This is a genomic window from Pseudomonas grimontii (assembly GCF_007858185.1).
GTDB classification, from domain to species: Bacteria; Pseudomonadota; Gammaproteobacteria; order Pseudomonadales; family Pseudomonadaceae; genus Aquipseudomonas; species Aquipseudomonas grimontii.
In genome coordinates, this window is sequence record NZ_VFES01000003.1 from 57,672 (window position 1) to 288,357 (window position 230,686).

Below are 230,686 nucleotides of genomic sequence, written 5' to 3' on the forward strand. Positions count from 1 at the left end.
TTCCACGTGCATAACCGGTTCTATCCATGGACTGGGCGAAGATTGTGTAAGCCTCTTCGCTGGCAGGTTCTACGATCACGTCATACGTTTCTGCCACGGCGATGCGGAACTCATCGACGCTGACTGGTTTGACATGTTGGCCGTCGGCCGCCACAACGGTCATTTTCAAACCAGGGATGCGGACGTCGAAGTAGCTCATAGCTGAGCCGTTGATAAAGCGCAGGCGCAGCTTCTCGCCCTGCTTGAAAATACCGGTCCAGTTACCGTTAGGCGCCTGGCCATTCATGAGATAGGTGTAAGTATCCCCACTGACGTCTGCGAGATCAGTGGGGTTCATTTTCATTTCAGCCCACATCTTCCGGTCGGCCACGGCAGCAGACCAACCTTGCTTACCGACGTCGTCGATAAAGTCGCCCACGGTCCGTTTGTGGTGGTTGTAGTAGTCCGATTGCTTCTTGAGCTTGGCCATGACGCGACTAGGATCTTCATCAGTCCAGTCAGTCAACATCACCACATAGTCGCGGTTGTACTGGAAAGGTTCAGGCTCTTTCGAGTCGATGACGATTGGACCGTAAACGCCTGCCTGCTCCTGCAAACCGGAGTGGCTGTGGTACCAGTACGTACCGTTCTGATGCACCTTGAATTTGTACTCATACATCCCATCGGGCGCGATGCCATGGAAACTCAAACCCGGTACACCATCCATGTTGGCGGGCAGAATGATCCCGTGCCAATGAATGGAGGTGTCTTGGTCTAGGCGATTTTTCACACGCAGTGTGACCGTCTCGCCTTCGCGCCAGCGCAGCAAAGGTCCGGGCAACGAACCATTGATGGTCATGGCTGTGCGCGGCGAGCCAGTTATGTTTACAGGGGTTTCACCAATAAACAGATCAAATTCGTTGCCGGTGAGAACGCTCGGCAGACCAGGACTGGTCACTGCCCATACAGGAGTGCGCCACAGACCAAGGCCGCCAAGAATGCCACCAGCGGCCAGGCCTTTAACGAATGTCCGCCTAGAGGTTTTGGAATGCATGCCGTTTATGTCCAATCAGTCAAAAGGGAAGCCGTACGAAACAACCAATGAGTTGCCCGGATGAGCTTCGCCCACCGTCAAAAAAAACGAACTCTTACGGCAAGCGAGCTCAGAAATTGCCACATTTAAACCACCACAGTGATTACATTTCTGTCAGCTTGGGAATGTACCCAGCTATTTAGCATTTCTTGTGGTCCATCGCTTTGGCTTGGCTTTCTGCGACGGGAGGTTGGGAGCTTTGCGTTTGAGCTATTTGGTACGACTCCATCGAATTATTCCTAGCCACTTCCATACGTGCGAACGCCCGGTCACCACCGCCTTCAGCCATAGCCAAAGAAGAGACGGTCAGGGCTGCGATGACGAACAAAGTTTTGATGGGGTTCATTTGAATTTCCTCGGATGAGTATTGATAACCCTCGAATCCACATCAAGTGACGATTCTTAGGGGAGAGCTTAAGGCTCAATAGGACTATAAGACTCATACCCTGTCAGGAACCTTAGGCCAATATTACAGTTGTGTCAGGTTGCGATATTTCTCTTGAGCAACACGCTATTTAATCCGTAAGGTCTCGATCTTCCAACGTTACACCGCTATTTACTGAGTATCAGTTGAGGCGCTTAACATTGTAAGTGTCCGATAGCTTTCAAGGTGCAGATGCTTTTTTAGTTTCTGCACTGGAACTGCAAATGTGAGCCTGGATGCACCGCGTAACACTTAAGTGTTCGATGCTCATGGAAATAGCAACGCTACTGAGGGTGATTGAGTGTGAGTATTAATTTTGAGAAAGCGCTTGGCTCCGCAGAAAGAGCGTTAATTTTTCGTAGTCAAAGAGCTGAAATCTTGAGTAACAATATCGCAAACGCTGATACGCCGAACTTCAAGTCCCGAGACTTAGATTTTTCTACCGTGCTTGCAAGCCAGACAAAAGAAACTGCTGCTAGTCCGTTTTTTTTGAAGACAACAAATGTAAAACACATAACCGAACAAGAGTCAGCAGGTGATATTTACGGAGGTGCTTTGCTTTACAGCACACCGGCTCAACCTGCCATTGATCAAAATACTGTCGATCAGCAGGTTGAGATCGCAAAGTACACAGAAAATGGAATACGTTTCGACGCCGCTTTTACTAGGTTGAATGGAGCATTCAAAGGTTTGCTAAAAGCTCTCCGAGGTGATTAGTAGCGCAAGGGCTTGCGAGCGATAATTGTGGCCGACGTGGCTGCTTCGGTACTCCCTGAGGGTTAACCAAGGGGAGCCCCTGTATAAGGGGCTCTGACCATGGAAAGGTGCCAGCATTCAAGCGCTGATCTGGGAAGGAAAACCTAACGCCTCGACAGCTTTACGAATCTGCTCTGGGCTTTCGCTGCTTTCAACACTCACCTTACCGGCTGACCGATCCACGGAAACAGTAGCTTCGTTGTCCAGTGACTGAATCGCTTTGGTGATTTTGCTGACGCAACTGCCGCAACCAATGCCTGATACATCTAAGACGAACATGGTTATTCCTCTCGTGCTGAGCGGTCTCTTTTCACCGCACCCACAGCATCAACGTTGACACGACGGCAAGGTCAACAGTTATGTGTTCCGGGTTGTGAGCGTCATTGATGGGTAGTTGCGCAGACTTAACCACCCGTTTGCATTTGACCTGACCAACCATTTGCAGCGTATTCGACCAGTACGCTTCTTTTGGCCATGGCCAGCAGAGAACGGCCAGAGGCGGACATTCCAGCTCCTCTCGCTCCTCGCTCGCACTTGAAGCCTCTTTCCTGCCAGGGACTGTAGATGCTCTCTCCGCTCTCTGATCTTGCATAGGTATAGGGGGTATGCCTATCATGCGCAATACATAGGTAGGGGGGGGTATCCAATGGGCCATATTGCAGCAAACAAAGAAAATCTTCTCAAACGCGTAAAACGCATAGCCGGACAAATCCAAGCCGTTGAACGGGCATTGGAATCGGATCTCGATTGCGCAAAAACACTACACCTTGTTGCTGCCACTCGCGGAGCAATCAACGGCTTAATGGAGGAAATCATCGAGGACCACGCGCGGGAGCATGTCGCGAACCCTGCGCTCAGCGAAGAAGAGCGTAACAAGGGCGTCGAAGAGCTTCTTGAAGCCATTCGCCGTTACGCCAAGTGAACGCATCTAGGTACACACTCATGAGCAGCACCAACATCAATCACACACACGACCACGTGTTCCTTGGCTCAGCGCACGACGAAAATGCCAAGCGTACGCTTTGGGTTGTGGCACTGACGGTGGTGATGATGGTTGGCGAGATCACCGCCGGCTATATTACGGGTTCGATGGCGTTACTGGCCGATGGCTTCCACATGGCAACCCATGCCGGCGCATTGGGCATCGCGGCGGCCGCTTACGGATACGCAAAACGCCATGCTTCCAGCCAGCGCTACAGTTTCGGTACCGGAAAGGTTGGAGACTTGGGCGGATTCGCCTCGGCACTGATTCTCGGTATGGTCTCCCTGGGAATTGGCATTGAGTCTGTCATGCGCCTCTTGCAGCCAACGGAAGTTCAGTTCGGCACCGCTACGCTCATCGCGATTGCCGGTTTGATCGTCAACATTGTCAGTGCCTTGCTGCTGGGCCACGGGCACAGTCATGGGCACGATCACGATCACGATCACGATCACGGCCATGCCCATCACGGGAACGACAACAACCTGAAATCGGCCTACGTCCACGTCATCGCAGACGCGCTGACTTCGGTTCTGGCCATTGCTGCACTGCTCGCCGGCCGGTATCTCGGCTGGGTTTGGCTAGACCCGGTCATGGGCATTGTCGGCGCCATTGTTATCGCGCGCTGGGCATGGACCTTGATGGGGGCCACCGCAGGAGTACTGCTGGATCAGACAGACGCACACGTTGCCGAGGAAATCCGCGAACTGGTTGAGAAACCGGGGGATGCCACTATCACGGACTTGCACGTCTGGCGGATTGGACCGCAAGCCCATGCGGCCATCGTCAGCGTCCTTGGTGAGGCCACTGCGAACGCCGATAGAATTCGTGAACGTCTCAAGCCGGTCCACGAAATCAGCCATCTGACGGTCGAGTTTCGACCTGTCTGATTCAGCGCCTCCCCACCAATGTCTCCAAAGGAACCCGCAATGCCTCCAGGGAAACGTGAACTGGCACGAATCGAACGTCGGTTGATGACCACGCTCACCGAAGCGTGCGAAACAGCAAAAGGTGAAATCGAAGGCTTTACCTGGCTCACCCACATAGCTGACCTGAACGCATTGGCTGAAACCCTGAAGGTAATCTGGGTGTTCGAAACCCAAGCTGACAGAAAGCGCGCCCTGGTTAACGCTAAGGCGCGCATCTTTGAGTTGACGGCCCTAGCGTTGAATGAGGCCAACATCGAGCTGATCCCTTCAGACCTTAACGTCCGCTTCGACTCTGAGGGGGAGTGTCAGCGAACTCACGGAGGTGACTGGAACACCCGCCTGACTCAATCACGTGTTTCCAAAGGTGGCTGACAATGGCTAAAGAAATCGAGAATCCCTGCATCTCAGTTTGCCAACTCAGTGGTGATCTGTGTGTGAGCTGTGGGCGAAGCAAGGAAGACATCAGAAAATGGAAACGCATGAAGCGGCCTGAAAAAATGGCCGCTGTGCAAAGGGCGAATGTGCGCTTGAAGGGACTGAAGAAAGCACATGGGTAGTCACTTGCCCAGGTTTACCGCTTTGGGTCGTTATGAGCCCCTCAGCTTTGATGTCTGGTTGGTCAAATTCTCAATCGCTGATCAGTCAAATGCGAATGACTGGTCAGGTCGTATGCAAACGCATGGCAACTGCGCTGCAATTTTGAAGCTCAGTCAATTCGGGTATTCCTCAGTCTCAATGCATTGAAAACTACAGATGCAGAACTGACGCTCATGGCTATGGCAGCGATCATTGGCGACAGGAGATGTCCCGTCAGTGGATAGAGCAAGCCTGCGGCAAGAGGAATGCCCATTGAGTTGTAAAGAAAGGCGAAACCCAAATTTTGCCGCATGTTTTTTACTGTTGCGACCGAAAGAGCCCGTGCTCGTACAATCCCCATCAGGTCGCCTTTTACCAGCGTGAGTTGCGCGCTATTCATCGCCACGTCAGTCCCTGTCCCCATGGCTATGCCCACATCTGCTCGCGCCAGGGCCGGTGCATCGTTGATACCGTCACCAGCCATGGCAACCTTCCTGCCATATTGCTGGAGGTCTGCGACCAGACGTTCCTTGTCCTGAGGTTTCACTTCACCGTGGACTTCTTCAATCCCCATCTCCCTGGCGACAGCCCGAGCGGTGGTGAGCCCGTCGCCAGTAGCCATGATAATTTTGATGTCATCAGCCTTGAGCTTGGTGACTGCTTCTTTGGAGGTCGGCTTAATTGGATCTGATACTGCCAACAACCCTGCCAATACCCCGTCGACTGCGAGGTAGATGATGCTGATGCCATCAAGTCGCAACAACTCTGCACGCTCTTGTAGGGGCTTAGTGCTCACGCCTGCGGCTTCCATCAACGCGGTGTTCCCCAGCTGGATCTTCTTGCCATCAACGATGCCACTGACCCCGATACCTGAACCAGACTCAAAGGATTCTGGCTTGGTGAGCTTAATGTTCTCGGTTCGGGCGTGATCGACGATTGCATGAGCCAAGGGATGTTCGCTGCCCTGATCAAGGCTGGCAGCCAAATGAAGAACATCGCGGGGATTGAAACTGGGAGTGGCCTCCACACTGTGAAACACTGGCCGTCCCTCTGTCAGGGTGCCTGTCTTATCGACAATCAGCGTGTCGATCTTGCAAAGGTTTTCGATGGCACTGGCATCCCTGAACAGCACGCCCATGCTGGCTGCTTTACCTGTCGAAACCATGATCGACATGGGCGTAGCAAGACCCAGCGCACAGGGGCAAGCGATGATCAGCACGGCGACAGCGTTGATCAGACCAAACACCCAACTGGGCTCAGGGCCAAAAAGCCCCCAACCGACAAATGTCAGTATCGCAATCGCGATAACACCCATCACAAAGTAGCCGGCAATCGAGTCGGCCATTCGTTGCATTGGTGCTTTGGAGCGCTGAGCCCGAGCGACCATCTGTACGATCTGTGACAGCATGGTCTCGGCGCCGACTTTCTGCGCCTCCATTACCAAGCTCCCATGTGTATTCAGCGTGGCGCCGATCAGGCTATCTCCAGCTCTCTTCATTACTGGCACTGGCTCGCCAGTGAGCATGGACTCATCCACCGCACTTTCACCCTCCAGTACTGAGCCATCAACGGGCACCTTTTCACCTGGTCTGACCCGCAAGTGGTCTCCTAGGTGAACATGGGTGAGAGGAATGTCTTCCTCTTGGCCATCGGCATTGATCCGGCGTGCGGTTTTGGGTGATAGACCGAGAAGGGACTTAATGGCGGCGGAAGTTTGCGATCGGGCTTTGAGCTCAAGAATCTGCCCAAGCAAGGTGAGCGAGATGATAACCGCGGCGGCTTCGAAGTAGACGCCGATACGTCCATCTTGCATAAAGGTAGCGGGAAAGCTTTGGGGTAAGAACGTAGCCATGACGCTGTAAAGGTAGGCTGCGGCGGTACCCAAACCAATCAAAGTCCACATGTTTGGACTGCGATTTCTAATAGAGGCTATGCCCCTTACAAAAAAGGGCCAACCTGCCCATAAAGTCACCGGTGTCGCCAGAGCGAACTCGATCCAGTTTTGGGTCGAGCCATGGAGGAGTTGTAGCGAGTGTCCCGCCATGGCGAGCACGGTCACTATCACGGTTAATGGCAGCGACCACCAAAAGCGGCGGGCGAATTCCCGGAGTTCGGGATTTTCTTCTTCATCAAGCGCGGGCATGACCGGCTCTAATGTCATGCCACATTTAGGGCAGTTGCCGGGTCCGGACTGGCGTATTTCCGGGTGCATCGGACAGGTAAACTCAGTGCTTGTTTGTACCGCAGACTCTGGAGTGGTGACGCGGGATTCGGCGCTCGAAACATTACCGCTGAAGCGTTCAGGATCAGCTCGAAACTTCTCCTGGCATTTCAGGCTACAGAATTGATACGTCTGTCCCTGATAAGCCTCACCAAATTTACTTGATGAAGTGACTGCCATTCCGCACACCGGGTCACGTAGATCATCGTCATTGAGCGGAGCAGCATGGGCGTGACTGTGGTCGTGGTGGCTCGATATGTTAGGCATGGCTATTTCCCTTCTTTGTCCTTGTGGGTTGCTGCCTGATCGCCATGGCTATGTCCGCCATGTCCATGTCCAAAAAAATGCATCAATGGACAGATCAACAGAATCAGATAAGGCCAAAATGGATAAACGTGGCTGAAATGCTCCCGCAACACGTAGAAGGCACCAATCGCAATGAGCATGATTAGTACAACGCCTGTTTTGCGCCTCCAAAATGGTGCGGTGGTGTTTCCATCCGGATGTTGATGTTTATTCATGATCTAAACTCCACTGTGTAAGTGTTGCTGTGATCTCTGCGACAGAGCGTAGCCAACTCGTGCGTCGAAGCGGTGTAGCAGCCAGATCCGGATTACTTCAGGTCAAACGGACCAACCATCCCTGACTGATAATGCCCTGGCACGTTGCAGGCAAACTGAAGGCCTGTGCTGTTGTTGAAGGTCCAGATCAGCTCTTGGGTTGCGCCAGGCTCAATCAGGACGCTGTTCGGGTCGTTGTGCTCCATTCCGACCATCTTCATCCCACCCATGCTGTGGCCCATACCGCTCATCGTTTTCCCGGTACCGGTGGGGTTAAGCGTCCCGTTCTGGAACATGCTTGCCATTTCTTTTTGGTGTGCTGCATGAGCAGCGGCTTTTCCGATGTTGAACTCGTGCAGCAGCGAACCCTTATTGCGGAGAACAAATCGAATAGTTTCACCAGGCTTTACGTCGATGCTTTCAGGTTTGAAGAAAATATCGCCCATTTCGACCTCCACCGTACGGGTAACCTCAGAGGCGACGCCAGGCTGGCCGATGTCCTCTTTCCCATGCCCTGCGCTGGCCATAGCCGTAGCACCGAAGAGTAGAGTGATTGCTGCGATGACAGGGGTAACGAGCTTAGCTTTCATAGTGACCTCGAGAGTAAGAGTGGGAACACTGGCTATGCTAAAGACACGGAGCTGCCAGTTAACTGACCTGAACACTACATCTCTGTCAGTTTTCAAAAAAACACGGCGTCCAAAGACGCCGTAGTCAACTGAACTGTTCAAAAAGCCCTTTGGAAGCCGGTTTTCACTGATGATTCTCTGAAAGCATCAGCTTGTGCTCACGTTGCATTTGGCTCAAAACGTCGTCGACAATTTTGTCGTGCTTTTCCATCCAGGCCAGGTGCTGTTGGGGTGACATTGAGGCGTCTGGATGATCTTTATGGAGTTGGCTCATGATGTCGCCGAGCATCTTCATATGCTCGGCCATGTGGACATGACGCTGTCCTTCAGGGGCTTTTTCAGCTTGGATCAGTACGGCTTCAGCCCTGTCGCGTAGGCCTTCCATACGCTCTATCACCCGGTCTCCGCCACTTTCAGCCCATACAGAAGCTGAGACGAGTATTGAGCTCACAAAAAACAGCATTTTCAGGCGATTCATGGGGCAACTCCTTATGGAATTGTTTTCCGGCTCCCAAACGTTTCATGCTGAAGAGTCGGTTTGAGCACCAGGAAGTACTCATGCTTGAACCCTAGACAGCGCTTGCTGACATCTACCTGAAGCCAATATTACTTTTCTGTCAGTTGCTGGTTGGCTGGCGTGTTTCGTTGCAGACTGCGCTTCATCATTATCCGAGAGCCACCCTCATGAGACTTCTGGTTGCTGAAGACGAACCCAAAATAGGTATCTATTTGGAGCAAGGACTCACGGAGGCGGGGTTCAATGTGGATCGCTTTACCAATGGCCAAGTGGCGCTTCAGCACGCTTTGAGCGAGGCCTATGACCTGCTGATTCTAGACGTCATGATGCCTGGGCTGGATGGCTGGGAAGTACTTCAGAAGGTTCGTGCATCCGGAAAAGATGTTCCCGTGCTCTTCCTCACGGCGCGAGACCGCGTTGAAGATCGAGTGAAAGGACTTGAACTCGGAGCAGATGATTACCTGATCAAACCCTTCGCATTTTCTGAACTGTTGGCTCGCGTCAGAACGTTGCTGCGTCGGGGTAACGGCGCTCCCTCGCAAACCTATATGAAATTGGCTGATCTGGAGGTGGACCTACTCAAGCGTCGGGCCATTCGTGGAGGTAAGCGCATAGACCTTACAGCCAAAGAGTTTGCGCTGCTTGAGCTGTTGCTACGACGTCGAGGGGAGGTGCTGCCAAAGTCACTTATCGCCTCCCAGGTTTGGGATATGAACTTTGATAGCGATACCAACGTTATCGAGGTTGCAGTGAGAAGGTTGAGGGCCAAGATAGATGACGACTTTGAGGTCAAGTTGATTCATACCTCAAGGGGAATGGGTTACATGCTCGACGCACCTGATTCGGAGTCGGAATGAACCGAATGTCCCTGACAGCTCGCATGAGCCTTATGTTCATGCTCGCGGTAACAGCCGTTCTCACCGTTGCCGGACTCAGTTTCAATAACCTCAGCCGGCATCACTTCAAGATGCTGGATCAGCAGGCGCTGAACGAAAAACTCCATTCGACTCAAAGAATTCTGACGGGATTGAACAGCATTGATCAATTCAGTGATGTTAAGCCTGAGCTGGAGGCGCTGCTTGGCGCTCACCGTGATTTGACTGCCCTGATAATCGATGGTGGTGGCAAACTACTGTTTGCTGATCCCGGTCCCGTCGATGTTCCGGAGGAATTCCGCACAATCCCAAACAACAACGTCTGGGAGTGGCGAGATCAAGAGCAGATGTTCCGTGGAGTGACGGCACAAGCCATTGTGACGGGACAAGACAAGCCATTGACCGTCATGTTGATCTTTGACGTTACTCAGCATATGTCCTTTTTCGAGACGCTTGAGCGATGGTTTTGGATAGGGCTGGTGATCAGCGCGCTGGTCAGTGCGGCGCTGGGCTGGATGGTCGCAAGCAGTGGTATGCGGCCTATTCGCCAGGTCACACGGGTCGCTGCCTCAATGTCAGCAAAATCACTCAAAGAGCGCATCCCCTTAGCACCCGTTCCCAAAGAACTTCAGCAAATGGTGCTGTCATTTAACGCAATGTTGTCTAGGCTCGACGATGCATTTGTCCGTTTATCGAACTTTTCCGCAGACATTGCCCACGAACTACGGACCCCCGTGAGCAACTTGATGACCCACACCGAAGTGGTGCTTTCTAGAAAAAGGAACATCGAGGACTACGAAGACAATCTGTACTCAAATCTTGATGATTTGAAGCGTATGGGGCGAATGATCGATGACATGCTTTTTCTGGCGAAGTCTGACAATGGTCTGATCACGCACGAGAACAAACCGATAGATTTGGTGGAAGTCGTAGAGAAATTGCTCGAATACTACCGTCTGTTGGCTGATGAGCGAGGTATTGAGCTAACAGTTTCAGGAAGTGGCAGTGTTCGAGGCGATGTTCTTATGCTCCACAGAGCCATTTCTAATCTGCTCTCAAATGCGCTGCGCTACACCTATGAAGGGAAGTCCATCAGTGTCGATATTCGGCAGAAGGAGATGTCGGTATTGGTCGTTGTGGAGAACCATGGAGAGCCCATTGCTCCCGAACACCTCGAAAAGCTGTTCGATCGCTTTTACCGCGTGGACCCAGCTCGGCGAGAAGGCAGTCCAAGCAATGCGGGGCTAGGTCTGTCGATTACCCGATCAATAATTGAAGCGCATGATGGCAAGATATGGTGTACGTCCTTTGATGGAAAAACGGCCTTTCATCTGGAGTTTCCTCGTGTTGACTTGAAGGTCAGCTGATCAACGGTGCATTTGTGATCAACGGCGATCTCCCAGCCTGCGCCCCGCGTTCCACTTTCGTTATTTTTGAATGAGTGAAAACCCTAGTATTGCGGGCACGCGGTCTCGTCTTTAAGTTTCGCTACGCCCGCCAATTCGAGGCCAAACACCGCCTCAAGCTGACTGAAATGTAATCGAACAGTTTGCGTTCGTGTGGCATCGTGTTCTTGCACTGTGACGTTGGGGCCTAGTGAGTTTTTCGTGTTCAACCGGCCCTAGAACACGGAGGCTACTAGCTAATCATCAGTGGTTTTAACAAGAACCGAAAAGTAAAAACTAGATATTCCCAAACAAACCTCGAATCAACAGCTCTTGCTGTGAGGAGTCTTGCATGTCATTCCTTAAAACTACGACCGTGGCTGTTGCACTTACCGCTGGTTTGCTTCTGAGTGCAGTTGCTCAAGCACATCCAAAGCTCCTTTCTTCCACTCCGGCAGAGGGTTCGGATGCGGCGGCCCCTTCGAAAATTGAACTGCACTTTTCTGAGAATCTCACCACTCAGTTTTCCGGTGCAAAACTGATCATGACCGATATGCCTGGCATGCCAAACTCCCCAATGGGTGTTAAGGCCGCCGTCGCTGGTGGCGGTGATCCGAAAACGATGGTGATTACACCGGCAGCACCTCTGACCACCGGTACCTACAAAGTTGAATGGCGTGCTGTCTCCTCGGACACTCACCCGATCACCGGCAACTTCTCATTTAAAGTGAAATGATTTATGAGCGACTCAATAAATATTGTGGTTCGCTTTGCTCTCTATTTCGACCTGATGTTGTTATTCGGATTGGCAATTTTCGGCTTATACAGCCTCAGGGGAAAGGAAAGAGTATCGGGCACGGTCTTGAATTTTGAGTCGCTTCTTTACGGTACTTCTGTTGCAGGTGTAGCCCTATCCCTTGTCGCCATGTTGTTGCTTGCGAAAGCAATGAGCGGTGTGTCGGAGCTTATGGAGCTACATCACCATATTTTTGAAATGGTCCTCATGGGGACCGACGTCGGGTTGACTTGGATGGTCCGAATAGCTGCCTTGGTGATGGCAATTATTGGCGTCGCGTTGAACAAGCGATTTCCGACACCCAGTCTCTGGATCGTCACCGTATGCGGAGCGATTGCGTTGGCGACGTTGGCTTGGACAGGGCACGGTGCCATGGATGAAGGCAGCCGACGCTACTGGCATTTCATCACCGATATATTCCATCTTTTAGCCGCAGGTGGCTGGTTGGGTGCTCTATTGGCTTTCGCTCTACTGCTGAGGTTGAAATCGCTAAAGGGCGAACAAGAAGCTCGAATTCTTGCACGGGTGCTGACTGGTTTTGAATCGGCCGGCGCTGTGATCGTAGTGATCATAAGCATCACAGGCGTAGTGAATTATCTGTTTGTCGTTGGTCCAAATCTCGATGAAGTGATGCTCAGTACGTACGGTGTACTGCTATTTTTGAAGGTCCTGCTCTTTGCCGGGATGATCGTGTTAGCCACGCTGAACCGCTTTCACCTAAGTCCGGTATTGGAGCGGTCAGTTCGAAATGGAGAGTACTCTGCCGCGGTCAATGCCTTGCGCCGCAGCATGACACTCGAGTTTTTAATGGCAGTCATCATAATTTGCCTTGTCGCATGGTTAGGCACTTTAAGTCCGGAAATGGAAATGAGCGCGGAATAGATGTACCTGACTTCGGAGAGGCGACGAGCTTCTTGGAAACCTGCATCTCACCTGACCCGAACGCGAACCTCGACTAATCACAGCGGAGGGCTGATCACCGTATGTTTGACAACTTTTTGTGATTAACGTCTCAAACAGCAAAATGCCGGAATTTGATCGCAAGGTGTTGGAAGTGCTGCGTGAACCGCTGGAATCGGGGCATATCGTGATTTCCCGAGCCCGCGACCGAGTGAGTTTCCCGGCACGCTTTCAGCTGGTCGCGGCAATGAACCCCTGCCCTTGCGGCTATATGGGCGAACCCAGCGGGCGCTGTCGCTGTACGCCGGAGCAGATCCAGCGGTATCGCAACAAGCTGTCCGGGCCGTTGCTGGACCGGATCGATTTGCACCTCACCGTGGCTCGGGAAACGACTGCGCTGAACCCGATCCAACAGGCGGGCGAGGATACCGCCCATGCCTCAGCACGAGTCGCCCAAGCCCGCGAGCATCAGCAAAAGCGCCAGGGCTGTGCGAATGCCTTTCTTGATCTGCCAGGGCTGCGCGAGCACTGCAAGCTCGCGAAGGTGGATGAAGGCTGGCTGGAAACGGCCTGTGAACGACTGACGCTGTCACTGCGCGCGGCCCATCGACTGCTCAAGGTGGCACGCACCCTGGCGGATCTGGATCAGGTGGATGCCATCTCGCGTGACCATTTGAAGGAAGCCCTGCAATACCGCCCGGCGGCGATCACTTAAGCTTGGCGCAGATCTAAATGTGGGAGGGGCTTTCCCCCTTCCACACTTTGTACAGCGGCTCAGCGAAATCGATCCACCTCATGGCGCAGGCTCGCCGCCAGCGTCTCCAGCTCCTTGGCGGTAATCGCCAGGTTGGACACCACTTCACGCTGCTCGCTGTTGGCCAGCGCGATGCTCTGCAGGTTGCTGCTGAGCAGGGTCGCGGTGCTGCTCTGCTCCTGGGTGGCGGTGGTGATCGCAGCGAACTGCTGACCGGCCGAGCGGCTTTGCTCATCGATACGCGCCAGGGCCGAGGCCACGTCAGCGTTGCGCGACAGACCTTCCTGCATCAGCGCGTTGCCTTGTTCCATGGTGCTGATGGCGTTGCCGGTTTCCTTCTGAATGCTCTGGATCATCCCGGAAATTTCGTCGGTGGCCTCGCGGGTACGCGACGCCAGATTACGTACTTCGTCCGCCACCACGGCGAAACCACGGCCTTGCTCCCCTGCGCGGGCGGCTTCAATAGCAGCGTTGAGCGCCAGCAAGTTGGTCTGTTCGGCAATCGAGGTGATCACGCCGACGATCCCGCCGATTTCCTGGGAGCGCTGGCCGAGGGTGTTGATCACCGTGGCCGTGCTGTTCAGGGCCGTGGCGATGTGTTCCAGGGACGACGACGCTTCCTGCATCGAAGTGCGGCCAATGCGGGTCTGCTGGGCGTTTTCCTGGGCCAGGCGTTCGGTATTGCCCATGTTGTCGGCGATATTCAACGACGTGGCGCTGAACTCCTCCACCGCGCCGGCCATGCTGGTGATCTCGCCGGACTGCTGCTCCATGCCCTCATAGGCACCGCCGGACAAACCGGACAACGCCTGGGCGCGGCTGTTGACCTCTTCGGCCGCGTTACGGATATGCGAGACCATGGTCGACAGCGCTTCGCCCATCTGGTTGAAGCTGCGCGCCAGTTGGCCGATTTCGTCATGGCTGGACACATTCAAGCGTGCGCTCAAATCGCCCGCGCCCAAGGCCTCGGCCTGACGCACCAGGTCACTCAGGGGCTGCAACTTGCTGCGCAGCAACCAGACCGTCGCGCCCACGGCCAGCAACATCGCCAGCACGCTGCCAATCACCAGGCGAATACCCACAGCCCAGGTCACAGCGCGGATTTCAGCTTTCGGCATGCTCGCGATTACGGCCCAAGGCCCGCCTTCGAACGGTACCGAAACGCTATAGAAATCTTCGTTCTTGTCGCTCCAGAAGCGGCCTTTGCCTGGGGTCTTGGCCAGGTCCAGCATCACCGGCACCGATTGATCCAGCGCCTGCACGCCGGCGGGTGGCACCAGCCAGTGCTTCTGCTCATCCAGCAGCGCAAGGGAGCCGGTCTGGCCAATTCGGAAGCGCTTGAGGTTTTCGAATTGGACATTCTGCGCATCGGTGTAGTCAAAACCGATGAACAGCACAGCAATGACCTTACCGCCGCTGTCACGCACCGGGCTGTACTGGGTCATGTAGGAGCGATCGAACAATACCGCCCTGCCGATATAGGTCTGCCCACCCACAACGCGCTGATAGGCCGGGCCCTGACGGTCGAGGACGGTACCGATGGCGCGGTTGCCATCCTGCTTGGTCAAGGACGTGCTGATACGGATGAAGTCGTCGCCACTGCGCACAAATACGGTGGCCACGCCGCCGGACATTTGCTTGAACTCATCCACTTGATCAAAGTTGTTATTCAGCACCTCGCTGCCCAGGTACAGGCTCGGCGTCTGAACACCGGCCACGGTCACGGGCTGGTCCGCATGCACGCTCAACCCGGCGCCGAAGCGCTTTTCAAACAGCCCGCTCAAACGCTGAGTGCTCTCGCGCAAGGTGCCGTGGAAGGTATTGAGCTGGTCGGCGAGCAAACGCGCCTCACTGGCCAGGTGTTCCTCGCGGGTGTCGAGGTTGGCGGAGTCGAGGGAACGCAAGGCAAACACCGTACTGCCGCTGATAACGACAGCCAGAATCACGGCTAACGCGAGACCTAACTGGGAGGCGATCCGGGCGCGAGGTTGAGACATGACAGCTCCTGGCCGAGGCCAGGATCATCCTGATCTCATAGCGCTGCTCGGCAAATTATCTGATGGGAAACGTTGGTGCACGATAGTTCCAACACACCTACTTCGGCGGGCTGAGGCAATACTTGAGCGATTAACAGGGGTATGACGCAAACGGTTGCCAACCAACGTCTCCAACCCTTCAGTCGAGACGCTCTACCGCAGGCAACACCATGGACTGTACCTCGCCTTGCAGAAAATCCGCCAAGCGTCGCAAGCGCTCGCCACCGGGGCGGGTTTTTGGCCACACCAGGTAGTAATTTTCCCCGCTGGCCACCGCCGTCGGCCATGGCAGGCTCAATCGTCCTTGGGCTACGTCTTCTGCCACCATCAGCAAATCGCCCATGGAAACGCCGTAGCCCCGCGCGGCGGCGATCATCCCCAACTCCAGGGTATCGAACACCTGCCCCCCCTTGAGTGACACTTGGGACGACAGCTGCATGCGCTCCAGCCAATTACGCCAGTCTCGCCGGTCGGGCGTGGGGTGCAGCAATTCGGCGGTGGCCAGGCGCGCGGCGTCCCAAGGACCCTCCTCCAGCAGGTTCGGCGCACCGACAGGAATCAACAGCTCGGGGAACAGGTAAATGGCCTCCCAATCCGCCGGAAAGCGCCCATCGCTCAGCAGCACCGCACAGTCGAAAGGCTCATGATTGAAGTCCACCTCGTCCACGCTCATCCAGGCGCTGGTCAGTTGCACCTCATTGCCCGGCTGTAGCGCCCGGAAGCGGCTGAGCCGCGCCAGCAGCCAGCGCATGGTCAATGTGGAGGGGGCCTTCATGCGCAGGATGTCATCTTCGGCATTCAAGGTATGGCAGGCCCGCTCCAGCGCCGCGAACCCTTCGCGCACACCGGGCAACAACAGGCGCGCCGCCTCAGTGAGCTGCAAGGCGCGGCCGTTGCGCTGGAACAGGCGGCAGGCGAAATGCTCTTCGAGCGTGCGGATATGTCGGCTCACGGCACTTTGGGTAATCGACAGCTCCTCCGCTGCGCGGGTGAAGGAGTTGTGCCGGGAGGCGGCTTCAAAGGCACGCAACGCATAAAGAGGAGGAAGACGGCGGGACATAGGAAAGGCTCCGACAGTGCAGTGTCGAAACCCTACCAGAATCAAACAGGCATGAGTTTTAATCATGCTAACGATCGCTTTTATCCCTTTGTGCAATCGGCTGGGAGCGCCGAGAATCAACCCCTCCCCAACCCTCTGACTTTTTGAGCGTGATGATCATGCAGCATCCGGCACGTACCGAACTCTGGGCCATTCTGCGGCTGTCAGGGCCGTTGATTGCCTCGCAGTTGGCGCACATGCTGATGGTGTTGACCGACACCCTGATGATGGCGCGCCTGAGCCCCGAAGCCCTGGCCGGTGGCGGCCTGGGCGCAGCGAGTTATTCGTTCGTCGCGATTTTCTGCATCGGCGTGATTGCCGCCGTGGGCACCCTGGTTGCCATCCGCCATGGCGCGGGCGATATCGAAGGCGCTACCCGCCTGACCCAGGCGGGGCTGTGGCTGGCCTGGCTGATGGCCCTGGCGGCGGCCCTGCTGCTGTGGAACCTCAAGCCGGTGTTGCTGATGTTCGGTCAAACCGAAACCAATGTGCACTCGGCAGGGCAATTTCTGACCATGCTGCCGTTCGCCCTGCCCGGCTACCTGAGCTTCATGGCCCTGCGCGGTTTTACCAGCGCCATCGGCAAGGCCACTCCGGTGATGGTGATCAGCCTCGGCGGCACGGTAGTCAACTACCTGCTCAACCACGCGCTCATCGAAGGCATGTTCGGCCTGCCCAAACTCGGCTTGATGGGCATTGGTTTAGTCACGGCCATTGTCGCCAACAGCATGGCGCTGGCGTTGATGTGGTACATCCGCAGCAACCGAGCTTATGCAGCCTACCCGCTGGGCACCGGGCTGCTGCGCCTCAACACCCGGTACTTGCGCGAGCTGTGGCGCCTCGGCCTGCCGATTGGCGGTACCTATGCGGTGGAGGTCGGGCTGTTTGCCTTTGCAGCACTGTGCATGGGCACCATGGGCAGCACGCAGTTGGCAGCGCACCAGATCGCCCTGCAAATCGTGTCGGTGGCCTTTATGGTGCCGGCGGGGATGTCCTACGCGGTGACCATGCGTATCGGCCAACATTACGGCGCCGGGCAGTTGGTGCATGCACGCATGGCCGGGCGCGTCGGCATTGGCTTTGGCGCGGCGATAATGCTGGGATTCGCCGCGGTGCTGTGGCTGTTTTCCGATCCGCTCATTGGACTGCTTATCGACCACGACAACCCGGCGTTCCACGACGTGATCGTCCTGGCCGTCAGCCTGCTCGCCGTCGCCGCATGGTTCGAGCTGTTCGACGGCGTGCAAACCATCGCCATGGGCTGCATTCGTGGACTCAAAGACGCCAAGACCACGTTCCTGATCGGGGCGGGCTGCTACTGGTTGATTGGCGCGCCGTCAGCCTGGCTGATGGCCTTCACGTTGGGCTGGGGCCCGACCGGCGTGTGGTGGGGCCTGGCGCTGGGCCTGGCCTGCGCGGCGATAAGCCTGACCTGGGCGTTTGAAGCGAAGATGAAGCGGATGATTCGGCGCGAAGGCTCGGAGCCCGAAGCCGACACCGGGTTTCAGGCTGCACAGACCGACTAGAGCCCCTCCCCCACGCGGGTGTGCTGGCCGTTGCCGAAGGTCAGGTATTCCACCAGCTCCGGCAACGGCAGCGGCTTGCTGATCAGGTAACCCTGGGCCTGGTCGCAGCCGAACAACCGCAACAGTGCCAGTTGCTCGGGGGTTTCTACACCTTCGGCCACCACTTCCAGATTGAGGTTGTGCGCCAGGTTGATCATGGCGTGCACCAGCTTGCGGTTTTCCTCGCGCTCTTCCATGCCGCCGACAAAGCTCTTATCGATTTTCAACAAGGCGATCGGCAGGCTGTTGAGGTGCACGAACGATGAGAAACCCGTGCCGAAGTCATCCAGGGAAAACCGCACGCCCAGGCGGCCAAGGGCGTCCATGGTCTGCTTGACCAGGTCACTGCGGCGCATCACGGCGGTTTCGGTCAGTTCGAATTCCAGCCACTGCGCTTCCACGCCGCGCTCGCTGATCAGTCGGCTCAGCGTGGAGAGCAATTGGCTGTCCTGGAACTGGCGAAACGACAGGTTGACCGCCATATGCAGCGGCGGCAGGCCGCGTTCGCGCAGGTCCTGCATGTCACGCAGGGCCCGGGAAATCACCCAGTAACCCAACGGTACAATCAGGCCGCTCTGCTCGGCCAGGGGCACGAATTCGCTCGGCGGCAACAGGCCCCGCTCGCCGTGGCGCCAGCGCACCAAGGCTTCCAGGCCGACGATATGCCCGTCGTCCAGGTCGAGACGCGGTTGGTAATGCAGCTCCAGCTCATCGCGGCGCAAGGCACGGCGCAGCTCGCTTTCCAGATCGGCAAGGCTGCGCGCATTGCGGTTGATGCGCTCATTGAAGATATGAAAGGTGCAGCCCTGGGTGCTCTTGGCTTGCTGCATGGCGATATGGGCGTGCCACATCAGCGGGTCGGCGCCGGCACGGGCGCGGGCATGGGCCACACCCAGGCTGCAACCGATCAGCAGGCTTTCGCCATCCACCCAATACGGCTCGGCCATGGCTTCGGTGATGCGCTCGGCCATCCACTCCGCACGCTGAGGCGCTCGGCGCGTATCGATCAGCAGGGCGAATTCGTCGCTGCCCAGGCGCGCCAGTTGATCACCGGCTTCGAGCTGGCTCTTGAGCCGCGAGACCACTTGCAGGATCAAGCGGTCGCCGGCCTGGTGACCGAGAGCATCGTTGGCATGGCGGAAATTATCGAGGTCCAGGTGACCGAGGGCCAGGCCGCGACCTTCGTTCTCGGCCAGCCGTGCGGCCAGCAGGGTCTGGAAGCCCTGGCGGTTGGCAATGCCGGTGAGCGGATCCTGCTCGGCCAGGCGTTGCAGGGTATTTTCCAGCACACCACGCTCACGCACATGGCGCAGGCAACGACGCAGTGTGTCGGCGTCCAACGCATTGCGGATCAGCCAGTCACTGACGCCAAGCGGCGAAACCAGCGGCTCCTGCTCCAACAACAACACGCACGGCAAACTGCAACGCCCAGGGCCGGGTTGCAGGCTGGGCGTAGTCAACAGCACGGCGCTGTCGTCGTCATCGAACAGACGACTCACCGAGTCCCAGTTTGGCGCGCTGATCAGCACAGCCCCATCGCCCATCGGCGCCAGGCACTCGCGCAACAACGCTGCCCACTCAGGCATATCGGCCAGTAGCAGCAAACGCAAGGGTTCGACAGGCGTAGACAAGCTAGCTCCCTAGACTCTGCAAAAATTCGTTGGCGGCGGGCATTATGACGTGCGGCCTGATAATCACCAATGATAGGGGTTATCAAATACGCAGGCTGTAAGCAATTGTCGCTGCTTTAACCACAAGAAGCCCAGACATCCTGCGGCAAAGTATCAAAAGCGGCAAATTTAGATCGAGTGGTACGTCACACCGTCGATCCAGGGCAGCAGAATCTCGCCAGCCTGTTAAAATGCCCGCCCTTTTGAATAACGACTCCTAAAATTCCGTATGTCCCGACTCAATCCCCGGCAGCAAGAAGCCGTGAACTACGTCGGCGGCCCTCTATTGGTGCTCGCCGGTGCTGGCTCCGGCAAGACCAGCGTGATCACCCGCAAGATCGCGCACCTGATCCAGAACTGTGGCATCCGCGCCCAGTACATCGTCGCCATGACCTTTACCAACAAGGCGGCGCGGGAAATGAAAGAGCGTGTCGGCACCCTGCTCAAGGGTGGCGAAGGCCGTGGCCTCACCGTGTGTACCTTCCACAACCTGGGCCTGAACATCATCCGCAAGGAGCATGTGCGGCTGGGCTACAAGCCGGGCTTCTCGATCTTCGACGAGACCGACGTCAAGGCCCTGATGACCGACATCATGCAGAAGGAATACGCGGGCGACGACGGCGTCGACGAGATCAAGAACATGATCGGCGCCTGGAAAAACGACCTGATCCTGCCGCCCGAAGCCCTGGAAAACGCGCGCAACCCCAAGGAACAGACCGCCGCTATCGTCTACACCCACTACCAGCGCACGCTCAAGGCGTTCAACGCGGTGGACTTCGACGACCTGATCCTGCTGCCGGTGAAGCTGTTCCAGGAACACGCCGACATCCTCGAAAAGTGGCAGAACAAGGTGCGCTACCTGCTGGTGGACGAATACCAGGACACCAACGCCAGCCAATACCTACTGGTGAAGTTGCTGATCGGTACGCGCAACCAGTTCACCGTGGTGGGCGACGACGACCAGTCGATCTACGCCTGGCGCGGCGCCCGCCCGGAAAACCTGATGCTGCTCAAGGACGATTACCCGTCCCTGAAAGTGGTGATGCTGGAGCAGAACTACCGCTCCACCAGCCGTATCCTGCGTTGCGCCAACGTGCTGATCTCGAACAACCCCCACGAGTTTGAAAAACAACTGTGGAGCGAGATGGGCCACGGCGATGAAATCCGCGTGATCCGCTGCCGTAACGAAGACGCCGAAGCCGAGCGCGTGGCCGTGGAAATCCTCAGTCTGCACCTGCGCACCGACCGCCCCTACAGCGACTTCGCGATCCTCTATCGCGGCAACTACCAGGCCAAGCTGATCGAACTGAAGTTGCAGCACCACCAGGTGCCGTATCGCCTGTCAGGCGGCAACAGCTTTTTCGGACGCCAGGAAGTGAAAGACCTGATGGCCTACTTCCGCCTGATCGTGAACCCGGACGACGACAACGCCTTCCTGCGCGTGATCAACGTGCCGCGCCGCGAGATCGGTTCCACCACCCTGGAAAAGCTCGGCAACTACGCCACCGAACGCAAGATCTCGATGTACGCCGCCACCGACGAAATCGGCCTGGGTGAACACCTGGACACGCGCTTCACCGATCGCCTGTCGCGCTTCAAGCGCTTCATGGACAAGGTGCGCGAGCAGTGCGCCGGCGAAGACCCGATCAGCGCCCTGCGCAGCATGGTCATGGACATCGACTATGAAAACTGGCTGCGCACCAACAGTTCCAGCGACAAGGCCGCGGATTACCGCATGGGCAACGTCTGGTTCCTGATCGAAGCGTTGAAGAACACCCTGGAAAAAGACGAAGACGGCGAAATGACCGTCGAAGACGCCATCGGCAAGCTGGTGCTGCGCGACATGCTCGAGCGCCAGCAGGAAGAAGAAGACGGCGCCGAAGGTGTACAGATGATGACCTTGCATGCGTCCAAGGGCCTGGAATTTCCCTACGTGTTCATCATGGGCATGGAAGAGGAAATCCTCCCGCACCGCTCCAGCATCGAAGCCGACACCATCGAGGAAGAACGGCGCCTGGCCTACGTGGGCATTACCCGCGCGCGTCAGACACTGGCCTTCACCTTTGCCGCCAAGCGCAAGCAGTACGGCGAAATCATCGATTGTGCCCCCAGCCGGTTCCTGGACGAACTGCCGCCGGATGACCTGGCCTGGGAAGGCAATGACGACACTCCGACCGAGGTGAAGGCCGTTCGCGGCAACACCGCCCTGGCGGATATACGTGCGATGTTAAAGCGCTAGAATCGACTACTTTTTAATCTACTTTCGGCGCACAACGCGCCATTAGAGGAAGCTTTCCGTGGAAGCACTGCACAAGAAAATTCGCGAAGAAGGCATCGTGCTTTCCGATCAGGTACTCAAGGTCGATGCCTTTCTGAACCACCAGATCGACCCGGCGCTGATGAAACTGATCGGCGACGAATTCGCCGCGCGGTTCAAGGACTCGGGCATTACCAAGATCGTCACGATTGAAGCGTCGGGCATCGCGCCGGCAATCATGACGGGGCTGAACCTTGGTGTGCCGGTGATCTTTGCCCGCAAGCAGCAGTCCCTGACCCTGACCGAAAACCTGCTGTCGGCGACGGTGTATTCCTTCACCAAAAAAGTTGAAAGCACCGTGGCAATCTCGCCGCGCCACCTGACCAGCAGCGACCGCGTACTGGTGATCGATGACTTCCTGGCCAACGGCAAGGCGTCCCAGGCGCTGATTTCGATCATCAAGCAAGCCGGTGCGACCGTTGCCGGCTTAGGGATTGTGATCGAGAAGTCGTTCCAGGGTGGCCGTGCGGAGTTGGATGCGCAGGGTTATCGGGTTGAGTCGCTGGCGCGGGTGAAGTCGCTGGCCGGTGGCGTCGTCACCTTCATCGAGTAACCTCTGCGCCTGAACGGGCACGGTAAAAAAATGTGGGAGGGGGCAAGCTCCCTCCCACATTTACCTTGCGTTGTCTGTTAGTACGCGGTGGCCTGCAGGCCGGCGAGCAGCAGGCGCTGGTACAAGTCCTCTTTCAGCCCCTCCGGTTTATCCAACCGCATCCGCCTCAAATGCTCTGGAAACGCCTCCGGCTCAGGTGCATCCAGCGCCGCCTTGCCCAGCTCCAGAATCTCCGTCAGCTTGAATTTGCTCTTGAGCCAGTTCAATGCGCGCAACAGATCCCGCTCTTCATCCGTGAAATCGCTACCCAGCGGATACTCCGGGAACAGCCGCCGATGCCGGGCCTGGATACCTAGGAGGCGCTCCGGCGTGTTGTCGCTGAAGCGCGGATCGAGCAGGAAATCCTTGGGCAACTTGCCGGCCTTTTGCGCCTGCTCGATCAAGTCGGCCTGGAAGCGTGAGTCGGTAATGTTGAGCAACGCCTCGATCACCTTGGCATCGGTCTGCCCGCGCAGGTCGGCAATGCCGTACTCGGTGATGACGATGTCCCGCAGGTGCCGGGGAATGGTGCAATGCCCATACTCCCAGACGATATTGGAACTGACCTCCCCCGCTGCCTCGCGCCAGCTGCGCAAAATCAGGATGGAGCGCGCACCTTCGAGCGCGTGGCCCTGGGCGACGAAGTTGTATTGCCCACCCACGCCGCTGAGCACGCGGCCGTCCTCCAACTGGTCGGCCACGCCTGCGCCCAGCAATGTCACCGTGATCGCGCTGTTGATGAACCGCGCGTCCTGGCGTTGCAAGCGCTTGAGTTCTTCCTGGCCGTACAGCTCGTTGATGTAGCTGATGCGGGTCATGTTGAATTGCATGCGCTTGGTATGGGTCATCTCCTGCAAGCGCTGGTAGAAACTGCGCGGCCCCAGGAAGAAACCGCCGTGGATCGAAACGCCGTCGGGCTGCGCCGCATCGTCCAGCAAACCGGCGTTGGCTTGTTCCTGAGTCGCCACATCCGGGTAGACCTTGCGCCGGATAATCCCTGCATCCGCCAGCACCAGCAGGCCGTTGACGAACATTTCGCTGCAACCGTAGAGGCCACGGGCGAAGGGATCGACACCGCCTTCACGGCTGATCAGCGGGGCCCACTGGTATACATCAATGTCCGTCAGCAGCAGTCGGTAGGCTTCGTTGTCGGCCTGGCGCGCCAACAACGCGGCGGTCAGCGCATCGCCCATGGAGCCGATGCCGATCTGCAAGGTGCCCCCATCACGCACCAGGGTGCTGGCATGCAGGCCGATGAAATGGTCCTGGAACCCCACCGGCATGTTCGGCGTGGAGAACAACGTGGTGCTGTCCTTGGCATCGATCAGGTAGTCGAACGCATCCATGCCCAACTCGGAATCGCCCGGCATGTAGGGCAAATCGGTGTGAACCTGACCAACGATCAAAACAGTTTCGCCCGCGTCACGGCGCTTGGCGATCATCGGCAGCAAGTCGAGGGTGATATCGGGGTTGCAGCTCAAGCTCAGGCGATCCGGGTGCTCGGCGCTGCTCGCGACCAACTGCGCCACCAGGTTCAGGCCAGCGGCGTTGATGTCGCGGGCGGCGTGGCTGTAGTTGCTGCTGACATAGTCCTGCTGGGCCGACGTGCTGTGCAGCAGACTGCCAGGCTGCATGAAGAACTGCTGCACATGGATATTCTTCGGCAGGCTGTCTGAGTGCAGCGCGGCGAGAAACTCCAACTCTGGGTAATCACCAAACACCCGCTCGATAAAGGGTTCGAGAAAGCGCTTCTGCAAGCCATCGCCCAAGGCCGGGCGACCCAGGCTCAACGCGGTGTAAATCGTCAGCGCCCGCTCCGGCAGCTTGGCGATACGCCGGTACAACGCATTGGCGAAGAGGTTGGGCTTGCCCAGCCCCAGAGGCATGCCCATGTGGATATGCGCCGGTAGCCGCGCGAGTACGTCGTCAACTGCTTGCTCGATTGAACACAACTGCACCATCCGACCCTCCTGAACATTCCATGATTAGGGGTTGGACAGAGAGTGGCGGGTCTTTGCTGCAAAGAACAGCCTCGAAACACAAATTACGGTCACAAAAAAGCCGCTCGTAAGCGGCGTTTTTGGCGAAGATCGACGGTTACAGGCCGGACATCTTCTTGATTGCACCTTTAAGCTCATCATCCGAGCAATCAGCACAGGTGCCTTTTGGCGGCATGGCGTTGATACCGGTGATTGCCTTGGCCAGGATGCCATCGAGGCCGCCCTGGTGGTCGGCGCGCTCTTTCCAGGCCGCGGTGTCGCCAATTTTCGGCGCGTTCAACAGGCCGGTGCCGTGGCACGCGTTGCAGTGTTTGGCGATCACTTCATCTGGCGTTTTCGCTCCGCCGCCGCCGCCCGCTGCCACAGCGACTTCCATCCCCTTGCATTCCTGCCCCTGGACGCACACCTGGCCCACAGGCTCCAGGCGCTTGGCAATGTCATCATTGGTCGCAGCTTGAGCGCTGACAGCCCATAGGGCCAGTACGGTTGCTGGTGCAGCCAGCATTTTCATAATTAGATTCACGCGTTCACCCTCAATGGTGGCTATTCACGCCTGCGGCCACGGTTTCGCAGGCGGCGAAAGTATAACGGTTAGCCCGTCTGGCCGAAACAACCCTATTAAACAAAGGGAGATTCAGTCTCGCGGAATGCTGCTCGGGTGCCTCTGCAACGCTGGCAGGACGCCTCTTTTGTTAAAAGTTCGCGGGTGTGGCTGCGCTGATTAGTCGCGCCGGCACGTCGAACGGATTACGAAAACGATGGGGCTTGGTGCTTTCAAAGTAGTAGCTATCGCCGGCTTCGAGCACAAAAGTTTCAAGACCGACCACCAACTCCAACCGGCCTTCCACCAGAATCCCGGTTTCCTCGCCTTCGTGGGTGAGCATTTCCTCGCCAGTATCGGCGCCCGGCGGGTAGATCTCGTTGAGAAATGCGATCGCGCGGCTCGGATGAGCACGACCCACCAGTTTCATGGTGACGGCGCCGTCAGAGATGTCGATCAGCTCATTGGCTTTATAGACGATCTGCGTCGGTATTTCCTGGAGGATCTCCTCGGAAAAGAACTCGACCATGGACATGGGGATGCCGCCCAGCACCTTGCGCAAGGAACTGATCGAGGGGCTGACACTGTTTTTTTCGATCATCGAAATGGTGCTGTTGGTGACACCCGCGCGCTTGGCGAGCTCACGCTGGGAAAGACCCTTCAGCTTACGGATGGATTGCAGTCGTTCGCCGACGCCCAATGCGGGAGCCTCCTAGGATTCAGGCTTTGTTGTAATTGAGCGTTATCATGGCGACAGCGTTCAGTATTTACAACACTTGGACCTAAATCCCAGGGAGCTGTGTTCGTACCTGGCGGTCAAGCGCCGGAATAGAGCCTTGGCACACGACGCAGGTTGCAGAAGATCTGGTACGGGATGGTTTCGGCGGCGACGGCGACGTCACTGGCCAGGATGTTTTTGCCCCACAGCTCCACTGTGGAACCAAGACCCGCCTCAGGGACGTCCGTCAGATCGATGCACAGCATGTCCATGGACACACGACCCAGCAATTGGCTGCGCTGCCCCGCTACCAGCACCGGCGTACCGGTGGGCGCGTGGCGCGGGTAGCCGTCGGCATAACCCATGGCAACCACGCCGATACGCATCGGTTTAGGCGTGATGAACCGGGCGCCGTAGCCTACCGGCTCGCCGGCCGGCAGTTCACGCACGCAGATGACTTTCGATTCCAGGGTCATCACCGGCTGCAGACGCGCGGCCAAGGCCTGGTCCTCACCAAACGGTGTGGCGCCATACAGCATGATGCCCGGACGCACCCAGTCGCTCGACACGCTCGGCCAGCCCAGCACCGACGGCGAGTTGCGCAGGCTGACCTCAGCCACCAGACCTTGGCGCGCCGCATCAAACACCGCCACTTGCTCATTGCTGCTGACGCAATCGAGTTCATCGGCGCGGGCAAAATGGCTCATCAACACAATCTTCGCGACTTTGCCGCTGGCCAGCAGGCGCTGGTAAGCCTGGTGGTAATCCTTGGGGTGCAGGCCAACGCGGTGCATCCCCGAATCCAGCTTGAGCCAGATGGTCAGCGGCTTGAGCAGGCTGGCCTGTTCAATGGCCTCCAGTTGCCACAGCGAATGCACCACGCACCAGAAATCATGCTCGACGATCAGCGGCAGCTCGTCAGCTTCGAAAAACCCTTCCAGCAGCAGCACCGGCGCGCGAATGCCGGCGGCGCGCAATTCCAACGCTTCTTCGATGCACGCCACGGCAAACCCATCGGCTTCGGCTTCCAGCGCCTGGGCTACGCGCACGGCACCATGGCCATAGGCATCAGCCTTGACCACGGCGAGGGCCTTGGCCCCCGTGACTTCACGGGCCAATTGGTAGTTGTGGCGCAGGGCTTGGAGGTCGATCAGGGCACGGGCAGGACGCATGGCGGCAGGCTTCTAGGCGGCAAAGTGAAGAAAAAACCGGCACCGGCCAACAGCTTCGGCACCGGGAGAGGGATCGTTGTTTAAGGCAGCGCGGCCACGACGGACAGCTCTACCAGGATTTCCGGTTCGCACAGCTTGGCTTCAACCGTAGCGCGGGCCGGGGCAACGCCCTTGGGCAGCCACGTGTCCCACACCGCGTTCATACCGGCGAAATCGGCGTCGATGTCTTTCAGGTAGATCGTCACCGACAGCAGCTTGGTTTTGTCGGTGCCGGCCAGGTCCAGCAAACGCTCGATATTGACCAGGGTTTCACGGGTCTGCTGTTCGATCCCGGCGCTCATGTCGTCGCCGACTTGCCCGGCCAGATACACGGTACCGCTGTGAACAACGATCTGGCTCATGCGCTCATTGGTGAGCTGGCGCTGGATTGACATGTTTTGCAGACTCCTGGTGGTTGCCATAACGGGAAATATCGAGGCCTTCGGCGCTGATCTGGGGCGTTTTCTTCGCCATCAGGTCGGCCAGCAAACGACCGGAGCCGCACGCCATGGTCCAACCGAGGGTGCCATGGCCGGTGTTCAGGAACAGGTTCTTGAACGGCGTGGCACCGACAATCGGCGTGCCGTCGGGTGTGGTCGGACGCAGGCCGGTCCAGAAAGTGGCTTCGGCCAGATCGCCGCCTTGAGGATAAAGGTCGTTGACGATCATCTCCAGGGTTTCACGCCGGCGCGGGTTAAGCGACAGGTCAAAACCGGCTATTTCAGCCATGCCGCCGACGCGGATGCGGTTGTCGAAACGGGTGATGGCGACCTTGTAGGTCTCGTCGAGAATGGTCGACGTCGGCGCCATCGCCGAGTTGGTGATCGGCACGGTCAGCGAGTAGCCCTTGAGCGGGTACACCGGTGCCTTGATCCCCAGCGGCTTGAGCAGCTTCGGCGAATAACTGCCAAGGGCCAGTACGTAGCGGTCGGCGGTTTCCAGCTTGCCGTCGATCCACACGCCGTTGACGCGCTCGCCCGCGTAGTCGAGCCGTTGGATGTCCTGTTCGAAGCGGAACTCCACGCCCAGTTGCTTACACATGTCGGCCAAGCGGGTGGTGAACATCTGGCAGTCGCCGGTCTGGTCATTGGGCAGGCGCAGGGCCCCGGCGAGGATATCGGTGACACTTGCCAGGGCCGGCTCAACACGGGCGATACCGGCGCGGTCGAGCAGTTCGAACGGCACGCCGGACTCTTTCAACACGGCAATATCTTTGGCGGCGCCATCGAGTTGCGCCTGGGTGCGGAACAGTTGGGTCGTGCCGAGGCTGCGGCCTTCGTAGGCGATGCCGGTTTCGGCGCGCAATTCGTCGAGGCAGTCACGGCTGTACTCGGACAGGCGCACCATGCGCTCCTTGTTCACCGCATAACGGCTGGCGGTGCAGTTGCGCAGCATCTGCGCCATCCACAGGTATTGGTCAATATCCGCCGTGGCCTTGATCGCCAGCGGTGCGTGGCGTTGCAGCAACCACTTGATGGCCTTGAGCGGTACGCCCGGCGCGGCCCATGGCGAAGCGTAGCCTGGAGAGACTTGGCCTGCGTTGGCGAAACTGGTTTCCATGGCGGCAGCGGGCTGACGGTCGACCACTACCACTTCAAAGCCGGCCCGCGCCAAATAGTAGGCACTGGTCACACCAATGACGCCGCTACCCAAGACCAGAACGCGCATTTTTATATCCTCATCGCGGGCTTAGCCGCTGACGTGTGTTATTCGAGCAATGATGGGCGCAGTATAAAAAGCAATCGCCAGTGCATTTCACTATATAAATGCCTATATTTGGCGACAATTCTCGGCAAAAACCCTTTTCACAGAGGCGTATCCCCTATGCGTACCAACACCCAGACCAAGCGGGAGCTGGACAAGATCGACCGCAACATCCTGCGCATCCTGCAAACCGACGGGCGAATCTCGTTCACCGAGCTGGGGGAAAAGGTCGGGCTCTCCACCACGCCGTGTACCGAGCGGGTACGGCGGCTGGAGCGCGAGGGGATCATCATGGGCTACAACGCACGGCTCAATCCCCAGCACTTGAAGGGAAGTTTGCTGGTATTTGTCGAGATCAGCCTCGATTACAAATCCGGCGACACCTTTGAAGAGTTCCGCCGCGCCGTGTTGAAACTGCCTCATGTGCTGGAGTGCCACCTGGTGTCGGGTGACTTCGACTACCTGGTGAAAGCGCGGATTTCCGAGATGGCCTCGTACCGCAAATTACTCGGCGACATCTTGCTCAAGCTGCCCCATGTGCGGGAATCGAAGAGCTATATCGTGATGGAAGAGGTGAAAGAGAGCCTTAACCTGCCGATCCCGGACTGACTGATCCCGTATATCTGTTAGACCAGCACTTGCCGGGTGCTCGCCATGTACTCATGGATCTGCTTCTCCACCCGAGGGTGAATCAGCTCTACGGGCCCCCGCCCATTGGGGCATGGCAAGGTCTTGGTGGTGCCGAACAGCCGACAGATCAGCGGCCGCTCGTCATACACGGTGCAGCCGTTGGGGCCCAGGTGCACGCAGTTCAGCTCGTCCATCGCCGCGTCCTGCTCGGCAGCGGTCTTGCGTGGCAGGCGCGACATTTCCTCCGGCGAAGTGGTGACCGGCCCACAGCAGTCGTGGCAGCCGGGGACGCACTCGAACGAAGGAATCTGACGGCGTAGCGCGCTGATTTTCTGACTGTTGCAACTCATCGAAACACGTACCGAACGGCGAATAGAGGTGGATTCTGAAGCAAAACGCCCTGCGCAGACAGCTTCGTCCGACCGCTGTATCCTGCGTCAAATTTTCCAAACAGGGATGCTCCCATGACTGCCAGCGCCCGGCACACCGCTTCCTACTACGCCGCCAGCAGCGTACCGCAACCCGATTACCCTGCGCTGACAGGCGAAGTGAGCGCCGATGTGTGCGTGATCGGCGGCGGTTTCTCCGGGCTCAACACGGCCCTGGAGCTGGCTGAGCGCGGTTTCAGCGTGGTGTTGCTGGAAGCGCGCAAGATCGCCTGGGGCGCCAGCGGGCGCAATGGCGGCCAGTTGATTCGCGGTGTCGGTCATGGCCTGGAGCAGTTCGCCAACGTGATCGGCACCGATGGCGTGCGCCAGATGAAGCTGATGGGCCTGGAAGCCGTGGAGATCGTGCGTGAACGCGTCGAGCGCTACCAGATCCCCTGCGACCTGACCTGGGGCTACTGCGACCTGGCCAATAAACCTCGCGACCTGCAAGGCCTGGCCGAAGACGCCGAAGAACTGCGCAGCCTGGGCTATCGCCACCAAGTGCGCCTGCTGCAAGCGAGCGAAATGGGCAGCGTCATCGGCTCCGACCGCTATGTGGGCGGCATGATCGACATGGGGTCGGGCCACCTGCATCCGTTGAACCTGGCTCTCGGCGAAGCCGCCGCCGCGCGGCAATTGGGTGTGCAGCTGTTCGAACAGTCCGACGTCACGCGCATCGACTACGGCCCCGAGGTCAAGGTGCACACCGCCCAAGGCACGGTGCGCGCCAAGACCCTGGTACTGGCGTGCAATGCCTATCTCAATGGACTGAATCCGCAATTGAGCGGCAAGGTGCTGCCCGCCGGCAGCTACATCATCGCCACCGAACCGTTGAGCGAAGCGCAAGCTGCCAACCTGCTACCGCAGAACATGGCGGTGTGTGACCAGCGCGTGACGGTGGATTACTTCCGGTTGTCCGCCGACCGCCGTCTGTTATTCGGCGGCGCCTGCCACTACTCCGGACGCGACCCCAAGGACATCGGCGCCTACATGCGGCCAAAGATGCTGCAGGTGTTCCCACAGCTGGCCGACGTGAAGATCGATTACCAATGGGGCGGCATGATCGGCATCGGCGCCAACCGCCTGCCGCAGATCGGCCGCTTGGCGGATCAGCCCAACGTGTATTACGCCCAGGCCTACGCAGGCCATGGCCTCAACGCCACGCACCTGGCGGGCAAGCTGCTGGCCGAAGCCATCAGTGGCCAGCAGCAGGGACGTTTCGATTTGTTCGCCCAGGTGCCGCACATCACCTTCCCCGGCGGCAAGCACCTGCGCTCGCCGCTGCTGGCCTTGGGAATGCTCTGGCACCGCCTCAAAGAGCTGGTCTGATCAATCACGCCAGAAGGGTTTCAGGCCTTCCTGGCGTGCTTGCTCTGGGGTCAACCCAACGTCGCGCAATTGCTCGCGGGTCAAGTGCAGCAAGGCCTTGCGCGTATGGCGGCGGTGCCAGAACAGGCTCCAGCGGCTGATCTCGCGCGGCGACGTCGCCCGCTCTTGCCCAGCCTGCAGTTCCTGACTGTGTAACATCAGCCGCACATCGCTCATGCCGTTCATTTTGCTGCCCCTCATTTGCTTGTTGCCATGAGTGGCTAGAATGGGCCAGAAGGCAAAACCATTACAGATTCAACCCACCTTTATTAAATCCATACAGACACTGCCTTTACGCGGCTGAATCCTGTATTTTTCCCCTATCTGTACTGGTCCCCTGGGAGCGACCGCCATGACGCTTTACGTCAACCTCGCCGAATTACTGGGCACACGCATCGAACAGGGTTTCTATCGCCCCGGAGATCGGCTGCCGTCCGTACGCGCCTTGAGTGTGGAGCACGGGGTCAGCCTGAGCACCGTGCAGCAGGCGTATCGGTTGCTGGAAGACAATGGCCTGGCGATGCCCAAGCCCAAGTCCGGCTACTTTGTACCGGTGGGTCGGGAGCTGCCGGCACTGCCCGAGGTCGGCCGCCCGGCCCAGCGCCCGGTGGAAATCTCCCAATGGGATCTGGTGCTGGAGCTGATTCGCGCCGTTCCGCGCAAAGACGTCATACAGATGGGACGCGGCATGCCGGATGTATTGTCACCCACCCTCAAGCCCCTGCTGCGCAGCCTGGCCCGCGTCAGCCGGCGCCAGGATCTACCGGGGCTGTATTACGACAATATCCTCGGCTGTATGGAACTGCGCGAGCAAATCGCCCGGCTGTCACTGGATTCCGGCTGCCAACTGACGGCCGAGGACATCGTGATTACCACTGGCTGCCACGAGGCGCTGTCCGCCAGCATCCACGCCATCTGCGCGCCCGGCGACATCGTTGCGGTGGACTCGCCCAGCTTCCACGGCGCCATGCAGACCCTCAAGGGCTTGGGCATGAAAGCCCTGGAAATCCCCACCGACCCGATCACCGGCATCAGCCTCGAAGCCCTGGAACTGGCGCTGGAACAGTGGCCGATCAAGGTCATCCAGCTGACCCCCAACTGCAATAACCCGCTGGGCTACATCATGCCGGAAGCGCGCAAACGCGCATTGCTGACCCTGGCCCAGCGCTATGATGTAGCGATCATCGAAGACGATGTGTATGGCGAACTGGCCTACAGCTACCCACGCCCTCGTACGATTAAGTCCTTCGACGAAGACGGTCGCGTGCTGCTGTGCAGCTCGTTCTCCAAGACCCTGGCGCCGGGCCTGCGCATTGGCTGGGTCGCTCCGGGCCGGTACCTGGAGCGGGTACTGCACATGAAGTACATCAGCACCGGCTCCACCGCCACGCAGCCGCAGATCGCAATTGCCGAGTTTCTCAAAGGCGGTCATTTCGAGCCGCATTTGCGACGGATGCGCACACAATACCAGCGTAATCGCGACCTGATGCTCGACTGGGTCAGCCGCTATTTCCCCGCCGGCACACGCGCCAGCCGCCCCCAAGGCAGTTTCATGCTGTGGATAGAACTGCCGGAAGGCTTCGACACCCTCAAGCTCAACCGCGTGCTGGTGGAACAAGGCGTACAGGTGGCTGTGGGAAGCATCTTTTCTGCTTCGGGCAAGTACCGGAACTGCCTGCGCATGAACTACGCTGCCAAGCCAACCGCGCAGATTGAAGAGGCTGTGCGCAAGGTCGGCGCTGCCGCGATCAAGATGCTGGCCGAAGTGGTGGACTGACCTTTCGCGAGAAATCGCCGTCATATGTCGACAACCGCCCTGACCTGGAAACGACTCCCTTGATGATTCGACGGCTTTTACCGTTTTTCCTGTTGGGAGCCCTGGCCTTGAGCGGCTGCGCCACGGTGAGTACCCCGCGCATACCCAGCGATGCCCTGCCGGCCGCCCAGTCGTCGTTCGGCCGCTCGATCCAGGCCCAGGCCGCGCCTTACCAGGGCCGTTCAGGTTTCCGCCTGCTGCCCAACAGCAGCGAAGCCTTCATGGCCCGCGCCGAGCTGATCCGCAACGCCCAGAGCAGCCTTGACCTGCAGTACTACATCGTCCACGACGGCATCAGCACGCGGATGCTGGTGGATGAACTGCTCAAGGCCGCCGACCGTGGCGTGCGCGTGCGCATCCTGCTGGACGACACCACCAGCGACGGCCTCGACCAGATCATCGCCACCCTCGCCGCCCACCCCAAGATCGAGATTCGCCTGTTCAACCCCCTGCACCTGGGGCGCAGCACCGGGGTGACGCGCGCCATGGGCCGCCTGTTCAACCTGTCGCTGCAACACCGGCGCATGCACAACAAGCTGTGGCTGGCGGACAACAGCGTGGCTATCGTCGGTGGGCGCAACCTGGGGGATGAGTATTTCGATGCCGAGCCCAACCTGAACTTCACCGATATCGACATGCTCAGCGTCGGGCCGGTAGCCGAGCAACTCGGGCACAGTTTCGATCAGTACTGGAACAGCGCCCTGAGCAAACCCATTGACGACTTTGTCTCCAATACGCCCTCCAAAGGTGACCTGGCCGCCGCGCGCCTGAGCCTGGAAGCATCGCTGGCCGAGTCGCGCCAGCAAAAGCACGCGCTGTATGCGCGCTTGCGCACCTACCAGACCCAGCCACGCATGGACATCTGGCGCCGCGAACTGATTTGGGCCTGGAACCAGGCACTGTGGGACGCGCCGAGCAAGGTGCTGGCCAGGGCCGACCCGGACCCGCACCTGCTGCTGACCACGCAACTGGCCCCGGAGCTGGAAGGCGTTAACCGTGAGCTGATCATGATCTCGGCGTACTTTGTGCCAGGGCAACCTGGGCTGGTGTACCTCACCGGCCGCGCCGATGCGGGCGTGTCGGTGAGCCTGCTGACCAACTCCCTGGAAGCCACCGACGTTCCGGCGGTGCATGGCGGCTATGCACCGTACCGCAAGGCTTTGCTGGAGCACGGGGTAAAACTCTACGAACTGCGCCGCCAACCGGGTGACGGTGGCGGTAGCGGCCCGCACCTGTTTCGGCGAGGCACGTTCCGCGGTTCGGACTCGAGCCTGCACAGCAAGGCGATGATCTTTGATCGGCAAAAATCGTTTGTGGGCTCTTTCAATTTCGACCCGCGCTCCGTGCTGTGGAACACCGAAGTCGGCGTACTGGTGGACAGTCCCGAACTGGCGGAACACGTGCGCAACCTGGCGCTGCAAGGCATGGCGCCAGCGTTGAGTTACGAAGCGAAATTACAGGACGGCCAGATAGTGTGGGTGACCGAGGACAACGGCCAACTGCACACCCTGAGCCGTGAGCCAGGCAGCTGGTGGCGGCGATTCAATGCCTGGTTCGCCACCTCGGTCGGCCTTGAGCGCATGCTCTAAGAACAGTGAGGATCAAGCCGGCTGAGCAGCACCAAATGCGCCTTGGCGCAGCAACAGCACCACCAAACCCAATGCCCCGACCGCCATCAGCAACGGCAGCGCATGCCCACTGATCCACTGGCTACCCGCGCCGGCCACCAGCGGGCCGATCAGGCAACCGATGCCCCACAACTGCGCGATGTGGGCGTTGGCACGCACCAGCGCATCGTCACGATAACGCTCGCCGATCAGAATCAGCGACAACGTGAACAACCCGCCAGCACTGGCGCCGAACAGCACCCATAGTGGCCAGATCAGCAGCGTGTGCATCAGCAACGGAACGGCCAGGCTCGACGCCAGCAACAACAGCGCGCAACTCAGGAATAAGGTGCGCCGCGGCAGGTAATCCGCCAGCGCACCGATGGGCAGTTGCAGCAACGCATCGCCGACCACCACCGTGCTGACCATCGCCAAGGCAATTTCGGCAGTGAAACCCTGCTGCAGGCAATACACCGGCAGCAGCGTCAGGATCATCGCCTCAAACGCGGCGAACAGCGCCACCGCCCAGGCAATCGCCGGCAGGCTCAGGCAGAAACGCCACAAGTCCGCGAAGGTCACGCTGAACGATTCGGCACTCGGCGCACCGGAGCGGCCCAGCAATGCCAGCGGAGCCAGCACCAGCAGGCCAACACCGACCCAGAAACCATAGTCATGGTCGGTACCGATCACGCCCAGCAGCAAGGGCCCCGAGAGCTGGCTCAAGGCATAACTGCAGCCATACAGCGCCACCAGACGGCCGCGCCACTGCTCCACCACCAACTGGTTGATCCAACTTTCGCCGAGGATAAACACGATGGTCAGGATCACCCCGATCATCAGGCGCAACACCAGCCATATCGGGTAGCTGGGCAGAATTGCCAGCAACCCGATGGACACCGCGCCGCCCCACAGGCACAAGCGCATCAGGTTGGCGGTACCGAGCCAGGCGGCCAACCGGCTGGAGACCTTGGCGCCAAGCAATACGCCGAAGGCGGGCATGGCGGCCATTACGCCAATAGCGAAACTGCCGTAGCCCCAGCCCTCAAGGCGCAGGGATACCAACGGCATGCTGACGCCCAGGGCCAGGCCGACACTGAGTACCGAGGCCAGGACGGCGAAATAGGTCGCCCAACGCATTACCACGCTCCTGTGGATAATTATGGGTTCACACAAAACAGTGTGGGAGGGGGCTTGCCCCCGATTGCGGTGGATCATTGAGCACTGTTAGTGCCTGACACACTGCTATCGGGGGCAAGCCCCCTCCCACATTTGGCTGCAGTGTTGCTTACAGCTTGATCCAGGTCGCCTTCAGCTCGGTGTACTTGTCGAATGCATGCAGCGACTTGTCGCGACCATTACCCGACTGCTTGAAGCCGCCAAACGGTGCGGTCATGTCGCCGCCGTCGTATTGGTTAACCCACACACTACCGGCACGCAGGGCCTTGGCGGTGAGGTGCGCCTTGGAAATGTCCGACGTCCACACCGCAGCGGCAAGGCCATATTGGGTGTCGTTGGCGATCTTGATCGCTTCTTCGGCGCCGTCAAAGGTGATCACCGACAGCACCGGGCCGAAGATTTCTTCCTGGGCGATTCTCATGGCGTTGGTCACACCGTCGAAAATCGTCGGCTCGACGTAGGTGCCGCCCGTCTCTTCCAGGATGCGCTTGCCGCCCGCTACCAACTTGGCGCCGTCGGCGTGCCCCGCCTCGATGTACGACAGCACGGTGTTCATCTGCTGGGTGTCCACCAACGCACCGACGTTGGTCGCCGGATCCAGTGGATTGCCGGGTTTCCAGCCCTTGAGGGCCTCGATCACCAGCGGCAGGAATGTGTCCTTGATCGAACGCTCCACCAGCAGGCGCGAACCGGCGGTGCAGACTTCGCCCTGGTTGAAGGCGATGGCGCTGGCGGCGGACGCGGCGGCGGCTTGCAAGTCCGGAGCATCGGCAAACACGATGTTCGGGCTCTTGCCGCCGGCTTCCAGCCATACGCGCTTCATGTTCGATTCGCCGGAGCGGATCAACAGTTGCTTGGCGATCTTGGTCGAACCGGTGAACACCAGCGTATCGACGTCCATGTGCAGCGCCAGCGCGTTGCCGACGGTGTGGCCGTAGCCCGGCAGCACGTTGAACACGCCTTTGGGAATACCGGCTTCAACGGCCAGGGCCGCGATGCGGATAGCGGTGAGCGGGGATTTTTCGGACGGCTTGAGGATCACCGAGTTACCGGTCGACAGCGCCGGGCCGAGCTTCCAGCAGGCCATCATCAGCGGGAAGTTCCACGGCACGATGGCCCCCACAACGCCGACCGGCTCGCGGGTCACCAGACCCAACTGATCGTGCGGGGTGGCAGCGACTTCGTCGTAGATCTTGTCGATTGCCTCGCCGCTCCAGCTCAGGGCATTTGCCGCGCCGGGCACGTCAATGTTCAGGGAATCGCTGATCGGCTTGCCCATGTCCAGGGTTTCGAGCAGCGCCAGCTCTTCGGCATTGGCCTTGAGCAGCGCGGCGAAACGGATCATGGTGGCTTTGCGTTTGGCCGGCGCCAGGCGCGACCAGACACCGGAATTGAAGGTGGCGCGGGCGTTTTCCACAGCGCGCTGGGCGTCGGCGGCGTCACAACTGGCCACGCTGGTGAGCAGGCGGCCATCGACCGGGCTGATGCATTCGAAGGTGTCACCGGAAACAGCAGCGGTATATTCGCCATTGATGTAGGCGCGGCCTTCGATCTTCAAATCCTTGGCGCGTTGTTCCCAGTCGGCACGGGTCAGGGTGGTCATGCGAGTGTCCTCCTCTTATTGAATACAAGGGCCAGGCGATGTCCCCCGGCAGCCTCAAAGAATGCTTGCCCGCCAGCCAGCTGTTCGGCTCAAAGGCAGCTGCCACCCTAAACCAGCGGCCGGGGATGTTTCAATATATTTGACATAACGCCGGTAAACGCCCTTGCGATGTTCATTTTAATAAACATAGACTTTGGGCTCTCCAACCCCAGGCCAGACGGGACACGCACATGAGCATCCAGGACATCGTCGACTTCAGCCAAGCCAACACCGCCCCAGACCGCTACCGCCCTGCCGCCGAAAAAATCCTCAAGGGCGATCCCGAACAAACGGTGTACAACCATTACAACAGCCCATGCGGCCAGATGAGCGCCGGGGTCTGGGAAGGTGACGTCGGGCAATGGAAGATCAACTACAGCGAGCATGAGTATTGCGAGATCGTGCAGGGGGTTTCGGTGCTACGCGATGGCGAGGGTAACGCCAAGACCTTGCGTGCCGGCGACCGCTTCGTGATCCCCGCCGGTTTCAGCGGCACTTGGGAAGTGCTGGAGCCGTGCCGCAAGATCTACGTGGTGTTCGAGCAGAAAGCCTGATCAACAAATCCCAGGCAAAAAAAAGCCCGTATCGTGAGATACGGGCTTTTTTTCACAAGGAAGAAAATCAATTACTTGATTTTGCCTTCTTTGTAGATCACGTGCTTGCGAACGCGCGGGTCGAACATTTTCTTTTCGAGCTTGTCCGGGGTAGTACGCTTGTTCTTGTCGGTAGTGTAGAAGTGACCAGTACCGGCGCTAGAGATCATTCGAATCAATTCACGCATGATAGAGCTCCTTAGATCTTGCCAGCGGCACGGATTTCGGCCAGCACGACAGTGATGCCACGCTTGTCGATGATGCGCATGCCTTTGGCAGATACACGCAGGCGAACAAAACGTTTCTCTTCTTCAACCCAGAAGCGGTGATGCTGCAGGTTCGGCAGGAAACGACGACGGGTTTTGTTATTTGCGTGGGAAATGTTATTCCCAGTCACCGGACCCTTACCGGTAACTTGACAGACTCTCGACATGCCTCAGCCCTCTAAAACCACATGCCCAACCCGGCATGGGTTGGCCGCTTAATCTCTCAGTCATTTGGCGCCAGGCGCCGCGTTTCTTTAGGGTCTTACCGGCTACACCTACAAGCGAAGGAACCGGGCCCCTAGAAAAGAGCGCTGCTTTATACCAGAAAGACCCATGTGCAACAACAGCCCGTGTATTTTTACCGGCGTAAATCTCGGCGACAGACGCCCGAACCGTTGCCAGGAGGGGCCGCTGTAACAGCCGACCGCTCGTCGCACAGAATGATTTACAGCGCTCGCGCGCGCCGTAAAGCGCACAGCGAAACGCGCTGGGGTGCCATCAAAACAGCATTTGAGGCAAAAGCACAGGCAAAAATGGGCTAGTCATTTATCAATCAGACCACTACGGTAGGGCTTTTCCAGACTGCACTCGCAGATGGGCCTTCGATCTGCAAAGGAAACCGAACATGCGCCTCGCTGCCCTACCGCTATTGCTAGCCCCTCTATTTATCGCGCCGCTGGCCTCTGCCGCCAGCAATTTGAGCGTCTGCACCGAGGCCAGCCCCGAAGGGTTCGATGTGGTGCAGTACAACTCGCTGACCACCACCAACGCCTCGGCCGATGTGCTGATGAACCGCCTGGTGGATTACGACGCAGCCAGCGGCAAACTGGTGCCGAGCCTGGCGGACAGCTGGGACGTCTCGCCGGATGGCCTGACCTATACCTTCAAGCTGCACCCGGACGTGAAATTCCATCGCACCGAGTATTTCACCCCAAGCCGCACCCTGACCGCCGAAGACGTGCGCTTCAGTTTCGAACGCATGCTCGACCCGGCCAACCCGTGGCATAAGATCGCCCAGAGCGGCTTCCCCCACGCCCAGTCCCTGCAATTGCCAGCCCTGGTCAAGAAGATCGATGCCCTCGACCCGCTGACCGTGCGCTTTACCCTCGATCACGCCGACTCCACCTTCCTCGCGGCCCTGAGCATGGGCTTTGCCTCGATCTATCCGGCGGAATACGCCGACAAACTGCTCAAGGCCGGCACGCCAGAGAAGCTCAACAGCCAACCGATCGGCACCGGGCCGTTCATCTTCAGCCGCTTCCAGAAAGATGCCGTGGTGCGCTACAAGGCCAACCCGGACTACTTCGCCGGCAAACCGGCTGTGGATAACTTGATATTCGCCATTACCCCGGACGCGAACGTGCGCCTGCAGAAACTGCACCGCGATGAATGCCAGATCGCCCTGTCGCCCAAGCCCCTGGATGTGGGCGAGGCCGAAAAGGACCCAGCACTCAAGGTGGAAAAAACCGCAGCGTTCATGACCGCATTCGTGGCCATCAACAGCCAGCACCCGCCACTGGACAAGCCCGAGGTGCGCCAGGCAATCAACCTCGCCTTCGACAAGGGCAGCTACCTCAAGGCCGTGTTTGAAGGCACCGCCGAAGCCGCCAACGGCCCTTACCCGCCGAATACCTGGAGCTACGCCAAAGACTTGCCGGGTTATCCCCAGGACCTCGCCAAGGCCAAGGCCTTGCTGGACCGCGCCGGCCTCAAGGACGGCTTCAAGACCACCCTCTGGACGCGCCCCACCGGCAGCCTGCTGAACCCTAACCCGAACCTCGGCGCACAACTGCTGCAGGCGGACTTGGCCAAGATTGGCATCCAGGCCGATATCCGCGTGATCGAATGGGGTGAGCTGATTCGCCGCGCCAAAGCGGGTGAACACGACCTGCTGTTCATGGGCTGGGCAGGCGACAACGGCGACCCGGATAACTTCCTGACCCCGCAGTTTTCCTGCGCGGCGGTTAAATCCGGCACCAACTTCGCCCGCTACTGTGATCCGGCGCTGGACAAGCTGATCAGCGCCGGCAAGACCACCAGCGAACAAGGCGTGCGCAGCAAGCTGTATCAACAGGCCCAGGCGCAGATCCAGCAACAGGCGCTGTGGTTGCCGCTGGCGCACCCGACGGCGTTCGCCCTGGCGCGCAAGAACGTCGAGGGCTATCAGGTGAGCCCGTTCGGGCGCCAGGACTTCTCGAAGGTCAGCGTCAAACCATGAGAACCAGGCCCGCCCCCAGGGGGCGGGCTTACATCCAGCCATATTCGGCCATCGACAACGGATCACCGTCCCCCACGATGATGTGATCCAGTACCCGCACATCCACCACTTCCAGGGCCTTTTGCAGCAGTTTGGTCAATTTTCGATCAGCCGCGCTGGGCTCCGCGTTCCCGGAAGGATGGTTGTGACACAGAATCAACGCCGCGGCGTTATAGGCCAGGGCACGCTTGACCACTTGACGGGGGTAAACCACGGCCGCGTCGATGGTTCCTTGGGACAACGCCTCGAACCCCAACACCCGGTGCTTTGAATCAAGAAACAGGCAGCCGAAGATCTCGTGTGGCTCATGACGCAACAACGCCTTGAGGTAGTCGCGCACCGCCACCGGGTTTTCCAGCACCGAATCGCAACGCAGGCGCTCGGCCATATGGCGCCGGGACATTTCCAGCACCGCCTGCAACTGCGCAAACTTCGCCGGCCCCAAGCCCAATTGCTGGCTGAACAACGCCTGGCTGGCTTCCAGCAGCGGGCGCAGACCGCCAAATTGCGCCAGCAGATGGCGCGCAAGGTCCACCGCGCTCCTGCCGGTTACCCCGGTGCGCAGGAAGATCGCCAGCAATTCAGCATCGGACAGACTCGCCGCGCCCCACTCCAAAAGCTTCTCTCGCGGCCGCTCTGCCGCCGGCCAATCACGAATACTCATCCCACCTCCCTGTGCATGTGCGCCGCTGTTGCGGAACGGACGCTGTGTTATCGTAGGCCCTCTTTTTTGCGTGCGATTTCACCTGGGGAGGGGGCATCGCAGGCGTCACTGAACTGGCTTCACTGAACTGGAAAGGCAAACCAATGCAGCGTCTGTATCGGAAACGCATCGTTCTCGGCGTCGGCGGCGGCATTGCCGCCTACAAGAGCGCAGAGCTGGTCCGCAGGCTTCTCGACCAGGGCGCCGAAGTGCGCGTGGTCATGACCCGCGGCGGCAGTGAGTTCATCACCCCGCTGACCATGCAGGCCTTGTCCGGACACCCGGTTCATCTGGACCTGCTGGACCCGGCAGCCGAAGCCGCCATGGGTCATATCGAGCTGGCCAAGTGGGCCGACCTGGTGCTGATCGCTCCTGCCACCGCCGACCTGATCGCGCGCCTGGCGCAAGGTATTGCCGATGACCTGCTGACCACCTTGGTACTGGCCACCGATGCCACCGTCGCCATCGCCCCGGCCATGAACCAGGCCATGTGGCGCGACCCGGCGACCCAGGCGAACACCCAACTCCTGCAAAGCCGTGGCCTCAAGGTGTTCGGCCCGGCCTCCGGCAGCCAGGCCTGCGGCGATGTCGGCATGGGCCGCATGCTCGAAGCCACCGACCTGGCGCTGTGCGCCGCCGAGTGTTTCCAGCACTTGGCCCTGACCGGCAGGCACGTGCTGATTACGGCGGGCCCGACCCAGGAAAACATCGACCCTGTGCGCTACATCACCAACCATAGCTCAGGAAAAATGGGCTTTGCCTTGGCGGAAGCTGCGGTCGAGGCCGGCGCACGCGTTACCCTGATCACCGGCCCGGTGCACTTGCCGACCCCCGATCGCGTCACGCGCATCGACGTAGTCAGCGCCCGGGACATGCTGGCGGCCTGTGAGGCTGCCATCCCGTGTGACCTGTTTATCGCTTCGGCAGCGGTTGCAGACTACCGCCCGGAAGTCGTCGCCCCGCAAAAGCTCAAGAAAGACCCTACGAGTGGCGACGGCCTGCTCCTGCAAATGGTGCGCAACCCGGACATTCTGGCAACCATCGCCACGCGTCCGGACCGCCCCTTCAGCGTCGGCTTTGCCGCCGAGACCGAGCACCTGCTGGACTACGCCGCACGCAAACTGAAAGACAAAAACCTCGACCTGATCGTTGCCAATGATGTCGCCAACCCGAGCATCGGCTTCAACAGCGAGGAAAACGCCTGCAGCGTGATCGACCGCGAGCTGCACGCCACCCTTTTCGCCCAGACCAGCAAAGGCAAGATTGCCCGCCAACTGATCTCTTTTATCGCCCAACGGCTGAACCAGGTTTAATTTCCATGCACGCTTTGCAAGCCAAGATCCTCGACCCCCGCATCGGCACCGAATTCCCGCTGCCGGCCTACGCCACCCCAGGTTCCGCCGGCCTGGACCTGCGCGCCATGCTCAAGCAAGACACCGTCCTTGAGCCGGGCCAGACCCTCCTGATCCCTACCGGTCTGTCGATCTACGTCGGCGACCCAGGCTTGGCGGCGCTGATCCTGCCGCGCTCCGGCCTGGGCCACAAACACGGCATCGTGCTGGGCAACCTGGTAGGCCTGATCGACTCGGACTACCAAGGCGAACTGATGGTGTCATGCTGGAACCGTGGCCAGACGGCGTTCAACATCGTTGTCGGCGAGCGCATTGCCCAGCTTGTACTGGTGCCGGTGGTGCAGGCGCACTTCGAACTGGTGCAGGATTTCGATGAAACCCAACGCGGCGCAGGCGGTTTTGGGCATTCCGGCAGTCACTGACTACGCTGAGCCTGGCCGGGCGCTTTTGCCCGGCTCAACGCCCCCGCAAGGCTTTTCAGGATGAAGAATGCGCGGACTTTATCAGCGAGATTTCCCCATTGAAATCAACGCATTACGCAGACAAAAAGACAGGAGCCAAGCTCCGATGGCACTTTTGCACCACGAACTCTCTGCCGAAAACACCGTCATACCCTTCAGTTTGAGCCTGCCGGTCAGCCACATTAAGGCCAGCCTTGCCCCCTTGAGATGGAGTTTCCCCCCGCGATGAGTACCGCAGCCCGAGTAGCCCCGACATTCCCCGACAGCATCTTTCGCGCCTATGACATTCGTGGCGTAGTGCCCAAGACCCTGACCGCCGAGACCGCCTACTGGATTGGCCGCGCCATTGGCTCCCAGAGCCTGGCCCAGGGCGAGCCGAACGTTTCGGTCGGCCGTGACGGTCGCCTGTCCGGTCCGGAACTGGTGGAACAACTGATCCAGGGCCTGGCCGACAGCGGCTGCCATGTCAGCGACGTAGGCCTGGTGCCCACCCCTGCGCTGTACTACGCCGCCAACGTACTGGCCGGCAAGTCCGGGGTGATGCTGACCGGCAGCCATAACCCATCGGACTACAACGGCTTCAAGATTGTCATCGCCGGCGACACCCTCGCCAACGAACAGATCCAGGCCCTGCACACCCGCCTGAAGACCAACGACCTGACGAGCGGCCAAGGCAGCATCACCAAAGTTGACATCCTGCCGCGCTACTCTGACGAAATCACCCGCGACGTCAAACTCGCACGACGTCTCAAAGTGGTAGTGGACTGCGGCAACGGCGCGGCCGGCGTAATCGCCCCGCAGCTGCTCGAAGCCCTGAACTGCGAAGTGATCCCGCTGTTCTGCGAGGTCGATGGCAACTTCCCCAACCACCACCCGGACCCGGGCAAGCCAGAAAACCTGGTGGACCTGATTGCCAAGGTCAAGGAAACCGGCGCTGACGTCGGCCTGGCCTTCGACGGTGACGGCGACCGCGTGGGCGTGGTGACCGAAACCGGCGAGATCGTGTTCCCGGACCGCCTGCTGATGCTGTTTGCCCGCGATGTGGTAGCGCGCAACCCTGGTGCCGAGATCATTTTCGACGTGAAATGCACCCGCCGCCTCACCCCGTTGATCAAGGAATACGGCGGTCGCCCACTAATGTGGAAGACCGGTCACTCGTTGATCAAAAAGAAAATGAAGGAAACCGGCGCCCTGTTGGCCGGCGAAATGAGCGGCCACGTATTCTTCAAGGAGCGCTGGTTCGGGTTTGACGACGGCATTTACAGCGCCGCCCGTCTGCTGGAGATCCTCAGCAAGGAAAAATCCACCGCCGAGGAGCTGTTTCAGACCTTCCCGAATGATATTTCTACGCCAGAGATCAATATCCATGTGACCGAGGAGAGCAAATTCAGCATCATTGACGCACTGCACGATGCGCAATGGGGTGAAGGCGCCAACCTGACCACCATTGATGGTGTGCGAGTCGATTACGCCAAAGGCTGGGGCCTGGTTCGCGCGTCCAACACCACACCGGTGCTGGTGCTGCGTTTCGAGGCGGATACCGAGGCTGAGTTGCAGCGCATCAAGGACGTGTTCCACGCCCAGTTGAAACGTGTTGCCCCTGATCTCCAATTACCGTTCTGATTTTTACCGGAGCCCTGAATGACCCTCGAACGCGAAGCCGCTGCCAACACCGCCAAGGTCCTGTCCGAAGCGTTGCCTTACATTCGACGCTACGTCGGCAAGACGCTGGTGATCAAATACGGCGGCAATGCCATGGAAAGCGACGAGCTGAAAACCGGCTTTGCCCGTGACATCGTGTTGATGAAGGCCGTGGGGATCAACCCCGTGGTGGTCCACGGCGGCGGCCCGCAAATCGGCGACCTGCTCAAGCGCTTGTCGATCGAGAGTCACTTCATCGATGGCATGCGCGTCACTGACGCGCAGACCATGGACGTGGTGGAGATGGTCCTCGGCGGCCAGGTGAACAAAGACATCGTCAACCTGATCAACCGTCACGGCGGCAGCGCCATTGGCCTGACCGGCAAGGACGCCGAGCTGATCCGCGCGAAAAAACTGACCGTTACCCGTCAGACGCCGGAAATGACCCAGCCGGAAATCATCGACATCGGCCAGGTGGGCGAAGTGATCGGCATCAACACCGACCTGCTGAACCTGCTGGTCAAGGGTGACTTCATCCCGGTGATCGCGCCGATCGGCGTGGGTGCCAACGGTGAGTCCTACAACATCAACGCCGACCTTGTGGCCGGTAAGGTGGCCGAAGCATTGAAGGCTGAAAAGCTGATGCTGCTCACCAACATCGCCGGCCTGATGGACAAGGAAGGCAAGGTGCTGACCGGCTTGACCACTCAACAAGTGGACGAGCTGATTGCCGATGGCACCATCTACGGCGGCATGTTGCCGAAAATCCGTTGCGCGCTGGAAGCAGTGCAAGGCGGTGTCGGCAGCTCGCTGATCCTGGATGGCCGTGTGCCGAATGCAATCCTGCTGGAAATCTTCACCGATACAGGTGTAGGTACGCTGATCAGTAACCGCAAGCGTCCCTGATTTATAAAGCACCAAAAAACCGCAGTTTCTTACGGCGCCTACGACAATACGTACCCATGTACGGAATCTTCGTCAGGCAAAGTAGAATCTGCGGTTTTTTATGCGCAATGGAAACGCAGCCTACAACGATGATCACGAAAATGCCGCTGAAATTTTTCAGTATTAGTGCATATTTCAACATTCACTGAAAACATCATAAAGGGTGAAATTCCTCGACTTTTTTCATCGCAATAGCTATTTTCAACATTCGCTGAAAAGGGCTCAATTAATGAAAGAACTCGAAATTCACTCCAGAGATGCGCTGCGAAGCCTCCTGAGCAAGGTACCGATTCTCGAGATTAAAAGCCTCAAATCTATGCCTCCTTCAAAAGGCTGGACTCCGGACTTCATTATCGAGATTAACGCATCAGGCAAATCACGCCCTCTGGTGTGCGAGGTAAAAGCAAACGGCCAGCCCCGATTCATAAACGCGGCCATACTTCAGCTTCGCGACTATGTGAGCGAGCAAAGGCCAGAGGCTACGCCTATTGTGGTAGCACCCTATCTTTCACCCGTAGCAAGACAACTGTGTCGGGAAAAGGGTGTGGGATATCTGGACCTGGAAGGTAATGCCTGGATCTCGTTCGATGGTGTATTCATTGATCACCAAGTAGCTGGCAAGCCGCTCTCGGAGCACAGGGAGCTTAAGTCTTTCTTCAAACCGAAATCAGCGCAGATCATACGCACGATGCTTCGGGATCCGGGCCGAGCCTGGCGGGTGGTAGAACTGTGCGAAGCCGCCGGGGTAAGCCTGGGACAAGTCAGCAATGTCCGCACAGCGCTACTGAATCGAGAATGGGCAAGAGCTACAAACGACGGCGTATGTCTATCCGATCCTCAAGCGCTCCTGGATGCATGGGCCGAAGCATACGAGCCTCCATCAGGAGAGCGTAAGGGCTTCTATACCACCTTACATGGCAGCGCATTGGAAAATGCCGCGCGCATCGCTATTGGAGAAAGGAGCGGCGGACACGCACTTTTTTCGTCCTTTTCTGCCGCTCAATGGCTCGCACCCTATGCCCGCATCAGCACGAATTACTTTTATGCCGACATTGAAGGGCTAGAGAGACTCGTTAAAGCACTACAGTTGGTTCCTGCATCAAAGGGAGAGAACGTTGTCATCACTTTACCCAACGACGAAGGACTCCTACTGGACACCGTTGAACCCGCACCGGGCGCCCTGTGCACCAGCCCCGTTCAGACATATTTGGATCTATCGGTTGCGGGAGAGCGCGGAGAGGAAGCCGCCGAATATCTACGACAGGAAAAACTGACATGGTCTCGTTAATCCCTCAAGAACCTCAATCCGCCTCAGATTATGACGACAGAACGACAGCTGCCGTGAAGGCGGTATTAGTCGAGATCGGTCAGATCCTTGGTTCCTTCAAAGGCAAGTTTGCAGTGATCGGTGGCGCGGTGCCTTGGCTCCTGCTGGCGAACGACGATATGCAGCACGTTGGAACCCTCGATGTCGATTTGAGCTTGGACGCAGAGGCTCTCGGTGATGGCGAGTACGCGACGTTGATTGAAGCACTGATGGGTAATGGGTACGAACAAAGAGGAGAACTGCGGCGATTCCAGCTCGTTCGCCAGGTTGCCGTGCAAGACGGTGGATCGGCGATAGATGTGATCGTGGACTTCTTGATGCCGCGCGACGCCGAAATCATCCAGAACAAACCTCCCATTCTCAACGACTTTGCAGTTCAACGCGCTGACGGTGCCGACTTGGCGATGCGCTTCTATCAAATGGTTGCCATTGAAGGCTCCATGCCTGCGGGTGGCAAAAATCGTGTCGAGGTCGCGGTGTGCTCGATCCCCGCCCTGCTGGCGATGAAGGGATACGCCCTGAACGGAAGGCACAAACAGAAGGACGCATATGACATCTACTACTGCGTCCGTAATTTCCCCGGAGGCATGCAAGCGCTTGCTGAGGAATGTCGATCAGTACTGGAAACCGGGAGTGGAGAACAGGGGTTTCAGTTCATCGGCGAAAAGTTTGATATCGCCGAAGGTTATGGCCCGACCGCCGTAAGGCGATTCGTCGAAGACAGCCAAATACTCGGAGATCGCACACCGGACCAATGGCAACAAGACGCTTTCGGGCAGGTTGACGCTTTATTGCGCGCCTTGCGACTGCGGGAGTAGCAGCACCCCGAAACCCGAGCTGAAAAAAGGCCCCGATCAATTGAATGGAACGGGGCCTTTTTTATCGTGGCGATTACTGAACGCCGAACTGCTCGCGATACGCCTTAACTGCCGGCAAGTGCTGCTTGAGCTGCGGATCATCTTCCAGGAACTGCAACACCTGGTTCAACGACACGATGCTTACCACTGGAATACCGAAATCACGCTCCACTTCCTGGATCGCCGACAACTCACCGTTGCCGCGCTCCTGGCGGTTCAGCGCGATCAGCACACCGGCGGCCTTGGCGCCGTCCTGGGACGCGATGATCTGCATCACTTCACGGATAGCGGTGCCGGCCGTGATCACGTCGTCGATGATCAATACATCGCCGGTCAGCGGCGCGCCCACGAGGCTGCCGCCTTCGCCATGGGCCTTGGCTTCCTTGCGGTTGAAGCACCATGGCAGATCCCGCCCATGATGTTCAGCCAGGGCCACGGCTGTTGCAGCGGCCAGGGGGATACCCTTGTAGGCCGGGCCAAACAGCACGTCGAAGGAAATACCGCTTTCAACAATGGCTGCCGCGTAGAAACGCCCCAGCTGAGCCAGGGCCGAACCCGAGTTGAACAAGCCCGCATTGAAGAAGTACGGGCTGGTGCGCCCGGACTTGAGGGTGAACTCACCGAAGCGCAAAACCCCGCGATCGATGGCAAAACGAATGAAATCGCGTTGATACGCCTGCATGAAAAAAGCCTCAGATACCACGGATTTAGCTAATTAGGTAGACGGCGTGTATCATACACGCACGCGATTTTTGGGGCCATTTATGCGGATCATCAGTGTGAACGTTAATGGTATTCAGGCTGCAGTCGAGCGTGGTTTGCTCAGTTGGCTGCAAGCTCAGAATGCCGACGTCATCTGCCTGCAGGACACCCGCGCCTCCGCCTTTGAACTGGACGACCCAGCCTTCCAACTGGATGGCTACTTCCTTTATGCCTGCGATGCCGAAGTGCCCACCCAAGGTGGCGTGGCTTTGTACTCGCGGTTGCAACCCAAGGCGGTCATCAGCGGCCTCGGCTTCGAGACAGCCGACCGCTACGGGCGCTACCTGCAAGCCGATTTCGACAAGGTCAGCATCGCGACCTTGCTGCTTCCTTCGGGGCAGAACGGCGATGAAGACTTGAACCAGAAGTTCAAGCTAATGGACGATTTCGCCCGTTACCTGGATAAACAGCGACGCAAACGTCGCGAGTACATTTATTGTGGCTCGCTGTACGTGGCGCAACAGAAGCTGGATATCAAGAACTGGCGCGACAGCCAGCAATCCCCGGGCTTCCTGGCGCCGGAACGGGCCTGGATGGACGAGATTGTCGGCAACATGGGCTATGTGGATGCACTGCGCGAAGTCAGCCGCGAAGGCGACCAGTACAGCTGGTGGCCAGACAATGAACAGGCTGAGATGCTCAACCTGGGCTGGCGCTTCGACTACCAGTTGCTGACCCCAGGCCTGCGCCGGTTCGTGCGCAGTGCACGTTTGCCGCGCCAGCCGCGCTTCTCGCAGCACGCGCCGCTGATCGTGGACTACGACTGGACACTGACCATCTAAGGTCTTTACCCAGGCACAAAAAAACCGACATCGCTGTCGGTTTTTTTGTGGGCGCTCATTATTTGACCAGGCGCCAGGTCCACGGGTAGCGATAGGCAGTGCCGTTGTTGGCCTTGATGCCAGCGATGATCGTCAGCACCAGCGCCGCCACCACCAGGATCAACATCAGCAGAAAGCCAATCACCACGAACCCCAGCACCATGCAGACCAGCCAGGCGATGGCCACGGTGATCTGGAAGTTCAGGGCTTCCTTGCCCTGATCATCGATAAGCGGGTCCATATCCTTCTTGATCTGCCACACGATCAGCGGCCCCAACAGGCTACCGAAGGGGAATACCAACCCCAGGAACGCCGCGAAGTGACACAACATCGCCCACTGGCGAACCTCCTTGGTCGGTGCCGGAACCGGCAATTGACTGTCACTCATGGCGCTTCTCCTTGAAGCCGGCTTAGTCAGCCAGTGCGGCGTTTTGCAGTTCGAAGATCTCAGTCATGCCTTTCTGGGCCAGGGCCAGCATGGCGTTCAGCTCGGCCGGCTGGAATGGCGCACCTTCGGCGGTGCCCTGCACTTCGATGAAACCACCGGTACTGGTCATCACTACGTTCAGATCGGTCTCGGCAGCCGAGTCTTCCAGGTAGTCCAGGTCCAGCACCGGCTCGCCCTGGTACATGCCCACCGATACGGCGGCGATCATCTGCTTCAGTGGGTCGCCGCCTTTCAGGCCGCCACGCTTCTTGATGACTTTAAGGGCGTCCACCAACGCCACCATGGCGCCGGTGATGGATGCAGTCCGCGTACCGCCATCGGCCTGGATCACGTCGCAGTCGACGTAGAGGGTCACGTCACCCAGCTTGGACATGTCCAGCGCCGCGCGCAGCGAGCGCCCGATCAGGCGCTGGATTTCCAGGGTGCGGCCGCCTTGCTTGCCACGGCTGGCTTCACGCTGGTTACGCTCGCCGGTGGCGCGCGGCAGCATGCCGTATTCGGCGGTCAACCAACCCTGGCCCTGGCCTTTAAGGAAACGCGGCACGCCATTTTCAACGCTGACGGTGCAGATAACCTTGGTATCGCCAAACTCGACCAGTACGGATCCCTCGGCGTGTTTGGTGTAGTTGCGGGTGATGCGGATCGAGCGGAGCTGATCGGCAGCGCGACCACTTGGACGTTTCATAGGGGATACCTGTACTGAGGACGAAAAACTGCCGAGCATTATAGAGCCGCGAGCCGATTCGGGGCACTTCTAAAAATCTGGTTACGAATGGTCAGCCTATCGCCCATTGTTTGGGCGCGCTCGCCCCACTGCGCTACAATCCCGCGCCTTCGCAGCCTGTCGGCTTCAATTCACCCATCAGCCCGCTTTCGCGGGACTGCATCGCGAGGTACCTCCATGGTGCACAGCATGACCGCCTTCGCCCGCGTCGAAAAAGCCGGCGCCCAAGGCACCCTGAGCTGGGAACTGCGCTCGGTCAACAGCCGCTACCTGGAGCCGCACCTGCGCCTGCCGGAATCCTTCCGTGACCTCGAAGGCGCCGTGCGTGAGGCACTGCGCCAAGGCATCTCCCGCGGCAAGCTGGAATGCACCCTGCGCTTTACCGAGGAAACCACCGGCAAGCCGCTGCAGGTCGACCGCGAACGCGCTGCGCAACTGGTCGCCGCCGCCGAAACCATCGCCGGCCTGATCAAGCAGCCCGCCGCGCTGAACCCTCTGGAAGTGCTGGCCTGGCCCGGCGTGCTGGTGGCCGACGCCACTGACCCGCAGGCCCTCAATGCCGAAGCCCTCGCCCTGTTCACCCAGGGATTGAAGGAGCTCAAGGCCGGCCGCGAGCGCGAAGGCGTCGAACTGGCCCGACTGATCAACGAACGCCTGACGTCGATCGAAGCAGACGTGGTCACCTTGCGCGAGCTGGTGCCGCAGATGCTCGCCACCCAACGCCAGAAGGTCCTCGACCGCTTCACCGACATGAAGGCCGACCTCGACCCCGTGCGCCTGGAGCAGGAGATGGTGCTGCTGGCGCAGAAGAGCGATGTCGCCGAAGAGCTGGACCGCCTGAGCACCCACATCCTCGAAGTGCGCCGCGTACTCAAGTCCGGCGGCGCCGCCGGTCGGCGCCTGGACTTCCTGATGCAGGAACTCAACCGTGAAGCCAATACACTGGGCTCCAAGGCTTTCGATCCGCGCAGCACCACGGCGGCGGTCAACCTCAAAGTGTTGATCGAGCAGATGCGCGAACAAGTACAGAATATTGAGTAAGGCAACCTCCATGACCCATAGCACCGGCACCCTTTACATCATTTCCGCCCCTTCGGGCGCGGGCAAGAGCAGCCTGGTCAAGGCCCTGACCGACGCTGACGAGCAGATTCGCATCTCGATCTCCCACACCACCCGCGCCATGCGCCCGGGCGAGGTGAACGGCGTGCACTATCACTTCGTCGAGCGCACCGAATTCGTCAAGATGATCGAACATGGCGACTTCCTCGAGCGCGCCGAGGTCTTCGGCAACCTCTACGGCACCTCGCAAAGCCACCTGCAGCAGACCCTGGACGAAGGCCACGACCTGATCCTGGAAATCGACTGGCAGGGCGCCGAGCAAGTGCGCCAGCTGATGCCCAAGGCACGCTCGATCTTCATCCTGCCGCCGTCGCTCGAAGCCTTGCACCAGCGCCTGACCAACCGTGGCCAGGACAGCGACGAGATCATCGAAGGCCGCATGCGGGAAGCCGTCAGCGAAATGAGCCACTATGTCGACTACGACTACCTGATCATTAACGACGATTTTTCCCACGCACTGGACGACCTGAAGGCGATTTTCCGCGCTAATCAACTCCAGCAAAAGCGTCAACAGCAGCGTTTCGGCAAATTACTGGCCGAACTGCTTGGCTGATTGGCTCTTCCCAAAACCGCTGCAGGGGCTTTACATTGGCGCTTGTAGCGGTTTTGCGAGGGCCTGCGAAAAATCAGCGCTTCCCTAAACGCTGGTGATTTTTTAAACTGTTTAGTCCGCTCGCCCAACCGGGCAGCGCGCATCTTGCATTCGCTCCGAGGAATATCATGGCCCGCGTAACCGTTGAAGACTGCCTAGACCACGTGGCAAACCGCTTTGAGCTGGTCATGCTCTCTACCAAGCGTGCCCGTCAACTGGCCACTGGCGGCAAAGAGCCCCTGGTCCAGTGGGAAAACGACAAGCCTACCGTTGTAGCCCTGCGTGAAATCGCTGAAGGCCTGATGAGCTACGAGTTCATCGCCAACGCTGAAATCGTTGAAGACGAACCGCTGTTTGCAGCGTTCGAGGACGAGTCCAACGAGGCCGTCTAAGCCTATGCCTGGTCGACGTAGCACGGCGCGGGGTCACAGCCTTCGGCAGGAGTTCACACTTTGCCGAGCATAGACGCCCTCGCCGATCGCTTATCGACCTACCTCGGCCCCGACCAGGTCAACCTGGTCCGCCGAGCGTATTTCTACGCCGAACAAGCCCACGACGGCCAACGCCGCCGAAGCGGTGAGGCGTACGTCACCCATCCTCTTGCGGTGGCGAATATCCTGGCCGACATGCACATGGACCATCAGAGCCTGATGGCCGCGATGCTGCATGACGTGATCGAAGACACCGGTATTGCCAAGGAGGCGCTCAGCGCGCAATTTGGCGAAACCGTGGCCGAACTGGTCGACGGGGTCAGCAAACTGACCCAGATGAACTTCGAGACCAAGGCCGAAGCCCAGGCGGAAAACTTCCAGAAGATGGCCATGGCCATGGCCCGGGATATCCGCGTGATCCTGGTCAAGCTGGCCGACCGGCTGCACAACATGCGCACGCTGGAAGTGCTGTCCGGCGAAAAACGCCGGCGCATCGCCAAGGAAACCCTGGAAATCTACGCGCCCATCGCCAACCGGCTGGGCATGCACGCCATTCGTATCGAGTTCGAAGACCTCGGCTTCAAGGCCATGCACCCGATGCGTTCGGCGCGCATCTACCAGGCCGTCAAGCGCGCCCGGGGCAACCGCAAGGAAATCGTCAACAAGATCGAAGAATCCCTGAGCCATTGCCTGGCGATCGACGAAATCGAGGGCGAGGTCAGTGGCCGGCAGAAGCACATCTACGGCATCTACAAGAAGATGCGCGGCAAGCGCCGGGCCTTTAACGAGATCATGGACGTGTACGCGTTCCGCATCATCGTGGACAAGGTCGATACCTGCTACCGCGTGCTCGGCGCTGTACATAATTTGTACAAACCCCTGCCGGGGCGCTTCAAGGACTACATCGCCATTCCCAAGGCCAACGGCTATCAATCGCTGCATACCACGCTGTTCGGTATGCACGGGGTGCCGATCGAGATCCAGATCCGTACCCGCGAAATGGAAGAGATGGCCAACAACGGCATCGCCGCCCATTGGCTGTACAAATCCAGCGGCGACGAGCAGCCCAAAGGCACCCATGCCCGCGCCCGCCAGTGGGTCAAGGGCGTGCTGGAAATGCAGCAACGTGCCGGCAACTCCCTGGAATTTATCGAAAGCGTGAAGATCGACCTGTTCCCGGACGAGGTCTACGTGTTCACGCCCAAAGGCCGGATCATGGAGCTGCCCAAAGGCTCCACCGCGGTCGACTTTGCCTACGCGGTGCACACCGACGTCGGTAACAGCTGCATTGCCTGCCGGATCAACCGCCGCCTGGCCCCGCTGTCGGAACCGCTGCAAAGCGGCTCCACGGTCGAGATCGTCAGTGCACCCGGCGCGCGCCCGAACCCGGCGTGGCTGAACTTCGTGGTCACCGGCAAGGCGCGCACGCACATCCGCCACGCGCTGAAACTGCAGCGCCGCTCCGAGTCCATCAGCCTGGGCGAACGCCTGCTGAACAAAGTGCTCAACGGCTTCGACAGCGCCCTGGACAAGATTCCGCAAGAGCGCGTGCAAGCGATGCTCCACGAGTACCGCCAGGAAACCATCGAAGACCTGTTGGAAGATATTGGCCTGGGCAACCGCATGGCCTACGTGGTCGCCCGCCGCCTGCTGGGTGAAGGCGAACAACTGCCAAGCCCGGAAGGCCCACTGGCGATTCGCGGAACCGAGGGCCTGGTGCTCAGCTACGCCAAATGCTGCACGCCGATCCCGGGCGACCCGATCGTGGGCCACCTGTCGGCTGGCAAAGGCATGGTGGTTCACCTCGACAACTGCCGCAACATCACCGAGATCCGTCACAACCCGGAAAAATGCATCCAGCTCTCGTGGGCCAAGGATGTCACCGGCGAATTCAACGTCGAGCTGCGCGTGGAGCTGGAACACCAGCGCGGCCTGATCGCCCTGCTGGCCAGCAGCGTCAACGCAGCCGACGGCAACATCGAGAAAATCAGCATGGACGAGCGCGATGGTCGCATCAGCGTGGTCCAGCTGGTGGTCAGCGTGCATGACCGCGTGCACCTGGCCCGCGTGATCAAGAAACTGCGCGCCTTGACCGGTGTGATCCGCATCACCCGCATGCGTGCGTAGCCCATCCATTACAAGGAGTCATTCATGACCAAGACCGTTATCACCAGCGACAAAGCCCCAGCCGCCATCGGTACTTACTCCCAGGCCATCAAGGCAGGCAACACCGTCTACATGTCCGGCCAGATCCCGCTGGACCCAAAGACCATGGAACTGGTGGAAGGCTTCGAAGCCCAGACCGTACAGGTCTTTGAAAACCTCAAGTCCGTGGCCGAAGCTGCAGGCGGCTCCTTCAAGGACATCGTCAAACTGAACATCTTCCTCACCGACCTGAGCCACTTCGCCAAGGTCAACGAGATCATGGGCAAGTACTTCGAACAACCTTACCCAGCCCGTGCCGCCATTGGCGTTGCAGCCCTGCCAAAGGGCGCGCAGGTTGAGATGGACGCGATTCTGGTCATCGAGTAAAACACCCGGCGCAGCCTCCACAGGCTGCGCCGACTTCGTTTTAAAAGGATTTCATGATGCGCAAAGCGCTTGTAGCCTCTTCGTTGCTCGCCCTGTTGCTCGGCGGCTGCGCCAGCAACCCTGCCGACCTGGATGTGAGCGGCACCTGGATCAACCAGGTCGCCATCGATGCGGCAGCCAAAGGCGGCCCTTTGCGTGAAGCACTGCAAAGCTTTGGCCCGAACCTCGAATGGGAGGTCAACCCCAAGGCCTCGCAGGCGCGCTACTACAACGGTTTTGAAGTAGCCGAAGGCAAGTTGCTCGGTGAGCAATCCGGCGCCTGGAGCGTCGACTTCTATGGCAGCTCCGCCACCGAGCTCAAGCGCAAAGACAAGCAACTGCTGCAAGTGGCCAACGACAACGAGCCCGAACAGCTTTTCGCACGCGCCAAGGAACCCGCACCAGAAGGCGCGCCACTGGGCGCCAACTTCGAGCGTGCGCTGTACTCGGCCTACATGGGCGGCGACTGGAAGATCACTGACGGCTTCGGCAACGGCGCCATCGTGCAGTTCCAGCCCGACGGCAAGGTCGTGGGCCTGCCCAATGTCGATCGGTACTCACTGTGCCTGGCCGGTGACTGCGCCTCCATGAGCGGCGGCTACGACAGCATGTGGCTGCAACTCAACGGCGTAGGCAACCCGTGGATCTTCGTGCGCAAGGGCAAGCAGCTGGAGATCTTCCAGGCGGTCAACACCGCCCAGGCCGACGAAGTGCCTTCGTTTACACCGGGCCCTCGCCAATGGCTGCTTGAGAAGCAATAGCCATCCAAGCGCATGCCTAAATGTGGGAGGGGACTTGCCCCTCCCACATGTTCAACCGTACTTCAACCTTTCAGAATGGCCGCATAACCCTCGCGATAGCTCGGGTAGGCCGGCGCCCAACCCAGCGCCTTGGCTCGGGCATTACTGCACTGCTTGCTGCCCGCTCGCCGCACACTGGCGTCCTCGGACCACTCCGTCACGCCCAGGTAGTCACGCAACCACGCCACCACCTCAGCCAGCGGCGCCGGTGCGTCGTCGACGCCGATATAGACCTTATCCAGCGAACCGCCCTGCTCTACATGCCGCAGCAAAAACGCGAGCAAGCCCGCCGCATCGTCCGCGTGAATCCGGTTGCCATATAGAGGAGGGTCGATCGCCACACGGTAGCCTTGGCGCACTTGGGTCAGCAGCCACTCACGGCCTGGGCCATAGATGCCGGTCAGGCGCACAATGCTTGCCGGGATGCCGCTATTGAGCGCCACTTGCTCGGCCTCCAGCATCACCTGCCCGGAATAGCCTTTCGCCTGGGTCTCAGACGTTTCGTCGACCCATTCGCCATTTTGCTGGCCATACACACTGCTGCTGGACACAAACAGCAGGTGCTTGGGCTCCTGGCCATAATCCTTCAGCCACTCCAGCACATGCTGCAAACCTTGCACGTAAGCCGCGCGATAACCGGCCTCATCGTGGTCGGTCGCGGCGGCGCAGTACACCAGGTAATCCACCCCGCCGATCGGCCAGGTGTCAGGGCAATCCTTGTTGAACAGGTCGCCGGCGATGCCAATCACCCCGTCGGGCAGGCGTGAAATATCGCGCCGCAGGCCATGAACCTCCCATTCCGAGGCCAGCAATTGGCTAGCCAGCCGACTACCCACATCGCCACATCCGGCAATCACAACAGAAGGCACAGACATCATAAAACTCCGTTCTTAAAGGTCTAGATTAGCCCTCGCAGATGACCGACGGCCAGAAAAAGGGCAAATAAAGTTACTGTATTACTTCTGTTAACAAGAATTACTTGCAATAATAACCGCCCATTTGTCCTCGACCTCTTGGGGTCTGGAAGGACGATCACTCATTTTTTTCTCTCAGGTCCGGCCAGCATGACATGTAATACAACCCCCGCTTCGCCAACCAAGCTTCACAGCCCTTCCCGCGCCTGGCGTGCGATTGCTGCGCTGCTGTTCAGCGTAATGCTGGCGCCGACCGCCGCATTCGCCGATGCCACCGCCCCGGCTACCCCGGCAGCCGCCGAGCAGAATACCGCCACTCCGGCTGCTCCCACTGCAGCACCGGCCGCTACCGACCCGGCTGCCGCTGCCGCTGCCGACGACACCGGCGTAGTGCTGGAAGAAGACAACACCCTGGGCATGGCCCACGACCTGTCGCCATGGGGCATGTACCAGAATGCTGACGTGGTGGTGAAAGCCGTGATGATCGGCCTGGCCATCGCCTCGATCATTACCTGGACCATCTGGATCGCCAAAGGCTTCGAGCTGCTGGGTGCCAAGCGTCGTCTGCGCACTGAAATCGTCCACCTGAAGAAGGCCACCACCCTCAAGGAAGCCAGCGAAAGCGCGACCAAGAAGGGCACCCTGGCCAACACCCTGGTGCACGACGCGCTGGAAGAAATGCGCCTGTCGGCCAACACCCGTGAAAAAGAAGGCATCAAGGAACGCGTGGCTTTCCGCCTGGAGCGTCTCGTTGCAGCCTGCGGCCGTAACATGAGCAGCGGCACGGGTGTGCTGGCTACCATCGGTTCAACCGCGCCGTTCGTCGGTCTGTTCGGTACCGTATGGGGCATCATGAACAGCTTCATCGGCATCGCCAAAACCCAGACCACCAACCTCGCCGTCGTTGCCCCCGGCATCGCCGAAGCCTTGCTGGCAACCGCTCTCGGCCTGGTCGCCGCGATTCCTGCGGTAGTGATCTACAACGTCTTCGCCCGTTCGATTGCCGGCTACAAGGCCCAGGTATCGGACGCGTCGGCAGAAGTCCTGCTGCTGGTCAGCCGCGACCTCGATCACCTGCCTACCGAGCGCAGCTCGCAACCGCACATGGTGAAAGTGGGGTAATCGGCCATGGGCCTGCATTTGAATCAAGGCGACGACGAACTCGTCGAGAACCACGAAATCAACGTCACGCCGTTTATCGACGTGATGCTGGTGCTGCTGATCATCTTCATGGTGGCCGCGCCATTAGCCACCGTGGACATCAAGGTTGACCTGCCCGCGTCCAGCGCCAAGCCGGCGCCGCGGCCGGAGAAACCGGTGTTCCTCAGCGTCAAGGCGGACCAACGCCTGTTCCTGGGTGAAGAAGAAGTCAAAGCCGAAACCCTGGGGCAGGTGCTCGATGCCAAGACCCAAGGCAAGAAAGACACGACGATCTTCTTCCAGGCCGACAAGGGCGTGGACTACGGCAACCTGATGAGCGTGATGGATGCCCTACGGGCAGCCGGCTACCTCAAGGTAGGCCTGGTCGGACTTGAGACGGCAGCCAAGAAATGATCACGACGCGCCACAAACTGACGCGTTATGGCACCAGCCTTGCCGTCGTGCTGGGCGTGCATGCCGTCGCGATTGCGTTGATGCTCCATATGTCGGTTCCGCGCCAGCCGCAACTGCCACCGGCTGCCATGGTCATTGATCTGGCGCCGATGCCAGCGCCGCCGCCTCCGGCACCGCCCAAGGTCGTCACGCCGCCGCAACCGCCTGCGCCGGTCGAAGAGCTGCCTTTGCCGAAGCTGGCCGAGGCACCCAAGCCAACGATCCAGGTGCCTAAGCCGGTCAAACCCAAGCCGAAGCCTCAGCCGCCCAAACCGGTGGAGAAAAAACCCGAGCCGCCCAAGGAGAAACCTTCCGAAGAGCCGCCGAGCGAAACGCCACCGACCAACACCCCAGCTGAAAAATCGGCCCAGCCGGTTCCTGGGCCGTCGCCCCAGCAGGTCGCTGCCAAAGCTTCCTGGGAAGGCAGCCTGCTGGCGCACTTGCAGAAGTACAAGAAGTACCCGCCAGGTGCCCAGGCCCGTGGCAAGGAAGGCCTGAACCGCTTGCGCTTCGTGGTCGACGCCGACGGTAACGTGCTGTCCTACGAGTTGGTGGGCCGTTCCGGCAACGCCGACCTGGACCGCGCCACCCTGGACATGATCCGTCGTGCCCAGCCGCTGCCCAAGCCGCCGGCCGATATGCTCAAAGGCGGCAGCATCGAGATCGTTGCACCGTTCGTGTACAACATCGAAAAACGTCGTCGCTGAAAATGAAAGTGGCGAGGGACACCCCTCGCCACTCTCAGCAAAATCCCGCGCATTCCCCCCTCAATCCCCAGCAAAGTTCTGATAACGTGCGTCTATCGATTGCAGCCGGTATGCTTGGCCCGCAACCTCATGGACGCCCGCTATGACTCTTACAGAATTACGCTACATCGTTACCCTCGCCCAAGAGCAACACTTTGGCCACGCGGCCGAGCGTTGCCATGTCAGCCAGCCGACGCTGTCGGTGGGCGTGAAAAAGCTTGAAGACGAACTCGGTGTGCTGATTTTCGAGCGCAGCAAGAGCGCCGTGCGCCTCACCCCGGTGGGCGAAGGCATCGTTGCCCAGGCCCAGAAGGTGCTGGAACAAGCGCAAAGCATTCGCGAACTGGCCCAGGCCGGCAAGAACCAGCTGACCGCACCGCTGAAAGTCGGCGCCATCTATACCGTCGGCCCGTACCTGTTCCCGCACCTGATCCCGCAGCTGCACCGCGTCGCACCGCAGATGCCGCTGTATATCGAAGAAAACTTCACCCACGTGCTGCGCGACAAACTGCGCAACGGCGAGCTGGACGCGATCATCATCGCCCTGCCATTCAACGAAGCGGATGTGTTGACCCTGCCGCTCTACGACGAGCCGTTCTACGTGCTGATGCCCGCCTCCCATCCGTGGACGCAAAAAGACACCATCGACGCCGGCCTGCTCAACGACAAGAGCCTGCTGCTGCTCGGCGAAGGCCACTGCTTCCGCGACCAGGTGCTGGAAGCCTGCCCCACCCTGACCAAAGGCAACGACGGCGCCAAGCACACCACCGTGGAATCCAGCTCCCTGGAAACCATCCGCCATATGGTCGCTTCCGGCCTGGGCATCTCGATCCTGCCGCTGTCGGCAGTGGACAGCCATCACTATGCCCCCGGCGTGATCGAAGTGCGTCCACTCACGCCACCGGTGCCGTTTCGCACCGTGGCGATCGCCTGGCGCGCCAGCTTCCCACGGCCCAAAGCGATTGAGATCCTCGCCGACTCGATCCGCCTGTGTTCGGTGGCCAAGCCGCCTGCTGCGAGCTAAGTAAACGTATGACGGAGCTGTCGCAGGTGTCGGTGACGGCACTCAAGGGTGTCGGTGAGGCCATGGCCGAGAAGCTGGCCAAGGTCGGTCTGGAAAACCTCCAGGACGTGCTGTTTCACCTGCCCTTGCGCTATCAGGATCGCACCCGCGTGGTGCCCATCGGCCAACTGCGCCCTGGGCAGGATGCGGTGGTCGAAGGCACCGTCAGCGGCGCCGACGTGGTGATGGGCAAGCGCCGCAGCCTGGTGGTGCGCCTGCAGGACGGCACCGGTGGCCTGAGCCTGCGCTTCTACCATTTCAGCAATGCACAAAAGGAAGGCCTCAAGCGTGGCACCCGCGTGCGCTGCTACGGCGAAGCCCGCCCCGGCGCCTCGGGCCTGGAGATCTACCACCCGGAGTACCGCGCCATTACCGGCGACGAACCGCCCCCAGTGGACACCACCCTGACGCCGATCTACCCGCTCACCGAAGGCCTGACCCAACAACGCCTGCGCCAATTGTGCATGCAGACCCTGGGCATGCTCGGTCCGCAGAGCCTGCCCGACTGGCTGCCCCTGGAGCTGGCCCGCGACTATCAACTGGCGCCGCTGGCCGATGCAATTCGCTACCTGCATCACCCACCCGCGGATGCCGATGTCGACGAACTGGCCCTCGGTCATCACTGGGCCCAGCACCGCCTGGCGTTCGAAGAGCTGTTGACTCACCAGTTGTCCCAGCAACGCCTGCGCGAAAGCATGCGCTCCCTGCGTGCGCCCGCCATGCCCAAGGCTACGCGCCTGCCTGCGCAATACCTGGCCAACCTCGGCTTTGCGCCGACGGGAGCCCAGCAGCGCGTGGGCAATGAAATCGCCTACGACCTCAGCCAGCACGAGCCGATGCTGCGCCTGATCCAGGGCGACGTAGGCGCGGGCAAGACCGTGGTCGCCGCCCTCGCCGCCCTGCAAGCCCTGGAAGCCGGTTACCAGGTGGCGCTGATGGCGCCCACCGAGATCCTTGCCGAGCAGCACTTCATCACGTTCAAGCGCTGGCTTGAGCCCCTGGGCCTGGAAGTCGCGTGGCTGGCCGGCAAGCTCAAGGGCAAGACGCGTGCAGCGGCGCTGGAGCAGATCGCTGGCGGCGCACCGATGGTGGTGGGCACCCATGCGCTGTTCCAGGACGAAGTCCAGTTCAAGAACCTGGCCCTGGTGATCATCGACGAACAGCACCGCTTCGGCGTGCAGCAGCGCCTGGCCCTGCGCCAGAAAGGCGTGGGCGGGCGCATGAACCCGCACCAGCTGATCATGACCGCCACCCCGATCCCGCGCACCCTGGCCATGAGTGCCTACGCCGATCTCGACACCTCGATCCTCGACGAACTGCCCCCCGGGCGCACACCGGTCAACACCGTGCTGGTCACCGATACGCGCCGCGTCGAAGTGATCGAGCGTGTGCGCGGCGCCTGCGCCGAAGGCCGCCAGGCGTACTGGGTGTGCACGCTGATCGAAGAGTCCGAGGAACTGACCTGCCAGGCCGCCGAGACCACCTATGAAGACCTCACCAGCGCCTTGGGCGAACTCAAGGTCGGGCTGATCCACGGGCGCATGAAGCCCGCGGAAAAGGCGGCGGTGATGGCCGAATTCAAGGCCGGCAACCTGCAACTGCTGGTCGCTACCACCGTGATTGAAGTGGGCGTGGACGTGCCCAACGCCAGCCTGATGATCATCGAGAACCCCGAGCGCCTGGGCCTGGCGCAATTGCACCAACTGCGCGGCCGCGTCGGCCGGGGCAGCGCCGCCAGCCACTGCGTGCTGCTCTACCACCCGCCGCTGTCGCAGATCGGTCGCCAGCGCCTGGGGATCATGCGCGAAACCAACGACGGTTTTGTCATCGCCGAAAAAGACCTCGAACTGCGCGGCCCCGGCGAAATGCTCGGCACCCGCCAGACCGGCCTGCTGCAATTCAAGGTCGCCGACCTGATGCGCGACGCCGACCTGTTGCCTGCGGTGCGCGATGCAGCGCAAGCGCTGCTGGAGCGCTGGCCGGATCACGTCAGCCCGCTGCTGGACCGCTGGCTGCGTCATGGGCAGCAATACGGCCAAGTGTGACACCTGACTCACTTATCCGACCTACAGTTGTATCAAGCTGGTTATACTTCGGTGAATGTAGGAAATTGGATCAGGCCATGTCAGAAGTTGCCCTCGCCACAGCCCCACTGACCGCCCCGCCGGTCATTCGGGCTTTGCTCGCAAAACTCGCCATCAGCTACACGGAAGTCACCGAACATCCGGGCCTGAATCCTGCGCAAAAAGTCCAGGCGGTATTGCTGGAAGACGCGGTGGGCGCCCTGATGGTGTTGTTTCCGCAGAGCCAACTGCTGGACCTCAACCGCCTCACTGAACTCACGGGTCGCCGCCTTACGGCCGTGTCGCCGGATCGCGTCGCGCGCATGCTGGGCAAGCACGACCTGAGCCTGCTGCCGGGCCTGCCGGCCCTCACCAGTTCGCCGTGCCTGTACGAAGGCAGCCTGCTCAACGAGTCGAGCCTGCTGGTGCATTCGGGTGAAGCCGGGCTGCTGCTGGAGATCGCCAGCGACGCGTTCAAGACCATGCTCACCAAGGCCAGCGCCGCCCAGTTCGGTGAGCCACTGAGCAACATCCGCCCGAACCTCGACCGCCCCAATGATGACCGTGAGGAAATCACCCAGGCGATGCAGGCATTCACCGCCCGTCGCATCCAGCAACGCCTGGAAGCGACTATCGAGATTCCACCGCTGGCCGACACCGCACAGAAGATCATCAAGCTGCGCGTCGACCCCAACGCTACCATCGACGACATCACCGGCGTGGTCGAGACCGACCCGGCCCTGGCCGCCCAAGTGGTGAGCTGGGCCGCCTCGCCGTACTACGCATCGCCGGGCAAGATCCGCTCGGTGGAAGATGCCATCGTGCGCGTGCTGGGTTTTGACCTGGTGATCAACCTCGCACTGGGCCTGGCCCTGGGCAAGACCTTGAGCCTGCCCAAGGACCACCCGCACCAGGCCACGCCGTACTGGCACCAGTCCATCTACACCGCCGCCGTGATCGAAGGCCTGACCCGCGCCATGCCCCGCGCCCAGCGCCCGGAAGCCGGCCTGACCTACCTGGCCGGCCTGCTGCACAACTTCGGTTACCTGTTGCTGGCCCATGTATTCCCGCCGCACTTCTCGCTGATCTGCCGCCACCTGGAGGTCAACCCACACCTGTGCCACAGCTATGTGGAGCAACACTTGCTGGGCATCAGCCGCGAGCAGATCGGCGCCTGGCTGATGCGCTACTGGGACATGCCGGACGAACTGTCCACTGCCCTGCGTTTCCAGCACGACCCGACCTACGATGGGCAATACGCCGAGTACCCGAACCTGGTGTGCCTGGCCGTGCGCCTGTTGCGCAGCCGAGGGATTGGCTCCGGGCCGGATGAGACCATCCCGGACGAACTGCTTGAGCGTTTGGGCTTGAGCCGTGACAAGGCTGAAGAAGTAGTGGCCAAGGTGCTGGATGCCGAGGTGCTGTTGCGTGAGCTGGCGTCGCAGTTCAGCCAGGCTTAACAGCAGCTGCAAGCTTCAAGTAGTCAGCTTCAAGCTTGCAGCTTGTGGCTCATCGCTTGGAGCTGCGCTTACGCCCCAAATACTTGGTCAACCCCTGGAACCAGATCACCAGCGCCGGGTTGCCCTTGATCTGGATCGACTTGTCCTGAATCCCCGTCATGAACGCCAATTGCTTGTTCTTCGCCTGCATCGTGGCGAAGCCGTAGGCGGCATCCTTGAACGCGATGGCAAACGCCGGCGCCGGGTGGACACCCGAGCGGCTGGTGATGCGTTGGTCTTTGACGATGAAGTGACGGGCAACCTTGCCGTCGAGGGTCTGCAACTGGAAAGCGAGGTCTTTGTCACCCAGCTGTTGCTGGAAGGCAGGATTGGTGCGGCTGGCTTTGCCCATCATCAGGCCCAGCACCCAGAGTAGAAGACGAAACTTCATAAACACACAGCCTCATAAATAATAAAGAGCTGGCGCAGTTTAGCGATTCGTTCAAAGAACACCACCCCCCAAGAGGACATGAACAACTTCATAACGTGTTGATACTTATGACTGCCCGGTCATTTTGGAACCAGTTCAGGCCTCACCTTGAATGAAAGGAAAATGAATAATACGCATTCGAAAAACATATAAAAACTGTTAACTCTAACAGTTTACGCCGCCTCACCCATCGGCAACTCTGGCTCAGCGCGCCGCCTCACCACACTCACAATCAACGTGCCACCTACAAAAGGGCTTGCTCATGAGCAACAACACCCAATCCAACGAAATTTCTTTTCAGATCAAACTCGTCGATGTAGATCACCCCATCGAAATAATCCCCAGCGCGGAGTTGAAAAATGGCGTACTTATACTCTATGGGAGTCGTTTAATATTGACCCCAGGCCCGGCACGCGGCCTTCACTCTTTTGAGGTGAGAATCAACAATAACTTACTCCCTGGCACATACGATCTGAATGGGCAGCCAGGCAATCCGGTCAAAGTGGTTTACATTGCTCCCAACACGAACGTAGTGGACTCATATCATGATGAGAGTGGCTCATTTGATTTACACAGCACTGCCACCCCGCAGCACATTGAGGGCACTTTTTCCTGTGTAGCAAAAAATGCAAGCTCTCAAATCCCGCACAAGGCCTACTTGAGCGCGGGCCGGGTGTCACTCAACAAAATGCATAACCTAACCAGTACCGGTGAACTGACAGCCACCATTTACCCTACCGATAGTATCTTCAAACCAAGCCTATTCTTCATGAGATTCATCGAGACTAATGACCGCCTCACTTTTCTTGAAGTCAAAGCAAAAAAGGATAATATTTCTCTACATCTTTATATACCCCAAGACAAACTGGGTGACGGCTCAACACAAACATTGCAGTTTAAAGAGGATGAAAGTAGCGAATTCGCTTTCGCCGTATATATTCACGGCTATACGTTCGTAGCACAATCAGGCTCTATCAAATTTAGATATAGCAAAAGCTCCGAGACGCTTACTGGTGATATAGAGTTCAACGCCACCGGAGGCAATCCGGCTGTGCCAAAAATAACATTTACCAGCAGCTCTTTCAGAGTCACAGGCTTAGACGCTTGAATCGCAACCCAGGCGCACGTGAAAACAATCGCCAGCCGCACCAACTAAATGGGAATTGGCTGGCGTTTAATGTTTACAGCTATAGCTGACTCAAACGTTAGGGCAAGGCACTGGCGCCCAATCGGCCAGGTTTGGATCGCGGCAAGTGCCTTCGATCTGCGCTTTACCGGCGCTGGCGACCTTCTTGCTTTCATCTTGCTGGGTTTGGGCGGGGTGCCACCAGTTGTAGTCGCAGCAGCCCTTGTCAAAGACAGACGTCATGCCGGCCTGAATCCCCGTCATGAACGCCAGTTGCTTGTTCTTCGCCTGCATCGTGGCGAAGCCATAGACGGCATCCTTGAACGCGATGGCGAACGCCAGCGCAGGGTGAATCCCTGAATGGCGACCTATGACTGCCCAGTCAATAAGAGACCTGCATGAGCCCATCACTTGGGCGACTAAATTTCGTTTAGAAATAATGCTAATTTAAAAACGCTCTAAATACCTGTTAACTCCGACAGTTCGCATCCTCAGATATGCCCAGTACCTTACAGACTGCACTACCACTTCAGCGACATCCACTCGCATATCTGACAGATAAGGATTTTAAAATGAGCAAAATCAAAGAGCGGGCAGGAGAAGTCAGGACCAAGATCAAATTGAATGACGAAACCCACCCTTTCAACCCGCATACCACGACCACGCGCCTAAAAGATAACTTTATCTTTCTCAACGCCTACGAAAATGCTTTTTCGCCTTTTCGTACTTACGCCGTTGAACTAATACTAGAAAATGGCACGCCACCTGGCGATTATCCACTGAATGGTAACCCCGGCAACAAGATCAAACTTGTCTATTTGCCGCCCAACACCAACTTGCTTAATCATTACGCGGATAAGTTCGGAAATTTCCATTTGACTGAAACGGCCACATTAGAACGTGTGATAGGCAGTTTTGACTGTGTTGCAATTAGTGTAAACGAAGAGATCACTGCGAAAGCCAATCTGGACCTTGGCGTGGTGTCCTTCGACCAGGAACTTCGACCTTCCAGCACAGGAATCCTGAAAGGCACCCTGCAAGACACGTCAAAAGCCAACTCGGAAAATTTCGTAGCAACGCAAGTGGTAATGGAGTTTGTCGGAGGAACGGGGCCGAACTCGTTCCTGCAAGTCATTGCAAAAGTGAAGGGCGCTCCTGAAGAAAGGCAACTTCATCTTCACATTCCCCGCGCTCGCCTGGGTGAGCACCAACTGCCCATTACGACGAACGAAGACGGTACGTCAGCCTTGGCCACATTGATTTATAACGGAGTGCATCACGCAACCGAGGGTACTATCAACTACCAATACGACAACGTTGCGCAACACTTCAGTGGAGACCTCGAATTCCAGGCTAACGGCGGCATTACCTTCAAAGACGGAAAGTTTGACATCTCCGGGCTTATTCCTCCCCGATAGCCAAAGTAACGCGCCACACCCAACCGTCAGCGCCAAATCGATAGGCGACAAAACGCCTACCGATGATTCATCGCAAATGAATCATCGGCGGGCCTATACGCTTAAACGTTAGGGCAAGGCACTGGCGCCCAATCGGCCAGGTTTGGATCGCGGCAAGTGCCTTCGATCTGCGCTTTACCGGCGCTGGCGACCTTCTTGCTTTCATCTTGCTTGGTCTGGGCGGTCTGGAAGGTTTTCTCGGTGCTCACCGCTTCTGTTGGTACAGTTGGAAGAGGCGGCTTTTTCGGCGGTTTGCTGCCTGTACCTTTTTTCTTGCCTGGCGTCACAACGGGTGTGGTGTCAGCCTTGGCCACGGTGACCACGTCGGCACGCTGTACGCCAACCTGCTGCAGGTCTTTCTCGTAGGCCTGGGTGTAGTTGTTCAGGTCTTCGGCGGCTTTGCCGTTGACCGCAACGATCAGGTCATTGGATTCCTTCAGGCCCGAGACGATTTCCGCCAGGCGCTTGCGGCCTTCGGTGTCGTTGACGGTCTTGGCTTTGCGATCAGTCACCAACTTGGTGAATGCGCTCTGGTAGCACTGCTGGGACGCCCTGGCGTACGCGGTGCTGCGGTCGATGTCAGAGGCGCTTTTGTTCACGTCAGCCGCATACGAGGCAATGCGCTGGTTGTCATCGGCGATCTGCTTCTGACGCTCGGTGTAGTAACCCGCTGCGCCGCCGGCCAGGGCCCCGCCCGCTGCGCCAATGGCGGCGTTACGGCCACGCTTTTCCTTGTCGCCGGTCAGGGCGCCCAGCAATGCACCGCCGGCCGCGCCGATGGCTGCACCGGTGACAACCGACTTGGTCATGTTCGAGTCGGTGGCGCGCAAGTGCTGCACCGGCTCGTAGCAGTTGGGGTAGTACTCGACCTTGGTGCTGGACGCGACCTTGGAAGCCGGCGACGTGGCGCAGCCTGTCAACACGGTGCTGAAGCCAGCGGCAATCAGCAGCAAGTGACGCTTGGAAACCGCCTTACGGGAAAAAAGCATAAGTAGTGTTCTCTTCTAAGTTTGACTTGCCCAGCACGGCCACTGCCGCCTGAGTCCCTTCCAAGCTCGCCATACAGCCAGCGATCATCGCTGACCGCTCGCTGCGAGCAATTCCTTCAAGATCGTCGCCGGGTCGGCCCGCTGTTGTTTGCGGTAGTTGCCAACATGGCGAACGAACAGTGTTGCGCGCGTCACCAGGCTTTTGCCGAGCACTGGCTTGCGATCCAACTCTTCCTTGATCCGTTGAAACTGTGCCTGGATCACCGCATCGGTATAACGCGTGCCAGTGGCCAGGTTGTCGATATAGATCGCCACCGCGCCATCGAGGGCGCTGCGCCCGTTCTCGATGGCCGTGGCAAATAGCGTTGCGCTGGCCTCGTCCTTATTGTCCAGGGCCTGTTGGCGACTCTTCTGCAGGTTGGCCAGGCGGATGTTGTAGTTGCTGATGGTCTCGGCCACCAACGCGGCCGACTGAATCAGGTTGCCCGCCGCCTCTTCGCGTTGCTGGGCGATCAGCGAGACATTGCGCTTGAGCTCTTCATTGACCAGCCCCAACTCAGCCTGCAGCTTGGGGTCGACGCTGGCGGCGATGATGCTGTCCAGGCGCTTGGTCGGGTCCTGGGCGTCGTCGATGGCGTCGGTCAGCGAGGCCAGGCGGCCCTCTTTCTGCCACTGCGCAAACAGCTCCTTGTAACGCGAGCGCGGTGCCGACAACGCACCAATCGCCACGCGGAAACCGGTGGTTTCATTGCTTTGCTCGGTGCCGTCGGCGGCGAACAGCGGGTATTCGCGGCGCATGCCGGTAAACAGCGTGCCCTCGCCTTCCAGGTAGTTGCCACCCTTGACCACAAAGCCGCCGTAAGTGCCCTGGCGGCGGCCGGCATGCACCAGTTGGAAGGATTCCTGGACCATTTCCGCGGCGTTGCCGATCACGTCGAACATGCCGATCGGGTTGGGCAACTTAGTGCCGATAGGCATCAGGCGCGCGGCCTGGCCGGTGCCGCCTGCGACTTGGTTGAACACCGCGTAATCACCCAGCGGGCCGTCGCTATCGCTGCCTTCGACACGGCGTGGAAACAGGCGCCCTTCGAGGTCCTGACGGCTCACCGCCTGGCCCCCACGCGCGGCGAACTCCCATTCCACTTCGGTGGGCAGGCGTACAAAACCCAGGCCACCGTCTTCTGCCGACGAACCGCGACCACTCACCGGCAGCAAGTCGCGGTGGTATTTCATCAGCCAGGCGCTGTACACCGCCGAAAAGCGCTCAGCCTCGAAGCGCGACAGCTTCACCTTGGGCAAACGCCCGGCCATGCCGGTGGGTGCATCGCACGCTGGCGCCGGTTCGCCACTGGCCAGCGACTGCGCCTGGGCCATCACCTGGGCGTACTGGCGTGCGGTCACTTCGTACTTGCCGATGAAGTACAGCATGGGCTTGAGCGGGGTCTTGGCGTCGGTCTTCGGCATCAAGGGTGCGATGACTTTGTTCCAGTCTTTCGGCAAGTCCTTGAGGGTGAACTGGCCGTTGATAAAGTCGCGGCGGTAGCCGGAGATAAACGACTGCTGATAACCCGCCTCGCCTTCGGCGAAGGGGTAGCCGAGGCTGATCTCGCGGTCATCCAGAGTCCCTTGGGCCAACACGTAGGCGTAGCGGAACACCATATTGCCTTCGCACGGCAGCGGCAGGCTGACGTCATCGGGCAACGGCTTGGGGTTGTCGAGCTTGTCACTTGCCTCATCAGCCCAGGCCATCGAGGCCAGGCTCAGCGCCACAACGGCGCCCAGTAACTTATACATCTCTGATTCCTTCAGAAGCCTGGATACGCGCCACTCGCCAACCACCACAGGCGGCCGCCACGGCGCTGACGCCAAGGACTGCAACCAGGGCCAGGCCATAGTGACGCGCCAGCAGGTGGCTGGCGTGTTCGCCCGGCACCTGCACGAATAATTTGTTCAAACCCGCTTCGGCCAGGCCATACAGCCCGGCACTGAGCAAGGCGGCAAACCCTGCGCTGTACAGCGCTTGCAGCACCACAAACAGCAACAGCGCGCCGGTGGAAAACCCCAACAGGCGCAACACCGACAACTCTCGACGCTTGCGTGCCACAGCCGCCAACGCCCCGGCGAAGATCGCCGCAAATGCTCCCGCCAAGGCCAGCCCGGCGATGATCCAGAACACAATCGACAGGTTGCGGCTCAGCGACTGCACCTGCGCGATGGTCTGGGCCTGAGTCGATACCAACAGAGTCTGCCCGGCGAAAAACACCCGCAACGGCTCCACATCGCTGAGGCTGCGCGCATACAAGCGAAACGCCGGATACACCCGCTGGTCGCTCACAGCGACCTCATCCCCCGCCCAACCCAACGCCGGCACCGCCCGGCCATCGCGGTAATCTTCCGCCGCTTCCAGCAATCTCAAATCGGCAAACAACCCATCCCGAGCGAAGGCTTCCAGCGGCAGCACCGCCAGTACCTGCAAGCGCGTGCGCTGGGCTTCCACGCGTCCGGCCACTTGCCGCGCAAAGCGGGTCTCCAGCCAATCCCCCGGCCGCGCCGCAAGCTTCTCGGCAGCGGTGTGGCTCAGCACGATCTGGTCCAGACCCTTGGGCATCGGCAGGCCGTTGAGCAACGGGTCACCCGCCGCCGTCGGCAACATTTCCAGGGTCAGCGTGCCCACCTGCGCCGTCGCCGCAATCTGCCGCGTACGCGGTAAGGCGAACGCCACATCGCTGCGCTGGCCGAGCTGTTCGACAAATGCGCTGCTGAATCGACCACCGCCCAACGGAATAATTTCACGGGTGGCCGGATCGGTCTCCAAACGTTCGGTCAAACTGCTAACCAGTCCAAATTTCAGGCCGAATAACACCAGCAACGGCGCGATCACCGCCACCAGCGCCAACACCGAACAGGCCGACAGCCAGGCATCGTTGCGGTAATCCTGCCAGGCCAGGGACGCCACCAGGGGGATGCGCATCAGCACGCCTCCCCGAGGGTCGCGGTGACGCCGCCGTCGGTGTCGCGCCGACAACTGATGCGCCGCACCTGCAAGCCACTGGCGCGGGCCAGGGGTTCGTCATGGGTGGCGATCACACAGGCGGCGCGGTGCTCGCGGGCCTGGGCCAGCAGGGCCTGCATCACGCGCTCGGCATTCAGCGGGTCAAGGGACGCGGTCGGCTCATCGGCCAGCACCAGTTGCGGTGCATGGGCCAGGGCGCGGGCGCAGCTCACACGTTGGCGCTGGCCCACCGACAACGCGGCCGGCTTCTTGGCCAACTGGTCGCTGATCTCCAGCTGTTCAGCCAGGCGCGTCACGCTGCCATCATCCCTCAAGCCCAGCAGTTGCCGGGACAGCGCGATATTGCTGCGCACATCCAGAAAGCCCAGCAGCCCACCGGTTTGCAGCACATAGCCCAAGTACTGGCTGCGCAGCGCAGCCAGGCTGGATTGCTGATCGGCGCGCCACAGTCCACCAATGTCCTGCTGATTGAATTCGAACCGGCCCACCTGATCCGGCGCCAGTACCAGCGCCAACAGATCCAGCAAAGTGCTCTTGCCGCACCCACTCGGCCCGACAATCGCCAACTGCTCCCCGGCACGCAGGTGCAGCGCCGGGATCACCAGGCTGTAACGCTGGCTCCCGATCCCCCGGCTCTTGTGCACTGCGCTCAGGTTCAGCATTACGGCAGTGTCGACAACGGCACGCGGTACAACGCATCGCCCGGCTCGGCATCGCCGAAACGGACCCAGTTGGCCACGTCATTGTGGAAGGTTTCGTAGAGGCGGATTTTCGAATCCAGCTCGTCGATAAAGTCTTCCTGCTCGGCCACGCTCAACGACAACCACAGGTCCTGGGTCATGTTCAGCGACTTGCTGCGGTACGGCAGGCCTTCCAGGTATTCGCCGAGAATGCCGCCGTCGGCCAGGTTGCCGCCCTTGCGCAGGGCCTGCGGGTCGCGGCTCATGTAGGCCGAGGCGCTGGCGATTTCCTGGAAGAAATCCTTGGGCGAGGTCTGGGTCTTGCGCGCCGCATCGACGATCAGTTTCAGCGACTGTTGCAGGTCGTTGAGCTGCAATTTGGTCAGCATCACGCACACCTGGAACGCCGGCAGCGCGGGGTTGGTCAGGTCGCGGTCGGCGGTCCAGGCGCTGACCAGCTGCGGCGCCTGGCTCGCGCCCTTGCGACCGAGGAAATCCATGTGCATCGCATAACCGACCGCTGCGGATTTGTCCGCCAGGCTCGGCGCGGCACTCAACAACGGCACCGGTTGCGGAGTGTTGCTGCGCACCTGATGCACGAGGTTGGCGAACACGCTGCCGATCTCGTCGACGCGCTCGCCCAGCTTGCGTACATCGCCACCCGGAACCGCTGTGTACAGGTCGCCGATCTGCGGGTTGGCGTCGGCCGTGAGGATGCGGTACTGGCTCTCGGCGCCGGCGTGGGTTTTCTTGCCGGCGTCGGTGCGCAGGTGCAGCGCGTAGATCTTGATCTGCTTGCCCAGCGCGGCCTGGCGCACTTCGGCTTCGTTCATCTGGGTGGCGGCAAACGGGTCGTTCTTACGCAAGGCACCGGCGTCGGTGACCAGCAGGATGATACGCCCGCCATAGCCGGACCAGTCCATGCCGTCCACGGCCTGCATCACCCCGGCAAACGCGTCCTCGTTGAAGGAGTGGCTGGACACGGTAGACGCCTTCACCTGGCGCGCCATGTCGAGGAAGCGTTGCGGGTCGCGGCCCTGGTCGAGGCTGATCAGGGTCTTGGCCACGTATTCCAGGCCAGGGGTTTTCTTGATGCTGCTACGGAAACCGACCATGCCGAAGCTGACACTGTCCAACTCGCCACGCTCGGCGATACGGGTTTGCAGCTCGTGCACTACATCGCGAATCTGGTCGATATAGGGCTGCATCGATACGGTGGTGTCGACCACCAGCACCACCGCCGTGCGGAAGGCGTCGGCATTCGCGTTGATCACCGGCGTCGCGGGCTTGGCCGCCGCGTTACTGCCTGGGTCGATGGAGGCGATGTTAAGCAACTGCACCGGCTGGCCGTTTTCGTCGAAGCTCTCCTTGGCGTCGAAAATCGGCAGCAGGTAGAACTGGTTCTGCGGCACCGCGCTGGCGGACGGCTCCAGGGCCAGCACCTGGCCGTTGTCTTCGCGGTTCTTCTGCGCCTTGGCCAGCACGCCTTTGGCGGCGGCAGGGTCAGCCAGCAGTTTTTCCACTTCAGCGGATTGGCGCAGGAACATCACCGGCGCCCGGCCAGAGCGTTCGGTGAATTTGAGCACGAGGCTCTGCTTCCAGTCGCTGACCTGGGCAGCCGGCAACCAGCCGTCACTGCGACCGTCGGTGGCGGCACCGACGCGCAACCACGGGCTGCCGTCGACGTCTTTGCGCTGGTACACATAAAGCACGGAGAACGCCGGCAGGGCCTTGCCCGGCGCGCTGCCGGCGTCATTCGACAGCTTGGCGCCGGGCTTGCTGAGGACGCGCTGGAACAGGGTCTTCTTACCGGCCATCAACAATGGACGTTGGCCGCCGTCCGCCTCAGGAGGCGTTGCCTGGGGCACTTCAACTACCGCCGCAGGTGGCTTGGCCTGAGGCACGACGGCAGCCGGCGGCTTGGCCGGTTCATCACTGCCGCTCAACCACCAGTAGCTGCCGCCACCAATGGCCAATGCGACGGCCACGGCTACGGCGGCCAGTGCCAACACCGGCCCACGCCGCTGCTCGGACACGGCGTTATGCCGGGGCGGCGTCACCACCGGTTGGCGCACCGGTTGCGGCTGGGGTTTATCGGTCGGGATGTCGATCGTGACCGGCGTCATGCCCGCCAGATCAAAACTCAGCGGAATCGGCAACGGCCGCACCAGCGTGGCCTCCGGCGAGTCCGTCGGCAGGTTATCCAGCGCCTGCAGCAGCGCCGCCGCATCCGGGAAACGCTCCGCCGGGTCCTTGGCCAACAGCTTGCGCAGCACGCCCTGATAACGGCCATGGTGCACCGGCAATTCCGGCAAGGGTTCGGTCAGATGCGCCAGCGCCGTGGACAGCGCATCGCTGCCGTTATACGGCAGCTTGCCGACGAGGATTTCATACAGCACCACGCCCAACGCATACAGGTCGGCACGGCCATCAATCTCCTGGCCCCGCGCCTGCTCCGGGCTCATGTAGCTCGGCGTGCCCACGGCAAAACCGGCCTGGGTGAACTGGGTGCGGTCGTCCAGGGACTTGGCGATACCGAAGTCCGACAGCACCGCCGTGCCATCGGCACGGAACAGGATGTTTGCCGGTTTGACGTCGCGGTGCACCAGCCCCTGGGCATGGGCATAGCCTAGCGCCGAGGCGATCTGACGGATAAGCGTGAGGCCCTGCTCAGGCGTCAGGCCGGCGGCGATGCGCTCCTTGAGCGTGCCGTTGGGCAGGTATTCCATGGCCATGTAATACAGCTCACCGACATTGCCGATGTCATGGATGGTCACCGTGTGCGGGTGCGACAGCCGCGCCAGGGTCTTGCCCTCGCGCAGGAAGCGCTCGCAGAAACTCGGGTCGGCCGCCAGCGCCGCCGCCATCACCTTCAACGCCACCTTGCGCTCCAGGGAGCGCTGGGTCGCCAGGTACACGCTGGCCATGGCGCCTTCGCCGATCTCGCCTTCGATGTCGTAGCCCGGAATCACAATGTTCATGCCGATACCTTCACGACGATGGCGGTGATGTTGTCCGGCGCGCCGCGGTTGAGCCCCAGGTGCACCAGGCTGCGCACGATTTCGTCCGGCGCGTTGTGGCTGAGCACTTCGCGGATTTCATGGTCTTCGACGGTTTTGTTCAGGCCATCGCTGCACAGCAGGTAGCTGTCGCCGGGGGCGATCAGCAGGTCGACCACCGCCAGCTCCAACTGGGCCTCCACGCCAATGGCGCGGGTGACGATATTGGCACGCGGGTGCACGCGGGCATCGGCTTCGCTGAGCAGGCCGCTGTCTTGCAGGTCCTGCACGTAGCTGTGGTCGCGCGAGATGCCTTCGAGCACGCCGTCGCGCAGGCGGTACAGGCGACTGTCGCCAGCCCACAGGCACACACCGCGCAAGCCGCGTGCAGCGAGCACCACCACCGTGCTGCCCATCATGGTCACGCCACGGTTGGCGGTTTCTTCACGCACGGCGGCGTTGATGCGGATCAGGTCATTGCGCAAGGCCGCCGAGTACTCGTCGAGGGAGCGCCCCATCGGCACGCTGCGCAGGCTGTCGACGATCAGGCTGCTGACGTAATCCCCCGCCGCATGCCCGCCCATGCCGTCGGCCACCACCCACAGGCGATTTTCCGGCAGGTCCAGGCACGCGTCTTCGTTGACCTGGCGGACCATGCCCACATGGCTTTTGCTCGCGGATTTGTACGTCGACCCCATCTACACCACACCTTCTTGTCCGAGCAAAAACTGCGCAAAATCGCCAGCGGCAGGCAGGCCCTGACACCGCAATAAACCAGGGGAAATCGTCTGTGAACCACGTCCCCACCACAGGCTCGCCCCGTCGCAGGCCTGTTCGGCGAGCGCGGTCATGCGCTGATGAGGCACGCTGGCCGCCACGCGTTGCAGACCGGCGAAACGGCTGTCGACCGCGCGCGGCTCTGTCGCCGGCAAGCCCAGGTCGTCGAGGCCATCGTTGAAGCGTTCGAACGTGGCGCCGGCATCCAGGGTACTGAGCAACAGCTCTTCAGCCCGCTCGAACCAACTGTCCGGCCCGCCCACCAGAGACGCGGGGTTGATGTCGTGATCAAGCAAGGTGACCACCGCCAGCGGGAAATAGCGCCCGACCCGGTCAATGCTCGGCATCACCACGCCCGCCGCCGCGTCCGGCCCACACACGCCGGGCGCCAGCACAAAGCGCCACAGAGGGCTGACCAGGTACGCATTGAGCCAGCCGGCGCCCAGGCTGTTCTGGCTGGCAAGCAAACCCGCCGCCAGCCAGCTGTCCCACGGGCCGATAAAGCTCTGGGGCAAGGCGCGGCTGACGAAGTCACCGCGGCTCGCCAACTTGCCGTAGAAGCCCAGCGTCGTCATAGCCGCTCCGGCAGGCTGAAGCCGCTGAGCACGCGGCTCTTGAACGGGTTGAAGGCGCTGTTGGCGCGCAACTCGTAGGCGATGCTCGCACCGTCGACCCGCAGGCGCAGGTTGAAACGGTCCGGCGAGTTACCGGCGGTGAGATCCGACTGTTCCAGCAAGCGGAACCAGGCCCACGGCCCGTCCAGGGTCACGCCCGAGCGGCCACTGGCCGACGGCGGCATGATCGAGATACGCACCACGCCAATGCTGCCGGGATTCGGCCATTGCATCGCCACCGGGCGGCTTGGGCCATGGTCGTAGCTCAATTGCTGGCCGTCGAGGTCGAGCAGGAACTGGGTGATCGTCGGGTCCATCGACACCGGCTTGAGTTCGAAACGCACGATCGGCTGAGTGCCCCCGGAGCGGAAAAACGCATCACGGATCGTTGCGGCCCGCTGGAAGGTTTGCAGCACGCCCGGCGCAATCCCGAGCTTCTGCGCCGCACCCGGCTGCCAGCGCCAGGTCTGTGCCGACGTGTCCACATACGGCTGCAGGTATTTGCGGAAGTAGTTGTCCATCACCCCGCCCACGCCGAAGAACTGACCGAAATCATCCAGGGTCGCATCCCGCGTACTGCCCGGCGACATAGGGTAACGGCCGGCCAGGGACTGGCGGTACACATTGACCACCTCGCTGACCCATGCCGCGTTCAGCTGGTTACGCACCCCGCCCATCATGCTGTTGGTGGTGGAGTTGACCACCGACTTGACCATGCCCTGCACCAGCGGCGGCTGGCGCTCGGCATTCAGGCTGACCCGCGTGGCTGCAGCCGCCGCCTGGTTCTTCGCCTCGCCAAGCAAGGCATCGCCGCTGGCACCGACCATGGCGCTGACCTGCACATACAGCGCGTTCATGTCCGACAACAGGCCGTCGATGGCTGCCGGTTCGCCTTCGTTCTTGCTGACGATGCTGTTGAGTTCGGCAAAGTGCGCGGTCACCGGATCATCCGCCGCCGCCGGCGCATTGGCCGTCGGTTGCTCCTGGCCGAGCAGGCTGCCGAGACGCTCCTTGAGCTTGTCGACGCCGCCTTCCACCGGCACGCCTTTGGCGGCCAATTGGCGCTCTTCAGCTTGCAGATCGGTTTCCTTGGCCACTGCCACCAGCAGTTTTTTCAGCGGCGAACTCGGGCCGGAAATCACCCGCAGCACGTCGGCCGCCTGGGCCACGCTGGTGATCGGCACAAAGTCGATGTCGGCGAGCAACGCATCCCACTGGCGCTGGTAGTCCTGGAAATACAGGCGACGCACGTCGGCGGCGAGGCTGACCACGTTCTGCTGATCGGCCTGCTCATGACCCAACACCCACTGCTCTTCAGCCAGAGTGCCGGTCTGGTTCAAGCTGCTCAGCAAAAACGCCTGGCGATAGCCCTTGGCGGTGAAAAAACCACTCAACGGCTCGCCCAACGGCTTGCCGCTTTTACGGCTGAACACCAGCGCGGCATCACGGCCAGCGGCTTCGTTGATACGGAAGTCCGGGATGCCTTCGGGCAGTTTCTGGCGTTTGACCCGGTCGTAGACGCGCTGGGCCACCGGCAGTTGTTGCAGCTGGCGACGCAGATCATCGATCAAGCGTGGGTCAAGGCGCGCACTCGGCGGATGGCGTTCGAACAACGCCCGCAAGTGCCCGCTCAACGCCTGGCGCTGATCGGCCGGCAGGTCCCGTGGCAGGTTGCGGTCCCAGTCGAGGGCGATCCAGGCCTTGATGAAGTCCGGGTCGTAATGCTCGCTGTCGGCGAGCATCAGGTAGGCCTTGAGGCCTTCGTAGAGGAAGTCGGAGTTGCCGCCGCCGTGCAGTTGCTCCTCGATGCGCGTCACCAGGCGCGGCGCAAACACAGCGATCAACAGCTTGCGATAGACGCTGGCGGACTCGGCTTCGAGCATATCGCCCTGATACAGCCCCAGGCCCTCGGACCAGCTCGGCGAATCACCCGCGAGGTTCTTCACCGCATTGAGCAGCGGCAGCACCGCGAGCACTTCACGCTGCGCCGGGCTCAGGTTCTGTACGGTCTGGCCCAGCGGCGCGACCTTCTGGTCGACCTGGGCGATATACGCCTGGTTGGCGCGATAGCTCACCCACCACAGGCTGCTGACCACGATCACCAAGGCCACGGTGGCCGCGAGTACACCGCGTGCGATCCACTTGCGCCGGCGTTCGACTTTCGGGTTCACACCCACCAGTCCACGCTCGGCAAAAGCCACGGCGGTGAAGAGTTTTTCGATGAAGTAACTGCGCCCGGTGCCGCTTTGGCGCGCCAGGTGCTGGCGGTCCAGGTTCATGCTCTGGGCCATGGCGCCGATCAGGCGGTCAATCGGACTGCCTTCCTGGGTGCCACTGGTGAAGTACACGCCGCGCAGCAACACGCGCTCTTCAAAGGCATTGGGTTTGAACACGCCTTCGAGGAAGCTTTGCAGGCAATCCTTCAATGCGCCGAACTGCTGCGGGAAGCCGTAGATCAGGTCGCGCCGCGCCGGGTCGCGCTCCTGTTGCAGGCGCTCCACCAGACGCTCGTTGAGGCGCTGCTCCAGACCGGCGAATTCGCTTTGCAGGTGCGCCAGCGGGCTGTCGCTGTTCTTGCCGTCATCGAGGGCAAAGGTCATGCCCCACACCTGGGCGCGTTCTTCCTTGCTCAGGTTGTCGAAGAACTCCATGAAGCCCGGCACCAGATCGAGCTTGGTCAGCATCAGGTAGATCGGGAAGCGCACGCCCAACTGGGTGTACAGCTCCTGGATACGCAGGCGGATCGCCGCCGCGTGGGCCGCGCGTTCGGCATCGGTGCCCAGCAGCAGATCCGACAGGCTGATGGCGATAAAGGCGCCATCGATCGGGCGGCGCGAGCGCTGCTTTTTCAGCAGGTCGAGAAAGCCCAGCCACGCAGCCTTATCCACCGTCGAGTTGCTGTCCTGGGTGGTATAGCGGCCGGCGGTGTCGAGCAGTACGGCCTGGTCGGTAAACCACCAGTCGCAGTTGCGCGTACCGCCGACGCCGCGCACCGCACCGGCGCCCAACTGGGCCGCCAACGGAAAGTGCAGCCCGGAGTTGACCAGCGCCGTGGTCTTGCCCGAACCCGGCGGGCCGATGATCACGTACCACGGCAGCTCGTAGAGGTTGCGGCGTTCGTCGCCACCAAGCTTGGCCTTTTTCAGCAGCGCCAGGGCTTCGTCCATGCGCTGGCGCAGGGTGGTGAGCTCTTCGGCGGTGGCCACGCTGTTGGGGTCGGCCGGGGTTTCGGCCGCCAGGCTGCGCATCACTTCGGCGGCCTGGCGCCGCGCCTGGATGATGCGGAACACGCGGTAGGCGATCCACACCGCGAACACCAGGATGATCAGCGCCCAGCGCCGGCCTTCCGGCACCAGCACATCGAGCAACGGCCCCACAAACCAGATGATCAGGCTCAGGGCGATCAGGCCCAGCACGGGGATCACCCAGCGAATCATGAAACTGAAAAACGCCTTCACTCGACGCCCTCCGCCAATACGGTGATTTCAACCCGACGATTGCGGGCACGGCCTTCGGCAGTCGTGTTGGTCGCCAACGGCTCGGTGTCACTCCTGCCCTCGGCACTGAAGCGATCGGCCTGGCCGGTCTTGGCCGCGAGGATCTCCAACACCGACTTGGCCCGCGCTTCGGACAAGGCCCAGTTGGATGGGAACCTCAGCGTGGCAATCGGGCGGTTGTCACTGTGCCCGGTGACGCGCACCTGGCCCTTGACCTTGCGGATGGCGTCGGCGATGCGCAGCATCAGCGGCTGGTAGTCATCGACGATGCTGGAGCTGGCGGACGCAAACAGCTCATCGCCTCGAATGGTGACGACAGAGCGGTCGACCTTGTCTTCCACCGCGACGCGACCGGCCTTGATGTCTTCCGCCAGGAAGCCGGCCAGACGCGGACGCTCGATCACTTTGGGCTGCGCCACGGGACGGTCGATGGCCTGCACCGGGATCTCGCCCAGTGCATGGATATTTTTGAACACCGGCTCCGCCTGCGACGCCAGGAGCATGCGCAAGGTGAACAGCAGCGCCAGCAACAACGCCAAGCCAATCGCCACGGCGATCCACGGCGGCATGAACTGCGCCAGCCGATCACGCGCCACGGTGACGCCGCGCCAATGCGGCGACAACTCGCGCTCGTGGTCACCGCGAGCACTGCGAATCGCCGCCGCCGTGCGCTCACGCAAGGCTTCCAACTGGCTGCGACCGTCGTTCATCACGCGGTAACGGCCTTCGAAACCCAGGCACATGCACAGGTACAACAGCTCCAGCAGGTACAGGCGCTCACGTGGGCTTTGCAGGCAGTGGTCAAGCAACTGGAAGACTTTTTCGCCCCCCCAGGCTTCGTTGTGCACGGTGATCAACAAGCTCTGCTTGCCCCAATCGCTGGTGCTGCCCCACGGCGTGCTCAACACCGCCTCATCGAGGGCGGTGCACAGTGCGTAACGCGCCAGCAGCACTTCGTTGCGTGCCACGCCAGCGGCTTCGGCGCGCTCTTCGAACTGACGCAGGTAGGCCAGCAACTGCGCGCGCAGGCTGGCCGGCGCCGGGTGCGCGATGGTCTTGCGCAGGCGCGTCAGCAGCGCCAGCAGCGGGCCGGCGGCACTTTCCAGCGGGTTCAGGCCCTGGCTTTTGCCGGTGAGGATCGGCGCGGCCGGCATCGACAGCGGGGCCGGTTCGGCACGTGCGGGTTCCGGCGCACGGCCACCCGGGCGCGGCATGAACTGGGTGCGGTCGTCATCATTGGGATGCATCGCGGATTATCCTCGGATCGCCCAGAAGGCCAGGTTCAAGCCCGGGAACTGCCCGGCGATGTGGAAGGCAAAACCACCGGAATTGCTCAACTGTTGCCAGTGCTCGCTGCCCCGATCCAGCTCGTAGTAGGTCGAGCCTGCGTGGTACGGCAATTGGCGCGGCGCCACCGGCAACGGTACCAGGCCGATACCCGGCAGTTGCAGGTTGACCATGTCGCGGATGTGCTCCACCGCGCCCACCTTGCTCTGCTGGCCGAAGCGCCCGCGCAGGGTTTCGCCGGGCACGTCGGCGCGTACCACCAGAATGAAACTGGCATTGTCGAGCAGGGTCTTGTCCGCCAGCATCGCCACGTGGATGCCATAGGCTTTTTCCACAATGGGAATCGGCGTGGCCTTGCTGTCGATCAGCATCGACAGCGCCTCACGCAACGCAGCCATCACTGGAGCGAAACTCAGGGCCAGGTCGTCGTGCTGGTATTGCGGGTATTCCTGGGGGCGACGGCCAGAGGTGGAGAAAGTCGAGAACTCACCGGCCAGGCTGACCAGTTCGCTGAAGAAGCGCTCCGGGTGCAGCGGGCTCAACTGGCTGAAATGCTGGATCAGCGGCTGGGCGCGGTTGACCAGTTGCAGCAGCATGAAGTCGGCGATCTCCGACGCGCCCCCCGCACCCGAGGCAACCACGCGGCCGGCCAGGGCTTCGCCGCGCTGGTGCAACAGGCCGAGCAGTTCACTGCGAAACGCGCTCAACGGTTTGCTGGCGGCCACATCGAGGACTGGCGGGATGTAGCTGTTGTCGAGGACCAGCGCACGGTCGGCGCGCTTTTCCTTGATGCGCACCAGGCCCACGGCGGCATAGTCGCTGATGCCATCCTGGGCGGTCAGCAAGCGCAGGGCCCGGGACCCCACGGCCACCGGCGCGCGGTTTTCGAACGGGGCGTTGTCATCGCGCACTTCGCGCACCTGGCTCACGTAACGCGCGGCTTCCAGGGCTTCGCCTTCATCCACGGTGTCGCGGGCACCCGCACGTTTGAGGGGCAAGGCCAGGTAGACCAAGCCATCGCGCAGGTTGTCGTCGATGTTCAGCGGGCTGGGCGCCAGGTCATCCTGGGGGATATTGAACGGCGTACCGTCGGGCAACAGGCCGCGCGCCGAGACGATGGCCAGCTTGCCCTGGGCCAACAGGCCCTGGTCGATCAGCAACTCGGAAAACCCCCAGGCGCCGGCGGACAACGGGCGGCTGCGGGCGTCGATCAGGTTTTCCAGGTAACGGTCATGCTGCTGGAAGTGCTGCGTTCCGATGAACATGCCTTCCGACCAGACCACGCGATTGTTCCAGGACATGGGGGCTCCGATTGCTTCTTATTGGGCAGGGCTGGATGGGGTGACCACGACGTCAGCGCGCACGGCACGCACATCGAGGCTGATCTGGTATTCGGTGTATTGGCGCGCCGGCACGTTGATCACCGTGCGCCATTGCGCGCGGTCCAACTCGCGATAACCCACCAGCAAGCCGATCTGGCGCGTGGAGGGGTCGAGGTCGCGCTGGATGCTCAGTTGCTGGCCGGGTTGCACCATGACTTCGTCCTGGTCCAGCAGGTCCAGGCCGAGGGTCGATTGCGCACGGTCGGCCAGGGCGAAGTAGTCGGAACGGGCGAAGGTGGCGGCGTTCTTCAGTTCGAAAATGCGCACCCGCACCGGGGCGGCCTGGCCGTTGGCGCCGGGGTTAAGCCCGGCAATGGCGTGGAAATGCAACTCGACGGCGGCGGTGTCCGCTTCAGCCTCAGCGGCTGTTTCGGGTTTGACCGCGTCCTTGGCACACGCGGTCAGCAGCAGTGCGGTGGCGACTGCGAGTAGAAACCTGGGAATCATCCTGCGTCCTCAATGACGTACTTATCTATCCGTTAATCCATGTGTTGCGTGTCAACGACGCTGTCGTGCGCTGTGTTCTTCGTAGGCCCGGCTGAATTCGCGGCCGAACAGGTCCTGGAAATCTTCCTGGGCCTCGCGGGAAATATTGCTGTAGAGCTCGGTGAACTGCTGCCAGTACTGGGCCTGGCGCGAGCCCGCGAACAGGTTCGACAGCCCGCCGGGCTTGCCCATGCGCTCTTCCAGTTGTGCCGGTTCAAAGCGCGTGAGCAGGTGCTTGATCGCCGCTTCCACGCCGGCCATCACCGCCAGCTGGTGGGCGCGCAGGTCATCAAAACTGTCGCGCACGGCAATGTCCGGCGCCATAAACGCTTGGTTGCCGTGGCGAAGCAGCAGCAGTAATGCTTCGTCGGCATTCGGTGCGAATTTCAACGGATTGTTTTCGGCAGGCTGGATCATCGTCTGCTGCATGCGGAACTCACCCTTGAGGCTGGCGCGGGCACGCAACACGTCGATCAGGCCTTCGACCATCAGGCGATAGCTGCGGCCGATGTTTTCCATTTGCGCCTCGGCCTGGGCTTTGTCCAGTCGCAGCTGGTCCAGACCGGCACCGCGCAGGAAGGCTTGCAAGAGGTCGGGTTGTTGGCTGTCTGCCACGGGGAGCGCTGGCTCGACCACGGGTGGCGGCTGGATGATCGGTACGGGTGGCGGCGACGGGGGTGGCGGTGCACTGGCAAGGGGCGCCGGCGTGTCGCCAAACAGGTCCCAGTCTTCGGGGATCACCGAGCCCGAGGCCACGGGCGTCTCGATCACGGGCACAGCCACCGGGGTCGGCGGGCGGAAGTCGTGTTGTTCGCTGGGGACGTGGTCGGCCACAGTGGGCGGCGGCACGGCGGTGGGGCTGAGGAAGTCGAACAGGTCCGGCAGCGTGTCCATCGACGAGGCGCCCTGGAACTGCGGGGCGATCACCGGCGTTGGCGCGGGCTTGCTCACCACGGCGCCCATCAAGGCTTCAAAGCTGTTCGGCGAATCACCGGCGAAGGGCTGGCTGTCGATGGACTGCACGTTGAAGTCGATACGCGCCTGGATCTCGTAATCGCCGATGCGGATCAGCTCGCCATCTTGCAACAGCTCGCTATTACCCCTGCGCAAACGGATTCCGGCGTTAACTAATTCCACACCATTTGTACTGTTATCAGTTAAATAATAACGGCCATCTTTATATTGAATAACGCAGTGTTGCGAAGACACCAACCGCTCAGGATCAGGCAATACCCAGTCATTATCCGAGCTACGGCCGATAGCCATCGAGCCCTGGTTCATGGACTTTTCCGAGCATTGCCCGGGGGTAATCTTGTGATAACTAGTGATAGTCAAACACAGCGACATCTTGCCTCCTTGCTGATACTTCGCGCGCAGTCGACCCCAGGGACAGCGATTCCCGGGAGATCCCCATCTGGTCGTGCAATCGACCGTCCAAAACCTGCTGATGCCAGCATGATCGCTGATCTTAACTGGGCTCCATGACAAAAATCCTATGCCGGTACGTCGTTCGACCCACCAGTCGCGCAGGTTGTTAAGCACCGCACATCTGTCACAGAGGGCGAATAGCTTACCTTGACAAGGCCTAAGTACTACACCAAAAATGCACAACTTCTTGAATACCAGTGATGGCACATTAGTGGCATCTTACTTATATGACCAAGAAAACATGCAAAGTTCCTTGCGCAACTAATGCATGCATTGCCCGCTATCTAACGGGCCGATAGGGAGATCAATTTCAGTGGATGTGCCGTTGCTGCTCACCGCCGTTTCTGCGACTTCGCCCTGTGGCGAAGACATGGAATATGACGCGGATTTTCTTCAGCTGGAGCGTGATGCCAAGGGCCAACCCGAGCGCAGCATGGGCGACTCGATCCTGCCTGCCGAACCGCCGGAATGGCGCGGCATCCAGCAGCAGAGTCTCGATTTGCTGCAGCGCAGCAAAGACCTGCGCATCACCCATTTCCTGCTGCAAAGCTCCCTCGCCCTCCAGGGTGTGGCCGGGCTGGCGCAAGTCCTTACGCTGATCAACGCGCTGCTGCGCGAATACTGGGCCGAGCTGCACCCGCGCCTGGACGCCGACGACGATAACGACCCCACCGTACGGATCAACGCCCTCTCCGGCTTGACCAGCGATGCGACCATTCGTCTGCTGCGCGAAAGCATTCTCACGCGCTCGCGCACCTTCGGCCCTGTGAGCCTGCGCGCCGCGTTGAATGCCAGCGGCCTGATGAGTTTCCCCGACGAACAGCTCGGCGCCCAGCAACTCAACGCCGCGTTCCTCGACAGCGACCCCGAACAACTGCAAGCCACCCGCGACGCCTTGAGCGCTGCGCGCGCTGCCTGCGAAGCCATCGAACAGCAAGTCAGCGACCAAGTGGGCTCCGCCCAAGGCGTGGACCTCAGCCTGTTGAAGCAACCGCTCAAGCAAGCGCTGCAGGTGCTCAGCCAGTGTGTTCCGAATAGCGATACCAGCAGCGAACCCGAGGCCGTCAGTGACGACAATGCCCCCTCGGTCGACTTCGCCGCTGCCCCCGCCGCACCTCGCCCCACCGGCGACATCAGCAACCGTGATGACGTGCTGCGCAGCCTCGACAAGATCCTTGCGTACTACACCCGGCACGAGCCTTCGAGCCCGCTGCCGGTGTTGTTGAACCGGGCCAAGCATCTGGTGCACGCCGACTTCGCGGCCATCGTGCGTAACCTGATTCCCGATGGCATGTCCCAATTTGAAAACCTGCGCGGCCCGGACGGCGAGTAAGCCGCCCGACTGTGCAGTAACAACACCGTCGCTCAAGCGACCAGGAGCAGCAACGTGGCGAAGCAAAGTTCTCAGAAATTCATCGCGCGCAACCGCGCGCCTCGAGTGCAGATCGAGTACGACGTCGAGCTTTACGGCGCCGAGAAAAAGGTCCAGCTGCCCTTCGTGATGGGTGTGATGGCCGACCTTGCCGGCAAGCCTGCCGAGCCTCTTCTGCCTGTGGCCGACCGCAAATTCCTTGAAGTGGACGTCGACAACTTCGACTCGCGCCTCAAGGCCATGCAGCCGCGCGTGGCGTTCCACGTCCCCAACGAGTTGACCGGCGAAGGCAACCTGAGCCTGGACATCACCTTCGAAAGCATGGACGACTTCAGCCCGGCCGCCGTGGCCCGCAAGGTCGACTCGCTCAAGCAACTGCTCGAAGCCCGCACCCAACTGGCCAACCTGCTGACCTACATGGACGGCAAGACTGGCGCTGAAGAAATCATCATGAAGGCAATCAAGGATCCGGCACTGCTTCAGGCACTTGCCAGCGCGCCTAAGCCTGCAGGGGACCAGTAATCATGACTGACAATACCGCCCGCGAAGGCGCCCAGAGCCTGGGTGCAACCGAGGAAACCAGCGAATTCGCATCCTTGTTGATGCAGGAATTCAAGCCCAAGACCGAGCGTGCCCGCGAAGCCGTGGAAACCGCCGTGCGCACCTTGGCCGAACAGGCCCTGGCGCAAACCGACCTGGTGTCCAACGATGCGATCAAGTCGATCGAATCGATCATCGCCGCCATCGACGCCAAGCTCACCGCCCAGGTCAACCAGATCATCCACCACCAGGATTTCCAGCAGCTGGAAAGCGCCTGGCGTGGCCTGCACTACCTGGTCAATAACACCGAGAGCGATGAGCAGCTGAAGATTCGCGTGCTCAACATCTCCAAGCCGGACCTGCACAAGACCCTCAAGAAATTCAAGGGCACCGCGTGGGACCAGAGCCCGATCTTCAAGAAGATGTACGAAGAAGAATACGGCCAGTTCGGCGGCGAACCTTACGGCTGCCTGGTCGGCGACTACTACTTCGACCAGTCGCCACCGGACGTGGAACTGCTGGGCGAGTTGTCGAAAGTCTGCGCCGCCATGCACGCCCCGTTCATCGCTGCGGCGTCGCCGACCGTGATGGGCATGGGCTCGTGGCAGGAACTGTCGAACCCGCGCGACCTGACCAAGATCTTCACCACCCCGGAATACGCCGGCTGGCGCTCGCTGCGTGAATCGGAAGACTCGCGCTACATCGGCCTGACCATGCCGCGCTTCCTGGCGCGCCTGCCGTATGGCGCCAAGACTGACCCGGTGGAAGCCTTCGCCTTCGAAGAAAACACCGACGGCGCCGACAGCTCCAAGTACACCTGGGCCAACGCGGCCTATGCGATGGCGGTGAACATCAACCGTTCGTTCAAGCACTACGGCTGGTGCTCGCGCATCCGTGGCGTGGAGTCTGGCGGTGAAGTGGAAAACCTGCCGGCCCACACGTTCCCTACCGATGACGGTGGCGTGGACATGAAGTGCCCGACCGAAATCGCCATCAGCGACCGCCGTGAAGCGGAGCTGGCGAAGAACGGTTTCATGCCGCTGCTGCACAAGAAAAACACCGACTTCGCCGCGTTCATCGGCGCCCAGTCGTTGCAGAAACCGGCCGAATACGACGACCCGGACGCCACCGCCAACGCCAACCTGGCCGCGCGCCTGCCGTACCTGTTCGCCACCTGCCGTTTCGCTCACTACTTGAAGTGCATCGTGCGCGACAAGATCGGTTCCTTCAAAGAGAAGGACGAGATGCAGCGCTGGTTGCAGGACTGGATCCTCAACTACGTCGACGGTGACCCGGCGCACTCCACCGAGACCACCAAGGCCCAGCACCCGTTGGCCGCCGCCGAAGTGATCGTGGAAGACGTCGAGGGCAACCCGGGGTACTACAACTCCAAGTTCTACCTGCGCCCGCACTACCAGCTCGAAGGGCTGACCGTATCGCTGCGCCTGGTATCGAAGCTGCCTTCGGCGAAAAGCGCCTAACCCACGGATGAGCTGGCTCTTCTGTGGGAGGGGGCTTGCCCCCGATAGCATCACTGGGGTGTGACTGACACACCGAGGTGCCTGCATCGGGGGCAAGCCCCCTCCCACACAAAAGCACTGCCCATTTGGAGTCACTCAAATTCAGTGGCAAGAGCCACACAGGGAGAAAACATGGCTGTTGATATTTTCATCAAGATCGGCGACATCAAGGGCGAGTCCATGGACAAGGCCCACAAGGACGAAATCGACGTGCTGAACTGGAGCTGGGGCATGGCCCAGTCCGGCAACATGCACGTTGGCGGTGGCGGTGGCGCGGGCAAGGTGAATATCCAGGACCTGTCGCTGACCAAGTACGTCGACAAGGCCTCGCCGAACCTGATGATGCACTGCGCCAGCGGCAAGCACATCGACAAGGTCAAGCTGACCGTGCGCAAGGCCGGTGGTGAAAGCCAGGTCGAGTACATGGTGATCAACCTGGAAGAAGTGCTGGTAACGTCCCTGAGCACCGGCGGTTCAGGCAGCGATGACCGCCTGACTGAAAACGTCACCCTGAACTTCGCCCAAGTGATGGTCGACTACCAGCCGCAGAAAGCCGACGGCACCAAAGACGGCGGCGCGATCAAGTTTGGCTGGAACATCCGTTCCAACACCAAGCGCTGATACGCCTACCTCGCTCCGCTGTAGCAGCTGCCGAGCGAAGCGAGGCTGCGTTCGAGGACGAAGTCCTCGCACACCAGGCACTGAGGTTTACCTGATGAAACTCAGTGCCTGCTCTACGACTGCTTCGCAGTCGGACGCAGCCTCGCTTCGCTCGGCAGCTGCTACGGCGGGTCTTTCATTTTCGATATTGTCCGTGGAGCTGCTTTGGTGGTAACTGAAATCGCTTCCCGCGACCGCCTGCAACCGTCCCTGCTGGACCGGTTGACCGACGACGACCCAACCAATCCCAAGGAAAGCGCCGATAAACGCGTGCTGTCCCTGACCCAATTGAAAGCCTCGGTGCTGCGCGACCTGGCGTGGCTGCTCAATACCACGTCGTTGCTCGATGCCGATGCCACGCTGCACACACAGGCAGGCACCTCGGTGGTCAATTACGGCCTGCCGGCGCTGGCGGGCAACAGCGTTTCCAGCGTCGACATCAAGGCCCTGGAAGCCCTGATCTACCAGGCGATTGCCACCTTTGAACCGCGCATCCTGCGCCATACCCTGCGCGTCAAAGCCCGCGTCGGCCATGGCGAGATGAATCACAACGCGCTGAGTTTCGAGATCGAAGGCGACCTGTGGGCGCAGCCGGTGCCCTTGCGCCTGTTGCTGCAAACCGACCTCGACCTGGAATCCGGCCATGTGCGCGTGGTGAATGCCGACCAGCGGAGGCGCTCATGAACCCGCGCCTGCTGGAGCTGTACAACCAGGAACTGCACCACGTGCGCGAAAGCGCGGCGGAGTTCGCCAAGGAATACCCGAAGATCGCCAGTCGGCTGACCCTGTCCGGTATGGACTGCGCCGACCCGTACGTCGAACGCTTGCTTGAGGGCTTTGCCTACCTCACCGCCCGCGTACAGCTCAAACTCGACGCCGAGTACCCGACCTTCACCCACAACCTGCTGGAAATCGCTTACCCGCACTACCTGGCGCCGACGCCGTCGATGACCGTGGTGCAATTGCAGACCGACCCCGATGAAGGCTCCCTGGCCAGCGGCTTCCCGCTGCCGCGCGACACCGTGTTGCGTGCCGCATTGGGCCGCGAAACCCAGACCTGCTGCGAGTACCGCACCGCGCACCCGGTGACATTGTGGCCGTTGCAGGTCAGCAGCGCCGAGTACTTCGGCAACCCCGCCGCCGTGCTCGGGCGCCTCGCCGCCAGTGAGCCGAAAGCCAAGGCCGGCTTGCGCCTGACTCTGCGCACCGGCGCCGAATTGCCGTTCAACCGCCTCGATCTGGACAACCTGCCGCTGTACCTCAGTGGCGCCGATGAGCAGCCGTTCCGCCTTTACGAACAACTGCTGGGCAACGCCTGTGCGGTGTTTGCACGCAAGCCCGGTGGCGATTGGGTCGAGCGCCTGCCCCAGGACGCGCTGCGCTCGCGGGGTTTCGACGACGCCGATGCGGCCATGCCGGTCGTCGCGCGTGCGTTCCAGGGCTATCGCCTGTTGCAGGAATACTTCGCCCTGCCCCACCGCTTCCTGTTCGTCGAATTCGCCGAGCTGAGCCGAGCGGTCAAACGTTGCGACGGCCAGGAGCTGGAACTGATCGTGCTGTTCGACCGTCACGAGCCGAGCCTGGAAGGCAGCGTCGGCGCAGCGCAGTTTTTGCCGTTCTGCACCCCGGCGATCAACCTGTTCCCGAAACGCGTGGACCGCATCCACTTGTCCGACCGGGTCAACGAACACCACGTGATCGCCGACCGCACACGGCCGATGGATTTCGAGATTCATTCGTTGAGCGGCATCACCGGCCACGGCACCGGGCCAGAGCAGCCATTTTTACCGTTCTATGCGGTACGCGATCCATCGCGTTATGGCCGCGACCAGGCTTACTACACCGTGCGCCGCGAACCACGGGTGTTGTCCAGCGACCAGCGCCGCAACGGCCCGCGCTCCACCTATGTGGGCAGCGAAACCTTTGTCAGCCTGGTCGACAGCCGCCAGGCGCCGTACCGGCACGACCTGCGCCAACTCGGCGTGACCGCGCTGTGCACCAACCGCGACCTGCCATTGTTCATGAGCGTGGGCAATGGCAAGACCGACTTCACCCTGGCCGACAGCGCGCCGGTGTTATCCGTGCGTTGCGTCGCCGGGCCAAGCCGTCCACGCGCCAGCCATGCCCATGACGCCAAGGCCTGGCGCCTGATCAGCCAGTTGTCGCTCAACTATTTGTCCCTGAGCGAACAAGGCCAGGGCGCGGCGGCGTTGCGCGAACTGTTGCGCCTGTACGGCGACAGTAACGACGCGGCGCTGCAATTGCAGATCGAAGGCTTGCGCGACGTCAGCAGCAAGGCCGTCACACGGCGCCTGCCTATGCCCGGCCCGATTGTGTTTGGTCGCGGCCTGGAAATTACCTTGGAGTTCGATGAAAACGCGTTTCGCGGCACCGGCGTGTTCCTGCTCGGTGCGGTGCTGGAACGCTTCCTGGCACGCTACGTGTCGATCAACAGTTTTACCGAGACGGTGATCCGTACCACCGAACGCGGCGAGATCATGCGATGGAAAGCCAAGCCCGGGCGTCGTCCGACCCTGTGAGTACGTTGGATGCGATGCATCTGGAGCCCTGGGAATACGATTTCTTCCAGGCGTTGCGGCGTATCGAGTGCGAATCGCCCGAGCTGCCGCGCCTGGGCCATTCCCTGCGCCTGGCGGATGACCCGTTGCGCCTCGGGCAACAGGCCGATTGCACCTTCGCCCCGGCCACCCTGGCCTCGGTCGATCCCGGTGGCGACGGCAAACCCGCACGGCTGGAACAGTTCTTCTTCGGTCTCGGCGGCCCCAACGGACCGTTGCCGCTGCATATCACCGAGTACGTACGCGAGCGCCAGCGCAACAACGCCGACAGCACCAGCAAGCAGTTCCTGGACGTGTTCCACCACCGTTTGCTGAGCCTGTTTTACCGGGCCTGGGCCGAGGCACGGCCGACGGTCAGCCACGACCGTCCGGACGATGACTACTGGTCTGCACGCCTCGCCGCCTTGAGTGGCCGGGGCATGCCGAGCCTGCTTAACCAAGGATTGATCCCCGACACGGCGAAGCTGCATTACAGCGGCCACCTGTCGGCACAAACCCGCTACCCGGACGGTTTGAAGGCCATTCTCGGCGAGTATTTCGGCCTGCCGGTGGAGATCGAAGAATACGTCGGCCAATGGCTGGAACTGCCCGAGCGCAGCCGCGTGGGCGTGAGCGCCAACCAGCTGGGGGTGGACTTCTGCCTGGGCAGCCACGTGTGGGACCGCCAGCATAAATTCCGTATCCGCCTGGGCCCGCTCAAGCTGGACGACTACATGGGCATGCTGCCCGGCAGCCAACCATTCAACGAGCTGGTGGCGTGGGTGGCCGAGTACCTGGGCCATGAATTGGACTGGGACTTGAACCTGGTTCTGCAACAACCCGAAGTACCCGCGCTGCAACTCAACGGCCAGTTCCGCCTGGGCTTCAACACCTGGCTCGGCAAGCCCGAGCATGACGCCAACGACCTAATCCTGGCCCGGCATTACGCCGATCAAGCCACCACCTCAAGGAATCCAGAGCATGGGTGAAATCAGTCGCGCCGCACTGTTCGGCAAACTCAACAGCGTGGCCTACAAGGCCATCGAAGCCGCCACCGTGTTCTGCAAGCTGCGGGGCAACCCGTACGTGGAACTGGCTCACTGGTTCCACCAGTTGCTGCAACTGCAGGACTCGGACCTGCACCGCATCATCCGCCAGTTCAACGTCGAGCCGGCGCGCCTGGCCCGTGACCTCACCGAAGCCCTGGACCGCCTGCCGCGTGGCTCGACGTCGATCACCGACCTGTCGTCCCACGTGGAAGAAGCCGTGGAACGCGGCTGGGTGTACGGCAGCCTGATGTTCGGCGAAAGCCAGGTGCGCACCGGCTACCTGGTGCTGGGCATCCTCAAGACGCCGAGCCTGCGCCATGCGTTGCTGGGGTTGTCGTCGGAGTTCGACAAGATCAAGGCCGAGGCCCTGAGCGAGCGTTTTGACGAATACGTCGGCGACTCGCCGGAAAATGCCCTGACTGCCAGCGATGGTTTCAATGCCGGCGCGGTGCCAGGCGAGGCCAGCGGTGCCATGGCGCCGAGTGCGATGGGCAAGCAGGAAGCGCTCAAGCGCTTCACTGTCGACCTGACCGAACAAGCGCGCAGCGGCAAGCTCGACCCGATCGTGGGCCGCGACGAAGAGATTCGCCAACTGGTGGACATCCTCATGCGCCGCCGCCAGAACAACCCGATCCTCACCGGTGAAGCCGGCGTCGGCAAGACCGCCGTGGTCGAAGGTTTTGCCCTGCGCATCGTCGCCGGTGACGTGCCGCCGGCACTCAAGGATGTGGAACTGCGCAGCCTCGATGTGGGCCTGCTGCAAGCCGGCGCGAGCATGAAAGGCGAGTTCGAACAGCGTCTGCGCCAGGTCATCGAAGACGTCCAGGCCTCGCCCAAGCCGATCATTCTGTTTATCGACGAAGCCCACACCCTTGTGGGTGCCGGTGGCGCTGCCGGTACTGGTGATGCGGCCAACCTGCTCAAGCCCGCCCTGGCCCGTGGCACCCTGCGTACCGTGGCCGCGACTACGTGGGCCGAGTACAAAAAACACATCGAGAAAGACCCGGCCCTGACCCGCCGCTTCCAGGTGGTCCAGGTTGCCGAGCCGTCGGAAGACAAAGCACTGCTGATGATGCGCGGCGTGGCCTCGACCATGGAGAAACACCACCAGGTGCAGATCCTCGACGAAGCCCTGGAAGCGTCGGTGAAGTTGTCCCATCGCTATATCCCGGCGCGCCAGTTGCCGGATAAATCCGTGAGCCTGCTGGACACCGCCTGCGCCCGCGTCGCCATCAGCCTGCACGCGGTGCCGGCGGAGGTGGACGACAGCCGCCGCCGCATCGAAGCCCTGGAAACCGAGCTGCAAATCATCGCCCGCGAGCATGCCATCGGCATTGCGATTGGCGCGCGCCAGAGCAACAGCGAAACCTTGCTGGCCGCAGAACGTGAGCGTCTGGCGACCCTGGAAAGCCGCTGGGCCGAAGAGAAAACCCTGGTGGATGAGCTGCTCGCTACCCGCGCAACCCTGCGCGAAAAGGCCGGGGTTGTGGACAGTGGCAACGATGAACTGCGTGCAAAACTGGTCGACCTGCAACAGCGCCTCACCGCGCTGCAAGGCGAAACCCCGCTGATCCTGCCGACCGTGGATTACCAGGCCGTGGCCTCGGTGGTCGCCGACTGGACCGGTATCCCGGTGGGCCGCATGGCCCGCAACGAACTGGAAACCGTGCTCAATCTCGACCAGCACCTGAAGAAACGCATCATCGGCCAGGACCACGCCCTGCAGATGATCGCCAAGCGCATCCAGACCTCCCGCGCCGGCCTCGACAACCCGAGCAAGCCGATTGGTGTGTTCATGCTGGCCGGCACCTCGGGGGTGGGCAAGACCGAAACCGCCCTGGCCCTGGCCGAAGCCATGTACGGCGGTGAGCAGAACGTGATCACCATCAACATGAGCGAGTTCCAGGAAGCCCACACGGTGTCCACCCTCAAGGGCGCACCACCGGGCTATATCGGCTACGGCGAAGGCGGCGTGCTGACCGAAGCGGTGCGGCGCAAACCCTACAGCGTGGTACTGCTGGACGAGGTGGAAAAAGCCCACCCGGACGTGCATGAAATCTTCTTCCAGGTGTTCGACAAGGGCGTGATGGAAGACGGCGAAGGCCGGGTGATCGACTTCAAGAACACCTTGATCCTGCTGACCACCAACGCCGGTACCGAGCTGATTTCCCGGGTCTGCAAAGACCCGGCGAATATCCCTGAACCGGAAGAAATCGCCAAGGCCCTGCGCCAGCCGCTGCTGGAAATCTTCCCACCAGCCTTGCTCGGCCGCCTGGTGACGATCCCCTACTACCCGCTGAGCGACGAGATGCTCAAGGCGATCACCCGCCTGCAACTCAACCGCATCAAGAAGCGCGTGGAGAATACGCACAAGGTCGCCTTCGACTACGACGACGCGGTGGTCGACCTGATCGTCTCGCGCTGCACCGAAACCGAAAGCGGCGGGCGCATGATCGACACCATCCTCACCAACAGCCTGCTGCCGGACATGAGCCGTGAATTCCTCACGCGCATGCTCGAAGGCAAGGCATTGGCGGGTGTGCGCATCAGCAGCCGGGATAACGAGCTGCATTACGACTTCAGCGACGCCGAATAACGACTGTTGGAATGCAATGCAAATGTGGGAGGGGGCTTGCCCCCGATGGCGGTGAATCAGTCGCCTGATACATCAACTGACACACTGCTATTGGGGGCAAGCCCCCTCCCATATTTGAACTCAGTTTCTTCAGTTATTTAGTCATTTTCGAGACGCCCGATGCTATTCAACCAAGCCTCACGCCTGGCCAAGATCACCAGCCCCCTCGGGCCGGATGTGCTGCTGCTCAATGAAATGGGCGGCGGCGAAGAGCTGGGCCGCCTGTTCAACTATGAGCTGCAACTGACGTCCCTGGACGCCAACATCGACCTCAACCAGTTGCTGGGCAAGCCGATGAGCGTGAGCCTGCAACTGGCGGACGGTGGCGAGCGGCATTTCCACGGCATCGTCGCGCGGTGCAGCCAGAACATCGACCAGGGCCAGTTCGCCAGTTACCAAGTGACGCTTCGCCCTTGGCTGTGGCTGCTCACCCGAACGTCCGATTGCCGGATTTTCCAGAACCTGAGCATCCCGCAGATCATCAAGCAGGTCTTTCGCGACCTGGGCTTCTCCGACTTCGAAGACGCCCTGAGCCGGCCGTATCGCGAGTGGGAATACTGCGTGCAGTACCGCGAGACCAGCTTCGATTTCGTCAGCCGCCTGATGGAACAGGAAGGTATTTACTACTTCTTCCGCCACGAACAGGACCGCCATGTGCTGGTGCTGGCCGACGCCTATGGCGCCCACACCACGGTACCGGGCTATGCGTCGATCCCGTATTACCCCAAGGACGAGCAGCAGCGCGAACGCGACCACATGCACAACTGGCAGCTGGCGCAGGAGGTTCAACCGGGTTCGCTGGAGCTCAACGACTACGACTTCCAGCGCCCCAGCGCGAGCATCGACGTGCGCTCGGCCATGCCGCGCCCGCACACCGCCGGCGACTACCCGCTGTACGACTACCCTGGCACCTACGTGCAAAGCGCCGACGGTGAGCACTACGCGCGCACCCGCATCGAAGCCCTGCAAACCCTGCATGAACAGATCGAGTTCAGCGGCAACGCCCGCGGCCTCGGCTCCGGCCACCTGTTCAGCCTCACCGGCTTCAGCCGCCAGGACCAGAACCGCGAATACCTGATCGTCGGCTGCCGCTACTACATCGTCCAGGAAAGCCTGGAAAGCGGTGGTGGCTCAGGCTCGGCGCAGTTCGAAAGCAGCCTGACCTGCATCGACGCCCAGCAAAGCTTCCGCCCCTTGGCGAGCACCTATCGCCCCATCGTCAAAGGCCCGCAGACCGCGCTGGTGGTCGGCCCCAAAGGCGAGGAAATCTGGACCGACCAGTACGGCCGCGTGAAGGTGCACTTCTACTGGGACCGCCACGACCAATCCAACGAAAACAGTTCGTGCTGGATTCGTGTATCGCAATCCTGGGCCGGCAAGAACTGGGGCTCGATGCAGATTCCACGGATTGGCCAGGAAGTGATCGTGAGCTTTCTTGAAGGTGATCCGGACCGCCCGATCATTACCGGGCGGGTGTACAACGCCGAGCAGACGGTGCCGTACGACCTGCCGGAAAACGCGACCCAGAGCGGCATGAAGAGTCGCTCGAGCAAGGGCGGCACGCCGGCCAACTTCAATGAAATCCGCATGGAGGACAAGAAGGGGCTGGAGCAGTTGTATATCCACGCCGAGCGTAACCAGGACATTGTGGTGGAGGTGGATGAGAGCCATTCGGTGGGGCATGACCGGAATAAGAGCATCGGCCACAACGAAACGGTGACCATCGGCAACAACCGCCTGCGCATCGTCAAGCAGGAAGACATCCTCTCGGTGGGCCAGAGAAAGACCGACAGCATCAGCCAGAGCTACGTCATCGAAGTGGGCGAAAATCTGCGCCTGGTCTGCGGCGAAAGCATCCTGGAGCTCAACGCCAGCGGACAGATCAACCTCACCGGCGTGCAAATCAGCTTCTACGCCAGCGGCGATGCCGAGTTCAACACCGGCGGCGTGCTGCACCTGAACAACGGCGGCGGCCCCGGAGCCACGCCCGACGGCCAAGGCCAGAAAGGCGCTATCGACGCCAATATCAAGGCCGCGTTCCCCGCACCTAAAAGCTCCTGACGAGACCTGTTTGCCATGACGTACCGAATCAACGAATTCCAGTTCCAACTGCCGGCGAGCGAGCTGCAGGACGCGACGATCAATATCCTCAAATTCCCTGAGCTGGGCACATCCCTGATCGTCAGCCGCAGCCTGCTGGCCGACGGCGAAACCTTGCACAGCAACTTCAACGACCAACTCCAGCGCCTGGAAAAACAGGTGCAGGACTTGCGCTACCAACCGGGTGTCGATGTGCGCTTGGGCGCCGCGCAAGAGGTGGAAGGCATCGAGCTGCGCAGCCAGTTCAACAAGGGCAATGACAAGGTGTTCCAGTACCAGTTGGCTTTGGTGATACCGGGCACACGCAAGATGCTCGCCTTGAGTTATGTGAAGGCAGAGAAGCTTGGGGATGCCGAGGCAGCGCATTGGGCGCTGATTAAAAACTCGCTGTCGTTTGACGCTATTTCCTGATGAGTTGCCTGCATGTCTGACGCGTTATGGGCAGCCCGGATGGGCGATGCGCTCTCCCACACCTCGATGATGGCCGACATCCTTGGCGGTGTGCTGGAGGTAGCGGCCAATATCGCTATCACCGCCGTGGCGACTGCGGCGGTGGTTGCCGCCACCGGGATTACCGTGGCCACCGGCGGGCTGGGTTGCTTCCTGCTGGGCGCCGTGGTGGGCACGATTGTCGGCCTGGCCATGAGCAAGACCGGCGCGGACAAAGGTCTGACGAATTTATGCGATAGTTTCAGCAATGCGCTGTTCCCGCCCACGGTGCAGGCGAACATTCTCACGGGCTCCACCGACACCCTCACCAACAACATCCCCGCCGCCCGTGCCGCCGGGGCGATCAGTTCCCACGTCGCGCCGGCCGGCACCGAGCTGGAAGAACCCGAGCCTGAGCCAGAAGCCAGCTACCTGGACATGGCCGAGAGTTTCTTCTCGCAGATGTGGCGCCCTACAGTTGCAACCCCCGCTCCTGGCGCCGTGCCCAAGCCGCTGGACCTGGTGGTGTGCATGAAGCACCCACCTATGCCGCCGCAGTTCCTTGCCGAGGGCTCGGACAAGGTCACGATCAACGGCCAGCCGGCGGTGCGCAGTGGTGATCGCAGTACGTGCGATGCGACCGTGGTGTCGTCCGGATTGATTTCATCGAACGTGACCATCGGCGGCGGGTCGGTGGTGGTGCGCGAGATTCGCAGCGGCAAGACTCCGGGTGTGGGGCTGGCGGTGACGGCGTTGTTGATGCTCAAGGGCGGTAAGGGCAAGTTCTTCAGCAAGCTACCGTGCATGTTGATCGGCGGCGCAACCTCGATGGCCGTGAGCAGTGCGATGGGGGCGATGGCCAATGCGGCCATGGGCTCGTCGAACCCGGTGCATGCGGCCACCGGCGCCAAGGTGTTGGGCGGCGATGATGAGCTGGATTTCGTACTGCCTGGCATCCTGCCGATTGATTGGCAGCGTTTCTACAACAGCCGTGACGAACGCACGGGCGGTTTGTTCGGTGCGGGTTGGAGCGTGCCGTATGAGGTGTGCGTCGAAATTCGTCCCCATCCCGAGGGCGGTGAAACGCTGGTCTACACCGATGAACAGGGCCGGCCTATCGACATGGGCAGTATTCCCCTGGGCGGCGCGGTGTTCAGCGCCGGTGAAGGGCTGGCCGTGCGGCGACACCTCAATGGGCAGTTGCTGATCGAAAGCGATGACGGGTTGTATCGCTTGTTTGAACCCTCTGCCAACCCGGCGTTGCTGCGCCTCAGCCAGCTCGGCGACCGCAACGACAACCGCATCCATGTTGATTACGACGAAGCCGGGCGACTGATCCGGCTGCGCGATACGTTCGACCTGGTGCAAGTGGAGTTGATCCGCGATCAAGGCCACGTGGTACGGCTCGAGCGGCTGTACCCCGATCAGCGCCGCGAAGTACTGGTCAGCTACGGCTACGACGCTATCGGCAACCTGGCTGAGGTCCGCGATGCCACTGGCCAGGTGCAGCGACGCTTCAGCTACGATGCCGGCCGGCGCATGGTGGAACACCAGTTGCCGACCGGGTTGCGCTGTTTTTACGAGTGGGTCTTGGTTGAGGACGCCGAATGGCGCGTGGTCCGGCACTGGACCGACGAAGGCGACGCCTACCAGTTCGACTATGACTTGCAGGCCGGTATCACGCGCATTACCGACGGCTTGCAACGCGTCAGTACCCGCCACTGGAACACCCAGCACCAGATCGTTCGCTACTGCGATAACCTCGGGCAAACCTGGCTGTTCGAGTGGAACGACGAGCGCCAATTGCTCAGCGCCACCGACCCGCTGGGCGGGCGCTATGCATACAGCTACGACGACGCCGGTAACCTGATCGGCGAGACCGACCCGCTGGGCCGCAGCGAATCCACTACGTGGCTTGAGCATTGGGCTTTACCAGTATCTGGCACGGACAGCGAAGGCAACACCTGGCACTTACGTTATGACCAGCGAGGTAACTGCATTGCTGAAACGGACCCGCAGGGTCATGTTTCGCAGTATCGCTATGACGATCACGGGCAGTTGGTGGAGGTCATCGACGCAGCGGGAAAAAGCAAAAGGATGCGCTGGAACCCATTCGGCCAACTCATTGAGCATATTGACTGCTCAGGTTACCCGACACGTTTCAAGTATGACGAAAGAGGCTATTTGCAGGCTGTCACCGATGCATTGGGTGAGCGCACAACCTTTGTTTACGATCCAAGGGGTCTGTTGCTGAGTACTCAGTTGCCTGATGGGCGCATTGAACACTTTCAACGCGACACTAGCGGTCAATTGATCGCGCATACCGATTTCTCCGGGCACTCTACCTACTATCAACGCAATCGCCAGGGACAGGTCAGCCAGCGGCTTGATGCGCATGGCCGCCAAGTCAACTTTGAATACGACAGCTATGGTCGTCTTAGAACTCTATGCAACGAAAACGGTGAGCGGTACCGTTTCGCCTGGGACGCCAATGACCGCGTGGCTGAACAGCAGGACCTGGACGATAGCGTGCGCCGCTATCATTACGACGCACTGAACAACATCAAGCGGATGGAAGCTATTCCTGCCCCTTTGGGCAGCGGAATGGCCTCAGTCCCTGTAACTCCCGAAGCACCCATCGTGCATTGCTTTGAGCGCGACGCTGTTGGCCGCCTGCGGGTCAAGATCACTGATGATGGACGAACGGAATACACCTACGACTCGCTGGATCAACTCAAGGCCGTCACATTTACCGACCATGCCGGCAGGCAACAAGCAATCAACTTTGACTACGACAGCGTTGGTCAACTGATCGAAGAGAAAAGCGCGACTGGCACCCTGCAACATAACTATGACGAGCTCGGCAACCTGAGCCAGACTCGCCTGCCCGACGGGCGCTGGCTCAACCGCTTGCACTACGGCAGTGGGCACCTCCATCAAATAAATCTCGACGGTCGGGTTATCAGCGACTTCGAGCGCGACCGCCTGCACCGCGAAGTAATGCGTACCCAGGGACATCTCAGCACGCGTCATCACTATGACCGTTGTGGGCGATTGCGCTCCCGCGAACGAGGCCAGATCGCTCGGGCATCGGTATTTCCTGCTGCGGTACAAAAGCATTTCGAGTATGACCCCAGCGACAACCTGATTGGCAAGCTCGAGCAGACGCCGAGCGGCCAACGCAGGCAACTGCTGCACTACGATGCAACCGACCGGGTGATCGCCAGTCAAGACAATCTCGTAGGCCAACGCGAAACCTATTCCTATGATGCAGCGGCGAACCTTCTCGATGCTCCGCAACCCGGTGCCGGGCTGGTACAGCACAACAAGGTTCTGACGTATCAGGACAAACGTTATCGCTATGATGGTTTCGGTCGAATGATCGAAAAACGCAGCGCAAATCGCGGTATCCAGCGCTTTGCCTATGACGCCGAACATCGCTTGATTGAGGTCCACAATGAGCACGGCGGGCAGCGGTCTGTCGTAAAAATGACCTACGACCCTATAGGACGAAGAACTGCCAAGGCGACCTACGACGGGAATGGCTATTTGTTGAGCGAAACCCGCTTTACCTGGGATGGACTGCGCCTGCTGCAAGAACACAAGCACGCCCAGACCAGCCTTTACATATACGGGGACGACAGTCACGAACCTCTCGCTCGCGTTGATGGCAGTGGTACCCAGCAGAAAGTTCGCTATTACCACAATGACCTCAACGGCCTGCCCGAACTGCTCTCGGAAGCTGAAGGCCAGACCGTCTGGCAAGCCAGCTATCAAATCTGGGGAAATACGGTTCAAGAAATCCGTGAACCCTACTACATCGAAGAACAAAACCTGAGGTTTCAGGGCCAGTACCTGGATCGTGAAACCGGCTTGCATCACAACATATTCCGTTTCTACGATCCGGATATCGGCCGCTTCACTACACCCGATCCTATCGGCCTCGCAGGGGGCCTGAACCTTTACCTGTATTCAACAAATCCGCTGACCTGGATCGACCCCTACGGCTTGAATCCTGAGGATTTGATACGTTACAAACCCAAGGCGTCTGTCACCCCGAAAGCGGGTGGCCGCGGTACGGCAATCAATAGAGCATGGGGCGAAGAACGGGATCTGGTTCTACGCGGTGGCGGCTCACGAAACTGGACAGATGAAGAACGCGAGCTGATCAAGAATACAAAGAGCAACGCTCGCCTGAACTCTAAGATGTCCAAAGCAGGTTACACCGGTCACCATATCAACAGCGTCGAAGGTAATGGCGCCCTGGGCAAGGCCTGGAAAGGTGACCCGAGGAACATTGTTTTCTTGCAAAACTCGAAACACCCAAGTGGTGTGGATGAACATTTGAACAGCCCTCAAGGGCACCGAAAGAATTATGCCAACTCAGGCAAAGGCCGATTGATCGACCGTCTTAGAACACCCGGCAGAAAAGCCGGCTGCGGTAAATAATTTCCATTGGAGAAGAACATGAGCGCCCTTGACAACGCATTTAAAGAGCTGCGCCGCGTCCACAAAAAATTCGATATCGAAGGCAGCTTCGAAAAAAGCAGCCATGCCAACACAAAATGGCCGCAGACGTTACCGCGCTCGGCAGAGACCGACTATTTCTACGATAACTGTGAGCCAGTTGATGTTGAAGTTGAAACCGGTTTGACGCCGATCTGCTTCTTCAATTTGAGCGCTTTGGAAGACGGCCAAGTTGGCTATAAATGGGATGGCGATTCGAACAAGACCCAGGTAAATGGGAATTGGCCTGCCCAGTATCTGGTTTTCATGGATGATATTGGCGGCGGAAAACCGATGATCGCCGTCACGGACACTCCCGGGACTCCAGTGTGGGCGAGCTACGATGTCGTCGAGCCGTTCAAGATTGCCGATTCCCTGGCTGATTTCCTCTTGGCATTCGCCAAAACTATCGAAATTGTTCATGGAAAATTCGACATCTTTGACATTTACAACGATGACGACGAGCTTTCCCCCAAGTTTGTAAAATTGCTGACCAAGGAAGTGAGCCCGTTGCTAGGTGAGGAGAACTTCGAACGCTTCTTCGATTACTTCTACGGCTAAGACAGGTTGTGCCAAAGACAACGTACGGCCTGTCGACTGCCTTGAGGATCCACCCATGAGAACAGCGTTGATGAGCATGCCTTAACCAAACGAGGGCAGCTGACTGACTATGGAAAGTCCTAATAGACTCAACACGTCCCTGAGCACCGCGCATGTCTGACGCGTTATGGGCTGCCCGGATGGGCGATGCGCTGACCCACACCTCCATGATGGCCGACATCCTTGGCGGTGTGCTGGAGGTGGCGGCCAACGTGGCGATTACTGCGCTAGCGACCGCTGCGGTGGCGGCTGCGATTGGTGTGACGGTCGCTACTGCCGGCATTGGTGGCTGCATCCTCGGCGCGGTGGTCGGCATTGTCGTCGGCATGGCCATGAGCAAGACGGGGGCCGACAAGGGCCTCAGCAAAATGTGCGAGAGTTTCGCCAACGCGCTGTTTCCACCGGTGGTGGAAGCCACGATTGCGGTGGGCTCGACCGACACTTTCGTCAACGGCATCCCCGCTGCGCGTGCGGCCGGCTCCATTCCCTCGCATGTGGCGCCCGCAGGCACGGAGCTTGAACCCCCGCCGCCGGAACCCGACACCGCGCCACAAGCCGAGCCTGGCTTCCTGGATATGGCCGAGGGCTTCTTCTCGCAGCTATGGCGGCCGACCGTCGCCACGCCCGCGCCTGGTGTCGTTCCAGCCCTCACCGATATGGTCCTGTGCGCCCGTCATCCGCCAATGCCGCCTCAGCTCCTTGCCGAAGGTTCGGATAAGGTCACAATCAACGGCCAGCCCGCAGTGCGCAGTGGTGACCGCAGCATGTGCGATGCGACGGTGGTGTCGTCGGGGCTGATCTCACCGAATGTCACGATTGGCGGCGGTACGGTGGTGGTACAGGAGATTCGCAGCGGGAAAACCCCCGGTGTGGGGCTGGCGATTGAAGCGTTGATGATGCTCAAAGGCGCCAAGGGCAAAACGCTGAGTAATTTGCCGTGCATGTTGCTGGGCGGCGTCAGCTCTTACGCTGTGAGCCAAGCCATTGGCGCAATGACCAATGCTGCACTCGGCTCACCCAACCCCGTGCACGCCGCCACCGGAGCAAAAGTGCTGGGTGACAGCAACGAAATGGACTTTGCTTTACCAGGATTGCTGCCTATCGACTGGCAGCGCTTCTACAACAGCCGCGATGAGCGTCGTGACGGTCTATTGGGGGCAGGATGGAGTGTTTCCTATGAAGTGGATGTTGAAATCCAGCCACATCACGAAGGTGGCGATCAACTGGTCTACACCGATGAGCAGGGAAGACGCATCAACTTGGGTTCACTGAGCCTGGGTGCTGCGATGTTCAGTCCTGGAGAAGGCTTGAGCATACGTCGCCATCTTAATGGTCAGTTGCTGATCGAAAGCATGGAGGGCTTGTACCGCCTGTTTGAACCGGCTCCGGCGTCATCCTCCTTGCTTCGACTGAGTCAACTGGGGGATCGCAATAACAACCGTATCTATCTGGATTACGGCGATGATGGGCAACTTTGGAAACTGCGCAACTCCTTTGATCGCGTACAGATCGAACTTACCTGTAGATTGGGCAGGCTGATACAGGTCGAACGGATTTACCCCGACCAAAGCCGTGAAGTGTTGGTCACTTATGGCTATGACGCAAACGGCGACCTGATTGAAGTCAGAGACAGTGCCGGCGAAGTGCGCCGACGCTTTTCTTACGACGCAGGGAGGCGAATGGTGGAGCACCAGCTCCCGGCGGGCCTTAGATGCTTCTATAAATGGGCACTCATCGACAACCTCGAGTGGCGGGTCATCAAGCACTGGACCGAGGAAGGTGACGAGTATCAGTTTGACTACGACTTGACTGCTGGCATCACGCGTATTACCGATAACCTGCAGCGCGTCAGCGTTCGCAAGTGGGATGCGCTGCACCAAATCACCGAATACACCGACAACCTTGACCAGACCTGGTTTTTCGAGTGGAACGATGAGCGCCAATTGCTCGGTGCAACTGACCCGCTAGGTGGTCAATACCAATACGCCTATGACGAGTCGGGTAACCTGATTAGCACCCGGGACCCCTTGGGTCGCGCCGACTCGACCATTTGGCTTGAGCATTGGTCACTGCCACTGATCGAGACGGATGCGGCAGGGAGCAGTTGGCAATATCGCTACGATAGCCGCGGTAATTGCATATGCGAAACCGATCCTCTTGGACATGTCACCCGATACCAGTACGACGTAAACGGCCAAGTCATCGCAATCATCGATGCCACCGGAAAAAGCAAAACGCTGCGCTGGAACCCACTCGGCCAACTGGCTGAACATATAGATTGTTCCGGGTATCCAACACGTCTGAACTACGACCGCCGTGGCTATCTGCAAACCATCACAGACGCACTTGGAGAGCGCACGAAGTTTAGCTATGACCCTCAAGGCCGATTAATCAGCACTCAATTACCCGATGGTCGAACGGAACATTTTGGGCGTGACTCGAGCGGACAATTGACCGCCTATACGGACCTCGCAGGGCACACTACTCACTATCAGCACAACCGACGGGGACAGATCCGTCTGCGCACAGACGCCCATGGTCGGCAAGTGCGATTCAGTTACGACAACTATGGTCGCCTGCACGCACTGACGAATGAGAATGGCGAAAGCTATCGGTTTGCCTGGGATGCCGGAAACCGGCTGATAGAGCAGCAAGATCTCGATGGCAGCGCCAAGCGCTACACCTACGACAAGCTCGACAACGTCATCCTGGCGTCCAGTATTCCCGCACCCTTCGGGACTGGCCTGGACATCGTCCCGACGGCGCCCGTAGCACCGATTGATCATTACCTGGAACGCGACAGAGCAGGCCGCCTGACGGCGAAGATCACCGCAGACGGCAAAACAGAATACACCCACGATCCGCTGGATCAACTTACGGCCATCACGTTTACCGACAACCAGGGGCGGCAACAAAAGCTCGCTTTTAGGTATGACCCGCTGGGGCAACTCATCGGGGAGCAGAGTGATACAGGAAAACTGCAGCATCATTACGATGAGCTCGGTAATTTGATCCAAACCCAACTACCCGACGGCCGCTGGGTGAACCGCCTGTACTACGGAAGCGGTCACCTCCATCAAGTCAACTTGGATGGGCAGGTGATCAGTGATTTCGAGCGAGACCGCTTGCATCGAGAAGTACTGCGTACCCAAGGCCAGGTCTTCACCCGCAGCGAATATGATCGCAGCGGTCGTATCCGCTCACGGGTGAGGCGCCTGGCCGACCAGCCCAAGCTTGCCTCGGGCACCACACGTCGCCAATTTGAGTATGATCCGGGCAATAACCTGATTGGTCGCCTGGATGAAAACCCGACCCGCCAGTCTCGACAGCTTCTTCACTACGACGCCACGGGCAGAATTGTTGCGAGCCAGGATAGCGGGCAGGGGCAACATGAAACATTCGCCTATGATGCGGCAGCAAACCTGCTTTCAAGCACACACGCTGGCGCTGGCCTGGTGGTGCACAACAAGGTATTGACGTATCAGGACAAGCGCTACCGCTACGACGCGTTCGGTCGGATGGCAGAAAAGCGAAGCGGAAGTCGAATGCTCCAGCGTTTCAAATACGATGCAGAACACCGCTTGATTGAGGTTCACAATCAAAGCGGCAGCGCTGAAACAGTAGTGTCGATGCTCTACGACCCTTTGGGCCGTCGCATCGAAAAAAGGGTACATGACCCACGAGGGTATCCGATCGATCAAACGCGGTTCGTCTGGGATGGCCTGCATCTGATACAGGAGCACAGGCATCAGCAGACTAGCCTGTACCTGTATGTCGATGAGGGTTACGAGCCACTAGCTCGCGTGGATGGATCCAAAGAGCAGCAAAAGGTCCGTTACTACCACAACGACTTGAATGGATTGCCGGAACAATTGACGGAGCCTGACGGGCACTCTGTCTGGCAAGCCCGCTACCAGGTCTGGGGCAACACGGTGCTTGAGAACCGCGAAGCCTACTTCATCGAAGAGCAGAACCTCAGGTTCCAGGGGCAATACCTAGACCGGGAAACCGGACTTCACTACAACACGTTCAGATTTTACGATCCAGACGTGGGGCGGTTTACCACTCCAGATCCCATTGGACTCATGGGCGGACTGAACCTCTACCAGTATTCACCGAATCCTGTTTCCTATATCGACCCCTTAGGCCTGACAGGGTGTCAGCTGGCAGCTGCAATGAAAAAGAAGACAGGGCTGCCCAGACCTCCGAATTCCGCAGCGCACCACATTGTGGGTGAAACCTCAAAAGGTTCAGCGGCTGCCAGGAAAATTCTTAAAAAGCACAAAATAGATATCAACAGCGCTGAGAACGGTGTGTTCTTACCGAACAAAAACAACACCAATGGCATGCCTGGCATATTGCACAATGGCAGACACCCTAACGACTACCTCGACACCGTCAACAGCCGCATCATTGCCGCCAGTAAAGCCGGAGGCAAAAAAGAGGTGCTTGCCGAATTGAAGAGCATGAAGGACAAACTGTCTTCAGCCAGCAGAGACGCCGACTGGAAAACTATATTGGGTGGACCATGAGTAGTATCTATTTATTGAAATCCAACGTCCGAGACCACAGTTCATTTATCCAGACTATGGATGACGATGAAGACAGCATCATGGCCCTTGCCATGGATCAGAACTGGCAGGCTTTCGCAAAACCACCTTCACCTATTTCACTCGAACTTAGAAAAAGTGACTCCGGGAAAAAAAACTATCAGTTCGATATAAGTGGTGCCCTGAGGCCCTTTTTTGTTATCAGTGAGCCTGCCTTGGATGTACTGGGCGACATACTCAAACCTCGCGGGCAAGTTCTGCCAGTGAAAACAGACAGCCAGAAAAAGCAATTTTTCGGTTACTACCCTACAAATACCCTGACCGGTTGCTTCGATAAAGAGCGATCAATATACCGCGTGGCAAAAAAAGGTTTATTGATTGAGCGTGTTGTGCTGATTTCGGCGCATATCAAGGATGACTATCTGTTTTCGATCGAAGAGGATTTCACTCGAGTATTCGTGACGTCTGCGTTTAAACGTCGAGTTGAAGAAGCGGGACTGACTGGCTTTGACTTTTCCAGCGAGATAGAAACGTCGTAAGGCCGGCGAGCTGACACCGGTGGGCCGCGCAACCCGCTAAAAAAATGGACACCCAACCCAGTCGGCGTGCCCATTCTTCTTACCGCCCCGCCTCCCTTCGAGACGGTACCGCCATTACGGGTTGACGCTGTCTTTGAGCGACTTGCCCGGCTTGAACGCAACGGTGTTGCTCGCCTTGATTTTCACAGGCTCACCGGTTTGCGGGTTTTTGCCGGTGCGGGCGCCACGGTGGCGTTGCAGGAAGGTGCCGAAACCAACCAGGGTGACGCTGTCCTTGCGGTGCAGGGCGCCGGTGATTTCTTCGAGAACGGCGTTGAGGACGCGGTTAGCCTGTTCTTTGGTGAGATCCGCTTTTTCAGCGATGGCGGCTGCGAGTTCTGGTTTACGCATATGTGAAGCCTCTTTGACGGTTTTTTGTTGTTATGTCCGTGCTGCTCGTCTGTGGAGCAGCGCCCAAAGCGCCGCAGGCTCTACTCTGCGGCAGACGGGAGTGAGGATGGCATGCCCTCGCACGCTCCGCCAGTCTCGCGGCGACCTTTCTAGGGTAAAAAATGTGCTTATTCCGACAGAACGACCGGTATTTACGCCAGCAACGGCGGAAGTTCTTTGTTGAGGGCGAGTTTTTCCATCACCGCGCTGCCGGTCAGCGCGTAACCCAGCAGGCGGCCGCTGGCGTCGCGGCACAGGGCCTTGATGTCGGCGCCCTGCCCTTCGACGCTCCACACACCTTCGGTGCCCCGTGGCGGCGGGGAGACCACCAGCGGGCAGACCGGCGTTTTCACGGTAACCGGCATCGGCCCGTAGCTGACGGCCGTGGCGTTGCCGGCCAGGGTCTGGGCCAGGGCGCGGGCGCACGTCATCAGGGGCATGACGTACAGAAGGTTCAGGCCGTCGACTTCGGCGCAGTCGCCCAGGGCGTAGATATTGGCGTGGGAGGTCTTGAGGTGGCGGTCCACCATGATCCCGCGATTGGTCTGCAGGCCGGCGGCGGCGGCCAGGTCGACACGCGGGCGCAGGCCGATGGCCGAGACCAACAGGTCGCAGTGGACCACTTCACCGTCCGACAGGTGCGCTTCCAGGCCGTCAACGGTGCGTTGCAGGCGGTTGAGCACCGGGCCCAGGTGGAATCGCGCCCCCAGCCCTTCCAGGCCTGCCTGTACCGCTGCGGCCGCCGCCGGGTGCAGCAGGGTCGGCATGACTTGCTCGCACGGCGCCACCAGGTCGATCTCATAGCCGCCGAGGATCAGGTCATTGGCAAATTCGCAGCCGATCAGGCCGGCGCCGAGCAGCAGCACGCGGCGCTTGCCGGCAGCGGCGGCGCGAAAGCGGGCGTAATCTTCGAGGTCATTGATCGGGAAAACCAGCTCAGCAGCATCGCCCTCGACCGGTACGCGCACGGTTTCTGCGCCCCAGGCCAGGACCAGATCACGATAAGCCACCGCTTCTTCACCGATCCACAGGCGCTTGTGGCCTGGGTCGATCCCGCTGACGCGGGTGTGGGTGCGCACTTCGGCCTTGAGTTGCTCGGCCATGGCACCGGGTTCGGCCATGCTCAGGCCATCGGCTTCCTTGTTCTTGCCAAAGCCGGTGGAAAGCATGGGTTTGGAGTAGGAGCGCCCGTCATCCGCGGTGATCAGCAGCAATGGGGTCTCGCTGTCGAGCTTGCGAAACTCCCGGGCCACGTTGTAGCCGGCCAATCCTGTGCCGATGATCACGACAGGTGCGTTCATTCCTTTCTCCTTGTAGTACGGTTCTGAAACTGAAAATTAGCCGATTTCGATCATTTCGAAATCCATCTTGCCGACGCCGCAGTCCGGGCACAGCCAGTCTTCCGGTACGTCCTGCCACAGGGTGCCCGGAGCGATACCATCATCCGGCCAGCCGTCTTTTTCGTCATAGATCAGGCCGCAGACTACACATTGCCACTTCTTCATTTACTTGCTTCCTCAGGGTCCAGGCAGGTTGGCCGGCGGTCGATGGATCCAGCGTTGCCGCACGGCTCAGGGCGTTTTGTACTGATCGGGGCCGGCAGATGCAAGCTCGATCGACGCAAGGCGCCGGCTCAGCCCGGCAAAAGATCAGGACGCCATGGTAAGCTCGCCGCCTCTTTTGCTGCCAATACTGACTCACCGTGCCGCACTCAATCGCCCTTCCCGATGTTTGCCAATGGCTGACCCAGAGCCTTCTGATCCCTGCGCCCGCGCCCTTGACCCTCAACTGGCTGTTCGACGAAGGCTCGCTGACCCGCCGGCTGACGTGGCTGTCCAACGACGGTTTCAGCGTGACGCCACTGTTCGAGGGCTGGCAGCCACTGCGCGATGATGAATGCGCGGCGCTGCACATGCCTGCGGCCAGTGTCGGTTGGGTGCGCGAGGTGTATTTGCGTGGGCACGGCCAACCGTGGGTGTTTGCCCGCAGTGTGGCGGCGCGCAGTGCATTGCAGGGCGACGGCTTGCATATGGACGAATTGGGCAGCCGTTCCCTGGGCGAATTGCTGTTTTGCGACCGGGCGTTCATCCGCCAGGCCATCGAGGTGTGCCATTACCCTCGCCAATGGCTGCCCACCACGGACCAGGCCGACGGGCTGTGGGCACGCCGCTCACGCTTTGATCGCGGGCCGCTGAGCGTGCTGGTGGCGGAAGTCTTCCTGCCGAGCTTCTGGCACGCGCTGCATGACCATCCGGAGAACTGCTGATGTATCAACGTCTGCTCAAATCCTTGAACCGCCTGAACCCCAGGGCCTGGGATTTCATTCAGTTGACCCGCATGGACAAGCCCATCGGCATCTACCTGCTGCTGTGGCCGACGCTGTGGGCGCTGTGGATCGCCGGCAAGGGCTCGCCGTCCCTGGCCAACATCGTGATTTTCGTGCTGGGCGTTACGCTGACTCGCGCAGCCGGTTGCGTCATCAATGACTGGGCGGACCGCAAGGTCGACGGCCATGTGAAACGCACCGCGCAACGCCCGCTGGCCAGCGGCAAGATCAGTTCAAAAGAGGCCTTGGTGTTCTTTGCGGTACTGATGCTGATCAGCTTCCTGCTGGTACTGCTGACCAACGCCACCACCATTTGGTTATCGCTGGGCGGCCTGGCACTGGCGGTCAGCTACCCGTTCATGAAGCGCTACACCTATTATCCGCAGGTGGTGCTGGGCGCGGCGTTTTCCTGGGGCATGCCGATGGCGTTCACCGCCGAAACCGGCCACCTGCCCGCCACCGCCTGGCTGCTGTATATAGCCAACCTGCTGTGGACGGTGGGCTACGACACCTATTACGCAATGACCGACCGCGACGACGACTTGAAGATCGGCGTCAAGTCCACTGCCATTCTGTTCGGCGATGCCGACCGGGTGATCATCCTTACCCTGCAAGGCCTGGCGCTGCTGTGCCTGTTGCTGGCCGGCGCAAGGTTTGAGCTGGGGGGTTGGTTCCACCTGGGGTTACTGGCGGCGGCCGGCTGTTTTGCCTGGGAGTTCTGGTACACCCGCGACAGGGACCGGATGAAGTGCTTCAAGGCGTTTTTGCACAACCACTGGGCCGGGTTGGCGATTTTTGTCGGGATTGTGGCGGATTACGGGTTTCGATGAGGGGCCGGGCCCCTCACCGCTAGTGGGCCGGATCAGGGCTTGGCGACTTTCCAGGCGCCGTCCATTTTGCCGTCGCCGGTCGTGTCGCCGGCCTTTTTGTCCATCACGAAGGTATAGAGAGGCTTGCCGCTGTAGGCCCATTGGCCCTTTTGATCGTCGCGGGTGATAACGGTCCACTTGCCCATGGGTTTGTCGGTGGACTCGGCCATCAAGGGCGGCCAGTTGGTGGCGCACTTGTCGTTACACATGGACTTGCCATCGGCGTCCTTGGCGAAGGTGTAGAGCGTCATGCCCTTGTGATCCACCAACATCCCGTCTTTCGTCATCGCCGGGTCTGCAGCAAACGCCAGTGTCGGCAGCGTCAACGCCGCCGTGACCAGCAGGGCCTTCCAGGAAAAAGTACTGTGAGTCATCGGAACCTTCCTTTTGTGGTTGTCAGGATTCGGACTCAAAGCGTAGTCCAGAGAGGCGCGAATTGCCCAAGCGACTAAATTACTGTCACACGACTGCAATAATTCCGTTATCTAATGCGGCGCAAGACAGTTAAATGACAAGAGGATTTTAGGCATGGTTGGCAGGAGCATTCTGATTGTTGACGACGAAGCGCCCATCCGCGAGATGATCGCCGTTGCGTTGGAAATGGCCGGCTATGACTGCCTGGAGGCGGAGAACTCCCAGCAGGCCCATGCCATTATCGTCGACCGCAAGCCGGACCTGATCCTGCTGGACTGGATGCTGCCCGGCACCTCCGGCATCGAACTGGCCCGCCGCCTCAAGCGCGATGAACTGACCGGGGATATTCCGATCATCATGCTCACCGCCAAGGGCGAAGAGGACAACAAGATCCAGGGCCTGGAAGTCGGCGCCGACGACTACATCACCAAGCCGTTTTCCCCACGGGAGCTGGTGGCGCGCCTGAAAGCCGTACTGCGCCGCGCCGGCCCGACCGATGGCGAGGCGCCTATCGAAGTGGGTGGCCTGCTGCTGGACCCGATCAGCCACCGCGTGACCATCGACGGCAAGCCGGCCGAGATGGGGCCGACCGAATACCGCCTGCTGCAATTTTTCATGACCCATCAGGAGCGGGCCTATACCCGTGGCCAGTTGCTGGACCAGGTGTGGGGCGGCAACGTGTATGTCGAGGAGCGCACCGTCGACGTGCATATCCGTCGCCTGCGCAAAGCCTTGGGTGACGCTTACGAGAATCTGGTACAAACCGTGCGCGGCACTGGCTATCGGTTTTCAACCAAAGGTTGAAACCTGGCTGCAAGTGATCAGCTACAAGCGGCAAGAAAAAAGCCGCCTCGCTCCGACTTGAAGCTTGCAGCTTGAAACTTAAAGCTGCTCCGAAGGACGCTCCATGAACCAAAACTGGCATGGCACCCTGATCCGCCACATGCTCCTGTTGATCACCGGCTGCCTGTTGGTGGGCCTGGTCAGCGGCTATTACGGCTGGAGCCTGGCCATTGGTATCGCCCTGTACCTGGGCTGGACCCTCAAGCAATTGCTGCGCCTGCATGAATGGCTGCGCCAGCACAAACCCGACGAAGCGCCACCCGACGGCTACGGCCTGTGGGGCGAAGTGTTCGACAGCATCTACCACCTGCAACGCCGCGACCAACGGGTACGCGGGCGCCTGCAAGCGGTGATCGACCGGGTGCAGGAGTCCACCGCCGCACTCAAAGACGCGGTGATCATGCTCGACAGCGATGGCAACCTGGAATGGTGGAACCGCGCTGCCGAGACCCTGCTGGGCCTCAAGACGCCCCAGGACAGCGGCCAGCCAGTGACCAACCTGGTGCGCCACCCTCGCTTCAAGGAGTATTTCGAGCAGGAAAATTACGAAGAAGCGCTGGAAATCCCCTCGCCGACCAACGACCGCGTGCGTATCCAGCTGTACCTGACGCGCTACGGCAACAACGAACACCTGATGCTGGTGCGCGATGTAACCCGCATTCACCAGTTGGAACAGATGCGCAAAGACTTCGTCGCCAACGTTTCCCACGAACTGCGCACGCCATTGACGGTGATCTGCGGCTATCTGGAGACGCTGCTGGACAACGTCGACGAGATCAACCCGCGCTGGAGCCGTGCCCTGCAGCAAATGCAGCAGCAGGGTTCACGCATGCAGACCTTGCTCAACGACCTGCTGTTGCTGGCCAAGCTGGAGGCGACCGATTACCCGTCGGACAACCACCCGGTGGCCGTGCAAAGCCTGTTGCAGACCATCAAGAACGATGCCCAGGCCCTCTCCGGCCAACGCGGCCAACAGATCACCCTGGAAGCCGACCCGACCGTGCTGCTCAAAGGCAGCGAGGGCGAGTTGCGCAGTGCATTTTCCAATCTGGTGTTTAACGCCGTGAAGTACACCCAGGACAAGGGCAATATCCGCATCCGCTGGTGGGCCGACGAACAGGGCGCACACCTGAGCGTGCAGGATTCCGGCATCGGCATCGACGCCAAGCATCTGCCGCGCCTGACCGAACGTTTCTACCGCGTCGACTCCAGCCGCAACTCCAACACCGGCGGCACCGGGCTGGGCCTGGCCATCGTCAAGCATGTGCTGCTGCGCCACCGCGCACGCCTGGAAATCAGCAGCGTGCTGGGGCATGGCAGTACGTTTACCTGCCATTTTCCTCCAGCGCAGATGACCCGTTCGCGGCTCGTCGGAAATGACGAATAACTCAAACACAGCACAAAACCAAATGTGGGAGGGGGCTTGCTCCCGATGGCGGTGCATCAGTATCAGATATGCTGACTGACACACTGCTATCGGGAGCAAGCCCCCTCCCACAATTGGAATTGTGCTGTTTCGAATAAGGCATTCCACACCCCACCCGGCGGCAACCACTAGGCAAGCGCCCCGTCAGCCGCTACATTGGCCGACTTGCGCCTGCCTTTCAGGCCCTTCTGTCCCCCCTTATTGAACACACGGAACCTGCAAAACCCAATCATGGACCCTTCCCCTGGTATCACCCTCGCCACACTCTTCGCCGATTTCGGCATGATTCTTTTTGCTCTGATCCTGGTACTGCTCAACGGTTTTTTCGTTGCGGCGGAATTTGCCATGGTCAAACTGCGCTCGACCCGGGTCGAGGCCATCGCCCACACCAACGGCTGGCGCGGACAAATCCTGCGCACCGTGCACAATCAGCTCGACGCCTACCTGTCGGCCTGCCAGTTGGGTATCACCCTGGCTTCCCTGGGCCTGGGCTGGGTCGGTGAGCCGGCGTTCGCGCATATCCTCGAACCGCTGCTGGGCGCGGTAGGCGTCGAATCGCCGGAAGTGATCAAGGGCGTGTCGTTCTTTGCCGCGTTCTTCGTGATTTCCTACCTGCACATCGTGGTCGGTGAACTGGCGCCCAAGTCCTGGGCCATTCGCAAGCCCGAGTTGCTGTCGCTGTGGACGGCGGTGCCGCTGTACCTGTTCTACTGGGCCATGTACCCGGCGATCTACCTGCTCAACGCCAGCGCCAACGCGATCCTGCGCATCGCCGGCCAAGGCGAGCCCGGCCCGCACCACGAGCACCATTACAGCCGCGAAGAGCTCAAGCTGATCCTGCACTCCAGCCGTGGCCAGGACCCGAGCGACCAAGGCATGCGCGTACTGGCTTCGGCCGTGGAAATGGGCGAGCTGGAAGTGGTGGACTGGGCCAACTCCCGTGAAGACCTGGTGACCCTGGACTTCAACGCCCCGCTCAAGGAAATCCTCGCGCTGTTCCGCCGCCATAAATTCAGCCGATACCCGGTGTATGACGCAGTGCGCAACGAGTTTGTCGGCCTGTTGCACATCAAGGACCTGCTGCTGGAACTGGCGGCCCTGGACCACATCCCCGAGTCGTTCAACCTGGCCGAACTGACCCGCCCGCTGGAACGTGTGTCGCGGCACATGCCGTTGTCGCAGTTGCTGGAGCAGTTCCGCAAAGGCGGCGCGCACTTTGCCCTGGTGGAAGAAGCCGACGGCAAGATCATCGGCTACCTGACCATGGAAGACGTGCTGGAAGTGCTGGTAGGCGATATTCAGGACGAACACCGCAAGGCCGAGCGCGGCATCCTCGCCTACCAGCCCGGCAAACTGCTGGTACGGGGCGACACGCCGCTGTTCAAGGTAGAACGGCTGCTGGGTGTCGACCTGGACCACATTGAGGCCGAAACCCTCGCAGGGCTGATCTACGACACGCTCAAACGGGTGCCGGAAGAGGAAGAAGTGCTGGAGGTTGAAGGTTTGCGGATCATCATCAAGAAGATGAAAGGTCCGAAGATCGTGCTGGCCAAGGTCCTGCTGCTGGACTGACCCTCAATTGCCCAATGCAAAATTGGGCAATGTCCCGACCGGCTGGTTGAATTCGTAAGGAATCGACACCAGCCCGGCCTCGGTACTCTGCTGCACCACAAAGTGCAGGTGCGGCCCGCTGCTGTTGCCGGTATTGCCCGACAACCCCAGCGCGCTGCCTACCGCCACGCGCTGCCCTGCCCTTACACTGACCGAACCTTGCTTGAGGTGCAGATACACGCCCTGGCTGCCGTCATCGTGCTGCACTCGCACGAAATTGCCTGACGCATCGTTGCCGCGTCCGATCTGGCTATTCTCGATTTTCACCACCACACCGCTGCGCGCCGCAATGATCGGCGTGCCTTCGGGCATGGCAATGTCCATGGCATAGCGACTTTTGGCGTCGGTGTGGCTGAAGCTGCCGTTGGGGCCTTGGGTCAGGCGGAACGGACCGCCACGCCAGGGCAGGGGGTAGCGGTAGGCTTGTTGTGGGTAACCGGTTTTTGGCCTGTCGAGTACCGGCCGCTGCACACGCTCCACCTTACGCTCCTGGATCACGAACGCCTGGGCCCCGGGGGTTTGCCGGTCGCTGAAGAACACCATGCCGTTGGCATCAGTGGATTTGTAGAGGGTCATGGCCTGGGTCGAAGTGGCGACCGCAGCCAACGTGCAGGACAGCAAGAGGCGAAGGAACATGGCGCGAACCTGACAGGATGACTGAACGGCAAGCTAGCAACGGTTGATGACAATCTTGTAGTGAGCGGGCTTGCCCCGCGCTGGGCTGCGCAGCAGCCCCGAAACCAGGCGCAGAGGCGTGCCTGATACACCGCATTCGTCTTCGTCAGGGGCGCTTCGCACCCCAACGCGGGACAAGCCCGCTCGCCACAGAGGTCCCAGCTTGCTGCGCGACAGCGCTACGTCGAAGAGGCAGTGGGACCTCCCTCACCACAAGGTCAGGCACCCGGCACAAAATGCTTCTGCGCCGTACCGCGCGCGATCAGCCGCGAGATGTAGTCGAGCTTCTGCGCATCCTGGTCGATAAAGCGGAAAGTCAGTTGCAGCCAGTCGCTGTCCGGCTTGGGTTCGAAGGCGACGATGGCGTGCAGGTAGCCGTTGAGACGGGCCACCTCAGCGTTGTCGCCCTGTTCCAGGTCGAGCACGGCGCTTTCCAGTACCTGAGGCAGGACTTCACCGCGACGCACCACCAGCAGCGCTTCCTTGATGCTCAGCGCCTTGATCACACATTGCTGGGTGCCGCTGGACAGGCGCAACTGACCCTGGCCACGGCCGCCGGTTGGTGCGGTGCCTGGTGCTTGGACCGGCGGGCTGTTAAGCAGGCCTTTGCTTGGCGCAGACGCGGCAGCCGCAACGGGGGCTGCACGCACGGCTTCGGGCTTGCCACCGGTCAAGGCGCTCAGGGAATCATTGCCGAAGGCCGAGTTCATCTTGGTCGGCGCGCTGGCGACCAGGGCGTCGAGGCGACCGACCTTGTGCAGGGCCTGCTTGACCTTGTTCAGCAGTTGCTCGTTGGTGAACGGTTTGCTGACGTAGCCGGAAACCCCGGCCTGGATCGCCTGGACCACGTTCTCTTTGTCGCCACGGCTGGTCACCATCACGAACGGCATGGACTTGAGGTGCGGCTGCTCGCGGCACCAGGTCAACAGCTCCAGGCCGGACATCTCCGGCATTTCCCAGTCGCACAGCACCAAGTCGAAGGTCTCGCGCATCAGGATGGTCTGGGCCTTCTTGCCGTTTACCGCATCTTCAAGCTTGATCCCGGGAAAGTAGTTGCGCAGGCACTTCTTCACCAGATCGCGGATAAACGAGGCGTCATCCACCACCAATACACTGACTTTACTCATCGACCCTTCATCCTATAAAAACTTCGGCACGCAAAACGCCTGACTGATGGCATTTTGCCAAAACTCTGTAGTCACGTTCGGACTTTCTTTTACCCGACTCGCAAAAAAATCGGGGGCCGCAAACAAAAACGCCCGACCAAAGGCCGGGCGTTAATTTCTCGGGCAACCTTACTTATCGTCAGATTCGCCCGGAACATTAGGGATTTGATCGGAGGAACCTTCAACTTCGGCCTTCATGCGCTTGAGGCCCATGTGCCGTACGTCGGTACCTCGCACCAGGTAGATCACCAGTTCCGAGATATTGCGCGCGTGATCGCCGATCCGCTCCAGGGAACGCAGCACCCAGATGATGCTCAAGACCCGCGAGATAGAGCGCGGGTCTTCCATCATGTAGGTGGCCAGCTCACGCAGGGCGGTCTTGTATTCACGGTCGATGACCTTGTCGTACTGCGCCACCGACAACGCCAGCTCGGCGTCAAAGCGCGCAAAGGCATCAAGGGCATCCCGCACCATGTTGCGCACCTGGTCGCCGATATGACGCACTTCGACATAACCGCGCGGCGCTTCACCCTCTTCGCACAGCTGGATGGCACGGCGGGCGATCTTGGTGGCTTCGTCGCCGATCCGCTCCAGGTCGATCACCGACTTGGAGATGCTGATGATCAAGCGCAGGTCGGATGCCGCCGGTTGGCGACGGGCGAGAATGCGCAGGCATTCTTCGTCGATGTTGCGTTCCATCTGGTTGATCTGGTCGTCGATCTCGCGCACTTGCTGGGCCAGGCCCGAGTCAGCCTCGATCAGCGCGGTCACGGCGTCGTTGACTTGTTTCTCCACCAGCCCGCCCATCGCCAGGAGGTGGCTGCGCACTTCCTCGAGCTCGGCGTTGAACTGCGCGGAGATGTGGTGGGTAAGGCCTTCTTTGCTAATCATGCGTTTGCTCCGCAAAAGCTGTAAGCCGCAAGCTACAAGCTGCAAGCTGATGTGTGTCGTTCCGTTGAACTGCTTTTACTTGCCGCTTGAAACTTGCGGCTTGCAGCTGCCCCAACTAGCCATAGCGACCGGTGATGTAGTCTTCGGTCTGCTTCTTCGCCGGATTGGTGAACAGGGTGTCGGTATCGCCGAATTCCACCAGTTTGCCCATGTACATGAACGCGGTGTAGTCGGAAACCCGCGCCGCCTGTTGCATGTTGTGGGTCACGATGACGATGGTGAACTTGGACTTGAGCTCGTAGATCAGTTCTTCGACTTTCAGCGTCGAGATCGGGTCGAGTGCCGAGCACGGTTCGTCGAGCAGCAGCACTTCCGGCTCCACGGCGATGGTGCGCGCGATCACCAGGCGTTGCTGCTGGCCGCCGGACAGGCCGAGTGCCGACTCATGCAGGCGGTCCTTGACCTCATCCCACAGTGCCGCGCCTTTAAGGGCCCACTCAACCGCTTCGTCGAGGATGCGCTTCTTGTTGATGCCCTGGATGCGCAGGCCGTAGACCACGTTTTCGTAGATGGTCTTGGGGAACGGGTTAGGCTTCTGGAACACCATGCCCACGCGGCGACGCAGCTCGGCCACGTCTTCGCCCTTGCGGTAGATGTTGGTGCCATAGAGGTTGATGGCACCGTCCACGCGGCAACCGTCGACCAGGTCGTTCATGCGGTTGAAGGTACGCAGCAACGTGGACTTGCCGCAGCCGGACGGACCGATAAAGGCAGTCACGCGCTGCTTGGGAATGTTCATGCTGACGTCGAACAGCGCCTGCTTTTCACCGTAGTACAGGCTCAGGCCCGGTACTTCGATGGCCACGGTTTCCTGGGCCAGGCTCAGGCTCTGTTTGTCGCGACCCAGGGCAGACATGTTGATGCCGTGGGAATGGGTGTCTTGTTGCATGGTCTCACTCCGTTCGTAGCTGCAAGCTTTTAGCGGCAAGCTGCAAGATTTGAGCAAAAGCGGCTTGTAGCTTGCCGCTTGTGGCTAATAGCTTTAGCTGTCCAACGCTTTGTATTTTTCGCGCAGGTGGTTACGAATCCACACCGCCGACAGGTTGAGCGTGGCGATCACCATCACCAGCAGCAAGGCGGTGGCGTACACCAGCGGCCGTGCGGCTTCGACGTTAGGGCTCTGGAAGCCGACGTCATAAATATGGAAGCCCAGGTGCATGATCTTCTGGTCCAGGTGCAGGTACGGGTAGTTGCCGTCCAGCGGCAGCGACGGGGCCAGTTTCACCACGCCTACCAGCATCAGCGGCGCCACTTCACCGGCGGCGCGGGCCACGGCGAGGATCATGCCGGTCATCATCGCCGGGCTGGCCATCGGCAGCACGATCTTCCACAACGTCTCGGCCTTGGTCGCGCCCAGGGCCAGGGAGCCTTCACGCACCGTACGCGGAATCCGCGCCAGGCCTTCTTCGGTGGCCACGATCACCACCGGCACCGCCAACAGCGCCAGGGTCAGCGAGGCCCAGAGCAGGCCCGGTGTACCGAAGGTCGGTGCCGGCAGCGCTTCGGCGAAGAACAAACGGTCGACCGAGCCACCCAATACATACACGAAGAAGCCCAGGCCGAACACGCCGTAGACGATGGCCGGTACACCCGCCAGGTTGTTCACGGCGATGCGGATAATCCGCGTCAGGGTGTTCTGCTTGGCGTATTCACGCAGGTACACCGCCGCCAGTACGCCGAACGGCGTCACGATCATCGCCATGATCAGGGTCATCATCACGGTGCCGAAGATGGCCGGGAAGATCCCGCCTTCAGTGTTGGCTTCCCGCGGGTCATCGCTGAGGAATTCCCACACCTTGCTGAAGTAGAACCCGATCTTGGTCATCGTGCCCATGGCGTTCGGCTGATAGGCGTGCACCACTTTGCCGATGCCGATTTCAATTTCCTTGCCGTTGCCATCGCGAGCGGTCAGGGCGTCGCGGTTGAACTGGGCGTGCAGGTCGGCCAGGCGCGCTTCGATGTCCTGGTAACGGGCGTTCAGCTCGGCGCGATCGGCATCCATGTCGGCCTGGGCGGCGGCGTCGAGCTTGCCTTCCAGTTCCAGCTTGCGGCCGTGCAGGCGAATGCGTTCGAGGCCGGCGTTGATCGCGCCGATGTCGGATTTCTCCAGGGTCTTGAGCTGGGCCGCCAGCTTGTTCACGCGGTCCACGCGGGCTTGCAGCTCCGGCCATGCGGCCTCGCCCTCAGCGATGACCTTGCCATCCTGCTTGACGTTGACCAGGGTGCCGTAGAAGTTGCCCCACTCACGACGCTCGATGGTCATCAGGTTCTTCGGCGTGGTCTGGTCCTTCAACCACTCGCCGACGATCCAGGTGAAGTCGTTGCCGTTCAGGTCACGGTTGCCGACCTTGATCAGCTCGCGGGTCATGAATTCCGGGCCCGCCTCGGGCACCGGCAGGCCAGCGCTTTTCAGGCGCTCGCGTGGCACTTCTTCTTTCTGCACCACTTCGCCGATGACGATATGGTTTTCCTGGCCCGGCACGTTGTAGTTGGCCTGGATCAGGTCAGCCGGCCAGAAGTGGCCCAAGCCACGCACGGCAATCACGGCCAGCAAACCAATGGTCATGATGACCGCGATGGACACCGCGCCACCGCTGATCCAGACGCCGGGAGCGCCGCTCTTGAACCATCCATTCAGGGAGTTCTGTTTCACAGACTTCTACCTTTCTTAAAGCGACGAGTATTTCTTGCGCAGACGCTGACGAATCAACTCGGCGAGGGTGTTCATGATGAACGTGAACAACAGCAGCACCAGCGCCGAGAGGAACAGCACGCGGTAATGACTGCCGCCGACTTCCGACTCGGGCATTTCCACCGCGACGTTGGCTGCCAGGGTGCGCAGGCCTTCGAACAGGTTCATCTCCATCACCGGCGTGTTGCCGGTGGCCATCAGCACGATCATGGTCTCGCCCACGGCGCGGCCCATGCCGATCATCAGTGCCGAGAAGATGCCTGGGCTGGCGGTCAGGATCACCACGCGGGTCATGGTCTGCCACGGCGTGGCGCCCAGGGCCAGGGAGCCCAGGGTCAGGCCGCGCGGTACGCTGAACACGGCATCTTCGGCGATGGAGTAGATGTTCGGGATCACCGCGAAGCCCATCGCCAAACCGACTACCAGGGCGTTGCGCTGGTCGTAGGTGATGCCGAGGTCGTGGGAGATCCACATGCGCATGTCGCCGCCGAAGAACCAGGTTTCCAGGTACGGGCTCATGTACAGCGAGAGCCAGCCCACGAACAGGATCACCGGGATCAGGATCGCGCTTTCCCAACCATCGGGAACCCGCAGGCGAATCGACTCGGGCAGGCGACTGAAGACAAAACCGGCCACCAGGATGCCTATCGGCAACAGCATCAGCAGGCTGAAAATTCCCGGTAGATGCCCTTCGACATACGGCGCCAGGAACAGGCCGGCGAAGAAGCCGAGGATCACCGTCGGCATCGCTTCCATCAATTCGATCACCGGCTTGACCTTGCGGCGCAGGCTCGGGGCCATGAAGTAAGCGGTGTAGATCGCCGCGGCAACGGCCAGGGGCGCCGCCAGCAGCATGGCGTAGAACGCCGCCTTCAGCGTACCGAAGGTCAAGGGCGCCAGGCTCATCTTCGGTTCGAAGTCGGTGTTGGCGGCGGTCGATTGCCAGACGTATTTAGGCTCGTCGTAGTTTTCGTACCAGACCTTGCTCCACAACGCGCTCCAGGACACTTCCGGGTGCGGGTTGTCCAGCAGCAGCGGCTGCAGCTTGCCGCCGGCTTCGACGATCACGCGGTTGGCGCGAGGCGACAGGCCGAACACGCCCTGACCTTCGACCACTGGATCCACCAACAGGGTGCGATGGGCGGTGCTGTGGAAGACGCCGAACTTGCCGGAAGCGTCGAGGGCAGTGAAGCCTTTGCGACGCTCTTCGGCGGTGATCTCAACGATAGGCGTGGTGCCCATCTGGAAGGTACGGATCTGCTTGAAGCGTTGCTCGCCATCCGGGTCGCGGGCCATGAACCACTGGGCCAGGCCGCCTTTGGAGTTACCGACAATCAGCGAGATACCGCCCACCAGCTGGGTGCTGGCGGTGACTTCGGCGGTGCCGTCTTCGAGCAATTTGTAGCGGCCGTTGAGGCTCTTGTCGCGCAGGCTGAACACATCCGCCAGGGCACGACCGTTGATCACGTACAGCCACTGCTGGCGCGGATCGATGAAGATCGCCTTCACCGGCTCGGTCATTTGCGGCAGCTCGACACGCTTCTACTCGCTGGTGACTTCACCGGTCATCATGTTTTCTTCGCGGCTCAGGGTCAGCACGTTCAAGTGCGAACCGGCCGAGCCGGCAACCACCAGCGACGAATCGGTGGCATTGAGGGCGACGTGCTCCAACGGGCGACCAGCATCGTCGAGCACGATCGGCGTTTCACCGTAGGGGTATTCAATCGCAGGCGTGATGGTTTTCTTGCCGTCCGGGTATGACACCTTATAGGTGTGGCGGAACACCAGGGATTGGCCGTTGGACAACCCGAGGATCACCAGCGGGCTGCCCGGCTGGTCCTCACCGATGGACGCAACGCTCACACCCGCCGGCAGCGCCAGGTCGACACGCTTGAGTTCGGCACCGGTCGTGACATCAAAGAACAGCGCCTGGCCCTTGTCGGAAACCCGCATGGCGACCTGGTTCTGCTCTTCCAGAGAGATCATCAGCGGCTTGCCGGCGTCCTGGATCCAGGCCGGGGTGAGCGCATCTTCCTTGGTCAGCGAGGCGCCTTGGAACAAAGGCGCGACCACGTAGGCGAGGAAGAAGAAAATCAGGGTGATCGCACCGAGAACGGCGAGGCCGCCGACCAGCACGTACCAACGGGTCAGACGGTCCTTGAGCGCGCGGATGCGGCGCTTGCGTTGCAGCTCAGGCGTATTGAAATCAATGCGCTTGGGGGGAGAAGTTGTCGTCATGGTGGAATTGGCCAGATCATTCATGCGCACACCCTAGCGATCCTGTATGACAGAAAGATGACAATGCAGTGACGCACGAAATCCGCCGCGAAGCAGGGCTGGCAGCGGATTGAAAATTAGTGATGCGGGAGCCGGCGTACCGGTTCCCGCAGAGGCAATCAGTTGCCTTCTTTCAGACCCAGGTCAGCCAGGGCCTTGGCGGCCACTTTGGCTGGCAGCGGGATGTAGCCGTCTTTCACTACAACTTCCTGGCCCTGTTTGGACAGAACCAGTTTCACGAACTCAGCTTCCAGCGGGGCCAGAGGCTTGTTCGGGGCTTTGTTGACGTAAACGTAGAGGAAACGCGACAGCGGGTATTTGCCGTTCAGGGCGTTTTCTTCGCTGTCTTCGATGAACTCAGTGCTGCCTTTCTTGGCCAGGGCCACGGTCTTCACGCTGGCGGTCTTGTAGCCGATGCCCGAGTAACCGATGCCATTCAGCGAGGAGCTGATCGACTGCACGACCGACGCCGAGCCAGGTTGTTCGTTCACGTTAGGCTTGTAGTCGCCTTTGCACAGGGCTTCTTCCTTGAAGTAACCGTAGGTGCCGGATACCGAGTTACGTCCGAACAGTTGCACTGGCTTGTTGGCCAGGTCGCCGGTCACACCCAGGTCGCCCCAGGTTTTCACGTCGGCTTTGCTACCGCACAGGCGAGTCGAGGAAAAGATCGCGTCGACTTGTTCCATGGTCAGGTGCTGGATCGGGTTGTCCTTGTGCACGAACACGGCCAGGGCATCCACGGCAACCGGGATAGCGGTTGGCTTGTAGCCGTACTTCTGCTCGAAGGCAGCCAGTTCGGTGTCCTTCATCTTGCGGCTCATCGGGCCCAGGTTGGAGGTGCCTTCAGTCAGCGCAGGTGGTGCGGTAGCGGAGCCGGCAGCTTGAATCTGGATGTTGACGTTCGGGTATTCCTTTTTGTAACCCTCGGCCCACAGGGTCATCAGGTTAGCCAGGGTATCGGAACCGACGCTGGACAAGTTGCCCGACACACCAGTGGTCTTCACGTAAGCCGGGATTGCCGGGTCAACACCTGCGGCCACCGCGTTGGCGGTCGCAACGCCAGCAGCGACAAAAGTCATTGCCGCCATCAAACGTTTCAGTTTCATGCCTTGCTCCTAGCAGATAGGGATAGTTGGATCGGGGCCAAGTATCGAGAGGCCGTGTGAACACTCTATGTCTGAAATATGACAATTGGATGAAAGGCCAGTATTGAAGAAGGTAGGTAATGCTCGTTCTCACGCTGTGCGTGGGAATGCATCACGTGACGCTCTGCGTCACCCTGCGTAGGGCTTGCGTCTTGCGACAGCATCGGGACGCGGGAGCGTCCCAGGCGGCGTTCCCACGCGGGAGCGTGGGAACGATCAGTAACTTAGCGGCCTTTTTTCCACAGATACCCACCCACCACCATCCCCATCACACACAGGACAGCCACGTAGTAAGCCGGGCCCATAGGGCTTTCCTTCATCAGCAGCGACACCGCCAGCGGCGTCAGCCCGCCGAACACGGCGTAGGCGACGTTGTAGGAAAACGACAAGCCACTGAAGCGCACCACGGGCGGGAAAGCTTTCACCATCACGTAAGGCACCACGCCAATGGTGCCGACGAACAGGCCGGTCAAGGCGTACAGCGGGAACAGCCAGTCCGGGTGGGCCATGAGGCTGTGATACAGGGTCCAGGAGGTCGCCAGCAGCAGCGCGCAACCGCTCACCAGTACGCGGCCGGCACCGAAGCGGTCGGCCAGGGCACCGGAGGCGATACAGCCCAGGCTCAAGGTCACGATGGCCAGGCTGTTGGCTTGCAGCGCAACGGTCGGGCTGAAGTGGTAGAGGGTCTGCAGCACAGTCGGGGTCATCAGGATCACCACCACCACACCGGCCGACAGCAACCAGGTCAACAGCATCGACAGCACGATGGCGCCACGGTGGTCGCGCAGTACCGCACGCAGCGGCAGTTCGGCGGCCAGGGTCTTGCGTTGCTGCATTTCGGCGAAGATCGGCGTTTCATGCAGCCAGCGGCGCAGGTACACCGACAACAGGCCAAACACACCACCGAGCAGGAACGGAATACGCCAGGCGTAATCCGAGACCTGCTCCGGACTATAAATAGTGTTGATCGCGGTGGCCACCAGCGAACCCAGCAGGATACCGGCGGTAAGGCCGCTGGTCAGGGTGCCGCAGGCGTAGCCGATATGGCGCGGCGGTACGTGTTCGGAGACGAATACCCAGGCGCCCGGTACTTCGCCGCCAATCGCTGCGCCCTGGATGACACGCATCAGCAGCAGCAGGATCGGCGCCCACAGGCCGATCTGCGCGTAGGTCGGCAGCAGGCCCATGATCAGGGTCGGTACGGCCATCATGAAAATGCTCAGTGTGAACATTTTCTTGCGGCCCAGCAGGTCACCGAAGTGCGCCATGATAATGCCGCCCAGCGGGCGTGCCAGGTAACCGGCGGCGAAGATGCCGAAGGTCTGCATCATGCGCAGCCATTCGGGCATATCGGCGGGGAAAAACAGTTTTCCGACTACGGTGGCGAAAAACACGAAAATGATGAAATCATAAAACTCCAGCGCCCCGCCCAAGGCAGACAGCGACAGGGTTTTGTAGTCGTTGCGGGTCAGCGGGCGCGACGGTTGCGCACTGCTTGCAGGCACGGAGGACATGGCAAGGCTTCTCTTATAGTAGTCAGCTTGATAAGGACGGCACGCCCGGGACTTGCGGCGGTCCGGCAAGATAGCAAATCGCTTGTAAAAGCACAGCGCCAGGAGAACAGTTGCGCGCAAAAGCCGCGATACAGCGCCTATTTACCGACCAAATGAGCGCCGGGAGGTCGTCGTGGCGCCAGGGTCTCGATATACTCGGCCCCTGCAAGCGCAAGACCCGCAGTCTTGAGGGGCTGCTGTGCCAAAACGTCGTTGGGTGCCATCCAGCCGATTTGGCAGAGTTTCCCTTTAGTACGCCTTACGAGAAACGTATCGAACGGAGTATGTTTGTGCTGAAACGTTTTTCCACTAGTCGGCTATCCACTTTGCTACATCTATAAAAAGCGTCACGGGTCAGAGGCACCCCCGGCATGATCGAACTCGAACAAGAAGATCCTATCCCGCAAGGCGATCTCGCCCTGCAAATCACCGCGCTCCCGCGTGAAACCAACGGTTTTGGCGATATTTTCGGCGGCTGGCTGGTCGCGCAGATGGACCTCGCGGGCACCGCCATGGCCAGCAAGGTTGCGGGCGGGCGTGTGGCCACCGTGGCCATTGATCGCATGGCGTTCCTGGTGCCGGTGGCGGTGGGCGCGCAATTGTCCTTCTATACTCAGGCCCTGGAAATCGGCCGCAGCTCGATCCAGATGATGGTCGAAGTGTGGAGCGACGACCCGCTGTCCAGCGAATGGCGCAAGGTGACCGAGGCGGTGTTTGTATTCGTCGCTATCGATGGCAGCGGCCGCACACGTTCCGTGCCTTCCCGCGCGCGTTAAACCTCGCGGGGTTTTGACGGTCAATTGCCCCATTGCCTGCCATTGAGAGTGCCTGTTATGCCTACGCCCCACGTTGAGACCGTAAAGATCGACGAACTGGACTGCTGGCGCATCCGCCACAACGGCGCAGAACTGATGATTGCCCAACAGGGCGCGCATATCTTCAGTTATGGGCGCGAGGGCGAGCAGCCAGTGATTTGGCCGAACCCAGCGGCGGTGTTCAAGAAAGGCAAAGGCATCCGTACCGGCGTGCCAGTGTGCTGGCCATGGTTTGGCGTATTTGACCGCAACCCGCAAAGCGTAAAGGCGATGCGCCTAAGTGATCAGCCTGCGGGCGCTCACGGTTTCGCGCGTACCGCGACCTGGGCATTGGCCGGCACCACGCTTGAAGGTCAAGCGCTGCGGATTGACCTGGAACTACCGGTGCCTGCAGGCGGCTTCCCCGGCTGGCCCCATCAGGTCGACCTGACCCTGAGCCTGCTGCTGGACGACCAACTGCACATCCGCCTGACCAGCCACAACCGTGGCGACGACACTGTCACGCTCAGCCAGGCGCTGCACACCTACTTCGCCGTGAGCGACGTACGCAACGTGCAGGTCGAAGGCCTGGACGGCTCGGCGTACATCGATACCGCCGATGGCTGGAGCGAGAAGACACAATCCGGTCTGCTGCACTTCAGCGCCGAGACCGACCGCATCTACCTTGATACGCCCTCGTCTTTGAACATCGTCGATAAAGACTGGCAGCGCCGCATCCAGCTCACCAGCCAAGGCTCGAAATCGACCGTGATCTGGAACCCCTGGACCGAACGCGCCAAGGCCTTCGACGACATGGCCGACGATGGCTGGCAGGGCATGCTGTGCATCGAGACGGCGAATGTGCTGGATGATGTGGTGAGCCTGGCCCCAGGTGAAAGCCACACGCTGGGCGTGAGCATTACCGGTATCGCCCTGTAAACCCAATCGAAAATGTGGGAAGGGGCAAGTCGAATCGTCAGACCGCCCCTCCCACATTGGGTTCTGCGTAAGCTTAGAGATCGGATTCCTTTACGACCCGCACTTTCCCGGCATCCAGCGCATACGCCGCATCCGCCAGGTCGTTATTTACCTTCTCCACCTTCAACGTGCCGGTAACCCACAGCGGCGTGTAGATGTCATCCAGCTTCAGCCCCTTGGGATAACGCACCAGCACCAACTGGTTCGGCGGCGGTGGCGGCACGTGGATGCAGGCGCCTGGGTACGGCACCAGGAAGAACAACGTACTACGGCCCTTGGCGTCGGTTTCCAACGGCACCGGGTAACCGCCGATACGGATGTTCTTGCCGTTCATGGCGGCCACGGTCTTGGTGGAATACATCACCGCCGGCAAGCCTTTGCTCTGCTTCAGGCCACCTTTGTCGGTGAACGTGCCTTGGGCTTCGGGGGAGTTGTGATCGATCTCGGGCATCGCCTCGAGGGCCTTCTGGTCCGACAGCGGCATCAGGTCGAGCCAGTCGGTTTCCGGCAGTTCACCGGCGTGAGCCAGGCCGGAGCCCAGCAAGAGAAGAGTCAACAGAAAACGGCGCATGGAGAGGCTCGGCAAGTAACAAGTGCCGAGCATTCTAGCCCTCTGCGCCTGCGCAGCGCAGAGGACTTTGTCGGCTGATTACTTCTTTTTGATCAGGCCGTAGATCACCAGCAACACAATGGCGCCGACCAATGCGCCGATAAAGCCCGCGCCTTGACCCGCCTGGTAGATGCCCAGCGCCTGACCACCGTAGGTGGCGGCCAGGGAACCGGCGATACCCAGCAGGATGGTCATGATCCAGCCCATGCTGTCGTCGCCGGGCTTGAGGAAACGCGCCAGCAGGCCGACGATCAAGCCGATAAAAATGGTTCCGATGATACCCATGGCATTTCCCTCTGAATGAAGTGTGCTATGCCAAAGCCTAGACAGGCTTTGGCATCCTGCAATCAGAGGATGGCGGTTACCGAATGGTTCCCGCCAGAGTGCAGCTTATTGCTCGGCGATCAGCGCTTCGACCTTGAGGATCTGCGCTTGCAGCGTTGCGCGGTCCTTGCAGCGCAGGTTGGCGTGGCCGACCTTGCGCCCGGCCTTGAAGGCCTTGCCGTAGTGATGCAGGTGGCAGTCTTCGATGGCGATCACACGCTCCACTGGCGGTACCACGCCGATGAAGTTGAGCATTGCGCTCTCACCGACCTTGGCCGTGGAACCCAGCGGCAAGCCCGCGACAGCACGCAGGTGGTTTTCGAACTGGCTGCACTCGGCGCCTTCGGTAGTCCAGTGCCCGGAGTTGTGCACGCGCGGGGCGATTTCGTTGGCCTTGAGGCCACCGTCGACTTCAAAGAACTCGAACGCCATCACGCCGACGTAATCCAGCTGATTGAGTACGCGGCTGGAATAGTCTTCGGCCAGGGCCTGCAACGGGTGATCGGTGCTGGCCACGGAGAGCTTGAGGATGCCGTTGTCGTGGGTGTTGTGCACCAACGGGTAGAAGCGGGTCTCGCCATCACGGGCACGCACGGCGATCAACGAGACTTCGCCGGTGAACGGCACGAAGCCTTCCAGCAGGCAGGCCACGCTGCCCAGTTCGGCGAAGGTGCCGACCACATCGGCGGCGGTGCGCAGGACTTTCTGGCCCTTGCCGTCGTAACCCAGGGTGCGGGTTTTCAGCACGGCCGGCAGGCCGATGCTGGCGACGGCGGCGTCCAGGTCCGCCTGGGACTGGATATCGGCGAAGGCCGGGGTTGGAATGCCCAGGTCCTTGAACATGCTCTTCTCGAACCAGCGATCACGGGCAATGCGCAAGGCTTCGGCGCTCGGGTACACCGGTACGAACTGCGACAGGAAGGCCACGGTTTCGGCCGGGACGCTTTCGAACTCGAACGTCACCAGGTCGACTTCATCGGCCAGTTGGCGCAGGTGGTCCGGGTCGCTGTAGTCAGCCCGCAGGTGTTCACCCAGGGCTGCCGCACAGGCGTCCGGCGCCGGGTCCAGGAAAGCGAAGTTCATCCCCAGCGGGGTGCCCGCCAAAGCCAGCATGCGGCCCAGTTGGCCGCCACCGATTACACCGATTTTCATCGTCAACAACCTCAGGCGATACGTGGGTCTGGATTGTCCAGCACGCTGTCTGTCTGTTCAGCACGGAATTTCTTCAGCACCGCGTGGAACTGCGGGTGCTTGGCGCCCAGGATACTGGCGGACAGCAGGGCTGCGTTGATCGCGCCGGCCTTGCCGATCGCCAGGGTGGCCACCGGGATACCGGCCGGCATCTGCACGATGGACAACAGCGAATCCACGCCCGAGAGCATTGCCGACTGCACCGGTACGCCAAGCACTGGCAGGTGAGTCTTGGCTGCACACATGCCCGGCAGGTGCGCTGCGCCGCCGGCACCGGCGATGATCACCTCGATGCCACGGGATTCTGCTTCATCGGCATACTGGAACAGCAAATCCGGGGTGCGGTGGGCAGAGACCACTTTCACTTCATACGGAATGCCGAGTTTTTCCAGCATATCGGCGGTGTGGCTAAGGGTGGACCAATCGGACTTGGAGCCCATGATCACGCCAACCAATGCACTCATCGTCGTGCCTCTTCTCTCTGGGCGCCCGCAGGCGCGTCAAAAAACAACAAGCCACGCGGGAAATCCGGCGTGGCTTGGTGTACGAATTAAGGCCGGTTGGACCGGCCGAAGGCCGCGCAGTATACCGTAATAATTCGGATAAACAGCCCCTGAGAATGACCATCTGTCCCGCATTGTTAAAACCTTCGCTCCTGACTCAAAGATCAACAAACCAAACAGCATGATCAAGCAAAACATCTTCGCCTGTTTTTTAGCTTTTATTCAAGATTTGAAGAAAGGCACTACAGCACTTGGCTACTCATCTTGGCGAAAACCAACAACACAATCCTTATTATCGATAACGACTGTGCAAGTCGACGTGCACAACTACATAAATAATTAAGGATTGCCACCATGACTGAACCCAAACAAGTATTACCCCCCCTCCCCTCACCTGCGCATATTACGACGATGAGCGCCCCCTGGCCGGCATTTATGCTGGAAAGGCTGTACGAAAACGCAAAACATACAATCAGTCGATCATTGAATTTTGTGCCAGAGGCATTCGATTTTTTGAAAAACGCCATCACGCCCTTCTTGAACGGCGAAACGCTGGATGAGATTTTTTATCTGCCTCCACAAGCGCCATTACCTCAAATGCCAACACCGAGCCGGAACACGCTCATCCATGTTTTTGAATCCATCATATTTATCAATACCCCCTTGACCACTTACGACAAAACCTGTGACTTTTATTGCTATAAAAATGAGGCCCTGTACAAATTCCCGCCCGCGTTCCAGCGGGCCGTCGAGAAGGCAATATTTGAGCTACAGGGCATCCAGTTTTTTTTGGATCGTATAGACAATTTCTGGTGCGCTGAACACGAAGCCTACCCCATCACTAATAAAGAGTACATGGCCAGCCTAATGGCCACTCAGCTACAGTGTGCAAACATGGTAAGAGCAGAGGATAACTCACTAAACTTAGAGAGTGTAGATTTGCTCCTACGCCTTGCGCATCTCAATATAACGCCTAAAGATTATTTCTACAGGCTGTCGCTTACTCAAATGGAGTACGCCGCCGATATCCCGCTCATCGGTGCGTTTCTGATTACACGAAAGCCTGAAAATCACACTGACGACCTGAATCCCTGCGTACTGTATATCCCCGGTTTAAAAATACAGCAGTTTGACTCTATCGCCCTGCTGAAAACTTATCTGGCAACTCACCTGATAAACCCTAACGCACCACACCCGCCTCTGCGATCCTGCATCGCGTTGCGGCAGCAAGGCCTCCTCATAGACTTGACCCGTCGTGGTGTAATGGATGAACAGAGCATTTGCCTTACGTCTTTCTCAATTGACCCTGAGTTTTTCAGCGAGCACATCCAACGGCTGATCGACCAACATAAACAAGACGTCACTTATATCTGGTCACAGACAGACCGCCCCGTGGTAACGACGACAGACCCCCATCACTTCCAGCCCCGTTATAGCCTGGACTACACAGCTTTTTTATTTTTCACCGACACCGTACAAAATCATGCTATTCCCGCATTGGAAAGATGGAAAAAATCCCAACTACCGGTGGTAACTCCAAAAAGCAAGCCCACCTCATTACAACCCATCAAACTGCATTTCATTCTTCACCAGGACCTGAACGGGCGCCTTCCCGTAAGAGCGTCCGATCTATTATTCAAATTTTTCTTCAGTTCACCCACAGCTTCCACAGCAAAAGAAGCTTTCTTCTCCTGGCTGGCGACTGAACTTGAAAACATCTCAGGCCGCAAGGTTGAGTTAATTGAAATAGAAAAGGAGATCGCCCCCGAACTGTACACCTTCAACTACATGTCGAAATCGCATGACGATGCCATTCACCGTTGGAAAGAAGCAGTCACCCAATTCCTGAAAAGAACATCTCAATCTACTTCACCACTTGATAAGTTCACACTACTCACTTATCACCCCGTCGTTGCAAGTTCTATCCTAGGTGTCGCTGATCGTACTGGAGGGCAGTTTGCAATAGCGTCAACAGTTGAATACCGAATAACCGCACACGAAATAGGCCACATGCTCGGCGCAGAGCATGATGCAGGAGAAATTATCTACGATGGTTGGTGGAGCGAAACAACTATGCGACCGTTCGATGAGGACTCACCTTATCGCACAGCCAGTCATCGCTTCAGTGATAAGAACAGAGCGCTCATTAAAACTTATCTCAGTCAGTTCGACTGATTAGCGCGGCTGTCCGGCCAACAGGAGCGAAGGCCAAACCATGGCGGCTTTCACTGTTTCAGGCGGCAGGGTTGGCCGCCCCACCTTCCAACTTACGCCACAACAACCGCACATTCGCCTTGCGCACCAACGCACAGCGATACAGCCGAATTTCCAGCGGCACATGCCATTGCGGCCCGCCGCAGACCACCAGTTCGCCTCGGGCCAGTTCGGCGCGCACGCTCAGTTGTGGCACCCAGGCGATGCCCAAGCCTTCGAGGGCCATGCTTTTGAGGCTGTCGGCCATGGCGGTTTCGTAAACCGTCGTAAAGCGCAGGGCCCGCTGGCGCAGCAGCAGATGCACCGAACGGCCGAGGAACGCGCCGGCGCTGTAGGCCAGCAGCGGCACACTGCCCTCGCCTTCCAGATCGAACAGCGGCTTGCCATCCGCACCGGCCGCACACACGGGGAGCATTTCGGTGTTGCCCAAGTGCAGCGAAGGGAAGATTTCGGCGTCCATCTGCATCGCCGCATCCGGGTCGTAGAAGGCCAACATCAAATCGCAACCGCCTTCGCGCAGGGCATGCACGGCGTCACCGACGTTGGTGGCGACCAGCCGTGTGGCGATGTTCAGGCCTTCGTTGCGCAATTGCGCGATCCAGCGCGGGAAGAAACCCAATGCCAGGGAGTGGGCAGCGGCCACTTGCATGACTTCGCCCTGCCCGCCTTCCAGGTGATGCAAATGGCGCAGCACTTCACCGAGTTGTTCGACCACGGTGCGCGCGGTGACCAGGAACAGTTGCCCGGCCGCCGTCAGTTCAACCGGCGTGCGCGAGCGGTTGACCAGGGTCAGGCCCAGTGCGGCCTCAAGGCTGCGGATACGTCGGCTGAACGCCGGCTGGGTAACAAACCGCCGCTCCGCCGCCTGGGAAAAGCTGCGAGTCGCCGCCAGGGCGCTGAAGTCTTCCAGCCATTTGCTCTCAAGGTTCATCACTGCCTCCCACGGATACGCACCATTTTGGCACACACGCCCGCCATGATAGCCGGGTCACACTTGCATTATGCCGTTTATGCATAGGCCAGTGTTTAACAGCATTGGCCCAAAATTTCCTACAGGCCTAGCATTCGCAGCGTTCCGGCCTGTTCCGGGTCCATATCGAGATGATTTCCGTCATGTCCTCCGCTGCATCATTCCGCACAGAAAAAGACCTGCTTGGCGTACTCGAAGTACCCGCCCAAGCGTATTACGGCATCCAGACCCTGCGAGCGGTGAATAACTTCCGCCTCTCGGGCGTTCCGATTTCGCATTACCCGAAATTGGTGGTCGGCCTGGCAATGGTCAAACAAGCCGCAGCTGACGCCAACCGCGAGTTGGGCCAGCTCAGCGAAGCCAAGCACGCTGCCATCAGCGAAGCCTGTGCCCGTCTGATCCGCGGCGATTTCCACGAAGAGTTCGTGGTGGACATGATTCAAGGCGGCGCTGGCACTTCAACCAACATGAATGCCAACGAAGTCATCGCCAACATCGCGTTGGAGGCCATGGGCCACAACAAGGGCGAGTACCAATACCTGCACCCCAACAACGACGTGAACATGGCGCAGTCGACCAACGACGCCTACCCGACCGCGATCCGCCTGGGTCTGCTGTTGGGCCATGACGCGCTGCTGGCCAGCCTCGACAGCCTGATCCAGGCGTTCGCCGCCAAGGGCGTGGAGTTCAGCCACGTACTGAAAATGGGCCGCACCCAACTGCAAGACGCCGTGCCGATGACCCTCGGCCAGGAATTCCGCGCCTTCGCCACCACTCTCGGCGAAGACCTGGCCCGCCTGAAAACCCTGGCGCCAGAGCTGCTGACCGAAGTGAACCTGGGCGGCACCGCCATCGGTACCGGCATCAACGCCGACCCGCGTTACCAGGCCCTGGCCGTACAACGCCTGGCCGTTATCAGCGGCCAGCCCGTGGTCCCGGCTGCCGACCTGATCGAAGCCACCTCCGACATGGGCGCCTTCGTGCTGTTCTCCGGCATGCTCAAGCGCACCGCCGTGAAGCTGTCGAAGATCTGCAACGACCTGCGCCTGCTGTCCAGTGGCCCACGCACCGGCATCAACGAGATCAACCTGCCGGCGCGCCAGCCAGGCAGCTCGATCATGCCCGGCAAGGTCAACCCGGTAATCCCGGAAGCGGTCAACCAGGTGGCGTTCCAAGTCATCGGTAACGACCTGGCCCTGACCATGGCAGCCGAAGGCGGCCAGCTGCAGTTGAACGTGATGGAGCCACTGATCGCCTTCAAGATCTTCGACTCGATCCGCCTGCTGCAACGCGCCATGGACATGCTGCGCGAGCACTGCATCGTCGGCATCACCGCCAACGAAGCCCGCTGCCGCGAGCTGGTGGAGCACTCCATCGGCCTGGTCACCGCGCTGAACCCGTACATCGGCTATGAAAACGCCACACGCATCGCACGTATCGCCCTCGAAAGCGGCCGCGGCGTGCTGGAACTGGTGCGCGAAGAAGGCTTGCTCGACGACGCCATGCTCGACGACATCCTGCGCCCCGAGAATATGATCGCTCCACGCTTGGTCCCGCTGAAGGCCTAAGCGTTTGTTGCACCGCTCACCAGGTTGAGGGACTAGACACCTCTCACCTTTTGAGGGCCTGAAGGCTCGTTCTTCAGGCCCTTTTTTTTGCCTCAAGGTTGTGAAATGACGCCCATAAAAAATCCAATATCGCCCCGTAGCCCCTCCTTGCCTGTAACAGTGCGGCTGAAACCTTTAATCAGCCCGAGCAGACGGATCACGTTCGCCTAGGTATAGTGCCGCCCCTCTTCGCGTCTGCGGCCGTCGGTAACGAGGCCCGGATACACGCGAAAGCGCATGAATAACAACACCCGCAAAAGGATTGGGGTCGAACCGTCGCGCACTGCCTGGTGCGATGCGACGGGTAGGACCGTCCTGCGTTTGCCATTAGAAAAATCAGCGAGGAACACTCCATGCTCGAAGTCATCAACGACTTCCTCTCAGGGAAAGTACTGATCGTGCTCATTGTCGGGCTCGGCGGTTATTTCACGATCCGCTCGCGTTTCGTTCAATTGCGTCACTTTTTCCACATGTTTTCGGTGTTTCGCGACAGCCTGAAAAACAGCTCCGACCAGCTCAGCTCGTTCCAGGCGCTGATGCTCAGCCTGGCCGGCCGCGTCGGTGCCGGTAACATCGCGGGTGTCGGCATTGCCGTGACCCTGGGTGGCCCGGGTGCCGTGTTCTGGATGTGGGTCACCGCGCTGGTGGGCATGTCTTCAAGCTTTATCGAGTGCTCCCTCGGCCAGTTGTACAAGCGCACTGACGCTGAAGGCACCTACCGTGGCGGCCCGGCCTATTACATCCAGCACGGTTTGCAGAAGCGCTGGCTGGGGATGGTCATGGCGTTCCTGCTGCTGGTGACCTTCGGCTTTGCCTTCAACGGCCTGCAAGCCCATGCCGTGACCCACTCGCTGAACAACGCTTTCGGCCTCGACACCACCTACACCGGCCTGGCCCTGGCGGCATTGCTGGGCCTGGTGTTCATCGGCGGGATCAAGCGCATCGCCTCGATCGCCGACCTGCTGGTGCCGGTCAAGACCCTGGTCTACATTGCCGTGACCCTCTATGTGATCGTGCTGCAATTCGACCACGTCCCGGCCATGCTCGCGACCATCGTCAAAAGCGCCTTCGGCCTGGACCAAGCCTTCGGTGGCCTGGTAGGCAGTGCGATCATCATGGGTGTGAAACGCGGCGTGTTCGCCAACGAAGCCGGCCTGGGCAGTGCGCCTAACGTGGCCGCAGTCGCTTCGGTAGAACATCCGATCGCCCAAGGCGTGGTCCAGGCGTTCAGCGTATTCCTCGACACCTTCGTGATCTGCACCTGCACCGCGTTGCTGATCCTGCTCTCCGGCTTCTACACCCCAGGCTTTGAAGGCGACGGCATTGCCCTGACCCAGAACTCCCTGGCGGCTGTAGTGGGGGATTGGGGCCGCATGTTTATCTCGGTGGCCCTGGCGTTGTTCGTGTTCACCTCGATCATGTACAACTACTACCTCGGCGAGAGCAACCTGCGCTTCCTGGTGGGTAACAACCGCAAGGTGCTGATGGGCTACCGCGCGCTGGTGCTGGTGCTGATTTTCTGGGGTTCGATCGAGAACCTGAGCACCGTGTTCGCCTTCGCTGACATCACCATGACCATGCTGGCGTTCGTCAACCTGTTCGCCCTGGCGTTCCTGTTCAAGATTGCCATGCGCATCCTGAATGACTACGACAACCAGCGCGCGGCAGGCATCAAGACCCCGGTGTTCGACTCCAGCCAGTTCCCTGACCTGGACCTGGACCGCAAGGCCTGGCCGGCCAATCCGGTAAAACCGCAAGCGGCCCCAACGGCTGAACTGAACGCTCAAGTGCAACGCTGAGCGTAGACAGATGACACGCCGCCCGGCCTTGGGCATGCTCTGGGCCCGGCGGCGTTTTTCGTTCAGGAGATTCTTTGATGCAACCAGCTAACACCATCATGGTGCTCTACACCGGCGGCACCATCGGCATGCAAGCCAGCGCCAGTGGCCTGGCACCCGCATCCGGGTTTGAAGCGCGCATGCGCGAACAGCTCGCCAATGTGTCAGTACCCGCCTGGCGCTTCCAGGAAATGTCCCCGCTGATCGACAGCGCCAACATGACCCCCGCCTACTGGCAGCGCCTGCGCACCGCCGTGGTCGAGGCCGTGGATGACGGCTGCGACGCCGTATTGATCCTGCATGGCACCGACACCCTGGCCTACAGCGCGGCAGCCATGAGCTTCCAGTTGCTGGGCTTGCCGGCGCCGGTGGTGTTCACCGGCTCAATGTTGCCTGCCGGCGTCCCCGACAGCGATGCCTGGGAAAACGTCAGCGGTGCCCTGCTGGCATTGGGCGAAGGCCTGGCACCCGGTGTGCACCTGTACTTCCACGGCGCGCTGATGGCCCCGACCCGCTGCGCGAAGATCCGCAGCTTTGGTCGCCATCCGTTTGCCGCGTTGCAGCGCAACGGCGGTGTGGCCAAGGCCGAAGCGCTGCCCGCCGCCCTGGACTACCGCCAGCCCAAGGCCCTGGCCAATGTCGGCGTGTTGCCGCTGGTACCGGGCATCGCCGCAGCGCAACTGGATGCGCTGGTCGACAGCGGTATCCAGGCGCTGGTGCTGGAATGTTTCGGCAGCGGCACCGGGCCCAGCGATAACCCAGCGTTCCTCGCCAGCCTGCAGCGTGCTCAGGATCAGGGCGTGGTGGTGGTGGCAATCACCCAATGCCATGAAGGCGGCGTGGAACTGGATGTGTACGAAGCCGGCAGCCGTTTGCGCGGCGTGGGTGTGCTGTCCGGTGGCGGCATGACCCGCGAAGCCGCGTTCGGCAAGCTCAATGCCTTGATCGGCGCAGGCCTGCCCAACGCCGAGATTCGCCGCCTGGTCGAACTGGACCTGTGTGCCGAGCTGAGTTGAGCGACGATACATAGTCACCCCCGTCCCTGTCCCGACGGTGCCTAGCATGGAAAACCCGAGCCTGTATCTCGGGTTGTTTCCATCCACCGGCACGACAGGAACACCTCATGACCTCTTCAACTTCCACCGCCCAGGAGCAACCCCGCAGCAGCGACCCGACACGGGAGCTGATCGCTCAATTCTATGAGGGACCGTCCTTCAGAGAAGCCGCCAGCGAGCTGTTGCGCCAGGCGCTGAACGAGCAATATCCGACCCTGAGCATCGACCCTGACAGCACCCTGATGGGTACCCCCACCTGGACGCTCCGCGACGATGAAATCGTTGCCGGGCCGCCCGAGTATCACGCGCTCAGCGACCTGCTGGCTCGCCAGGCGGTACTGGCAGTACCTGCACTGTGCATCGAAGGCGAACACTTTCTCACGCGGCAACCGCTCACCGAGCCCCCTGTGCATTTGCCCGTGCGCATGACTGACATTGCAAAAATCCTCAACACCCGAGCCCCGGTGATGCTGAGCGCCTTTCAGGCGCGCCTGGTCGACTTCTGGAACGAGAGCAACGCCAAAGGCCCGCGCTGGCAGGAGCTGTCCAACACCCTGCGTAATGGTTGGGATGCCCAAGACGTCGAGGCATGGGATGAAACTGACCACGCCATGGCCCGCAGACTGTTTCACTTCCCCGACCGTGCCACCCGACAAATCGAAGATCCCTATGCGAGCAAAGCCTGCCTCATCCAAATCGAACAGACAGGCAACCGCTTTAAACCGCTGAAGATCGCGGTGCTGTCGGGCCAGCACCAGGGACGCACGCACATCCTCAGTTACTCACTGCTTAAGGGTTACGAGAAGTTCGACTCTCTGGAGCTCTTGGGCGAATCGCTGTCGGACCACCTTGGGCCACCGACAAACCGCGCTTCGCTCAACTGGCGTTTATTCGAGCCCGAAGGCAATTTTTTTGATCATCTGGCCTGCGTATTCATTGCCCAGCAGGTTGACGCTGTCGGCGCCATGGATTTTTCGGACTTGCGCCAGAGCAGCCCTGACACGATCAATAACGCCTTGAACTCGAGCCCGGGGCCGGATGACACCTCCGCGTCAAAAGGGCCGGGCCTTGAGTGGTACCGCGATGCCTTACCCGACTGGCTGCGCACCGCCTCCACCAGTGACCTGAACAACTACGCCCGCCACCTGAAGGATCTTGCCGCTCTCAACAGCGCGAGTGCCGGAGCGTCCTACCTGGACGATATCCCGAGCATCGAGCAGTACGCTTTGGACCAGATCAAGGACCAGATCCTCCTGGAGCATCCAGATGCCCAGCATCTGGCTTTTGCAAAAATCCGCGTGCAGGTCAAAAGCCTGGTGACTTGGGGCTCCTTCACCGTGCCGGGGGCCTACGACACCGCCACCTTCACATTCGTGGAGCTGGCCCTGCAAAACCTGATCGCGCTGCCCTTGGGCAACAAAACGATTCAATGGGATAACGCTGCAACGTTGCCCGCCTGGATGACGGTCGACTACGCGGAGCAAATCATCCAGCAGGTCAATATCGGCGAGACGTACCCCGAGCTGATCAAGACCAAGTTACTGGATATCCGCCAGGAGTCTGCCCGCCGCAAGAATCTATACACCCAACATATGCGCGTCCAGCTACCCATGATGGCGCTGCAGAGCAAGCTTCAGCAGCGGGACGGGATCAATGAGCAGGGGTACCGCTACATTACCGCGCTGATGGAAATCGATGCCCACGCGCGCAAAGTGGATGGCCAAGCCATTGTCATGCGTCAACTGGCCTTTGCGCCCACACGCCGCCGGGATGCAAGCTACGACGTGGTGGCAAACATGTACGTGATTGGCCCGCAGGATCTCGCTGCCGGCCCCTGCCTGCTCTACCGCCCGTTGTTCAACCCGCCGCTGGTTCAATACGCCTCGCCCGCCAACCTGATCTATGCCGTGGCGCAGTCGCCGGAACTGCGCAACTCGGTACTGGCCTGGCTGCCCGATGAGGTACGCGAGGATTACACCAACTACGTTTTCCCAGGCGACATGCCCTCACCCTGGGCCGTCGCTGACTATCTGGTGGAGCCCGATAAGATGTGGACCCTGAGCGGCCCTATGGCGCTGGCCACACCGGTGCTGAACGATGACCTGCTTGACACGCTGTTCACTGCCAATGCCCAGGCATTGATCACCCTGGCTGATCGCGAGTCGGTGTCCAACGCCGAAAGCCGCTGGGCAACCCTCAAAAGGGCCGGCTGGAGCCTGCTCAATGCCGTGCTGCCCTTCCTCAGTCCGACGCTGGGCACCGCCGCGTGGATCTGGCAAATCGTTGACCAACTGCAACAGTTCGTCGACGCCGAACAGCAGCAGGACAAACCTGCGCAATGGGCGGCGCTCACCGACGTCCTGCTCAACCTCGGCCTGGCGATCACGCTGCATATCGCCACACGCCATCCACCCACCAGCAAACCCCACGCTGATGCGCACAAACCGGAACAGCCGGTTAAAAAGATGGTGGTCAAGCAGCTCGCCACCGCCCCATCACTCGACCTGTCTGCCGACCACATTTCTTCAATGAACATCAGTGGCGCCGTCAACCGCCTGCCCGAACAACTGGACACCGTACTGGACAGTTTCAACGTGCAGGCGCCTGAGAACCTGGGCGATGCCATCACCGAAACCGGCACCTACCAGCACCTCTACCGTTCGGGACAGAAGTACTACGTACCCGTCGGCACACGCTGGTTCGAGGTATCGGCGCAGCCGGACGAGCCGGTGGTCATCATAGATTCGGTCCGACCAGAACGCAGCGGCCCGACGCTGCTCCACAATGCTGCAGGCCAATGGTTTATCGATACCCGGCTGCGCCTGCGGGGCGGTGGTCCCAAGCGCGCAATCAGGCGGGCCAGCCTTCAGGCCACGGAGAAAGCCACGCAGATGCGCGACAAACTGCAAGCGTTCGAGAAAACCAAAAAGTCTCTATCGCTTGAGTTGCAACAAGCCCACACCGAGATGACCGACGCGCCCGGTACCTCTGCCGACGCCAAGCGCCAGCTCTATCTGCAAAAGCTCCACACCCAGCGTTCGGACTATGAAACGGCGCTGCAAGACCTCAAGCAACTGAATGTCTTTGACCCCTTCCCGGACTATCGGCCCAGGGCCATGGCCTATTTGAACGCGCAACTGGATTTATCCGAAGCCGGTATCAGCGAGGCCCAGCGCACCTTCACGCCGGTCTTTCGCAAGGTACTGGATCAAATCGAACAGCAGGCCCGGGCTCCTCAGGAGCGCCATATCGAAGGGGCGCGACAGCTGACCGACATGAACCAGGACATGATCGAACGCCTGGATTACGTGCAATCGCGCTTCGAGCATCTGCGCCAATTGCCATCGGAAGGCTTGCGCCAGATCCAGGAGCGGAAAAAGCGCTTACCCCTCTACACCAGCGATGACCTCCGGGCCTTGCAGGTGACCCTGTCACGTAACCTGTGCCTGACCGAGGCCTCGCTCGTCGATGCGCCTGAGGCTTGGGCGGCCCTGGACAAGATCGTCAACACCGCCGACATCGCGGTGCAGGCCGTACGGGACACCTTGTATGAACGCAGCGAAGCCCGCCTGGATGAACGTATCGAAGCGCTGGCCAGCTTGATCGAGCAATTTACGGTCATCAATGAGCGTCTGGAGGACCTGCCGCAAGACTTTGCCGACGCCATCATCCCCGAACAGCTGGAAACCCTGCGCAAGAAAATGCGCAACTATGCCAAGGACACCCAGGCGCAACTGGCGCAGTTGCATCTGGACCGCGACGCCCTCAGAAACCGCCCCACACCGCCACCCACACCGCCCACAGCCAAGAAGAAATTCATCCACACCCGCTATAACGGCATGTTGATTGGCGAGCCGCGATTGAACTCCGTCGGGCTTGAAACCGACCTGGTGGACATCAAGTCGCCCATCACGCAACAAGTCATCGCGACCTACCATCAAAAGGATCAGGGCTTGTGGGTCCAGCGCATTACCACGCCGCCGGAATCGCCACCCGCGGCGCCGGATATCCAGGTCTCCCTCGATAAGGCCCAGGCTTTTCTCGACGGCCTGAAGGCGTTCAAGGATCGCGCCGACGAGCAAGCGAAAAAGCCTACACGTACCGCCATCGGCGTCGAGTATCTGTATCACCAGCATGCGCTGTTGCTGGAAGAGACCGATCAAGCCATTGAACATGCCTTGTCACAGCCGCGCATCACCGTCGACCAGCAACGTTCCGCGGCCATCCTCAGTCGAAAACTCAAGGAGACCACGGCCGAACTCTATCAAGAGGCCACCCGGCACATGCTGCGAATGATCAAGGAGCAGCCACCCACCATCCCCGCTGTGGAATGGCTCCAGCAGCGCCGCGAGATAACCCTCAAGAAAACCGTTAATCGACGTCGGATCAAGAGCATCAATTCCGACTATCTGGATGAGTACACCATCACCGACCGCGTCACCCATGACGTCCTCTGGTATGCCCACTTTCACTATTCCACGTCCTGGACGCCGGCCAAGGCGTTTATTTCCGCACGCTTGAAAACGCCCGCACAGCGCAACCTGGGCGTGGATGCGGAGCCCCTCAACGGGCTGGACTCACAGCAACGACTTGATTACTACCGTAGCGAAATCAACCTGCAACAGGCCCGGCGGCTGTTCTTCAACCTCTGATCGGCCGGTGCCCACGGCATGGGAATTGCTCTGTCCAGGCAACCATTGCAGGGATTGGCCCCATGCTGCACTCGCACCTGACTACCCTTAACGCCGTCTCGTTGGTGCTCGAGGCCTTCAGCACCCAAGGCGTAAGCCCCGAGGTGCTGCTGGCCGGCAGCGGCATTGCGGGTGCAGACCTGCACCAGCCCGATACACGCATCACCACTCGCCAGGAAATGCAGGTCTGCGCCAATGCCGTGGCCCTGCGCCAGGACATTGGCCTGGAATTGGGGCAGCGCATGCATGTGTCGGCCTACGGCATGCTGGGTTATGCACTGCTCACCAGTGCCACCTTCGGTGACGCTTTACGCCTCGCCCTGCGCTACCCGGCGCTGCTGGGAACACTTTTCGAGTTGAGCCTTGAGGACGACGGCCAGCAGGTCTGGTTCACCGCCTGTGATTACCGCGAAGACCCGGCCCTGGCCGCATTCAATATCGAGTTGTGCCTGGTATCGCTCAAAGTCATCTGCGACGACCTGCTCGGTCGCCCATTGCCGCTGCTGGGGGCGCGCTTCGATTACCCTGCGCCGGCCTACAGGGCGCGTTATGGCGAACGCTTCGCCTGTCCGTTGCAGTTCCAGGCCGGCAGCAACGCCTTTGCCTTCGACCGTCAGTGGCTCGACCAACCGTTGCCCCTGGCCGATGCCATCACCCATCGCGCCATGGCCGAGCGCTGCCGCAAGCAAAACACCGAGTTCACCGGACGCCAGGCGTGGCTGGGCCGGGTGCGTCACCTGCTGACCACGCAACTGCACGCCGCGCCGGGGCTGGACAGGCTGGCCGAGCAATTGAACTGCTCGCCGCGCACCTTGCGCCGCCACTTGCATGGCCTGGGCAGCAGCTACCAGGAACTGCTTGATGAGCTGCGCTTCGAACAGGCCAAGCAGTGGCTGGCCGACGACGTGATGCCCATCCACCGTATTGCCGAGCAACTGGGTTTCAGTGAAACCGCGAGTTTCCGGCATGCCTTCGTGCGCTGGAGCGGCGTTGCGCCGAGTCAGTTCCGACCATAAGCCCCGACGGCCGGGCGAATAATGGACAGCGCAGTTGGCCGTATTTATCCCCTTTTGGCCGCTCCTGCCGTTCTCTTGCCGCGCCGGTGAGGCAACACTGCAAGGCACCGCCCAATGCCTGAGAGAACAACAATATGCTGACGATCTACTCGGACGATCATCACCTGCACCACGGCCGTTGCGAATTGATGGACGGGCAATTGATGCCCTGTTTCGAAATGCCCTCCCGCGCCGACCACGTGTTGCAGCGGGTAAAGGACCGCGAACTGGGGCCCGTGCGCGCACCTCATGACTTCGGCCTGGCGCCCTTGGCACGCGTTCACTCCCAGGCCTACCTGGACTTCTTCAAAGGCGCCTGGGAACGCTGGACCGTCTTCGGCCAGGAGGGCGACCTGCTGCCCTACACCTGGCCCGCCCGTACCTTGCGCCAGGTATTGCCCACCAGCCTGCATGGCCAACTCGGTTACTACAGCTTCGACGGCGGCGCGCCCATCACCGCCGGGACCTGGCAGGCGGCCTACAGCGCCGCCCAGGTGGCACTGACCGCGCAGCAGGCGATCCAGACCGGAGCGCCAGCGGCGTTTGCCCTGTGCCGTCCGCCGGGACACCACGCCGCCAGCGACCTGATGGGCGGTTATTGCTACCTCAACAATGCGGCCATCGCCGCCCAGGCCTTTCTCGATCAGGGCCATGAAAAGGTCGCGATCCTCGACGTCGACTACCACCACGGCAACGGCACCCAATCGATTTTCTACGAGCGCCGCGACGCGTTGTTCACCTCGATTCATGGCCACCCGGAGGCAGAGTTTCCGTTTTTCCTCGGCTATGCCGACGAGTTGGGAGAAGGCGCCGGAGAAGGCTTCAACTTCAATTACCCGTTGCCGGCGGGCTCCGGCTGGGAATCCTGGAGCGCGGCGCTGGACCAGGCCTGTAGGGAAATCGAGCGCTACGGCGCCGACATCCTCGTCGTGTCGCTCGGTGTGGACACGTTCAAGGACGACCCCATCTCGCAGTTCAAACTCGACAGCCCGGATTACCTGGCGATGGGCGCACGCATCGCCCGCCTGGGCCGGCCAACGCTGTTCGTGATGGAAGGCGGTTACGCGGTGGAAGAAATCGGCATCAATGCCGTCAACGTTCTCGAAGGTTTTGAGGAAGCAGCCCAATGAACATGCTCAAGTCACTTGCCCTCTGCGCAGCCGTCCTCAGCGGCGCGGCCCACGCCGAAGAAAAAACCCTGCGGGTCTACAACTGGTTCGACTACATCACCCCCAAGGCGCTGGAAGACTTCAAGGCGCAGAACCCGTCGATCAAGCTGATCTACGACATCTTCGACACCAACGAAGCCCTGGAGGCCAAGCTGCTGACCGGCAACTCCGGCTATGACGTGGTGGTGCCGTCCAACGTGTTCCTGGCCAAGCAGATCGAGGCGGGCGTGTTCCAGCCCCTGGACCGCAGCCAGTTGCCCAACTGGAACCACCTTGATCCCAAGCTGATGAAGCTGATCGAGGCCAACGACCCCGGCAATAAATTCGCCGTGCCTTACATGTACGGCACCATCCTCATCGGCTTCAACCCCGACAAGGTCAAGGCTGCGCTGGGCGCCAACGCGCCGGTGAACAGCTGGGACCTGATCTTCAAGGAAGAGAACATCAGCAAGCTCAAGCAATGCGGTGTCGCGTTGCTCGACTCGCCCTCGGAAATCCTGCCCCTGGCCCTGCAACACCTGGGCCTGGACCCCAACAGCAACAACCCCAAGGATTATGAAAATGCCGAAGCGCTGCTGCTCAAGATCCGTCCCTACATCACCTACTTTCACTCCTCCAAGTACATGGCCGACATCGCCAATGGCGACATCTGTGTAGCCGTAGGCTATTCCGGCAGCTTCTCCCAGGCCGCCAACCGCGCCAAGGACGCCAAGAATGGCGTGACCGTGGACATGCGCCTGCCCAAGGAAGGCGCGCCGATCTGGTTCGATATGCTCGCCATTCCCAAAGGCGCGAAGAACCCACAGGACGCCTACACCTTCATCAACTACCTGCTGCAACCCCAGGTGATCGCACCGATCAGCGATTTCGTCGGCTACCCCAACCCGAACAAGGACGCCACCGAACAGGTAGACCCGGCGATTCGCAACAACCCCAACCTGTATCCGACCGAAGCGGCGATGGCAACGCTCTACACCTTGAAACCGCTGGACAGCAAAGCCGAGCGCGCCCGAACCCGGGCCTGGACCAAAATCAAGTCAGGCACCTGAGCACACCTGCGCATACCCGCTCCCGGCTGCGGAGCGGGTATGTCACCCGTCGCAAGTATCTACCGCCTTCCCCGCGCCAACAGCCCTTACCTTGGCACCCTTTACGCCGTTCGGCCCAGGCCGGATCGCGACCAAGGAATTGCCAATGCCCACTGACTCACCCAACTCGCCTGCTCTGGCCAATAACCGCCCGCCCAGCACTTATGAGCTGCTCACTCAACTGACCACAGGCCCCTCCACGCGCGAAGTCGCTACGGCGATCCTGCGCTCGGTGCTCAAAGAGCAGTACCCGACACTGAATATCGATCCGGACCTGGCAATGGTGGTCACTCCGCGCCGCGTCGTCACCGCAGACAGCGTGCAAGCGATTCAGCCCTACGCCGAATCACTGACAAGCGTTTTGGCCCGTCAGACGCTGGCGGTCAAACCGGTGGTCTACCTCGACGGTGAACACTTTCTCAGTCTGCAGCCGGACGCCCAACCCGCTGTGCATTTACCGGTGAAAATCGATGGTATCGCCCGCCTGATCAATGAACTGGCAGGCCTGCTGTTCACCGCGTTCCAGGAGGAGCAACTGAACTACTGGAACACCTCCAGCAACAACAACGGCCCTCGCTGGCAGGCGCTCTCCCACTCGTTGCGTAAAGTGTGGAACCTCACGACGAAGGATGATTGGGACGCGCACGATTGCAGCATGGCCAGGAACTTGTTTCATTTTCCGGACAAGACCGAACGCCAGGCACAAGACCTCTACAAGAGCCGGGCTTACCTGATCGGCATCGAGCTGCGCCAGGGCGACCAGCCCGCCCACAGCAGCATGACCGGCATGGCGGTACTGATCGGCGAGCACGACCGACGCTCGCTGATCCTCACGCACTCGGTGGTGAACGGTTACGAGAAGTTCGATTCGCTGGAGCAATTGGGCGAACAACTACCGGCCTGGCTGAATCTGCAACAATCCGACATGACCTTGCAGTGGCGGTTGTACGAACCGAGCGGCAACTTTTTCGATCATCAGGCCTGCACACTGATCGAGTTGCAGATAGAAGCCATCGATGACCTCGGCATGGTGGACGCTGGCAGGCCATCCGAAACCAGCCTGCCCCGTCCCACCATGACCCGCATAATACCGGGCATTGAAGAATTGAATGACGACACGCTGTCCAGTATCCGCCAGATACATAGCCAGTTGCCCGATTGGATGGCCGGCGCGTCCGACCGCGACGTGTCCTTGTACAGCCGCTACGTAATTGACCTGGCCGAACTGCAAACGCAAAACCACGGCCGCACGTTCGGTGACGATATTCCCCCCATACGCGACTATTCCCGCGAACAACTGCGCGCGCGGATCCCGGCCGAAAAAAAGGGCTTTCACCTGAATCTGGACAAGGTCGAGATCAGCATCGAAAGCCCGGTGGTCTGGGGCACCTTCGTGTTTCCCGTCGCCAACGACATTACCCGCCGCAGCCTGATAGACCTGGCGCTGGACAACTTGACCGGCCTGCCGACCGGCCAGGCGAGCGTGCACTACAACGGCGGTCCGGCTCCGCAATGGCTGTCCTTCAACTACCTCAAGGGCATCATCGAGGCGCTGGACATTGGCGAGCACTATCCGGCGCTGATCAAACAGAAACTGCTGACGGACCCCATACAGTCCAAGACACGACAAATGCTCTACGCCAATCAGCTACGGGGGCAGTTACCGTTGATGGCCTTGCAGTTGAAGATCCAGCACAAAAACGGCTTCAACGACCTCGGTTACCGCTATGTCGCCGCCGTCATGCAATACCACCCCCATGATCGCCAAGTGGACGGGCAGGAAATCAACATTCGTCCATTGGCCTTCGTCCCGACCTTGCGCACCACGCCAGGGCAGGATGTGGTGACCAACATGTTCGTCATTGGTCCCAAGGATCACAGGGCCGGACCCTGCGTACTGTATCGGCCGTTGCTCGAACCGACACTGACCCAGTATGCCTCACGACAAAACCTGATCTATGCCATCAAGCACCAGCCCGAGCTGCGTGAGTCGGTGCTTGCGTGGCTGCCTGAGCAAGCGCGTTTCAACTACGCGCAGTACGTGTTCCCGGGCAAACTGCCCTCGCCGTGGACAGTCGCACAGGCGCTGGTCGAGCCAGAGACGCTGGTGCAAATGAGCGGCCCCCTGGCCTTGAGCGATGAAGCACTGGGCAATGACATCCTGGCGGCGCTGTTCATGGCGAACGCCAACGCCATGGTCGAATTGGCGACGCGCCAGTCGGTATCCAACGCGCAAAAACGCTGGGACACCTTGCGCCAGGCCGGCTGGCGGATCTTCAACGCAGCCTTGCCGTTTTTCGGGCGCACAGTGGGTATGGCCGCCTGGATCTGGCAGATCATGGACGATTTGCAGGAGGTCACAGAGGATGCGCAAACCGACTACCAAGCGACGTCCTGGGCGGCGGAAGCCGATCTGCTGCTCAACCTGGGCATGGCGCTGGTGCTGCATGTCGCGCTGCGTCATCCGCCCACAGACGTCCAGCGTTCAAAACCCAGCGCCGAGCACCCGCCCGTGTTGACCGATGAGCCTGAAAAACCGCCACGCCCAAGGCCGACCATCACCGTCAACCGCCAGCCGGATCTACCTGGCGGCGAGCGTGCGCCCACAGGCGCGGGCCGACTGAATATCAGCGGCGCGATAAACCGCACTCCCAGTAGCCTTGCGGCGACCCTGGACAGTTTCAATATCGACAAACCTGCCGGGCTGGGTGCGCAAACCAAAACACCCGGGGCCCACTTGCACCTGTATCCACTGACGGGCAAGTGGTACGCGCCCGTGGCGCAACGGTGGTTTGAAGTGCGACTGGATGACAACGACGCCGTGGTGATCGTCGACCCGCTCAACCCCTTACGCACCGGGCCGTTGCTGCTGAGCAACCTGGCCGGCCAATGGTTTGTCGACGTGCGCCTGCGCTTGCGCGGCGGCGGCTTCAGGAATCGGCGGCGGGCAGCTCAGGCCCAAACACCTTCACGTATCCAAACGTTGAGAAACCAGATCACGCAATTCAACACCGCCGAGAATCGCCAGCAGCAGAGCATGCACGACGCCTACGTCGCCCTGGGCACCGACGCAGCCCCCTCTACCGAAGAACGCCGCCAAGCCTATGGCGGCCAGGTGGATAACCGGCTGGCGGAGTACGAAGTACCGATCCGACAGCTCAGGGCTCTGGAGATTATCGACACGGTGCCCGACTATCAGCGCGAGATGATCAGCTACTTGAACAAGCAAATCCTGCTGACCCGTTCGGTCATCGACAACCGCCTGCCATCGTTTCGCAGCTTGCTGACGACCACCCTGGAGAGCCTTGAGCAGCCGGCCTTGGACGACCCACAAGCCCAGGCTGCCAGCGCCCTCGTCATGTCTAACATGACGCTGGAGCTGATTCAGCGCCTGGAATACGTGGACTCCCGCTTCAAAGAACTGGAAGGCCTGGGGCCGGAGGGGGCCGCTGTCATCCAGGCCACAATGAGGCTTTTACCGGGCATTACACTTCCCGACCTCAAGGCCTATCGCATCAGCCTGGCGCGCTATCTGTGTGTCACGCCGGGAAGCGACGAGGCCTTTACCAATGCCCGCAGCCAGTTAAATGAGATAGTCGAAGGGGTCGACGTTCACCTGCAAAGCTTGCTGGACATCCTTGGCACCAAAGCCGACAGCACGCTGGATGAGCGTATCGACGCCCTCAACAGTCTGCTTGAGCAATTTGCCATTAGTGACCAACGGATGCTCGACCTGCACGCCGAGCAGCCGCAACAGGTCATGCGCGAACCCCTGGAGAGCCTGCGCCAGCAAGTCGATGAGTTCAGCCAGCGTGCAGCCCATAACCTGGCGCAGCTGTTAAAAGAAAGAAAAGCCCTGGAGCCTAAACCGGGTAGCTCGAAAACAGCACAAACACCCAGACGGAAAATCATCAAGACCCGCTTCAACAGTGTGGTGGTGGGCGAGCCCCGGCAAACTGACAGCACGCTGGTGGATGTCAAGGAACCCTTGACCGGCCGAGTAATCGCCACGTTCCACGAAAAGACGCCGGGGGTCTGGGTCGAACGCCAGCGCTCCGAAACCCGGGCACCACAGTCCGCCGACCTCGAGACCAGCATCACCGCCGGCCGGAACGTGCTCAGAGAAGAACCGGCCGCCACCCTGCGCACCCTGGGCCACTCCAGAAAACCCGGACGCATTCCGGTGGAAATCGAAGAGATGTTCCACCAGTACGCCGCGCGCCTGGAGCGCGCCGTGGTCACCATTGAAGCGGCCCTGACCCGCCTCAACCTCACGGAAAGTGACCGTCCTTCGGCCGCCACTCTCAATCGACAACTCAGCGTAGCCGCAGAAAGGCTCTATGAATTGGGCACGCAAACACGGGTAGGCATGACCAAACAACAGGTGCCGACCGCCGCCCGCGTGGAGTGGCTGCACGGCCTGGGCCAGGTGAAAATCACCAAGGTAGTGAGCCGCCGTCGTCTCAAGGGACCGGGGAAAAACTACTTGGATGAATACGAGGTGCGCGATCACCAGACTCATCAGGTGTTGTGGTACGCCCACTTTCATTACAGTTCGCCAGAAGCGGCAGTCGAGGACTATGTGGCCGGGCACCTGAAGACGCGCGACCAACAGAAGCTCGGGAGCCTTTTTCGGCACACGAGCTTGAGCGAGCGGGAGGAAATCGCGATTTATCGCAGTGAAATCAGCCTGCCATTGGCGAGGAAACTATTTTTTGCGCACTGATTCTCAGCCGGTCCGCCAGGCCTGACGCAAGCGCGCCAGCGCCAGGGCGATTGCCGGCTCGGGCACCGCGGCAAACCCCAGCACCAGGCCGGCGCGCTGATCCGCCGGCTGGGTGGATTGGGCCAGCCAGTAACTGCTCAAACCATTGACCTCGACATCCACGGAGCGGGCCTGTTCAAGCAGTTGCTGCTCGCGGGCCAGGCTGTTCACACGCACCGTCAGATGCAGCCCCGCCGCGACGCTCGGCAACTCACCAACCCCCGGCAGCCCGCTCGGCCAACCGGCCAACAAGGCGTTGCGCCGGCTCAACGCCGCTCGCCGCATACGGCGGATATGCCGCTGGAAGTGCCCGTTCGCCATGAATTCGGCCATGACCGCCTGGGTACTGACTTCCGAGTGGCGCATGTCCACCGCACGACGCCGAGAAAAGGCGTCCACCAGACCCATCGGCAATACCAGATAGCCCAGGCGCAAGGCCGGGAACGCCACTTTGCCGAAGGTACCGACATAGAGCACGCGCCCACTGCGGTCCAGTGCGGCCAGGGGCGCCAGCGGTGCGCCGCTGTAGCGGTACTCACCGTCGTAGTCGTCCTCCACGATCCAGCCACCGGTGCGCTCGGCCCAGGCCAGCAGTTCCAGGCGCCGCGCCAGGCTCATCACCACGCCCAGCGGGTATTGATGCGAGGGTGTGACGTAAGCCAGGCGGCAATCTTTCAGGCTATTCAGGGTTTGGCAATCGATGCCTTCGCTGTCCACCGGCACGCCATGCAGGCGCCCGCCGGCCAAGGCGAATGCGTGACCGGCGGCGCGATAGCCCGGGTTTTCCACCGCCACGCCGTCGCCGGGCTCCACCAGCAGCTGTGCACAAAGGCTGATTGCCTGCTGTGCGCCACTGGTGATCACTATTTGTTCAGCCGAGCATTGCATGCCGCGCGAACTGCGCAGGTAAGCCGCGATCAGCCCACGCAGGCGCGCGTCCCCTGCCGGGTCGCCGTAGCACAACTGTTCCAGGTCGGGTTTGCGCCAGAACGCCCCATTCAGCTTGGCCCACACCTCAAACGGGAATAGATCGAAGGCGGGCACCCCGACGCGAAACGCCTTGGGCGGACCAGTCGGCGGTTGAGGTAAATGGTTGTTTTCCAGACGGTCCAGGGCCGGCCTGTGGATAACTTCGTCATCGAGATCCAAGGGCAAATTCGCCCATTTTGTGGATAAGGCTGGGGATAAGCCTGTTGGTAACCCTGTGGATAGTTTTGTGGATAGTTTTTTCGGGGTGGGCAGTTGGGCGACATAAGTACCATCGCCCACCCGGCCTTCAATAAACCCCTCGGCGTATAGCTGATCGTAGGCGCGCACCACGCTGTTGCGGGAAATCGACAGGGCCGCCGCCAAGTCACGGCTGGCGGGCAATCGCGTGCCGCTGACCAAGCGGCCATCCAGCACTCGCTGGCGTAAGGCTTCATAGAGTTGGCGTGTCAGGCCCTGGCGCCGATCCAACTCAATACCGGCAGGGTTGAACGACAGCGGCGGCTCTATGGAAGGCATCGAATTGGACCTATTAAATTGACGATAGATGGCTCTTACAACGAACCATTAGCCTGCCTAGGATGCAGGCATTCGCCAAGGAAAATATTCATGTACACACCCCGCGCCTTTGCCCTCGAAGATTTGCCCGAACTCCATCAACTGATCCAGCACACACGCCTGGCGCAGTTGGTGACCGTTGGCGAGCAAGGCCTGCAAGCCAGCCACTTGCCGCTGCTGCTTAACCCCGATGAAGGCCCCAATGGCACGCTGCACGGGCACCTGGCCAAGGCCAATCCGCAGTGGAAAGACCTGCAAAACGGCAGCGAAGCCCTGGTGATCTTTGCCGGCGCCGAGGCTTACATCAGCCCGGCGTTTTACCCGGCCAAGGCCGAGCACGGCAAAGTCGTGCCCACCTGGAACTACCTGGCGGTGCATGCCTACGGCAAGGCCGAGGTGTTTACCGATGCCGAGCGCTTGCTCGGCGTAGTCAGCGCCCTCACCGACCGCCACGAGGGCAACCGCGCCCAACCGTGGAAAGTCAGCGACGCCCCGGCCGATTACATTGACGGCATGCTCAAGGCGATCGTCGGCTTCAGCCTGCCGATCGAGCGCCTGATCGGTAAACGCAAGCTCAGCCAGAACCGCAGCCCGGCGGACATCGCCGGCGTACGCGAGGGCCTGGCCGCCAGCCTGGACGTGCGCGACCAGACCCTCGCGCGCTTTATTTCCCAAGGAGTTTCAGAATGAGCCAGATCGACATCCGCCGGGTCACCGCTGCCGACCACGCCGCCTGGCTGCCGCTGTGGCAGGCGTACTTGAAGTTCTACAACACCGAACTGCCAGACGCGGTCAGCCAAAGCACCTGGCAGCGCCTGATCGATCCCCAGGAGCCGACCCATTCCGCGCTGGCCTGGCAGGACGGCAAGGCGGTGGGCATGGTCAACTTCATCTACCACCGTTCCAACTGGAGCATCGAGAACTCATGCTACCTGCAAGACCTGCTGGTGGACCCGGCCCAGCGCGGCACCGGCGTCGGCCGTAAACTGATCGAGTTCGTCTACGCCACCGCCAAGGCCGACGGCTGCTGCAAGGTCCACTGGCTGACCCACGAGACCAATGCCACCGCGATCCAACTCTACGAGCGCATCGCCGAACGCCCTGGCTTCATTCAATTTCGCAAAGGTCTCTAAGGAGCGCAGCATGTCCACTTCCCTCGCCGACTGGAAAGGCGCCCCTGCGCCCACCGCGCAACTGCTCGAAGGGCGCTTTATCCGCCTGGAAAAACTCGACCCGGCCCGCCACGCCGACCAACTGTGGCAAGCCCTCGAAGGCCCCGGCGCCGACCCCAAGTTGTGGGACTACCTGCCTTACGGCCCGTTTTCCGAGCGCAGCGCTTTCGATGCCTGGCTGAACAACCATGCGGCGAATAGCGACCCGTATTTCTTCAGCGTGGTCGACCGTGCGACCGGCCAGGTGCAGGGCATCCTAAGCCTGATGTCCATCGTTCCGGCCCAGGGCCGTATCGAAATCGGCCATGTCACCTTCGGCGCACCGATGCAGCGCTCACCCAAAAGCACCGAGGCGGTGTACCTCTTGGCCAAATACGCGTTCGAGCAGGGCTACCGCCGCCTGGAATGGAAGTGCAACAACGGCAATGCCCGCTCCAAATATGCGGCCGAGCGGTTGGGGTTCAGTTTTGAAGGGGTGTTCCGCCAGCACATGGTGGTGAAGGGGCAGAACCGCGATACGGCGTGGTATTCGATTTTGGATTCGGAATGGCCGACGGTGGGTGCGGGGTTTGAGGCGTGGTTGTCGGAGGCGAACCAGGCAGGCGATGGTCAGCTGAAAAGCCTGGTGGAATGTCGCAACTAAGTCTGTAAACACTGTGGATAAGTGCGGAAGCCGAGCTTGCCCGCGAGTGTGGCTTAATAGTCGTAAATACCGACTTAAAATAACCACATCGCGAGCAGGCGACTATATATCTAACAATCGCTTTGCTGAAAAAGATCAAAATTTAGCTTCGCCAATAAACGGGTGTTGTTTCTCAAGACTACAAGATTGTCCGGCTCAGACATAAACCAGGCAAAAGATCCCCATGCTAGCCCTGACATTGTTTTTTTATATCCGGCCGTTTCGCGATCCGCATAAGCGGTCACAAAAGCAACCTGCGAACGGTCGAACCCACCTTTGTCGGTTATCGCATACAGAGCGTCTTGTCTACGTGGGGTAATCGCCCCATCAGTGGCAACCACCTCCACAAAAACTATCAAAGGCTGTGATGGCCCAACATCAACTAAAATCAGGTCGGGAAGATCCTTGTTCGCTTGAATATCTAAACCGATAGATAAAGCCAATTTAACATCTGAATGAGCCGTTTTGTTACCAGACTCGCTGAGCCAAATTACGCCTGGCTCCTCTAGAAACTTAACAGAAAACACCTCGACAACTGCTTTAGATATATCAGAACTTGGACCAGGAATAAGTCGACGAGTATCCCCATTGGGGAAATTCACCAATACGCCGTCTTTGGTAACCGTTCCAGCACGCATAAGAGAAACACGAGCTCGCGCACTGTGCGACAGATGATTTTTTTGCCAAGCCAAAATAGCAATATCTAACGATTCACCTACTAAATCAGGATCGAATAGTGCCGCAAGATTTTTTTTCAATGCGTAACGCGGAGCACCTGAGGTTGTAGTTACGCCAGCCTTTTCAATTACAGCCCCTACAACAAGCAACCCTTCACGGAGGGTCTCATCACGAATGGGCTCTCTTGTATTGTCTGCATACCATCGGCTACCAGGTACCTTATAAGACTTTTTGCGCAGATCACTGCGGTAACTTAAACGCGCCTCATCAGTAACGTCTTCCGCTTGTACATCCGTCATACGATAAACATGTACCGGGCCGAGCCAAACATCTGCATCTTCAACGGCACCAATGTATAGCATCGCAAAAACTGTACTGGCCGTGATTTCACGAATGCAGTAGGTACGGTTTGGCGTACCCTCTGGAAAAATAACAGGTAGCCTTTCAGAAATCAGTTTTCGTGATGCGTAGGGTGGAAGCACGGTTTCATCCTTAAAAAAGTTCAGAGCAAGCTGCTTCAATGACATCTTTTGAGCAATCTGCTTCTACCAATCGGCTTAGCTCAAACAAATCGGAAGGAGCAGGAAGAGGGAGCGACTCTAATTCGTAGGCAGACACGGCTACTGAACCACTAACACATCGGAAAGCTCGATCCGCCGCACCACTATTAAGAAAAGCAGCAAGCACAGATGGGCTAACGGTAGGAGCATCGGTAATCTGCCTAATCATATTAATGTGATTCTCAATAACGACCCCCCCGTGCAGATCCAGAAACTCTAATGGAAGTGCCGTGGCAATTAGGCGCCGACTTTGCTCTTTAGCGGTTGTTCGCTGTAGTAGTACGCAAGGCCGTGTCGTTAATAAATGACGCTCCGAAGACTTCAACTCAAAGTAGGGTGCATGGTTTTTTCTATTTGCCCTAAATATAAACTTTCCATCACAAGTGATAGCCTCCGCCCAAATAAGTGGAAACCTCTGCTCCCCTCCCTTATAAGCCAGTTGCGATTTATGCCGATTCCAAACCAAAGGCCCAGTACTGACTCCGTAGCCCCAATCCGCAAGGCGGCACGGCATTGTCGCTAGTTTAGCTACCAACTTGCTTTGACCAGAGTTACGTGGCAAGAGCCAAGGCAAAGTGGGGTCTTTAGGGAGACAAATTGACCCAGCATCGGCCACCTCTATTGCCCCACCTGAAATTAATGCAACTTCTGATACCTTAATGGGAGCCGACGCACCTGCTCTACGGTAAGTTGTAAGTGCCATTTCCTGAAGCACGTCGTCAAAAACACCTTTACGAGCAGCAACGAAGTCAATCGCTAAAGGTGGTGCTTCCTGAGCTATTACAGATCGGAGATTTTTGAAATACCCTCCGGCTAAAAAAGAGGTAGGTGTAATGTAGGCGATTAATCCACCAGGTTTAGTCTGACGAATAGCAAAGTCAGTAAATAAACCGTAGAGGTTCGCATGACCATATAAAGAGCGACTATAGAGCTCGCGCGTTTCAGCGTCGAGCTTAGCCTTACCATAAGGAGGATTACCTATCACTAGGTCAAACGGATCTTTCACAGGAGGCTGACGAAGCGAGTCACAAACCGTAACCATGATGGGCAGCGTCAATCCTGACACGCTACTAATAGGTAGCAACACAGCATCAAGAGTGACTTGACTGAGCCAAGCACCAAATGGATCGATTTCAAAGCCATGCAGGCGATTTCCGATGCTTTGCAGCAACAGCTTAGGACTGCAACCCTCAAGCTCTTCCATAATTCGCTGTGCGATAGGTGCGAGGAAGGCACCACCACCACATGCTGGATCTAGAACACGACACTTTGCCCAATTGACCTTCGCAGCGGTTGCCTGGTCGAGAAGGCGAGCTGTGAGTGCAGGGGGTGTATAAAAAACCCCAAACTCTCCACGATGTTGTGTGGGAAGCATGCCCGTATAGATCAATCCAATCTGATACGCCGCCGCCTCCGCGTCGAGTTTGGCCGCCATCTTACCAATCTGGTCCGCGAGCAAACGCGCGATTGAAGGAAGCTCCAATGTCTCAAACGCTGCAATCGGGGAGCGTAATTCCTGAGGGACGATATGGCCCTCTGTGAGGCCTTCCCACCAAGCCTGAATAATCCTGGAACCAAAGGAGCGGGTCAGCGCAAGCTGTTCGGAAGCTGGAAAATTAGCCGACATTGAGCGAGCCATGGATTTTGCAGACGCCAGCGATTGAGCCGGCAGGTCCGAAACACTTGGAGTTTCTAGCTCAACAAACGCGATTTGTGCCTCTTTTGCCATACACCCCCCATTGCGGGCCGCGATTCTACCTTGCTTTGAAGAATTAGACGTCCCGCTCATCGCGATCACGCGATGTTGCGTTAAAAAATGGAAATCAACAATTGCCAATTGACCGCGTGGGAAGGAAACCCACGCGGTAGATTTTTCGAAACACTGTATGAAAATACAGCATTTTTGAATTATGGCGAATTCCCTAGACGGATGGGCCGCTATGTTCTGCTTTGACCTTCCAACCTAACGCCTGCAAAGCATCACAGCCATCCTGCAACAACACGTGCGCTGCCGAGGCGACATGTTGCAAGTCGGCGCCTTCGGCCAGTTCGGTACTCAAGCAGGTGACACTGTTCAGCAGGTTCCGCGCTGCCTGGATACGCTGTGTGGCAGTTTCAAACAGCTCGCAAGCGCCAGCATCGGCATTGAGGAAAAAGACGGGATCACAGCTGATGTTGCTTTCCAGTGGGGTGTAGTTAGGCATGGCTATATCTCATTTATTAGATGAAAACGGCCACCCACTGCGGCTAAACAAAATGGGTGGCAGCTGTACGAGGGTTAGCCGACCGGGAAAAATGAAAAACCCGGCACACCCGAAAGTGTCCCGCGCACAGCCGCCATAAAATCAAGGGCAGCAAAAAGCGCCACGTTTGAACGGGCGCTTGTGCATCATTTTTTCCGACCGGCTAAAGTCGGCCGCCGATGTCTCGGCGACCGCTGAACTATAGGTGAACCGTCGGATGATACAAACCGCCCAAGTGGACAATAGCCTTAGTTAAGGAGCCTTCCTACAAGTTCTAGCGAAACTGATGAGCCAGCACCGCAATGTGCTCCGGCCCGATCCCGCAGCACCCGCCCAAGTGGCTGGCACCGCGTTTTTTCCAGTCTGCGGCCCACTGCAGGTAGCCCGGTGGGTCGAGATCTTCGCGCAGGGGGTCCAGGCCATCGTTGGCCGTGGCTTCCTTGGGCTGTGGTGGGAAGGCATTGGCATAGGCGCCGATCTGAATCTGCACGCCCAGCCGCTCGAAGGTCTGGCGTGCGGCATCGATCGCCGCGCCGATCACTTCCGGTTGGCTGCAATTGAACAGCAACACCTGCACACCCAGCTGCGCTGCCGCTTCGGCCGCGTCCGCCACCGGCTCGCCGGAACGCAGGCGCGGTACTTCGTCGGTGTCTTCGTCTTTCAAGGTGAAAGACAGCCAGAACGGTTTGCCATCCTTCGGCAGGCCCGCATGAATCGCCCGCGCTTCGACGATTGAGCTCTGGGTTTCCGCCAGCCACAGGTCGACATGCGGTGCCAGGCCCTGCACCAGTGGCGTCAGCAACTCAGACACGCGCTGCGGCTCGAACAGGTCGGGGCGATACGAACCAAACAGCGGCGGCAGCGAGCCGGCCACACGCACGGCTTTGCCCGAAGCCTCCACCGCTCTCCTCGCCAACTCACCCGCCAACGCCGCCAGGGCCTGGCCTTCGGCAGCAAACCGCGCCTCACCGATATGAAACGGCACCACCGCATAGCTGTTGCTGGTAATCACGTTGGCGCCGCTGTCGATATAGGCCGCATGCACTGCCTCCACTGCTTGCGGTGCTTCGCTCAATGCCAGCGCCGACCACTCCGGCTGCCGGAAGGGCGCACCGCGTCGTTGCAGTTCACGGCCCATGCCGCCGTCCAGAATTACTGTGCTTACTGCGCCCATATGCTTTTTACTCATAAGCTTATGAAAATAACTCACTATGAGAGTCGTTCTTATAACTATTTAATACGTACAATTCGGTTCATAACAACCTCTTTTTATTCAGGTGCCTCTTTGAAACTTAAACCGCTACTGGCCTTGGGCCTGACGATACTGGCTGCCTCCACCCAAGCCTTTGGCGGCGCGACCCTGGACCGGGTTGAGAAGAAAAAAGAACTGGTGGGTGTGCTGATGGAAAGCTACCCGCCGTTCTCGTTCCTCAACGATCAAAACCAACTCGACGGCTTCGATGTCGACGTGGCCAAGGCCGTCGCGCAAAAGCTCGGTGTGAAACTGCGCCTGGAAACGCCGTCGTGGGACGTGATCGCTGCTGGCCGCTGGAGCGGCCGTTATGACATCTGCATCTGCTCGATGACCCCAAGCAAGGCTCGCGCCGAGGTGTTTGATTTCCCGGTGGAGTACTACGCCTCCCCTGCCGTGATCGTGGTCAATGCCAAAGATGATCGCATCCACGGCGCCAAGGACCTGAGCGGCAAAAAAGTCGGTCTCACCAGTGCCTCCAGCTACGAAAGCTACCTCAACAAGAACCTGGTGATCGAAGGCGCCGAGGACACCCAGCTGCAATACCCGTTCGAGGACGTGCAGATTGCCCCGTACGACACCGATAACGTCGCTTTCCAGGACCTCGGCCTGGGCGCCGGTGTGCGCCTGGATGCGATCCTGACCAACCTGGTCACCGCCCAGCCGCGCTTGAATCAGGACAAGCGCTTCAAGCTGGCCGGCGAAGCGCTGTATGCCGAACCCAACTCGGTGGCCATCGAAAAAGGCGACGCCCAGTGGGACGCCAAGGTGCGTGAGGTATTTGCCCAGTTGAAACAGGACGGCACCCTGAGCAAACTGTCGCAAAAATGGATCGGTGCCGATATCAGCCAATGAGTGTTCCCCCAAAACCTGCGCGCGCCCTGCTGGGCTTTCGCACACGGCTTTACCTGACCTGGGCGGCGCTGTTCGCCCTGTTTGCCAGTTTCTTCCTGAGCTTTGACCTGAAGTTCTCGATCATCCTCGACAAACTGCCCAACCTGGTCGGCCTGCACCTGGCACCCAATGGCTTTCTGCAAGGCGCAGCGCTGACGCTGTTCCTGTGCCTGTGTTCGATTGCCGCCTCGTCGGTGCTGGGCTTTATCACCGCGCTCGGGCGCTTGTCCAAAAGCGCCGTGGCCTTTGGCATCGCGAGCTTTTACGCGTCGTTCTTTCGTGGCACGCCGTTGCTGATCCAGATCCTGCTGATCTATCTGGGGCTGCCGCAATTGGGCCTGGTGCCGGGTGCCATCGTCGCCGGAATCATCGCGTTGTCGCTGAACTATGGGGCTTACCTGAGCGAAATCTTCCGCGCCGGCATCCTTGGCGTCCCTCACGGGCAACGGGAAGCCGCGCTGGCCCTGGGCATGCGCGACAGTGTGATCTTCTGGCACGTCACCCTGCCCCAGGCCATGCGTACGATTATTCCGCCGGCCACCAACCAGTTCATCTCCATGCTCAAGGACTCGTCGCTGATCTCGGTGATGGGCGTGTGGGAAGTGATGTTCCTGGCGCAATCCTACGGCCGCTCGAGCTATCGCTACATCGAGATGCTCACCACGGCCGCGATCATTTACTGGGTCATGTCCCTCGGGCTGGAACTGATTCAGGCGCGAATGGAGCGTCACTATGGCAAGGGCTATGTCAGGCGCGGGTGAAGGCCGGCAAAAATGACACCCACCATCAGCCTGATCGTGCAGCGTTTTTTATCGCTGCAGACTAGAGACCTCTCCCGCAAACCATCGGCACCTGATCTGACAGTTATTACTTCGACACCTCGCTAAATTCCCCGACCTCATACATAAGAGGTCGGGATCGCATGTCCTTCACGCCGCAACAACTTGTACTTGCCATCACCCTTGCGCTGGGCGCCACCAGCCTTCAACTCGCACAGGCACAGCCCTCCCCCGCGCTGCCCGAACCTTCCATCGACTTCGCCTTCACCGGGCAAGCGACCAGCCGTAACGGCCTCCGGGCAGCACAGGTACTGGATTCCGCAGTAGATGCTCTGCTGAAGTCGGATGAACTCAGCGACTGGGACAGATATGAAATAGGTCAAATCGGCGACTACCTCCACAGCCTTGAGCCTGGCCGGGTAGGTGCGGTCCTGGAGCAACTGGCCGGTAGCCAGAATGCCAACCTGGGTACGGCCACCCAAAAAAGCATGGAGCAGATAAGCAACGGCTTGCTGTCAGTCATGCGCGAACAGGCCAAAGGCTCCGTCGAAGACAGCACACGCGTTTGGGCCATGGGTATGAACAATGGCGGTCGCCTGGCCGGTCAGCAAGGCAGCGCGGGTTTGCAACGAGACACCCGCGGAGTGTTGTTCGGGGCCGACTGGGCAGCGGGGCCTGAATGGCGAATAGGCCTGATGGGCGGGAAATCCGACAGTACTTTCGACGCCAAACGCTTCCACGCCGAACTGGACAGCTGGCATCTGGGCAGTTACGCCGTGCGCCAGGACGGCCCCCTGGCCCTCCGCCTCGGGGCGATCTACAGCAGCCATGACGGTCAGAACAAGCGCAACATCGACATTGACTTCTTCGACTATCGAGAGCAACTCAAGGGCAAGTACAACGCCCAAAGCCAGTCCGCCTTCGCCGAGCTGGGCTATCAGGTGAGCAAGGGTGACTTCACTGCCGAGCCGTTCGCAGGTGTCGGCTACCAGCGCTATCACCGTGACAGCTTCAAGGAAAACGGTGGCCTGGCGGCCCTGAACGTCGGCGAGCAAACCCAGAAAAACCTCAGCAGCACCTTCGGCGTTCGACTGGCCAGCCTTCACCGACTGGATAACCAGATGAGCCTCAAGCCCTACCTGGCCACCAGCTGGAAGCACCTGTACGGCAATGTCGACAGCAAGGTTCGGCAGTCTTCCAGACTGGTAGACAAAAAAGACTTCAACAGCGACTTCACCATCGAAGGCACTGCTCTGGACCGCGATAGCCTGGCCCTGCAAGCGGGCGTTGACTGGGGTCTGTCGGCGCAACAGACGATCAGCCTTGCGTACACCTCGGACATAGGCAGCGACAGTCGCAACCACGGTGTAATGGGCCAGTGGCAGATGGGGTTTTAATGCCAGCACCTTGAGGAAACCTCACGAGCCTGAGTGCCAAATCCCAGGCAAAAAAAAGGGGGCACATGCCCCCCCGAGGTTTAAGCGGTAGTGTCGAAGGCTGTGTATCAGCCTTCGATTTCAATCAGGATTTCGCCAGGGTTCACCCGGTCGCCCTTGGCCACATGAACGGCGGTCACCTTGCCGGCAATCGCAGCCTGCACTTCGGTTTCCATTTTCATCGCTTCGGTGATCAGCACGGCCTGGCCGGCCTTGACCACGTCGCCTTCCTTGACCAGCACATCGACGATATTGCCCGGCATGGCAGTGCTGACATGCCCCGGCTCGGTGGCCTGCTTGCGCTTGCTGCTACCGCCGCCGACGAATTCGTTGAGCGGTTCGAACACCACTTCTTCCGGCATGCCGTCGATGGACAGGTAGAAGTGGCGCTTGCCTTCGGCTTTCACGCCGACACCGGTGATGTCCACGCGGTAGCTTTCGCCGTGCACGTCGATGACGAACTCGGTCGGCACGCCTTCACCACCGACACGGGCCACGCCGCCGGCTTCAGGGATAGGCAGCAGCACTTCTGGCGTCAGGGTGCCGGCATCGCGTTCTTCGAGGAACTTGCGCCCGATGTCCGGGAACATGGCGTAGGTCAACACGTCTTCTTCGGACTTGGCCAATGCGCCGATTTCGCCGCGCAGCTTGGTCATCTCCGGCTTGAGCAGGTCGGCCGGGCGCACGTCGATCACTTCTTCGCTGCCGATGGCCTGGCGACGCAACTTCTCGTTAACCGTGCCCGGCGCCTTGCCGTAGCCGCCTTGCAGGTACAGCTTCACTTCGTTGGTGATGGTCTTGTAGCGCTCACCGGCCAGCACGTTGAAGAACGCCTGGGTGCCGACGATCTGCGAAGTCGGGGTCACCAGCGGCGGGAAGCCGAGGTCTTCACGCACCCGTGGGATTTCAGCCAGTACCTCACTCATGCGGTTAAGAGCGCCCTGCTCTTTCAACTGGTTGGCCAGGTTGGAAATCATCCCGCCCGGCACCTGGTTGACTTGCACGCGGGTATCGACGGCGGTGAATTCGCTTTCGAACTGGTGGTACTTCTTACGCACCGCGTAGAAGTACAGGCCGATCTCTTGCAGCAGCTCCAGGTCGAGACCGGTGTCGAATTCGCTGCCTTTAAGGGCGGCGACCATCGATTCGGTGCCCGGGTGGCTGGTGCCCCAGGCGAAGCTGGAGATGGCGGTGTCGATATGGTCGGCACCGTTTTCGATGGCCTTGAGTTGGCACATCGCAGCCAAACCGGCGGTGTCGTGGGAGTGGATAAAGATCGGCAGGTTCTGCTCGGCTTTCAGCGCCTTGACCAGTTCACCGGTGGCGTACGGCGTCAGCAGGCCGGCCATGTCCTTGATCGCGATCGAGTCGCAACCCATGGATTCCAGCTGCTTGGCCTGGGCCACGAAGGCCTCGACGGTGTGCACCGGGCTGGTGGTGTAGGCGATGGTGCCCTGGGCATGTTTGCCGGCGGCTTTGACCGCTTCGATGGCCACGCGCAGGTTACGCACGTCGTTCATGGCGTCGAAGATGCGGAACACGTCGATGCCATTCACGGCGGCCTTGGCCACGAAGGCTTTGACCACATCGTCGCTGTAATGGCGGTAGCCCAGCAGGTTCTGGCCGCGCAACAGCATTTGCAGGCGCGTGTTAGGCAACGCGGCGCGCAGTTTGCGCAGGCGCTCCCACGGGTCTTCCTTGAGGAAGCGTACGCAGGCGTCGAAGGTCGCGCCGCCCCAGACTTCCAGGGACCAGTAGCCGACCTTGTCGAGCTTGTCGCAGATCGGCAGCATGTCGTCGGTGCGCATGCGGGTCGCCAGCAACGATTGGTGGGCGTCGCGCAGGATGGTGTCGGTTACGAAGATTTTTTTAGTCATATTCGGATCTCCTCATAGCTGCAAGTTTCAAGCTACAAGCTGCAAGTAAAAGCTGATCCGCTTTCACTTGTAGCTTGCCGCTTGCAACTTGCCGCTGTTTATTTACAGGCCTGCGTGGGCGGCGATGGCGGCGGCGATGGCCAGGGCCAGCTCTTCGGGTTTGCGCTTGATCGAGTAGTTGGTCAGCTCAGGGTGGCTTTCCACAAAACTGGTGTTGAACTGGCCGCTGCGGAATTCCGGGTTACGCAGGATTTCCTGGTAGTAAGCGGCAGTGGTCTTCACGCCTTGCAGGCGCATGTCGTCCAGGGCTCGCAGGCCGCGGTCCATGGCTTCTTCCCAGGTCAACGCCCATACCACCAGTTTCAGGCACATGGAGTCGTAGAACGGCGGGATGGTGTAGCCGGTGTAGATCGCCGTATCGGTGCGCACGCCGGGGCCGCCGGGCGCGTAGTAACGGGTGATCTTGCCGAAGCTTGGGAGGAAGTTGTTCTTCGGGTCTTCGGCGTTGATGCGGAACTGCAACGCGAAGCCACGGTGCTGGATGTCTTCCTGTTTCACCGACAACGGCAGGCCCGAGGCGATGCGGATCTGCTCGCGGACAATGTCGATCCCGGTGATTTCTTCGGTGATGGTGTGTTCCACCTGCACCCGGGTGTTCATCTCCATGAAGTACACCTCGCCCTCGGCGAGCAGGAACTCCACGGTGCCGGCGTTCTCGTAGCCCACGGCCTTGGCCGCGCGCACCGACAGGTCGCCGATGTAGGCGCGCTGTTCCGGGGTGAGTTGCGGGCTCGGGGCGATTTCGATGAGCTTCTGGTTACGACGCTGGATCGAGCAATCGCGCTCGAACAGATGCACCACGTTGCCGAAGCTGTCACCGAGGATCTGCGCCTCGATGTGCTTGGGATTGACGATGCATTTTTCCAGGAACACTTCCGCCGAACCGAACGCCTTGGTGGCTTCGGAGATCACGCGGGGGAAGGCTTGTTCGAGTTCTTCGCGGCTGTTGCAACGACGGATGCCGCGACCGCCACCACCGGACGTGGCCTTGAGCATCACCGGGTAACCAATGCGGTCGCCTTCGGTGAGGGCCTCGGCGATGTCGGCGACGTTGCCTTCGGTACCGGGCGTGACCGGCACACCGGCCTTGATCATGCTGCGACGGGCTTCGGTCTTGTCGCCCATGCGGCGAATCACTTCAGCCGAAGGCCCAATGAATTTGATGCCGCGTTCGGCGCAGATGTCTGCCAGTTCGGCGTTTTCCGACAGGAAGCCGTAGCCGGGGTGCAGCGCGTCACAACCGGTTTCCACCGCCAGGTTCACCAGCTTGCGCGGGTTCAGATAGCCGGCCAGGGGCTCGACACCAATGCTGTGGGCTTCGTCGGCACGCTTGACGTGCAACGCGTGGCGGTCGGCGTCCGAGTAAACCGCGACCGAGCGAATGCCCATCTCGGCGCAGGCACGCACGATTCGTACGGCAATTTCACCACGGTTGGCGATCAGGATCTTTTTTATCACTTGGAAATTCCCTTGAGCCGATTGCTGCGTTCTTCGACCCGTTGAAGCCGGGTCGGTGCGTGACTAAATGTTTCATGACAGTCGCGAGACACACACTAAGCCCGCTGAGGGATTAACAAAAATCAATAATTATTGGGTTAGGCATAAGCAAAAGCTTATAGTTTGCCGGACGGCCTGGGACGAGAGGATTTATATATGCGTAAGTCATTGATGAGACTGACATTGCGTCAATTGCAGATCTTCAATGAGGTGTGCGATTTGCGCTCTTACAGCCGCGCAGCCGAGGAAATGTCTCTCACCCAACCGGCCGTTAGCCTACAAATTCGCCAGCTGGAAGAGCTGATCGGCCAGCCGCTGTTCGATTATGTCGGCAAAAAGCTCTACATGACCGAGGCTGCCGAAGCCCTGCAACGGGCCAGTCGGGATATTTTCGGGCGCCTTGAAAACCTCGATATGCAGCTGTCGGACATGCAGGGTTCTTTGCAAGGCCAGCTAAAGCTCGCGATTGAGTCCAGCGCCAAGTACTTCGTGCCGCACCTGTTTGCCGCGTTCAAACGCCAGCATCCCGAAGTACAGCTGCACCTGACCGTGGTCAACCGCGCCCAAGTGATTCGGCGTCTCTCCGACAACCGCGACGACCTGGTAATCATGTCCATGGTGCCCCAGGACATGGGCCTGGAATTCCTGCCATTCCTCAACAACCCGATCGTGGCCGTGGCCCCACCCGATCATCCCTTGAGCCTGCAAGGACCGCTGCGCTTGCAGGACCTGGAACCCTACACGCTGTTGCTGCGCGAACCGGGCTCCGGCACGCGATTGGCCTGCGAGGAGTACTTCAAGGAGAAACGCGTGCACTTCACCCAGACGGTGGAAGTGGCCTCGGCCGAGGCGCAGCGTGAATGCGTCTGCGCCGGGCTGGGCGTGGCTTTGCTGACGCGTCATGCGGTCAACATGGAACTGGCCACCGGCGGGCTCAAGGAGCTGCCGGTGGAAGAACTGCCACTGTACCGCAGCTGGTGCCTGGTGCAGGCCAAGGCCAAGCGCCTGTCACCGGTGGCCCATGCGTTCCTGGGCTTTATCCGCAGCGAACGGGTGCAGATCAGCGCGTTGGCTGAACGTTTCGCTGGGCAGCCGCGGGTGCCTGCCAGTGGAGTTCCGGGTAGTCACTGATGCTCTGCTGCAGCTGACGCTGGTCGCAGCGGTCTTCGATTGCGCGACGGAACGCCATGCGGCGCTGGTCTTCCTGCTGACGACGGGTTTTGACGGAGCTGTTGCTGTCTTCGTAGGGCCGGGCCATTTGGAGTCTCCCAATGCGAGTACGGGAGTTCAGGATGGGTTGTAGCGATGACGGTTTAACGGCGTGGGGGTTACAGGACGATGAATCTTACGAATAGGTAAACAATCCAAATGTGGGAGGGGGCTTGCTCCCGATTACGCTACATCAGCCGATTTCTCTTTGACTGACCCACTGTTATCGGGAGCAAGCCCCCTCCCACATTTTGAGCGTGTATGGCCCTGGATCAGTCGTCGAGCGCTTTGACGGACTTGGGCGACAACCGCAGGCTGCGCAAGCTGCGCTTGACGCTCTTGAGGTGGTTGACCAGGCTCGGCCCACGCGCCATGGCCACGCCCATCGCCAGCACGTCGATCACCACCAGATGAGCGATACGCGACGTCAGCGGGGTGTAAATCTCGGTGTCTTCGTGCACATCGATCGCCAGGTTGACCGTGGACAGCTCCGCCAACGGCGTCTGGCTCGGGCACAAGGTGATCAACGTGGCGCCGCTTTCACGCACCAGGTTGGCGGTGATCAGCAGGTCTTTGGAACGGCCCGACTGGGAAATGCAGATCGCCACGTCGGTCGGCTTCAAGGTCACCGCCGACATCGCCTGCATGTGCGGGTCGCTGTAGGCCGCCGCAGTCAGCAGCAGGCGAAAAAATTTGTGCTGGGCGTCTGCCGCCACCGCACCGGACGCGCCGAAACCATAGAACTCCACACGCTGGGCCTGGGACATGGCAGTCACCGCCTTTTGCAGCTCCACCGGGTCGAGCTTCTCGCGCACCTCCATCAGCGTGTGCAAGGTGGTGTCGAAGATTTTCAGGCTGTAGTCGGCGACGGAATCGTCTTCGTGGATCGCAAACTGGCCGAAGCTCGCGCCAGCGGCCAGGCTCTGGGCCAGCTTGAGTTTCAAGTCCTGGAACCCGGAGCAACCGATGGCGCGGCAGAAGCGCACGATGGTCGGCTCGCTGATGCCCACGCTGTGGGCCAGGTCGGCCATGGAACTGTGCATCACAGCCGCAGGGTCAAGCAGCACGTGATCGGCAACCTTGAGTTCCGATTTGCGTAACAGGTGGCGCGACTGGGCGATATGTTGCAACAGGTTCAAAGGGCAGGACTCTTGTTATTGGCAGGGCCAGGGATGTAGCAAGCTTGTAGTTATACTACAAGAATTGCCGTTTTGCCCGTTCAACGCATGACTAAATCGCCCTGCTGGCCTCTGAATCAAAGGGCAGAGGCTTTGTAGCCTCTGGGGCGACCCAGGCGTGGTTAAGGAAAATCTGCATTTTTACGTAACAAATCTGCCAACCCCTCGGCCTCCATCGGCCGACTGATCAGGTAGCCCTGCACCTCATCGCAGCGTTCTGTACGCAGGAAATCCAGCTGCTGCTGATCTTCCACGCCTTCGGCCACCACCTTGAGCGCCAAACCGTGAGCCATCGCAATGATTGCTCGGGTAATGGCTGCGTCTTCCCGCCCCTGGCCGAGGCCGCGGATAAAGGTCTGGTCGATCTTCACGTAATCCACAGGGATACGCTTGAGGTAACTGAGGGATGAATAGCCAGTACCAAAGTCGTCGATGGCCAGCTTCACGCCAAGGTCGCGCAGTTGCTGGAAGGTCGCAATGATGTGTTCAACACTGTCGAGCAACTGGCTTTCGGTCAGTTCCAGTTCGAGGTATTGCGGATCCAGGCCGGTTTCTTCAAGTACCTGGCGCACCAGGCTGACCAACTTGCCCTGGCGCAACTGATGCACCGAGAGGTTCACCGACACACGGATCGGCGCCAGCCCCTGGCGCTGCCACTCACAGGCTTGCCAACAGGCCTGGCGCAGCACGAATTCGCCCAGCGGTACGATCAGGCCCGTTTCTTCGGCCAGGCCGATAAAGTCGCAGGGCGGCACCATGCCCCATTGCGGATGCTCCCAACGGATCAACGCTTCGGCAGCGTTCAGCCTGCCGGTGGCCAGGCACAGTTTCGGCTGGTAGAAGACCGTGAGCTGGCGCTCATCGATGGCTTTGCGCAGATGGTTTTCCAGCTGCAAACGCTCCAGGGTGCTGGCTTGCAGGCTGTCGGTGTAGAACTGGAAATTATTGCCGCCCAGGTGCTTGGCGTGCTGCATGGCCATGTTCGATTGACTGACCAACGCGGAAATTTCCCGCGCGTTGTCCGGCAACAGGCTGATGCCCATCGACGCGCTCACCACCAACTCATGCCCTTCCACGGTCACCGGCACCCGTAGCTTGGCCAGCAGCCGTGTGGCCACCCGTGCCAGGCTCGACAGGTTGCCGTAGGCGTCGAACAACACGGCGAATTCATCGCCGGACAAACGCGCGATGGTGTCGGCCTCTGGCAAGGCATTGATCAAGCGACGGGCCATTTTTTGCAGCAACTGGTCGGCCACCTCATGGCCCAGGCTGTCATTAAGCAACTTGAAGCGATCGAGGTTGATATGCAGCAACGCCAGGCTGCGTCCGCCTTGGCGTACACGCTGATGGACCTCGCGCAGCCGTTCGCGGAACAGCGAGCGGTTGGCCAGGCCGGTCAATTCATCGTAGTGGGTGAGGTAGCGCATGCGCTCCTCGGATTCGCGCCGCGCTGATAGATCGGCGAAGAAGCCCACGACATGACTGACTTTTCCGCGAACATCGCGCACGACGTTCAGTTGCAACCACTGTGGGTACAGCTCGCCGTTCTTGCGTGTTTCCACCAACTCGCCCTGCCAGGTGCCGTGGCTGAGCAAAGCTTGGCGGATCACCGGGAAGTGTCGCCTGGCATCGCGGCTGCTGGGCAGCTCCACGACGTTGCGGCCGAGCATATCGTCAATCTCAAAGCCGGTGACGCGGCTGAACGCCTGGTTGACCGCGATCAGGGCGTAGTCCGGGTCAAGGATCACGATGCCTTCGCTGGCCGCCTCGAATACGGTCGAGGCCAGCCGCTGTTGCTCTTCCAGGGCTTTGCCGGCGCTGATGTCGCGGCGGGTGCCGAGCATTCGAATCACTCGCCCGCTCGGCGCGCGCTCCACGGCGCGACCGCGGTCTTCGATCCACACCCAGTGACCATCGCCATGGCGCACGCGGTATTCCACCTGGTAATCCTCGGTGCGCCCTTTAAGGTGCTCCACCAGCGCCCGCTTGAGCAGCGGCAGGTCGTCGGGGTGCAGGCGCGGCTTGAGGTGGCCAAGCATGGCCGTGACGTACTCGGGCTCCAGGCCGAACAATTCCTTGAGTTGGGTGTGATGAACCTCGTCAGTTTGCAGGTTCCAGTCCCACAGCCCGAGCTCGCTGGCTTGCAGGGCCATGGCCAGGCGCGCCTCGCTTTTATTCAGGGCCAGGCTGGCGGCGTCCAGCTCCTGGCTGCGTTGCGCCACGCGGTCCTGCAGGCCGACTTGCGCCTCGCGCAGCTCCTGCTCAACCTGACGCCGCTGCTCGACTTCGCGCACCAGGTCCTGATTCAGCTGCTCGCTGCGCTGCTGCGCCTGCTGCAGATGCTCGATCAATGCCTGGTTCTGGAAACGCCGCAGCAGCCCGCGCTGGATCAGGCGGTTGACCTGCCACGCCACCACGCTCAGGGATGCCAGCAGGATCAGGCCGAGCACACCCCAGCCTTGCTGTTGAGGGGCGCCGTTCCAGAACAGATAGACAATAGCCGGCACCAGGCACGGCAAGGCAAAGGACAGGAACGCCGGCAGGCTGACCGCGTAGGCGACGCTGGCTGACAGCGTCGCCGCACCGATCAGGCCGAACACCCAGGCCTGCTGCATAAAGCTATCCACCGGCACCAGGGCGATGGCGGCGGCGGCCAGGGTCAGGCCGCTGACTGCCGACCCGAGCATGAACATGCGCCGCCAGATGGGTTGGGCCTGGCGACTGGGCATGGCCGAATCAAAGGCCGCCACCTGGATCACACGCATCGCCACCAGGGCCAGTAGCCAGACCAGCCAGACGCTGTCCAACAGGTATTGCTTGGGGTTCCACAGCAGCCAGGCGCAGACCAGGCCATTGACCAACATTAATAACGTGGGCAGCAACGAGCCCTGATACAGCAGGCGTGTGCGCTCGACCGCCATCTCGGTGGCGTAATGTTTGCGGATAACCTGCGCGGGCGCCACCGAGGGGCCGAGCAGGTCGGTGCTGAGGGTCATAGGCAGTGTTCTTATAATGGTGAGCCCGAAACGTCGACGGAGCATACACAAGCAAGCGCTCGGGCCAAACTGCTCCAGATCATAAAAAGCACCCTGTGATCAGCCGCAAACCTTGGTGCCAGACCCCTTGAGCGAGGCCCTGCGCGGGCTGTGGCCCATGACTTACCGGTCATCAGCCCTGCCGGAATGTTTGCCCGGCCGGGACCACGCGAGACGTTTTGCGTCGACCACCCGGCATTGGGATTTGCCCGAGTCCCCTTAGGCCCCTAGAATGCGCCGATGCGCGATGATCTCTCTCTTTTGCTGAACTCCCTCAACGATGCCCAACGCCAGGCCGTAGCGGCCCCCGTTGGCCGTCAGTTGGTCCTGGCCGGTGCTGGCTCCGGTAAAACCCGAGTGCTGGTGCACCGTATCGCCTGGTTGATCCAGGTCGAGAACGCGTCCCCGCATTCCATCCTGTCGGTGACCTTCACCAACAAGGCCGCCGCCGAGATGCGCCACCGCATCGAGCAGTTGATGGGCATCAGCCCGGCCGGCATGTGGGTCGGCACCTTCCACGGCCTGGCGCACCGTCTGTTGCGGGCGCACTGGCAGGAAGCGGGCCTGGCCCAGACCTTCCAGATCCTCGACAGCGATGACCAGCAACGCCTGGTCAAGCGAGTGATCCGCGAGCTGGGCCTCGACGAACAGCGTTGGCCGGCACGCCAGGCCCAGTGGTTTATCAACGGCCAGAAAGACGAAGGCCTGCGCCCGCAGCACATCCAGGCCAGCGGCGATTTGTTCCTGGCTACCATGCGCAGCATTTATGAAGCCTACGAGGCCGCTTGCGCACGCGCCGGCGTCATCGATTTCTCCGAGCTGCTGCTGCGTGCCCTCGACCTGTGGCGCGACAATCCGGGCTTGCTGGCCCATTACCAGAAACGCTTCCGTCACATTCTGGTCGACGAGTTCCAGGACACCAACGCCGTGCAGTACGCCTGGTTGCGCCTGCTGGCCAAGGGCGGCGACAGCCTGATGGTCGTGGGCGACGACGACCAGTCGATCTACGGCTGGCGTGGCGCGAAAATCGAGAACATCTACCAGTATTCCGAGGACTTCCCGGACGCGGTCACCATCCGCCTGGAGCAGAACTACCGCTCCACCGCCGGTATCCTCAAGGCCGCCAACGCCTTGATCGCCAACAACACCGGGCGCCTGGGCAAAGAGCTGTGGACCGACGGCGGCGAAGGCGAAGCCATCAACCTGTACGCCGCGTTCAACGAGCACGATGAAGCGCGCTACGTGGTGGAAACCATCGAAAGCGCGCTGAAAACCGGCCTGGCGCGCAGCGACATTGCGATCCTGTACCGCTCCAACGCCCAATCGCGGGTGCTGGAAGAAGCGTTGCTGCGCGAGCGCATCCCGTACCGTATCTATGGCGGGCAGCGCTTCTTCGAACGGGCGGAAATCAAGAACGCCATGGCTTACCTGCGCTTGCTCGAAGGCCGTGGCAACGATGCGGCACTGGAGCGGGTGATCAATATCCCGGCCCGTGGTATCGGCGAGAAAACCGTCGAGGCGATTCGCGACCATGCGCGCCATGCCGATGTGTCGATGTGGGAGTCCATGCGCTTGCTCATCGCCAATAAAGGCCTGACTGGGCGTGCTGCTGGCGCGCTGGGGGTATTTGTCGAGTTGATCGAGAACCTCGCCGCAAAGTGTTCGGAAATGCCCCTGCACTTGATGACCCAGACGGTGATCGAGCAGTCCGGGCTGATTGCCTATCACGAAGCGGAAAAAGGCGAGAAAGGCCAGGCCAGGGTAGAAAACCTTGAGGAACTGGTCAGCGCCGCCCGCGCATTCGAAAACACCGAGGAGGACGAAGAGCTGACCCCGCTCGCCGCCTTCCTCGGCCATGCGTCCCTGGAAGCCGGCGACACCCAGGCCGATGAGCATGAAGACAGCATCCAACTGATGACGTTGCACAGCGCCAAGGGCCTGGAGTTCCCGTATGTGTTCCTGGTGGGCATGGAAGAAGGCCTGTTCCCCCACAAGATGAGCCTGGAAGAGCCCGGTCGTCTTGAAGAAGAACGCCGCCTGGCCTACGTGGGCATCACCCGCGCGATGCAGAACCTGGTGATGACCTACGCCGAGACCCGACGGCTGTACGGCAGCGAGACCTACAACAAGGTGTCGCGCTTCGTACGTGAAGTGCCGAAGGGCCTGATCCAGGAAGTGCGCCTGTCCAACAGCGTCAGCCGCCCGTTCGGCGGCGGCCAGCAACAGAACTCCAACAGCATGTTCGCCGGCTCCGAGATTCCGGAAACGCCGTTCAGCCTGGGCCAGCAGGTCAAGCATGCGATCTTCGGCGAAGGGGTGATCCTCAACTTCGAAGGCGCCGGTGCCCAGGCCCGCGTGCAGGTGAACTTCGCCGAAGGCAGCAAGTGGCTGATGATGGGCTACGCGAAGCTCGAAGCTGTCTGAAACATTTGCCTACATGAAGGTTATTGGCCCGCCCTTGTTTTTAACGAGCGCGGGCCAATATCTGTAATAAGTCCTACAGGCCATTCTGATTCGGTCTTACGCAAAAGCCCGAAACATTATGTCGCTAGCCACTGTCACTACACCTGTGCAACATGGCGCGCGTGCAATCCACAAATGGGAATTCCCTTTATGAAACGTTTTCTTAGCATCGCCATGGCGTTGTGCATCGGCCTGACGATGAGCCTCGACGCCAACGCCAAACGCTTCGGTGGCGGCAAAAGCTCGGGCGCGGCGCCGACTCACCAGACCAGCCAAATGGCTCCATCCGCCGGTGCAGGCGGTGCTGCCGCTACTGCAGGCGCAGCCGGTGCTGCTGGCGCCGCGGCCAAGGCCGGCGGTGCTTCGCGCTGGTTGGGCCCTCTGGCCGGTATCGCGGCCGGTGGCCTGCTCGCATCCATGTTCATGGGCGGCGGCTTCCAGGGTATGCAGATCTTCGACATCCTGATCATGGCGGTCATCGCCTTCCTGGTCTTCCGTTTCATCGCCGCCCGTCGCCGCAAGCAGCAGGAGCAACTGGCTCCAGCTGGCGCGCCGATGCAGCGTGAAGTGTTCGAACAGAAGCCAGCCATGGGTTCGATCTTCGGTGGTTCGGCAGCGCCTGCTGCAGCCCGCCCGGTGATCAACGCACCGGCGTGGTTCAACGAAGAGCGTTTCGTCGAAGCGGCCCGCAGCCACTTCCAGTCCCTGCAGCAGCACTGGGACGCCAACGAAATGGACAAGATCTCCGAGTTCGTGACCCCGCAACTGCTGGAGTTCCTCAAACGCGAACGCGCCGACCTGGGCGAAGGCTTCCAGTCGACCTATATCGACGACCTGCACGTCCAGTTGGAAGGTGTGGATGATCGCGCCGACAAGACCATCGCCACCCTGACCTTCAGCGGTGTGTCGAAGACCTCGCGTTTCGACCAGGGCGAAGTGTTCAGCGAAAGCTGGAACATGGAACGCGCCCAGGGCGACAACCAGCCATGGCTGGTCGCCGGTATCCGTCAGAACGGCTGATACCTACGCGCTTGAGCAAGCCGTAACAAAAAACCCCGGACCTGTCCGGGGTTTTCTATTTCACGGTTGCACTTATAGCGAGCTACTGTATAAAACCCCCCTATAAACCGCGCCATCAGCAAGAGGATCCCGGACGTGGAAGAAATCATCGAACAATTGCGTGAAGCCAACGAACCGGTCCCGGTTCCTCTGGAACTACCTGATGAAGATCAGTTGGTGGAAATCGAAGAACAGCTGTTCATCGACATCCCGTTTGTCTTCCGTGAGTTCCTGCTGACCGTCAGCGATGTGGTGTATGGCAGCCTGGAGCCGGTGACCGTCACCGACCCGCAGTCGCACACTTATCTGCCGGACGTGGCCGCCAACGCCTGGGATGCCGGTGTTGACCGCAGCATGATCCCGATCTGCCAGGACGGTGACGACTACTACTGCGTCGAGGAAGACGGCACCGTGGTGCTGTGGTCCGGCGAAGAAGAACTCGTCACCGAGGAAACCTGGGAATCGGTGTGGCATTGGGCGCGGGACGTCTGGCTGGAAAGCTGAGACCTGATCCCTGTGGTGAGCGGGCTTGTCCCGCGCCAGGCCGCGCAGCAGCCCCCATCAGTGCTCCGGCGTATCCTTGTGGTTATCCAGCGTCTCCAGCAAGGCGACCTGCATCCGCGTATGCACGCGGATGAACCATCGCCAGAGCACGGCCGCCACCGCCGCCGTGACCACGGCAATCAATACCAGCAACTTGTTGGTCGGCAGAATACTGGCCGACAAGGCTGCCAACAGCACAAAGATCACCAGCAGCGACAAAATCGGGATCAGCTCCGCAATCACCCGTCGCACACGCTGGGTATGTCGCCCGGCCATCTCCGGTTTCACGCTCATCTCCGCCAGCAACATCGACAGCGCCTTGAGCTTGCGGTACGCCGCAATCAGGAACGGCAGCGACAACAGCAATGCCCCACCCCAGATCAACGCCTTCTGCCAGCTTGGATCACTGATCCAACCTTCCAGATACCCACCAATGCGCACCGCGAAAAAGCTTCCGGCGAAGAAAATCGCGATCACCAGGGCCAGGTTCACGCCCACCTGCAGGATGATCTTGCGGATCATCGACGCCAGCATTGCGCCCTCGCCTTGCGGCTGAATACTGCGCAACCATTCGCCGTACATGCCAAACACCCGGCTCATACGCTTGGGCATCACGGCGGCGATCTTCAATGACAAGGGGTCGGCGCCGCGAATCAGGTACGGCGTGAGCAACGTGGTAATCGCCGAAACGGCCACCGCCACCGGGTACAGGAAGTCGCTGGTGACCTGCAAGGTCATGCCCAGCGCGGCGATAATGAAGGAAAACTCGCCAATTTGTGACAGCCCCATGCCTACGCGCAGTGAGGTACGGCCGTCATTGCCGGCGATAAAGGCACCCAGGCCGCAGGACAGCATCTTGCCCAGCACCACGGCCACGGTGATCACCGCGATCGGCCAGGCGTATTGCAGGAGGATCTGCGGGTCGATCATCAAGCCGATCGCCACAAAGAAGATTGCGCTGAACATGTCGCGAACCGGTTCGATCAGGCGCTCGATCTTCACCAATTGCCGGGACTCGGCCATGATCGCGCCGATCAGAAACGCCCCCAGCACCATGCTGTACTCCAGCTTGACCACCAGCAGGCAGAAACCGAAACACAGGCCCAGTACGGTGATCAGCAGCATTTCATTGCTTTCGAACTTGGCCACGTAGGCCAACAGGCGCGGCACCAGCAAAATACCGATGACCAACGCAACAATCATGAACAGCGAGAGCTTGCCGACCGTGGAGAACACCTCGCCGGAACTCACCGTACCGCTGACGGCGATGCTCGAGAGCAAGGCGATGATGCCGATGCCGAGGATGTCTTCCACAATCAGCACGCCAAAAATCAGTTGGGCGAAGCGCTGGTTTTTCATCTTCAGGTCATTGAGCGCTTTCACAATGATGGTGGTGGAGGAAATCGCCAGGATCGCGCCGAGGAACAGCGAGTCCATGGTGTTCCAGTCGAACCAGCGGCCAATCTCGTAGCCGATCCAGATCATCAGGATGATTTCCAGGAAGGCCGCGATAAACGCCGTGGCCCCCACCTTGAACAGCTTGCGCAGGCTGAACTCCAGGCCCAGGCAGAACATCAGGAAGATGACCCCCAGCTCGGCGAGGGTCTTGATGGTGTCTTCGTCATGGATCAGGCCGAACGGCGGTGTATGCGGGCCAATGATGAAGCCGGCGACGATGTACCCCAGCACCACGGGTTGCTTGAGGCGGTGAAACAGGACGGTGACCACCCCTGCCACCAGCATGATCACGGCCAAGTCCTGGATAAAGCTGATGGCGTGCATGGCGAGGGGCTCCTTGAGGGTACTGGCGCTTTTCCCACTTCCGCACGCGCCTTTGAAAAATCGCAAAGTGCGGAAGGAAAAGTCTGCCTTGATCGTAAGAAATGCCCTGAGATGGGCTTTTGAAGGTTAACACCGCGACTTCCGCCGGAAAGCCGGTGCAATATATGGAAACAGATCGGTGAACGCGTGACGGCAAGCCGTCCACCGGCGTCCCGTAAGGGATGGCGCTGCAAAGATTCCAGCACCCGCAGAGGTGCCCCCCAACCAATGCCTACAACCCGTGAGTGTGCTATGGAACCCGGAAACGCCCAGCTGTCGATGACGGTATTGATGACCCCTGACATGGCCAACTTCTCAGGCAATGTCCACGGCGGCACCTTGCTCAAGTACCTCGACGAAGTGGCCTACGCCTGCGCGAGCCGTTATGCCGGTCGCTATGTGGTGACGCTGTCGGTGGATCAGGTGATTTTTCGCGAGCCGATCCATGTCGGCGAGCTGGTGACATTCCTTGCATCGGTCAACTACACCGGCAATACGTCGATGGAAGTGGGCATCAAGGTGGTGACCGAGAACATCCGCGAGCGCTCGGTACGGCATACCAACAGCTGCTTCTTCACCATGGTGGCCGTGGATGACCAGCGTAAACCCGCCGCCGTACCGCCGCTGCAACCGCACAACAGTGAAGACAAGCGCCGGTTCGTGCAGGCCCAGCAGCGCCGGCAGATCCGTCAGGAGCTCGAGAAGCGCTACCAGGAAATCAAGGCTGACGCGCTGTAAGTCCGGGACTGTAAACCCAATCAAAATGTGGGAGGGGGAGCAAGCCCTCTCCCACATTGGGTTTTGCGTACTTACAGGCCGATCGGCGTCGCCTCAAAACGTACGCGAGGATGGGCGATGCGGTCCTGGGCACGAACCAGTTCCAGCTCGTAGCTGGCACAGGCCTGGGTTTCCAGCAGCACTTCGTGCACCGCCGCTGCCGTGAACTCAAAAGCCGCCAGCAGGCTGTCGCCCAACAACACCCGCGCCAGGAACAGCCCTGACGTCAGGTCGCCCACGCCCACCGGTTGGCGCGGGAACGCCAGCAGCGGCCGACGCAGGTGCCAGCTGCCCTCGGCGCTTACCAGCAGCATCTCGAAACCTTCCGGCAACTTTCCCGGGTAATCCAGGTGCTTGACCAGTACCGCCTTCGGGCCACGCGCCAGCAACGCCTTGGCCATGCCCAGGCAATCGAACAGCGATTGCGGCTTGCGCCCGGCAAAGCTGTCCAGTTCCAGCTGGTTGGGGCACAGGAAGTCGGCCATCGCCGCGGCCTCATCCAGCAGGAAATCGCTGACTTCCTGCGGCACGATGCAGCCCTTTTCCGGATGGCCCATCACCGGGTCGCACAGGTACAGGGCCTTGGGATTGATGGCCTTGATGCGCGCCACACCGGTAAGAATCGCGCGGCCCTGATCCGCACTGCCCAGGTAGCCAGACAGGATCGCATCGCAGTTGCCCAGCTCGCCGATGGCGGCAATGCCTTCCACCAGCGCAGGAATCTGCTGCGGCGCCAACACTTCGCCCGCCCACTGGCCATACTGCGTATGGTTGGAGAACTGCACCGTGTTCAGCGGCCAGACATTCACCCCGACCCGCTGCATGGGGAACACGGCGGCGCTGTTTCCGGCGTGGCCAAAGACCACATGAGACTGGATCGCAAGCAGATGAGGTGTGCGTTTCATGCAGGGGATTTCCGTAAAGCCATTGAAATTCTGGCCGCGCAGTATGCGACTAAACGCAGCCTGTACGACAGGCCGACGACACAGTTAAGCTGCTCTCACTTTGTTGGAGTTTTTCGCATGCTGACCCTGGGAAACATCTTCGTGTTGATGCTGCTGGCGACCGGCGCCGCCTGGGTATGGCACAACCACGGCCTGCGAGAACGGGCGCTGGCGCGGGTCAAGCAGCATTGTGCCAAGCTCGATATCGAATTGCTCGACGGCGCCGTGGCGTTGAAGCGCATCGGTTTTGTGAAGGATGCCAACGGTCGGCGGCGTCTGGCGCGCATCTACAATTTCGAGTTCACCGTCACGGGCGAGACCCGTCACAGCGGAACCATCACCCAATTCGGCGCCCACAGCGCGCACATCGAACTGGCGCCCTACCCGTTCGAAGCCAAGGAGGCGCCGCCCAGCGCCAATGTGATCGAGCTGAGCCAGTGGCGCCAGGACCACGCGACCAAGAACCGTCAGTAACGGTAGGCGGCCAGTGCGGCCTGCAACGCGGCCACGTCCTGTGGTGCACTGAAAATCAATTCGATACGTGAGTCGCGACGCCATTCGCTGGGTTGCCAGGCAAGCGGGCTGTTATCCACAGCGTTGGCCGAGAGCCACCCATCACGGCTGTGGATAACCAGTTTGGCGCGGCGCCACTCAAGCGATGTCAGCCACCGGTGCAGACGCTCGGTATCGAATTGCTGGCTCGGGTGCCAGCGCCAACCGATACTCCAACCGCCCTCCTGGGCCTGGCTCAGGCAGATCGGCAATGCTGGATCGCTCCAGATAGCCGGCAATTGGGCCAGCCCGGTGGGCACCACGAAGTTATCCACAGCGGCTTCAGCCTGCGCATTCAAGCCAGGCAGTCTGCCAAGCGGCACATGCGCCTGGCGCGTCCAATAAATGTCGCGGTCGGGTAGCTGTCGCTCGATAGCCTCGCGTTGCGCAGCATCCAGCCCCTCATCCTTGTTCAACACCAACAACCCGGCACTCACCAGGGCCTGCTGCTGCGCGGGCGGCAAGGGTTTGCCCACTGCCAGCGCCTGGGCATCCAGCACCAGCACACAGGGCTGAACTGCCAGCACCTGCTGCCATGGCGCTTCGCGCAACTGCTTGAGCAACTGCGCAGGATGGCCCAGGCCCGAGGGTTCGATAAACAACCGATCCGGCTTGGCCTTACGCAACAACCGGCCCAGGCCTACCTGGAACGGTGCGCCATTCACACAGCAGAGGCAGCCACCGGCGACTTCACCGAGGGCAATGCCGTCGTCATCCAGGGTCAGCAGTGCAGCGTCCAGGCCAATCTGGCCGAACTCGTTGATCAACACCGCCCAGCGCTCGTTGGCCGGGCGTTGGGCGAGCAGGTGCTTGATCAGGCTGGTCTTGCCGGCGCCCAAGGGCCCGGCAATCACGTGGGTGGGAATGTTCTGTAGCATGAGTGCCATCGTTCAGACCGTGTAGAGCGTTTGATCCTACGCGGTTACGCGAGCCAATCCAGCGTCAGAATCAATCGACGCTCATCCGCTTTCAGCGCGGGGGAGCGATGGATCAGGCCGTGGCCTTCGTTGCCATGCCACTTGGTGCCTTTGAGCAGGGCCACTTCACCGCACTGGATCTGTTCGATGCGCTCGCTCGGTTCGGCATCCGGTTGGCTGAGCTTACGGCGGTCCATCACCCCTTCGCGCAACCACTGGCTGCCGATGCCGGCGTAGGTGGTGATCAGCCGCACCGGCACATGGTCAACGTGAAAACGCGGGCACATGGCTTTATCCAGCAACCGCAGGCGCACACCGATGCGCTTGGCGCCGAGCAAGCACGCAAAGGCGCTGACCAGCCACGACACATCGGCGATAAAACCTTCGTAGCCTTCAAGATCGCGGCAGCTGGACGCCAGACCGAGCAAGTTCGGCTCGGCGTTTTCGCTGTTGAGTTCAATCACCAGGGACTCGGCCAACGGCTCATTGAGCGCCACCAGCAGGGTGCCGAACTCGGCGATATGCAGCGGCAATTGGCGCTGCCACAATGCCAGGTTCACGCCGTCTTCGAGAATATCGGACAGCGCCAGCGGAGTTTCACCACGGGTCTGGCGAATCACGGGGCGCAAGGGCATCAGCGGTGCCAGCATCAGGCGGCCTCTTCATACCAAGGACCAAACGGATCAGCCAGCAGGCGCCAACCTTCGACGCCCAGGGCCATTTCTTCATCGGTGAGCAAGCACGCGTCCAATTCAGCACGCATCTGCGCGAAGTCGATGTTTTGCCCGATAAACACCAGTTCCTGCCGGCAGTCGCCGGTACTGAGTTGCCAGTTACCCATGATTGCGGCGACGCTTTCTTCGTCTTGGGGCCATTGGCTTTTCGGTACAAAGCGCCACCAGCGTCCGGCAAACCCGTGGCGCATCAAGCCACCGGCCTGGGACCAACTGCCCGCATCCTGATGCTTGCTGGCCAGCCAGAAAAAGCCCTTGGAACGCAGCAATTTACCGTTGACCCAAGGCCGGTCGATAAAGTCGTAGAAGCGTTGCGGATGGAAGGGCCGGCGTGCGCGATAAGCGGTGGAGGCGATGCCGTATTCTTCGGTTTCCGGCACATGTTCACCACGCAACTCCTGCAACCAGCCCGGCGCTTGCGCGGCACGCTCGAAGTCGAAGCGGCCAGTGTTGAGGATCTTGTGCAGCGGCACTTCGCCCATGACCATCGGGATGATTTCCGCCTGGGCGTTGAGGCGTTCAAGGATCGCCATCAACTCTTCGCGCTCACAGCTGCTGATCAGGTCGATCTTGCTGATCAGGATCACGTCGGCGAATTCGATCTGCTCGATCAACAGATCGGTGATCGAGCGTTCGTCTTCCTCACCGAGGGTTTCGCCCCGTGAGGCGAGGCTTTCGGCGGCCTGGTAGTCGAGCAGGAAGTTCATGCCGTCGACCACCGTGACCATGGTGTCCAGGCGCGCGATGTCGGCCAGGCTTTGCTCGTTTTCATCACGGAAGGTGAAGGTTTCAGCCACCGGCAACGGCTCGGAAATACCGGTGGATTCAATCAGCAGGTAATCGAAGCGACCTTCCTTGGCGAGTTTTCCGACTTCCTCGAGCAAGTCTTCACGCAAAGTGCAGCAGATGCAGCCGTTGCTCATCTCCACCAGTTTTTCTTCGGAGCGGTTGAGGGTGACGTCACGCTGCACCTCGCTGCCGTCGATGTTGATTTCGCTCATGTCGTTGACGATCACCGCCACCCGCAGGTTTTCGCGGTTGCGCAGGACGTAGTTGAGCAGCGTGCTTTTACCGGCGCCGAGAAAGCCGGACAACACGGTAACGGGGAGACGATTGGGCATCAGGTAATCCTCATCAGGGTTGGCCGGTCAAATCGCCCGTTTATGGCGTTCGCGCAGCTCTTCACGTTCTTTGGCTTCGATACACAGGGTGGCGGTGGGGCGCAGCAACAGGCGTTGCAGGCCGATGGGCTCACCGGTTTCGCGGCACCAGCCGTATTCGCCACGGGCGAGCAGTTCGAGGGCGTCGTCGATCTTGTCGAGCAGCTTCTTTTCCCGCTCCAGCAGGCGCAGTTGCCACTGGCGTTGTTCTTCGGCGCTGCCTACATCGGCCGGGTCGCTGTTGGGTTCCTGCTCGCGCAGCACCAGGAATTCGCCCTCGATACGCACCTGTAGTTCATTGCGCTGGGTCAGCAGCAGTTCGCGGAAAAAGCCCTGCTGGGCTTCATTCATGTAGTCGGCGGGCGGTTGGGCCAGCAGGTCTTGTTCGGTCATCGGGTGCGGTTCACGGGTCAGGCTGTGATTCAATGTTATAGTATAACAATGCAAATAAGCCAATCCCCCTTGCTCGTTGCGACGAAGGGCGCAATGCTTGAACACTTCCCAGCCCCGAGAACCCTTATGAAATACCTGGTGTGCGCCCTGTTACTGGCAGCGGCAGGGCCAGCCTGCGCCCAAGCTCCAAGCTTGCTGGCCAATTGCACGCGCAGCGCCAACCTGTTGGCCTGTGTGGATCCGCTGGGCAATGCCTACAGCGTGGCGACGGTAGGCACCATCACGTATTTGCGCGGTTTCGAGGTGGTCGGCAAACGCTATTGGGCGCAAACCAACAGCCGCTATGGGCAATTGACGTTCTTTACCGGATTGGCATCGGACGGTGAGGCATGGGTCGGCTACACGCGGCGCGTGGGCTGGACCACCATCAACCGGTTTTCCAGCTCCGGTGGCGCCACCGCCAAGTTCACGTGCAGTCGAATGACCGGCTGCTAGACCTGAGCGTTCTCCTGTTCCTGAACCCAGGCCATGTAGCTGTTCATCGGCGGGTTCTTCTGGAAGTATTTTTTCAGGCCTTCGAACAAGCCGTCCGCAACCGCTTGTTGATGGCGCGCCGTCACCAGGCGCTGGGCGTCCTGGGCATTGGAGATAAAGCCGGTCTCGACCAGGATCGACGGCACGTCCGGCGACTTGAGCACCGCGAACCCCGCCTGTTCCACACGTTTCTGATGCAGGCTGGTGATGTTTTGCAGGCTGCCCAGCACCGAGCTGCCCAGTTGCAGGCTGGAAGCGATGGTGGCATTCATCGACATATCGAGAATCACCCCGGCCAGCATCGGATCCTTATCCTTGAGATTGAGTAACGTGGTGGCACCCAGCAAATCCGCACCGTTTTCGCGCTGGGCCATAAAGCGCGCCGTGGCCGAGGTTGCGCCGCCCTCCGACAGCGCATACACCGAGGCGCCCGAGGCCGTGAGCCGTGGCGCGGCATCGGCATGCACCGAGATGAACATATCGGCCTTGTGCTGACGGGCGATGTCCACACGCTTGCGCAAGGGCACAAAGAAGTCATCGTTGCGCACCAGCTTCACGTCAAAACCCTTCTCGCGTTTCAAGCGCTTGGCCAGCAGTTGGGCGATCGACAGCACCACATCTTTTTCGCGCTGCCCCTTGGACCCGACAGCACCGGGGTCTTTGCCGCCGTGGCCGGGGTCGACCACCACAATGATGTCGCGCTTGGGGTGCGCCTTGTCCACCGGGGCCACCAAGGGCACGGCTTCAGCAGCAATTTGACGCGGTGCATGGGTGGCGCTGGTCAGGTCCAGCACCAGGCGATGCCCCTGCCCGTCCTGAGGCGGTAATACAAAGCTGTTGAGCTGCATCGGCGCGGCCAGGTCGAGCACGATGCGCGTATCCGCCTTGCCGAAATGCCCCGAGCGAATCGAGGTGATCCCGCTGTTCTTCAGCTCAAGTTGAGAAAAGTCGCCACTGAGGCCTGCGCCGCTCAGGTCGATGATCAGGCGTTCCGGGGCGGTCAGCGAGAACGTCTTGTATTGCACGGGGCCGCTAAGGTCGAACACCAGGCGCAGCTTGTCGTCCGAGCGCCACAGGCGCGCATTGCGGATCTGGGTCGCGTGGGCCGCGAACGGCAAAGCAAACAAAGGGCTGGCCAGGAGCAGGTTGAGGAGCTGACGTCTGTGCATGACAAATACCGCGAATAAAGGAGCGTCCGTACTCGACATGACTGAAAAAAGGCCGGGGCAGAAAATTCATCGTCGACTCTATTGTTATACTATAACATGTCGAATTATTTCCAACGATGGACCTGCTTATGAATGCGCTGACTCTGCCGGATATTGCCGCGCAGGCTTCACGCCAAGCCTTGCCTCTCGACTGGGTGGGCATGTGCGGTATTGCCCTGCCGATCCTCATCGATGGCCAGCGCCTGACCGCCACCGCCGATGCCGGCGTCAGCCTGGACGACGGCACCGCCCGTGGCATTCATATGTCACGCCTGTACCTGGCGCTGGAGATGCTCGACCAGCAGCCCGTTACACCTGCAGTTCTGCGCAATGTACTGCAGCGGTTTCTCGACAGTCATGAAGATTTATCTAAGAACGCCTACCTGCGTCTGCACACGAATTTACTGCTGAAACGCCCCGCGCTGGTCAGCCCACTGGCCGGCTGGAAAGGCTACCCGGTGAGCATTGAGGCGCGCCTGGAAAACCAGATGTTCCACGTGGAACTAAAAATTGACGTTACGTATTCCTCAACCTGCCCCTGCTCCGCCGCCCTCGCCAGGCAGTTGATTCAGCAGCAATTTATCCAAGACTTCGGTAACACGCCGTTGCAGCATGAAGACGTGCTGACCTGGCTCGGCAGCGCCAACGGTATCGTCGCCACACCTCACAGCCAGCGCAGCAGCGCGCAGTTGCACGTGCACCTGCAAGGCGAGCATCTGGCACTGACGGACTTGATCAACGCTGCCGAAGCCGCCCTCGGCACCGCCGTACAAACCGCCGTAAAACGCGCGGACGAACAAGCCTTCGCCCTGGCCAACGGGCAGAACCTGATGTTCTGCGAAGACGCCGCCCGCCGCCTTAACCTCGCTTTGAAACGCTCGGATGCCGTCAAAGCCTTCCACCTCAAAGTGATCCACGCCGAAAGCCTGCACGCGCACGATGCCGTGGCTGAAAGCCGCTGGACGAGAAACCCTTCATGATCAGCTGCACCGCTTTGCGCTGGGGCGCCCCCGGCCAACCGCTCACTCCCGCCGTGGATTTCACCCTGGAAACAGGCAGCCTCACCGGTGTGATTGGCCCCAACGGCTGCGGCAAAAGCAGCCTGCTCAAAGTCATCGCCGGCCTGCAAAAACCGTTGTCAGGCAAAGTCACCGTGGATGTACCGCGTCGTGGCGGCCTGTCGTTCCTGCCCCAGCAACAGCACCTTGACCGTCAGTTTCCCATCAGCCTGCAAGAACTGGTCGCCGCCGGTTTCTGGGGCGCGCGGCTCACCCCGCCACAACGCAGCGAGCGCCTGCAAAAGGTGCTGGAAGACTGGTGCCTCAGCGGCCTGGAACAGCGCCCGTTGATGGCGTTGTCTGGCGGCCAACTACAACGTGCATTGCTCGCTCGCATGAGCCTTGCCGAGTCGCCAGTGTTATTGCTTGACGAGCCCCATGCCGCTCTGGACGAAGAAGGCCAAGCGCTGTGCTGGAGCCATATCCACGCCTGGCATGCCGAAGGCCGGACGTTGGTGGTGGTGTGCCATGACCTCGCCTCCGTTCGCCACCACACCCAGCAAGTGGTGCAGATCAAAAGCAGTGGCTGTGTGTTCGGCCCCAGCAAAGAGTTGATCCGCCCACAGCCGCACATGCAGGTGGCGTGATGCACTTCGCCGCCCACCTGTGGATGCCCTTCCTCGACTTCGTCTTCATGCGTCGCGCCCTGATCGGCGGGCTGGTGCTCGCCTGCAGCACCGCTCCGCTCGGCGTATTTCTGATCCTGCGCCGCATGAGCCTGATCGGTGACGCCGTCGCCCACGGCATATTGCCCGGCGCCGCACTGGGCTTCTGGTTCGCCGGACTCAGCCTGCCCGCACTGACCATCGGCGGCCTGGGCGCCGGCCTGAGCATGGCCGGCCTGTCGGCGTGGATTACCCGCCGCACCGGCCTGCGCGAAGACGCCAGCCTGGCGGCCATCTACCCCATCTCCCTCGCCGCCGGCGTGTTGATCCTGGGCCTGGCCGGCAAGCGCCTGGACCTGCTGCACCTGCTGTTCGGCTCAGCCCTGGCCGTCGACGAAACCACCCTGACCGGCATGCTCTGGGTCTCCGGGTTCAGCCTGATCGCCATGATGCTGATCTACAAACCGCTGCTGCTGGACACCCTCGACCCGCTGTTCCTGCAAACCGTCAGCCGCCTTGGCCCGCTGGCCCACGGCCTGTTCCTGACCCTGGTGGTACTGAACCTGGTGATCGGCTTCCAAGCCATCGGCGCCTTGATGGTGGTGGGTTTGATGATGTTGCCGGCCATCGCTTCACGCTTCTGGAGCCGGCGCCTGCCGGTGTTGATCGCAGTATCGGCGGTGCTGGGATGCCTGTCGGTGTGGTTGGGTTTGTTGCTGTCGTTCTACTTCTCGCTGCCCAGCGGCCCGGCGATTGTGCTGGTGGCTGGCGGCGGGTACCTGCTGTCCGTGGTCTTCGGTCCGGTGCACGGCTTGCTGCGCCGCCCGCCTTTGCTTACATCCCAATGAGGTGTTTCCCGATGCGCGCTCTACTCGTGCTGTTCAGTCTGCTGCTGCCGCTGTCGATGGCCCAGGCCGCCGACAAACTCCAAGTGGTTACCAGTTTCAGTATTCTCGATGACATCACCCACCAGATCGGTGGCGATCACATCCAGATCAGCAACATGGTCGGCCCCGACGCCGACGCCCATACCTACGAGCCAACCCCGGACGACGCCAAGGCGCTGCTCAAGGCCAAGGTGATCATCAAGAATGGCCTGGGCTTTGAGCCGTGGCTGGACCGCCTGGTCACCAGCACCGAAACCAAGGCCACGGTGGTCACCGCCAGCAAAGGTGTGATCTCCCACACCATGGAGGAAGACGGCGAAACCATTCCCGACCCGCACGCCTGGCACAACCTGGCCAACGCCGAAATCTATGTGAACAACATCACCAAGGCGCTGGTGGCTGCCGACCCGGCCAACAAGGCCGACTACCTGCGTAACAGCCAAGCCTACCTGAAAGAAATCTACCGCCTGCTGGCCGAAGCCAAGACCAAATTCGGCGCGCTGCCGCCGGGTAACCGTCGCATCGTTACCTCCCATGACGCCTTCGGCTACCTGGGCCAGGCCTATGGCATCCAGTTCCTGGCGCCTCAAGGCCTGTCCACCGAACGTGAACCTTCGGCCGCCGAAGTCGCCGCGCTGATCACCCAGATCCGCAAAGACAAGGTCAAGGCCGTGTTCATGGAAAACATCAAGGACTCGCGCCTGCTCAAGCAGATCGCCGATGAAAGCGGCGCGCAGATTGGCGGCACGCTGTACTCCGACGCCCTGGCTGCAGAAGGCCCGGCCAGCACCTTCATCGGGCTGTTCGAGTACAACCTCAATACGCTGTGTGCGGCGTTGAGCAAGCCATGACCCTGAGCATGCTCGAACTGGAAGGGGCTGCCGTCGGCAGCCGCTTTCCCCTCGCAGCGGTGCTCGACGCCCTGCCGTGGAACAGCGACGGCCTGATCGCCGCCATCGCCCAGCAACACGGCAGCGGCGAAGTGTTGATGCTGGCCTGGATGAATCGCCAGGCCCTCAACGAAACGCTGGCCACCGGGCAGGTCTGCTACTGGTCACGCTCGCGCCGGCAGCTGTGGCGCAAGGGTGAAAACTCCGGCCATTGGCAACAGCTGGTGGAAGCACGCCTGGATTGTGACGGTGACGCGGTACTGCTGATCGTCGACCAGCAAGGCCCGGCCTGCCACACCGGCCGCCCCACCTGTTTCTATAACGCCATCGACGGCGCCTACGTTCACGTCATTACGGAGCCAGTTGCATGATCCGCAAGAACCCTTCCGGCGATCTGCCGGTGATTGCCGAATCGGCCTACATCGACAAGACCGCGATCATCTGCGGCAAGGTCATCATCGGCGAGAACGTGTTTGTCGGCCCCTACGCCGTGATCCGCGCCGACGAAGTCGACGCCAGCGGCGCCATGGACCCGATCACCATCGGCGCCAACTCCAATATCCAGGACGGCGTGGTCATTCACTCCAAATCCGGCGCGGCGGTGACGATAGGAGAATTTACATCCATCGCGCATCGCTCCATCGTCCACGGTCCCTGCACCGTCGGCGACCGCGTGTTTATCGGTTTCAACAGTGTGCTGTTCAATTGCGCCGTCGGCGATGGGTGCGTGGTGCGCCATAACTCGGTGGTCGACGGCCGGGATTTGCCCGTCGCCTTCTACGTGCCCTCCACCACACGTATCGGACCGAATACCGACTTGTCGCAATTCCCACCGGTGAGTGTCAGCGCCTCGGAGTTTTCCGAAGACGTGGCACGTACCAACGTCGACCTGGTGCGCGGTTACAAAGCCCTGCAAAACGAGTTCTAAGCCATGAGTCGCCTGCTGATCCGCAATGCCCGACTGGTGAACGAGGGCCAGGAATTCGACGCCGACGTGCTGGTCGCCAATGGCCGTATCGAAAAGATCGCCAGCAGTATCGAGGGGAACGCCGCGCCGGTGGCCATCGACGCCCAAGGCCAGTGGCTGCTGCCGGGCATGATTGACGATCAGGTGCATTTTCGTGATCCGGGCGCGCCGGACAAGGGCAGCTTCTACAGCGAGTCCCGCGCAGCCGTGGCCGGCGGCATCACCAGTGTCATGGATATGCCAAACACCAACCCGGCCACACTGAACCTGGAAGCCCTCGCCGATAAAAAGCGCCGCGCGGCCCTGCACTCGGTGGCCAACTATGGCTTTCACTTCGGGGTCAGCAACGACAACCTCGACACCGTCGCCGCCCTCGACCCGCGTGAAGTGGCCGGAGTCAAAGTGTTCATGGGCGCCTCTACCGGCAACATGCTGGTGGACGATCCACGCATCCTGGAACGGCTGTTTGCCGAAGTGCCGACCATTCTGCTGGCCCACTGCGAACACACGCCGAGCATCCAAGCCAACGAACAACGCATGCGCGAGCGCTTTGGCGACAAGATCCCCGCCGTCGCCCACCCGCTGATCCGCGATGCCGAAGCCTGCTATCGCTCATCCTCCTTCGCCGTGGAATTGGCCAAGCGTCACGGTACACGCCTGCATGTGCTGCACCTGACCAGCGCTCGCGAGCTGGAATTGTTCGAAGACAAACCGCTGGCGCAAAAACGCATTACCGCTGAAGTCTGCGTGCATCACCTGCTGTTCGACGACCACGACTATCACCGCCTTGGCCACCAGATCAAATGCAACCCGGCGATCAAGACCTGCGCCGATCGCGACGCCCTGCGCGTGGCCTTGCTGAGTGATCGTCTGGATGTGATTGGCACTGACCATGCACCGCATACCTGGGCGCAAAAACAGTTGGAGTATCGTGAGGCGCCCTCGGGTTTGCCCTTGGTACAACACGCGCTGCCGGCGCTGTTGGAGTTGGTGGCCGATGGGCTGCTGCCCCTGACCACCCTGGTGGCCAAGACCAGCCACCGTGTCGCCGACCTGTTTGCCATCCCCGACCGGGGTTATCTACGCGAAGGGTATTGGGCCGACCTGGTGCTGATCAAACCTGAGCCCGAGGGAAAGCCGGTCAGGGATGAAACGGTTCTTGCCCGCTGCGGCTGGACGCCGTTCGCCGAACGTCGCTTTCGCCACAGTGTGAGCACTACCCTGGTCTGCGGCCACCTGGCCTGGCACAACGGCCAGGTGGTCGACAGCTGCCAGGGTTTACCCCTGCATTTCCTAAGGTAGGCGCGAGCTTGCTCGCTCCTACACGTTAAGCGCGAGGCTTGACCGTACCGCAATCGGTGCCCAGCCATTGGGCGTGAGTGTTCAGGCTGCCCTTCTGCTGAACGCCGGTAGCATTGAAGGTGCCGTTGACGGCGGTGGTGAATTCCTTCTGGCTCTGGAAGGTAGCGACGCCGGTACCCTGGGCTTTCGGACAGCTGAAACGGAATTTCCACTGGTTGCCGGTCTTGTCGGTCACTTCCTGTTTGCAGCCCGATTGCGGATCGGTCAGGGGGATCGAATCAGAGGCGACTTGTGCCGGGGTGAGGCACACCTGCACGCCTTTTCCGGCCATGGTGATGCCTTGTTTCTCCAGCATGGCGCGCTGTTCGGGGGTCATCTGTTGCTTGAGCTGACCGAGGATCAGCGACAGGTCCGGCAGGTCCTGGTTGTCGACTTTCATGTTGCTGGTGGTCAATTCCCACAAGCCCGGCGCCAGCATCTGCGCCTGCGCTGCCACCGGCAACGACAAACCAACAACCATGGCCAAACCAAGCAGACGAGCATTCATCGGGTAACTCCTGGGCAATTGTGGGCGTTAGACGCCGCAAAAGTGCCAGTGTTGCACGGCAAATAAAATAGCGACATTCGCAGCCGTTCATGGTCTGTTAGGCATTGGATTGCCTGGAGTACCGTCGTCCATGGATTTCTTTGGCCCGCACCTGCTCGCCTACTTCATCGCCACGCTGCACTTTCTCGGGACTCTCGCCGCGATCCACGCGGTGCTGACCGTCAGGACCGCCCAAGGCTCAATCGCCTGGGCCCTGTCGCTGATGTTCATGCCCTATCTCACCCTGATCCCTTACCTGATTTTTGGCCGCAGCACCTTCGATGCGTATATCCAGGCGCGTCGCCAGGCCAACCAGGAAATGCACACCGCCATCACCGAGCTGAACTGGCGTCCCTGGGTCGAAGAAGCCCTCGCCGCACGCAACTCCAGCGCCTACGCCTCGTTGCGCGCCATGCCCAAACTGGGCCGCATGCCGTGCCTGGCGAACAATGAAGTGCACCTGCTGATCAATGGCGAGGCCACCTTCAGTGCGATCTTCGAGGCCATCCGCAACGCACAAACCGCCGTGCTGTTTCAGTTCTTCATCATTCATGACGATGAACTCGGCCGTCAGTTGCAGAGCCTGTTGAAGGAAAAGGTCGCTCAAGGCGTGGGCATCTACGTACTGTATGACCGCATCGGCAGCCATGCCCTGCCCTATCGCTACGTGCAATCGCTGCGCGACGCAGGGGTGCAGGTCAAGGCATTCGCCACCCGCAGCGGTTGGCTCAATCGTTTCCAGGTCAACTTCCGTAACCATCGCAAAATCGTGGTGGTGGACGGTATCACCGGGTTCGTCGGCGGGCACAACGTGGGCGATGAATACCTGGGCAAAAAACCACCGCTGGCGCCATGGCGCGATACCCATGTGCAGGTCACAGGCCCGGTGGTGGCATGTTTGCAGGAGTCGTTCGCCGAAGACTGGTTCTGGGCGGCACGGGAACTGCCGCCGCTGATCCTGCCGGACGCCTATCCCGAAGACGGCGTGCTCTGCCAACTGCTCGCCAGCGGCCCGGCCGATCCGTATGAAACCTGTTCGCTGTTTTTTGTCGAGGCCATCCACGCGGCAACCGAGCGCGTGTGGATCACCAGCCCGTATTTCATCCCCGACGAAGCGGTGTTCGCCGCCCTGCGCCTGGCGGTCCTGCGGGGAGTGGACGTGCGTCTGCTGCTGCCATCGCGGCCCGACCACCGCATCGTGTACGCCGCGTCCAGCCTGTATGCGATCGAGGCAGTGCGCGCCGGTGTACGGGTGTTCCGCTACACGCCGGGGTTTCTGCATCAGAAAGTGGTGTTGGTGGACAGCGAGATCAGCGCCATCGGCAGTGCAAACATGGACAACCGCTCGTTCCGGTTGAATTTCGAAGTGATGCTGCTGACGGTCGACGAAGCGTTCGCCAAGCAGGTGGAACTGATGCTGCTGGACGACTTCGCGCAGGCCCATGAAGTCAGCCAGGAAGAAAGCCGCGAGACCCGCCGCCTGCAACAAGTGGGGATGCGGGTGGCGCGCTTGATCTCACCAATCCTTTAACCAGATAACACAAAACAAAATGTGGGAGGGGGCTTGCCCCCGATTGCAGAGTGTCAGTCGCAACATACATGACTGATACACCGCCATCGGGGGCAAGCCCCCTCCCACACTCGATCTCACGCGTATCCAGAAACGCATTCAGCGATAGATGTCTTCCCGCGTCCACGGCAGTTCATGGCTGCCATCCGCGTGAGGTTTGACCGCGAGGATCTGGTGCAGATTGATCCAGCCCCGGGCAAACGCATAGGCACACCCGGCCAGGTACAAACGCCAGATGCGCAACGCTTGCTCCGGCACCAGCTTCGCCGCCGCTTCCAGGTTGTCTTCCAGGCGTTCGCTCCAATGATCCAGGGTGCGCGCGTAATGCAGGCGCAGGCTTTCGACGTCGACCACTTCCAGCCCCACTTCACTGATTTCGGCGGTCATCATCGCCAGGTGCGGCAGCTCGCCGTTGGGGAATACATACCGCTCGATAAACTCCCCAGCGCCACGGCCCACAGGCCGGCCGTCGGTGTGCTTGGCGGTAATGCCATGGTTCATCACCAGGCCGCCTTCGCGCACGGCACCAAACAGGGTCTTGCAGTATTGCGCCAGGTTGGCGTGGCCGACGTGTTCGAACATGCCCACACTCACCACTTTGTCGAAACGACCATCCTGGGGCAGATCGCGGTAGTCGAGTAATTGCAGGTCGATCTGGTCTTCCAGTCCCTCGGCTTTCACCCGCTCCTTGGCCAACGCCAGCTGTTCCTTGCTCAGGGTGATACCAAACACTTTCACCCCGAATTCCCGCGCCGCGAAACGTGCCAGCCCGCCCCAGCCACAGCCTACGTCGAGCAAATACTCCCCAGGCTGCAAGCGCAACTTGCGGCACAGGTGGCGGAATTTGTCTTGCTGAGCCTGGTCGATGGATTCGCTGCCGGTTTCGAAATAACCGCAGGAGTACGCCATGTCCTGGTCCAGCCACAGCTGGTAGAACGCGTTGGACAGGTCGTAGTGGTAGGAAATGGCCGCCGCGTCGGTGGCCTTGTCGTGGATTGAGCGCACCGGCAGACTCCTGCCGTCGTCCTCGATCAGGGCATGACTCAGTTCGTCACACACCCGAATCACTTCGGAGATGGAGCCTTCCAGCTCCAGTTTGCCCTCGACGAAGGCTTCACCCAACGAGTCGAGCGTGGGATGGGTCAGTTGGGGCACGACCGTGGGGTCCTTCACCACGATGGTCACACTGGGCTCGGGGCCCAAGTTGAATTCATGGCCATCCCAGAGTCGAAGACGCAGCGGCAGCTGAAGATTCTGTAAGGCCGGTGGAAGTTGCGCGAGCATGAGTAGTCCCCCCTTGTTTCAGACGTCTGGAATGAGGGTAGACCATCCCAAGAAAAGTAGGAGGCTATTGATTTGATAGCGCTTTTCTATGGGGCTCGGCGTTGGAGCAAACCGTCCTGGATCCACTGTTTCAGCCATGTAACCGCTTGCAGTGGTGCACCCTCTCCATAAGTGACTGCCAGTTGCGCACACAGTTCTGCGAAGGTCCAACCGGTCGTCACCATGCCTGCCAACCCAAAGGCCTCGGCGGGCTCCAGGCTGCGGTAATGGCACACATTCTGATGGCGCCATACCAGGCAGATCTGTGCGAGGTCCAAGGTGTGGCTGTCGGGGAAATCCGCCCCATCCTTGCTCGCACGCCAGATGGCCACGGTGTTGAAGTGGCACAGTCGCTGCTGTACGGACGGTGTCAGGAAGACCTGCAAACCTGGCCAATCCTCGGGTGGCAGCACCGCCATATCATCCTGGGTCAGCGGCTCACCCTGCGGCGCATCGAACGCCAGGGTGAAGGCCCACTCCAACTGGGCCAGTTCAGCCAGCGGCGCACTTTGCTCGGCCACCAGGTGCTCGTGGATAAACGCCGGCAACCGCTCGCCCAACCAACGCAGGCTGTAGTGGGCGGAGGGATAACGACGCACGTAAGCCTGCGTCAGCAGCGCAAACTCCTCATCTCCCAGCCAATACAGGATGGCGCTGAAATCGTGACGCAACACCTCCTGCAGCCGTGCCAGATAAGCGTTGTGGTAGATCGCCAGGCCGGTGTCTACATCCAGCGTCGGCCCGCCCAATAAAGTGGCGGCAAAACCACTGTTGGCATCCGGCGTCTGCGCTAACACGTGTTGTTCAAAGGCCAATTGCCAGTCGGTCAGGCGCATAACGACCTCCGGGCCAAGGCTGCGGCGCCCAACTCCCGGGCCTTTTGCAGCTCGGTGAGCAGCTCTTCGAACGGCGGGAAATGGTCATCGCGCTCCAACAGCGTCGAGACCGGCCCCAAGTGCTCCAGGGTTTGTTGATACAGCGCCCACACCGGATCGCATACCGGGTGGTCGTGGGTATCGACCACGTAGTCGCCGTAATCCATATGCCCCGCCAGATGCAGCTGGCGGATGCTGTCGGGCGGTAGGTTGCGGATAAAGGTCCAGGCATCGAAGCCATGGTTGCGCGCACTGACGTACACATTGTTAACGTCCAGCAGCAACTGGCAGCCCGACAAGTGGGCCAGGGCATTGAGGAATTCCCATTCGGTGAATTCATCCGCCTTGGAGCGCACATAGCTGGAGACGTTTTCCAGCACCAGCGGGCGCTGCAACACATCCTGCACTTGGCGAACGCGAGCAGCCACGTGGTAGAGGCTTTCTTCGGTGTAAGGCAGGGGCAGCAGGTCATGCAACTGGTGCGCGCTGCCGCGGCTCCAACACAGGTGATCGGAAATCCACGCCGGCTGGATGCGTTCAGCGAGCTGCTTGATGTGTTTCAGGTAGTCCATATCGACGGGGTGGGGCCCGCCGATGGACAGGGACACACCGTGCATCACCAAGGGGTAACGCTCGGCTATCGCGTCCAGGTAGTACAAGGCTTTACCGCCCTGCACCAGATAGTTCTCGGAGATCACTTCGAACCAATCCACGGCCGGCGATTGTTCAAGGATCTGCTGGTAATACTCACTGCGTAAACCCAGGCCGTAACCCAGACTTGGAAGGGACGCGGACATGACTCACTCCTGGGCAAAGTGTCCGCAGCGGTGGGGGCTGCCGCTGCGGTTGCACTCGTTTGCCGGTTATTCGCCGACTTTGCCGCCCGCTGCGTCACAGGCGGCCTTGGTCATGGCCTTGAAGCCGTGGCCCTTGCAGACCGCCTGGCCTTTGCAGGCGTTTTCAGCGGTTTTGCAGTCGTTCATGCCTTTGCAGGAAGTCACACCGTAGCAATGCACTTGCGCATCTGCGGCCTGTACCTGGGTCGCAACACCAGCAAACAGAGTGGCAGCGGCCATCGCCAGGGCAGCACCAGCAGCAGCGGATTTAATCTTCATTCTCGTATTCCTCATGATCGGTAGTGGCATCGGTCTGAACGGATTGCTCAGTCTCGACACAGCACTAGAGTGAGGCCCCTTATCGGCGTTACAGCCGTGTGCAAATATTTCTGAAAATTAATCCTCAAGCTTCGACAGCGGCTCCTGAAACCGCAGCAAACGCCCGGCATTGCCCAATACCAGCAAGGTGCTCAGGTTATGCAGCACCGCCGCAATCATCGCCCCCGCAGCGCCCAACCAGCCAAAGGCGGCAAACACCACGATGGCTAAGGTCCAGCCCAGGCCGATGACCACGTTGACCTGCAACGTACGCCGGCACTGGCGACTCAAGCGCACACAGGTACCCAAGCGCCGCAGGTCGCTGCCGATCAACACCACATCCGCCGACGCCAGCGCGATGTCCGCCCCGCCCGCCCCCATGGCCACGCCGACCACCCCGGCCTTGAGCGCCAGGGAATCGTTGATCCCATCACCGACCACCATGGGCCGGAAGCCGCTGCCGATTTCCCCCAGCACGCGGTTGAGTTTGTCTTCCGGTAAAGCCTGGGCCTCGACATCACTGATGCCCACGTCCAGCGCCAGGCTGTCGGCCACGCTTTGGCGGTCGCCGGTCAGTAGCAGTTGGCGACCCAGGCCCAGGTCACGCAGTTCTTGCAGGGCTTGGCGCGCCTCCGGCTTGACGCTGTCGGCCAACAGCAGCCAAGCGAGGAATTGCCCGTTCAGCGCAAGCCCGGCAATCGGGCCGTCATGGTTCGGCACGGCGGTGGTGACAATACCCAATTGCTCGAACAACTCGGGACGGCCCAGCGCCGCTTCGCCCTGCTCGGTCTGTGCCACGACGCCCAGGCCCTGGCGCTCGCGAATATCCGTGAGCGCCAGCATTTGCGCCTGAGTCGCCAACCCCGCCAACGCACGGCTGACCGGGTGGCTACTGGCCGAACCGAGGCTGGCCGCAAGGTTGAGCAGCGCCTGGCGGTCGGTCGACGAGGTCTCGATGGACTGCAAACGCAGGGTGCCGAAGGTCAGGGTGCCGGTCTTGTCGACCACCAGCGAGGTCAGGTCCGCCAACTCTTCGAGGAACGCCGAGCTGCGAATCAGGATCCCATGCCGTGCCGCCACGGCGATCCCGGCAATCGCCGTCGCCGGTGCTGACAGCACCAGGGCGCACGGGCACGCCGCCACCAGCACCGCGAGCATCGCCTGGGCGTCATTGGTCACAAACCAGGTCACTGCCGCCAGCAGCAACACCAGCACCATATAGCTGCCCGCGTAACGCTCCAGCAGCCGCGTGATCGGCGGCTTGGAACGTTCGGCGTTCTGCATCAGCGCGATGACTTTGCCCAGGGTCGACTCATTGCCGGTACGCGTCACTTGCAGGCGCAACAGGCCATCGAGGTTGATCGCCCCGCCAAACACCTGCACACCCACACTGGCTTCCAACGGCACCGACTCGCCGGTGATCGGCGCCGTGTCCAGGCTTGCCTGGCCCGACAGCACCACGCCATCGGCGGGCACCCGATCACCAGCACGCACCTCGACGACATCGCCGGTGCTCAGCGTGCCGTTATCCACTTCGATGATGCTGCCGTCGGCCTGCACCCGCCGCGCATGGCTGCGGGTCAGTTTACCCAGGGCATGGATCGCCTCTTGGGAGCCGATCACGCTGCGCTCTTCCAATACGTGGCCGAAGATCATGATGATCGGCAGCAACGCGGCGGTCAGCAGATCGCCGGTAGCCCAGGCGCCGAGCATCGCCAGGGCAATCAGTTGATCGGTAATGCCATGCAGGCTGGGAAAACGCAGGCTGTACCAGGCCGAACGCATCACCGGCACTGCCACCAGCAACGAGGCCACACCGAGCAGCAACTGGCTCACGCCCGTCTGGTCCGGCGCCAGCCAGCGCCATACCAGGCCCAGCATCAGCAAGCCCAGGGCGAGCATCGCCAAGGTCAGTTGCCGGGCAGCGCTGCGCTGTTCGGCGGAGGTGAGCATGGGTGCGCTCATTGTTCGGCTCCCTGGATGATCAAGCGGGAGTCGTCTTTAGGATCGACCGTGGTCACAGAACCGGCCTGGCCGAGAATCTTCGGCATACGCTCGCGGTATAGGCGCAACAGCAAGCCCGGGTCCTTGACCTGGGCCAGGCTGGTGACCGTGGCGGTTTGCGCCTGGGCACTGGCCAGGCGTTCGCTGGCCTGGGCGTGGGCGACTTGCACCAGCCGGTCGGCCTGCTGGTTGGCGGTCTGGGTGAGTTTTTCCGCTTCGGTCCGGGCGTTTGCCACGGCTTTGTCGGCTTGTTGACTGGCGGTGAGTACGGCGTTGAATGCGTTCACCGCCGGGCCCGGCAGGCTCGATTGCACATCGACCCGCGTCACCTCGATGCCCAACCCCAGACCGGTGGCGGCCAACTCGGCCAGGCGTTTGTTGATGCCTTGCACCAAGTCACCCCGCAGCCGTTCGCGACGCTCGGCGGCACCGTTGTCGGTGCCGATCAATTCGGGGCGCGCCACCAGGATCGTGTCCAGATCGCGCGCCGCCGTCAGGGCCACGGCGCTGCGGGTCACCAGGCGATCCAGGGCGGGCAGCACATGCGCGCCCTGCAACACAAAGGCGTAGGGCTCGGTGACCTTGTAGAACACCCGCACATCCAGCTGCACCACTCCGGCATCGCCGGTCAGCAAATAGCCGGAGCCGGCCAGGGCATCGCTCAAGGGCGTGGCGAAACTGGCCACACGGTCCGCCTGCACCGCCGCGTCGGAACGCAACAGGTTCTCCACCCGACGCTCGATCACCCGGTCGGCCGCCGGCAACAACACCACCTGCTCGAACGGCTGCGGCCAGGCCAGCAGCAGCCCGGCATTCTGGATGCGGTCGAGGGCGCCGAAGTGCAGCACCACCGCGCGGTTCTGCGGGTCGATCTGCCGCACGTTGGAAAACGCCCACGCCAACGCCGCCAACACGGTCACCGCGTACAACGCCAGGAACGTCAGGCGCCCGGCCTGGATCCAGGGGCTGTCCGGGCTGTCACGCTCGGTCATGGCTGAACGTCCTTGGGTCCGTCCACCAACGCGCGAAAGGGCGCGGCGTCGGTGCGCAGGATGATTTTGGTGCCGGGGGTCACGACCGTGCCCAAGGTATCCAGGGAGCGCAGCAAGTTATACAGCTGCGGATTGCCGGCGTAGGCACGCCCATAAATCTGCGCGGCTTCGACCCGCGACTGGGCTTCGATGTCGGCGGCTTTCACCGTGGCATCGGCCTGCACGATGCGCGCATCACGCTCAGCCGCGGAGCGAATCTGCGCGGCCTCACGTTTGCCCACGGCCGTGCGTTCGGTGGCGATGGTTTCACGCTCGGCGCGCATGCGGTCGACGGTGGCGGTGAGGGTGACCGACGGCAACGTCAGGCGCTCGATCCCCACCTGCGCCACCCGCACGCCATAGGTGGTGAGCAATTGTTGATCAATCTGCTGGCGCAGCTGCGCCTCGAAATCGGCGATGCGCACCTGGCTGGCGTCGGTGTTGATCAAGCTGGACAAATCAAAGCTGGCCGCCGTGGTTTCCAGCGCCGAGCCGACGAAGGTGCGAATCTGCCGCGCCGCCTCATCCGGCTGGTTCTGCACGGCGCGCATAAAGCGCTGCACATTGTCGGCATCGCCCTGTACCTGCCACGCCACATAGGCCTGCACGATAATCCGCAGGCCGTCGCGCGTGCCCACATCCTGCAATCCGCTGGACGTAGTGCGCAGGCGCAAGTCCACCGGGATCGCCGCTTCGAACGGCGCCGGCCAGCGCCAGCCCAGGCCCGGTTCCAACAACACCCGCGACGGGTTGCCGAAGCGCGTGATCACCGTGGCTTCGCCGGAGCGCACCTGCACCAGGCTCGCCGCCGCCACCGCAAACAGCACCAGCAACACCGCCCAGGCCATGCGCCGCCAAGGGAAAGGACCCGCCGCCTGTTCATCACCGTGATGATGGTGATGGTGGCCGTGGTGGTGACCATGATCGTGAGAATGAGCGCTCAACAGACAGACTCCTTATTGAACGGTTTTACGCGGCAGCGAAGGGTCGGCCGGCAAAGTAAAAGAACGCAGATCAATCGTCGGTGCACCCTCGGCGCCCAGGCGGTGATCCAGAATAAGCAGCTTGGCGTGGGCCAGGCCCAGGCTGAGTTGGCCCAGGTACTGTTCCAGCACAAAGGCCCGGCCGGCCGCAGCGTAGGCCTTTTGTTCGGCGCTGAATCGCAGGTTGGCCGCTTGGGCACCGGCATTCACTTCGCGGGCAGTGGCCAAGGCCTGGTCGCGGGCGGTACTGGCTTGCAGCAAGGCCTGGTTGGTGTGTTCGCTGGCGGCGCCGCGCTCGCGGGCGATCAGGGCCTGGGCGCCGATCTGCGCGGCTTGCACACCGTGGTAGGCGTTGGCGGCGCCGGCTGGTGGGTGGATGGCTTCCACGACGGTGGCGAGGATTTCCACGCCGCTGTCGAGTTTCTGCAAGTCCGCCTGTACGGCGCGGCCGATTTCGTCGGCCAGGCGAGTGCGTTGTTCGCCGAGCAATTCGTCGAGGGTACGCGAGGCAAAATCGTGCACCAGGATGCGGCTGGCGGTGCTGCGGATCAGGGTCGGCACATCCGCACTGTTATAGGTGGCGGCGAGTGCGGCCTGGTCGGTAAGGCCGATGCGGTAAACGAAGCGCACATCCATGTTGACGATCTGGAAGCTCTGTTTATCGCCGCTGCTGCTGGCGATCACCTGGGATTTGTCATTCACATGGCTGGCGTCCCACAACCGATTGGCAATCAGCGGGGCCGGGCCTTCGGCAGGCGCCAACTCCGGTGCGGCAACGTCGCTGACGCTGGTGGCCAACTCGTGCACTACGCCGTTCTCGATGTTTAACACACGGCCCAAGGGCCACGGCAAGCCGGCATGCAGGCCAGGGCCGAACACCTGGATGGGTTTGCCAAAGCGCTCATAAATCCCACGGCCTTGCAGGGGCACTTCATGCACGCCGGTCAGCGCCCAGCCGACCGCCAACACCACCAGCAACACCGGCAAAAACGCCCGGCGCATGTAGGTAAACGCCCAGATCTGGCGCAGGTCGATGCCGAAGCGGTTGTGTAATTCGTGCTGTAGCGCCAGCAGTGGTTGTGGCGGCCAGCGCAGCAACCCGGCGATGAAGCTCTGCGCCATCAGGCGTGGTTCCAGGCGCGGCTGGCGCGGGCTGAACAGCGACAGCACGCCTCTTAATAGAAACTCCAGCGCCACTAAGGCCGGCAACAGCCCGACCAGCACCGCCAAGCGCAACGGCCAGACCGACTCGGCCCCGGCAAACAGCAGGCAAATCGCACTGACCACCAGGCAGGTAATCGCCACCCGGCTCAACTGCGCCAGTTGCGCGGCTTCCGGCCACTGGGCCGTGGTTTCCTGAGCCAGGCGCCGTTCGAACACCAGCAAGCCAAACGCCAGCGCCAACGCCAATGCAGCCCCCACACTGGCCGCTTGGCCGGCAGGCGCCGAGGGCAGAGTCAGGTTCCAGAATTCGATGATGCTGACCAGCGCCAGCAGCGACCAGCCGCCCAGCCACAATACGGGGGCGCCGATCTGCCGGGCAAAGCGCCCCACAAGGCGTGCGTAGCGGCCCGTTTCCTCCACCGTTAATTCTGCCGCCGGCTCCTCCAGCGCCTGGGCACGCCAATCGGCCACCCACCACGCCGACTGCAGCCCGGCCACCAGCACCAGCAGGGCCGATGCACAGTTGATCAACACCACCGGCCAGATCGACAAAGGTGCAAACAGCGCGACAAACAACGCCAACACCCAACCGACAACGGCCAGCACCGTCAGGCTGATACCGGCTTGCCGCAATCGACGGGCATGGAACAGCCCCTGCTGAAAACGCGGCAGGCCTTCAACCGAAGCGCCGTCCGCTTCTAGATCCACTTGCATCCCAACACGCCCGCTCGTACACAATTCGTTACGATATAACACGTGGCGTGAAATTTTTGTTCGTTAAACAGCGTTTTGAACATGGCAAAAATCTCTTGTGGGAGGGGGCTTGCTCCCGATAGCAGTCTACCTGTTGATGCATATGCTGGCTGATCCACCGCCATCGGGGGCAAGCCCCCTCCCACATTTGCCCCTCAGTGCTTTCCAGATCGTGACTAACCCCCCATAAACACGAGCCATCACTGGTGCACGCCATGAATAATCGGCACACTCCAAACAGTTTTTCGCGGGCTCTCGGACAAGGAAGCGTCACCCCCCATGATTTCGATCTATCAGCTCAAACCGCGTTTTCAGAACCTGCTGCGCCCACTCGTGCAGCGCCTCTATGACAATGGCACCACGGCCAACCAGATCACCGTGCTGGCCGGGGTCATTTCCCTGCTGGTCGGCCTGTTGATCGCCAGCTTCGCCCAACACCTGTGGCTGTTTGCACTGATCCCGCTGTGGATGATCCTGCGCATGGCCCTCAACGCCATCGACGGCATGCTCGCCCGGGAATTCGGCCAGCAGTCGCGCCTGGGCGCCTATCTCAATGAACTGTGCGACGTGATTGCCGACAGTGCGCTGATCCTGCCCTTCGCGCTGATCCCCGGCGTGAGCCTGGTGCCGGTGCTGCTGGTGGCGCTGCTGGCGGTGTTCAGTGAGTACGCTGGCGTGCTGGGGCCGATGGTCGGCGCGTCACGGCGCTATGACGGGCCGATGGGCAAGAGTGACCGTGCCTTCGTGCTCGGCGTGCTGGCCACCGGTGTGGCGCTGGGTTGGCTCGGCGCCGGCTGGGTCGACACGGTGATGTGGCTGGTCGCCGCCCTGCTCGCCTACACCCTGGTCAACCGGGTGCGCCAGGGCCTGAAAGAAGAACAACACATCCCCCCTTCTGCATAAGGATTTTGCAATGCGCGAACAGCAAGAGCACACCTTCAGTACCCATGACGGCGTCGAGCTTTTCTACCGTCATTGGCCGGCGAGCGCGCCTGCGGACGGCGAGCCGCGCAAGGCGATCCTGCTGTTCCACCGTGGCCACGAGCATTCGGGGCGTATTGCCCATCTGGTCGATGAGCTGAACCTGCCGCAATTCGACTTCTTCGCCTGGGACGCCCGGGGCCATGGCCAATCGCCCGGCACACGCGGCGACAGCCCGAGCTTCGCCACCAGCGCCCGCGACGTGCAGACTTTCCGCGACCATATCGGTGCCACCTACGGCATCGAGGAAGAAGATTGCGCAGTGATCGCCCAAAGCGTCGGCGCAGTGATCGCAGCCACCTGGGTGCATGACTACGCGCCGAAAATCCGCGCCCTGGTGCTCGCGTCCCCGGCGTTCAAGGTCAAGCTCTACGTGCCCTTCGCCCGGCCAGGCCTGGCGCTCATGCGCAAATTTCGCGGCAACTTTTTCGTCAACAGTTACGTCAAGGCCAAGTTCCTCAGCCATGACCCGGAGCGCGTGGCGTCCTACGACAGCGACCCGCTGATCACCAAGGCCATCTCGGTGAACGTACTGCTGGGCCTGTACGAAGCCGCCGACCGGGTTGTCGCCGATGCCCAGGCAATCCAGGTGCCGACTCAATTGCTGATCTCGGGCTCCGACTTTGTGGTGCACCGCAAACCCCAGCAGCAATTTTTCGACCGCCTTGGCAGCCTGAAAAAAGAACTGCACATCCTCCCCGGTTTTTTCCACGACACCCTCGGTGAACGTGACCGCGCGGTGGCCGTGAGCAGTGCCAAGCGTTTTATCCTGCAGAACTTCGCGCACCCGCTGGACCGTGCGTCCCTGCTGGATGCCGACAAACTGGGCGCGACCTGCGCTGAATCCGAATCCCTCGCAGCGCCCTTGCCGCGCAATTCCCTGCGCGACCTGTACTGGCGCCTGACCCGCGCCAGCATGGGCCTGGGCAAGAATCTGTCGGACGGCGTAAAGCTGGGCTTCGACACCGGCTTCGACTCCGGCAGCACACTGGACTACGTGTACCGCAACACGCCCACCGGCAAGGGCGGGCTGGGACGCATGATCGACACCAACTACCTCAACTCCATCGGCTGGCGGGGTATTCGCCAGCGCAAGCTGAACGTCGAGGAACTGCTACGCCTGGCCATGGCCAAGCTGCGCGCGGAGGATCGCGAAGTGCGCATCGTCGACATCGCCGCCGGCCACGGCCGCTACATTCTTGAAGCCTTGCAGGGCGTGTCGCCGCTGCCGGAATCGATCCTGCTGCGCGACTACAGCGACATCAACGTGCGCGACGGTGGCGCGCTGATTCGTGAGAAGGGCCTGGGGGACATCGCGCAGTTCGTCAAAGGCGATGCGTTTGACCGCTTGGACTTGGCGGCACTGCAACCCAAACCGACGCTGGCAGTAGTGTCCGGGCTGTATGAATTGTTTGCCGATAATGCCATGGTCGGTGGTTCGTTGGCCGGCCTGGCCGAAGCGGTGGAGCCCGGTGGTTACCTGGTCTACACCGGCCAGCCATGGCACCCGCAGTTGGAGCTGATCGCCCGCGCACTGACCAGCCATCGCCAGGGCCAGGCCTGGGTGATGCGCCGTCGCAGCCAGGCGGAAATGGATCAACTGGTAGAAGCGGCAGGCTTTCGCAAGATCACCCAGCGTGTGGATGAGTGGGGCATCTTTACCGTGTCCCTGGCCCAGAAGATCTGACCATGCGCGAACCCGGTTTATTGAAACCAGCGGTCCTGTGGCTGCTGCTGTTGGCGCCGCTGTTTTTTGGCACTTACGGCTTCGCCACGTGGGTCACCAGCCAGCGCAGCGATGTCGGTACCCTGGTGTTCGGCTGGGAAACCCACATGCCGTTCTGGGCCTGGACCATCGTGCCCTATTGGTCCATTGACCTGCTCTACGGTTTCTCCCTGCTGCTGCCCAACAGCCGCCAGGAGCTGAAACAACACGCGCTGCGTCTGCTCAGCGCGCAGGTCATCGCCGTCAGTTGCTTCCTGATCTGGCCGCTGCGCTTCACCTTCGAGCGGCCGGAACTGGATGGCGTATTCGGCTGGCTGTTTGCCGTGCTGGCGGGTTTCGACAAACCGTTCAACCAAGCGCCCTCGCTGCATATCGCGCTGCTGGTGATCCTGTGGGTCATGTATCAGCGCCACACCCAAGGAATGTGGCGCTGGCTGGTGCATGGCTGGTTCGCCTTGATCGGTATTTCGGTGCTGACCACTTATCAACATCACTTTATCGACTTACCCACAGGCGCCCTCGCCGGCTGGATATGCGTGTGGCTGTGGCCGGTGGAACATCCAAGCCCACTGCTGAATGCACGGCTTACCCGGGATTCGAAGCGCTGGCGCTTGGGTCTGCGCTATGGCCTGGGGGCGCTGGCATTGGTGATGCTCGCGGTTTCCCTGGGCGGCGCTTGGTTATGGCTGCTCTGGCCGGCGGTGTCCCTGAGCTTGATCAAGGCGAATTACCTGGTGCTCGGCGCGTCGGGCTTTCAGAAACGCAGCGATGGCCGGCTCACACCCGCGGCCCGTTGGCTGTATGCCCCCTATCTGGCCGGGGCGTGGATAAATTCGCGCCTGTGGACACGCAAACATCCACAGCCCGACCTGATTGTGGATAACGTTTGGCTTGGGCGGATTCCCAGCGCGAAAGAGCAGGATTCATTCAGCGCCATCGTCGACCTCTGTGCCGAATTACCGATTCATCCACAGGGCCGCGTGTATCAAAGCATCCCTGTACTGGACCTGATCGCCCCGACACTCGCCGAATGCCAGCAAGCCGCTCAGGCCATCGAGCGCCTGCGTTCAAGCGGCCCGGTGCTGGTGTGCTGCGCTCTTGGCTACTCACGCAGCGCCACTGCGGTCGCCGCCTGGCTGTTGCACAGCGGGCGCGCCGCCACGGTGGACCAGGCGCTGACTATTATTCGTACAGCGCGGGCCCATGTGGTCCTGCATCCTGCTCATCGTCAAGCGTTGGAGGGTTTGCCCCATGCCCGCTGATATGGAACTCCAGGTGGTCGCCAGCCTGCTACGCCGTGGCCGTTCACTGGATCAGTTATCCACAGGCCTGACCATAGCAGGTGTGTTGTTTGGCCTGGCACAGTTGCTGATGGCGAGTGTTTCAACCCTCTGCCTGCTGCTCAGCCTGTGGATGATTATCCTGGGGCTGCTGCAAAAGTACTGGGCGCTGCGCGTGGCCTTCGATGCCGACCTGTTCGCCCTGATGGCCCGCGATACCGAACGCACCCCGGACCTCGACCAGGCCCTGCAAGCCCTCGGCCTGCAATCGCCCAGGCGTGCCGGCCGACCGTGGACCGAGCGCCGTCGCGGCGCCCTCAAATTACTGCGCAAACAAGCCTGGCTGCTGGGCGCGCAAGCGCTGCTGACCCTCGCCGTGATCCTCGCCAGCCCCTGGCTGCCTTTCGCCGGATAAGGAATCCCCATGTTCGAACCCGTGGTCGCCACGCTCATTACCTCCATGGCCCGCACCGTCACCGGCGCCCGCAGCCTGTGGCTGGGTTGCGCGCCAGTGCCGGTGCAACGTATCTATTTCGCCAACCACAGCAGCCACGGCGACTTCGTGCTGCTGTGGGCCTCGCTGCCGCAGAACCTGCGCAAATTCACGCGCCCGGTGGCCGGCAGCGATTACTGGAATAAAAGCGCCCTGCGCCGCTACATCATCAACCGCGTATTCAATGGCGTGCTGATCGACCGCGAGCGCAAAGACCCTGTGGATAACCCCTTGCAGCCTATGCTGGCCGCGCTGGAGGGTGGCGACTCGCTGATCATCTTTCCCGAAGGCACACGCAACCTGGAGGACGGCTTGCTGCCGTTCAAAAGCGGCATCTACCATCTGGCCAAAAGTTACCCACAGGCCGAATTGATCCCGGTGTGGATTGCCAACCTCAACCGGGTCATGCCCAAGGGCCGCGTGCTGCCGCTGCCTTTGCTGTGCACCACCAGCTTTGGCGCCCCATTGCAATTGGAAGAAGGCGAAGACAAAGCCGCGTTCCTTACCCGAACCCGCGATGCCCTGCTCGCCCTCGCCCCGGAGCACTCCTGAGATGGATAGCCAAACCCTGATGTTGTTCGGCGGGATCGGCGCGATCCTGGTGCTCGCCTCGCTGATCGGCCTGATCCTCAAATTGCGCACCCGTGGCACCCCAAATGCCGTGATCGAGAACCTCAACGCCCGCATCAACGCCTGGTGGGTGATGGTGGTGGTCATCGGCATCGCCTTCTGGCTCGGCACCGGCGCGGTGATCCTGCTGTTCTACGCGGTGTCGTTCTACGCCCTGCGCGAATTCCTCACCCTCACGCCCACCCGGCGCAGCGACTACCCGGCCCTGGTGGCCGCGTTCTACCTGGCGTTGCCGCTGCAATACCTGCTGATCTACTCGGACTGGTACGGGTTGTTCTCGATCTTTATCCCGGTGTATGTGTTCCTGCTGCTGCCGATCCTCGCCTCCCTCGGCGGCGACAGCACGCACTTCCTGGAACGCGCCTCCAAAGTGCAATGGGGGCTGATGATCGCGGTGTTCTGCGTGTCCTTCGTGCCCGCCCTGCTGACCCTCGACATCCCCGGCTATGAAGGCCGCAACCTACTGCTGATCGCCTACCTGGTGATCGTGGTGCAACTCTCGGACGTGCTGCAGTACGTGTGCGGCAAGCTGTTCGGCAAACGCAAGATCGCGCCCAACCTGTCGCCGTCGAAAACCGTGGAAGGTTTTGTCGGCGGGATTTTGCTGTCATCCCTGATCGGTGCGGCTCTGTGGTGGACCACGCCGTTCAACCCGTGGCAATCGTTCCTGATCGCCTTGCTGATCAACCTGCTCGGCTTCGCCGGCGGCATCGTCATGTCGGCAATCAAGCGCGACCGGGGGGTGAAGGATTGGGGGCATATGATCGAAGGCCACGGCGGGATGCTAGATCGCCTGGATTCGGTGTGTTTTGCGGCGCCGATTTTCTTTCATCTGGTGCGGTACTGGTGGACCTGACCCCCCCTCTCAAGCCCAATGAAGATCAAACTGTGGGAGGGGGCTTGCCCCCGATGGCGGTGTGTCTGTCGCTGAAAGTTTCGACTGATCCACCGTCATCGGGGGCAAGCCCCCTCCCACATTGGTTTTCCGGTGTTTTCGAGGTTTAAGCAAAGTCTGAAACCGCTGCTCCTACCTCTCGCTTCCCTTTCTTTCGCAGGACATTTCCGAGAGAATCCCAGCCGCTTGTGCCCTGCCTTTTCGGTGGCTAGTCTGCGTCCGTCACTGCCAATTCAGTGACCGGGTTTAGCAGCTCGAACGTTTAACATTGGGCGCACAAGTGCCATCTCAAGCATGGCGTTTTTTTCTGCCAACGCTTTATGGTGGCTGTGCGCAGGGCACCTTCGGGTGCGCCGGGTTCCCAATGTTCCGGCCTGCTAACCTGCGTACAGCTGCCACCCATTGTTTAGCAGCGATGGATGTCAGCTCCAATTACCTACATTGGAGTTACCGCAATGAGCAAAGTAAAACCCGGTCCGCCCCATCCCTTTTTCATCCCCCACCCCGAAATCAGCTTCGAAGACGCACTGGTCTACGCCTCAGACCTGCTCCACTGTGCCGAACAGTTGCGCGACTCGCCCAAAGCCGCCGGACACCTCATGGAAATGGCCAAAGTGATGGTAGACCGCTCATTGGAATGCATGGGGCCCCGCTGACTCGGTAAACATCCCCGCCGTGCGGCGTATCGGCGTCATCTTTTGTATCAAAGACGCGTGTAAGATACGCCGCACTTAGCCAGGGATGCTCACCATGTTCGATTCGCTCAAAGCCATCAGCCGCCGTGTTGTCGGTGTGTTTCTGACTGTGGTGGCGGCCGTTTTCGGCCAATGGCATCCGCCGCTATGGCTGCGCGCTATTGGCCGTGGCCTGGCGAACCTGGGCGATAAAGCCCGCGCTTATCCGCGCCAGACGGGTGCCGGGGTGCTCGGGCTCGTATTGCTCGCGGCGGCTGGCTTCTACGGCTGGCACTGGTATTCCAATCTGCCGCAGCCGCATACCGCGAGCTACTCGCTGCACAAACCCAACCTGACCGACTACACCCAGCAAACCCCGGTTGTGGATAACTTGCAGGTGCGTTTCGGCGAATCCGTGGCTCCACTGGCGGCCATCGGCAAACCGGTGACCGAAGGCATTACCCTCAAGCCCGAGGTTGCAGGCACCTGGCGCTGGGCGGATGACCGTAGCCTGTTGTTCGTGCCGGAAAAAGACTGGCCCATCGACGCCCATTACACCCTGGACCTGGCAAAGAAAAACCTGCTGGCCGACGGCGTATTGCTCGACCAATACAGCGCGCAATTTTCCACCCAACCGTTCCGCGCCACCCTGGCGCAAAACGAGCTGTATCAGGACCCATCCAACCCAACGCTGAAACAGCTGGTGGCGACCTTCCATTTTTCCCACCCGGTCGATGAAGACAGCCTGCGCAAGCGCGTCTCGGTAAGCCTCGGCAAAGGCCTGGCCTACCGCGACGCGCAGATGCCCAACCGTCCGGAAATCAGCTTCGACGAGAAAAAACTCAACGTCTACGTACGCTCCGCCGCCCTGGCCACGCCGCTGGAAAGCACGCCGGTCAGCGCCAAGTTGGATGAAGGTATCAAGGCCCGCGACGGCGGCAACGCCAGCACCGCGCCGCTGGTGGCCGAAGTCACCGTGCCCGGTCGCTATCGCCTGACCTTTACCGGCGCCGAAGTGAGCTTTGTGGATAACGCACGCGGCGAGCCTGAGCCGGTGCTGATGTTCAGCAGTTCCAGCGCCGTGGCCGATGACACCATTGCCGGTAAGGTCCAGGCCTGGCTGCTGCCGGAAAAATCCGAGGACGACACCCGCCCTTACAGCAGCAACGAGATCGACGACGCGCTGCTGGCCCGTAGCACCAAGGTCAACCTGACCCACGTGCCCAGCGTCGAACCGCTGAACACCCTGCACGCTTTCAAATTCAAGGCCCCGGCCGGCCGTGCGCTGTATGTGCGCGTGCCCGCCAACCTGGAAGCCATCGGCGGCTACCTGGCGAAAAACCCTACGGCTTCGCTGATCAGCATGCCGGCTTATCCGCGCACCCTGCAGTTCCTGTCCGACGGCGCGTTGCTCAGCCTCAATGGCGAAAAACGCCTGGGCTTCATGGCCCGGGGTGTGCCTGGCGCCCATGTGGAAATCGCACGCTTGCTGCCCAACCAATTGCAGCACCTGGTGGACCAGAGCAGCGGCAGCTTTGCCCGGCCCAATTTCGGCAACGAGTACTTCGACCGCATGGTTGAACGCCAGTCCCTGGATATTGCGCTGTCGTCCTCGGACCCGGCGAAAACCGTCTATGACAACGTCGACCTGAGCCACTACCTCACCGCCAACGGCGGCCGTCGCGGCATTTTCGTCCTCAAGCTCAGCCCTCAGGATGAGCCGGCCGAACGCACGTTCGACTACTCGCGCAGCACCACCTCTGACCTGCGCTTTATCGTGGTCACCGACCTCGGCATCATCGCCAAGCGCTCCAGCGATGGCAGCCATGACGTGTATGTGCAGTCCATCGGCAACGGTTCGCCGGTGTCCGACGCCCAGGTCGACATTATTGGCCGCAACGGTCTGCCGGTGAGCAGCGGCCACACCGACGGCGAAGGCCACGTGCATTTCGCCAAGCTGGATGAACTGCGCCGTGAGAAAACGCCGCTGATGTATGTGGTCACTCGCGGCAATGACCAATCGTTCCTGCCGATCGCCCGTCAGTCGCAGCAGCTGGATTTGTCGCGCTTCGACGTAGGCGGTTTGGAAGAAGACGGCGCGATTGATCGCCTCAGTGCCTACCTGTTCACCGACCGTGGCCTTTACCGCCCTGGCGAAACCGCGCACCTGGGCATGATCGTGCGCAGCGGCAATTGGAAAGGTGCCCTGCAAGGCCTGCCTGTGGAGTTGCAGATCACCGATCCACGCGGCCTTGAAGTGATTCGCCAGCCGCTGAAGCTGTCCGCCAGCGGTTTTGAAACCTTTGATTTCCCCAGCAGCGAAGTCGCCCCCGCCGGGGATTACACCGCGACCTTGCAGTTGATTGGCCAAAAACAGACCCGCACCGACCTGGGCAGTGTCAGCTTCAAGGTCCGCGATTTCGAACCGGACCGCATGAAGGTCAGCCTGAGCTTGCATGACACCCCGGTGCAGGGCTGGATTCCACCGGAGCAGGTGGTGGCCAAGGTCACCGCAATGCACCTGTTCGGCGCGCCGGCGGCCGGCCGTCGCGTCACCGCGAAGATGTCCCTGAGCCCGACGCTCGCAGCATTCGAGCGTTACCCCGACTACCGTTTCCGCCTCAACGACTCCCTGGAAGAGGCCAGCACCGAAGACCTGGCCGAAACCACCGTCGACGACAACGGCCAGGCTGTACTCGACCTCAACCTGCAACGCTTCGCCAACAGCACCTATCGCTTGCAAGTGATGACTCAGGTGTTCGAGGCCGAAGGGGGTCGTAACGTGGCGGCGCAAAGCGCGTTGCTGGTGTCGTCCGCACCCTACCTTGTGGGTGTGAAAAGTCAGGACTCGCTGTCGTACGTCGCCAAGGACGCCCCACGCCAGGTGCAATGGCTGGCCGTCGCGCCAGACCTCACCCCGCTGGCGGTGGATGGCCTGACCAGCGAAGTGGTCGAACACCGCTACGTGTCGGTACTGGTGAAACAGTCCAACGGCACCTACAAGTACGAGTCGCGCATCAAGAACATCAGCCAGCCGGCCTCACCGCTGGTGATGACCAAGGACGGCGCCAGGCAGACGCTGAACACCGCTACCCCAGGCGATTTCACCCTGCAAGTGAAAGACGCCAACGGCAACCTGCTCAACCAGATCGACTACAGCGTGGCCGGACGCGGGAATACCTCGCGCTCCCTGGAACGCAACGCCGAGCTGCAACTGCGCCTGGATAAACGCAGCTACGCCACCGGCGATGAGATCGCGATCAGCATCCGCGCGCCTTACACCGGTGCGGGTTTGATCACCATCGAGCGGGACAAGGTCTACACCCAGCAGTGGTTCAAGGCCGACAGTACCAACAGCGTGCAACATATCCGCGTGCCTGCGGGGCTTGAAGGCAATGCCTACGTCAACGTGCAGTTTGTGCGCGACATCGGTTCGTCCGAGGTTTATATGAGCCCGCTGTCCTACGGTGTGGTGCCGTTCAGCATCAACCTGGATGCACGGCGCATGGCGTTGAAGGTCGAGGGCCCGGCGAAAATAGAGCCGGGGCAAACCCTCGACATCAAGGTCAACGCCGACCGCCCAGGCCGCGCGGTGGTGTATGCAGTAGACGAAGGCATCTTGCAGGTAGCGCGCTACCAGACGCCCGACCCGCTGGGTTTCTTCTTCCAGAAGCGGGCGCTGGAAGTCGGCACCAGTCAGATCCTGGACCTGATCCTGCCGGAATTCAGCCGCCTGCTCAGTGGGGCGGCGCCCGGTGGCGATACGGAAGGCGCCCTGGCCAACCACCTCAACCCGTTCAAGCGTAAACATCAGCCGCCAGTGGCCTGGTGGTCCGGGCTGGTGGACTTGCCCGCCGGTGAAACCGTGCTGCATTACCAAGTGCCGGACAGCTTCAACGGCAAGCTGCACCTGTTCGCGGTGGCAGTGGACGCCGACAGCGTGGGCGTCAGCGAGGCCAACACCGAGGTCCGTGGCCCGATCGTCATCACGCCGAACGTGCCGGCCTTTGTGGCGCCAGGTGATGTGTTCAACGTGAGTGCCGGGGTGTTCAGCAACCTCGAGGCTGCGGCGGACGTGAAGTTTGAAGTGCAGACCAGCGACGGCCTGGTGGTGCAGGGCAACAAAGCCAGCACCTTGTCCCTGCAACCGCGCAAGGAGGGCACCGCCGAGTTCAAGATCAAGGTCGGCGAAACCCTCGGTTCGGCGGATTTGCGCTTTGTCGCAGTGTTGCCGGATGGCAAGCGGATCCAGGTGGCGGAAACCACTTCGATTCGCCCTCTGAGCGAGCATCGCGTGGCCCTGAGCCTGGGTCGCTTCGACAGCGCCAGCAAAGAGCTCAAGCCCACCCGTGAACTGTTCAGCCAACTGCGCGACGTGCAACTGGGCGTGGCGGCCTCGCCGCTGGTGTGGGCCAACGGCCTCAAGCATTACCTGGATGACTACGGCTATGCCTGCACCGAGCAACTGGTGTCCAAGGCCATGCCGGCGTTGATCTGGGGCGGTACTGCACCCGAAGCCGAACAAGCCTTCAGCGCAGCGGTACGCATGCTGCGTCAGCGCCAGAACCAGGCCGGTGGTTTCGGTTTGTGGGCCGCCAATCCGGATGTGGCGCCCTACGCCAGCCTGTATGCCACCGATTTCCTGATCGAAGCCAAGGAACGCGGGCTGCCGGTGCCGGAAGACCTGCTGGTGCGCGCCAATAGTTATCTGACGGACCTGGCCAACGGCCCGAGCGAAGGCCTGTCGGAATTGCGCAACCGCGCCTACGCCAGTTACCTGTTGAGTCGCCAGGGGATTCTGGTGAGCGGCGCCTTGAGCGATATACGCGAACGCTACGAAAGCTACTTCAAGGACAGCTGGCAGAACGACCTGGGCGCCGCCTACCTGGCGGCCAGCTACAAACTGCTCAAACAGGATCGCCAGGCCGACACCTTGTTCCGCAAGATCCCTTGGCGTTCGCTTGTGGATAAGTGGGACAGCGATGGCCTGTATTACGACCCGCTGGTCCACGATGCCGAGCACCTGCATCTGCTCGCTCGCCATTTCCCCGAGTTGCTGGACGATGTGCCTACCGCCCTGCTGGATAAACTCGGCAAGCGCCTCAACGAACAGCGCTACAACTCACTGTCGGCGGCGCTGTTGCTGCGTGCCTTGGACAACTACGGCCAGCGCGCGCAAAGCGATATGACCCTCAAGGCCACCGCCTGGCTGGGCGACAAGCAGCAACAACTGCTGGAAATGGCCGGCCAGCCACCGCGCGCGGCGGTACCGGGCACCACGCAAAAGCTGCTGATGGAAAAATCCGACGGCCCGGCGGCGTTCTACATGCTCAGCGAAGCCGGTTTCGATAAGGGTGCCAAGCTCAAGCCGATCAACAACGGGCTGGAGATCATCCACGAATACCTCGACCTCAAAGGCGAGCCGGTGAGCACAGTGGCGGTGGGCGATGAGTTCCTGGTGCGCTTGCGTCTGCGTGCCACCGACCGTGACCAGGTGCAGCAAGTGGCCGTGGTCGACCTGCTGCCCGGTGGCGTCGAGCCTGTGTATAACTTGCCACCGGAGCCGGAAACCGCCAGCACCGAGGAAAGTGAAGGCGAAGCGTCCGATTACGTAGAAGAAAGCGAACAAGAAGCCGATGCCTGGCAAGCGCCGATCGGCGAAACCGAGCTGAGCAACTGGCAGCCGGACTACGTGGATGTGCGTGATGATCGGGTGGTGTTGTACGGCACGGCACTGCGCGACGTAGGCACCTTCGTCTATCGTGTGCGCGCCACCAACGCCGGCACGTTCAACACGCCACCGGCCTACGCCGAAGGCATGTACGAAACCACCCTGCAAGGGCGCGGCAAAGTAGGCCAGCTTGAAATTACCAAGCCTTAAACGCCTGGCGCCGCTGCTGGCAGCGGCGCTATTGCTGGCGGGGTTGCGGCTGTGGCCCCATGCCCCGCTGGAACAGGCTGTGACATCGTCACGGGTGGTGTTGGCCGATGACGGTTCGCTGCTGCGCATGACCCTGGCGGATGACGGCCAATACCGTTTATGGCTGCCGCTGGAGCGCATCTCGCCGTCACTGGTCGAGGCCTTGCTGCTCAAGGAAGACCGCAATTTCTACTGGCACCCGGGGATCAATCCCCCGGCGTTGCTGCGCGCGGCCCTGGCCACCTACAGCGGCGGCCAGCGTCAGGGCGGCTCGACCTTGAGCATGCAATTGGCACGGCGCCTGTGGGATCTCAACACCCGCCAGGTGCCCGGCAAGTTGCAACAGATGGCGTTGGCGCTGTGGCTGGAGGCGCGCTACAGCAAGCACGAGATCCTTGAGGCGTACCTGAACCTGGCGCCCATGGGCGGCAATATCGAAGGCGCCGAAGCGGCCAGTCGCATCTACTTTGGCAAGGCGGCGGCGCAGTTGTCGTTGTCCGAAGCCTTGGCGCTGGCGGTGATCCCCCAGCAGCCGGGGCGGCGTGCACGCTTCGGACCGTCACTGCAAAACGCGCGGCTGCGCTTGATGAATGACTGGCGTGAAACTTATCCACAAGACCCGCGTAACGACAGTTTGCTCGACCTGCCCCTGGAAGCCCGCAACCGCCAGCAGATCCCGTTTCTGGCGCCGCATCTGAGCGAGCAGCTATTGGCATCCCAGCCAGGCAACGAACTCAACAGCACCCTCAACCTGCCCTTGCAGCAACTGCTCGAACGCCTGATCAGCGGCTTTATCGCCGAGCGGCGCAGCACCGGGGTGGAAAATGCCACGGCCATCCTGATCGACAGCCGCGACCAAAGCGTCAAGGCGCTGGTGGGCTCGGCGGACTACTTATCCACAAGCATCCACGGCCAGGTCAACGGCGTATTGTCACGCCGTTCGCCGGGGTCGACCCTCAAGCCGTTTCTCTACGGGCTGGCACTGGATCAAGGGGTGATCCACCCCATGAGCATCCTCAAGGACTTGCCCAGTAACTTCGGCTACTTCCAGCCGGAAAATTTCGACGGCAGTTTTGTCGGGCCTCTGACCGCACGGGATGCGTTGATCCGTAGCCGGAATATCCCGGCGGTGTGGCTGGCCAGCCAGGTGAAGTCGCCGTCGTTGTATGGGTTGTTGCAACGCGCGGGGGTCAAGGGCCTGCGCGGTGAAAGCCATTACGGCCTGGCTCTGGCACTCGGTGGCGGCGAGATGACACCCGAGGAGCTGGCGCGACTGTATGTGATGCTGGCGGGCGACGGCCATCTGCGGCCGTTGCGCTATTTACAGGAGCAGCCCCAGGCCACCGGCCCGCAGCTCCTCACCCCGCAGGCCGCCTTCATGGTGCGCGACATGCTGCGCCGCAACCCGCGACCGGATGGCCTGCCCGCGCGGCACTGGCGCACCGCCTGGAAAACCGGCACGTCCTGGGGGTTCCATGATGCGTGGAGCGCGGGCCTGGTCGGTCCCTACGTGCTGGTGGTGTGGGTGGGCAACTTCGATGGTCGACCCAACCCGGTGTTTATCGGTGCCAAGACCGCTGCACCGCTGTTCTTCCGCATCGCCGACGCCCTGCCCCTGGCCTTGCCCAACGTCGTGATCAAGGCCGACAAACCACCCGCCGGCCTGGTGCGCATCGACGTCTGCGCCGCCTCGGGCGAATTGCCCAACCGCTGGTGCCCACAAACCCGCAAGACCTGGTACATCCCCGGTGTCTCACCGATTCGCGTGTCCAACCTGCACCGTCCGGTACTGATCGACACCCGCACCGGCAAGGCCGCGTGCCCGCCGTTCGAGACGCAATACACCCGCGAGGAAGTCTTCGAATTCTGGCCCAGCGACATACAACGCCTGTACCGCGCCGCCGGCCTGCCCCGCCGCACGCCCCCCAACGTGATGAAAAACTGCCAGCCCAACCGCATCAGCGACCAGAGCGAAGCCCCGCAGATCCGCTCGCCGCTGACTCAAGTGAGTTATCAGTTGCGCCTGTCCCAACCGCAGGAAAGCATCCCGCTGAACGCGAATGCGGCCAGCGATGCGGCGACGCTGTACTGGTTTTCTGATCAAACCTTGATCGGCCAGGGCCCGCCGCAAGCCACATTGAACTGGCGGCCGGGCAAGTCGGGGGAGTATCGGTTGCGGGTCAGTGATGATCAGGGGCGTAGTGCGAGCCGGGGGTTGAGGGTGGAGTTTGTGCCTTAGGAGTGGTCATCACACTCTGCAAGCTCCACGTAGTTCGACTCCCCACCTCCCGTCGCCCCCGACAACCAACCCCACACGAAACTCAGCGTGGTACGCCCGGCAGCATCGACACCGATGATGCCCCGCGACCAGCCGGCCAGCAGCTCACCTTCCAGCGTCAGGCACTGATACAGCAGCTCGATAGCGTCTGGGCCTGTGACGCGACCGACCTGCGTACCCAGGCGAATTCGGCCGCCTTGGTAGGTGCCGGAAATGGCATCGCCCTCGACAAGGTAATGAAACACCGTGCCCGCGCCGGATAGCCCGTGGGTGTTATTGGCGACGGTGAATCGGCGGTTGTGCAAACGCTCGTGGATTTGCGAGGGGCTGTTCATCGAAGGCGCGTCCTTTCGCGTGGATCTGGAGGTCCGGGTGGGTGGCTACTAACAATAAAGATTGACACTTAACAATAAAGATTGACACGCCGTAACATAGATTGACACAAGGCCGAAACCCCCGTATTTACGGGGTTTTCCATTTTTTGGCTGAGCCATCGGTCTAGATTCTCCGCTTCGTTCCGCTCCGGGAGTAGGCTAAAGAGGGCTGTACCATGAACAGGTGGTGGGCGATTTTTTCCTATAACTATTTTTCAGGGCGAGGAGAGGCGGTCCCGGCGGACGAAGGAGGTAGCATTGCGCGGTCGTAGGTTTTCGTCTGAGACAGATATTCAGCGGCATATTTCGAATGGATTCGGTAGCGGAGCTGGTGCCAGTTATCTGCCGTGGCTGCGCGTCCAAGACGTGCCTTCCAGAGGACGCTCCCACAAGATCCAAGGTGTGAAGATCGATCGCCTCCATCACCTCTTTTCCGACCTAGAGCGCGCCTATTTTTTGGTATGTGAATTTTCGGAAAATGTTGTGGATATACGCGAGCAGTATCCATTGCTACCGCGAGAAAGTGCTCAAGCAATCGCGAGCTCTATGGGAGTGCGATACCCGAAGTATCCGAAGACAGTGCTTCCTTACGTTATGACCACGGATTTTTTATTAACGATAAAAAAGCCCGATGGCAGCTTTAAATCCGTAGCCAGAACAATTAAATACCGCACTGACCTCGAAGGCAAAAAAGCCAGGAGGACGTTGGAAAAATTTGAGATCGAAAAGCGTTTCTGGACTGGCCAACACGTTGATTGGGCCATTGTCACTGAAGAAATGTTCAGCCCCGATTTGATCAAGAATTTAGGCTTACTCAGGAAGTTCGCTCAACTGCCGCGCGCCTTGGCAGAGCCATCATTACACACAGATTTTCTGGGGCACTTAGCGAGCTGTCGTCCCTACCCGTGGAGTACTGCTGAATCTCTGCGAAAGATTGCCGCACGTTTATTTATCTCCTATCAAGACTCTCGGGCTTTATATCATCACCTGATATGGGCTAAGTCGATCAAGGTAGATTTGGTTGGTACTCCCATTCAAATGACTGCGCCACTACCAACATTTGAAATCATTGAGAAACCAATGAAAATTTCACTGACGGCGGAGGGCCTATCATGAAAGTCCAAGTCAATGATTGTTTCGAACCGCTTACTGAGTTTTCCGTCGTGCCGGGCTTCGTTAGGGTCTTGTACCTCAATGAGCGATACGATGCGGTCGTTTTGATCCAATTAACGGATCCGCCCCGCCAGCCGATTGGTTTAGGCCTGGAGGAGCTTCGCGGATCCGTCATTGCAGGTGATACGAAGCTAGCCAAGGTCGTTACGCCTGAGTTTCTCTTAGTGTTAGAGGATGACTTGGATGAGAAAAAGAAGCGGGAAAGGGATGAAAAGTGGAACATCATCGCACCCCTGATCGACTCAGATTATCCAGGTCAGATATTCGCTCCTGGTGAGATGGGTCAAATGGTCGGCGCTAGAGCTGTTGAGCTCGGTATACAGCGCAAGAGCATCTATCGACTTCTGTACCGTTACTGGATCAATGGCCAAGTTCGAAATGCGCTCTTGAAAAACTATGCGGGCGTCGGAGTTCCTGAGCGCAAGTATGATCCCGCAAAGCCCCCAGGTAGGAAGCCAAGGTATCAAGGTATTGCCGTTTCACCGACCAAGGTTATCGATGCCGTGGATAAGCGCTGTATCCGTATCGGCTACTCGTTATTTGTCGGGGATAAGACTTCTACGATAACCAACGCCTATGTTGAGATGCTCAGGAGGTTCTATACCGCGAAAGACCTGTCGAAAAATCCAGAATCAGGCGGTCGTTTGCTACCCGAATCGGAAATTCCTTCCTTTAGACAGTTCGATTATTGGGGAAAGCAATATTTCGACGAGGTTGAAACTGAACGTGGCCGTAAGGGAATGCGTAAGTGGCTAAAAGATTGCCGCCCCCTTTCTGGAACCGTCCGTGACTGGCTTCGTGGCCCCTGCCATCAGTTTGAGATCGATGCCACCATTGCGGACATTTATCTCGTGAACGGATACTCCAGGCGAATGCTCATTGGACGGCCGGTTGTGTACGTCGTCATTGATAGCTTTTCCGGCATGATCGTCGGTCTCTACATCGGATTAGAGGGCCCGAGTTGGAACGGAGCCAGGCAAGCGCTTTTCAACGCTTTCACTTCGAAGGTTGAGTTTTGCGCTACCAATGGGGTCACAATCGATTCAGGGGAATGGGCCTGTCATCACCTCCCACATCACATCTACGCTGATCGAGGCGAGATGTTGGGGAAAGCAGCTGAGGGTCTTGCCACTGGCCTGAATATCGAGCTGGGAATCGCTCCGCCTTACCGCCCTGACTGGAAGTCGATGGTTGAGAGCCGGTTCGGTATCCTGAACAACCTGACAGGCATCAGGTGGCTTCCTGGTGGTGTAGCTGCTAGGGAGAAGGAACGTGGCGAGCGAGATTACCGACTCGATGCAACGCTGAGCATTAAAGAGTTCACCAAGATTATCATCCAGTGTGTCCTTCACTATAACCGCTTCAACAGGCAGCCCGACAGGCTCACTCAAGAGATGATGAACGACGGTGTCGATCCGACGCCGTCAGGTATCTGGACTTGGGCATTAGAAAATGGTCATGTCGAACCAAACAATCATCCCGACGAGCTGGTCTATCTCCATTTGCTTCCGCGCGAGCAAGCGACGGTGCAAAAGGGTGGTGTGCTATTCCGAGGGATGCACTATGTCTGTGATGTAGCGATCGAGAACAACTGGTTTGCGAAGGCCCGTAGCCGCGGGGTTTGGTCGATAGAGTGTTGGTATGACCCAAATTCCTCAGCACATATCTGGATTCGGGGAGACAACAAACAGTTCATCCGTTGCGATTTGCGTAAGTCTGATAGCAAGTATGCTGGTTATCGATCCGATGAGATTTTCGATCTGCTCGAAGCTTACCGCCAGACTCCACCGACTCATAAACGCGCTGAGTTGGAGAGTCGGATTTCGCTGCTGGAGGAAGTTAATCAAGTCGTCAGCGGTGCGATCGCTGAGCGAAATGATGAGCCAGCGCCTGCGACCAAAGCTGAGATGATTGGAAATATTCGTGAGAATCGCGCCGTTGAGCGCCTCAAGGAGCGTGAGACCGCCCATGTGCCAGAGGGTGTAAGGATTGAATCGCCTGTGCTCAAGACAGAGATCTCCCAAGATCGCTCAGAAAACTTTGCCGGCCCTCGCAGCGCTCAGGTTATCGATATGCTCAAACGCCTGCGCCCAGGACAAAACTCATGAAAGGCGCCCAAGTTTTCGCAAGCTACACGAAGCAGGCGATAGCGGACTACGCGGGAAATCCACTCATCGAAGCGCTGCCACCGATCTTCTCAGAAGAGGTGGCAATGCAACTAATCTCGAACTTCCCCCGTCCTGTTGATCCAGAAGAGCTGACCCTCGACCGATCGACTCGGGTTCACTGCATCGACCGGTTGAGAACGGTGGTCCAGCCTTTGTTGGTCCACATGGATCTGGAGTCCGTATTTTCATTGCTGGTACGACGTGGGTACGTCGGACGCAACCCGACCTCTCCAGACACTGTCAGACATCTTCACTCACTTTCGGGCGCACAGCGCTACCACGATGGATTTAAGTCCACTGCCGAAACGTTCAGTCTGGTTGGCCTTAGTGGCATTGGAAAGTCCACCGCACTCGAAGCCATTTTGAGTCTCTACCCTCAAACGATTCGCCACGAGCGTTATGAAGGAAAGCAGTTCGTTCATACCCAGATCACCTGGCTCAAGCTTGACTGCCCCCGAGATGGTTCGCTGGCAGGCTTCTGTCAGCAATTTTTCTATGCGGTCGGGCGAGCTTTAGGTGATGAGGATTACTACAAGCGGTATAGGGCTCGGAACATCAATGACTCGTTGCAACAAATGGAACAGGTTGCGAGTACATTTTTCATCGGAGCTTTGCTGATCGACGAACTTCAGAACCTGCACCTCGCGAAAACTGGGGGCAAGGACAACATGCTGAATTTCTTCCTCCATCTAGTGAACAACATCGGAATTCCTGTGGTGTTCATCGGGACAAATTCGATGATCAGCCTATTTTCGGACGTCATGCGCAACGCAAGGCGTTGCTGCGGCGTCGGGGTACTCGAATTTAAACGTTTTGAGAAGGACGATGACGAGTGGCGCATGCTTGTTGAAAACCTCTGGAGCTATCAGTGGTACCAGCAGCCGGTCGAACTGACAGAGGATGTGTTTGATGCGCTGTATGAGCATACACAAGGGGTCACCGACTTTTTGGTGAAGCTTTTGGTGCTCAGTCAAAGGTATGCGATCCAGAGTGGTTCGGAATGCGTTACCGCCGAGACAATTGCGTTGGTGAGCAACACCAAGATGCAGATATTGAAGCCAGCTTTGTCCGCTCTGCGAAGCCGAGATCCGAAACGGATGCGGCAGTTCGATGATTTGCTTCCGATTGAAGACCAACTAAGCGACATGATGGCGTTCGATGGTGTGGCTCGGCCGGAGCGACTGGCATTGCTGCGCAGTGTCATCAGTCGCAGCGACAATAGTGCTACCAAACCTAATGTGGCGGCCGTTAACCAAGTCAAATCGCAGTCACCTGCGGCGGTGGCGGTTGAGACCTCAGAGGCACAGGCGCTAAGTGAAAGTGAAGACTCCATTGAGGCGTTGAAGAGCGCCGGTTGGATAAGCAGTGATCTCTTTGAGTTTTCTCCGTTGTATCGGAAGGGGTGAATTAAGGGTGACGAAATGGGGCTCAAATTCCATTTCTTTCCGGCCGTTTTCCACGATGAGACGCTTCACAGCGTTCTCTCAAGATACGCCCGGCTCTGTGGCGTACGTAGTTGCGCAGCAGTTTTCGATGGAGCGCAGTCCGCGAAATGCTTTTCGCAGAACGTTGCTTTTCCATGTCGACTAGCTGAGCTTGTCGAGGCGCTGCCGTGTGATACAGGCTTATCGCTAGCCGCTGTTATAAAGCGCCATACGCAACTGCCCTACTACGAACCTTTTTTGACCCCGCAACAGGTGGACGACGCCAATATCTTGATGGCGGGAAACGGCAAGGGGTTGATGCTAAGGTTGGGGTTAATCGCGAGCCGACTCGAGTTTGCTTCGAGAGTGCGATTTTGCTTCGACTGTGTCCAACAGGACATGGCCTGTGTGGGAGCAGCGTACTGGCACCGTGTGCATCAGCTTCCAGGCGTTTTGATCTGTCCCCACCATGGAACCCCGTTGAGGTTCCTTGATTACCGCTGGTTGAGCAGAAACTCTCGAAGAATGCATTTACCGGACGATGAGGACGTTCAGTCTCACTCCATTTCGCTAGACATCCCTCAAAATCTACAAAGTGCTCTGCAAGAAATAGCGCAGCGTTCGATGCAGGTGCTTGAGACCGATGTTCCGCCATTATGTCCTGATGCGATTCGCTCGGTGTTTCTGGATAGCGCTATTGCCTTGAAAATGGCTTCCGATACTGGTCGGCTGCACTTAGGCATTTTGGCGCGACACATGTCTGCGTTCTTTGAGGCGCTCCCCTCCTCAGGGGAATACTCGATACTGAGCAAGTCGTCTGCGGATATACCGGCGGCCTGGATTGTGAAGCTTTTGCGTAAGCCGAGGGGCACCCATCATCCGCTGAAATTCATCCTGCTGGCCTGTGCGCTCAAGGTCGATATGGAAAGGATACTGCGGCCAAACGGGCCTATTACCGAGTCGCTTAGTCGAACAGCCAATAGCGAAACTCCTGGTGGACGAGCTGCCAACAGATCTCCAACCAATCGCTCAAGCACCAATGAGTATATGAGTGAGGCATCTGAAACGATCTGGACGCTGGCGCTCATGGGGGCTAACGCTAAGACCATAGCGTCAGAAACAAGGAGCTCGGTTACATGCGTCTACCGAATGATACGCGCGATTTCGTATGGACCTGACCTATGGAAAGAGGCGAGGCTTTCGAAACTGCTGGTTGATAGGAGGAACCGATTTGACGGGGAATACAGAGCTCGCCTAGCTCATGAGTGTCGAGATTATGTGTGGCTTCATCGAAACGATCGGCAATGGCTGTCCGAGCTTACACAAGAGCCAGGAAAAGCCCACAGACCGCGCGGACAGCAGGCAGAAAGATTCAAAGACCTCGACCTTGACCTTGCCAACGAAGTGGTTCAATGCGCTGAAATGTTACGAGCGCTTCCAGGTAAACCTGTCCGCATCTCACGGACAAAAATAGGCAGAGAGCTTCATGTGTTATCTAGGTTTGAAAAGCAGCTCAACAAGCTGCCGCACTGTGCGGCTGCACTGGCAGCCGAATGCGAAACCCTTGATGCATTCCATCGGCGGCGCCTGAGCTGGGCCGAGCGGAAGCTAAAACTTGACGGCAAGCCAATCACTCAATCAGCGCTGTATCGAACAGCGTGTCTCAGAAAACTCCAAATATGAGTGAAGGCACCCTGATCCGCGTATGAATATTGCTCTGTAACGCCGTCGGCACAAGCCTCTATATATATGAGCTGTGCGTGGATTCGATGTGTGAATTTTGACGAGGCGTGCAGTGAAAGTATTTATATGTGTGGTGTATTGTATTTTGACTTTGGCGTAAAAACTGCTGTTTTCTAATAAAACAGTTGCTGGCTGTTCGCTACTGTATGGCGTTCATTTTTAAAATCCTTACCCGGGTACACGGTGATATGTGATAAAAGAACACCATCCACAGGACTCGCGTCCTACCAGACCCACGCTAGAAAGTCGGCTACTCATGTCCAGTATTCTGTTTTTCCCAATGTCTATGCCAGACGAGACACTATTATCTCGTATTACGAGATACCATTTTTTGTCCGGAAACAAAACCGAGGCAGAAACTTTCCGTGATCTTTTTGGCGTTGCGCCATTCCAACTATCTATCATACCAAAGCAATTAGAAAACCTTGCTTCTCGATTGCCGGGAGTTAAAGAAGGCAACTTGGCTGAGTTGCTTGAGATTAACACTACGTTCCCAGCCTACAAACCTTTTATAGGATTATCAAAAGAATCCTCTAAGGAATTTGACAAGGTTTTATCTGATGTCGCTCGAGTGCCTAGGAGAGAAGGTACGAGGAATAGCAGAGCTAAAATTTGCTTGGCCTGTGTGCAGGCCGACCTCATAGAGTGTGGCTACGCATATTGGCACCGAGCTCATCATGTACCGGGCGTTACAGCGTGCTGGCGACACGGTGAAGAACTTCTTAAATCTTGCCCTAATTGCTCTCACCCTTTCTATCGTAAAAACCGATTGTTACCGGGGTTGACCGATGATTGTGCTTGCGGGTGGAACGCTGTTAAACCTACGAACCGCTCACTCGCCTCAAATGAAGAGCGCGAGTTTGCAGTTTTTGTAAATGATATTCTGCAACGCAATCTGCCATCGATAGAATATACGGTTTTGGCTGCTTGTTATCGGCGTCAAGCAAAGAAGCAAGGGTTTGTTCATGGGAACCTAATTGGCACAGCTAAATTATTTAGCAGTATTCGTGATAAGTTCAGCGATGAAATTATTTCGAAAATTGATTTGGCATACGCAGCTGGAATTCGAAGTCAATGGATTAGGCTATCGACAACAAGAGGTCAAATTGATATGCCGTTGGCAAGGCATCTTTTAATATCTCTCCATCTTTTTGGATGTGCAGAAAAGTTTGAGAAATGCTTGGCAGAAGAGTCTCTACTTGCTAGCTCGGCAAACCCGACGGTCCGTCTTAAAGAGAAAACTTTGCCAGAACATAAGAAAAAGGCTTATCGAGAAAAAATCTCAATGCTACTTGAAGTGAAGCCAGGCATTGGTATGGACTATCTTTGGGTAAGTGCTTATCAAGTAACCCGTTGGCTCAACGAAAACGATAAGGACTGGTTGTTGAGTAAAATTACAGGGAACTTAATGCAGAAGAGTAGTGTCGAGCCGGTGGTAAATGATGAGGACGAAAAATACGCAACTATTCTTATAGAGGGCGTTGAGAACTTGTACCGCATCACCCAAAAACAGGTGCGAGTAAATATCAGTAACATGCTTGCACTTTTGCCGCGAAAAGTAAGTAGGGAGCGTGCGACTCGTAAGTCTTTCCCATTGCTGTCAGCTCAACTTGAACTTCATCTTGAGTCTCTTTGGCATTTTAGGTTACGGAGATTTATATGGACGATGTCGGAGATCGCGAGGCTTAAGTTACCCCCAAACAACTCCAGCTTGAGATTATTGACAACAGTGCCTCATGTGGCCTGCCAGGCTCTCATAAATCACTTCGAGTGGGATTTAGACAGCATGGTTAAGGACGGCATTAAGGTTGACGTTATGCTTAGAAATACCGGTGTCTCGCGGCAATGGGAAGGGCCACCAGGTTATGATATTCCCATGGGTGGCAATGCATACATGGAGATGATCGCGTCCAATTCAAAGCTCCAGTAGATATTTTTATGGCGTGGCGCAGTTGCTCTGGATCCGGTGATTTTTGTGGCTTATTGCTGGGCGTTGGATGTCATTGTTAATACCGACGCCTATTGCGTATTGATCGGGCATTGGATGTGCACCGATAGCAGCGGTTTACGCATATACGGGATTTATGCCGCAGAAGCAGATATCGCTCACGTACCGCAGACACCGGCATCTATTTTGACGTCGGATTCAAGCATGAGCAATGGCATAAATCAGACCATAGCTAAAGGGCTAAACGTTAGCTTTTGAGCAGATGAGCCAAGTTTTGCGTGCTGTTCATCGGGGTTTAAGTCGGGCGATTTACGGGCAGCTATGCTGACTGGTGTGATTAATCATTCGACTCGATTTATGAAGTGGGTCGGAGGGATGAATGAATCTGGCGGGCCTAGCAGAACTGGTTTCTGGTGGTGAAAAAATACCTGGATGTGAGCTTCCTCATTCAGACGCCGTGGCTCTGATCGGATCTTACTTCCCTGGACGGACCTATTGCCTAGTCGCTGACTGGATAATGGTTGATTTAGTGGTCTCCCCCCGTCAGTTAAAGGTCGTTGTTAGAGGAGGAGTTACTCCTACACTGGTCAACACTTTGTTTGTTCTCCACGATAGCTGAGGACGTTTCCATCGCGCCCGCTGGGTAAGAACCTCATTGGGAGTTTCCTTCACCCACGATTGCCTGTTCGAGACCAAAAATACCGTTTATGTGTTGATGGGACCCGGCCGAAGGGTACAGACGGACCTAGATGTCGCTTTGAGCCTGTACTGAGAGTCACGGACGCGTAATGTGGTATTTATCGACGCTCAATGTTTTGGGCGCCGTCCCACTCAACCATCGCGGTACTGTCTCGGTGCTTACTGAGACATGGCGTTCGTAACAATCGTCCCCAGAACCAGGCCTATAGCGGAGTGGCGACACATGACCATTACCCGGACTATCGTCCAGACAGTCGAGTTCTTGTGTGACCTGTCTTGAGATCAAACCCTCCAAAAATCTGTTCTTCAGTAGGTAAAAGGCCTCCTGCGCATTACCTAGAACCTCGGGTAATCTTTGGGATAGATTCCTTCGAAGAATTGCTTCAAACGAAGGATCTGATCGATCCAGCGTGGGCGGTCCCCGCTCTTCAGCTGTGCTCCAGCGCTGACGGATAAGATTGGAAAAACTTTTCAGACTGAGTCTACGTTAGAGACTATGGTCTGTGACAAGCCTAGATGATGCTGTCCGCGTTTCGACGCTCAGACCCTCGTGCTGATGAATGGCATAGAGTATTATGCTGTATGCATATACAGTTATTGGGTTCGTGCAGCCTTACTGATCACTAGGTGTTGGAGCCCTTAGGTGATATCTGATATCGAGATAAGCCCTGAAGTTTGCTGGGTAAGGTGCTATTTTCAGTGATTCCATATTGATACTATCGGAACGGAATTCGACCTATGATTACGCTGAAAACTGCCATTATTCACAGCTTCAAGAAGCTGGCCAAGACCAGCGTTATCTCCGAGGTGGTCAAGAAGGATGTGGCGCTCGATACTGAAAATCCCGCGTTGCATTTTCTGGTCAATGGTATCCACGGCCTCATCGGCAAAGAAGGCAACAGCGTGGTCTACGGCCAGTTTGCCAATGATGACCGTCAGGGACCGTTTCCAGAGCGCTTCACCGCGTTCGTAGAAGTACAAGATGATGAAGCGCGATTTATCGACTTGACCCACTTGGCAATGGACCAGTTGGTGGAGCAAGCCGGTAATCAAGTCTTATCGACCGGTGGACACATCCTTTGCGCTCAGTACACCGCAGGTGCAACCGACTTTTTCCTGGTCGCCAGCATGAAGGAACGCGGCGGTATACAGCTGGACGAGAACTATGTGCCCAAGGAAATTCAAGAGGTCGATCTCAACAAGGTTCAGCAGGCCGCCAGGATCAATTTAGCGAGTTTCGTGGCCATAAAGGCTATGGCTGCTGCGGCCGCTGCTGCGCCTGAGCAGAATGAAGATGACGCGGAGGATGAAGTGGATTCAACCTACCTGTGCTTCATCAGCCGGGGCCGTGATAGTCAGGCATCCGATTATTTCATCTCTGCACTGGGATGCGCGAAAGGAGTAGCTTCCGGACGCGCTACCAAAAATGCCATTGATAACGTTGTACGGTTTTTTCGCGACAACAAAACGTTAAAAGGCTTTGGTTACAAGGCCAAAGAGGCGGTGATCAAGTATCTGGAGGAGCAGTTGGCCGCAGGCAAATCTGCGCGCTTGGACGCTATCTGCCACGTCGCTGTCGCACACGTACCCGCTGACTTAGTGGATGAAATTGTTGGGCTGAAAGACTATTTGAATAGCGAGAAACATAAGGTGCCAGACGACTTTACGGTCAATGCGAAATCGCTGAAAGAGAAGACCCGTATCAAGGGGGACGCGGCTAACTGGTCGTTGCAATTCGAGCGTGGAGCGTTAGGTAAGGATCCGGCCGCAGACGTTTATTATGATGAGGGACGGAAAAAGTTGACGCTGTCCAATCTGACTGCCGAACTGGTTGGTGTGATCGAGAAAGAACTGCTGGCCAGGGTCGGCTAAGAATGTTTTCTAATGTGGTAGCTCTCTACCGCGCCATTGGAGCGCCCACCATTGAGGACGGAGTCATCCGCTATGAGGGGATGCCAACGCCCGACATTATCGGTGCGTTGCGAATGTGCGATGGCCTGCCCGCAGCCTATGGCAAGTTCGAGCATTGCTCTGAAGAAGCAGACTCTCTCGATATTGAGTTTCGCTTGCCATCGAACGAGTCTGGCCGGTTCTACGCGAACCTAGGCGAGTTTGTCGCTCGCAATGGCTCATTGGGCAAGGGGCAATTCCCGAGCAACGTATACATTGTTGAGCTCTGTTGGGCAGATAGCGATGACATCGAGCCTCCGGCGATTAAGGCGCTCAGGCGCGTCTGCCGGCTCATCGAGCTGCTTGCACTGCTAGCGATCGGTGTCGACAAAGACAGCAGCCAAGATGGTTTTAATCTGTTCTTTGCCTTGCCTCCCGATGGGGCTAAGCCTCCGAGAACTTTTCTGTTACCTACCCAGGTTGACGTCAAGGTCCTTGACTATGAGCTCAATCACCTGAGCTTGTTGGAAGAAATACTCAATCGAAAAAACGAAAATAAGGCACACCTCTCCGAACGAAAATTAATGATTCGGATGGCGGTGGCTAGCGTCATCGAGAAGTTTGAGAGCGAGCCCAATCTGTTCTTGGTGATCGTGCGGGAGTGGCGGGAGGTCCTCGCCACATACCGCGCTAATCTGCAAACCTACGTCTATAGCTTCTCGTTTGAGCGGGCCCGGCGGGAGGTGGCCCAAGCTGAAATCGACTATGGCACGAAGCTTAGCGGGGTGCTGGGCGACATCGCCGGCAAGATGCTCGCCCTGCCGATATCGCTAGCGGGTTTGGTCGTGCTGGAGAAAACAACCTCAAGATTCGAAGGTTTTATCCTTGTCCTTGGGTTGGCAGCGGTTTCTGTGGTTCTGCTTGCAATCCTTCACAACCAAATGCTGCAAACGGAGCGCCTCCTACACAGCTTCAATGTCATTTTCGATGATTTCAAGGACAAGATAAAAACATATCCCCCGAAACTTCAGGGGCTGCTCAGGATCACCATCGATCAAGTCGACAAGCAAGGCCTAACCCTCACCAGGACCTTTCGGTTGCTGAAGGGGTTGTCCCTGCTTCCAATCGTCGGTGCTTTGCTGCTAGCCGCGATAAAATACCGGGACGATTTCTTATGGCTGTTAAAGGCTATCCTAGCGATGGTATTTTCGGTACTCAACGTAGCCCCTAATATTCTCAGCCTATAAGGCTTTTGTAACACGTTCCTCGTCTCATCTTACTGCGCTCAAACCACTCATCCATATGGAGCAGTCCAAGCAGCTGTCCATAATATAGATGAGATGTATCTTTAATAAAAAATACTTGGGTATTTCGTGAGAAACTCGAGTTGATCTTTAATGCTTATCTGACATATTCAGCCTACTCCGCCAATAAGTTAAAATTCTAATAGTCGAGCTCACCAGTGCTGAGGGACACCTTACGCATATGTAATATTCGCGGCAGCTTTCTGAAAGGCATCACTGGTTATCCTCTAGTCAGAAGTAAGTGAACACTAGGAGAAAATCATGAAATTCATGAAATCACTAAAAGCTTTTTTTGCCGTTTCCATCTTGACCTTGTCTTCTTTGGCCATGGCTGAAGGCGGTGGTGACCGTGTTTATGGTCGAATGATGCAAGAGAACCAGAAGGCGATGGAACAGTACGCCTTAGAAAATGGAAAGACGACACCTGAAGTTGTTCATTATGAATATGGAATGAACCTCGATGTCCAGAAGGTAATCAGTACCACTCAAGCCAATAAAACCTGTGGCGTAGCTCCTTCGCGCATGACCTATGAAGATTCGGCGGGCAAGCTCAACACCCTGGAATACAAGGTTATGGGTACTAACTGCCCTCACGGAAGCTAGTTAGCGTTGGCCCTAGCTGCGCCAGTTTGTTCGGTATGTTTTGAGCCTGCTTACTGTTCGCTGACATAGAAGTAATTTTCAGGTCACGCTGGAGTTATCTATTGTATGAAATTATGTCTGCCGGCACGTAGGAGAAATCCTCACGTGCTGGTGGCTTTTTATAATTATAAAAAATATTTCATAAAGAAACTCTGCCAAGCTAAAGCCTGGAGTGTTAAATGAACAATAAAAGCATTTATGGTCTTTCTCTAATTGCCCTTGGCATGAGCATGGGGCAAGTTGCAGTAGCTGTGGAGCAAAAGCCTGAAGGGTTCATTGAGGGGAGCACCTTTAGTATTCTCAATCGGAATCTCTATCTCAATCGTGATTATCGAAAGGGCCAGTCAAGCCCCACGGGCAATGGTTACTCAGCCGAATGGGCTCATGGCATCATTGGCCGATTCGAATCAGGCTTTACTCAAGGTACCGTAGGCTTCGGCATTGATGCGTTTGCAATGGAAGGCCTCAAGCTCGATTCAGGTGATGGTCGCTCGGGAGCCCGAAGCTCAGTCGATGTCTTGCCGCACAATAGCAAAGGCCAACCTGAAGACTCCTACTCAAAAGTAGGCGGGGCCGCAAAAGTGCGTTTCCTGGATACAGTCGTCAAGGTAGGCGACGTATTTCCATCGACGCCTGTCGTTGCCTATGGGGATTCCCGACTTCTCCCGGAGAGTTTCCGTGGTGCAACGTTCACTAATACCAGCATCAAAGGCCTGACCCTTCAGGGGGGCCGGCTGCATGCGATGAGCCAACCCAATTCCAGTAGCATGCGTGACGGCTTTTCAACTTTTTACGCCGGTGCAGTAGATGCTCCATGGATCGCTTATCTAGGGGGCGATTACACGGTCAATGAGCACGTAGGTGTGAGTCTTTACACCAGCCAATTCAAGGATGTGTGGAACCAATACTACGCGGGCACCACATTGAGCTATCCACTCTCAGAAAGCGTATCGCTAATCGGCGGCTTTAATTAATACCGAGCGGTTGATGAGGGTAAAAAACTTCTGGGAAGCTTCGATAACAACATCTGGAGCGGCAAGACCGGGGTCAAATTCGGAGCGCACGCCGTGACCGTTGGTTACCAGCGCAATAATGGTAACGACGACTTTGACTACCTTCGCCAGTCCGACTCAATTTTCTTGGATAACTCTATCCAATACAGCGATTTCAACTCACCGAAAGAGCAATCCTTGCAGCTGCGCTACGATCTAGATATGCAGGCTTTCGGCATCCCCGGTCTCAGCTTCATGACCCGCTACGCTAAGGGCTGGGATGCGGACTATTCCAACGCGAACAGCGTGTACATGCGTCGCGGCGCGGATGGTGCCCCATTGCAGGACCAAAAGCGTTGGGAGCGAGACATAGAGGCCAAATACGTCATCCAGTCAGGCTCTCTGAAGGACATGTCTTTGCGTGTTCGCCAAGCAACGACACGAGCTACCGATTTCGAATCTGATTTGGACGAAGTCAGACTGATTGTCGAATACCCATTGCAACTGCTTTAACGGACGCTAGCCATCGGCATCAGGTGTCCAATTGCCAAATACACCCCCGTCTCTTTGTTTCTCCTTTGGTTTAGAGACGGCTTAGGCGCCCT

At 59.9% G+C, this 230,686-nt stretch carries 189 protein-coding genes and 8 pseudogenes (1 of these 197 running past the window's edge); 111 read left to right on the forward strand and 86 right to left on the reverse strand.

Features of this window, described 5'->3' with window-relative positions:
* A protein-coding gene (locus FIV39_RS06890) for a copper resistance system multicopper oxidase (protein ID WP_090401468.1) crosses the window boundary here: on the reverse strand, positions 1-1,033 show its 5' portion. Its footprint begins 944 nt before the window's first position; only the first 1,033 of its 1,977 coding nucleotides appear in the window; the start codon lies at positions 1,031-1,033; its stop codon lies off the left edge, out of view.
* A gap of 178 nt (positions 1,034-1,211) precedes the next feature.
* Positions 1,212-1,418, reverse strand: coding sequence for a co-regulatory protein PtrA N-terminal domain-containing protein (locus FIV39_RS06895; RefSeq protein WP_090401467.1), 207 nt, complete (start codon positions 1,416-1,418; stop codon positions 1,212-1,214).
* A 381-nt stretch (positions 1,419-1,799) separates the two neighbouring features.
* On the opposite strand from FIV39_RS06895, the gene flgB reads away from it, so the two are divergent.
* Positions 1,800-2,213, forward strand: coding sequence for a flagellar basal body rod protein FlgB (gene flgB / locus FIV39_RS06900; RefSeq protein WP_090401466.1), 414 nt, complete (start codon positions 1,800-1,802; stop codon positions 2,211-2,213).
* 117 nt (positions 2,214-2,330) lie between these two features.
* Here flgB and FIV39_RS06905 read toward each other — a convergent pair whose 3' ends face one another.
* Positions 2,331-2,531: a heavy-metal-associated domain-containing protein gene (locus tag FIV39_RS06905; RefSeq protein WP_019821359.1), complete on the reverse strand. Its 201-nt coding sequence runs from the start codon at positions 2,529-2,531 to the stop codon at positions 2,331-2,333.
* A gap of 367 nt (positions 2,532-2,898) precedes the next feature.
* Here FIV39_RS06905 and FIV39_RS06910 point away from each other — a divergent pair, with 367 nt between their 5' ends.
* Genes FIV39_RS06910 through FIV39_RS06925 form a run of 4 tightly spaced genes read left to right on the forward strand, consistent with a single transcriptional unit; the run spans position 2,899 to position 4,717 of the window.
* Entirely contained in the window at positions 2,899-3,174 is a 276-nt protein-coding gene (locus FIV39_RS06910) for a metal/formaldehyde-sensitive transcriptional repressor (protein ID WP_050683285.1), read from the forward strand.
* A 20-nt stretch (positions 3,175-3,194) separates the two neighbouring features.
* Positions 3,195-4,121, forward strand: coding sequence for a CDF family Co(II)/Ni(II) efflux transporter DmeF (gene dmeF, locus FIV39_RS06915; protein ID WP_090401465.1), 927 nt, complete (start codon positions 3,195-3,197; stop codon positions 4,119-4,121).
* 39 nt (positions 4,122-4,160) lie between these two features.
* On the forward strand, positions 4,161-4,532 hold the full coding sequence (locus FIV39_RS06920; protein WP_090401464.1) for a hypothetical protein: 372 nt from the start codon (positions 4,161-4,163) through the stop codon (positions 4,530-4,532).
* Positions 4,533-4,534: 2 nt separating this feature from the next.
* Positions 4,535-4,717, forward strand: coding sequence for a DUF1289 domain-containing protein (locus FIV39_RS06925; protein ID WP_050683282.1), 183 nt, complete (start codon positions 4,535-4,537; stop codon positions 4,715-4,717).
* A gap of 149 nt (positions 4,718-4,866) precedes the next feature.
* Here the strand turns inward: FIV39_RS06925 and FIV39_RS06930 are convergent, their stop codons facing one another.
* The 4 genes from FIV39_RS06930 to FIV39_RS06945 form a co-directional block, all read right to left on the reverse strand.
* The gene (locus tag FIV39_RS06930) at positions 4,867-7,224 is read right to left on the reverse strand and encodes a heavy metal translocating P-type ATPase (RefSeq protein WP_090401463.1); all 2,358 of its coding nucleotides are present in this window, start codon (positions 7,222-7,224) and stop codon (positions 4,867-4,869) included.
* Positions 7,225-7,226: 2 nt separating this feature from the next.
* Entirely contained in the window at positions 7,227-7,478 is a 252-nt protein-coding gene (locus FIV39_RS06935) for a DUF2933 domain-containing protein (protein ID WP_090401462.1), read from the reverse strand.
* 92 nt (positions 7,479-7,570) lie between these two features.
* Entirely contained in the window at positions 7,571-8,107 is a 537-nt protein-coding gene (locus FIV39_RS06940; protein WP_090401461.1) for a cupredoxin domain-containing protein, read from the reverse strand.
* A 163-nt stretch (positions 8,108-8,270) separates the two neighbouring features.
* Positions 8,271-8,624, reverse strand: a complete 354-nt coding sequence (locus tag FIV39_RS06945; protein ID WP_024078227.1) for a co-regulatory protein PtrA N-terminal domain-containing protein — start codon at positions 8,622-8,624, stop codon at positions 8,271-8,273.
* Positions 8,625-8,830: 206 nt separating this feature from the next.
* Here FIV39_RS06945 and FIV39_RS06950 point away from each other — a divergent pair, with 206 nt between their 5' ends.
* The 5 genes and pseudogenes from FIV39_RS06950 to FIV39_RS06970 all read left to right on the forward strand — a co-directional run.
* Positions 8,831-9,520 carry a heavy metal response regulator transcription factor gene (locus FIV39_RS06950; protein WP_017737055.1) on the forward strand — a complete coding sequence of 230 codons (690 nt, stop codon included), beginning with the start codon at positions 8,831-8,833 and terminating at the stop codon, positions 9,518-9,520.
* The gene (locus FIV39_RS06955) at positions 9,517-10,905 is read left to right on the forward strand and encodes a heavy metal sensor histidine kinase (protein WP_090401460.1); all 1,389 of its coding nucleotides are present in this window, start codon (positions 9,517-9,519) and stop codon (positions 10,903-10,905) included. The genes FIV39_RS06950 and FIV39_RS06955 overlap by 4 nt, the downstream gene beginning before the upstream one ends.
* A 370-nt stretch (positions 10,906-11,275) precedes the next feature.
* Positions 11,276-11,659, forward strand: coding sequence for a copper homeostasis periplasmic binding protein CopC (gene copC / locus FIV39_RS06960; protein ID WP_017737057.1), 384 nt, complete (start codon positions 11,276-11,278; stop codon positions 11,657-11,659).
* Positions 11,660-11,662: 3 nt separating this feature from the next.
* A complete protein-coding gene (gene copD, locus FIV39_RS06965; RefSeq protein WP_090401459.1) occupies positions 11,663-12,601 on the forward strand; it encodes a copper homeostasis membrane protein CopD in 939 nt (312 codons plus the stop codon).
* Between the two features lie 139 nt (positions 12,602-12,740).
* A pseudogene (locus FIV39_RS06970) lies at positions 12,741-13,334 on the forward strand (ATP-binding protein); the annotation flags it as partial.
* Between the two features lie 59 nt (positions 13,335-13,393).
* Here FIV39_RS06970 and FIV39_RS06975 read toward each other — a convergent pair.
* Together FIV39_RS06975 and FIV39_RS06980 are read right to left on the reverse strand one after the other, a co-directional pair.
* Positions 13,394-15,370, reverse strand: coding sequence for a methyl-accepting chemotaxis protein (locus FIV39_RS06975; protein ID WP_090401458.1), 1,977 nt, complete (start codon positions 15,368-15,370; stop codon positions 13,394-13,396).
* A gap of 178 nt (positions 15,371-15,548) precedes the next feature.
* Positions 15,549-16,469 (reverse strand): LysR substrate-binding domain-containing protein, encoded by a 921-nt coding sequence (locus FIV39_RS06980; protein WP_090401457.1) that lies wholly within the window; start codon positions 16,467-16,469, stop codon positions 15,549-15,551.
* Between the two features lie 152 nt (positions 16,470-16,621).
* On the opposite strand from FIV39_RS06980, the gene FIV39_RS06985 reads away from it, so the two are divergent.
* A complete protein-coding gene (locus tag FIV39_RS06985; RefSeq protein WP_090401456.1) occupies positions 16,622-18,034 on the forward strand; it encodes a NorM family multidrug efflux MATE transporter in 1,413 nt (470 codons plus the stop codon).
* On the opposite strand, the gene FIV39_RS06990 is transcribed toward FIV39_RS06985, so the two are convergent.
* Positions 18,031-19,704: a putative bifunctional diguanylate cyclase/phosphodiesterase gene (locus FIV39_RS06990; protein ID WP_090401455.1), complete on the reverse strand. Its 1,674-nt coding sequence runs from the start codon at positions 19,702-19,704 to the stop codon at positions 18,031-18,033. The genes FIV39_RS06985 and FIV39_RS06990 overlap by 4 nt on opposite strands.
* 268 nt (positions 19,705-19,972) lie before the next feature.
* On the opposite strand from FIV39_RS06990, the gene rep reads away from it, so the two are divergent.
* Both rep and FIV39_RS07000 read left to right on the forward strand, forming a co-directional pair.
* The gene (gene rep, locus FIV39_RS06995; protein WP_027608306.1) at positions 19,973-21,982 is read left to right on the forward strand and encodes a DNA helicase Rep; all 2,010 of its coding nucleotides are present in this window, start codon (positions 19,973-19,975) and stop codon (positions 21,980-21,982) included.
* Between the two features lie 58 nt (positions 21,983-22,040).
* Positions 22,041-22,613, forward strand: a complete 573-nt coding sequence (locus tag FIV39_RS07000) for a xanthine phosphoribosyltransferase (protein ID WP_053258645.1) — start codon at positions 22,041-22,043, stop codon at positions 22,611-22,613.
* Positions 22,614-22,690: 77 nt separating this feature from the next.
* On the opposite strand, the gene FIV39_RS07005 is transcribed toward FIV39_RS07000, so the two are convergent.
* From FIV39_RS07005 to dadA, 6 genes are all read right to left on the reverse strand, one after another.
* Positions 22,691-24,613, reverse strand: a complete 1,923-nt coding sequence (locus tag FIV39_RS07005; protein WP_090401454.1) for an acetyl-CoA hydrolase/transferase C-terminal domain-containing protein — start codon at positions 24,611-24,613, stop codon at positions 22,691-22,693.
* Between the two features lie 136 nt (positions 24,614-24,749).
* Positions 24,750-25,163 (reverse strand): c-type cytochrome, encoded by a 414-nt coding sequence (locus FIV39_RS07010; protein WP_090401453.1) that lies wholly within the window; start codon positions 25,161-25,163, stop codon positions 24,750-24,752.
* A gap of 181 nt (positions 25,164-25,344) precedes the next feature.
* Positions 25,345-25,893 carry a cupin domain-containing protein gene (locus FIV39_RS07015; protein WP_090401452.1) on the reverse strand — a complete coding sequence of 183 codons (549 nt, stop codon included), beginning with the start codon at positions 25,891-25,893 and terminating at the stop codon, positions 25,345-25,347.
* Between the two features lie 116 nt (positions 25,894-26,009).
* Positions 26,010-27,083, reverse strand: coding sequence for an alanine racemase (gene alr, locus FIV39_RS07020; protein ID WP_090401451.1), 1,074 nt, complete (start codon positions 27,081-27,083; stop codon positions 26,010-26,012).
* A gap of 80 nt (positions 27,084-27,163) precedes the next feature.
* The gene (locus tag FIV39_RS07025) at positions 27,164-27,517 is read right to left on the reverse strand and encodes a RidA family protein (protein ID WP_090401450.1); all 354 of its coding nucleotides are present in this window, start codon (positions 27,515-27,517) and stop codon (positions 27,164-27,166) included.
* Complete coding sequence (dadA, locus tag FIV39_RS07030; protein ID WP_090401449.1) at positions 27,489-28,790, reverse strand: D-amino acid dehydrogenase; 1,302 nt, start codon at positions 28,788-28,790, stop codon at positions 27,489-27,491. The genes FIV39_RS07025 and dadA overlap by 29 nt, the downstream gene beginning before the upstream one ends.
* A 156-nt stretch (positions 28,791-28,946) precedes the next feature.
* On the opposite strand from dadA, the gene FIV39_RS07035 reads away from it, so the two are divergent.
* Positions 28,947-29,435 (forward strand): Lrp/AsnC ligand binding domain-containing protein, encoded by a 489-nt coding sequence (locus tag FIV39_RS07035; protein ID WP_003176896.1) that lies wholly within the window; start codon positions 28,947-28,949, stop codon positions 29,433-29,435.
* A gap of 17 nt (positions 29,436-29,452) precedes the next feature.
* Here the strand turns inward: FIV39_RS07035 and FIV39_RS07040 are convergent, their stop codons facing one another.
* The gene (locus FIV39_RS07040) at positions 29,453-29,806 is read right to left on the reverse strand and encodes a YkgJ family cysteine cluster protein (protein ID WP_003176897.1); all 354 of its coding nucleotides are present in this window, start codon (positions 29,804-29,806) and stop codon (positions 29,453-29,455) included.
* 114 nt (positions 29,807-29,920) lie between these two features.
* Between FIV39_RS07040 and FIV39_RS07045 the strand changes: the two genes are divergently transcribed.
* On the forward strand, positions 29,921-31,213 hold the full coding sequence (locus FIV39_RS07045; protein ID WP_090401448.1) for an NAD(P)/FAD-dependent oxidoreductase: 1,293 nt from the start codon (positions 29,921-29,923) through the stop codon (positions 31,211-31,213).
* Here FIV39_RS07045 and FIV39_RS07050 read toward each other — a convergent pair whose 3' ends face one another.
* Positions 31,214-31,438, reverse strand: coding sequence for a DUF1127 domain-containing protein (locus tag FIV39_RS07050; RefSeq protein WP_024078086.1), 225 nt, complete (start codon positions 31,436-31,438; stop codon positions 31,214-31,216).
* 166 nt (positions 31,439-31,604) lie between these two features.
* Between FIV39_RS07050 and FIV39_RS07055 the strand changes: the two genes are divergently transcribed.
* Positions 31,605-33,029, forward strand: a complete 1,425-nt coding sequence (locus FIV39_RS07055; protein WP_090401447.1) for an aminotransferase-like domain-containing protein — start codon at positions 31,605-31,607, stop codon at positions 33,027-33,029.
* 62 nt (positions 33,030-33,091) lie between these two features.
* Positions 33,092-34,657, forward strand: coding sequence for a phospholipase D family protein (locus tag FIV39_RS07060; protein ID WP_090401446.1), 1,566 nt, complete (start codon positions 33,092-33,094; stop codon positions 34,655-34,657).
* A 12-nt stretch (positions 34,658-34,669) separates the two neighbouring features.
* Here FIV39_RS07060 and FIV39_RS07065 read toward each other — a convergent pair whose 3' ends face one another.
* Both FIV39_RS07065 and FIV39_RS07070 read right to left on the reverse strand, forming a co-directional pair.
* Complete coding sequence (locus FIV39_RS07065) at positions 34,670-35,812, reverse strand: MFS transporter (protein WP_090401445.1); 1,143 nt, start codon at positions 35,810-35,812, stop codon at positions 34,670-34,672.
* 148 nt (positions 35,813-35,960) lie between these two features.
* Positions 35,961-37,454 (reverse strand): aldehyde dehydrogenase, encoded by a 1,494-nt coding sequence (locus FIV39_RS07070; RefSeq protein ID WP_090401444.1) that lies wholly within the window; start codon positions 37,452-37,454, stop codon positions 35,961-35,963.
* Positions 37,455-37,684: 230 nt separating this feature from the next.
* Between FIV39_RS07070 and FIV39_RS07075 the strand changes: the two genes are divergently transcribed.
* The gene (locus tag FIV39_RS07075; RefSeq protein WP_090401443.1) at positions 37,685-38,047 is read left to right on the forward strand and encodes a cupin domain-containing protein; all 363 of its coding nucleotides are present in this window, start codon (positions 37,685-37,687) and stop codon (positions 38,045-38,047) included.
* A gap of 71 nt (positions 38,048-38,118) precedes the next feature.
* Here the strand turns inward: FIV39_RS07075 and rpmG are convergent, their stop codons facing one another.
* Positions 38,119-38,274 carry a 50S ribosomal protein L33 gene (gene rpmG / locus FIV39_RS07080; RefSeq protein WP_003176906.1) on the reverse strand — a complete coding sequence of 52 codons (156 nt, stop codon included), beginning with the start codon at positions 38,272-38,274 and terminating at the stop codon, positions 38,119-38,121.
* Positions 38,275-38,285: 11 nt separating this feature from the next.
* A complete protein-coding gene (rpmB, locus tag FIV39_RS07085; protein ID WP_003176907.1) occupies positions 38,286-38,519 on the reverse strand; it encodes a 50S ribosomal protein L28 in 234 nt (77 codons plus the stop codon).
* Positions 38,520-38,977: 458 nt separating this feature from the next.
* Here rpmB and FIV39_RS07090 point away from each other — a divergent pair, with 458 nt between their 5' ends.
* A complete protein-coding gene (locus FIV39_RS07090) occupies positions 38,978-40,570 on the forward strand; it encodes an ABC transporter substrate-binding protein (RefSeq protein WP_090401442.1) in 1,593 nt (530 codons plus the stop codon).
* A gap of 28 nt (positions 40,571-40,598) precedes the next feature.
* Here the strand turns inward: FIV39_RS07090 and radC are convergent, their stop codons facing one another.
* Positions 40,599-41,273 (reverse strand): RadC family protein, encoded by a 675-nt coding sequence (radC, locus tag FIV39_RS07095; RefSeq protein ID WP_090401441.1) that lies wholly within the window; start codon positions 41,271-41,273, stop codon positions 40,599-40,601.
* A gap of 143 nt (positions 41,274-41,416) precedes the next feature.
* On the opposite strand from radC, the gene coaBC reads away from it, so the two are divergent.
* From coaBC to FIV39_RS07130, 6 genes and pseudogenes are all read left to right on the forward strand, one after another.
* Positions 41,417-42,625: a bifunctional phosphopantothenoylcysteine decarboxylase/phosphopantothenate--cysteine ligase CoaBC gene (gene coaBC / locus FIV39_RS07100; protein WP_027608291.1), complete on the forward strand. Its 1,209-nt coding sequence runs from the start codon at positions 41,417-41,419 to the stop codon at positions 42,623-42,625.
* A 5-nt stretch (positions 42,626-42,630) separates the two neighbouring features.
* Positions 42,631-43,086 (forward strand): dUTP diphosphatase, encoded by a 456-nt coding sequence (dut, locus tag FIV39_RS07105; protein WP_053127661.1) that lies wholly within the window; start codon positions 42,631-42,633, stop codon positions 43,084-43,086.
* A 255-nt stretch (positions 43,087-43,341) separates the two neighbouring features.
* Positions 43,342-44,748 (forward strand): annotated as a pseudogene (locus FIV39_RS07115) (phosphomannomutase/phosphoglucomutase); the annotation flags it as partial.
* An 18-nt stretch (positions 44,749-44,766) separates the two neighbouring features.
* A complete protein-coding gene (gene argB, locus FIV39_RS07120; RefSeq protein WP_015886532.1) occupies positions 44,767-45,672 on the forward strand; it encodes an acetylglutamate kinase in 906 nt (301 codons plus the stop codon).
* 268 nt (positions 45,673-45,940) lie between these two features.
* Positions 45,941-46,999, forward strand: a complete 1,059-nt coding sequence (locus FIV39_RS07125) for a type IV toxin-antitoxin system AbiEi family antitoxin (protein WP_090401438.1) — start codon at positions 45,941-45,943, stop codon at positions 46,997-46,999.
* The gene (locus tag FIV39_RS07130; protein WP_090401437.1) at positions 46,987-47,856 is read left to right on the forward strand and encodes a hypothetical protein; all 870 of its coding nucleotides are present in this window, start codon (positions 46,987-46,989) and stop codon (positions 47,854-47,856) included. The genes FIV39_RS07125 and FIV39_RS07130 overlap by 13 nt, the downstream gene beginning before the upstream one ends.
* A 73-nt stretch (positions 47,857-47,929) precedes the next feature.
* Here FIV39_RS07130 and pyrE read toward each other — a convergent pair whose 3' ends face one another.
* On the reverse strand, positions 47,930-48,577 hold the full coding sequence (gene pyrE, locus FIV39_RS07135; RefSeq protein ID WP_027608288.1) for an orotate phosphoribosyltransferase: 648 nt from the start codon (positions 48,575-48,577) through the stop codon (positions 47,930-47,932).
* A gap of 82 nt (positions 48,578-48,659) precedes the next feature.
* Here pyrE and FIV39_RS07140 point away from each other — a divergent pair, with 82 nt between their 5' ends.
* Entirely contained in the window at positions 48,660-49,439 is a 780-nt protein-coding gene (locus FIV39_RS07140; protein ID WP_003195493.1) for an exodeoxyribonuclease III, read from the forward strand.
* Between the two features lie 58 nt (positions 49,440-49,497).
* On the opposite strand, the gene FIV39_RS07145 is transcribed toward FIV39_RS07140, so the two are convergent.
* The gene (locus tag FIV39_RS07145) at positions 49,498-49,866 is read right to left on the reverse strand and encodes a DUF4870 domain-containing protein (RefSeq protein ID WP_053127655.1); all 369 of its coding nucleotides are present in this window, start codon (positions 49,864-49,866) and stop codon (positions 49,498-49,500) included.
* Between the two features lie 22 nt (positions 49,867-49,888).
* On the reverse strand, positions 49,889-50,611 hold the full coding sequence (gene rph / locus FIV39_RS07150) for a ribonuclease PH (RefSeq protein WP_016975928.1): 723 nt from the start codon (positions 50,609-50,611) through the stop codon (positions 49,889-49,891).
* Positions 50,612-50,827: 216 nt separating this feature from the next.
* Here rph and FIV39_RS07155 point away from each other — a divergent pair, with 216 nt between their 5' ends.
* The 6 genes from FIV39_RS07155 (at position 50,828) to FIV39_RS07180 (ending at position 56,124) form a co-directional block, all read left to right on the forward strand.
* Positions 50,828-51,691 carry a YicC/YloC family endoribonuclease gene (locus tag FIV39_RS07155; protein ID WP_090401436.1) on the forward strand — a complete coding sequence of 288 codons (864 nt, stop codon included), beginning with the start codon at positions 50,828-50,830 and terminating at the stop codon, positions 51,689-51,691.
* A gap of 10 nt (positions 51,692-51,701) precedes the next feature.
* Entirely contained in the window at positions 51,702-52,322 is a 621-nt protein-coding gene (gene gmk, locus FIV39_RS07160) for a guanylate kinase (RefSeq protein WP_027608284.1), read from the forward strand.
* A 167-nt stretch (positions 52,323-52,489) separates the two neighbouring features.
* Positions 52,490-52,753, forward strand: a complete 264-nt coding sequence (gene rpoZ / locus FIV39_RS07165; RefSeq protein ID WP_017735757.1) for a DNA-directed RNA polymerase subunit omega — start codon at positions 52,490-52,492, stop codon at positions 52,751-52,753.
* Positions 52,754-52,813: 60 nt separating this feature from the next.
* Entirely contained in the window at positions 52,814-54,919 is a 2,106-nt protein-coding gene (spoT, locus tag FIV39_RS07170) for a bifunctional GTP diphosphokinase/guanosine-3',5'-bis pyrophosphate 3'-pyrophosphohydrolase (protein WP_015886535.1), read from the forward strand.
* Positions 54,920-54,943: 24 nt separating this feature from the next.
* On the forward strand, positions 54,944-55,324 hold the full coding sequence (locus FIV39_RS07175; RefSeq protein WP_003176922.1) for a RidA family protein: 381 nt from the start codon (positions 54,944-54,946) through the stop codon (positions 55,322-55,324).
* 56 nt (positions 55,325-55,380) lie between these two features.
* Positions 55,381-56,124 (forward strand): hypothetical protein, encoded by a 744-nt coding sequence (locus FIV39_RS07180; protein WP_090401435.1) that lies wholly within the window; start codon positions 55,381-55,383, stop codon positions 56,122-56,124.
* A 62-nt stretch (positions 56,125-56,186) separates the two neighbouring features.
* On the opposite strand, the gene FIV39_RS07185 is transcribed toward FIV39_RS07180, so the two are convergent.
* Entirely contained in the window at positions 56,187-57,038 is an 852-nt protein-coding gene (locus tag FIV39_RS07185) for an SDR family oxidoreductase (RefSeq protein WP_090401434.1), read from the reverse strand.
* Between the two features lie 189 nt (positions 57,039-57,227).
* Here FIV39_RS07185 and exbB point away from each other — a divergent pair, with 189 nt between their 5' ends.
* The 6 genes from exbB (at position 57,228) to FIV39_RS07215 (ending at position 64,002) form a co-directional block, all read left to right on the forward strand.
* Positions 57,228-58,199 carry a tonB-system energizer ExbB gene (gene exbB, locus FIV39_RS07190; protein WP_090401433.1) on the forward strand — a complete coding sequence of 324 codons (972 nt, stop codon included), beginning with the start codon at positions 57,228-57,230 and terminating at the stop codon, positions 58,197-58,199.
* 6 nt (positions 58,200-58,205) lie between these two features.
* Positions 58,206-58,631 (forward strand): TonB system transport protein ExbD, encoded by a 426-nt coding sequence (gene exbD, locus FIV39_RS07195; protein ID WP_090401432.1) that lies wholly within the window; start codon positions 58,206-58,208, stop codon positions 58,629-58,631.
* The gene (locus FIV39_RS07200) at positions 58,628-59,377 is read left to right on the forward strand and encodes a TonB family protein (protein WP_090401431.1); all 750 of its coding nucleotides are present in this window, start codon (positions 58,628-58,630) and stop codon (positions 59,375-59,377) included. Before exbD ends, FIV39_RS07200 begins: the two co-directional genes overlap by 4 nt.
* 142 nt (positions 59,378-59,519) lie before the next feature.
* Positions 59,520-60,440 (forward strand): hydrogen peroxide-inducible genes activator, encoded by a 921-nt coding sequence (locus FIV39_RS07205; protein ID WP_015886540.1) that lies wholly within the window; start codon positions 59,520-59,522, stop codon positions 60,438-60,440.
* 8 nt (positions 60,441-60,448) lie between these two features.
* On the forward strand, positions 60,449-62,524 hold the full coding sequence (recG, locus tag FIV39_RS07210) for an ATP-dependent DNA helicase RecG (protein WP_090401430.1): 2,076 nt from the start codon (positions 60,449-60,451) through the stop codon (positions 62,522-62,524).
* A gap of 77 nt (positions 62,525-62,601) precedes the next feature.
* Positions 62,602-64,002: an aminoacyl-tRNA deacylase and HDOD domain-containing protein gene (locus FIV39_RS07215; protein WP_090401429.1), complete on the forward strand. Its 1,401-nt coding sequence runs from the start codon at positions 62,602-62,604 to the stop codon at positions 64,000-64,002.
* Between the two features lie 49 nt (positions 64,003-64,051).
* Here the strand turns inward: FIV39_RS07215 and FIV39_RS07220 are convergent, their stop codons facing one another.
* Positions 64,052-64,432, reverse strand: a complete 381-nt coding sequence (locus FIV39_RS07220; protein WP_065948786.1) for a helicase — start codon at positions 64,430-64,432, stop codon at positions 64,052-64,054.
* 301 nt (positions 64,433-64,733) lie between these two features.
* On the opposite strand from FIV39_RS07220, the gene FIV39_RS07225 reads away from it, so the two are divergent.
* Positions 64,734-65,579 (forward strand): hypothetical protein, encoded by an 846-nt coding sequence (locus tag FIV39_RS07225; protein ID WP_090401428.1) that lies wholly within the window; start codon positions 64,734-64,736, stop codon positions 65,577-65,579.
* A 90-nt stretch (positions 65,580-65,669) separates the two neighbouring features.
* On the opposite strand, the pseudogene FIV39_RS07230 reads toward FIV39_RS07225, so the two are convergent.
* Together FIV39_RS07230 and FIV39_RS07235 are read right to left on the reverse strand one after the other, a co-directional pair.
* Positions 65,670-65,789 (reverse strand): annotated as a pseudogene (locus FIV39_RS07230) (type VI secretion system-associated lipoprotein TagQ); the annotation flags it as partial.
* 57 nt (positions 65,790-65,846) lie between these two features.
* Positions 65,847-65,969, reverse strand: a pseudogene (locus FIV39_RS07235) (helicase); the annotation flags it as partial.
* A gap of 200 nt (positions 65,970-66,169) precedes the next feature.
* Between FIV39_RS07235 and FIV39_RS07240 the strand changes: the two are divergent.
* A complete protein-coding gene (locus FIV39_RS07240) occupies positions 66,170-67,015 on the forward strand; it encodes a hypothetical protein (RefSeq protein ID WP_090401427.1) in 846 nt (281 codons plus the stop codon).
* A 101-nt stretch (positions 67,016-67,116) separates the two neighbouring features.
* Here FIV39_RS07240 and tagQ read toward each other — a convergent pair whose 3' ends face one another.
* The 12 genes from tagQ to tagH all read right to left on the reverse strand — a co-directional run bounded on the left by tagQ (position 67,117) and on the right by tagH (position 84,125).
* Complete coding sequence (tagQ, locus tag FIV39_RS07245; protein WP_090401426.1) at positions 67,117-68,043, reverse strand: type VI secretion system-associated lipoprotein TagQ; 927 nt, start codon at positions 68,041-68,043, stop codon at positions 67,117-67,119.
* A gap of 84 nt (positions 68,044-68,127) precedes the next feature.
* On the reverse strand, positions 68,128-69,837 hold the full coding sequence (locus tag FIV39_RS07250) for a formylglycine-generating enzyme family protein (RefSeq protein ID WP_090401425.1): 1,710 nt from the start codon (positions 69,835-69,837) through the stop codon (positions 68,128-68,130).
* Positions 69,830-71,014 carry an ABC transporter permease family protein gene (locus tag FIV39_RS07255; protein WP_090401424.1) on the reverse strand — a complete coding sequence of 395 codons (1,185 nt, stop codon included), beginning with the start codon at positions 71,012-71,014 and terminating at the stop codon, positions 69,830-69,832. The genes FIV39_RS07250 and FIV39_RS07255 overlap by 8 nt, the downstream gene beginning before the upstream one ends.
* A complete protein-coding gene (locus FIV39_RS07260; RefSeq protein WP_090401423.1) occupies positions 71,014-71,718 on the reverse strand; it encodes an ABC transporter ATP-binding protein in 705 nt (234 codons plus the stop codon). The genes FIV39_RS07255 and FIV39_RS07260 overlap by 1 nt, the downstream gene beginning before the upstream one ends.
* Entirely contained in the window at positions 71,718-74,717 is a 3,000-nt protein-coding gene (locus FIV39_RS07265; RefSeq protein WP_090401422.1) for a serine/threonine-protein kinase, read from the reverse strand. Before FIV39_RS07265 ends, FIV39_RS07260 begins: the two co-directional genes overlap by 1 nt.
* Positions 74,714-75,433 (reverse strand): PP2C family protein-serine/threonine phosphatase, encoded by a 720-nt coding sequence (locus tag FIV39_RS07270; RefSeq protein ID WP_090401421.1) that lies wholly within the window; start codon positions 75,431-75,433, stop codon positions 74,714-74,716. Before FIV39_RS07270 ends, FIV39_RS07265 begins: the two co-directional genes overlap by 4 nt.
* Entirely contained in the window at positions 75,434-76,087 is a 654-nt protein-coding gene (gene tagF, locus FIV39_RS07275) for a type VI secretion system-associated protein TagF (RefSeq protein ID WP_090401420.1), read from the reverse strand.
* On the reverse strand, positions 76,084-79,584 hold the full coding sequence (gene tssM / locus FIV39_RS07280; protein ID WP_090401419.1) for a type VI secretion system membrane subunit TssM: 3,501 nt from the start codon (positions 79,582-79,584) through the stop codon (positions 76,084-76,086). Before tssM ends, tagF begins: the two co-directional genes overlap by 4 nt.
* The gene (locus FIV39_RS07285) at positions 79,581-80,870 is read right to left on the reverse strand and encodes a DotU family type VI secretion system protein (RefSeq protein WP_090401418.1); all 1,290 of its coding nucleotides are present in this window, start codon (positions 80,868-80,870) and stop codon (positions 79,581-79,583) included. The genes tssM and FIV39_RS07285 overlap by 4 nt, the downstream gene beginning before the upstream one ends.
* 6 nt (positions 80,871-80,876) lie before the next feature.
* The gene (gene tssK / locus FIV39_RS07290; protein WP_090401417.1) at positions 80,877-82,211 is read right to left on the reverse strand and encodes a type VI secretion system baseplate subunit TssK; all 1,335 of its coding nucleotides are present in this window, start codon (positions 82,209-82,211) and stop codon (positions 80,877-80,879) included.
* An 18-nt stretch (positions 82,212-82,229) separates the two neighbouring features.
* A complete protein-coding gene (gene tssJ / locus FIV39_RS07295) occupies positions 82,230-82,739 on the reverse strand; it encodes a type VI secretion system lipoprotein TssJ (RefSeq protein WP_090401416.1) in 510 nt (169 codons plus the stop codon).
* 51 nt (positions 82,740-82,790) lie between these two features.
* Entirely contained in the window at positions 82,791-84,125 is a 1,335-nt protein-coding gene (tagH, locus tag FIV39_RS07300; RefSeq protein WP_090401415.1) for a type VI secretion system-associated FHA domain protein TagH, read from the reverse strand.
* A gap of 394 nt (positions 84,126-84,519) precedes the next feature.
* Here tagH and tssA point away from each other — a divergent pair, with 394 nt between their 5' ends.
* From tssA to FIV39_RS07370, 14 genes are all read left to right on the forward strand, one after another.
* Complete coding sequence (gene tssA / locus FIV39_RS07305; RefSeq protein WP_090401414.1) at positions 84,520-85,539, forward strand: type VI secretion system protein TssA; 1,020 nt, start codon at positions 84,520-84,522, stop codon at positions 85,537-85,539.
* 54 nt (positions 85,540-85,593) lie between these two features.
* Positions 85,594-86,100 carry a type VI secretion system contractile sheath small subunit gene (gene tssB / locus FIV39_RS07310; protein WP_065926732.1) on the forward strand — a complete coding sequence of 169 codons (507 nt, stop codon included), beginning with the start codon at positions 85,594-85,596 and terminating at the stop codon, positions 86,098-86,100.
* A gap of 2 nt (positions 86,101-86,102) precedes the next feature.
* On the forward strand, positions 86,103-87,599 hold the full coding sequence (gene tssC / locus FIV39_RS07315; protein WP_090401413.1) for a type VI secretion system contractile sheath large subunit: 1,497 nt from the start codon (positions 86,103-86,105) through the stop codon (positions 87,597-87,599).
* 171 nt (positions 87,600-87,770) lie between these two features.
* Complete coding sequence (locus FIV39_RS07320; protein ID WP_017735732.1) at positions 87,771-88,259, forward strand: Hcp family type VI secretion system effector; 489 nt, start codon at positions 87,771-87,773, stop codon at positions 88,257-88,259.
* Between the two features lie 207 nt (positions 88,260-88,466).
* Positions 88,467-88,982, forward strand: coding sequence for a type VI secretion system baseplate subunit TssE (gene tssE, locus FIV39_RS07325; RefSeq protein ID WP_090409834.1), 516 nt, complete (start codon positions 88,467-88,469; stop codon positions 88,980-88,982).
* Positions 88,979-90,838 carry a type VI secretion system baseplate subunit TssF gene (tssF, locus tag FIV39_RS07330; RefSeq protein WP_090401412.1) on the forward strand — a complete coding sequence of 620 codons (1,860 nt, stop codon included), beginning with the start codon at positions 88,979-88,981 and terminating at the stop codon, positions 90,836-90,838. The genes tssE and tssF overlap by 4 nt, the downstream gene beginning before the upstream one ends.
* Complete coding sequence (gene tssG / locus FIV39_RS07335) at positions 90,802-91,845, forward strand: type VI secretion system baseplate subunit TssG (RefSeq protein ID WP_090401411.1); 1,044 nt, start codon at positions 90,802-90,804, stop codon at positions 91,843-91,845. The genes tssF and tssG overlap by 37 nt, the downstream gene beginning before the upstream one ends.
* Complete coding sequence (tssH, locus tag FIV39_RS07340; RefSeq protein WP_090401410.1) at positions 91,838-94,501, forward strand: type VI secretion system ATPase TssH; 2,664 nt, start codon at positions 91,838-91,840, stop codon at positions 94,499-94,501. The genes tssG and tssH overlap by 8 nt, the downstream gene beginning before the upstream one ends.
* 159 nt (positions 94,502-94,660) lie before the next feature.
* Positions 94,661-96,601 (forward strand): type VI secretion system Vgr family protein, encoded by a 1,941-nt coding sequence (locus tag FIV39_RS07345; protein ID WP_090401409.1) that lies wholly within the window; start codon positions 94,661-94,663, stop codon positions 96,599-96,601.
* Positions 96,602-96,616: 15 nt separating this feature from the next.
* The gene (locus FIV39_RS07350; RefSeq protein WP_090401408.1) at positions 96,617-97,051 is read left to right on the forward strand and encodes a DcrB-related protein; all 435 of its coding nucleotides are present in this window, start codon (positions 96,617-96,619) and stop codon (positions 97,049-97,051) included.
* A 12-nt stretch (positions 97,052-97,063) separates the two neighbouring features.
* A complete protein-coding gene (locus FIV39_RS07355) occupies positions 97,064-101,518 on the forward strand; it encodes an RHS repeat-associated core domain-containing protein (protein ID WP_244176246.1) in 4,455 nt (1,484 codons plus the stop codon).
* Between the two features lie 18 nt (positions 101,519-101,536).
* Entirely contained in the window at positions 101,537-102,136 is a 600-nt protein-coding gene (locus FIV39_RS07360; RefSeq protein WP_090401407.1) for a hypothetical protein, read from the forward strand.
* Between the two features lie 152 nt (positions 102,137-102,288).
* Positions 102,289-106,707: an RHS repeat-associated core domain-containing protein gene (locus FIV39_RS07365; protein ID WP_090401406.1), complete on the forward strand. Its 4,419-nt coding sequence runs from the start codon at positions 102,289-102,291 to the stop codon at positions 106,705-106,707.
* On the forward strand, positions 106,704-107,264 hold the full coding sequence (locus tag FIV39_RS07370) for a hypothetical protein (protein ID WP_090401405.1): 561 nt from the start codon (positions 106,704-106,706) through the stop codon (positions 107,262-107,264). The genes FIV39_RS07365 and FIV39_RS07370 overlap by 4 nt, the downstream gene beginning before the upstream one ends.
* 114 nt (positions 107,265-107,378) lie before the next feature.
* Here FIV39_RS07370 and FIV39_RS07375 read toward each other — a convergent pair whose 3' ends face one another.
* From FIV39_RS07375 to FIV39_RS07385, 3 genes are all read right to left on the reverse strand, one after another.
* Positions 107,379-107,654 (reverse strand): HU family DNA-binding protein, encoded by a 276-nt coding sequence (locus FIV39_RS07375; protein ID WP_003213368.1) that lies wholly within the window; start codon positions 107,652-107,654, stop codon positions 107,379-107,381.
* A 191-nt stretch (positions 107,655-107,845) separates the two neighbouring features.
* Positions 107,846-108,994 carry an NAD(P)/FAD-dependent oxidoreductase gene (locus tag FIV39_RS07380; protein ID WP_090401404.1) on the reverse strand — a complete coding sequence of 383 codons (1,149 nt, stop codon included), beginning with the start codon at positions 108,992-108,994 and terminating at the stop codon, positions 107,846-107,848.
* Positions 108,995-109,030: 36 nt separating this feature from the next.
* Positions 109,031-109,198 (reverse strand): rubredoxin, encoded by a 168-nt coding sequence (locus tag FIV39_RS07385; protein ID WP_003213373.1) that lies wholly within the window; start codon positions 109,196-109,198, stop codon positions 109,031-109,033.
* A 197-nt stretch (positions 109,199-109,395) separates the two neighbouring features.
* Between FIV39_RS07385 and FIV39_RS07390 the strand changes: the two genes are divergently transcribed.
* Both FIV39_RS07390 and ubiA read left to right on the forward strand, forming a co-directional pair.
* Positions 109,396-109,959 carry a chorismate--pyruvate lyase family protein gene (locus tag FIV39_RS07390; RefSeq protein WP_090401403.1) on the forward strand — a complete coding sequence of 188 codons (564 nt, stop codon included), beginning with the start codon at positions 109,396-109,398 and terminating at the stop codon, positions 109,957-109,959.
* A complete protein-coding gene (gene ubiA, locus FIV39_RS07395; RefSeq protein ID WP_090401402.1) occupies positions 109,959-110,849 on the forward strand; it encodes a 4-hydroxybenzoate octaprenyltransferase in 891 nt (296 codons plus the stop codon). The genes FIV39_RS07390 and ubiA overlap by 1 nt, the downstream gene beginning before the upstream one ends.
* Before the next feature lie 32 nt (positions 110,850-110,881).
* On the opposite strand, the gene FIV39_RS07400 is transcribed toward ubiA, so the two are convergent.
* Positions 110,882-111,262 carry a COG4315 family predicted lipoprotein gene (locus FIV39_RS07400; RefSeq protein WP_090401401.1) on the reverse strand — a complete coding sequence of 127 codons (381 nt, stop codon included), beginning with the start codon at positions 111,260-111,262 and terminating at the stop codon, positions 110,882-110,884.
* A 154-nt stretch (positions 111,263-111,416) separates the two neighbouring features.
* Between FIV39_RS07400 and phoB the strand changes: the two genes are divergently transcribed.
* The 3 genes from phoB (at position 111,417) to FIV39_RS07415 (ending at position 115,143) form a co-directional block, all read left to right on the forward strand.
* Complete coding sequence (gene phoB / locus FIV39_RS07405) at positions 111,417-112,106, forward strand: phosphate regulon transcriptional regulator PhoB (RefSeq protein ID WP_003176964.1); 690 nt, start codon at positions 111,417-111,419, stop codon at positions 112,104-112,106.
* A 103-nt stretch (positions 112,107-112,209) separates the two neighbouring features.
* A complete protein-coding gene (phoR, locus tag FIV39_RS07410; RefSeq protein WP_090401400.1) occupies positions 112,210-113,532 on the forward strand; it encodes a phosphate regulon sensor histidine kinase PhoR in 1,323 nt (440 codons plus the stop codon).
* A gap of 270 nt (positions 113,533-113,802) precedes the next feature.
* On the forward strand, positions 113,803-115,143 hold the full coding sequence (locus FIV39_RS07415; protein ID WP_090401399.1) for a hemolysin family protein: 1,341 nt from the start codon (positions 113,803-113,805) through the stop codon (positions 115,141-115,143).
* A 3-nt stretch (positions 115,144-115,146) separates the two neighbouring features.
* Here FIV39_RS07415 and FIV39_RS07420 read toward each other — a convergent pair whose 3' ends face one another.
* From FIV39_RS07420 to FIV39_RS07455, 8 genes and pseudogenes are all read right to left on the reverse strand, one after another.
* The gene (locus FIV39_RS07420; protein ID WP_090401398.1) at positions 115,147-115,818 is read right to left on the reverse strand and encodes a M23 family metallopeptidase; all 672 of its coding nucleotides are present in this window, start codon (positions 115,816-115,818) and stop codon (positions 115,147-115,149) included.
* Between the two features lie 257 nt (positions 115,819-116,075).
* Entirely contained in the window at positions 116,076-116,984 is a 909-nt protein-coding gene (locus FIV39_RS07425) for a response regulator (protein WP_090401397.1), read from the reverse strand.
* 168 nt (positions 116,985-117,152) lie between these two features.
* On the reverse strand, positions 117,153-117,914 hold the full coding sequence (phoU, locus tag FIV39_RS07430) for a phosphate signaling complex protein PhoU (RefSeq protein ID WP_090401396.1): 762 nt from the start codon (positions 117,912-117,914) through the stop codon (positions 117,153-117,155).
* Between the two features lie 115 nt (positions 117,915-118,029).
* On the reverse strand, positions 118,030-118,863 hold the full coding sequence (pstB, locus tag FIV39_RS07435) for a phosphate ABC transporter ATP-binding protein PstB (protein WP_090401395.1): 834 nt from the start codon (positions 118,861-118,863) through the stop codon (positions 118,030-118,032).
* Positions 118,864-118,956: 93 nt separating this feature from the next.
* Positions 118,957-120,627 carry a phosphate ABC transporter permease PstA gene (pstA, locus tag FIV39_RS07440; protein ID WP_090401394.1) on the reverse strand — a complete coding sequence of 557 codons (1,671 nt, stop codon included), beginning with the start codon at positions 120,625-120,627 and terminating at the stop codon, positions 118,957-118,959.
* A gap of 15 nt (positions 120,628-120,642) precedes the next feature.
* Positions 120,643-122,676, reverse strand: a pseudogene (locus FIV39_RS07445) (ABC transporter permease subunit).
* A gap of 386 nt (positions 122,677-123,062) precedes the next feature.
* Positions 123,063-124,049 (reverse strand): phosphate ABC transporter substrate-binding protein PstS, encoded by a 987-nt coding sequence (locus FIV39_RS07450; RefSeq protein ID WP_090401393.1) that lies wholly within the window; start codon positions 124,047-124,049, stop codon positions 123,063-123,065.
* Positions 124,050-124,312: 263 nt separating this feature from the next.
* Positions 124,313-125,602 carry an MFS transporter gene (locus FIV39_RS07455; protein WP_090401392.1) on the reverse strand — a complete coding sequence of 430 codons (1,290 nt, stop codon included), beginning with the start codon at positions 125,600-125,602 and terminating at the stop codon, positions 124,313-124,315.
* Between the two features lie 410 nt (positions 125,603-126,012).
* Between FIV39_RS07455 and FIV39_RS07460 the strand changes: the two genes are divergently transcribed.
* Both FIV39_RS07460 and FIV39_RS07465 read left to right on the forward strand, forming a co-directional pair.
* Positions 126,013-126,417, forward strand: coding sequence for an acyl-CoA thioesterase (locus tag FIV39_RS07460; RefSeq protein ID WP_003176975.1), 405 nt, complete (start codon positions 126,013-126,015; stop codon positions 126,415-126,417).
* A gap of 57 nt (positions 126,418-126,474) precedes the next feature.
* The gene (locus tag FIV39_RS07465; RefSeq protein WP_090401391.1) at positions 126,475-127,374 is read left to right on the forward strand and encodes a D-hexose-6-phosphate mutarotase; all 900 of its coding nucleotides are present in this window, start codon (positions 126,475-126,477) and stop codon (positions 127,372-127,374) included.
* Positions 127,375-127,447: 73 nt separating this feature from the next.
* Here the strand turns inward: FIV39_RS07465 and FIV39_RS07470 are convergent, their stop codons facing one another.
* The 4 genes from FIV39_RS07470 to purE form a co-directional block, all read right to left on the reverse strand.
* The gene (locus FIV39_RS07470) at positions 127,448-127,984 is read right to left on the reverse strand and encodes a DUF3299 domain-containing protein (RefSeq protein ID WP_041161056.1); all 537 of its coding nucleotides are present in this window, start codon (positions 127,982-127,984) and stop codon (positions 127,448-127,450) included.
* A 78-nt stretch (positions 127,985-128,062) separates the two neighbouring features.
* Positions 128,063-128,308 carry a GlsB/YeaQ/YmgE family stress response membrane protein gene (locus tag FIV39_RS07475; protein ID WP_005792540.1) on the reverse strand — a complete coding sequence of 82 codons (246 nt, stop codon included), beginning with the start codon at positions 128,306-128,308 and terminating at the stop codon, positions 128,063-128,065.
* Between the two features lie 105 nt (positions 128,309-128,413).
* Positions 128,414-129,499 carry a 5-(carboxyamino)imidazole ribonucleotide synthase gene (locus tag FIV39_RS07480; RefSeq protein ID WP_090401390.1) on the reverse strand — a complete coding sequence of 362 codons (1,086 nt, stop codon included), beginning with the start codon at positions 129,497-129,499 and terminating at the stop codon, positions 128,414-128,416.
* Positions 129,500-129,510: 11 nt separating this feature from the next.
* Positions 129,511-130,002 (reverse strand): 5-(carboxyamino)imidazole ribonucleotide mutase, encoded by a 492-nt coding sequence (gene purE, locus FIV39_RS07485; RefSeq protein WP_003176980.1) that lies wholly within the window; start codon positions 130,000-130,002, stop codon positions 129,511-129,513.
* A 393-nt stretch (positions 130,003-130,395) separates the two neighbouring features.
* On the opposite strand from purE, the gene FIV39_RS07490 reads away from it, so the two are divergent.
* Positions 130,396-132,216: a reprolysin-like metallopeptidase gene (locus tag FIV39_RS07490; protein ID WP_090401389.1), complete on the forward strand. Its 1,821-nt coding sequence runs from the start codon at positions 130,396-130,398 to the stop codon at positions 132,214-132,216.
* A 58-nt stretch (positions 132,217-132,274) separates the two neighbouring features.
* On the opposite strand, the gene FIV39_RS07495 is transcribed toward FIV39_RS07490, so the two are convergent.
* A complete protein-coding gene (locus tag FIV39_RS07495; RefSeq protein WP_090401388.1) occupies positions 132,275-133,186 on the reverse strand; it encodes a LysR substrate-binding domain-containing protein in 912 nt (303 codons plus the stop codon).
* A gap of 182 nt (positions 133,187-133,368) precedes the next feature.
* Here FIV39_RS07495 and aspA point away from each other — a divergent pair, with 182 nt between their 5' ends.
* The 8 genes from aspA to FIV39_RS07535 all read left to right on the forward strand — a co-directional run bounded on the left by aspA (position 133,369) and on the right by FIV39_RS07535 (position 150,454).
* Entirely contained in the window at positions 133,369-134,793 is a 1,425-nt protein-coding gene (aspA, locus tag FIV39_RS07500; protein ID WP_025854459.1) for an aspartate ammonia-lyase, read from the forward strand.
* Between the two features lie 392 nt (positions 134,794-135,185).
* Positions 135,186-136,631, forward strand: coding sequence for an alanine/glycine:cation symporter family protein (locus FIV39_RS07505; RefSeq protein WP_090401387.1), 1,446 nt, complete (start codon positions 135,186-135,188; stop codon positions 136,629-136,631).
* A gap of 77 nt (positions 136,632-136,708) precedes the next feature.
* A complete protein-coding gene (locus tag FIV39_RS07510; protein WP_090401386.1) occupies positions 136,709-137,686 on the forward strand; it encodes an asparaginase in 978 nt (325 codons plus the stop codon).
* A 107-nt stretch (positions 137,687-137,793) separates the two neighbouring features.
* Positions 137,794-142,377: a coiled-coil domain-containing protein gene (locus FIV39_RS07515; protein WP_167361097.1), complete on the forward strand. Its 4,584-nt coding sequence runs from the start codon at positions 137,794-137,796 to the stop codon at positions 142,375-142,377.
* 62 nt (positions 142,378-142,439) lie between these two features.
* The gene (locus tag FIV39_RS07520) at positions 142,440-143,432 is read left to right on the forward strand and encodes an AraC family transcriptional regulator (RefSeq protein WP_090401385.1); all 993 of its coding nucleotides are present in this window, start codon (positions 142,440-142,442) and stop codon (positions 143,430-143,432) included.
* Positions 143,433-143,566: 134 nt separating this feature from the next.
* Positions 143,567-144,601: a histone deacetylase family protein gene (locus FIV39_RS07525; RefSeq protein WP_090401384.1), complete on the forward strand. Its 1,035-nt coding sequence runs from the start codon at positions 143,567-143,569 to the stop codon at positions 144,599-144,601.
* Positions 144,598-145,689, forward strand: coding sequence for a polyamine ABC transporter substrate-binding protein (locus FIV39_RS07530; protein WP_090401383.1), 1,092 nt, complete (start codon positions 144,598-144,600; stop codon positions 145,687-145,689). Before FIV39_RS07525 ends, FIV39_RS07530 begins: the two co-directional genes overlap by 4 nt.
* Before the next feature lie 145 nt (positions 145,690-145,834).
* A complete protein-coding gene (locus FIV39_RS07535; RefSeq protein WP_090401382.1) occupies positions 145,835-150,454 on the forward strand; it encodes a dermonecrotic toxin domain-containing protein in 4,620 nt (1,539 codons plus the stop codon).
* Between the two features lie 3 nt (positions 150,455-150,457).
* Here FIV39_RS07535 and pdxR read toward each other — a convergent pair whose 3' ends face one another.
* Positions 150,458-151,999 (reverse strand): MocR-like pyridoxine biosynthesis transcription factor PdxR, encoded by a 1,542-nt coding sequence (pdxR, locus tag FIV39_RS07540; RefSeq protein ID WP_090401381.1) that lies wholly within the window; start codon positions 151,997-151,999, stop codon positions 150,458-150,460.
* Positions 152,000-152,089: 90 nt separating this feature from the next.
* On the opposite strand from pdxR, the gene FIV39_RS07545 reads away from it, so the two are divergent.
* From FIV39_RS07545 to FIV39_RS07555, 3 genes are read left to right on the forward strand one after another with little or no spacing between them, the layout of a single operon-like run.
* Positions 152,090-152,728 carry an FMN-binding negative transcriptional regulator gene (locus tag FIV39_RS07545; protein ID WP_090401380.1) on the forward strand — a complete coding sequence of 213 codons (639 nt, stop codon included), beginning with the start codon at positions 152,090-152,092 and terminating at the stop codon, positions 152,726-152,728.
* Entirely contained in the window at positions 152,725-153,171 is a 447-nt protein-coding gene (locus FIV39_RS07550; protein ID WP_090401379.1) for a GNAT family N-acetyltransferase, read from the forward strand. Before FIV39_RS07545 ends, FIV39_RS07550 begins: the two co-directional genes overlap by 4 nt.
* A gap of 10 nt (positions 153,172-153,181) precedes the next feature.
* Entirely contained in the window at positions 153,182-153,853 is a 672-nt protein-coding gene (locus FIV39_RS07555) for a GNAT family N-acetyltransferase (protein WP_090401378.1), read from the forward strand.
* Positions 153,854-153,963: 110 nt separating this feature from the next.
* Here the strand turns inward: FIV39_RS07555 and FIV39_RS07560 are convergent, their stop codons facing one another.
* The 4 genes from FIV39_RS07560 to FIV39_RS07575 form a co-directional block, all read right to left on the reverse strand.
* Positions 153,964-155,052 (reverse strand): BsuBI/PstI family type II restriction endonuclease, encoded by a 1,089-nt coding sequence (locus FIV39_RS07560; RefSeq protein WP_090401377.1) that lies wholly within the window; start codon positions 155,050-155,052, stop codon positions 153,964-153,966.
* Between the two features lie 10 nt (positions 155,053-155,062).
* Positions 155,063-156,967: an HsdM family class I SAM-dependent methyltransferase gene (locus FIV39_RS07565; protein WP_244176240.1), complete on the reverse strand. Its 1,905-nt coding sequence runs from the start codon at positions 156,965-156,967 to the stop codon at positions 155,063-155,065.
* Positions 156,968-157,052: 85 nt separating this feature from the next.
* Positions 157,053-157,334, reverse strand: coding sequence for a hypothetical protein (locus FIV39_RS07570; RefSeq protein WP_090401375.1), 282 nt, complete (start codon positions 157,332-157,334; stop codon positions 157,053-157,055).
* 313 nt (positions 157,335-157,647) lie between these two features.
* Positions 157,648-158,547: a homocysteine S-methyltransferase family protein gene (locus tag FIV39_RS07575; RefSeq protein ID WP_090401374.1), complete on the reverse strand. Its 900-nt coding sequence runs from the start codon at positions 158,545-158,547 to the stop codon at positions 157,648-157,650.
* A gap of 111 nt (positions 158,548-158,658) precedes the next feature.
* Between FIV39_RS07575 and FIV39_RS07580 the strand changes: the two genes are divergently transcribed.
* From FIV39_RS07580 to FIV39_RS07590, 3 genes are all read left to right on the forward strand, one after another.
* Positions 158,659-159,480, forward strand: a complete 822-nt coding sequence (locus tag FIV39_RS07580; RefSeq protein ID WP_090401373.1) for an ABC transporter substrate-binding protein — start codon at positions 158,659-158,661, stop codon at positions 159,478-159,480.
* Positions 159,481-159,509: 29 nt separating this feature from the next.
* The gene (locus tag FIV39_RS07585; RefSeq protein ID WP_090409830.1) at positions 159,510-160,280 is read left to right on the forward strand and encodes an amino acid ABC transporter permease; all 771 of its coding nucleotides are present in this window, start codon (positions 159,510-159,512) and stop codon (positions 160,278-160,280) included.
* Positions 160,281-160,441: 161 nt separating this feature from the next.
* Positions 160,442-161,695: an autotransporter outer membrane beta-barrel domain-containing protein gene (locus FIV39_RS07590; protein WP_090401372.1), complete on the forward strand. Its 1,254-nt coding sequence runs from the start codon at positions 160,442-160,444 to the stop codon at positions 161,693-161,695.
* A 107-nt stretch (positions 161,696-161,802) separates the two neighbouring features.
* Here the strand turns inward: FIV39_RS07590 and oadA are convergent, their stop codons facing one another.
* Positions 161,803-163,611 carry a sodium-extruding oxaloacetate decarboxylase subunit alpha gene (gene oadA, locus FIV39_RS07595; protein WP_090401371.1) on the reverse strand — a complete coding sequence of 603 codons (1,809 nt, stop codon included), beginning with the start codon at positions 163,609-163,611 and terminating at the stop codon, positions 161,803-161,805.
* Positions 163,612-163,713: 102 nt separating this feature from the next.
* Entirely contained in the window at positions 163,714-165,129 is a 1,416-nt protein-coding gene (locus FIV39_RS07600) for an acetyl-CoA carboxylase biotin carboxylase subunit (RefSeq protein ID WP_090401370.1), read from the reverse strand.
* A 195-nt stretch (positions 165,130-165,324) separates the two neighbouring features.
* Between FIV39_RS07600 and FIV39_RS07605 the strand changes: the two genes are divergently transcribed.
* The gene (locus tag FIV39_RS07605; protein ID WP_090401369.1) at positions 165,325-166,299 is read left to right on the forward strand and encodes a LysR family transcriptional regulator; all 975 of its coding nucleotides are present in this window, start codon (positions 165,325-165,327) and stop codon (positions 166,297-166,299) included.
* Here FIV39_RS07605 and FIV39_RS33290 read toward each other — a convergent pair.
* The 3 genes from FIV39_RS33290 to FIV39_RS07620 form a co-directional block, all read right to left on the reverse strand.
* Positions 166,229-166,426 (reverse strand): PA3496 family putative envelope integrity protein, encoded by a 198-nt coding sequence (locus tag FIV39_RS33290; RefSeq protein ID WP_074848013.1) that lies wholly within the window; start codon positions 166,424-166,426, stop codon positions 166,229-166,231. The genes FIV39_RS07605 and FIV39_RS33290 overlap by 71 nt on opposite strands.
* Positions 166,427-166,649: 223 nt before the next feature.
* Positions 166,650-167,516, reverse strand: coding sequence for a transcriptional regulator HexR (hexR, locus tag FIV39_RS07615; protein ID WP_010168370.1), 867 nt, complete (start codon positions 167,514-167,516; stop codon positions 166,650-166,652).
* Between the two features lie 161 nt (positions 167,517-167,677).
* Complete coding sequence (locus FIV39_RS07620) at positions 167,678-170,551, reverse strand: EAL domain-containing protein (RefSeq protein WP_090401368.1); 2,874 nt, start codon at positions 170,549-170,551, stop codon at positions 167,678-167,680.
* Positions 170,552-170,830: 279 nt separating this feature from the next.
* Between FIV39_RS07620 and uvrD the strand changes: the two genes are divergently transcribed.
* From uvrD to FIV39_RS07635, 3 genes are all read left to right on the forward strand, one after another.
* Complete coding sequence (gene uvrD, locus FIV39_RS07625; RefSeq protein ID WP_090401367.1) at positions 170,831-173,014, forward strand: DNA helicase II; 2,184 nt, start codon at positions 170,831-170,833, stop codon at positions 173,012-173,014.
* A 189-nt stretch (positions 173,015-173,203) separates the two neighbouring features.
* Positions 173,204-174,073 (forward strand): Tim44 domain-containing protein, encoded by an 870-nt coding sequence (locus tag FIV39_RS07630; protein WP_090401366.1) that lies wholly within the window; start codon positions 173,204-173,206, stop codon positions 174,071-174,073.
* A 135-nt stretch (positions 174,074-174,208) separates the two neighbouring features.
* Positions 174,209-174,616, forward strand: coding sequence for an SMI1/KNR4 family protein (locus FIV39_RS07635; RefSeq protein WP_017739032.1), 408 nt, complete (start codon positions 174,209-174,211; stop codon positions 174,614-174,616).
* Between the two features lie 57 nt (positions 174,617-174,673).
* Here the strand turns inward: FIV39_RS07635 and FIV39_RS07640 are convergent, their stop codons facing one another.
* Positions 174,674-176,437, reverse strand: a complete 1,764-nt coding sequence (locus tag FIV39_RS07640; RefSeq protein ID WP_053127534.1) for a cation:proton antiporter — start codon at positions 176,435-176,437, stop codon at positions 174,674-174,676.
* A gap of 291 nt (positions 176,438-176,728) precedes the next feature.
* Here FIV39_RS07640 and FIV39_RS07645 point away from each other — a divergent pair, with 291 nt between their 5' ends.
* Entirely contained in the window at positions 176,729-177,214 is a 486-nt protein-coding gene (locus FIV39_RS07645) for an acyl-CoA thioesterase (RefSeq protein WP_003177014.1), read from the forward strand.
* Between the two features lie 71 nt (positions 177,215-177,285).
* Here the strand turns inward: FIV39_RS07645 and pdxY are convergent, their stop codons facing one another.
* On the reverse strand, positions 177,286-178,158 hold the full coding sequence (gene pdxY, locus FIV39_RS07650) for a pyridoxal kinase PdxY (RefSeq protein ID WP_090401365.1): 873 nt from the start codon (positions 178,156-178,158) through the stop codon (positions 177,286-177,288).
* Between the two features lie 117 nt (positions 178,159-178,275).
* On the opposite strand from pdxY, the gene FIV39_RS07655 reads away from it, so the two are divergent.
* Complete coding sequence (locus FIV39_RS07655; protein WP_090401364.1) at positions 178,276-178,671, forward strand: DUF3301 domain-containing protein; 396 nt, start codon at positions 178,276-178,278, stop codon at positions 178,669-178,671.
* Here the strand turns inward: FIV39_RS07655 and FIV39_RS07660 are convergent.
* From FIV39_RS07660 to dksA, 4 genes are read right to left on the reverse strand one after another with little or no spacing between them, the layout of a single operon-like run.
* Positions 178,665-179,627: a CobW family GTP-binding protein gene (locus FIV39_RS07660; protein WP_090401363.1), complete on the reverse strand. Its 963-nt coding sequence runs from the start codon at positions 179,625-179,627 to the stop codon at positions 178,665-178,667. The two genes, FIV39_RS07655 and FIV39_RS07660, sit on opposite strands and share 7 nt — an antisense overlap.
* Before the next feature lie 44 nt (positions 179,628-179,671).
* Positions 179,672-180,316, reverse strand: a complete 645-nt coding sequence (locus tag FIV39_RS07665) for a DUF1826 domain-containing protein (protein WP_090401362.1) — start codon at positions 180,314-180,316, stop codon at positions 179,672-179,674.
* Positions 180,316-181,521, reverse strand: a complete 1,206-nt coding sequence (gene zigA, locus FIV39_RS07670) for a zinc metallochaperone GTPase ZigA (RefSeq protein WP_090401361.1) — start codon at positions 181,519-181,521, stop codon at positions 180,316-180,318. Before zigA ends, FIV39_RS07665 begins: the two co-directional genes overlap by 1 nt.
* Positions 181,522-181,548: 27 nt before the next feature.
* Positions 181,549-181,953 (reverse strand): RNA polymerase-binding protein DksA, encoded by a 405-nt coding sequence (gene dksA / locus FIV39_RS07675; RefSeq protein WP_090401360.1) that lies wholly within the window; start codon positions 181,951-181,953, stop codon positions 181,549-181,551.
* Between the two features lie 126 nt (positions 181,954-182,079).
* Between dksA and FIV39_RS07680 the strand changes: the two genes are divergently transcribed.
* Positions 182,080-182,448, forward strand: a complete 369-nt coding sequence (locus FIV39_RS07680) for a glutamine synthetase (RefSeq protein WP_090401359.1) — start codon at positions 182,080-182,082, stop codon at positions 182,446-182,448.
* On the opposite strand, the gene FIV39_RS07685 is transcribed toward FIV39_RS07680, so the two are convergent.
* Positions 182,445-183,656: an N-acetylmuramoyl-L-alanine amidase gene (locus FIV39_RS07685; protein WP_090401358.1), complete on the reverse strand. Its 1,212-nt coding sequence runs from the start codon at positions 183,654-183,656 to the stop codon at positions 182,445-182,447. The genes FIV39_RS07680 and FIV39_RS07685 overlap by 4 nt on opposite strands.
* 128 nt (positions 183,657-183,784) lie before the next feature.
* Here FIV39_RS07685 and folE2 point away from each other — a divergent pair, with 128 nt between their 5' ends.
* From folE2 to FIV39_RS07720, 7 genes are read left to right on the forward strand one after another with little or no spacing between them, the layout of a single operon-like run.
* Positions 183,785-184,675 carry a GTP cyclohydrolase FolE2 gene (gene folE2, locus FIV39_RS07690; RefSeq protein WP_090401357.1) on the forward strand — a complete coding sequence of 297 codons (891 nt, stop codon included), beginning with the start codon at positions 183,785-183,787 and terminating at the stop codon, positions 184,673-184,675.
* The gene (locus tag FIV39_RS07695; RefSeq protein ID WP_090401356.1) at positions 184,672-185,340 is read left to right on the forward strand and encodes a metal ABC transporter ATP-binding protein; all 669 of its coding nucleotides are present in this window, start codon (positions 184,672-184,674) and stop codon (positions 185,338-185,340) included. Before folE2 ends, FIV39_RS07695 begins: the two co-directional genes overlap by 4 nt.
* Positions 185,340-186,206 carry a metal ABC transporter permease gene (locus FIV39_RS07700; RefSeq protein WP_090401355.1) on the forward strand — a complete coding sequence of 289 codons (867 nt, stop codon included), beginning with the start codon at positions 185,340-185,342 and terminating at the stop codon, positions 186,204-186,206. The genes FIV39_RS07695 and FIV39_RS07700 overlap by 1 nt, the downstream gene beginning before the upstream one ends.
* A gap of 11 nt (positions 186,207-186,217) precedes the next feature.
* A complete protein-coding gene (locus FIV39_RS07705; protein ID WP_090401354.1) occupies positions 186,218-187,096 on the forward strand; it encodes a metal ABC transporter substrate-binding protein in 879 nt (292 codons plus the stop codon).
* A complete protein-coding gene (hisI, locus tag FIV39_RS07710) occupies positions 187,093-187,506 on the forward strand; it encodes a phosphoribosyl-AMP cyclohydrolase (protein ID WP_090401353.1) in 414 nt (137 codons plus the stop codon). The genes FIV39_RS07705 and hisI overlap by 4 nt, the downstream gene beginning before the upstream one ends.
* Positions 187,503-188,063, forward strand: coding sequence for a gamma carbonic anhydrase family protein (locus FIV39_RS07715; RefSeq protein ID WP_090401352.1), 561 nt, complete (start codon positions 187,503-187,505; stop codon positions 188,061-188,063). Before hisI ends, FIV39_RS07715 begins: the two co-directional genes overlap by 4 nt.
* 3 nt (positions 188,064-188,066) lie before the next feature.
* Entirely contained in the window at positions 188,067-189,404 is a 1,338-nt protein-coding gene (locus FIV39_RS07720) for a dihydroorotase (RefSeq protein WP_090401351.1), read from the forward strand.
* A 25-nt stretch (positions 189,405-189,429) separates the two neighbouring features.
* On the opposite strand, the gene FIV39_RS07725 is transcribed toward FIV39_RS07720, so the two are convergent.
* On the reverse strand, positions 189,430-189,951 hold the full coding sequence (locus tag FIV39_RS07725; RefSeq protein WP_090401350.1) for a DUF3617 domain-containing protein: 522 nt from the start codon (positions 189,949-189,951) through the stop codon (positions 189,430-189,432).
* A 130-nt stretch (positions 189,952-190,081) separates the two neighbouring features.
* Here FIV39_RS07725 and cls point away from each other — a divergent pair, with 130 nt between their 5' ends.
* On the forward strand, positions 190,082-191,521 hold the full coding sequence (cls, locus tag FIV39_RS07730) for a cardiolipin synthase (RefSeq protein ID WP_090401349.1): 1,440 nt from the start codon (positions 190,082-190,084) through the stop codon (positions 191,519-191,521).
* 138 nt (positions 191,522-191,659) lie between these two features.
* Here the strand turns inward: cls and cfaB are convergent, their stop codons facing one another.
* The 8 genes from cfaB to hflK (FIV39_RS07770) all read right to left on the reverse strand — a co-directional run bounded on the left by cfaB (position 191,660) and on the right by hflK (FIV39_RS07770) (position 200,808).
* Positions 191,660-192,844 carry a C17 cyclopropane fatty acid synthase CfaB gene (gene cfaB / locus FIV39_RS07735; RefSeq protein ID WP_090401348.1) on the reverse strand — a complete coding sequence of 395 codons (1,185 nt, stop codon included), beginning with the start codon at positions 192,842-192,844 and terminating at the stop codon, positions 191,660-191,662.
* Between the two features lie 86 nt (positions 192,845-192,930).
* Positions 192,931-193,719 carry an HvfC/BufC N-terminal domain-containing protein gene (locus tag FIV39_RS07740; RefSeq protein WP_090401347.1) on the reverse strand — a complete coding sequence of 263 codons (789 nt, stop codon included), beginning with the start codon at positions 193,717-193,719 and terminating at the stop codon, positions 192,931-192,933.
* Complete coding sequence (gene bufB, locus FIV39_RS07745; protein WP_090401346.1) at positions 193,710-194,555, reverse strand: MNIO family bufferin maturase; 846 nt, start codon at positions 194,553-194,555, stop codon at positions 193,710-193,712. The genes FIV39_RS07740 and bufB overlap by 10 nt, the downstream gene beginning before the upstream one ends.
* A 66-nt stretch (positions 194,556-194,621) precedes the next feature.
* The gene (bufA2, locus tag FIV39_RS07750) at positions 194,622-194,873 is read right to left on the reverse strand and encodes a BufA2 family periplasmic bufferin-type metallophore (protein WP_090401345.1); all 252 of its coding nucleotides are present in this window, start codon (positions 194,871-194,873) and stop codon (positions 194,622-194,624) included.
* A 117-nt stretch (positions 194,874-194,990) separates the two neighbouring features.
* Positions 194,991-196,877, reverse strand: a complete 1,887-nt coding sequence (locus FIV39_RS07755) for a cation-translocating P-type ATPase (protein ID WP_090401344.1) — start codon at positions 196,875-196,877, stop codon at positions 194,991-194,993.
* Positions 196,874-197,908: a protease modulator HflK gene (hflK, locus tag FIV39_RS07760; RefSeq protein ID WP_090401343.1), complete on the reverse strand. Its 1,035-nt coding sequence runs from the start codon at positions 197,906-197,908 to the stop codon at positions 196,874-196,876. The genes FIV39_RS07755 and hflK (FIV39_RS07760) overlap by 4 nt, the downstream gene beginning before the upstream one ends.
* Positions 197,905-198,894: a protease modulator HflC gene (gene hflC, locus FIV39_RS07765; protein ID WP_167361144.1), complete on the reverse strand. Its 990-nt coding sequence runs from the start codon at positions 198,892-198,894 to the stop codon at positions 197,905-197,907. The genes hflK (FIV39_RS07760) and hflC overlap by 4 nt, the downstream gene beginning before the upstream one ends.
* 9 nt (positions 198,895-198,903) lie before the next feature.
* Positions 198,904-200,808 carry a protease modulator HflK gene (gene hflK, locus FIV39_RS07770; RefSeq protein WP_090401341.1) on the reverse strand — a complete coding sequence of 635 codons (1,905 nt, stop codon included), beginning with the start codon at positions 200,806-200,808 and terminating at the stop codon, positions 198,904-198,906.
* A 318-nt stretch (positions 200,809-201,126) separates the two neighbouring features.
* On the opposite strand from hflK (FIV39_RS07770), the gene FIV39_RS07775 reads away from it, so the two are divergent.
* The 9 genes from FIV39_RS07775 (at position 201,127) to pbpC (ending at position 215,685) form a co-directional block, all read left to right on the forward strand.
* Entirely contained in the window at positions 201,127-201,750 is a 624-nt protein-coding gene (locus tag FIV39_RS07775; protein ID WP_090401340.1) for a CDP-alcohol phosphatidyltransferase family protein, read from the forward strand.
* A 10-nt stretch (positions 201,751-201,760) separates the two neighbouring features.
* On the forward strand, positions 201,761-203,515 hold the full coding sequence (locus FIV39_RS07780) for a bifunctional alpha/beta hydrolase/class I SAM-dependent methyltransferase (protein ID WP_090401339.1): 1,755 nt from the start codon (positions 201,761-201,763) through the stop codon (positions 203,513-203,515).
* Positions 203,516-203,517: 2 nt separating this feature from the next.
* Positions 203,518-204,816 (forward strand): phosphatase PAP2/dual specificity phosphatase family protein, encoded by a 1,299-nt coding sequence (locus tag FIV39_RS07785; protein WP_090401338.1) that lies wholly within the window; start codon positions 203,518-203,520, stop codon positions 204,814-204,816.
* Positions 204,806-205,249, forward strand: a complete 444-nt coding sequence (locus tag FIV39_RS07790; RefSeq protein ID WP_090401337.1) for a hypothetical protein — start codon at positions 204,806-204,808, stop codon at positions 205,247-205,249. The genes FIV39_RS07785 and FIV39_RS07790 overlap by 11 nt, the downstream gene beginning before the upstream one ends.
* A 9-nt stretch (positions 205,250-205,258) precedes the next feature.
* The gene (locus FIV39_RS07795) at positions 205,259-205,879 is read left to right on the forward strand and encodes a lysophospholipid acyltransferase family protein (protein ID WP_090401336.1); all 621 of its coding nucleotides are present in this window, start codon (positions 205,259-205,261) and stop codon (positions 205,877-205,879) included.
* Position 205,880: 1 nt separating this feature from the next.
* Positions 205,881-206,813 carry a phosphatidate cytidylyltransferase gene (locus tag FIV39_RS07800; RefSeq protein ID WP_090401335.1) on the forward strand — a complete coding sequence of 311 codons (933 nt, stop codon included), beginning with the start codon at positions 205,881-205,883 and terminating at the stop codon, positions 206,811-206,813.
* A 494-nt stretch (positions 206,814-207,307) separates the two neighbouring features.
* Positions 207,308-207,508: a DUF3077 domain-containing protein gene (locus FIV39_RS07805; RefSeq protein ID WP_065937920.1), complete on the forward strand. Its 201-nt coding sequence runs from the start codon at positions 207,308-207,310 to the stop codon at positions 207,506-207,508.
* 94 nt (positions 207,509-207,602) lie between these two features.
* On the forward strand, positions 207,603-213,407 hold the full coding sequence (locus FIV39_RS07810; RefSeq protein WP_090401334.1) for an alpha-2-macroglobulin: 5,805 nt from the start codon (positions 207,603-207,605) through the stop codon (positions 213,405-213,407).
* Complete coding sequence (pbpC, locus tag FIV39_RS07815; protein WP_090401333.1) at positions 213,388-215,685, forward strand: penicillin-binding protein 1C; 2,298 nt, start codon at positions 213,388-213,390, stop codon at positions 215,683-215,685. Before FIV39_RS07810 ends, pbpC begins: the two co-directional genes overlap by 20 nt.
* Here the strand turns inward: pbpC and FIV39_RS07820 are convergent.
* Positions 215,682-216,059 carry a hypothetical protein gene (locus FIV39_RS07820; protein ID WP_090401332.1) on the reverse strand — a complete coding sequence of 126 codons (378 nt, stop codon included), beginning with the start codon at positions 216,057-216,059 and terminating at the stop codon, positions 215,682-215,684. The genes pbpC and FIV39_RS07820 overlap by 4 nt on opposite strands.
* 297 nt (positions 216,060-216,356) lie before the next feature.
* Between FIV39_RS07820 and FIV39_RS07825 the strand changes: the two genes are divergently transcribed.
* From FIV39_RS07825 to FIV39_RS07865, 11 genes and pseudogenes are all read left to right on the forward strand, one after another.
* Complete coding sequence (locus FIV39_RS07825; protein WP_032857196.1) at positions 216,357-217,214, forward strand: TnsA endonuclease N-terminal domain-containing protein; 858 nt, start codon at positions 216,357-216,359, stop codon at positions 217,212-217,214.
* Positions 217,211-219,379 carry a Mu transposase C-terminal domain-containing protein gene (locus tag FIV39_RS07830; protein ID WP_032857197.1) on the forward strand — a complete coding sequence of 723 codons (2,169 nt, stop codon included), beginning with the start codon at positions 217,211-217,213 and terminating at the stop codon, positions 219,377-219,379. Before FIV39_RS07825 ends, FIV39_RS07830 begins: the two co-directional genes overlap by 4 nt.
* The gene (locus tag FIV39_RS07835) at positions 219,376-220,845 is read left to right on the forward strand and encodes an ATP-binding protein (protein WP_032857199.1); all 1,470 of its coding nucleotides are present in this window, start codon (positions 219,376-219,378) and stop codon (positions 220,843-220,845) included. Before FIV39_RS07830 ends, FIV39_RS07835 begins: the two co-directional genes overlap by 4 nt.
* A gap of 15 nt (positions 220,846-220,860) precedes the next feature.
* Positions 220,861-221,334, forward strand: a pseudogene (locus FIV39_RS33700) (TniQ family protein); the annotation flags it as partial.
* A 54-nt stretch (positions 221,335-221,388) separates the two neighbouring features.
* Positions 221,389-222,546, forward strand: coding sequence for a TnsD family Tn7-like transposition protein (locus FIV39_RS07840; RefSeq protein WP_306108736.1), 1,158 nt, complete (start codon positions 221,389-221,391; stop codon positions 222,544-222,546).
* A gap of 316 nt (positions 222,547-222,862) precedes the next feature.
* On the forward strand, positions 222,863-224,536 hold the full coding sequence (locus tag FIV39_RS07845; protein ID WP_080761983.1) for a TniQ family protein: 1,674 nt from the start codon (positions 222,863-222,865) through the stop codon (positions 224,534-224,536).
* Between the two features lie 397 nt (positions 224,537-224,933).
* A pseudogene (locus tag FIV39_RS33875) lies at positions 224,934-225,326 on the forward strand (DUF6957 family protein).
* Between the two features lie 665 nt (positions 225,327-225,991).
* The gene (locus tag FIV39_RS07850) at positions 225,992-227,125 is read left to right on the forward strand and encodes a nucleoid-associated protein (protein ID WP_090401331.1); all 1,134 of its coding nucleotides are present in this window, start codon (positions 225,992-225,994) and stop codon (positions 227,123-227,125) included.
* Between the two features lie 2 nt (positions 227,126-227,127).
* Positions 227,128-228,390 (forward strand): hypothetical protein, encoded by a 1,263-nt coding sequence (locus tag FIV39_RS07855; RefSeq protein WP_032856625.1) that lies wholly within the window; start codon positions 227,128-227,130, stop codon positions 228,388-228,390.
* A gap of 327 nt (positions 228,391-228,717) precedes the next feature.
* Complete coding sequence (locus FIV39_RS07860) at positions 228,718-229,050, forward strand: DUF2790 domain-containing protein (protein ID WP_019334883.1); 333 nt, start codon at positions 228,718-228,720, stop codon at positions 229,048-229,050.
* 218 nt (positions 229,051-229,268) lie between these two features.
* Positions 229,269-230,594 (forward strand): annotated as a pseudogene (locus tag FIV39_RS07865) (OprD family porin).
* The last annotated feature ends 92 nt before the right edge of the window (positions 230,595-230,686 follow it).

What these genes read in the sequence shown, in the direction of transcription:
- FIV39_RS06975 (WP_090401458.1), bottom strand. Translation starts at nt 15,370, where the DNA reads ATGTCTCAACCTCGCGCCCGGATCGCCTCCCAGTTAGGTCTCGCGTTA.
- gmk (WP_027608284.1), top strand. Translation starts at nt 51,702, where the DNA reads ATGACCCATAGCACCGGCACCCTTTACATCATTTCCGCCCCTTCGGGC.
- FIV39_RS07225 (WP_090401428.1), top strand. Translation starts at nt 64,734, where the DNA reads ATGAGCAACAACACCCAATCCAACGAAATTTCTTTTCAGATCAAACTC.
- bufA2 (WP_090401345.1), bottom strand. Translation starts at nt 194,873, where the DNA reads ATGAAGATTAAATCCGCTGCTGCTGGTGCTGCCCTGGCGATGGCCGCT.
- FIV39_RS06985 (WP_090401456.1), top strand. Translation starts at nt 16,622, where the DNA reads ATGATCATGCAGCATCCGGCACGTACCGAACTCTGGGCCATTCTGCGG.
- FIV39_RS07285 (WP_090401418.1), bottom strand. Translation starts at nt 80,870, where the DNA reads ATGCATCCCAATGATGACGACCGCACCCAGTTCATGCCGCGCCCGGGT.
- FIV39_RS06980 (WP_090401457.1), bottom strand. Translation starts at nt 16,469, where the DNA reads ATGTCCCGCCGTCTTCCTCCTCTTTATGCGTTGCGTGCCTTTGAAGCC.
- FIV39_RS07065 (WP_090401445.1), bottom strand. Translation starts at nt 35,812, where the DNA reads ATGCGTTGGGCGACCTATTTCGCCGTCCTGGCCTCGGTACTCAGTGTC.
- FIV39_RS07460 (WP_003176975.1), top strand. Translation starts at nt 126,013, where the DNA reads ATGATCGAACTCGAACAAGAAGATCCTATCCCGCAAGGCGATCTCGCC.
- FIV39_RS07350 (WP_090401408.1), top strand. Translation starts at nt 96,617, where the DNA reads ATGACGTACCGAATCAACGAATTCCAGTTCCAACTGCCGGCGAGCGAG.
- FIV39_RS07060 (WP_090401446.1), top strand. Translation starts at nt 33,092, where the DNA reads ATGATTCGACGGCTTTTACCGTTTTTCCTGTTGGGAGCCCTGGCCTTG.
- FIV39_RS07175 (WP_003176922.1), top strand. Translation starts at nt 54,944, where the DNA reads ATGACCAAGACCGTTATCACCAGCGACAAAGCCCCAGCCGCCATCGGT.
- tagQ (WP_090401426.1), bottom strand. Translation starts at nt 68,043, where the DNA reads ATGCTTTTTTCCCGTAAGGCGGTTTCCAAGCGTCACTTGCTGCTGATT.
- FIV39_RS07645 (WP_003177014.1), top strand. Translation starts at nt 176,729, where the DNA reads ATGGAACCCGGAAACGCCCAGCTGTCGATGACGGTATTGATGACCCCT.
- alr (WP_090401451.1), bottom strand. Translation starts at nt 27,083, where the DNA reads ATGCGTCCTGCCCGTGCCCTGATCGACCTCCAAGCCCTGCGCCACAAC.
- FIV39_RS07415 (WP_090401399.1), top strand. Translation starts at nt 113,803, where the DNA reads ATGGACCCTTCCCCTGGTATCACCCTCGCCACACTCTTCGCCGATTTC.
- FIV39_RS07570 (WP_090401375.1), bottom strand. Translation starts at nt 157,334, where the DNA reads ATGCCTAACTACACCCCACTGGAAAGCAACATCAGCTGTGATCCCGTC.
- tssG (WP_090401411.1), top strand. Translation starts at nt 90,802, where the DNA reads ATGGAAAGCCAAGCCCGGGCGTCGTCCGACCCTGTGAGTACGTTGGAT.
- FIV39_RS07790 (WP_090401337.1), top strand. Translation starts at nt 204,806, where the DNA reads ATGCCCGCTGATATGGAACTCCAGGTGGTCGCCAGCCTGCTACGCCGT.
- purE (WP_003176980.1), bottom strand. Translation starts at nt 130,002, where the DNA reads ATGAGTGCATTGGTTGGCGTGATCATGGGCTCCAAGTCCGATTGGTCC.
- recG (WP_090401430.1), top strand. Translation starts at nt 60,449, where the DNA reads ATGACGGAGCTGTCGCAGGTGTCGGTGACGGCACTCAAGGGTGTCGGT.
- FIV39_RS07855 (WP_032856625.1), top strand. Translation starts at nt 227,128, where the DNA reads ATGTTTTCTAATGTGGTAGCTCTCTACCGCGCCATTGGAGCGCCCACC.
- exbD (WP_090401432.1), top strand. Translation starts at nt 58,206, where the DNA reads ATGGGCCTGCATTTGAATCAAGGCGACGACGAACTCGTCGAGAACCAC.
- uvrD (WP_090401367.1), top strand. Translation starts at nt 170,831, where the DNA reads ATGCGCGATGATCTCTCTCTTTTGCTGAACTCCCTCAACGATGCCCAA.
- FIV39_RS07250 (WP_090401425.1), bottom strand. Translation starts at nt 69,837, where the DNA reads ATGTATAAGTTACTGGGCGCCGTTGTGGCGCTGAGCCTGGCCTCGATG.
- tagH (WP_090401415.1), bottom strand. Translation starts at nt 84,125, where the DNA reads ATGTCGCTGTGTTTGACTATCACTAGTTATCACAAGATTACCCCCGGG.
- zigA (WP_090401361.1), bottom strand. Translation starts at nt 181,521, where the DNA reads ATGCCCAATCGTCTCCCCGTTACCGTGTTGTCCGGCTTTCTCGGCGCC.
- FIV39_RS07695 (WP_090401356.1), top strand. Translation starts at nt 184,672, where the DNA reads ATGATCAGCTGCACCGCTTTGCGCTGGGGCGCCCCCGGCCAACCGCTC.
- copD (WP_090401459.1), top strand. Translation starts at nt 11,663, where the DNA reads ATGAGCGACTCAATAAATATTGTGGTTCGCTTTGCTCTCTATTTCGAC.
- FIV39_RS07380 (WP_090401404.1), bottom strand. Translation starts at nt 108,994, where the DNA reads ATGAACGCACCTGTCGTGATCATCGGCACAGGATTGGCCGGCTACAAC.
- FIV39_RS07640 (WP_053127534.1), bottom strand. Translation starts at nt 176,437, where the DNA reads ATGCACGCCATCAGCTTTATCCAGGACTTGGCCGTGATCATGCTGGTG.
- FIV39_RS07260 (WP_090401423.1), bottom strand. Translation starts at nt 71,718, where the DNA reads ATGCTGAACCTGAGCGCAGTGCACAAGAGCCGGGGGATCGGGAGCCAG.
- FIV39_RS07465 (WP_090401391.1), top strand. Translation starts at nt 126,475, where the DNA reads ATGCCTACGCCCCACGTTGAGACCGTAAAGATCGACGAACTGGACTGC.
- rpoZ (WP_017735757.1), top strand. Translation starts at nt 52,490, where the DNA reads ATGGCCCGCGTAACCGTTGAAGACTGCCTAGACCACGTGGCAAACCGC.
- FIV39_RS07010 (WP_090401453.1), bottom strand. Translation starts at nt 25,163, where the DNA reads ATGAAAATGCTGGCTGCACCAGCAACCGTACTGGCCCTATGGGCTGTC.
- FIV39_RS07805 (WP_065937920.1), top strand. Translation starts at nt 207,308, where the DNA reads ATGAGCAAAGTAAAACCCGGTCCGCCCCATCCCTTTTTCATCCCCCAC.
- FIV39_RS07255 (WP_090401424.1), bottom strand. Translation starts at nt 71,014, where the DNA reads ATGCGCATCCCCCTGGTGGCGTCCCTGGCCTGGCAGGATTACCGCAAC.
- FIV39_RS07055 (WP_090401447.1), top strand. Translation starts at nt 31,605, where the DNA reads ATGACGCTTTACGTCAACCTCGCCGAATTACTGGGCACACGCATCGAA.
- exbB (WP_090401433.1), top strand. Translation starts at nt 57,228, where the DNA reads ATGACATGTAATACAACCCCCGCTTCGCCAACCAAGCTTCACAGCCCT.
- FIV39_RS06895 (WP_090401467.1), bottom strand. Translation starts at nt 1,418, where the DNA reads ATGAACCCCATCAAAACTTTGTTCGTCATCGCAGCCCTGACCGTCTCT.
- FIV39_RS07075 (WP_090401443.1), top strand. Translation starts at nt 37,685, where the DNA reads ATGAGCATCCAGGACATCGTCGACTTCAGCCAAGCCAACACCGCCCCA.
- copC (WP_017737057.1), top strand. Translation starts at nt 11,276, where the DNA reads ATGTCATTCCTTAAAACTACGACCGTGGCTGTTGCACTTACCGCTGGT.
- coaBC (WP_027608291.1), top strand. Translation starts at nt 41,417, where the DNA reads ATGCAGCGTCTGTATCGGAAACGCATCGTTCTCGGCGTCGGCGGCGGC.
- FIV39_RS07755 (WP_090401344.1), bottom strand. Translation starts at nt 196,877, where the DNA reads ATGAGCGCACCCATGCTCACCTCCGCCGAACAGCGCAGCGCTGCCCGG.
- FIV39_RS07035 (WP_003176896.1), top strand. Translation starts at nt 28,947, where the DNA reads ATGCGTACCAACACCCAGACCAAGCGGGAGCTGGACAAGATCGACCGC.
- FIV39_RS07215 (WP_090401429.1), top strand. Translation starts at nt 62,602, where the DNA reads ATGTCAGAAGTTGCCCTCGCCACAGCCCCACTGACCGCCCCGCCGGTC.
- dut (WP_053127661.1), top strand. Translation starts at nt 42,631, where the DNA reads ATGCACGCTTTGCAAGCCAAGATCCTCGACCCCCGCATCGGCACCGAA.
- FIV39_RS07090 (WP_090401442.1), top strand. Translation starts at nt 38,978, where the DNA reads ATGCGCCTCGCTGCCCTACCGCTATTGCTAGCCCCTCTATTTATCGCG.
- FIV39_RS07205 (WP_015886540.1), top strand. Translation starts at nt 59,520, where the DNA reads ATGACTCTTACAGAATTACGCTACATCGTTACCCTCGCCCAAGAGCAA.
- FIV39_RS07515 (WP_167361097.1), top strand. Translation starts at nt 137,794, where the DNA reads ATGACCTCTTCAACTTCCACCGCCCAGGAGCAACCCCGCAGCAGCGAC.
- FIV39_RS07840 (WP_306108736.1), top strand. Translation starts at nt 221,389, where the DNA reads ATGCATTTACCGGACGATGAGGACGTTCAGTCTCACTCCATTTCGCTA.
- FIV39_RS07780 (WP_090401339.1), top strand. Translation starts at nt 201,761, where the DNA reads ATGCGCGAACAGCAAGAGCACACCTTCAGTACCCATGACGGCGTCGAG.
- FIV39_RS07050 (WP_024078086.1), bottom strand. Translation starts at nt 31,438, where the DNA reads ATGAACGGCATGAGCGATGTGCGGCTGATGTTACACAGTCAGGAACTG.
- FIV39_RS07740 (WP_090401347.1), bottom strand. Translation starts at nt 193,719, where the DNA reads ATGCGCCTGACCGACTGGCAATTGGCCTTTGAACAACACGTGTTAGCG.
- phoB (WP_003176964.1), top strand. Translation starts at nt 111,417, where the DNA reads ATGGTTGGCAGGAGCATTCTGATTGTTGACGACGAAGCGCCCATCCGC.
- FIV39_RS07400 (WP_090401401.1), bottom strand. Translation starts at nt 111,262, where the DNA reads ATGACTCACAGTACTTTTTCCTGGAAGGCCCTGCTGGTCACGGCGGCG.
- FIV39_RS07070 (WP_090401444.1), bottom strand. Translation starts at nt 37,454, where the DNA reads ATGACCACCCTGACCCGTGCCGACTGGGAACAACGCGCCAAGGATTTG.
- FIV39_RS07850 (WP_090401331.1), top strand. Translation starts at nt 225,992, where the DNA reads ATGATTACGCTGAAAACTGCCATTATTCACAGCTTCAAGAAGCTGGCC.
- phoU (WP_090401396.1), bottom strand. Translation starts at nt 117,914, where the DNA reads ATGATTAGCAAAGAAGGCCTTACCCACCACATCTCCGCGCAGTTCAAC.
- FIV39_RS07680 (WP_090401359.1), top strand. Translation starts at nt 182,080, where the DNA reads ATGAAATACCTGGTGTGCGCCCTGTTACTGGCAGCGGCAGGGCCAGCC.
- FIV39_RS07140 (WP_003195493.1), top strand. Translation starts at nt 48,660, where the DNA reads ATGCGGATCATCAGTGTGAACGTTAATGGTATTCAGGCTGCAGTCGAG.
- FIV39_RS07220 (WP_065948786.1), bottom strand. Translation starts at nt 64,432, where the DNA reads ATGAAGTTTCGTCTTCTACTCTGGGTGCTGGGCCTGATGATGGGCAAA.
- tssH (WP_090401410.1), top strand. Translation starts at nt 91,838, where the DNA reads ATGGGTGAAATCAGTCGCGCCGCACTGTTCGGCAAACTCAACAGCGTG.
- FIV39_RS07155 (WP_090401436.1), top strand. Translation starts at nt 50,828, where the DNA reads ATGGTGCACAGCATGACCGCCTTCGCCCGCGTCGAAAAAGCCGGCGCC.
- FIV39_RS07700 (WP_090401355.1), top strand. Translation starts at nt 185,340, where the DNA reads ATGCACTTCGCCGCCCACCTGTGGATGCCCTTCCTCGACTTCGTCTTC.
- FIV39_RS06930 (WP_090401463.1), bottom strand. Translation starts at nt 7,224, where the DNA reads ATGCCTAACATATCGAGCCACCACGACCACAGTCACGCCCATGCTGCT.
- FIV39_RS07830 (WP_032857197.1), top strand. Translation starts at nt 217,211, where the DNA reads ATGAAAGTCCAAGTCAATGATTGTTTCGAACCGCTTACTGAGTTTTCC.
- FIV39_RS07475 (WP_005792540.1), bottom strand. Translation starts at nt 128,308, where the DNA reads ATGGGTATCATCGGAACCATTTTTATCGGCTTGATCGTCGGCCTGCTG.
- pdxY (WP_090401365.1), bottom strand. Translation starts at nt 178,158, where the DNA reads ATGAAACGCACACCTCATCTGCTTGCGATCCAGTCTCATGTGGTCTTT.
- FIV39_RS07525 (WP_090401384.1), top strand. Translation starts at nt 143,567, where the DNA reads ATGCTGACGATCTACTCGGACGATCATCACCTGCACCACGGCCGTTGC.
- FIV39_RS07655 (WP_090401364.1), top strand. Translation starts at nt 178,276, where the DNA reads ATGCTGACCCTGGGAAACATCTTCGTGTTGATGCTGCTGGCGACCGGC.
- FIV39_RS07630 (WP_090401366.1), top strand. Translation starts at nt 173,204, where the DNA reads ATGAAACGTTTTCTTAGCATCGCCATGGCGTTGTGCATCGGCCTGACG.
- tssK (WP_090401417.1), bottom strand. Translation starts at nt 82,211, where the DNA reads ATGTCCTGGAACAATCGCGTGGTCTGGTCGGAAGGCATGTTCATCGGA.
- dadA (WP_090401449.1), bottom strand. Translation starts at nt 28,790, where the DNA reads ATGCGCGTTCTGGTCTTGGGTAGCGGCGTCATTGGTGTGACCAGTGCC.
- FIV39_RS07425 (WP_090401397.1), bottom strand. Translation starts at nt 116,984, where the DNA reads ATGAGTAAAGTCAGTGTATTGGTGGTGGATGACGCCTCGTTTATCCGC.
- FIV39_RS06920 (WP_090401464.1), top strand. Translation starts at nt 4,161, where the DNA reads ATGCCTCCAGGGAAACGTGAACTGGCACGAATCGAACGTCGGTTGATG.
- FIV39_RS33290 (WP_074848013.1), bottom strand. Translation starts at nt 166,426, where the DNA reads ATGGCCCGGCCCTACGAAGACAGCAACAGCTCCGTCAAAACCCGTCGT.
- tagF (WP_090401420.1), bottom strand. Translation starts at nt 76,087, where the DNA reads ATGACGACGCTGGGCTTCTACGGCAAGTTGGCGAGCCGCGGTGACTTC.
- FIV39_RS07725 (WP_090401350.1), bottom strand. Translation starts at nt 189,951, where the DNA reads ATGAATGCTCGTCTGCTTGGTTTGGCCATGGTTGTTGGTTTGTCGTTG.
- FIV39_RS06910 (WP_050683285.1), top strand. Translation starts at nt 2,899, where the DNA reads ATGGGCCATATTGCAGCAAACAAAGAAAATCTTCTCAAACGCGTAAAA.
- FIV39_RS07370 (WP_090401405.1), top strand. Translation starts at nt 106,704, where the DNA reads ATGAGTAGTATCTATTTATTGAAATCCAACGTCCGAGACCACAGTTCA.
- FIV39_RS07145 (WP_053127655.1), bottom strand. Translation starts at nt 49,866, where the DNA reads ATGAGTGACAGTCAATTGCCGGTTCCGGCACCGACCAAGGAGGTTCGC.
- pyrE (WP_027608288.1), bottom strand. Translation starts at nt 48,577, where the DNA reads ATGCAGGCGTATCAACGCGATTTCATTCGTTTTGCCATCGATCGCGGG.
- FIV39_RS07800 (WP_090401335.1), top strand. Translation starts at nt 205,881, where the DNA reads ATGGATAGCCAAACCCTGATGTTGTTCGGCGGGATCGGCGCGATCCTG.
- FIV39_RS07180 (WP_090401435.1), top strand. Translation starts at nt 55,381, where the DNA reads ATGCGCAAAGCGCTTGTAGCCTCTTCGTTGCTCGCCCTGTTGCTCGGC.
- cls (WP_090401349.1), top strand. Translation starts at nt 190,082, where the DNA reads ATGGATTTCTTTGGCCCGCACCTGCTCGCCTACTTCATCGCCACGCTG.
- FIV39_RS07420 (WP_090401398.1), bottom strand. Translation starts at nt 115,818, where the DNA reads ATGTTCCTTCGCCTCTTGCTGTCCTGCACGTTGGCTGCGGTCGCCACT.
- FIV39_RS07705 (WP_090401354.1), top strand. Translation starts at nt 186,218, where the DNA reads ATGCGCGCTCTACTCGTGCTGTTCAGTCTGCTGCTGCCGCTGTCGATG.
- FIV39_RS07835 (WP_032857199.1), top strand. Translation starts at nt 219,376, where the DNA reads ATGAAAGGCGCCCAAGTTTTCGCAAGCTACACGAAGCAGGCGATAGCG.
- FIV39_RS07270 (WP_090401421.1), bottom strand. Translation starts at nt 75,433, where the DNA reads ATGGGGTCGACGTACAAATCCGCGAGCAAAAGCCATGTGGGCATGGTC.
- rph (WP_016975928.1), bottom strand. Translation starts at nt 50,611, where the DNA reads ATGAAACGTCCAAGTGGTCGCGCTGCCGATCAGCTCCGCTCGATCCGC.
- FIV39_RS07590 (WP_090401372.1), top strand. Translation starts at nt 160,442, where the DNA reads ATGTCCTTCACGCCGCAACAACTTGTACTTGCCATCACCCTTGCGCTG.
- FIV39_RS07375 (WP_003213368.1), bottom strand. Translation starts at nt 107,654, where the DNA reads ATGCGTAAACCAGAACTCGCAGCCGCCATCGCTGAAAAAGCGGATCTC.
- tssJ (WP_090401416.1), bottom strand. Translation starts at nt 82,739, where the DNA reads ATGATTCCCAGGTTTCTACTCGCAGTCGCCACCGCACTGCTGCTGACC.
- tssF (WP_090401412.1), top strand. Translation starts at nt 88,979, where the DNA reads ATGAACCCGCGCCTGCTGGAGCTGTACAACCAGGAACTGCACCACGTG.
- FIV39_RS06945 (WP_024078227.1), bottom strand. Translation starts at nt 8,624, where the DNA reads ATGAATCGCCTGAAAATGCTGTTTTTTGTGAGCTCAATACTCGTCTCA.
- FIV39_RS07845 (WP_080761983.1), top strand. Translation starts at nt 222,863, where the DNA reads ATGTCCAGTATTCTGTTTTTCCCAATGTCTATGCCAGACGAGACACTA.
- FIV39_RS07510 (WP_090401386.1), top strand. Translation starts at nt 136,709, where the DNA reads ATGCAACCAGCTAACACCATCATGGTGCTCTACACCGGCGGCACCATC.
- FIV39_RS06940 (WP_090401461.1), bottom strand. Translation starts at nt 8,107, where the DNA reads ATGAAAGCTAAGCTCGTTACCCCTGTCATCGCAGCAATCACTCTACTC.
- FIV39_RS07450 (WP_090401393.1), bottom strand. Translation starts at nt 124,049, where the DNA reads ATGAAACTGAAACGTTTGATGGCGGCAATGACTTTTGTCGCTGCTGGC.
- FIV39_RS07785 (WP_090401338.1), top strand. Translation starts at nt 203,518, where the DNA reads ATGCGCGAACCCGGTTTATTGAAACCAGCGGTCCTGTGGCTGCTGCTG.
- FIV39_RS07545 (WP_090401380.1), top strand. Translation starts at nt 152,090, where the DNA reads ATGTACACACCCCGCGCCTTTGCCCTCGAAGATTTGCCCGAACTCCAT.
- FIV39_RS07810 (WP_090401334.1), top strand. Translation starts at nt 207,603, where the DNA reads ATGTTCGATTCGCTCAAAGCCATCAGCCGCCGTGTTGTCGGTGTGTTT.
- FIV39_RS07820 (WP_090401332.1), bottom strand. Translation starts at nt 216,059, where the DNA reads ATGAACAGCCCCTCGCAAATCCACGAGCGTTTGCACAACCGCCGATTC.
- rep (WP_027608306.1), top strand. Translation starts at nt 19,973, where the DNA reads ATGTCCCGACTCAATCCCCGGCAGCAAGAAGCCGTGAACTACGTCGGC.
- cfaB (WP_090401348.1), bottom strand. Translation starts at nt 192,844, where the DNA reads ATGCTCGCGCAACTTCCACCGGCCTTACAGAATCTTCAGCTGCCGCTG.
- FIV39_RS07520 (WP_090401385.1), top strand. Translation starts at nt 142,440, where the DNA reads ATGCTGCACTCGCACCTGACTACCCTTAACGCCGTCTCGTTGGTGCTC.
- dksA (WP_090401360.1), bottom strand. Translation starts at nt 181,953, where the DNA reads ATGACCGAACAAGACCTGCTGGCCCAACCGCCCGCCGACTACATGAAT.
- FIV39_RS07360 (WP_090401407.1), top strand. Translation starts at nt 101,537, where the DNA reads ATGAGCGCCCTTGACAACGCATTTAAAGAGCTGCGCCGCGTCCACAAA.
- hflK (WP_090401341.1), bottom strand. Translation starts at nt 200,808, where the DNA reads ATGCAAGTGGATCTAGAAGCGGACGGCGCTTCGGTTGAAGGCCTGCCG.
- FIV39_RS07505 (WP_090401387.1), top strand. Translation starts at nt 135,186, where the DNA reads ATGCTCGAAGTCATCAACGACTTCCTCTCAGGGAAAGTACTGATCGTG.
- tssC (WP_090401413.1), top strand. Translation starts at nt 86,103, where the DNA reads ATGACTGACAATACCGCCCGCGAAGGCGCCCAGAGCCTGGGTGCAACC.
- FIV39_RS07860 (WP_019334883.1), top strand. Translation starts at nt 228,718, where the DNA reads ATGAAATCACTAAAAGCTTTTTTTGCCGTTTCCATCTTGACCTTGTCT.
- FIV39_RS07660 (WP_090401363.1), bottom strand. Translation starts at nt 179,627, where the DNA reads ATGCTACAGAACATTCCCACCCACGTGATTGCCGGGCCCTTGGGCGCC.
- FIV39_RS06950 (WP_017737055.1), top strand. Translation starts at nt 8,831, where the DNA reads ATGAGACTTCTGGTTGCTGAAGACGAACCCAAAATAGGTATCTATTTG.
- FIV39_RS07555 (WP_090401378.1), top strand. Translation starts at nt 153,182, where the DNA reads ATGTCCACTTCCCTCGCCGACTGGAAAGGCGCCCCTGCGCCCACCGCG.
- FIV39_RS07720 (WP_090401351.1), top strand. Translation starts at nt 188,067, where the DNA reads ATGAGTCGCCTGCTGATCCGCAATGCCCGACTGGTGAACGAGGGCCAG.
- bufB (WP_090401346.1), bottom strand. Translation starts at nt 194,555, where the DNA reads ATGTCCGCGTCCCTTCCAAGTCTGGGTTACGGCCTGGGTTTACGCAGT.
- FIV39_RS07455 (WP_090401392.1), bottom strand. Translation starts at nt 125,602, where the DNA reads ATGTCCTCCGTGCCTGCAAGCAGTGCGCAACCGTCGCGCCCGCTGACC.
- FIV39_RS07685 (WP_090401358.1), bottom strand. Translation starts at nt 183,656, where the DNA reads ATGCACAGACGTCAGCTCCTCAACCTGCTCCTGGCCAGCCCTTTGTTT.
- phoR (WP_090401400.1), top strand. Translation starts at nt 112,210, where the DNA reads ATGAACCAAAACTGGCATGGCACCCTGATCCGCCACATGCTCCTGTTG.
- FIV39_RS07575 (WP_090401374.1), bottom strand. Translation starts at nt 158,547, where the DNA reads ATGGGCGCAGTAAGCACAGTAATTCTGGACGGCGGCATGGGCCGTGAA.
- FIV39_RS07605 (WP_090401369.1), top strand. Translation starts at nt 165,325, where the DNA reads ATGCGTAAGTCATTGATGAGACTGACATTGCGTCAATTGCAGATCTTC.
- FIV39_RS07240 (WP_090401427.1), top strand. Translation starts at nt 66,170, where the DNA reads ATGAGCAAAATCAAAGAGCGGGCAGGAGAAGTCAGGACCAAGATCAAA.
- FIV39_RS07365 (WP_090401406.1), top strand. Translation starts at nt 102,289, where the DNA reads ATGTCTGACGCGTTATGGGCTGCCCGGATGGGCGATGCGCTGACCCAC.
- FIV39_RS07550 (WP_090401379.1), top strand. Translation starts at nt 152,725, where the DNA reads ATGAGCCAGATCGACATCCGCCGGGTCACCGCTGCCGACCACGCCGCC.
- FIV39_RS07490 (WP_090401389.1), top strand. Translation starts at nt 130,396, where the DNA reads ATGACTGAACCCAAACAAGTATTACCCCCCCTCCCCTCACCTGCGCAT.
- FIV39_RS06935 (WP_090401462.1), bottom strand. Translation starts at nt 7,478, where the DNA reads ATGAATAAACATCAACATCCGGATGGAAACACCACCGCACCATTTTGG.
- pstB (WP_090401395.1), bottom strand. Translation starts at nt 118,863, where the DNA reads ATGCAACAAGACACCCATTCCCACGGCATCAACATGTCTGCCCTGGGT.
- FIV39_RS07045 (WP_090401448.1), top strand. Translation starts at nt 29,921, where the DNA reads ATGACTGCCAGCGCCCGGCACACCGCTTCCTACTACGCCGCCAGCAGC.
- radC (WP_090401441.1), bottom strand. Translation starts at nt 41,273, where the DNA reads ATGAGTATTCGTGATTGGCCGGCGGCAGAGCGGCCGCGAGAGAAGCTT.
- FIV39_RS07005 (WP_090401454.1), bottom strand. Translation starts at nt 24,613, where the DNA reads ATGGTGCAGTTGTGTTCAATCGAGCAAGCAGTTGACGACGTACTCGCG.
- FIV39_RS07125 (WP_090401438.1), top strand. Translation starts at nt 45,941, where the DNA reads ATGAAAGAACTCGAAATTCACTCCAGAGATGCGCTGCGAAGCCTCCTG.
- aspA (WP_025854459.1), top strand. Translation starts at nt 133,369, where the DNA reads ATGTCCTCCGCTGCATCATTCCGCACAGAAAAAGACCTGCTTGGCGTA.
- FIV39_RS07200 (WP_090401431.1), top strand. Translation starts at nt 58,628, where the DNA reads ATGATCACGACGCGCCACAAACTGACGCGTTATGGCACCAGCCTTGCC.
- argB (WP_015886532.1), top strand. Translation starts at nt 44,767, where the DNA reads ATGACCCTCGAACGCGAAGCCGCTGCCAACACCGCCAAGGTCCTGTCC.
- folE2 (WP_090401357.1), top strand. Translation starts at nt 183,785, where the DNA reads ATGAATGCGCTGACTCTGCCGGATATTGCCGCGCAGGCTTCACGCCAA.
- FIV39_RS07530 (WP_090401383.1), top strand. Translation starts at nt 144,598, where the DNA reads ATGAACATGCTCAAGTCACTTGCCCTCTGCGCAGCCGTCCTCAGCGGC.
- FIV39_RS07795 (WP_090401336.1), top strand. Translation starts at nt 205,259, where the DNA reads ATGTTCGAACCCGTGGTCGCCACGCTCATTACCTCCATGGCCCGCACC.
- oadA (WP_090401371.1), bottom strand. Translation starts at nt 163,611, where the DNA reads ATGACTAAAAAAATCTTCGTAACCGACACCATCCTGCGCGACGCCCAC.
- FIV39_RS07265 (WP_090401422.1), bottom strand. Translation starts at nt 74,717, where the DNA reads ATGAACATTGTGATTCCGGGCTACGACATCGAAGGCGAGATCGGCGAA.
- rpmB (WP_003176907.1), bottom strand. Translation starts at nt 38,519, where the DNA reads ATGTCGAGAGTCTGTCAAGTTACCGGTAAGGGTCCGGTGACTGGGAAT.
- FIV39_RS07355 (WP_244176246.1), top strand. Translation starts at nt 97,064, where the DNA reads ATGTCTGACGCGTTATGGGCAGCCCGGATGGGCGATGCGCTCTCCCAC.
- FIV39_RS07345 (WP_090401409.1), top strand. Translation starts at nt 94,661, where the DNA reads ATGCTATTCAACCAAGCCTCACGCCTGGCCAAGATCACCAGCCCCCTC.
- FIV39_RS07665 (WP_090401362.1), bottom strand. Translation starts at nt 180,316, where the DNA reads ATGCTGGCACCGCTGATGCCCTTGCGCCCCGTGATTCGCCAGACCCGT.
- FIV39_RS07715 (WP_090401352.1), top strand. Translation starts at nt 187,503, where the DNA reads ATGATCCGCAAGAACCCTTCCGGCGATCTGCCGGTGATTGCCGAATCG.
- FIV39_RS06925 (WP_050683282.1), top strand. Translation starts at nt 4,535, where the DNA reads ATGGCTAAAGAAATCGAGAATCCCTGCATCTCAGTTTGCCAACTCAGT.
- pdxR (WP_090401381.1), bottom strand. Translation starts at nt 151,999, where the DNA reads ATGCCTTCCATAGAGCCGCCGCTGTCGTTCAACCCTGCCGGTATTGAG.
- FIV39_RS07185 (WP_090401434.1), bottom strand. Translation starts at nt 57,038, where the DNA reads ATGTCTGTGCCTTCTGTTGTGATTGCCGGATGTGGCGATGTGGGTAGT.
- FIV39_RS07025 (WP_090401450.1), bottom strand. Translation starts at nt 27,517, where the DNA reads ATGTCAATCCAGCGCCAGCTCACCAATGAGCGCATGAGCCAGATCGTT.
- FIV39_RS07130 (WP_090401437.1), top strand. Translation starts at nt 46,987, where the DNA reads ATGGTCTCGTTAATCCCTCAAGAACCTCAATCCGCCTCAGATTATGAC.
- FIV39_RS07775 (WP_090401340.1), top strand. Translation starts at nt 201,127, where the DNA reads ATGATTTCGATCTATCAGCTCAAACCGCGTTTTCAGAACCTGCTGCGC.
- FIV39_RS07385 (WP_003213373.1), bottom strand. Translation starts at nt 109,198, where the DNA reads ATGAAGAAGTGGCAATGTGTAGTCTGCGGCCTGATCTATGACGAAAAA.
- FIV39_RS07495 (WP_090401388.1), bottom strand. Translation starts at nt 133,186, where the DNA reads ATGAACCTTGAGAGCAAATGGCTGGAAGACTTCAGCGCCCTGGCGGCG.
- FIV39_RS06955 (WP_090401460.1), top strand. Translation starts at nt 9,517, where the DNA reads ATGAACCGAATGTCCCTGACAGCTCGCATGAGCCTTATGTTCATGCTC.
- rpmG (WP_003176906.1), bottom strand. Translation starts at nt 38,274, where the DNA reads ATGCGTGAATTGATTCGAATGATCTCTAGCGCCGGTACTGGTCACTTC.
- FIV39_RS06905 (WP_019821359.1), bottom strand. Translation starts at nt 2,531, where the DNA reads ATGTTCGTCTTAGATGTATCAGGCATTGGTTGCGGCAGTTGCGTCAGC.
- FIV39_RS07320 (WP_017735732.1), top strand. Translation starts at nt 87,771, where the DNA reads ATGGCTGTTGATATTTTCATCAAGATCGGCGACATCAAGGGCGAGTCC.
- FIV39_RS07480 (WP_090401390.1), bottom strand. Translation starts at nt 129,499, where the DNA reads ATGAAAATCGGTGTAATCGGTGGCGGCCAACTGGGCCGCATGCTGGCT.
- dmeF (WP_090401465.1), top strand. Translation starts at nt 3,195, where the DNA reads ATGAGCAGCACCAACATCAATCACACACACGACCACGTGTTCCTTGGC.
- FIV39_RS07620 (WP_090401368.1), bottom strand. Translation starts at nt 170,551, where the DNA reads ATGACCCTCAGCACCGACCTGCTCGGCCCCTCGGTGGCGCCCGCGCAG.
- hflK (WP_090401343.1), bottom strand. Translation starts at nt 197,908, where the DNA reads ATGACCGAGCGTGACAGCCCGGACAGCCCCTGGATCCAGGCCGGGCGC.
- hisI (WP_090401353.1), top strand. Translation starts at nt 187,093, where the DNA reads ATGACCCTGAGCATGCTCGAACTGGAAGGGGCTGCCGTCGGCAGCCGC.
- FIV39_RS07535 (WP_090401382.1), top strand. Translation starts at nt 145,835, where the DNA reads ATGCCCACTGACTCACCCAACTCGCCTGCTCTGGCCAATAACCGCCCG.
- FIV39_RS07470 (WP_041161056.1), bottom strand. Translation starts at nt 127,984, where the DNA reads ATGCGCCGTTTTCTGTTGACTCTTCTCTTGCTGGGCTCCGGCCTGGCT.
- ubiA (WP_090401402.1), top strand. Translation starts at nt 109,959, where the DNA reads ATGTATCAACGTCTGCTCAAATCCTTGAACCGCCTGAACCCCAGGGCC.
- FIV39_RS07040 (WP_003176897.1), bottom strand. Translation starts at nt 29,806, where the DNA reads ATGAGTTGCAACAGTCAGAAAATCAGCGCGCTACGCCGTCAGATTCCT.